Origin of the sequence: Rhizobium sp. BK251 (assembly GCF_004345245.1) — a bacterium.
In the GTDB taxonomy this organism is placed as follows: domain Bacteria; phylum Pseudomonadota; class Alphaproteobacteria; order Rhizobiales; family Rhizobiaceae; genus Rhizobium.
Genome location: NZ_SLUQ01000003.1, coordinates 1 through 228,051, shown reverse-complemented (window position 1 = coordinate 228,051; position 228,051 = coordinate 1). Strand labels below are relative to the sequence as shown.

The 228,051-nt window shown below is 62.2% G+C and carries 212 protein-coding genes, 1 tRNA gene, 3 pseudogenes and 2 riboswitches (1 of these 218 only partly in view); of the genes and pseudogenes, 101 read left to right on the top strand and 115 right to left on the bottom strand.

The window, feature by feature from the left end; genetic code table 11:
- From kdsA to EV286_RS08160, 3 genes are all read right to left on the bottom strand, one after another.
- Positions 1–544, bottom strand: partial view of a 3-deoxy-8-phosphooctulonate synthase gene (kdsA, locus tag EV286_RS08170; RefSeq protein WP_132956534.1) — the 5' portion only. The gene continues 305 nt to the left of window position 1, outside the view; 544 of the gene's 849 nt are visible here — the first part of the coding sequence; the start codon lies at positions 542–544; its stop codon lies off the left edge, out of view.
- Positions 544–1,428 (bottom strand): VOC family protein, encoded by an 885-nt coding sequence (locus EV286_RS08165; protein ID WP_132956533.1) that lies wholly within the window; start codon positions 1,426–1,428, stop codon positions 544–546. The genes kdsA and EV286_RS08165 overlap by 1 nt, the downstream gene beginning before the upstream one ends.
- A gap of 129 nt (positions 1,429–1,557) precedes the next feature.
- Positions 1,558–1,839, bottom strand: coding sequence for a hypothetical protein (locus EV286_RS08160; RefSeq protein ID WP_132956532.1), 282 nt, complete (start codon positions 1,837–1,839; stop codon positions 1,558–1,560).
- Positions 1,840–2,070: 231 nt separating this feature from the next.
- On the opposite strand from EV286_RS08160, the gene EV286_RS08155 reads away from it, so the two are divergent.
- From EV286_RS08155 to EV286_RS32750, 6 genes are all read left to right on the top strand, one after another.
- The gene (locus tag EV286_RS08155) at positions 2,071–3,960 is read left to right on the top strand and encodes a peptidylprolyl isomerase (RefSeq protein ID WP_132956882.1); all 1,890 of its coding nucleotides are present in this window, start codon (positions 2,071–2,073) and stop codon (positions 3,958–3,960) included.
- A gap of 18 nt (positions 3,961–3,978) precedes the next feature.
- Positions 3,979–4,995, top strand: coding sequence for an anthranilate phosphoribosyltransferase (trpD, locus tag EV286_RS08150; RefSeq protein WP_132956531.1), 1,017 nt, complete (start codon positions 3,979–3,981; stop codon positions 4,993–4,995).
- A gap of 14 nt (positions 4,996–5,009) precedes the next feature.
- The gene (trpC, locus tag EV286_RS08145; protein WP_132956530.1) at positions 5,010–5,825 is read left to right on the top strand and encodes an indole-3-glycerol phosphate synthase TrpC; all 816 of its coding nucleotides are present in this window, start codon (positions 5,010–5,012) and stop codon (positions 5,823–5,825) included.
- Positions 5,826–6,326: a cyclic pyranopterin monophosphate synthase MoaC gene (gene moaC, locus EV286_RS08140; protein WP_132956529.1), complete on the top strand. Its 501-nt coding sequence runs from the start codon at positions 5,826–5,828 to the stop codon at positions 6,324–6,326. It begins immediately after the preceding gene.
- Positions 6,323–7,552: a gephyrin-like molybdotransferase Glp gene (glp, locus tag EV286_RS08135; RefSeq protein WP_132956528.1), complete on the top strand. Its 1,230-nt coding sequence runs from the start codon at positions 6,323–6,325 to the stop codon at positions 7,550–7,552. The genes moaC and glp overlap by 4 nt, the downstream gene beginning before the upstream one ends.
- 291 nt (positions 7,553–7,843) lie before the next feature.
- Positions 7,844–7,978: a hypothetical protein gene (locus EV286_RS32750; RefSeq protein WP_281041080.1), complete on the top strand. Its 135-nt coding sequence runs from the start codon at positions 7,844–7,846 to the stop codon at positions 7,976–7,978.
- A gap of 111 nt (positions 7,979–8,089) precedes the next feature.
- Here EV286_RS32750 and EV286_RS08130 read toward each other — a convergent pair whose 3' ends face one another.
- From EV286_RS08130 to EV286_RS08120, 3 genes are all read right to left on the bottom strand, one after another.
- The gene (locus tag EV286_RS08130) at positions 8,090–9,994 is read right to left on the bottom strand and encodes a DEAD/DEAH box helicase (RefSeq protein ID WP_132956527.1); all 1,905 of its coding nucleotides are present in this window, start codon (positions 9,992–9,994) and stop codon (positions 8,090–8,092) included.
- Between the two features lie 145 nt (positions 9,995–10,139).
- Positions 10,140–12,005, bottom strand: coding sequence for an adenylate/guanylate cyclase domain-containing protein (locus tag EV286_RS08125; RefSeq protein WP_132956526.1), 1,866 nt, complete (start codon positions 12,003–12,005; stop codon positions 10,140–10,142).
- A 6-nt stretch (positions 12,006–12,011) separates the two neighbouring features.
- Entirely contained in the window at positions 12,012–12,545 is a 534-nt protein-coding gene (locus EV286_RS08120) for a FecR domain-containing protein (RefSeq protein WP_132956525.1), read from the bottom strand.
- 387 nt (positions 12,546–12,932) lie between these two features.
- Here EV286_RS08120 and tehA point away from each other — a divergent pair, with 387 nt between their 5' ends.
- Positions 12,933–13,937 carry a dicarboxylate transporter/tellurite-resistance protein TehA gene (gene tehA, locus EV286_RS08115; protein ID WP_132956524.1) on the top strand — a complete coding sequence of 335 codons (1,005 nt, stop codon included), beginning with the start codon at positions 12,933–12,935 and terminating at the stop codon, positions 13,935–13,937.
- Between the two features lie 66 nt (positions 13,938–14,003).
- Here tehA and EV286_RS08110 read toward each other — a convergent pair whose 3' ends face one another.
- From EV286_RS08110 to EV286_RS08095, 4 genes are all read right to left on the bottom strand, one after another.
- A complete protein-coding gene (locus EV286_RS08110) occupies positions 14,004–15,632 on the bottom strand; it encodes a CTP synthase (RefSeq protein ID WP_132956523.1) in 1,629 nt (542 codons plus the stop codon).
- 141 nt (positions 15,633–15,773) lie between these two features.
- Positions 15,774–16,256: a preprotein translocase subunit SecG gene (gene secG, locus EV286_RS08105; protein ID WP_132956522.1), complete on the bottom strand. Its 483-nt coding sequence runs from the start codon at positions 16,254–16,256 to the stop codon at positions 15,774–15,776.
- A 112-nt stretch (positions 16,257–16,368) separates the two neighbouring features.
- Positions 16,369–17,139 (bottom strand): triose-phosphate isomerase, encoded by a 771-nt coding sequence (gene tpiA / locus EV286_RS08100; RefSeq protein WP_132956521.1) that lies wholly within the window; start codon positions 17,137–17,139, stop codon positions 16,369–16,371.
- A gap of 131 nt (positions 17,140–17,270) precedes the next feature.
- A complete protein-coding gene (locus EV286_RS08095) occupies positions 17,271–18,158 on the bottom strand; it encodes a dienelactone hydrolase family protein (protein ID WP_132956520.1) in 888 nt (295 codons plus the stop codon).
- Positions 18,159–18,367: 209 nt separating this feature from the next.
- On the opposite strand from EV286_RS08095, the gene parE reads away from it, so the two are divergent.
- The 3 genes from parE (at position 18,368) to EV286_RS08080 (ending at position 23,117) form a co-directional block, all read left to right on the top strand.
- Positions 18,368–20,431: a DNA topoisomerase IV subunit B gene (gene parE / locus EV286_RS08090; RefSeq protein WP_132956519.1), complete on the top strand. Its 2,064-nt coding sequence runs from the start codon at positions 18,368–18,370 to the stop codon at positions 20,429–20,431.
- Between the two features lie 229 nt (positions 20,432–20,660).
- A complete protein-coding gene (locus tag EV286_RS08085) occupies positions 20,661–21,794 on the top strand; it encodes an esterase-like activity of phytase family protein (protein ID WP_132956518.1) in 1,134 nt (377 codons plus the stop codon).
- A 132-nt stretch (positions 21,795–21,926) separates the two neighbouring features.
- Positions 21,927–23,117, top strand: a complete 1,191-nt coding sequence (locus EV286_RS08080; protein WP_132956517.1) for an AI-2E family transporter — start codon at positions 21,927–21,929, stop codon at positions 23,115–23,117.
- Positions 23,118–23,144: 27 nt separating this feature from the next.
- Here EV286_RS08080 and EV286_RS08075 read toward each other — a convergent pair whose 3' ends face one another.
- Positions 23,145–23,603: a GNAT family N-acetyltransferase gene (locus EV286_RS08075; RefSeq protein ID WP_132956516.1), complete on the bottom strand. Its 459-nt coding sequence runs from the start codon at positions 23,601–23,603 to the stop codon at positions 23,145–23,147.
- A gap of 52 nt (positions 23,604–23,655) precedes the next feature.
- Positions 23,656–24,786 (bottom strand): DUF2336 domain-containing protein, encoded by a 1,131-nt coding sequence (locus EV286_RS08070; protein ID WP_132956515.1) that lies wholly within the window; start codon positions 24,784–24,786, stop codon positions 23,656–23,658.
- 199 nt (positions 24,787–24,985) lie between these two features.
- Between EV286_RS08070 and EV286_RS08065 the strand changes: the two genes are divergently transcribed.
- Positions 24,986–25,705 carry an aldolase/citrate lyase family protein gene (locus EV286_RS08065; RefSeq protein WP_165932806.1) on the top strand — a complete coding sequence of 240 codons (720 nt, stop codon included), beginning with the start codon at positions 24,986–24,988 and terminating at the stop codon, positions 25,703–25,705.
- A gap of 17 nt (positions 25,706–25,722) precedes the next feature.
- Here the strand turns inward: EV286_RS08065 and EV286_RS08060 are convergent, their stop codons facing one another.
- Both EV286_RS08060 and EV286_RS08055 read right to left on the bottom strand, forming a co-directional pair.
- A complete protein-coding gene (locus EV286_RS08060) occupies positions 25,723–26,328 on the bottom strand; it encodes a flavin reductase family protein (RefSeq protein WP_132956513.1) in 606 nt (201 codons plus the stop codon).
- On the bottom strand, positions 26,328–26,915 hold the full coding sequence (locus EV286_RS08055) for a nitroreductase (protein WP_132956512.1): 588 nt from the start codon (positions 26,913–26,915) through the stop codon (positions 26,328–26,330). The genes EV286_RS08060 and EV286_RS08055 overlap by 1 nt, the downstream gene beginning before the upstream one ends.
- 111 nt (positions 26,916–27,026) lie before the next feature.
- On the opposite strand from EV286_RS08055, the pseudogene EV286_RS08050 reads away from it, so the two are divergent.
- Positions 27,027–27,977, top strand: a pseudogene (locus EV286_RS08050) (hypothetical protein); the annotation flags it as partial.
- A gap of 57 nt (positions 27,978–28,034) precedes the next feature.
- On the opposite strand, the gene EV286_RS08045 reads toward EV286_RS08050, so the two are convergent.
- The 7 genes from EV286_RS08045 to EV286_RS08015 form a co-directional block, all read right to left on the bottom strand.
- On the bottom strand, positions 28,035–30,338 hold the full coding sequence (locus EV286_RS08045) for an FdhF/YdeP family oxidoreductase (RefSeq protein ID WP_132956511.1): 2,304 nt from the start codon (positions 30,336–30,338) through the stop codon (positions 28,035–28,037).
- 151 nt (positions 30,339–30,489) lie between these two features.
- A complete protein-coding gene (locus EV286_RS08040) occupies positions 30,490–31,341 on the bottom strand; it encodes a lysophospholipid acyltransferase family protein (RefSeq protein WP_132956510.1) in 852 nt (283 codons plus the stop codon).
- Between the two features lie 109 nt (positions 31,342–31,450).
- Positions 31,451–33,439 (bottom strand): threonine--tRNA ligase, encoded by a 1,989-nt coding sequence (gene thrS / locus EV286_RS08035; RefSeq protein WP_132956509.1) that lies wholly within the window; start codon positions 33,437–33,439, stop codon positions 31,451–31,453.
- Between the two features lie 197 nt (positions 33,440–33,636).
- The gene (locus EV286_RS08030) at positions 33,637–34,173 is read right to left on the bottom strand and encodes a DUF1697 domain-containing protein (RefSeq protein ID WP_132956508.1); all 537 of its coding nucleotides are present in this window, start codon (positions 34,171–34,173) and stop codon (positions 33,637–33,639) included.
- Positions 34,170–34,589: a DUF2267 domain-containing protein gene (locus EV286_RS08025; RefSeq protein WP_132956507.1), complete on the bottom strand. Its 420-nt coding sequence runs from the start codon at positions 34,587–34,589 to the stop codon at positions 34,170–34,172. Before EV286_RS08025 ends, EV286_RS08030 begins: the two co-directional genes overlap by 4 nt.
- Positions 34,586–34,972, bottom strand: coding sequence for a membrane protein insertion efficiency factor YidD (gene yidD, locus EV286_RS08020; protein WP_132956506.1), 387 nt, complete (start codon positions 34,970–34,972; stop codon positions 34,586–34,588). Before yidD ends, EV286_RS08025 begins: the two co-directional genes overlap by 4 nt.
- Positions 34,973–34,975: 3 nt before the next feature.
- Positions 34,976–35,425 (bottom strand): iron-sulfur cluster assembly scaffold protein, encoded by a 450-nt coding sequence (locus EV286_RS08015; protein ID WP_165932815.1) that lies wholly within the window; start codon positions 35,423–35,425, stop codon positions 34,976–34,978.
- A 323-nt stretch (positions 35,426–35,748) separates the two neighbouring features.
- On the opposite strand from EV286_RS08015, the gene folE reads away from it, so the two are divergent.
- The 3 genes from folE to EV286_RS08000 all read left to right on the top strand — a co-directional run bounded on the left by folE (position 35,749) and on the right by EV286_RS08000 (position 37,927).
- The gene (gene folE, locus EV286_RS08010) at positions 35,749–36,363 is read left to right on the top strand and encodes a GTP cyclohydrolase I FolE (protein WP_132956504.1); all 615 of its coding nucleotides are present in this window, start codon (positions 35,749–35,751) and stop codon (positions 36,361–36,363) included.
- A 26-nt stretch (positions 36,364–36,389) separates the two neighbouring features.
- Complete coding sequence (hisI, locus tag EV286_RS08005; protein WP_132956503.1) at positions 36,390–36,851, top strand: phosphoribosyl-AMP cyclohydrolase; 462 nt, start codon at positions 36,390–36,392, stop codon at positions 36,849–36,851.
- A gap of 107 nt (positions 36,852–36,958) precedes the next feature.
- On the top strand, positions 36,959–37,927 hold the full coding sequence (locus tag EV286_RS08000) for a patatin-like phospholipase family protein (RefSeq protein WP_132956502.1): 969 nt from the start codon (positions 36,959–36,961) through the stop codon (positions 37,925–37,927).
- Between the two features lie 70 nt (positions 37,928–37,997).
- Here EV286_RS08000 and EV286_RS07995 read toward each other — a convergent pair whose 3' ends face one another.
- Positions 37,998–38,432: a CBS domain-containing protein gene (locus EV286_RS07995; RefSeq protein ID WP_132956501.1), complete on the bottom strand. Its 435-nt coding sequence runs from the start codon at positions 38,430–38,432 to the stop codon at positions 37,998–38,000.
- Between the two features lie 137 nt (positions 38,433–38,569).
- Complete coding sequence (locus EV286_RS07990) at positions 38,570–39,310, bottom strand: rhomboid family intramembrane serine protease (protein ID WP_132956500.1); 741 nt, start codon at positions 39,308–39,310, stop codon at positions 38,570–38,572.
- Positions 39,311–39,624: 314 nt separating this feature from the next.
- On the opposite strand from EV286_RS07990, the gene EV286_RS07985 reads away from it, so the two are divergent.
- From EV286_RS07985 to EV286_RS07955, 7 genes are all read left to right on the top strand, one after another.
- Complete coding sequence (locus EV286_RS07985) at positions 39,625–40,245, top strand: PAS domain-containing protein (RefSeq protein WP_132956499.1); 621 nt, start codon at positions 39,625–39,627, stop codon at positions 40,243–40,245.
- A 161-nt stretch (positions 40,246–40,406) separates the two neighbouring features.
- A complete protein-coding gene (locus tag EV286_RS07980) occupies positions 40,407–41,018 on the top strand; it encodes a PilZ domain-containing protein (RefSeq protein WP_132956498.1) in 612 nt (203 codons plus the stop codon).
- A gap of 73 nt (positions 41,019–41,091) precedes the next feature.
- Positions 41,092–42,066 (top strand): prolyl aminopeptidase, encoded by a 975-nt coding sequence (gene pip, locus EV286_RS07975; protein ID WP_132956497.1) that lies wholly within the window; start codon positions 41,092–41,094, stop codon positions 42,064–42,066.
- A gap of 362 nt (positions 42,067–42,428) precedes the next feature.
- Positions 42,429–43,037, top strand: coding sequence for a transglutaminase-like cysteine peptidase (locus EV286_RS07970; protein WP_132956496.1), 609 nt, complete (start codon positions 42,429–42,431; stop codon positions 43,035–43,037).
- Positions 43,038–43,303: 266 nt separating this feature from the next.
- Entirely contained in the window at positions 43,304–44,098 is a 795-nt protein-coding gene (locus EV286_RS07965) for a hypothetical protein (RefSeq protein WP_132956495.1), read from the top strand.
- A gap of 128 nt (positions 44,099–44,226) precedes the next feature.
- Positions 44,227–45,687, top strand: a complete 1,461-nt coding sequence (locus EV286_RS07960; protein ID WP_132956494.1) for a D-alanyl-D-alanine carboxypeptidase — start codon at positions 44,227–44,229, stop codon at positions 45,685–45,687.
- A 121-nt stretch (positions 45,688–45,808) separates the two neighbouring features.
- On the top strand, positions 45,809–46,087 hold the full coding sequence (locus EV286_RS07955; RefSeq protein WP_132956493.1) for a hypothetical protein: 279 nt from the start codon (positions 45,809–45,811) through the stop codon (positions 46,085–46,087).
- Positions 46,088–46,102: 15 nt separating this feature from the next.
- On the opposite strand, the gene EV286_RS07950 is transcribed toward EV286_RS07955, so the two are convergent.
- The gene (locus tag EV286_RS07950) at positions 46,103–46,540 is read right to left on the bottom strand and encodes a DUF1489 family protein (RefSeq protein ID WP_132956492.1); all 438 of its coding nucleotides are present in this window, start codon (positions 46,538–46,540) and stop codon (positions 46,103–46,105) included.
- A 60-nt stretch (positions 46,541–46,600) separates the two neighbouring features.
- Entirely contained in the window at positions 46,601–48,007 is a 1,407-nt protein-coding gene (locus tag EV286_RS07945; RefSeq protein WP_132956491.1) for an L-serine ammonia-lyase, read from the bottom strand.
- A gap of 327 nt (positions 48,008–48,334) precedes the next feature.
- Here EV286_RS07945 and EV286_RS07940 point away from each other — a divergent pair, with 327 nt between their 5' ends.
- The 3 genes from EV286_RS07940 to EV286_RS07930 are packed head-to-tail and all read left to right on the top strand — an operon-like array spanning position 48,335 to position 50,572.
- A complete protein-coding gene (locus tag EV286_RS07940; RefSeq protein ID WP_132956490.1) occupies positions 48,335–49,096 on the top strand; it encodes a DUF599 domain-containing protein in 762 nt (253 codons plus the stop codon).
- The gene (locus EV286_RS07935) at positions 49,097–50,086 is read left to right on the top strand and encodes a DUF1624 domain-containing protein (RefSeq protein WP_132956489.1); all 990 of its coding nucleotides are present in this window, start codon (positions 49,097–49,099) and stop codon (positions 50,084–50,086) included. It begins immediately after the preceding gene.
- Positions 50,087–50,098: 12 nt separating this feature from the next.
- On the top strand, positions 50,099–50,572 hold the full coding sequence (locus tag EV286_RS07930; RefSeq protein ID WP_132956488.1) for an isoprenylcysteine carboxylmethyltransferase family protein: 474 nt from the start codon (positions 50,099–50,101) through the stop codon (positions 50,570–50,572).
- A gap of 13 nt (positions 50,573–50,585) precedes the next feature.
- Here EV286_RS07930 and EV286_RS07925 read toward each other — a convergent pair whose 3' ends face one another.
- Both EV286_RS07925 and mgtE read right to left on the bottom strand, forming a co-directional pair.
- Positions 50,586–50,978: a MerR family DNA-binding transcriptional regulator gene (locus tag EV286_RS07925; protein ID WP_165932805.1), complete on the bottom strand. Its 393-nt coding sequence runs from the start codon at positions 50,976–50,978 to the stop codon at positions 50,586–50,588.
- Positions 50,979–51,050: 72 nt separating this feature from the next.
- Positions 51,051–52,466, bottom strand: coding sequence for a magnesium transporter (mgtE, locus tag EV286_RS07920; protein ID WP_132956487.1), 1,416 nt, complete (start codon positions 52,464–52,466; stop codon positions 51,051–51,053).
- A gap of 265 nt (positions 52,467–52,731) precedes the next feature.
- On the opposite strand from mgtE, the gene EV286_RS07915 reads away from it, so the two are divergent.
- A complete protein-coding gene (locus EV286_RS07915; RefSeq protein ID WP_132956486.1) occupies positions 52,732–53,226 on the top strand; it encodes a peptide deformylase in 495 nt (164 codons plus the stop codon).
- A gap of 88 nt (positions 53,227–53,314) precedes the next feature.
- On the top strand, positions 53,315–53,812 hold the full coding sequence (locus EV286_RS07910; RefSeq protein ID WP_132956485.1) for a BON domain-containing protein: 498 nt from the start codon (positions 53,315–53,317) through the stop codon (positions 53,810–53,812).
- A gap of 175 nt (positions 53,813–53,987) precedes the next feature.
- Here the strand turns inward: EV286_RS07910 and EV286_RS07905 are convergent, their stop codons facing one another.
- Positions 53,988–54,200, bottom strand: coding sequence for a hypothetical protein (locus EV286_RS07905; protein ID WP_132956484.1), 213 nt, complete (start codon positions 54,198–54,200; stop codon positions 53,988–53,990).
- Positions 54,197–55,381 carry a DUF2092 domain-containing protein gene (locus EV286_RS07900; RefSeq protein WP_165932804.1) on the bottom strand — a complete coding sequence of 395 codons (1,185 nt, stop codon included), beginning with the start codon at positions 55,379–55,381 and terminating at the stop codon, positions 54,197–54,199. The genes EV286_RS07905 and EV286_RS07900 overlap by 4 nt, the downstream gene beginning before the upstream one ends.
- Before the next feature lie 957 nt (positions 55,382–56,338).
- Here EV286_RS07900 and EV286_RS07895 point away from each other — a divergent pair.
- Positions 56,339–56,749, top strand: a complete 411-nt coding sequence (locus EV286_RS07895; RefSeq protein WP_132956483.1) for a hypothetical protein — start codon at positions 56,339–56,341, stop codon at positions 56,747–56,749.
- A gap of 158 nt (positions 56,750–56,907) precedes the next feature.
- Here the strand turns inward: EV286_RS07895 and EV286_RS07890 are convergent, their stop codons facing one another.
- Positions 56,908–57,714, bottom strand: a complete 807-nt coding sequence (locus EV286_RS07890) for a class I SAM-dependent methyltransferase (RefSeq protein ID WP_132956482.1) — start codon at positions 57,712–57,714, stop codon at positions 56,908–56,910.
- 257 nt (positions 57,715–57,971) lie between these two features.
- Positions 57,972–58,056, bottom strand: a tRNA-Leu gene (locus EV286_RS07885).
- Positions 58,057–58,243: 187 nt separating this feature from the next.
- Here EV286_RS07885 and lipB point away from each other — a divergent pair.
- A complete protein-coding gene (gene lipB / locus EV286_RS07880) occupies positions 58,244–58,957 on the top strand; it encodes a lipoyl(octanoyl) transferase LipB (protein WP_132956481.1) in 714 nt (237 codons plus the stop codon).
- Positions 58,958–58,963: 6 nt separating this feature from the next.
- Here the strand turns inward: lipB and EV286_RS07875 are convergent, their stop codons facing one another.
- Positions 58,964–59,386: a helix-turn-helix transcriptional regulator gene (locus EV286_RS07875; RefSeq protein ID WP_132956480.1), complete on the bottom strand. Its 423-nt coding sequence runs from the start codon at positions 59,384–59,386 to the stop codon at positions 58,964–58,966.
- Positions 59,387–59,623: 237 nt separating this feature from the next.
- Between EV286_RS07875 and EV286_RS07870 the strand changes: the two genes are divergently transcribed.
- The 9 genes from EV286_RS07870 to EV286_RS07830 all read left to right on the top strand — a co-directional run bounded on the left by EV286_RS07870 (position 59,624) and on the right by EV286_RS07830 (position 68,132).
- Positions 59,624–60,559 (top strand): DMT family transporter, encoded by a 936-nt coding sequence (locus EV286_RS07870; RefSeq protein WP_132956479.1) that lies wholly within the window; start codon positions 59,624–59,626, stop codon positions 60,557–60,559.
- A 94-nt stretch (positions 60,560–60,653) separates the two neighbouring features.
- Positions 60,654–61,364, top strand: a complete 711-nt coding sequence (locus EV286_RS07865) for a hypothetical protein (protein ID WP_132956478.1) — start codon at positions 60,654–60,656, stop codon at positions 61,362–61,364.
- A gap of 137 nt (positions 61,365–61,501) precedes the next feature.
- Entirely contained in the window at positions 61,502–63,511 is a 2,010-nt protein-coding gene (locus EV286_RS07860) for an acetyl/propionyl/methylcrotonyl-CoA carboxylase subunit alpha (RefSeq protein ID WP_132956477.1), read from the top strand.
- A gap of 144 nt (positions 63,512–63,655) precedes the next feature.
- The gene (locus EV286_RS07855; protein WP_132956476.1) at positions 63,656–64,783 is read left to right on the top strand and encodes an S-(hydroxymethyl)glutathione dehydrogenase/class III alcohol dehydrogenase; all 1,128 of its coding nucleotides are present in this window, start codon (positions 63,656–63,658) and stop codon (positions 64,781–64,783) included.
- Positions 64,783–65,256, top strand: coding sequence for a GNAT family N-acetyltransferase (locus EV286_RS07850; RefSeq protein WP_132956475.1), 474 nt, complete (start codon positions 64,783–64,785; stop codon positions 65,254–65,256). Before EV286_RS07855 ends, EV286_RS07850 begins: the two co-directional genes overlap by 1 nt.
- Positions 65,257–65,267: 11 nt before the next feature.
- Positions 65,268–65,729 carry a YaiI/YqxD family protein gene (locus EV286_RS07845; protein WP_132956474.1) on the top strand — a complete coding sequence of 154 codons (462 nt, stop codon included), beginning with the start codon at positions 65,268–65,270 and terminating at the stop codon, positions 65,727–65,729.
- A gap of 1 nt (position 65,730) precedes the next feature.
- Complete coding sequence (gene fghA / locus EV286_RS07840) at positions 65,731–66,564, top strand: S-formylglutathione hydrolase (RefSeq protein ID WP_132956473.1); 834 nt, start codon at positions 65,731–65,733, stop codon at positions 66,562–66,564.
- Positions 66,565–66,844: 280 nt separating this feature from the next.
- The gene (locus EV286_RS07835; RefSeq protein ID WP_132956472.1) at positions 66,845–67,612 is read left to right on the top strand and encodes a 2'-5' RNA ligase family protein; all 768 of its coding nucleotides are present in this window, start codon (positions 66,845–66,847) and stop codon (positions 67,610–67,612) included.
- 205 nt (positions 67,613–67,817) lie between these two features.
- Positions 67,818–68,132 carry a multidrug efflux SMR transporter gene (locus EV286_RS07830; protein WP_132956471.1) on the top strand — a complete coding sequence of 105 codons (315 nt, stop codon included), beginning with the start codon at positions 67,818–67,820 and terminating at the stop codon, positions 68,130–68,132.
- 51 nt (positions 68,133–68,183) lie between these two features.
- On the opposite strand, the gene EV286_RS07825 is transcribed toward EV286_RS07830, so the two are convergent.
- The 7 genes from EV286_RS07825 to crcB all read right to left on the bottom strand — a co-directional run bounded on the left by EV286_RS07825 (position 68,184) and on the right by crcB (position 73,825).
- On the bottom strand, positions 68,184–68,576 hold the full coding sequence (locus tag EV286_RS07825; RefSeq protein WP_132956470.1) for a DoxX family protein: 393 nt from the start codon (positions 68,574–68,576) through the stop codon (positions 68,184–68,186).
- Positions 68,577–68,700: 124 nt separating this feature from the next.
- Positions 68,701–70,233 carry an acyl-CoA carboxylase subunit beta gene (locus EV286_RS07820; RefSeq protein WP_132956469.1) on the bottom strand — a complete coding sequence of 511 codons (1,533 nt, stop codon included), beginning with the start codon at positions 70,231–70,233 and terminating at the stop codon, positions 68,701–68,703.
- 85 nt (positions 70,234–70,318) lie between these two features.
- Positions 70,319–70,783 carry a hypothetical protein gene (locus tag EV286_RS07815; RefSeq protein WP_132956468.1) on the bottom strand — a complete coding sequence of 155 codons (465 nt, stop codon included), beginning with the start codon at positions 70,781–70,783 and terminating at the stop codon, positions 70,319–70,321.
- Between the two features lie 71 nt (positions 70,784–70,854).
- Complete coding sequence (locus EV286_RS07810; protein WP_132956467.1) at positions 70,855–71,643, bottom strand: ATP12 family chaperone protein; 789 nt, start codon at positions 71,641–71,643, stop codon at positions 70,855–70,857.
- A 9-nt stretch (positions 71,644–71,652) separates the two neighbouring features.
- Complete coding sequence (locus EV286_RS07805) at positions 71,653–72,306, bottom strand: HAD-IA family hydrolase (RefSeq protein ID WP_132956466.1); 654 nt, start codon at positions 72,304–72,306, stop codon at positions 71,653–71,655.
- A 55-nt stretch (positions 72,307–72,361) separates the two neighbouring features.
- Entirely contained in the window at positions 72,362–73,354 is a 993-nt protein-coding gene (locus EV286_RS07800) for an RluA family pseudouridine synthase (protein WP_132956465.1), read from the bottom strand.
- Positions 73,355–73,447: 93 nt separating this feature from the next.
- The gene (gene crcB / locus EV286_RS07795) at positions 73,448–73,825 is read right to left on the bottom strand and encodes a fluoride efflux transporter CrcB (protein ID WP_132956464.1); all 378 of its coding nucleotides are present in this window, start codon (positions 73,823–73,825) and stop codon (positions 73,448–73,450) included.
- 159 nt (positions 73,826–73,984) lie between these two features.
- On the opposite strand from crcB, the gene EV286_RS07790 reads away from it, so the two are divergent.
- Positions 73,985–74,254, top strand: coding sequence for a hypothetical protein (locus tag EV286_RS07790; RefSeq protein ID WP_132956463.1), 270 nt, complete (start codon positions 73,985–73,987; stop codon positions 74,252–74,254).
- Positions 74,255–74,291: 37 nt separating this feature from the next.
- Here EV286_RS07790 and EV286_RS07785 read toward each other — a convergent pair whose 3' ends face one another.
- The 3 genes from EV286_RS07785 to EV286_RS07775 form a co-directional block, all read right to left on the bottom strand.
- Positions 74,292–75,293: a copper chaperone PCu(A)C gene (locus tag EV286_RS07785; RefSeq protein ID WP_132956462.1), complete on the bottom strand. Its 1,002-nt coding sequence runs from the start codon at positions 75,291–75,293 to the stop codon at positions 74,292–74,294.
- 95 nt (positions 75,294–75,388) lie between these two features.
- A complete protein-coding gene (locus EV286_RS07780) occupies positions 75,389–75,766 on the bottom strand; it encodes a hypothetical protein (protein ID WP_132956461.1) in 378 nt (125 codons plus the stop codon).
- 112 nt (positions 75,767–75,878) lie between these two features.
- Complete coding sequence (locus EV286_RS07775; RefSeq protein ID WP_132956460.1) at positions 75,879–76,631, bottom strand: SDR family NAD(P)-dependent oxidoreductase; 753 nt, start codon at positions 76,629–76,631, stop codon at positions 75,879–75,881.
- A 208-nt stretch (positions 76,632–76,839) separates the two neighbouring features.
- Positions 76,840–76,927, top strand: a riboswitch (glycine riboswitch).
- A 152-nt stretch (positions 76,928–77,079) separates the two neighbouring features.
- Between EV286_RS07775 and gcvT the strand changes: the two genes are divergently transcribed.
- Genes gcvT through gcvP form a run of 3 tightly spaced genes read left to right on the top strand, consistent with a single transcriptional unit; the run spans position 77,080 to position 81,474 of the window.
- Positions 77,080–78,219, top strand: a complete 1,140-nt coding sequence (gene gcvT / locus EV286_RS07770; RefSeq protein WP_132956459.1) for a glycine cleavage system aminomethyltransferase GcvT — start codon at positions 77,080–77,082, stop codon at positions 78,217–78,219.
- Between the two features lie 28 nt (positions 78,220–78,247).
- The gene (gcvH, locus tag EV286_RS07765) at positions 78,248–78,610 is read left to right on the top strand and encodes a glycine cleavage system protein GcvH (protein ID WP_132956458.1); all 363 of its coding nucleotides are present in this window, start codon (positions 78,248–78,250) and stop codon (positions 78,608–78,610) included.
- On the top strand, positions 78,610–81,474 hold the full coding sequence (gene gcvP / locus EV286_RS07760) for an aminomethyl-transferring glycine dehydrogenase (RefSeq protein ID WP_132956457.1): 2,865 nt from the start codon (positions 78,610–78,612) through the stop codon (positions 81,472–81,474). Before gcvH ends, gcvP begins: the two co-directional genes overlap by 1 nt.
- Before the next feature lie 147 nt (positions 81,475–81,621).
- Here the strand turns inward: gcvP and EV286_RS07755 are convergent, their stop codons facing one another.
- Positions 81,622–82,422 carry a class I SAM-dependent methyltransferase gene (locus EV286_RS07755; protein WP_132956456.1) on the bottom strand — a complete coding sequence of 267 codons (801 nt, stop codon included), beginning with the start codon at positions 82,420–82,422 and terminating at the stop codon, positions 81,622–81,624.
- A gap of 219 nt (positions 82,423–82,641) precedes the next feature.
- On the opposite strand from EV286_RS07755, the gene EV286_RS32745 reads away from it, so the two are divergent.
- Positions 82,642–84,036: an Ig-like domain-containing protein gene (locus EV286_RS32745; protein ID WP_132956455.1), complete on the top strand. Its 1,395-nt coding sequence runs from the start codon at positions 82,642–82,644 to the stop codon at positions 84,034–84,036.
- Between the two features lie 148 nt (positions 84,037–84,184).
- Here the strand turns inward: EV286_RS32745 and EV286_RS07745 are convergent, their stop codons facing one another.
- From EV286_RS07745 to EV286_RS07725, 5 genes are all read right to left on the bottom strand, one after another.
- On the bottom strand, positions 84,185–85,288 hold the full coding sequence (locus tag EV286_RS07745; RefSeq protein ID WP_132956454.1) for a hypothetical protein: 1,104 nt from the start codon (positions 85,286–85,288) through the stop codon (positions 84,185–84,187).
- Positions 85,289–86,272: 984 nt separating this feature from the next.
- Positions 86,273–87,625, bottom strand: a complete 1,353-nt coding sequence (locus tag EV286_RS07740; protein ID WP_132956453.1) for an FAD-binding oxidoreductase — start codon at positions 87,623–87,625, stop codon at positions 86,273–86,275.
- A 144-nt stretch (positions 87,626–87,769) separates the two neighbouring features.
- The gene (locus EV286_RS07735) at positions 87,770–88,297 is read right to left on the bottom strand and encodes a cupin domain-containing protein (RefSeq protein ID WP_132956452.1); all 528 of its coding nucleotides are present in this window, start codon (positions 88,295–88,297) and stop codon (positions 87,770–87,772) included.
- A 136-nt stretch (positions 88,298–88,433) separates the two neighbouring features.
- Positions 88,434–89,096 (bottom strand): VOC family protein, encoded by a 663-nt coding sequence (locus tag EV286_RS07730; protein WP_132956451.1) that lies wholly within the window; start codon positions 89,094–89,096, stop codon positions 88,434–88,436.
- Positions 89,097–89,212: 116 nt separating this feature from the next.
- Entirely contained in the window at positions 89,213–90,463 is a 1,251-nt protein-coding gene (locus EV286_RS07725) for a D-arabinono-1,4-lactone oxidase (protein WP_132956450.1), read from the bottom strand.
- A 299-nt stretch (positions 90,464–90,762) separates the two neighbouring features.
- Here EV286_RS07725 and EV286_RS07720 point away from each other — a divergent pair, with 299 nt between their 5' ends.
- On the top strand, positions 90,763–91,065 hold the full coding sequence (locus tag EV286_RS07720) for a flagellar basal body rod C-terminal domain-containing protein (protein ID WP_132956449.1): 303 nt from the start codon (positions 90,763–90,765) through the stop codon (positions 91,063–91,065).
- Between the two features lie 44 nt (positions 91,066–91,109).
- Here EV286_RS07720 and EV286_RS07715 read toward each other — a convergent pair whose 3' ends face one another.
- Both EV286_RS07715 and EV286_RS07710 read right to left on the bottom strand, forming a co-directional pair.
- Complete coding sequence (locus EV286_RS07715; protein WP_245500647.1) at positions 91,110–92,987, bottom strand: hypothetical protein; 1,878 nt, start codon at positions 92,985–92,987, stop codon at positions 91,110–91,112.
- A complete protein-coding gene (locus EV286_RS07710; protein WP_132956878.1) occupies positions 92,984–93,907 on the bottom strand; it encodes a glycosyltransferase in 924 nt (307 codons plus the stop codon). The genes EV286_RS07715 and EV286_RS07710 overlap by 4 nt, the downstream gene beginning before the upstream one ends.
- A 390-nt stretch (positions 93,908–94,297) precedes the next feature.
- Here EV286_RS07710 and EV286_RS07705 point away from each other — a divergent pair, with 390 nt between their 5' ends.
- On the top strand, positions 94,298–94,924 hold the full coding sequence (locus tag EV286_RS07705; protein ID WP_132956448.1) for an esterase: 627 nt from the start codon (positions 94,298–94,300) through the stop codon (positions 94,922–94,924).
- Between the two features lie 12 nt (positions 94,925–94,936).
- Here EV286_RS07705 and sufA read toward each other — a convergent pair whose 3' ends face one another.
- From sufA to EV286_RS07665, 8 genes are all read right to left on the bottom strand, one after another.
- Positions 94,937–95,329 carry a Fe-S cluster assembly scaffold SufA gene (sufA, locus tag EV286_RS07700; RefSeq protein WP_132956447.1) on the bottom strand — a complete coding sequence of 131 codons (393 nt, stop codon included), beginning with the start codon at positions 95,327–95,329 and terminating at the stop codon, positions 94,937–94,939.
- A 75-nt stretch (positions 95,330–95,404) separates the two neighbouring features.
- The gene (locus tag EV286_RS07695) at positions 95,405–95,785 is read right to left on the bottom strand and encodes an SUF system Fe-S cluster assembly protein (protein WP_132956446.1); all 381 of its coding nucleotides are present in this window, start codon (positions 95,783–95,785) and stop codon (positions 95,405–95,407) included.
- Positions 95,786–95,795: 10 nt separating this feature from the next.
- Positions 95,796–97,037, bottom strand: coding sequence for a cysteine desulfurase (locus EV286_RS07690; protein ID WP_132956445.1), 1,242 nt, complete (start codon positions 97,035–97,037; stop codon positions 95,796–95,798).
- Between the two features lie 120 nt (positions 97,038–97,157).
- Positions 97,158–98,432: a Fe-S cluster assembly protein SufD gene (gene sufD / locus EV286_RS07685; RefSeq protein WP_132956444.1), complete on the bottom strand. Its 1,275-nt coding sequence runs from the start codon at positions 98,430–98,432 to the stop codon at positions 97,158–97,160.
- A 22-nt stretch (positions 98,433–98,454) separates the two neighbouring features.
- Positions 98,455–99,210: a Fe-S cluster assembly ATPase SufC gene (gene sufC / locus EV286_RS07680; RefSeq protein ID WP_132956443.1), complete on the bottom strand. Its 756-nt coding sequence runs from the start codon at positions 99,208–99,210 to the stop codon at positions 98,455–98,457.
- A 24-nt stretch (positions 99,211–99,234) separates the two neighbouring features.
- Positions 99,235–99,519, bottom strand: a complete 285-nt coding sequence (locus EV286_RS07675; RefSeq protein WP_132956442.1) for a hypothetical protein — start codon at positions 99,517–99,519, stop codon at positions 99,235–99,237.
- Between the two features lie 20 nt (positions 99,520–99,539).
- On the bottom strand, positions 99,540–101,009 hold the full coding sequence (gene sufB, locus EV286_RS07670) for a Fe-S cluster assembly protein SufB (RefSeq protein WP_132956441.1): 1,470 nt from the start codon (positions 101,007–101,009) through the stop codon (positions 99,540–99,542).
- Positions 101,010–101,156: 147 nt separating this feature from the next.
- Positions 101,157–102,323 (bottom strand): cysteine desulfurase family protein, encoded by a 1,167-nt coding sequence (locus tag EV286_RS07665; RefSeq protein ID WP_132956877.1) that lies wholly within the window; start codon positions 102,321–102,323, stop codon positions 101,157–101,159.
- 215 nt (positions 102,324–102,538) lie between these two features.
- On the opposite strand from EV286_RS07665, the gene EV286_RS07660 reads away from it, so the two are divergent.
- The gene (locus EV286_RS07660) at positions 102,539–103,216 is read left to right on the top strand and encodes an alpha/beta hydrolase (protein WP_132956440.1); all 678 of its coding nucleotides are present in this window, start codon (positions 102,539–102,541) and stop codon (positions 103,214–103,216) included.
- On the opposite strand, the pseudogene EV286_RS32420 reads toward EV286_RS07660, so the two are convergent.
- Both EV286_RS32420 and EV286_RS07650 read right to left on the bottom strand, forming a co-directional pair.
- Positions 103,170–103,406 (bottom strand): annotated as a pseudogene (locus EV286_RS32420) (hypothetical protein); the annotation flags it as partial. The gene EV286_RS07660 and the pseudogene EV286_RS32420 sit on opposite strands and share 47 nt — an antisense overlap.
- A 4-nt stretch (positions 103,407–103,410) precedes the next feature.
- Positions 103,411–104,553 carry an anhydro-N-acetylmuramic acid kinase gene (locus EV286_RS07650; protein ID WP_132956439.1) on the bottom strand — a complete coding sequence of 381 codons (1,143 nt, stop codon included), beginning with the start codon at positions 104,551–104,553 and terminating at the stop codon, positions 103,411–103,413.
- 121 nt (positions 104,554–104,674) lie between these two features.
- On the opposite strand from EV286_RS07650, the gene tyrS reads away from it, so the two are divergent.
- On the top strand, positions 104,675–105,928 hold the full coding sequence (gene tyrS, locus EV286_RS07645; RefSeq protein WP_132956438.1) for a tyrosine--tRNA ligase: 1,254 nt from the start codon (positions 104,675–104,677) through the stop codon (positions 105,926–105,928).
- A gap of 51 nt (positions 105,929–105,979) precedes the next feature.
- On the opposite strand, the gene EV286_RS07640 is transcribed toward tyrS, so the two are convergent.
- On the bottom strand, positions 105,980–109,381 hold the full coding sequence (locus EV286_RS07640; protein WP_132956437.1) for an AsmA-like C-terminal region-containing protein: 3,402 nt from the start codon (positions 109,379–109,381) through the stop codon (positions 105,980–105,982).
- Between the two features lie 122 nt (positions 109,382–109,503).
- On the opposite strand from EV286_RS07640, the gene EV286_RS07635 reads away from it, so the two are divergent.
- From EV286_RS07635 to EV286_RS07610, 6 genes are all read left to right on the top strand, one after another.
- Positions 109,504–109,971, top strand: coding sequence for a peroxiredoxin (locus EV286_RS07635; RefSeq protein ID WP_132956436.1), 468 nt, complete (start codon positions 109,504–109,506; stop codon positions 109,969–109,971).
- 13 nt (positions 109,972–109,984) lie between these two features.
- The gene (locus EV286_RS07630) at positions 109,985–110,818 is read left to right on the top strand and encodes a ferritin-like domain-containing protein (RefSeq protein ID WP_132956435.1); all 834 of its coding nucleotides are present in this window, start codon (positions 109,985–109,987) and stop codon (positions 110,816–110,818) included.
- A gap of 82 nt (positions 110,819–110,900) precedes the next feature.
- On the top strand, positions 110,901–112,193 hold the full coding sequence (locus EV286_RS07625) for a M23 family metallopeptidase (protein ID WP_207909767.1): 1,293 nt from the start codon (positions 110,901–110,903) through the stop codon (positions 112,191–112,193).
- A 121-nt stretch (positions 112,194–112,314) separates the two neighbouring features.
- The gene (locus EV286_RS07620) at positions 112,315–113,712 is read left to right on the top strand and encodes a carbohydrate porin (RefSeq protein ID WP_245500646.1); all 1,398 of its coding nucleotides are present in this window, start codon (positions 112,315–112,317) and stop codon (positions 113,710–113,712) included.
- Positions 113,713–113,925: 213 nt separating this feature from the next.
- Positions 113,926–115,422 (top strand): DEAD/DEAH box helicase, encoded by a 1,497-nt coding sequence (locus EV286_RS07615; protein ID WP_132956434.1) that lies wholly within the window; start codon positions 113,926–113,928, stop codon positions 115,420–115,422.
- Positions 115,422–115,844, top strand: a complete 423-nt coding sequence (locus EV286_RS07610) for an NUDIX domain-containing protein (protein ID WP_132956433.1) — start codon at positions 115,422–115,424, stop codon at positions 115,842–115,844. The genes EV286_RS07615 and EV286_RS07610 overlap by 1 nt, the downstream gene beginning before the upstream one ends.
- Before the next feature lie 5 nt (positions 115,845–115,849).
- Here the strand turns inward: EV286_RS07610 and EV286_RS07605 are convergent, their stop codons facing one another.
- Genes EV286_RS07605 through EV286_RS07575 form a run of 7 tightly spaced genes read right to left on the bottom strand, consistent with a single transcriptional unit; the run spans position 115,850 to position 121,547 of the window.
- Positions 115,850–116,167, bottom strand: coding sequence for a TfoX/Sxy family protein (locus tag EV286_RS07605; RefSeq protein ID WP_132956432.1), 318 nt, complete (start codon positions 116,165–116,167; stop codon positions 115,850–115,852).
- Between the two features lie 6 nt (positions 116,168–116,173).
- Positions 116,174–117,805: a molybdopterin-binding/glycosyltransferase family 2 protein gene (locus EV286_RS07600; protein ID WP_132956431.1), complete on the bottom strand. Its 1,632-nt coding sequence runs from the start codon at positions 117,803–117,805 to the stop codon at positions 116,174–116,176.
- A complete protein-coding gene (locus EV286_RS07595) occupies positions 117,802–118,509 on the bottom strand; it encodes an XdhC family protein (protein ID WP_132956430.1) in 708 nt (235 codons plus the stop codon). Before EV286_RS07595 ends, EV286_RS07600 begins: the two co-directional genes overlap by 4 nt.
- On the bottom strand, positions 118,509–118,838 hold the full coding sequence (locus EV286_RS07590; protein ID WP_132956429.1) for an XdhC family protein: 330 nt from the start codon (positions 118,836–118,838) through the stop codon (positions 118,509–118,511). The genes EV286_RS07595 and EV286_RS07590 overlap by 1 nt, the downstream gene beginning before the upstream one ends.
- Entirely contained in the window at positions 118,835–120,097 is a 1,263-nt protein-coding gene (locus EV286_RS07585) for a VWA domain-containing protein (RefSeq protein ID WP_132956428.1), read from the bottom strand. Before EV286_RS07585 ends, EV286_RS07590 begins: the two co-directional genes overlap by 4 nt.
- Positions 120,098–120,102: 5 nt before the next feature.
- Positions 120,103–121,032, bottom strand: a complete 930-nt coding sequence (locus EV286_RS07580) for a MoxR family ATPase (RefSeq protein ID WP_132956427.1) — start codon at positions 121,030–121,032, stop codon at positions 120,103–120,105.
- Between the two features lie 20 nt (positions 121,033–121,052).
- Positions 121,053–121,547 carry a flavin reductase family protein gene (locus tag EV286_RS07575; RefSeq protein ID WP_132956426.1) on the bottom strand — a complete coding sequence of 165 codons (495 nt, stop codon included), beginning with the start codon at positions 121,545–121,547 and terminating at the stop codon, positions 121,053–121,055.
- Between the two features lie 181 nt (positions 121,548–121,728).
- On the opposite strand from EV286_RS07575, the gene EV286_RS07570 reads away from it, so the two are divergent.
- The 4 genes from EV286_RS07570 to purB all read left to right on the top strand — a co-directional run bounded on the left by EV286_RS07570 (position 121,729) and on the right by purB (position 125,506).
- Positions 121,729–122,811, top strand: coding sequence for a branched-chain amino acid ABC transporter substrate-binding protein (locus EV286_RS07570; protein WP_132956425.1), 1,083 nt, complete (start codon positions 121,729–121,731; stop codon positions 122,809–122,811).
- Positions 122,812–122,945: 134 nt separating this feature from the next.
- Positions 122,946–123,632 carry a ribulose-phosphate 3-epimerase gene (rpe, locus tag EV286_RS07565; protein ID WP_132956424.1) on the top strand — a complete coding sequence of 229 codons (687 nt, stop codon included), beginning with the start codon at positions 122,946–122,948 and terminating at the stop codon, positions 123,630–123,632.
- The gene (locus EV286_RS07560; RefSeq protein WP_245500645.1) at positions 123,619–124,137 is read left to right on the top strand and encodes a hypothetical protein; all 519 of its coding nucleotides are present in this window, start codon (positions 123,619–123,621) and stop codon (positions 124,135–124,137) included. The genes rpe and EV286_RS07560 overlap by 14 nt, the downstream gene beginning before the upstream one ends.
- Before the next feature lie 61 nt (positions 124,138–124,198).
- Positions 124,199–125,506 carry an adenylosuccinate lyase gene (purB, locus tag EV286_RS07555; RefSeq protein WP_132956423.1) on the top strand — a complete coding sequence of 436 codons (1,308 nt, stop codon included), beginning with the start codon at positions 124,199–124,201 and terminating at the stop codon, positions 125,504–125,506.
- A 57-nt stretch (positions 125,507–125,563) separates the two neighbouring features.
- Here the strand turns inward: purB and EV286_RS07550 are convergent, their stop codons facing one another.
- Positions 125,564–126,034 carry a low affinity iron permease family protein gene (locus EV286_RS07550; protein ID WP_132956422.1) on the bottom strand — a complete coding sequence of 157 codons (471 nt, stop codon included), beginning with the start codon at positions 126,032–126,034 and terminating at the stop codon, positions 125,564–125,566.
- 108 nt (positions 126,035–126,142) lie between these two features.
- Entirely contained in the window at positions 126,143–126,946 is an 804-nt protein-coding gene (locus tag EV286_RS07545) for a DUF2189 domain-containing protein (RefSeq protein WP_132956421.1), read from the bottom strand.
- A 169-nt stretch (positions 126,947–127,115) separates the two neighbouring features.
- On the opposite strand from EV286_RS07545, the gene EV286_RS07540 reads away from it, so the two are divergent.
- From EV286_RS07540 to EV286_RS07515, 6 genes are all read left to right on the top strand, one after another.
- The gene (locus EV286_RS07540) at positions 127,116–127,670 is read left to right on the top strand and encodes an alpha/beta hydrolase (protein WP_132956420.1); all 555 of its coding nucleotides are present in this window, start codon (positions 127,116–127,118) and stop codon (positions 127,668–127,670) included.
- A gap of 160 nt (positions 127,671–127,830) precedes the next feature.
- A complete protein-coding gene (locus EV286_RS07535) occupies positions 127,831–130,041 on the top strand; it encodes an EAL domain-containing protein (RefSeq protein WP_132956873.1) in 2,211 nt (736 codons plus the stop codon).
- Between the two features lie 315 nt (positions 130,042–130,356).
- Positions 130,357–131,121 carry a phosphoribosylaminoimidazolesuccinocarboxamide synthase gene (purC, locus tag EV286_RS07530; protein WP_132956419.1) on the top strand — a complete coding sequence of 255 codons (765 nt, stop codon included), beginning with the start codon at positions 130,357–130,359 and terminating at the stop codon, positions 131,119–131,121.
- 13 nt (positions 131,122–131,134) lie between these two features.
- Positions 131,135–131,377: a phosphoribosylformylglycinamidine synthase subunit PurS gene (purS, locus tag EV286_RS07525; protein ID WP_132956418.1), complete on the top strand. Its 243-nt coding sequence runs from the start codon at positions 131,135–131,137 to the stop codon at positions 131,375–131,377.
- 116 nt (positions 131,378–131,493) lie between these two features.
- A complete protein-coding gene (gene purQ / locus EV286_RS07520) occupies positions 131,494–132,165 on the top strand; it encodes a phosphoribosylformylglycinamidine synthase subunit PurQ (protein WP_132956417.1) in 672 nt (223 codons plus the stop codon).
- Positions 132,166–132,211: 46 nt separating this feature from the next.
- Positions 132,212–132,616 carry a hypothetical protein gene (locus EV286_RS07515; RefSeq protein WP_132956416.1) on the top strand — a complete coding sequence of 135 codons (405 nt, stop codon included), beginning with the start codon at positions 132,212–132,214 and terminating at the stop codon, positions 132,614–132,616.
- A 4-nt stretch (positions 132,617–132,620) separates the two neighbouring features.
- Here EV286_RS07515 and EV286_RS07510 read toward each other — a convergent pair whose 3' ends face one another.
- Positions 132,621–132,869 carry a DUF1127 domain-containing protein gene (locus EV286_RS07510; RefSeq protein ID WP_132956415.1) on the bottom strand — a complete coding sequence of 83 codons (249 nt, stop codon included), beginning with the start codon at positions 132,867–132,869 and terminating at the stop codon, positions 132,621–132,623.
- A gap of 81 nt (positions 132,870–132,950) precedes the next feature.
- Between EV286_RS07510 and EV286_RS07505 the strand changes: the two genes are divergently transcribed.
- The 4 genes from EV286_RS07505 (at position 132,951) to EV286_RS07490 (ending at position 137,703) form a co-directional block, all read left to right on the top strand.
- Entirely contained in the window at positions 132,951–134,357 is a 1,407-nt protein-coding gene (locus EV286_RS07505; protein WP_132956414.1) for a PLP-dependent aminotransferase family protein, read from the top strand.
- A 132-nt stretch (positions 134,358–134,489) separates the two neighbouring features.
- Positions 134,490–135,065, top strand: a complete 576-nt coding sequence (locus EV286_RS07500; RefSeq protein WP_132956413.1) for an acyloxyacyl hydrolase — start codon at positions 134,490–134,492, stop codon at positions 135,063–135,065.
- A gap of 149 nt (positions 135,066–135,214) precedes the next feature.
- Positions 135,215–137,449 carry a phosphoribosylformylglycinamidine synthase subunit PurL gene (gene purL, locus EV286_RS07495; RefSeq protein WP_132956412.1) on the top strand — a complete coding sequence of 745 codons (2,235 nt, stop codon included), beginning with the start codon at positions 135,215–135,217 and terminating at the stop codon, positions 137,447–137,449.
- Between the two features lie 20 nt (positions 137,450–137,469).
- Complete coding sequence (locus EV286_RS07490) at positions 137,470–137,703, top strand: BolA family transcriptional regulator (RefSeq protein WP_132956411.1); 234 nt, start codon at positions 137,470–137,472, stop codon at positions 137,701–137,703.
- Between the two features lie 23 nt (positions 137,704–137,726).
- On the opposite strand, the gene EV286_RS07485 is transcribed toward EV286_RS07490, so the two are convergent.
- Positions 137,727–138,875 (bottom strand): hypothetical protein, encoded by a 1,149-nt coding sequence (locus EV286_RS07485; RefSeq protein ID WP_132956410.1) that lies wholly within the window; start codon positions 138,873–138,875, stop codon positions 137,727–137,729.
- Positions 138,876–139,060: 185 nt separating this feature from the next.
- Here EV286_RS07485 and EV286_RS07480 point away from each other — a divergent pair, with 185 nt between their 5' ends.
- The 5 genes and pseudogenes from EV286_RS07480 to EV286_RS07460 all read left to right on the top strand — a co-directional run bounded on the left by EV286_RS07480 (position 139,061) and on the right by EV286_RS07460 (position 143,476).
- Complete coding sequence (locus EV286_RS07480; protein WP_132956409.1) at positions 139,061–139,291, top strand: hypothetical protein; 231 nt, start codon at positions 139,061–139,063, stop codon at positions 139,289–139,291.
- A 220-nt stretch (positions 139,292–139,511) separates the two neighbouring features.
- Positions 139,512–139,847, top strand: a complete 336-nt coding sequence (gene grxD, locus EV286_RS07475) for a Grx4 family monothiol glutaredoxin (RefSeq protein ID WP_132956408.1) — start codon at positions 139,512–139,514, stop codon at positions 139,845–139,847.
- A 134-nt stretch (positions 139,848–139,981) separates the two neighbouring features.
- A complete protein-coding gene (locus tag EV286_RS07470; protein WP_132956407.1) occupies positions 139,982–141,187 on the top strand; it encodes a multidrug effflux MFS transporter in 1,206 nt (401 codons plus the stop codon).
- A gap of 43 nt (positions 141,188–141,230) precedes the next feature.
- A complete protein-coding gene (locus tag EV286_RS07465; RefSeq protein ID WP_132956406.1) occupies positions 141,231–142,511 on the top strand; it encodes a multidrug effflux MFS transporter in 1,281 nt (426 codons plus the stop codon).
- A gap of 133 nt (positions 142,512–142,644) precedes the next feature.
- A pseudogene (locus tag EV286_RS07460) lies at positions 142,645–143,476 on the top strand (nickel-binding protein).
- Between the two features lie 102 nt (positions 143,477–143,578).
- Here the strand turns inward: EV286_RS07460 and EV286_RS07455 are convergent.
- From EV286_RS07455 to EV286_RS07435, 5 genes are all read right to left on the bottom strand, one after another.
- Positions 143,579–144,403, bottom strand: a complete 825-nt coding sequence (locus EV286_RS07455; RefSeq protein ID WP_132956405.1) for an inositol monophosphatase family protein — start codon at positions 144,401–144,403, stop codon at positions 143,579–143,581.
- A 17-nt stretch (positions 144,404–144,420) separates the two neighbouring features.
- Positions 144,421–145,302 carry a tRNA 2-thiocytidine(32) synthetase TtcA gene (ttcA, locus tag EV286_RS07450; protein ID WP_132956404.1) on the bottom strand — a complete coding sequence of 294 codons (882 nt, stop codon included), beginning with the start codon at positions 145,300–145,302 and terminating at the stop codon, positions 144,421–144,423.
- A 79-nt stretch (positions 145,303–145,381) separates the two neighbouring features.
- Positions 145,382–146,311, bottom strand: a complete 930-nt coding sequence (locus EV286_RS07445; RefSeq protein ID WP_132956403.1) for a glutaminase — start codon at positions 146,309–146,311, stop codon at positions 145,382–145,384.
- Between the two features lie 36 nt (positions 146,312–146,347).
- Positions 146,348–147,235: a ChbG/HpnK family deacetylase gene (locus EV286_RS07440; protein WP_132956402.1), complete on the bottom strand. Its 888-nt coding sequence runs from the start codon at positions 147,233–147,235 to the stop codon at positions 146,348–146,350.
- A complete protein-coding gene (locus tag EV286_RS07435; RefSeq protein ID WP_132956401.1) occupies positions 147,232–148,182 on the bottom strand; it encodes a glycosyltransferase family 2 protein in 951 nt (316 codons plus the stop codon). The genes EV286_RS07440 and EV286_RS07435 overlap by 4 nt, the downstream gene beginning before the upstream one ends.
- Before the next feature lie 170 nt (positions 148,183–148,352).
- On the opposite strand from EV286_RS07435, the gene EV286_RS07430 reads away from it, so the two are divergent.
- Positions 148,353–148,748 (top strand): GtrA family protein, encoded by a 396-nt coding sequence (locus tag EV286_RS07430; RefSeq protein WP_132956400.1) that lies wholly within the window; start codon positions 148,353–148,355, stop codon positions 148,746–148,748.
- On the opposite strand, the gene EV286_RS07425 is transcribed toward EV286_RS07430, so the two are convergent.
- The 7 genes from EV286_RS07425 to EV286_RS07395 all read right to left on the bottom strand — a co-directional run bounded on the left by EV286_RS07425 (position 148,659) and on the right by EV286_RS07395 (position 157,155).
- Complete coding sequence (locus tag EV286_RS07425; RefSeq protein WP_132956399.1) at positions 148,659–150,254, bottom strand: glycosyltransferase family 39 protein; 1,596 nt, start codon at positions 150,252–150,254, stop codon at positions 148,659–148,661. The genes EV286_RS07430 and EV286_RS07425 overlap by 90 nt on opposite strands.
- Before the next feature lie 84 nt (positions 150,255–150,338).
- On the bottom strand, positions 150,339–150,956 hold the full coding sequence (rpsD, locus tag EV286_RS07420; RefSeq protein ID WP_132956398.1) for a 30S ribosomal protein S4: 618 nt from the start codon (positions 150,954–150,956) through the stop codon (positions 150,339–150,341).
- A 228-nt stretch (positions 150,957–151,184) separates the two neighbouring features.
- Positions 151,185–152,699: an ATP-binding protein gene (locus tag EV286_RS07415; protein WP_132956397.1), complete on the bottom strand. Its 1,515-nt coding sequence runs from the start codon at positions 152,697–152,699 to the stop codon at positions 151,185–151,187.
- Between the two features lie 168 nt (positions 152,700–152,867).
- Positions 152,868–153,668: a glutamate racemase gene (murI, locus tag EV286_RS07410; protein WP_132956396.1), complete on the bottom strand. Its 801-nt coding sequence runs from the start codon at positions 153,666–153,668 to the stop codon at positions 152,868–152,870.
- Positions 153,649–154,479, bottom strand: coding sequence for an RNA methyltransferase (locus EV286_RS07405; protein WP_132956395.1), 831 nt, complete (start codon positions 154,477–154,479; stop codon positions 153,649–153,651). The genes murI and EV286_RS07405 overlap by 20 nt, the downstream gene beginning before the upstream one ends.
- A gap of 80 nt (positions 154,480–154,559) precedes the next feature.
- Positions 154,560–156,542, bottom strand: coding sequence for an FUSC family protein (locus tag EV286_RS07400; protein ID WP_132956394.1), 1,983 nt, complete (start codon positions 156,540–156,542; stop codon positions 154,560–154,562).
- Between the two features lie 82 nt (positions 156,543–156,624).
- Positions 156,625–157,155 carry a hypothetical protein gene (locus EV286_RS07395; protein WP_132956393.1) on the bottom strand — a complete coding sequence of 177 codons (531 nt, stop codon included), beginning with the start codon at positions 157,153–157,155 and terminating at the stop codon, positions 156,625–156,627.
- Between the two features lie 188 nt (positions 157,156–157,343).
- Here EV286_RS07395 and EV286_RS07390 point away from each other — a divergent pair, with 188 nt between their 5' ends.
- The 3 genes from EV286_RS07390 to EV286_RS07380 all read left to right on the top strand — a co-directional run bounded on the left by EV286_RS07390 (position 157,344) and on the right by EV286_RS07380 (position 159,796).
- Positions 157,344–158,555 carry an NADP-dependent isocitrate dehydrogenase gene (locus tag EV286_RS07390; RefSeq protein ID WP_132956392.1) on the top strand — a complete coding sequence of 404 codons (1,212 nt, stop codon included), beginning with the start codon at positions 157,344–157,346 and terminating at the stop codon, positions 158,553–158,555.
- Positions 158,556–158,636: 81 nt separating this feature from the next.
- The gene (locus EV286_RS07385; protein ID WP_132956391.1) at positions 158,637–159,083 is read left to right on the top strand and encodes a GNAT family N-acetyltransferase; all 447 of its coding nucleotides are present in this window, start codon (positions 158,637–158,639) and stop codon (positions 159,081–159,083) included.
- An 86-nt stretch (positions 159,084–159,169) separates the two neighbouring features.
- A complete protein-coding gene (locus EV286_RS07380; protein ID WP_132956390.1) occupies positions 159,170–159,796 on the top strand; it encodes a glutathione S-transferase family protein in 627 nt (208 codons plus the stop codon).
- A gap of 34 nt (positions 159,797–159,830) precedes the next feature.
- On the opposite strand, the gene EV286_RS07375 is transcribed toward EV286_RS07380, so the two are convergent.
- The 3 genes from EV286_RS07375 to recA form a co-directional block, all read right to left on the bottom strand.
- Positions 159,831–160,682: an AraC family transcriptional regulator gene (locus EV286_RS07375; RefSeq protein WP_132956389.1), complete on the bottom strand. Its 852-nt coding sequence runs from the start codon at positions 160,680–160,682 to the stop codon at positions 159,831–159,833.
- A 139-nt stretch (positions 160,683–160,821) separates the two neighbouring features.
- The gene (gene alaS, locus EV286_RS07370) at positions 160,822–163,482 is read right to left on the bottom strand and encodes an alanine--tRNA ligase (protein ID WP_132956388.1); all 2,661 of its coding nucleotides are present in this window, start codon (positions 163,480–163,482) and stop codon (positions 160,822–160,824) included.
- Between the two features lie 170 nt (positions 163,483–163,652).
- A complete protein-coding gene (recA, locus tag EV286_RS07365) occupies positions 163,653–164,741 on the bottom strand; it encodes a recombinase RecA (RefSeq protein WP_132956387.1) in 1,089 nt (362 codons plus the stop codon).
- Between the two features lie 241 nt (positions 164,742–164,982).
- Here recA and EV286_RS07360 point away from each other — a divergent pair, with 241 nt between their 5' ends.
- On the top strand, positions 164,983–165,927 hold the full coding sequence (locus EV286_RS07360; RefSeq protein WP_132956386.1) for a carbohydrate kinase family protein: 945 nt from the start codon (positions 164,983–164,985) through the stop codon (positions 165,925–165,927).
- A 31-nt stretch (positions 165,928–165,958) separates the two neighbouring features.
- Positions 165,959–166,882, top strand: a complete 924-nt coding sequence (locus EV286_RS07355; RefSeq protein WP_132956385.1) for a pseudouridine-5'-phosphate glycosidase — start codon at positions 165,959–165,961, stop codon at positions 166,880–166,882.
- Positions 166,883–166,917: 35 nt separating this feature from the next.
- On the opposite strand, the gene EV286_RS07350 is transcribed toward EV286_RS07355, so the two are convergent.
- The gene (locus EV286_RS07350) at positions 166,918–169,530 is read right to left on the bottom strand and encodes a response regulator (protein ID WP_132956384.1); all 2,613 of its coding nucleotides are present in this window, start codon (positions 169,528–169,530) and stop codon (positions 166,918–166,920) included.
- Between the two features lie 320 nt (positions 169,531–169,850).
- Between EV286_RS07350 and EV286_RS07345 the strand changes: the two genes are divergently transcribed.
- Positions 169,851–170,831, top strand: coding sequence for a flagellar biosynthetic protein FliO (locus EV286_RS07345; protein WP_132956383.1), 981 nt, complete (start codon positions 169,851–169,853; stop codon positions 170,829–170,831).
- A gap of 111 nt (positions 170,832–170,942) precedes the next feature.
- Here the strand turns inward: EV286_RS07345 and dksA are convergent, their stop codons facing one another.
- Complete coding sequence (dksA, locus tag EV286_RS07340; protein WP_132956382.1) at positions 170,943–171,362, bottom strand: RNA polymerase-binding protein DksA; 420 nt, start codon at positions 171,360–171,362, stop codon at positions 170,943–170,945.
- Between the two features lie 281 nt (positions 171,363–171,643).
- Between dksA and EV286_RS07335 the strand changes: the two genes are divergently transcribed.
- From EV286_RS07335 to EV286_RS07320, 4 genes are all read left to right on the top strand, one after another.
- Positions 171,644–172,147 (top strand): histidine phosphatase family protein, encoded by a 504-nt coding sequence (locus EV286_RS07335; protein WP_132956381.1) that lies wholly within the window; start codon positions 171,644–171,646, stop codon positions 172,145–172,147.
- Positions 172,148–172,241: 94 nt separating this feature from the next.
- A complete protein-coding gene (locus tag EV286_RS07330; RefSeq protein ID WP_132956380.1) occupies positions 172,242–173,717 on the top strand; it encodes a YcjX family protein in 1,476 nt (491 codons plus the stop codon).
- Positions 173,718–173,773: 56 nt separating this feature from the next.
- A complete protein-coding gene (locus tag EV286_RS07325; RefSeq protein ID WP_245500661.1) occupies positions 173,774–174,832 on the top strand; it encodes a TIGR01620 family protein in 1,059 nt (352 codons plus the stop codon).
- A 186-nt stretch (positions 174,833–175,018) separates the two neighbouring features.
- A complete protein-coding gene (locus EV286_RS07320) occupies positions 175,019–175,570 on the top strand; it encodes a hypothetical protein (protein ID WP_132956378.1) in 552 nt (183 codons plus the stop codon).
- Positions 175,571–175,637: 67 nt separating this feature from the next.
- Here EV286_RS07320 and folK read toward each other — a convergent pair whose 3' ends face one another.
- The 3 genes from folK to folP are packed head-to-tail and all read right to left on the bottom strand — an operon-like array spanning position 175,638 to position 177,380.
- Positions 175,638–176,156 (bottom strand): 2-amino-4-hydroxy-6-hydroxymethyldihydropteridine diphosphokinase, encoded by a 519-nt coding sequence (folK, locus tag EV286_RS07315; RefSeq protein WP_132956872.1) that lies wholly within the window; start codon positions 176,154–176,156, stop codon positions 175,638–175,640.
- Entirely contained in the window at positions 176,149–176,517 is a 369-nt protein-coding gene (gene folB, locus EV286_RS07310) for a dihydroneopterin aldolase (RefSeq protein ID WP_132956377.1), read from the bottom strand. Before folB ends, folK begins: the two co-directional genes overlap by 8 nt.
- On the bottom strand, positions 176,514–177,380 hold the full coding sequence (folP, locus tag EV286_RS07305; protein WP_245500644.1) for a dihydropteroate synthase: 867 nt from the start codon (positions 177,378–177,380) through the stop codon (positions 176,514–176,516). The genes folB and folP overlap by 4 nt, the downstream gene beginning before the upstream one ends.
- 100 nt (positions 177,381–177,480) lie before the next feature.
- Here folP and EV286_RS07300 point away from each other — a divergent pair, with 100 nt between their 5' ends.
- A complete protein-coding gene (locus EV286_RS07300; RefSeq protein ID WP_132956376.1) occupies positions 177,481–178,107 on the top strand; it encodes a DUF922 domain-containing protein in 627 nt (208 codons plus the stop codon).
- A 297-nt stretch (positions 178,108–178,404) separates the two neighbouring features.
- On the opposite strand, the gene EV286_RS07295 is transcribed toward EV286_RS07300, so the two are convergent.
- Together EV286_RS07295 and EV286_RS07290 are read right to left on the bottom strand one after the other, a co-directional pair.
- Positions 178,405–178,725 carry a 2Fe-2S iron-sulfur cluster-binding protein gene (locus tag EV286_RS07295; protein WP_132956375.1) on the bottom strand — a complete coding sequence of 107 codons (321 nt, stop codon included), beginning with the start codon at positions 178,723–178,725 and terminating at the stop codon, positions 178,405–178,407.
- A gap of 218 nt (positions 178,726–178,943) precedes the next feature.
- Entirely contained in the window at positions 178,944–179,315 is a 372-nt protein-coding gene (locus EV286_RS07290) for an Hpt domain-containing protein (protein ID WP_132956374.1), read from the bottom strand.
- Positions 179,316–179,790: 475 nt separating this feature from the next.
- On the opposite strand from EV286_RS07290, the gene EV286_RS07285 reads away from it, so the two are divergent.
- Positions 179,791–185,895: a hypothetical protein gene (locus EV286_RS07285; protein ID WP_132956373.1), complete on the top strand. Its 6,105-nt coding sequence runs from the start codon at positions 179,791–179,793 to the stop codon at positions 185,893–185,895.
- A gap of 185 nt (positions 185,896–186,080) precedes the next feature.
- On the opposite strand, the gene EV286_RS07280 is transcribed toward EV286_RS07285, so the two are convergent.
- The 4 genes from EV286_RS07280 to EV286_RS07265 are packed head-to-tail and all read right to left on the bottom strand — an operon-like array spanning position 186,081 to position 190,112.
- Positions 186,081–186,692, bottom strand: coding sequence for an ABC-type transport auxiliary lipoprotein family protein (locus EV286_RS07280; RefSeq protein WP_132956372.1), 612 nt, complete (start codon positions 186,690–186,692; stop codon positions 186,081–186,083).
- A 29-nt stretch (positions 186,693–186,721) separates the two neighbouring features.
- Positions 186,722–188,092 carry an MlaD family protein gene (locus EV286_RS07275; protein ID WP_132956371.1) on the bottom strand — a complete coding sequence of 457 codons (1,371 nt, stop codon included), beginning with the start codon at positions 188,090–188,092 and terminating at the stop codon, positions 186,722–186,724.
- A gap of 8 nt (positions 188,093–188,100) precedes the next feature.
- Entirely contained in the window at positions 188,101–188,949 is an 849-nt protein-coding gene (locus EV286_RS07270; RefSeq protein ID WP_132956370.1) for an ABC transporter ATP-binding protein, read from the bottom strand.
- Positions 188,950–188,960: 11 nt separating this feature from the next.
- Positions 188,961–190,112, bottom strand: a complete 1,152-nt coding sequence (locus EV286_RS07265; RefSeq protein WP_132956369.1) for an MlaE family lipid ABC transporter permease subunit — start codon at positions 190,110–190,112, stop codon at positions 188,961–188,963.
- A gap of 119 nt (positions 190,113–190,231) precedes the next feature.
- Here EV286_RS07265 and dgcA point away from each other — a divergent pair, with 119 nt between their 5' ends.
- Positions 190,232–191,215, top strand: coding sequence for an N-acetyl-D-Glu racemase DgcA (gene dgcA, locus EV286_RS07260; RefSeq protein ID WP_132956368.1), 984 nt, complete (start codon positions 190,232–190,234; stop codon positions 191,213–191,215).
- Here the strand turns inward: dgcA and EV286_RS07255 are convergent.
- The 7 genes from EV286_RS07255 to EV286_RS07225 all read right to left on the bottom strand — a co-directional run bounded on the left by EV286_RS07255 (position 191,167) and on the right by EV286_RS07225 (position 197,092).
- Positions 191,167–192,387: an MFS transporter gene (locus EV286_RS07255; RefSeq protein ID WP_132956367.1), complete on the bottom strand. Its 1,221-nt coding sequence runs from the start codon at positions 192,385–192,387 to the stop codon at positions 191,167–191,169. The two genes, dgcA and EV286_RS07255, sit on opposite strands and share 49 nt — an antisense overlap.
- A 164-nt stretch (positions 192,388–192,551) precedes the next feature.
- Positions 192,552–193,082 (bottom strand): Spy/CpxP family protein refolding chaperone, encoded by a 531-nt coding sequence (locus EV286_RS07250; RefSeq protein ID WP_132956366.1) that lies wholly within the window; start codon positions 193,080–193,082, stop codon positions 192,552–192,554.
- A 26-nt stretch (positions 193,083–193,108) separates the two neighbouring features.
- Positions 193,109–193,453 (bottom strand): hypothetical protein, encoded by a 345-nt coding sequence (locus tag EV286_RS07245; protein WP_245500643.1) that lies wholly within the window; start codon positions 193,451–193,453, stop codon positions 193,109–193,111.
- 251 nt (positions 193,454–193,704) lie between these two features.
- Positions 193,705–194,511, bottom strand: coding sequence for a UDP-2,3-diacylglucosamine diphosphatase (locus EV286_RS07240; RefSeq protein ID WP_132956365.1), 807 nt, complete (start codon positions 194,509–194,511; stop codon positions 193,705–193,707).
- 110 nt (positions 194,512–194,621) lie between these two features.
- Positions 194,622–195,377 carry a glycerophosphodiester phosphodiesterase family protein gene (locus EV286_RS07235; RefSeq protein WP_132956364.1) on the bottom strand — a complete coding sequence of 252 codons (756 nt, stop codon included), beginning with the start codon at positions 195,375–195,377 and terminating at the stop codon, positions 194,622–194,624.
- Positions 195,378–195,393: 16 nt separating this feature from the next.
- Complete coding sequence (locus tag EV286_RS07230; RefSeq protein ID WP_132956363.1) at positions 195,394–196,221, bottom strand: carbohydrate ABC transporter permease; 828 nt, start codon at positions 196,219–196,221, stop codon at positions 195,394–195,396.
- Positions 196,208–197,092: a sugar ABC transporter permease gene (locus EV286_RS07225; protein WP_245500642.1), complete on the bottom strand. Its 885-nt coding sequence runs from the start codon at positions 197,090–197,092 to the stop codon at positions 196,208–196,210. The genes EV286_RS07230 and EV286_RS07225 overlap by 14 nt, the downstream gene beginning before the upstream one ends.
- Before the next feature lie 157 nt (positions 197,093–197,249).
- On the opposite strand from EV286_RS07225, the gene EV286_RS07220 reads away from it, so the two are divergent.
- From EV286_RS07220 to EV286_RS07200, 5 genes are all read left to right on the top strand, one after another.
- A complete protein-coding gene (locus EV286_RS07220; RefSeq protein ID WP_165932802.1) occupies positions 197,250–198,509 on the top strand; it encodes an ABC transporter substrate-binding protein in 1,260 nt (419 codons plus the stop codon).
- 186 nt (positions 198,510–198,695) lie between these two features.
- Positions 198,696–201,008, top strand: a complete 2,313-nt coding sequence (locus EV286_RS07215) for an NADP-dependent malic enzyme (protein ID WP_132956361.1) — start codon at positions 198,696–198,698, stop codon at positions 201,006–201,008.
- Positions 201,009–201,155: 147 nt separating this feature from the next.
- Positions 201,156–201,893, top strand: a complete 738-nt coding sequence (locus tag EV286_RS07210; RefSeq protein WP_165932801.1) for a LuxR C-terminal-related transcriptional regulator — start codon at positions 201,156–201,158, stop codon at positions 201,891–201,893.
- A gap of 118 nt (positions 201,894–202,011) precedes the next feature.
- Entirely contained in the window at positions 202,012–202,656 is a 645-nt protein-coding gene (locus EV286_RS07205; RefSeq protein WP_132956359.1) for an acyl-homoserine-lactone synthase, read from the top strand.
- 176 nt (positions 202,657–202,832) lie between these two features.
- A complete protein-coding gene (locus EV286_RS07200) occupies positions 202,833–203,900 on the top strand; it encodes a DUF2865 domain-containing protein (protein WP_132956358.1) in 1,068 nt (355 codons plus the stop codon).
- A gap of 6 nt (positions 203,901–203,906) precedes the next feature.
- Here the strand turns inward: EV286_RS07200 and bluB are convergent, their stop codons facing one another.
- From bluB to EV286_RS07185, 3 genes are all read right to left on the bottom strand, one after another.
- Positions 203,907–204,596, bottom strand: coding sequence for a 5,6-dimethylbenzimidazole synthase (gene bluB, locus EV286_RS07195; protein ID WP_132956357.1), 690 nt, complete (start codon positions 204,594–204,596; stop codon positions 203,907–203,909).
- Positions 204,597–204,636: 40 nt separating this feature from the next.
- A riboswitch (cobalamin riboswitch) is annotated at positions 204,637–204,821 on the bottom strand.
- 18 nt (positions 204,822–204,839) lie between these two features.
- A complete protein-coding gene (locus EV286_RS07190) occupies positions 204,840–205,670 on the bottom strand; it encodes a TolB family protein (protein ID WP_132956356.1) in 831 nt (276 codons plus the stop codon).
- 228 nt (positions 205,671–205,898) lie between these two features.
- Entirely contained in the window at positions 205,899–207,578 is a 1,680-nt protein-coding gene (locus EV286_RS07185) for an NAD+ synthase (protein ID WP_132956355.1), read from the bottom strand.
- A gap of 283 nt (positions 207,579–207,861) precedes the next feature.
- Here EV286_RS07185 and EV286_RS07180 point away from each other — a divergent pair, with 283 nt between their 5' ends.
- Positions 207,862–209,691: an LTA synthase family protein gene (locus tag EV286_RS07180; RefSeq protein WP_245500641.1), complete on the top strand. Its 1,830-nt coding sequence runs from the start codon at positions 207,862–207,864 to the stop codon at positions 209,689–209,691.
- 103 nt (positions 209,692–209,794) lie between these two features.
- The gene (locus tag EV286_RS07175) at positions 209,795–210,325 is read left to right on the top strand and encodes a DUF1003 domain-containing protein (RefSeq protein WP_132956354.1); all 531 of its coding nucleotides are present in this window, start codon (positions 209,795–209,797) and stop codon (positions 210,323–210,325) included.
- Positions 210,326–210,331: 6 nt separating this feature from the next.
- Here EV286_RS07175 and EV286_RS07170 read toward each other — a convergent pair whose 3' ends face one another.
- The 6 genes from EV286_RS07170 to rpiA form a co-directional block, all read right to left on the bottom strand.
- Positions 210,332–210,760, bottom strand: coding sequence for a GFA family protein (locus tag EV286_RS07170; protein ID WP_132956353.1), 429 nt, complete (start codon positions 210,758–210,760; stop codon positions 210,332–210,334).
- 175 nt (positions 210,761–210,935) lie between these two features.
- A complete protein-coding gene (locus EV286_RS07165) occupies positions 210,936–212,309 on the bottom strand; it encodes a 3-deoxy-7-phosphoheptulonate synthase class II (RefSeq protein WP_132956352.1) in 1,374 nt (457 codons plus the stop codon).
- 220 nt (positions 212,310–212,529) lie between these two features.
- Complete coding sequence (locus tag EV286_RS07160) at positions 212,530–213,009, bottom strand: GNAT family N-acetyltransferase (protein ID WP_132956351.1); 480 nt, start codon at positions 213,007–213,009, stop codon at positions 212,530–212,532.
- Positions 213,010–213,077: 68 nt separating this feature from the next.
- The gene (gor, locus tag EV286_RS07155) at positions 213,078–214,463 is read right to left on the bottom strand and encodes a glutathione-disulfide reductase (RefSeq protein ID WP_132956350.1); all 1,386 of its coding nucleotides are present in this window, start codon (positions 214,461–214,463) and stop codon (positions 213,078–213,080) included.
- A gap of 114 nt (positions 214,464–214,577) precedes the next feature.
- Complete coding sequence (locus tag EV286_RS07150) at positions 214,578–215,153, bottom strand: DUF2059 domain-containing protein (RefSeq protein WP_132956349.1); 576 nt, start codon at positions 215,151–215,153, stop codon at positions 214,578–214,580.
- Positions 215,154–215,169: 16 nt separating this feature from the next.
- Positions 215,170–215,868 (bottom strand): ribose-5-phosphate isomerase RpiA, encoded by a 699-nt coding sequence (gene rpiA / locus EV286_RS07145; protein WP_132956348.1) that lies wholly within the window; start codon positions 215,866–215,868, stop codon positions 215,170–215,172.
- Positions 215,869–216,070: 202 nt separating this feature from the next.
- Here rpiA and EV286_RS07140 point away from each other — a divergent pair, with 202 nt between their 5' ends.
- Positions 216,071–216,769: an HAD family hydrolase gene (locus EV286_RS07140; RefSeq protein WP_132956347.1), complete on the top strand. Its 699-nt coding sequence runs from the start codon at positions 216,071–216,073 to the stop codon at positions 216,767–216,769.
- A 300-nt stretch (positions 216,770–217,069) separates the two neighbouring features.
- On the opposite strand, the gene EV286_RS07135 is transcribed toward EV286_RS07140, so the two are convergent.
- Positions 217,070–218,947 carry a L,D-transpeptidase family protein gene (locus EV286_RS07135; RefSeq protein ID WP_132956346.1) on the bottom strand — a complete coding sequence of 626 codons (1,878 nt, stop codon included), beginning with the start codon at positions 218,945–218,947 and terminating at the stop codon, positions 217,070–217,072.
- Positions 218,948–219,431: 484 nt separating this feature from the next.
- Here EV286_RS07135 and fumC point away from each other — a divergent pair, with 484 nt between their 5' ends.
- From fumC to EV286_RS07100, 7 genes are all read left to right on the top strand, one after another.
- On the top strand, positions 219,432–220,823 hold the full coding sequence (fumC, locus tag EV286_RS07130; RefSeq protein WP_132956345.1) for a class II fumarate hydratase: 1,392 nt from the start codon (positions 219,432–219,434) through the stop codon (positions 220,821–220,823).
- 188 nt (positions 220,824–221,011) lie between these two features.
- Positions 221,012–221,743, top strand: coding sequence for a FadR/GntR family transcriptional regulator (locus EV286_RS07125; RefSeq protein ID WP_132956344.1), 732 nt, complete (start codon positions 221,012–221,014; stop codon positions 221,741–221,743).
- Positions 221,744–221,843: 100 nt separating this feature from the next.
- Positions 221,844–223,352, top strand: coding sequence for an ABC transporter substrate-binding protein (locus tag EV286_RS07120; protein WP_132956343.1), 1,509 nt, complete (start codon positions 221,844–221,846; stop codon positions 223,350–223,352).
- Positions 223,353–223,440: 88 nt separating this feature from the next.
- Complete coding sequence (locus tag EV286_RS07115) at positions 223,441–224,388, top strand: ABC transporter permease (protein ID WP_132956342.1); 948 nt, start codon at positions 223,441–223,443, stop codon at positions 224,386–224,388.
- Complete coding sequence (locus EV286_RS07110) at positions 224,385–225,266, top strand: ABC transporter permease (RefSeq protein WP_132956341.1); 882 nt, start codon at positions 224,385–224,387, stop codon at positions 225,264–225,266. The genes EV286_RS07115 and EV286_RS07110 overlap by 4 nt, the downstream gene beginning before the upstream one ends.
- A 21-nt stretch (positions 225,267–225,287) precedes the next feature.
- Complete coding sequence (locus EV286_RS07105; RefSeq protein ID WP_132956340.1) at positions 225,288–227,075, top strand: gamma-glutamyltransferase family protein; 1,788 nt, start codon at positions 225,288–225,290, stop codon at positions 227,073–227,075.
- Positions 227,076–227,078: 3 nt separating this feature from the next.
- Positions 227,079–227,834: a DUF1028 domain-containing protein gene (locus EV286_RS07100; protein ID WP_132956339.1), complete on the top strand. Its 756-nt coding sequence runs from the start codon at positions 227,079–227,081 to the stop codon at positions 227,832–227,834.
- The last annotated feature ends 217 nt before the right edge of the window (positions 227,835–228,051 follow it).

The window sequence follows — 228,051 nt, the reverse complement described above, 5'->3', positions numbered from 1 at the left end:
TGTAGCCGAAAGAGGCGCCGCGTTCGCAGAGAAGGATATTCGGGTTGCCGCTGTCGTTCAGCTTGGCAAGCACGTTCTTCATGTCCCAGGGCGCCAGGAACTGGCCCTTCTTGACGTTGATGACACGGCCAGTCTTGGCTGCCGCGACGAGGAGATCGGTCTGGCGGGACAGGAATGCCGGAATCTGGAGAACATCGATGACCTGCGCAACGATCGCGCACTGTTCCTCCGTGTGGATATCGGTCAGCACCGGAAAGCCGAACTCCCGCTTCAGGTCTGCAAAGACTTCGAGGGACTTCTCGAGCCCCATGCCACGCTCTCCCGACAGCGAGGTGCGGTTCGCCTTGTCGAAGGAGGACTTGTAGACAAGGCCGATTCCAAGCTTGCCGCAAAGCTCACTGAGCGCGCCCGCAATCATGAAGGCATGATCGCGGCTCTCCATCTGGCAGGGACCGGCAATCAGCGACAGCCGGCCGGAATTCGAAAAGACGACCTTGGATCGGCCGTCACCGACAACGACTTCGGAATTGGTGGGATTGCTCATCATGACTCCTCGAATGCGAATAGCGCGCCTTGGCCCGGCGCTGCTCTTGTCAGTATGCGATTGTTCTTTCGCGTGTATGTCACCGAGTTAGCAGCCAGAAGCGCTTCTGTCACGGCAATATCGGATACGCGGAAGACGATCGCCCGCCCCCTCAGCCCGTGTTCCACTTCGGGGACAGGAAGCTCGAAGAACGCCTCCATACCCTCCGGGTCTAGGACGCAAATCCGCATGTTTGCGGTGGCGACATGGATGCCGAACGAATGGCGGACGATGTCGTGTTGCCTTACAAGGCTGCCGAGGAACGCACCAAACGCCGCAGGCTCATGCGCCGAAAGCACGATTTCCTTGATCCCGGCGACACCATTGCCGTGCGTTTCCAGCGAACTGCGGTCCGCAGGCAGCGGGTCGATGCGCTGGCAGCAGAAGCCCAGGAAGTCCGGCGCACGAAGGTCGCCCGCGAAGGCAAGCCTGAAGGATGCCGTCGACGTCGATCCGTCCGATAGGCGCACCGGGCGCGAAAAATTGAGCATGTCGCCCGCCGACATCCCGCGCCGGCGGAAATATCCGTGATCGGCGGCCGCATCTTCGGTCCCGAGGGCAACGCCGCCAAAGCCGTCCTCACCGCAGCGAAAGCGGAAAGCCTGATCCCTTGCCGTAAACACGTTGCCGTCCTTGGCCGACGCCTCGGCCGCAGCACGATCGAAGACGCCAAGCGGCTCGAGATAGGTCTGGTCCGAGAAGAAAACGCAGGCGTTTTCCGTGCCGAATGGATGGCGCGCATCGGGCGCGACGGTGAAGCCGAGCTTGCCGAGCCGCTCGCGGGCGGCGAAAATCCCCGCGGTCGGAAGAACCAGATGATCCACCGGATGGGGAGACAAGGTCATGAACGGTGTCCTCCAGCCAACAGCCGTTCATGTGCGCTCTTAACCGGAGTTTTGCAAGGAGAAAGCGAGGCGCGGCCAAGCCCCGCATCCACCCGAATGCCCAGGTCCTGCTCCTTCTGCGGGGGCGGCCTATCGGCGGCTCAGAAGGCCCAGTACATAGGCAATGCCGGCGGTGACGGCGAGCGTGAAGATCGGTTCGTCGCGAACCTTCTCGCGCACCTTTTCCGTCATCATCGATGCTTCTTCCGCAACGGCGGTCTTCGCTCCTTGGCCGAGCGCGACAACGCTATCGGAAAGGCGTGCTAGGTCTTCACGCAACGCTGCCACCTGGGCGGCAAGGTCGTCCGCGGCAACTTCGGCCTGTGCGCGAGCGGCGGCAGACTGCGCGGAGGCGGTTTTCAGGTCAGCCATGATCAACTCCTCTTGATGGACGCTGCTTCAACGAAGTCTCGAAGCCAAAAGTTCCGTCAACCGGCCCCCATTTCTGCGCCGCACAACGGAAATTGCCCCCTAGTGTAAGCGCATCGTCGCGCAGAAAGGCTTTTCGCTCAATATGCCTTCAATTCCGGATCGGATTGTTCTAAGGAACGTCAATTGCTTCGCCCGCGTGCGGGCCAGAATACCTGCGAGGTTTGCGTACCGATGTTCGAATTGCTGAGAAAAGCCGCTCATACCTGGGTGGCAAAGGCACTCATGCTTCTCCTTGTCGCCTCCTTCGGCATATGGGGCATTTCCCGCGAGCTGGTCAGCGGCAGCAGCAACACCGTGATCTCGGTCGGCAGCCAGCACATCGACACCAACGAGTTCCGCCTCGCCTACCAGCGCCAAATCCAAAACCTCAGCCAGCAGGTCGGCATGCGGCTGACGCCCGATCAGGCGCGCGCCTTCGGCGTCGAGCAGCAGGTCTTTTCGCAGCTCGCTGCCGGTGCGGCGCTCGACCAGCTCGCCGACGACATGAATCTCGGCCTGTCCGAGGATCGCCTCGCCCAGCTGATCGCCGAGGATCCGGCCTTCAAGGCCGTCAACGGCCAGTTTGACCGCCAGCTCTTCTCCTCCCGCCTGCGCAACGCCGGCATCCGGGAAGACGACTACATCAAGGAACGCAGCAAGGTCGCCGTCCGCAGCCAGATCGTCGATGCGATCTCCGATGGCTTCACCGCCCCGAAGACGCTTGTCGACGCGCTCAAGCTCTATCGCGACGAGAGCCGTGCCGTCGAATACCTGATCCTGACGAATGCCAACATCGACCCGATCAAGGCGCCCGCCGAGGACGTGCTTGCCAAGTGGTTCGACGGCGTGAAGCAGCGCTATCGCGCCCCCGAATATCGCAAGATCGCCTATGTGAGGCTTCAGCCGGACGACATCGCCGACGCGGGCACGGTCAGCGACGAGCAGATCCGTGAGGAATTCGACAAGCGCAAGGACAGCTACAGCACGCCCGAAGTCCGCACCGTCGAGCAGCTGACATTCCCCGACAAGGAAACCGCCGATGCGGCCGAGGCTGCGCTGAAAAGCGGCACCACCTTCGATCAGCTGGTGAGCGATCAGGGCAAGTCCGCTTCCGACGTCCTTCTCGGCGACTTCACCAAGGACAAGGTGCCGGATCAACAGGTCGCGGACGCCGCCTTCGCTGTCACCGCCGATGGCGGCACGACCCCGGTCGTGCAGGGTGCATTCGGCCCCGTCATCCTGCGCATCAGCAACATCAAGCTCGCGACAACCAAGAACTTCGACGAGGTGAAGGAGGAAATCCGCCACCAACTCGCGCTTGCCAACGCCAGCGCCCAAATCCTCGACACCCATGATCGCTTCGAAGATCTCCGCGCCTCCGGCTCGACGCTCGAGCAGGCGGCCAACGAGATGAAGCTGAAGCTCGTCGTCCTTGATGGCGTCGACATCAGTGGCCTCGACAAGAACGGTGCCGAAATCAAGGACATCCCCGCCAAGCAGCAGCTGCTCAGCGAGGCCTTCAAGGCCGATGCCGGCGCTGAAACCTCCGCCCTCACCCTCGGCAATGACGGCTATGTCTGGTACGAGGTCGAGGACGTTACACCGGAACGCGATCGTCCGCTGAGCGAGGTCCATGACAAGGCCGTGGCTGACTGGACGGCCGAGCAGCAGAAAAGCGAGCTGGGCGCCAAGGCCACGGAACTGAAGCAGGAAGCCGAGAAGGGCAAATCGCTTGCCGACATCGCCGCGCCGCTGGGTATCGCGGTCGAGACCAAGAGCGGGATCACGCGCAACACCGACGATGCGGTGCTCGGCCGTGGCGGCGTTGGCGCTGCCTTCTCCGGCCCGGTCGGCGCTGTCGCCAGCGCCCAGGGAGCCGACGAAGGCACGCAGATCCTGCTGAAGGTCACCGAAGTCAATTCGCAGCCGACCACGGACGTCCTGAACAATCAGGACGCACAGGCGACCGCCATCGCCAATGCGGCAGGCGACGACATTCTCGACCAGATGGTGAACCAGCTGCAGTCGGAATATGGGGTGAACATCAACCAGACGCTCGCACAGCAGGTAACGGTTCGGTAGGGCGCAACCGGGGGGCACATGACCGAACTGAAACCGCTATTGAACAAGGTCGCCAGTCGCGAGTCGCTGACGCGCGAGGAGGCCCGCCAGGCTTTTGAAATCCTGATGTCGGGCCAGGCCACGCCGTCGCAGATCGGCGGCTTCCTCATGGCTTTGCGGGTGCGTGGCGAGACCGTAGACGAGATCGTCGGCGCAGTCAGCACCATGCGCGCCAAGATGCTGCCGGTCGAAGCGCCTGCCGATGCGATCGACATCGTCGGAACCGGCGGCGACGGCACCGGCACCTACAACATCTCGACGCTTGCGGCCCTGATCGTCGCAGGCGCGGGCGTCCCCGTTGCCAAACATGGCAACCGTGCGCTGAGCTCCAAGTCCGGCGCGGCCGACAGCCTTTCGGCACTCGGCGTCAATCTCGACATCGGTCCGGAACAGATCGCCCGCTGCATCCGGGAGGCTGGCGTCGGCTTCATGTTCGCCCAGATGCATCACTCGGCGATGCGTCATGTCGGCGCGTCGCGGGTGGAACTCGGCACGCGCACCATCTTCAACCTGCTTGGCCCCCTCTCCAATCCGGCGGGCGTGCGCAAGCAGCTCGTCGGCGTCTTTGCGCCGCAATGGGTTGTCCCGCTCGCGCAGGTGCTGAAGGATCTCGGATCAGAGAGCGTCTGGGTCGTCCACGGCGACGGGCTGGATGAAATTACCACCACGGGAATGACGACCGTCGCTGCCCTGGAAGGCGGCAGCATACGGACATTTGAATTGACGCCGGCCGATTTCGGGGTTCCAACCTGTAAGCTGGCCGACATCAAGGGCGGCGACGGCATCGTGAATGCGGCAGCACTTCGAGATGTTCTCGGCGGTGCGCGCAGCGCTTATCGCGATATCTCGCTTGTCAACGCGGCGGCCTCACTCGTCGTCGCCGGCAAGGCCGAGACGCTGGCCGAAGGAATGCGGATCGCTACCGAATCCCTGGATAGCGGCCGGACAGCGGCGGCGCTCGATAAACTGGTCGCCGTCTCGAACGAAAATGTTTGAAGGATGGCTGCGCCGTGAGCGATATCCTAAAGAAGATCGAAGCATACAAGCGCGAGGAAATTGCTGCCGCCAAGGCGCGCGTGCCGCTCGCCGAACTCAAGGCCATGCAGACGGGCCAAGGCGCGCCGCGCGGCTTCCTGAAGGCCCTGACGGCGAAACGTGATGCCGGCAACTTCGGCCTCATTGCCGAAATCAAGAAGGCGAGCCCTTCGAAGGGGTTGATCCGTCCCGATTTCGATCCTCCTGCCCTCGCCGCCGCATATGAGGCAGGCGGTGCCGCGTGCCTTTCCGTGCTGACGGACAAGCCGAGCTTCCAGGGCGCACCTGAATTTCTGACCGCAGCAAGGGCGGCTTGCAGGCTTCCCGCCCTGCGCAAGGATTTCATGTTCGACACCTACCAGGTGCACGAGGCGAGGGCCTGGGGTGCGGATTGCATTCTCCTCATCATGGCCTCCCTTTCCGACAGCGATGCGGAACGCCTCCAGGACGAAGCCTTCGCCCTCGGCATGGACGTGCTGGTTGAAGTTCACGATGCTGAAGAGATGGAACGAGCGCTGAAGCTCTCCTCCCCGCTGGTCGGCATCAACAACCGCAACCTCAGGAACTTTGAGGTGAGCCTTTCCGTCAGCGAGACGCTTGCCCCGATGGTCCCGGCGGATCGCCTCCTCGTCGGCGAAAGCGGCATCTTCACGACTGCCGATTGCACGCGCCTGAAGGCTGTGGGGATCACCACCTTCCTCGTCGGCGAGAGTCTGATGCGGCAGGACGATGTGGCGGCTGCAACGCGAACGCTTCTGACCGGAGGCGACCGCAGCATGGCGGCCGAATAGATGGCCGGCGGCAACCCCACATTGACCCACATCGCCGCCTCCGGCGAAGCGCACATGGTAGACGTCGGCGAGAAGGCCGAAACCGCGCGCAGCGCGACTGCAGAGGGTTATGTTCGGATGGCCCCCGCGACCTTGGCGCTGATCAGGGAAGGCAATGCCAAGAAGGGCGATGTCATCGGCACCGCCCGACTCGCCGGCATCATGGCCGCCAAGCAGACAGCCAGCCTCATTCCGCTCTGCCATCCGCTGATGTTGACGAAGGTGGCCGTCGATATTGTCGAGGATGACGCACTTCCCGGTCTGCGCGTTGAGGCGACCGCGAAGCTGACGGGTCGCACCGGTGTCGAAATGGAGGCGCTGACCGCCGTTTCCGTGGCCTGCCTCACCATATACGACATGGCCAAGGCCGCAGACCGGACGATGGAGATCGGCGGCATTCGCCTTCTCGAAAAGTCGGGCGGCAAGTCAGGTGACTTCACCCATCCGGAGCGAAAGAAATGAACCTTCTTCCCGTCGCCGATGCCCAGAGCCGCCTTCTCGATAGCGCTACACCACTTTCGTCCATAGAGACCGTGCCGCTGCACGAAGCGGCCGGCCGGGTTCTTGCCCATGATCTCAAGGCACGGTTGACGCAGCCCCCCTTCGACGCATCGGCGATGGACGGCTATGCGCTGCGGCGCGATGACGCTGGCGAGCTGGGCTCGGTCCTCAGGGTCATCGGAGCCTCCGCCGCGGGGCACGCCTTTGACGGAAGCGTCGGCAAGGGCGAGGCGGTTCGCATCTTCACGGGCGCACCGGTGCCGGCAGGCGCCGACAGCGTTCTCCTGCAGGAAGATGCCGAGCGCTTCGACGACGACATGCTGCGCACCACCTTTCCGGTTCGCCAGGGCCAGCATCTGCGTCCGCGCGGACAGGATTTCGAGGAAGGCGAGACCGTGCTCGCCAAGGGAACGGTGATGGAGTTCACCCGCTTGACGGTTGCCGCCGGCATGAACCACCCGAGCCTTGATGTTTTCCGCCGCCCGCTGGTCGCAATTCTCGCAACCGGCGATGAGCTCGTCGCGCCCGGCAATACGCCGGGGCCTGCACAGATCATCGCCTCCAACACCTTCGGCATCGCCACGCTCGCGCGTGAAGCAGGCGCCGAAGTCCTGGATCTCGGCATCGTCGGCGACGACCGCGCAGCAATCACCGCCGCGGTGGAGCGTGCCCGCGCCGCGAAGGCCGACGTCATCGTCACGCTTGGCGGTGCCTCGGTGGGAGACCATGATCTCGTGCAGTCGACACTGCTTGCCGCCGGCATGGTGCTCGACTTCTGGAAGATCGCCATGCGTCCCGGCAAACCCCTTATGGTCGGGCGTCTCGGCGACACGCATGTCCTCGGCCTGCCCGGCAACCCGGTCTCCAGCCTCGTCTGTGGCCTGCTTTTCCTCGAACCCCTGCTGCGCAAGATGGCGAACCTGCCGCCGTCCAGCCGTGAGAGCACCGCCAAGGCGGCCGTGAACCTTGCCCCCAACGACCGGCGGCAGGACTACGTGCGTGCGCGGCTGATACGCGCCGCTTCTGGCGAGTGGCTCGCCGAACCTGCCGCGAAGCAGGACTCCTCGATGATGAAGGTGCTTGCCCAGTCTGACTGCCTGATCGTGCGCCCGCCGCACGCGCCGGAACTGCCAGCCGGGACGGATTGCCCGGTCCTGCTTCTGCGGCCGGAACTGCCGCTTTCCTGAAACCATCTTATATGCCCAGAGCGTTGCGACCGTCTTGATCCCGAAGTCAGATACGGAAGTCGATGGCCGCGATCGCGACCAAGGCGGCGCGACGGCAGCAGGCCGGCAGTCTATCGACAGACCTCCCGTCGAACGCTATAGCAAGGAAAACCCAATCATCGTGGCGCTGGTTGGCGACACTGTCTCCCCGGCTCGTCAAGGCATTCAAGCAGAGCGTTGGATGCCACAGGCAACGCCCGGCGAGGGTAGCCGGCCGCCGTTGCAGCGCCAGCGAATTGAAGGAGAAGCTACGTGTCCAAGTCGCTCATTTCAGCCGTAGGTGCGGCACTGCTGGTCGTGCTCGCCCTTACCAGCTGCACCTTAGATGGCCGCCGGCCCATCAATGGCGGTGACGGCAACTACTTCTACGGACCGAACCGCCACTGACACGGCATCTTCTGCCGGCAATGCCGAACGGCCGCCGGCATTGCAACAAAACGCAATTTTCCGCCTGACGAGTGAGTGAAGGGCAACTGCCGGCCCGTGGGGCCGGCTCTGTTACCGCTGCTTGCCCTTGCCGTTGGGCTTCTTGCCCCAACCTTCCTTGGCATCACCCTTGGGTGACTTCTGCTTGGCAGGCTTCCCGCCCCACGGCTTTGCGCCTGCCTTCTCGTAGGCGCGGTCTGGCTGGTCGGATCCTGGACGATCAAACCTCTTCTTGGGCCTGTCGGCAGCACTTGCCCCGTCGTCGCTTCTGGCGGCAAAGGCCTTCTTCGACGGGCCAGGCTTTGCATAGGGCTGCTTCTCTTGCTTTCCACGCGGGGCGAATTCGGGCACGCCGTCGAGCCTCCTGACGCGGATGCCCTTCTCCAGCATCTTGTTCGGCCCAACCGAGGCAACGAAGCGATCGACGCAATCGCTGGCAAGCTCGACGAAGGTTTCCTCGAGCTGCATCTTGATCGCCCCGATATCTGCCTTCGTAAGTTGCCCGACGCGGCAAAGCATCGGTATCAGCCAGCGCGGCTCGGCATTCTGTTTCCGCCCGACAGAGAGCGAGAACCAGACGCTGTTGGTGAAATCCTCCCGCGGGGGCCTCGCGCTGTCACGGACCTCGCCTTCGCGGACGGCCCTCTTCCGCTCTGCGGCAACGGCAACCTCGATAAGATCTTCCGGCGCCGACCTTCCGGCGTGGTAGAGCCGCACGAAGGCAGCAGCCACCTGCTCGGCACCATGGCTCTGCAGCAGCTCCGCGACGAAAGCGCGTTCGCTCTCGGTGATCGGTTCGCTGAGCGCCGGGTCGGCCAGCAGCCGCTCGCCGTCGCGCCGCAGAATCTCGTCCGCCGTCGGCGGTTTTGCCCACTCGGGACGGATGCCGGCGTTCTCGAGGAGCCGTTCGGCGCGGCGACGTCCGTTGATGGGAACGATCATCGCGCTGACACCCTTGCGGCCTGCCCGCCCGGTACGACCGCTGCGATGGAGCAGCGTCTCGGGGTTCGTCGGCAGGTCTGCATGGATGACCAGCTCCAGGTTGGGCAGGTCGATGCCGCGCGCCGCGACATCCGTCGCGATGCAGACGCGGGCCCGGCCGTCACGCATGGCCTGCAGCGCATGCGTCCGCTCGTTCTGGCTGAGTTCGCCCGACAGGGCCACGACCGAAAAACCACGATTGTTGAAGCGGGAGGTCAGGTGATTGACAGCCGCGCGCGTGGAGCAGAAGACGATGGCGTTCCGAGCCTCGTAGAAGCGCAGGACGTTGATGATCGCGTTCTCGCGGTCGCTGGGCGAAACGACCAGGGCCCGGTATTCGATATCCACATGCTGCTTCTGTTCCGCCGCCGTCGCGATCCGCACCGCGTCGCGCTGATAGTTCTTGGCAAGAGTCGCGATGGCCCGCGGCACCGTCGCCGAGAACATCAGTGTGCGGCGCTCGCTGGGGGCAGTATCGAGGATGAACTCCAGATCCTCGCGGAACCCAAGGTCTAGCATTTCGTCGGCCTCATCGAGGACGACGGCCCTCAGCGCTGAAATGTCGAGAGCACCCCTGCGGATATGGTCGCAGATGCGCCCCGGCGTACCAACGACGATGTGCGCGCCGCGTTCCAGCGCCCGTCGCTCGTTGCGGATATCCATGCCTCCGACACAGGACGCAATCGTCGCGCCCGTCAGCTCATAGAGCCATTGCAGCTCTCGCTGCACCTGCATCGCGAGTTCGCGCGTCGGCGCCACCACGAGGGCAAGCGGCGTACCCGCAGCGCCGAAGCGCTCGGCACCCTTGAGCAGGGTCGGCGCGAGCGCCAGCCCGAAGGCAACCGTCTTTCCCGACCCTGTCTGGGCCGATACCAGCGCATCGGCATTTCCGAGCGCCGGGTCGACAACGGCCTTCTGAACGGGCGTCAACTCGGAATAGCCACGTCGGGTCAATGCCTCGGCAATCGCCGGGACGATACCTTCGAACTCTGTCATGCTTCTTCTTTCGGAATTAGTCCCGCCGCCCTTTGGGTTGTGCAGCGCGGAGGCACGGATCGGCAGGTCGGCTTAGGCGCGACCCCATTCGTTGGCGCGTTCATACTTCGCCGGCGCCGGATTGTACAGACCGGCAAAAGTGACCCTATTGCGGCAAGCCGTCCGGCCAGAGCCAGATTGCGAGCGTCCCGATCCTTCCGCGCAACTGCGTATCGAGCGGCCCGCTGAGCTTTCTGGACGCCAGGGCGGCCCTGCCCTGGCCTGCCGCGATCAGCAATTCGTCACTGAGTGCCAGTTCCATATGGTTGCTTGCGGCGACCTCCATCAAGCGGCTGGCGATATTGACGGTGTCGCCGGTCGCGGTGATCTGCTGGCGGCTGCCGCCGCCGAGACGCGAGGCGACGACCGTTCCGAAATGCGCGCCGACCTTGAAGCCGATGCGGGAGCCCATGGGCTTCGGCAGCGCCTCAAGCCAGTCGCGTGCGCGGTTGCAGAGGCGTGCACTGCAGCGCACGGCGTTGGCAGCGTCGCCCTCCGTCCGCTCCGGCAGGCCGAACAGTATCATGGCACCATCACCCATAAAGTTGATGATCGTGCCACCGCAGGCGGCGACTTCGTCGTCGATGAGCTGGTAGAAGCTGCTGAGCAGATCCCGCGTTGCCTCCGGACCGAACCTCTCGCTGAGCCCGGTGAAACCCGAAAGATCGATGAAGATCACCGCCGCATCCTGCTGGACCGGTTCGGCAAGGAAGCCAGGATTGGCGGCAAGCCATTGCGCAAGGCCGGGCGCCTGGATGCGCTGCAGCTGCTCGCTCTGCGCGGCAAAGACGCTCGCCTGTCGCCTGCCAAGCCAGAGTTGCGTTGCACCGAAAATGAGGACGGGCGGGATCGTCGCCGCCATCGGGAGTGCCGCGCTCAGCCATATGCCGTGGTTGAAGGCGGCGACGTTGATCTCGACCCAAATGATGATCACGAGCGCCATCATCGTCAGGCCGATGACGCTGCGCCGCCAGGCAAGCAAGCCGACAAGGATCATCGGCAGAACGATTGCGAAGCCGCAATCGACCAGGCGCACCGCCCTGTCGCGGACAATTCCGTCGCCTACCATCAGATGCGTGATCGCGGTCGCGATCACCTCCACTCCGGGCAATACTGGATCGAACGGCGTCGGGAAGACGTCGCCGCCGCCTGTCACGGTGGCGCCGAGGACAACGATATGATCGGTGATGCCTTCGGCCGGAAGATTGCCGTCGAGCGCCGCCTTCGCGCTGATCGTGTGGATCGTCCCGCGCGGGCCGTAGAATGTCAGCGGGAGTACGTGGCCGATATCGGTCGGTATCTCCCTGTTGCCAAGCGTAATCAGTCCGGACTGGATCTCGGGGTCGCTGCCCGTCGCAAGGGTGGCGACCCGCAGGGGAAACGAAGATTCGATGCGGTCACCGCTCCGGAACAGCATGGGCACGAAGCGCGGCGTGCCGCTGTCGTCGGTGGAGACGTTGACGACGCCGACCGCGGCCGCATCGGCCAGCGGCACGACCGGAAGCAGCAGCCGCTCGGCGTCGGGAACGGCCGAAAGAGGGCTGCCCTGGTCGTCTGGTATAAGCTGCTTTTCGGTGGAGAAGACGGCTGCCGCCGCAAGCACGCTCTTTGTCTGCCGCAGCGCCGTCGCAAGGGCCTGGTCGCCCGCTTCGGGCCCGGGATCTACGAGCAGCATGTCGACGGCGATGACCTTCGGCTTCAGCCGCGCGATGGCGTCGACGATGCGCGCAAGCGAGGCGCGGGAGAGTGGGTAACTGCCCTCCTGCTGGGCGGTGGCGTCATCGATGGCAACGATGGTGACGAGACTGGGCGCCGGAGTCTGGCCACGGACCAGCGACCGGACATCGGTCATGGTCGCTTCGACGCGTTCCAGAAACCACATATTGCCGCGGAGATGCTCGAAGCCGAGAAAGCCCCCCCACAGACCCGAGAGGACAAGCGCAATCAGGGTCTGTAGTTTCAGCCAGCGCATCGCAACTCACTGACCGAGGCGGGCCAACAATGCTGCTGCGCGGGGTGCCGGCCAGCGCCGTACCACCAATGGCTCGCTGCCGGAGGAGACATCCACCCCCTCGCCCGGACCAAGGAAGACGTTCGAACCGCCCGCGGACCGCCGGACCGCGACGCGTCCCCGGACCACGAGCACCGCGGTCACGCCCCCTTTGACATCGACGGCCCATTGCGTGCCGCGTACAGCGGCAACAGCCTGCGGCGTCACGACCTGGAAGCCCGTTCCGATCCGGCTGCCGTCCACATCCACCAGCACTGCCTTGTTACGCAGCGCAACACCGTCGACCCTGCCGTCATTGTTGCGGTCGATGAGGTTGAAGCGAGCGCCGCCCTCGGCGGTTACCGTCAACCCTTCCTCGCAGCGCAGGACCTGTCGGCCGGTCCCGGCCACCGCTTCCAGAGCGCAGCCGTTGCCGGCCGTTTGCGCATTTCCGACGTCTGCCTGGAGCGTGCCGATGGATACTGCAAGCACAACAAGGCATATTCTCGCCGTCCGGCTCATCGATCTCTCCGTGGTGCGTTGGTGATCACGCGCTGGCACTATAGCCAAGGTTAAGTTTCCCGTCCGATGACTCTGCAGGCGAACCTCTCGCCAATCCCCTGATAATTATGGGACGACACGTTGCCAGTCAAACCCGTGCGCCGCGCGCCGTGTCATTTGTAGCTCGCGACCATTTCGCCTCGAGGACGGCCCGTTATAGGCGCGCTTAATCGATACGGCGTCTGACGCCTCAAGGCCAGCAGGGCCACTCCTTTAACGAGACTGCCACGGCAAATCTGATGGCCGAGCGCCGCGCCAGGCGCGGAAATTTCCTCATCGATCCTGCATTCCTTGCCCGGCTCGTGTATCAAGGATTCCGAGAGTTCAGCAATCGGGGGATCCGCGCGCATGAGCATTCAGATCAAGCTACCTGTTGTGCCGGCAGCATACTTCGGGATGGTTCTCGGCCTTGCAGGCCTCGCCGCCGATTGGCGCCTGGCCAGTCGGCTGTGGAGCCTGCCGGCCATCGTCGGCGAAACCCTTGCCTTCATTGCCGTCTTCGTCTGGGCGCTGGTTGCCCTGTCCTACGGGCTCAAATGGATCCTCGCAAGGCAAGCTGCAACAACGGAGCTTAACCATCCGGTGCAGTGCTGCTTCATCGGTCTCGCGGGTGTTGCGACGATGCTCGCGGCCGGTTGCCTGCTGCCCTATGCGCGAACCCTCGCCGCAGCGTTGTTCACGCTCGGCGCCGTCTTCACACTCCTCTTCGCCATATGGCGGGCCGGCGGCCTCTGGCAGGGCGGAAGGGAGCCCGGCAGCAGCACGCCTGTCCTCTATCTCCCTGCGGTCGCGGGCAGCTTCGTCACTGCCGCAATCGCCTCTGCGCTCGGCTATCCGGAATGGGGCCAGCTTGCCTTTGGGGCCGGCTTCTTTTCGTGGCTCGCAATCGAATCCGTACTGCTCCATCGCCTGCTTACCGAGCCGCCGATGCCAGCGGCCCTGCGGCCCACGCTCGGCATCCAGCTCGCACCGTCCGTGGTCGGTGCGGTTGCATATCTCAGCGTCACCTCCGGTCCGCCGGATATCTTCGCGCATGCCTTGCTCGGCTACGGCATCCTGCAGGCCCTCATTCTGCTGAGGCTAGTCTTCTGGATCCGCCAGGAGCCGTTCGCGCCGTCCTACTGGGCCTTCACCTTCGGTGCCACTGCACTCGCCGCGGCACCCCTGCGCATGATCGAGCGCGGCGAAGGCGGCGCCGTGGCACTCATCGCCCCCGTCCTGTTCATCGCCGCAAACGTCGTCGTTCTGCTCATAGCCGCGGGCACGCTCTGGCTTGTCGTCCGTGGCCGGCTTCCGTTGAGCTATGTTGCCTTCCCCGCGGAACCGACTGACGGCGCCCGGCAACTGCCCTAGCAGCAGCAGTCGCTGCCAAGAAAAAACCCGGCTCGTGCCGGGTTCAATGGTCCCGAGGGCAATCGCCTATACCAGGCGGCTCTGCTCCGTCGCCGCCTCGATGAAGCTCGCGAACAGCGGGTGCGGATCCAGCGGGCGGCTCTTCAGCTCCGGATGGTACTGCACGCCGATGAACCAGGGATGGTCCGAGTATTCGATCGTTTCCGGCAGCACGCCATCCGGCGACATCCCGGAGAAGACGAGGCCGCAATCCTCGAGACGGTCCTTGTAGTCGATATTGACTTCGTACCGATGGCGATGGCGTTCGGAAATGTCGGCAGAGCCGTAGATTTCGGAAATCTTCGTGCCCTTCTTCAGAGCCGCCTTGTAGGCGCCGAGACGCATCGTGCCACCGAGATCGCCGGCCGCATTGCGCTTCTGAAGTTCATTGCCCTTCAGCCATTCCGTCATCAGGCCGACGACAGGCTCCTTGGTGGGGCCGAACTCCGTCGACGATGCAGCTTCCACGCCGGCAAGACTACGCGCAGCTTCGATCACTGCCATCTGCATGCCGAAGCAGATGCCGAAATACGGCACCTTGCGCTCGCGGGCAAAACGGGCGGCCAGGATCTTGCCTTCCGATCCGCGCTCGCCGAAGCCGCCCGGCACCAGGATGCCATGCACCTTTTCGAGATAGGGCGCCGGATCCTCCTTCTCGAAGACTTCCGACTCGATCCATTCGAGCTTGACCTTGACGCGGTTGGCAATGCCGCCGTGATGCAGCGCCTCGATCAGCGATTTGTATGCATCCTTGAGGCCGGTATACTTGCCCACGATCGCGATCGTCACCTCGCCTTCCGGCGTGCGGATACGGTTGCAGACCTCTTCCCAGGCTTCGAGCCGCGGCTTTGGCGCCGGTTCGATCCCGAAGGCGGCGAGAACCTCGTTGTCGAGGCCTTCCTTGTGATAGGCCATCGGCACGTCATAGATGTTCGCAACGTCGAGTGCCTGGATGACGGCCGAGGGGCGCACGTTGCAGAAGAGCGAGAGCTTGCGGCGCTCCGCTTCCGGAATTTCGCGGTCGGCGCGCACCAGCAGAATGTCCGGATGGATGCCGAGCGCCTGCAATTCCTTGACCGAATGCTGCGTCGGCTTCGTCTTGAGCTCGCCCGCCGCCGGAATATAGGGCATCAGCGTCAGGTGGACGTAGATCGCGGTGCCGCGCGGCAGATCGTTGCCGAGCTGGCGGATCGCTTCCATGAAGGGCATGGCCTCGATATCGCCAACCGTACCGCCGATCTCGCAGATGACGAAGTCGTAGTCGTCATTGCCCTCGATCACGAAATCCTTGATCTCGTTGGTGACGTGCGGAATGACCTGCACGGTCGCGCCGAGATAGTCGCCGCGGCGTTCCTTGTCGATGATGTTCTTGTAGATGCGGCCGGTGGTGATGTTGTCGGTCTTGGTTGCCGAACGCCCGGTGAAGCGCTCGTAATGGCCGAGATCGAGGTCCGTTTCCGCGCCGTCGTCGGTGACGAATACTTCGCCGTGCTGGGTCGGGCTCATCGTGCCCGGATCCACGTTCAAATAGGGGTCGAGCTTGCGAAGCCGCACCCGATAACCACGGGCCTGCAACAACGCTCCGAGAGCCGCGGCCGCAATTCCTTTTCCGAGAGAGGAAACCACGCCGCCAGTGATGAATACGTATCGCGCCATGGGAGTCACCGGATACCTTTTCAAAAACGATTCCACCAGCCCAAAAATTCTTTTCAAGAACTTTTGCGCGAGGTGCTGAATCTGGACAAAAGAAAACCGGCAGATCCGAGGACCTGCCGGAGGGTGATTTCTATGACCGGCTTACTGACCTGTCGGTACGCCGGAATTGCCTTGTGCCGGGGCCGCGGCTGCCGGGGGCTGGGCCACGGGCGCCGACTGTGTGGCGGGTGCCTGCGGGGTCGCAGGCGCAGCAGCACCACCACTCGGGACGCCGTTGTTTGCCGGAGCCTGGCCGCCGGCCGGAGCCTGCTGGCCGCCATTCGAGCCGCCACCAAGCGAATCGAGGATGCCGTTGCCCTGGCCGCTCGTTGCCGGAATGCGATCGAGAATGTCCGTCGGACGCCCTTCGAAGCGCGACAGGACATTCATGCCGAGCGCAAGCACGAAGAACAGCGCCGCAAGAATGGCCGTCGTCCGCGTAAGGGCGTTGGCCGTTCCGCGCGCCGACATGAAGCCGGATCCGCCGCCAATGCCGAGTCCGCCGCCTTCCGAGCGCTGGATCAGCACGACGCCGATCAAGGCGATGACAACCATGAGATAGATGACAAGCAATACGGTTTGCATGAGTCCAGTCCTGCCCGCGGGCGGGCACAAAGAAGATAAGCTGGCGGCTCTTTACATGAGGCTATCGCCTATTCCAAGCCCCTTCGCCACGGAATGGCGCGTGAAGCCGGATTTAAGCGAGCAGCTGCTCGTAGACCCGATAGATGGCGAGGAAGTCGGACGCTTTCAAGCTGGCGCCGCCGATCAATGCGCCGTCGACATTGTCAATTCCCATCAACTCGCCGGCATTGGAGGGCTTGACCGAACCGCCATAGAGGATGCGCATCTTTCGTCCGTCACTTCCGAAACGGCTGACGAGCTCGGCGCGCATGAAGGCATGTGCCTTCTCGACATCCTCGAGCGTGGGGGTGACCCCCGTGCCGATGGCCCATACGGGCTCGTAGGCAATCACGGTCGAAGCAGCAGTCGCACTTGCCGGAACCGACGAGGAAAGCTGGCGCTTCAGGATGTCGAGGGTCTGGCCGGCGCGGCGCTCGTCGGCGGTCTCGCCGACGCAGATGATCGCCGTCAGGCCGGCCTCATAGGCGGCTTCGGCCTTGGCGCGGACGAGGTGATCGGTCTCGGCATGGTCCGTGCGGCGCTCCGAATGGCCGACGATCACATGCGTGCCGAAGCAATCGGCAATCATTTCGCCCGAAATGTCGCCGGTGTGCGGGCCACTCTTGTTCTGGTGGCAATCCTGTGCGCCGATCAGCAGCGGACTGTCGTCGCAAAGGGCCGTGGCGACATAGAGCAGCGTCGCGGGCGGGCAGATCAGCGCTTCGACCTTCTCCGAAAGCGGGGTCTTCACCCCTTCCGCGATGGCCTTGATCTGGTCCAGGGAAGCGCGCGTCCCGTTCATTTTCCAGTTTCCCGCGACAAGCGGGCGTACATTCGGAGTCATTCCAACTTTCCACGAGAAGCTTCGACTGAGCGGCATTAGCAAAACCTTGCCGCAAAGGGAAGCTTTAAGCACGTCACCTTAGGGAAATCGGCCGCTCGCGCCGAAATATTGCTTGCCAGAGCGTGAAATTCTCAATTCTGGGCAAGAATCCAGTTCAAAACTCTTCGCCAATCGGTCATCCGCACCGGCGTCCCGTGGCTGCCGGTCTGGAACAGCGTGAAGCGCGCAGGATAGCCGACCTTGTAAAGGCCCTCGTAAAAAGCCTCCTGGCCGTCCGCGGCATAGACGGGATCTTCGCTGCCGTGCGTAAACCAGACGGGTAGCTTCGCCTTGAAGGCGGCGCTGGTGCGAAAGTCGTTGTCGGTCTCACCCCCGAGAATAGCCATGCCCTTCAATTGTTTGACGGTCTGAGCATCCCGGGCAATGCCCCAGCAGATGATGCTTCCCATCGAGGCGCAGCTGAGGATCACCGGCTGCCCCTGCGACTGGGCGCTGGCATAACGGACAAGCGCAGCGATGTCAGCGACGCCCTCACTGTCGAAGGTTCGCACGCTCGGTGAGTAATAAGTGCCGCCGTTCTGTGTCGCAAGATTCTTCAGCCGGTTGAAGTTTCCGCCGAACATGAAGTCGTTGGCGCCCAACCGGCGGTCCCCGCCTCGGCCGTGAATGAAGATGACGGTGAAGGCAGCGCCGGTTGCCGGTCCGACTCTGGTCACGTCTAGCTTCCGTCCGCCGAGCATGAGCGTTTCGTCATCCTGCTGACGCTTTACGCCGAGCGCGACATAGGCGGATTTGACACGCCGCTCAGGAACCTTGTCGCGACCGTAGAGGTCGCGCTGCTTCTGGTAATCGACAATTTCGAACGCGCCGTCGTCACGCTTGTCGAGCACCGTCTGACTCGAGAAGAGTTCGTCCTTGAAAGGCTTGAGCTCTTCGGCGGCAACAGGACGCGCCGCTACAGGCGACAGAATGGCCACAATTGCCGTGATAATTACCAAATGAACTGTGGACATTCTCATGCGGACGCTCTCTCCCAAGTGTCGCAGCTTGCCATTCGTTGCGTTAGGACGCACACCATTTCGCCAAGCAGGCCCGTCACATCGCTTCTTCGGGCGATTTCTGGCAAAATCGCGCTGATTCGAAAACGGGACGGCAATTGCGGTGATTTTGGGGTTCCGCCTCGCCCGAAATTCAAACCCCGACACAGGACCAGTATCTGAACACCCCCATGGACGATAGCAGCGACCTCTTTTCCGGCTTGCCCATTTCCCCCAAGAAGGATGCGACAGAAAAACCTGACGCGCCTGTTGAGAGGGCGGCGCAGCCGACTGCCGCGCGCCCCGCGCCGGCCGCATCGAACGGCGACGACTACGGCGCCTCCTCGATCCGCGTTCTAGAAGGTCTCGAACCGGTGCGCATGCGCCCCGGCATGTATATCGGCGGCACCGACGAGAAAGCGCTGCATCACCTTTTCGCCGAAGTGATCGACAACTCGATGGACGAGGCCGTCGCCGGCCATGCCAATTTCATCGAGGTTCATCTCGATCTTCAGGGCTACCTCACCGTCAGCGACAACGGCCGCGGCATTCCCGTGGAAAATCATCCGCAGGTACCCGGCAAATCGACCCTCGAAGTCATTATGACCAAGCTGCATGCGGGCGGCAAGTTCGACGGCAAGGCTTATGAGACCTCTGGCGGCCTGCATGGCGTCGGCGTCTCGGTGGTGAACGCGCTCTCCGATGTCCTCGAGGTCGAGGTCGCGCGCAACCGCAAGCTCTATCGCCAGCGCTTCTCCCGCGGCCTGCCCCAGGGCGGCCTCGAGGAACTGGGCGATGTCCACAATCGCCGCGGCACGAGGGTTCGCTTCCACCCAGATCCGCAGATATTCGGCGAGCATGCCAGGTTCGATCCTGCCCGCGTCTTCCGCATGGCCCGTTCCAAGGCCTATCTGTTCGGCGGCGTCGAGATCCGCTGGAGCTGCGACGAGGGCGTCCTGCCGCAGGGTTCCGAGATACCGGACAAGGCGGTCTTCCATTTCCCCGGCGGGCTGAAGGACTATCTCCAGGCCACCATGGGCAAGGAGTTCACCGTCACCCGCGAAATCTTCGCCGGAAAGTCGGAGAAGGCGAGCGGTCACGGCTCCATGGAATGGGCCATCACCTGGTACGGCGGCGATCAACAGATCCACTCCTACTGCAACACCATTCCGACGCCGGAGGGCGGCACGCACGAAGCGGGCCTGCGCCTTGCGCTCACGAAGGGTCTCAAGAACTACGCCGAACTCACGCAGAACAAGCGTGCGGCGGCCATCACGACCGACGACGTCATGATTTCGGCCGTCGGCATGCTCTCTGTCTTCATCCGCGAGCCGGAATTCGTCGGTCAGACCAAGGACAGGCTGGCGACGGTCGAAGCCCAGCGCATCGTGGAAAACGCCCTGCGCGATCCTTTCGACCACTATCTCGCCGACAATCCAGGCGAGGCCGAGAAGCTTCTCGATTGGGTGATCGAGCGCGCGGAGGAGCGTCTGCGCCGCCGCAAGGAGAAGGAAGTCAACCGCAAGACGGCGGTGCGCAAGCTTCGCCTGCCAGGAAAGCTCGCCGATTGTGCGCAGAACACCGCCGAGGGCGCCGAACTCTTCATCGTCGAGGGCGACTCGGCAGGCGGCTCGGCCAAGCAGGCGCGCAACCGCGCCAACCAGGCGATCCTTCCGCTGCGCGGCAAGATCCTCAACGTCGCAAGCGCCGGACGTGAAAAGCTCGGCGCAAACCAGCAGCTCAGCGATCTCGTCCAGGCGCTCGGCTGCGGCACGCGGTCGAAATACCGCGAGGAGGATCTGCGCTACGAACGCATCATCGTCATGACCGATGCCGACGTCGACGGCGCGCACATCGCCTCGCTGCTCATCACGTTCTTCTATCAGGAGATGCCGGAGCTCGTCCGGGGCGGCCACCTCTTCCTTGCCGTGCCGCCGCTTTACAAGCTGACGCAGGGAGCGAAATCCGCCTATGCCCGTGACGACGCGCACCGCCAGGAACTGATGGAGACCGAGTTCAAGGGCAAGAGCAAGGTCGAGGTAAGCCGGTTCAAGGGTCTCGGCGAAATGCTGCCCGCCCAGCTCAAGGAAACCACGATGGACCCGTCCAACCGCACCTTGCTGCGCGTCCTCATCGACGAGGTCGACTTCGAGGGAACGCGCGACGCCGTCGACAACCTCATGGGCACCAAGGCCGACGCTCGTTTCCGCTTCATCCAGGAACGTGCCGCCTTCGCGGAAAACCTCGACATCTAGTCTCGAGTCCTTCTTCGGGCGACGCTATTCCCACCCTCATTGGGGTCGGTTGGCGCCGCCCGCTACAGTTTTCATGGAAACGACGTGAAGTCGTAACGAATCCGTCAAAGAAGCAGTGCATGGAATCCTTCCCGGCAGGCTTGCACGCAAGGCATGCCGCGCTTTTCTGGCGCGGCGTTCAGGCTTGACCGTTCTGCTTCATGAAATTCCTTTAACTGCGGACATTGCCATGAAAAATTTCGTTCTGGCCGCAAGCATGGCGGTTACACTCCTTTCCGGCACCTCGCACGCGACCGATATCGGCGCGACGACCGACGTTCCCTGCCCCTTCGGCGATTGCAGCGCTGAATTCAGCCTTTCCTATCTCGGCGAATTCGTCATCCCGACCGGCCACACTGAGAACGACGTCGAATTCGGCGGTATCTCAGGCCTAGATTTTGATCCGGCCAGCGGCCACTACATCGCCATCAGCGACGACCGCTCCGAAAAGGCGGCAGCCCGCTTCTACGAACTCGATTTCGACCTGGACGCTACCGGCCTCAAGGGCGTGTCCGTCGTCAGGCAAGTGACCTTGAAGGACAAGAACGGAGAACCCTTCGCGGCACGCACTGTCGATCCGGAATCGATCCGCGTCGGCAGGGACGGCATCTACTGGAGCAGCGAAGGTGACGGGAAGGCCTTGCTTCCTCCCTTCGTCCGCGTCGCCGCGCCCGATGGCAGCTTCGTCAGGGAGTTTTCACTCCCCGAGGGCTTTGCGCCCACAGCGGACAAGACGAGCGGCATCCGAGACAACCTCGCCTTTGAAGCCCTGACCTTCCTGAAATCAGGTGACCTGCTCGTCGGTCTCGAGGCAGCGCTTTACCAGGACGGCGCCGCGGCGACGCTGACGGGCGGCAGCCTGTCCCGCATCATCCGCTACAATGCCGCCAACGGAGAGCCTGCCGCACAATATGTCTATCCCGTCTCCCTCATCCCGCAGGCAGCAACCAAGGCAAGTGGCGGCAATGACAACGGCATGTCCGAAATGCTGGCGCTCGATGACCGGCACGTGCTCGCGGTCGAACGCAGCTACGCCCAGGGCTTCGGCAACACCATCAGGGTGATGATGATGGACCTCGACGGCGCCACCGATGTCTCCTCCGTTCCGTCGCTGACCAAGACGGACGAGAGGATCGTGCCCGTGCGCAAGAGCCAGGTGCTCGACCTGCGCGCCATCGGTCTTGTCCCCGACAATATCGAGGCTATCTCCTTCGGTAAAGCGAAGGACGGAACTGACGTTCTCGTGCTGGCCTCCGACAATAATTTCAGCTCGAGCCAGAAGAGCCAGTTCTACGCTTTCAAGGTGCTCCGACGCCCGCAATGATCTCTCGGAGCCCTTGCCCGTCGCCCGATTGGCCGCCGGGCGACGGTTCATATACCCTTTCCGGGCAGCCCTCTTGAAACGGCCCTTATCATGGCTCATAAGCAATGATGGATATCAAAAGGCAAAGATAAATTGGGTGTTTTCGAACGTCGCCAGCCTAAAGACGAACCACGGTGGTTGAGTGCCTCAACCTCTGCAAGAATTCCGTTGATTCCGTCGATTTCCGCGGCTCGCTGGCTTTTGGTTCTGATCGCCGCGGCCGGCATCTACTTCTTCTACGGCTTTGTCGTGCCGGTGCTCGCCGCGCTGGTGATCGGCTTTGCAAGCTGGCCCCTCTATCGCGATCTGCTGCGCCGCGTCGGCGGTAACACCACGATTGCGGCGACGATCGCCATCATCATGATCGTCACCTTCCTCGTCATCCCGATTGCGCTTGCCGTCAGCTATACGAGCGGCGAGGTGCGCCAATGGGTCACCTGGGCGATCCATGCCAACCGCGCAGGCGCACCCACGCCCGCCTGGATGCTTGCCCTGCCCGGCGTCGGCGGCTGGGTCGACGAACAATGGACGAAATATATCGGCAGTCCCGGTGCGATCGGCGACCTGATCCAGGCGGTCAGCGGCGCCAACATCGGCAACATATACCGTGCCGTTCTCGCGGCCGGCGGTGGCGCCTTCCATATCGTGCTGACGCTGCTCTTCATGCTGATCGCGCTCTTCTTCGTCTATCGCGACGGTGCATCCTTCACCAGACAGATCGACCTCCTCGGCGAGCGGATCCTACCGAACCGCTGGGAACGCATTTCGCGGGTCGTGCCGGCAACGATCAGCTCGACCGTAATGGGCATGACGCTGATCGCCATCGGCGAAGGCATCGTGCTCGGCGTCGCCTACTGGATCGCCGGCGTGCCGTCACCCGTGACGCTCGGCGTCCTCACCGGCATCATGGCGCTCGTCCCCGGCGGCGCTCCCGCCTCCTTCACGCTGGTCTCGATCTACCTCGTGGCAAGCGGCTCGCATGTCGCCGGCATCGGCCTCTTCCTCTGGGGCACGATCGAGCTCTTCATCGTCGACAAGACCCTGAGGCCAAAGCTTGTTGGCGGCCCGATCAAGCTGCCCTTCCTTCCGACCTTTTTTGGGTTGGTCGGCGGCGTCAAGACCATGGGCTTTCTGGGCCTCTTCATCGGGCCGGTGCTGATGGCCCTCATCGTTGCCATCTGGCGCGAATGGATCCGCGAGATCCAGTCGGCGGAGGAGCACGCCGAGGCGACACCGCAAATCCTGATCGACGAACCGCCACCCCAGCGCGCAGTAGAACGCTGATCCCGGATCCGCGGCGCGGATCCGCTTTCACGCCAGGCGTTTCTCCATGAACAGACTAAGCGGATCGGGTTCGTATTCGCCGAAGGGGTCGATCTCGGCATAGCCGAACTTTCGGTAGAGGCTGATGGCTTCCGGCTGCCTGATGCCGGTCTCGAGACGCAGCGCAGAAAGGCCCTTCTGTTTCGCCTGATCTTCGAGTGCATCCATCAGTCGGCTCGCGACCTTCAATCCCCTCGCGTCGGTATCCACGAACATTCTCTTGATCTCGGCGGTCCCGTCGCCTGCCTCGACGAGCGCGCAGCAGCCGACGATACTCGAGCCGTTGCGGGCCACGAAGAAGGTCACGGACGGCTTCTCGAGCGATGTGAGATCGAGGAGATGATTGCTCTCGGGTGGATAGAGCGACTGCGCGTAGGCATCCGACAATTCAAGCAGGCGAATGACGCCATCCTGACGCGGCGCCTCGACGGATATTGTGACGGACAAGATGCCCTCCCTTTCAGACAGCATGCGAACCTGCGAAACCTTAGCGGCCCGATCAGGCGGCCGCTAGAGACGCATAGGCGCGTGCCTGCTGACGCCGCTCTGCAATGCTCAGCTTTTCCACCATGTCGAGCAGTTCGGCGACGACACCTGATCGCTCGCCCTTCCCGCGGAATTTGCCGAGGAGGCGCGTCGCGACATTCTCGCGGAGAGTTCCTGTCGCCTTCTTCGAGGTCTCGCGCCAAAGCAAGGTCGCCTCGACGAAGACGACGCTAATTTCGCGAGGCAGGCCGGCGGATTCGAAAAGAGCCCTCACCGCATGCATGCGCCCGCTCGCCATGATCGACCGCACGCGCCGCTCCTCGCAACCGGAGAGATTGACGATCGCGCCGGCGAAAAAGTCAACCTTTCCCGAGCAGAGCGCGTGCATGAGAAATGACGGCGTCAGCCGCCCGGACGTCCTCAGATGCTCGACGAGCGCCGGGATCTCCTCATGGAACACGCCGCCGGCGATCGCCACGGTGCCCGCCTCATTCGCCTCGCGAGTGACCCGTTCGAGCCGCGCCGCTCCGATCGCCGCCTGCGCGAGCCCGAGCGAGCCCAGTGCATTGCTGACATGCTGCATCAACAGGTGCCGCGCCTCCGAGGGCAGTCCGTTCCGCTCCAGCAGCCGGCAGCGAACCAGGCCAAGGTCGCCGAGACGTTCTGCGATACGCTTCAACGCAAGGCGGGATATGGAAGCGCCTTTGTTTTCAAGCAGGCAGAGCACCTCGTCTTCGTCCCCGATCTCGGCAAGTGCCGCGGCAACGGAATAGGAAACTGTCCGGCGCGCGGCAATCGCCACGCGGGTGGCACTGCTGCCGCGCGCCGCAAGATCGACGAGATCCGCATCCGTCAGCAGCGGCGAAAGCGCGATGACATGGCAGGCGATTTCCGGCTGGTCTTCCGCAAGGGGAAGAACGATGCTTCGCGGAATGCCGGCTGAATCGGATATCGCCTCGGCCAGCGCCAGCCTGACGCGAGGCGAAGGATCATCCAGAAGAAAGGTCATTGCCATCTCTGCGGCGCTGCGCTCCTCGGGGGCCATTCTTGACCGAAGGTAAGCTCGTCCCAGTGCATTTGCCGCCTTTGCCCTGTCTCCCGCCTTTGCAGTCTCGGCCCAACGAAGAAATGCTTCTACGATCAATGTAATGCCCCAGCACCGGCGGGATGATTCCACGCCCTGATTTCAATGCTCAGGCTAGCTCTGAAAAGTTTACGATTGGTTCACCAAGTCTGTTAACCTTCCGCCCATTCGCCGGACGAGACCCGTTGGCCGGCTGGCGCTTACGTTGGAAGATGCCGTTAGGGCAAGAACTGGCAGAACACCGGTGAAGGAGCGGCGTTTGAGACGATCATGGCATGTCGCTTCGGCGAGCGACACGAAGCAACTGGACGCAGCACTGATTGCTGGCGCCGACGCCTTCGTGATTGACCTGTCGCATGCCGGTCCCGAGGAAGCTGCACACCTCAGGGCCCAGGTCGCGGATTGGCTCGTGCGTCATCGGTCTCGCCTCGCCTCGGCGCTCTACGTCATGGTTCACGCTGCGTCGTCGGCGCTGCTCCAGGACGACATCATCGCGCTGACGCCCTTTGCACCGGATGGCTTCATTATCCCCGAATCGGCAGGTGGCGCCGACATCCAGAAGGTCGACGTCATGATCTCCGCGCAGGAAGCCGTTGCGGGAATTGCCGCAGGAAGCATGGGCATCGTCGCCCTTCCCGCCGATACATCGACCGGCGTCTTCGGGGGCATGACCTATGCCAGGAAGTCCACCCGCCTCCAGGCATTGGCCTGGTCCGCAGACCGCCTTGCGCAGCATCTGAAGCTTGAAGATTGGCAACTGCCGGATGGCAGGCTCGCCCCGCCTCTGGAAACGGCAAGGGACCACTGTCTCATTGGCGCGGCAGCAGCCTCGGTCGCCTCGATCGACCTTACTGCCCCGTCCGGCGACCCTGAGCATTTCACGGCTGAGTGCCGCAGGGCCAAGGCGATGGGCTTCTCCGGAAAGCTGGCCGCAAACGCCCGCCAGGTCGAAATCATCAATACCGTCTTCGCGCCCTAGCGCCGCGCTTCAAGCGATCAGGACCGCGGTGGGCGCTTGAGCTCGATCACGTCGCTGCCTTCGCTGTAGTCCATGTAGCCCATGCGAGCCATCGGCCGCGCGACGCTCATGTCGAGGCGTCCTTCCCTAATGATCGACTCGTCGATGTGGATGCCGACAACCTCGCCGAATACGACGACATTCCCAGAGGGCTCGCCGGAAAGCGTGTTCGGTTCGACCACCTGCGTCACCCGGCATTCGAGGACGGCGAGCGCCTCGCCGACATAGGGAGCGTCGACGAGCTGGGCCTGCCGCGCCGTCAGGCCGGCAAGCGCGAACTCGTCAATATGATAGGGCACGCTGGCAGACGACATGTTCATCGGTTCGAGCAGGTGACGGCTGACGAAACTGGTCGTGAACACGCCGGTCTCCTCCGCATTGTGGAGGCTGTCCTTCCGTCCGCTCGAAGAGAACATGACCATTTTCGGCCTGTCGGAAATAGCGTTGAAGTAGGAATAGGGAGAGAGATTAAGCGAACCGTCCTCCCCCTTGGTACCGATCCAGCCGATCGGGCGCGGCACCACGATCGCCTTGAAGGGATCGTGGGCCAGCCCGTGCCTGTTGGTATCCGTCGTGTAGAACATCAGGCGCCTTCTCCGCCAAGCCAGGTCACGGTCTCGCTGAGCTCTGGACGGGGACGCTCGACCGCCGGGAAAGTGGTCGACCCGATGTGGATGAAGCCTGCCGGCCGCTCGCCGGGCGCGATGCCCAGCAAGGGATAGGCACGTTCATCATATGAGTACCATTCGGTAAGCCAGTTCGAGACGTAGCCATGCGCATTAGCCGACATCAGCAGGTTGAGGCACAACGCGCCGGCCGACATCTGCTGCTCCCACTCCGGGATCTTGAAATGCGGTCCCGACTTGCTGACAACGGCGACGACGACAGGCGCGCGGGTGAAGCGGGTGCGCTCCACCTGGATCATCTCCTCGGACAGGTCGGGCTTTGCCTGCAGCGCCATTTTCAGGAGCTCCTCACCGATACGGACCCGTTCGTCGCCGCGATAGACGATGAAGCGCCAGGGAGCCAGCTTGCCATGGTCAGGTACGCGCGAGGCGAGTCGAAGAATCTCCTCTATCTCGGCCCTGCTCGGCCCCGGCTCGCACATCTGGAATGCCGGAATGGAGCGGCGGACGGTGAGGTAATCGAGGAGCTTGACGTCATTTTTCATAAGCGGAGGCTTTCATTTTGCTGCCTGAGGTACGTTACGTCTTGAATTTGCCATTGGATTGGTCTTGAAGTGGCCTCTGTCTCTCAGGAAGTCAATCGGTCCAGAAACCACATGTCAGGCATTTTGCCTCTAGCACGCATAGGCTTGGCCGCAGCCATGCTCTCAGTTACGCCGCTGGCGGCGGTGGCGGAAGACGCTTTCAAGAACTTCAAGCAGCTCGACAGCACGGCCAAGATGCCGAAGCTCAATGCATTTATCGCGCCGGGCAGCGCGGGTGCCGCCGCCCCCATGCTGCGCGACGTCAGCCTCGAGGCGAAACTGACGACCGACGGCGAGTCCGTCCAGGAGGGACTGTCCTGGTACGTCTTCAATCCGATTGCCGGTGCGGATGGCAAGCTGCCCCTGGTGGCCAGTGCCGAGGGCGGGCCGGCTGCCTTCCAGCTCGCGCCCGGGGACTATTTCGTCAATGTCTCCTTCGGTCGCGCCTTCGCGACCAAGAAGCTGCATGTGCCCGACAGTGGTGATATCGATAAGCAGGTGATGGTGCTGGACGCGGGAGGCATCGTCCTGAACGCGATTTCCGGCTCGGATTCGCGCATTCGCCCGGATGAGCTGAGCTTTTCCATCTATTCGTCCGACGTCAAGGAAGACGGCGAGCGCGGCCTCGTGATGGCCGACGTCAAGCCCGATACGGTTGTCCGGCTAAGTGCCGGCACTTACCATGTCGTCTCCGAATACGGCAACGTCAACGCAGTCATCCGCGCCGATATCCAGGTCGAGGCCGGCAAGCTGACGGAAGCGACGATCCAGCATCGTGCCGCGAAGATCACCTTCAAGCTGGTTTCCGAACAGGGCGGCGAGGCTATCGCCGACACGGCGTGGTCGATCCTGACGGCCTCGGGCGATATCGTCGGCGAAAGCGTGAGCGCTTTTCCGGAGATGGTGCTGGCCGAAGGCGAGTATTCAGCCGTCGCCCGCAACAAGGACAAGATCTACCAGCGCGACTTCACCGTGAAGGCCGGGGGCAACACCGATGTCGAAGTTCTGATGCAGGACCAGCAGGCCCAACCGGCCGACGACGGCAACCTCGACTGAGACTGCCGTCCGCCTTTTCTACCTTCAGACAGCGGCAGCGCGTATCTTGACGGGGATCGCCTTATAGGAAGGCGTGCCCGACCGCTTGTCGTAATGCGAAAGCGCGCACAGTACGTTCATCTCCGGATAGTAGCCGGCCGCCGAGCCGCGCGGAATGTTGTAGGCGACGGCCGTGAAACGCGGCAGGATCCTCGGCAGGCTGTCCGAGTCATCGGGAGCGGCCGCCGCTTCGATATCGACGAGATCGCCTTCCTTGAGGCCGTGATCCGCAAGGTCGTCCTTGTTGAGGAAGACGACGTCGCGGCGACCGAAGACGCCTCTGTAGCGGTCATTGAGGCCGTAGACAGTGGTATTATATTGGTCGTGGCTTCGGATCGTCGTCAAGGTCAGGGTGTCGGGCTGCAGGAGGCGAGGATCCTCGTTGACACCCTTGATGACCAGGAAGTTCGCCTTCTTGCTTGCAGTCCGCCACTCACGGCGGCTCGCGGCGACATCAAGACGGAAGCCGCCCGGCTCGCGAATCCGCTTGTTGAAATCAAAGAAGTCGGGGAAGACCACCTCGATCTTGTCGCGGATGCGGTCGTAATCGGCGATGAGCCAATCCCAATCTATCCCGTAGCGGTCTCCGATCGTGGCCTTCCCGATTCCGGCGATGATTGCCGGCTCCGAGAGCAGATTGTCGCTGGCCGGCTTCAGGAAGCCGCGCGACGCGTGCACCATCGACATCGAATCCTCGACTGTGAGCGATTGCGGACCGTTTGCCTGCACATCCAGCTCCGTCCTCGCGACAACAGGCAGGATGATCGTGTTCTTTGCGATCAAAAGGTGCGACCGATTGAGCTTGGTGGCCATCAACGCGGCCAGTTCAAGCTTGCGCATCGCGGCGAAGGTCCGTTCCGGATCCGACATGGCAACCGCGAAATTGCCGCCTAGGCAGATGAGCGCCTTGGAATGGCCCGCTTCGATCGCCTCGACGGACTCGATCGCGGCATTGCCCTTCTTCCCGGACGGGCGGAAGCCGAAAGCACGCTCCATTCCGTCCAGCATTGCGTCGTTCGGGATTTCGGTGATGCCGACGGTTCGGTTGCCTTGGACGTTGGAGTGGCCGCGAAGCGGGCATATGCCGGCACCCTCGCGACCCATGTTTCCACGCAGCAGCAGGAAGTTGACCATCTGCTGGACGTTCGCGGTGCCGTTGGCATGCTGTGTCAGCCCCATGCCGTAGGCGATGATGACCTTCTTTGCCTGGACATAGACGTCCGCGGCGCTCTCGATGTTCTCACGCGAGAGCCCGCTCTTGATGATGATATCGTCCCAACTCGTCCCATTGAGGTCCTCGACCAGTTCGTCGAAGCCGCTCGTATGCTCGGCAATGAATTCGAGATCCAGGACACCCGGGCCGCCAGCAAGCTTATCCTGCTCGTCGCGTTCCAATACGCGCTTCATCATGCCCTTGAAGACCGCGACATCGCCGCCTGGCCGGACCTGATAGTAGGCCGAGGCAATATTGGTCGACGAGAAGGTAGCCATCTCCACCGCGTGCTGTGGCGACGCGAATCGCTCGAGGGCGCGCTCCTTCAGCGGATTGAAGACAATGATCGGCACGCCTCTGCGCGATGCTTCCCACAGCGTCGCCATCATGCGCGGGTGATTTGTGCCCGGGTTGTGGCCGAAGCTGAAGATCGCGTCGCAATGATCGAAGTCTTCGAGGGTCACCGTGCCCTTGCCGACGCCGATCGACATCGGCAAGCCGACGCTGGTTGCCTCATGGCACATGTTGGAGCAGTCGGGAAAATTGCCCGACCCGTACGCGCGGGCAAGAAGCTGAAACAGGAAGGCCGCCTCGTTGGAGGCACGGCCGGAGGTGTAGAATTCCGCCATGTTCGGATCCGGAAGCGCATTCAGCACTTCGGCGATCTTGGCGAATGCCTCGTCCCATTCGATCGGCACATACCGGTCGGTCTTTGCGTCGTAAATGAGCGGATGGGTCAGCCTGCCCTGATTTTCGAGCTCGTAGTCGGACCACGTCCAGAGTTCGCTCACCGTATGCTGGGCGAAGAACTCGGGCGGCACCCGCTTTGCCGTCGTTTCCCAGGTGACGGCCTTGACGCCGTTCTCGCAGAATTCGAAGGACGAGGTGTGTTTCGGATCGGGCCAAGCGCAGCCGGGACAATCGAAGCCGTCCGGCTGGTTCTGCTTGAGGAGCGTCAACGGGCCCTGGGCGAGAACCTGCTGCTCCTTGATCGCCTTGGCCACGGCCTTGAGAGCGCCCCAGCCACCGGCCGGAGCATCATATTCCTCTATGCCTTCCGGCCGCTCATCACTCATCCAAATGTCCTTTCCCAAACAAAGTGCACGGAGGTTTTCTTCCGCGCGCCACACCCGACGTCAGAGACGCGAAGATATCGCCTCAAAACAGCCGAGGATTGGAAAAAAGGATCGCAATAGAGAGGTTGCTAATAGTGCGCCGGCCGGTCGCTCAGCCCAGAGCGCTTGCCTTCCTGAGGAACTGCCGCCGCGGCGGAGCCATGGAAAAGACTGCGCTGTAGAGCCGCGAAAGCACGTCCTTGCGATCGCTGCCGCTGCTGAGCGCCTCCCAGGAGATCACGTCGCCGACATAGGAGGTGATCGTGCTCCCCGAGAGCCTGCGGAACTCTCTCACCAGCAGCGAAAGGCGCAAGGTCAGGGAAACACGGCTGGCAAGGTGGAAGAGCCTGCCGTTCTGCCCCTGGAAATAGATCGGAATGACGCTCGCATGCGCCGACTGGACGAGCTTGGCGGGGAACATCTTCCAGGGCAGGTCCTCGGCTTTTCCGAAACCCTTCTTCGCCGTGGCGACGCCGCCCGCCGGAAAGATGATGATCGTCGTCCCTTCCTTTAGAAGCCGCAGGGCCTCATGGCGGGTGCGCATGTTGATCGCAAGCGCTTCCTTGGTTTCGTCGAAGGATACCGGCAGCGAATAATCCGCCATCTCCGGCACTTTCAGCAACTCGTTGTTGATCAGCACCCTGAACGGCCGGCCAAGCTGCTCGGCAAGCGCAAGCACCGCGATCCCGTCGCCGATCCCGAAGGGATGGTTGGCAACGATCACGACCGGCGTGTTGGCCTCGAGGTCACGCGGCGGCCAGGAGCCGCGGACGTCCATGCGCACGTCGATGAGGTCGAGCATCTTGCCGAAGACACGCTCGCTCTTGCCGACGATGTCGGAACGCCAGATGTCGTAGAGGCGCGCATAACGATCGCGACCGGAAAGGCCCTCGATGGAGCGGATGAGCCAGCGCTTGATGCGCGGGTCTCGCTCGTTGGCATAGGACAGTTCTTTGAAGTTCAAATTGCGTCGGGGCTGACCCGCTCCTCAATCAGTCAGGGCGCGTATATTTCAACTATGTGTCAGCCATCTGACAGCGCGGTGAAAAAAGCGCTGCCAGATGGCTTGCTGTTCAGGCTGCTTTCGCCTTCTTGGCTTCCGCCTTGCGGCGGACGTCGGGCGGCGTTGCCTCGAGTTCCAGCGCGGCGATCGCCTCGTCGAGCGGCATCGAAGTCTGCGCCTGCGAACCCAGGCGCCGGATGTTGACCGAGCGTTCCTCGGCTTCCTTCTTCCCGCAGACGATGATCACCGGCACCTTCGTGACCGAGTGCTCGCGGATCTTGTAGTTGATCTTCTCGTTGCGGAAGTCCGTCTCGACGTTGAGGCCCGCCTCGCGCAGCGCCTCGGCGACTTCGGCACCGTAGCCGTCCGCTTCAGAGGTGATCGTCGCGACCACGACCTGCAGCGGCGACACCCAAAGCGGCATGTGGCCCGCGTAGTTCTCGATCAGAATGCCGAGGAAGCGCTCCATCGAGCCGCAGATCGCCCGGTGAATCATGACGGGCTGCGTCTTCTCGGAATGCTGGTCGATGTAGAAGGCGCCGAAGCGCTCCGGCAGGTTGAAGTCGACCTGGGTCGTACCGCACTGCCATTCGCGGCCGATGGCGTCCTTCAGGGTGTATTCGAACTTCGGTCCGTAGAAGGCGCCTTCGCCCGGCAGGATGCCGGTCTTGATGCGCCCGCCCGACTGGGCCTCGATCGTCTTCAGCACATCCAGCATGACGCTTTCGGCACGGTCCCAAAGCTCGTCCGAGCCGACGCGTTTGTCCGGGCGGGTCGAGAGCTTGACCACGACTTCCTCGAAGCCGAAATCCTCGTAGACCGAAAGGATCAGGTCGTTGATCTTCAGGCACTCGGCGGCCATCTGCTCGTCGGTGCAGAAGATATGCGCGTCGTCCTGCGTGAAGCCGCGCACGCGCATCAGCCCATGCAGGGCACCCGAGGGCTCGTAGCGGTGCACGTTGCCGAATTCCGCAAGTCGGATCGGCAGTTCGCGGTAGGACTTCAGGCCGTGCTTGAAGATCTGGATATGGCCCGGGCAGTTCATCGGCTTCAGCGCGAAGACGCGGTCGTCGTCGGTATCGTCGCCGGCAACGGTCACCTTGAACATGTTGTCGCGGTACCAGCCCCAATGGCCCGAAGTCTCCCAGAGCGACTTGTCGAGCACCTGCGGCGCGTTGACTTCCTGGTAGTCGCCGGCGAGCCTGCGACGCATGTAGGAAACGAGCGTCTGGAACATGCGCCAGCCCTTGCCATGCCAGAAGACGACGCCTGGCCCCTCCTCCTGGAAATGGAACAGGTCCATTTCGCGGCCAAGGCGGCGATGGTCGCGCTTTTCGGCTTCCGCAAGGACATGCAGATAGTTGTCGAGGTCCGCCTGCTCCGCAAAGGCCGTGCCATAGATGCGGGTCAGCATCGGATTGTTGGAATCACCGCGCCAATAAGCACCGGCCACCTTCATCAGCTTGAAGGCGTTACCGATCTGGCCGGTCGAAGCCATGTGCGGACCGCGGCATAGATCGAACCAGTCGCCCTGGTAGTAGATCTTCAGGTCCTGCCCTTCCGGGATCGCGTCGACGAGTTCGACCTTGTACTGTTCGCCCTTGGCGGCAAACACTTCCTTTGCCTTTTCCCGCGACCAGACCTGCTTGGTGAAGGGCGCGTTGCGCTGGATGATCTCCCGCATCTTCTTTTCGATGACGGGAAGGTCGTCCGGGGTGAACGGCTCGTTCTTGGCAAAGTCGTAATAGAACCCGTTCTCGATGACCGGCCCGATCGTGACCTGGGTTCCGGGCCAGAGTTCCTGCACGGCCTCGGCCATGACATGCGCGGCATCGTGGCGGATAAGCTCCAGCGCACGCCCGTCGTTGCGGGTGATGATTTCGATGGCGCCCGGCGTCACCGGGTCGGAGAGATCGCGCACGTTGCCGTCGATCGCGATAGCGACGGCCTTCTTGGCAAGCGACTTCGAAATGGATTCGGCGACGTCGCGACCGGTCGTGCCGGCATCGTAGCTGCGAACGGAGCCATCGGGGAAAGTCAGGGAAACGGATTGGGACACAAATTTTCTCCTTGTCCAGTCCCGCCAACGAATGCGGGTGGTGTTAAAAAGGTCGAGGTGGCTGCCGAGGCCGGCCTCGCGCCGCCTGATAAAGGCTTTTCATGGCTTAGTAAAGGAAAAGACCCACCGGCCGGCGTTGCAGCTGGCCCCAATTGACTGCCGGCAAGCCACGCAAGGCCGCCCCTCTGGCGGTCTCTTCAGTCGGTCTCTGACAGCATTTTCGCAAGGCCGCGCACAGTGTTCCAGTTGCGCAGCGTGCCGACGCCGAGTCGCTTTGTCGTCAGCGCCGAAAGCAACCTCGATTCGCTCGGCCTGCCGCCGAAATCGATCCAGAGATCGCCGCTGGCAAGCGCGATGCGCTGCCCCTCTTTCACCAGCGGCTTGAGCGCCTCCATTCTCTCGGGAGAGATGGGTGCCCGGTTGACGCGCACGATAACCTGCGATCCTTCGCCGTCCTTGAATGGGTTTGCACTGGCGAGTGCCGCCCAGTTGGCACCATCCCGCACGACGATATCGACATGCTTGCCGAATCTCCGGCGAAAGCCTTCCTCCAGTTGTCTTTCGATCTCGTCCAGCCGCGCTCCTTCCGCCTCAAAGACAAGATTGCCCGTCGAGACCAGTGTGCGTGGCTTGCGATAGCCAAGGTCCTCCGCCAGATCGCGCAGATCCGCCATGACGACCCGCCGGCCGGGGCCGAGCACGATGCTGTGCAGAAGCGCGACGAACGTGCTCATGCGTGCCAGAAGTCCCTGGCCCCTTGCGGCAGCGTTGCGAGAAGCGCTTCAAACGCCGCCACGTCGACATTCTTTCTCAAGGCAGCCGCTACGTCGCTGATTGCCGTGTCCGGCGAGAGATTGTGATTGCCGCGCAGCGCCTGAACCTCCCTCGCCATGGCGGCACGGTCTTCGAATGGCAGCCGCGCCTCATCTGGATCCCAATCGGCAACGAAGATCGCCCTCAGGACCGGCGGCAGGACATCGGCGAAACGCAATGCGTCGCGCAGGTCGAGGCGCCGTCGGAAGACCTGCAGCACTCCCTGCACCATCGTGTAGGTCTGGTTGCGGGTTGCCAGCATGGAAATATCACGAGCATCGGCGAGGAATCGCTCAAAGTCCTGGGACGCCAGCTGATATTCCATCGGCATGATCATGGCTCCCTGCCCTTCCTGCCAATCAGGAAGTAGCGCCAGGGTGTCCACCAGTGGAAATGTGGTGCCAACGTCTCCGGCACGGGGTCAAGACCGCTGGTGCCGCCAGGTCCGCATCGTCCGACACGGAAGAGCGTCATCCAGCCGCCGGCCCACAAACCATGCCGCGCGATCGCCTCGTAGCCATATTCGGAGCATGTGGGTATATGCCGGCAGCCGTTACCGACGAAGCCTGACAATGTCAGTTGATAGAGCCGAATGAACCCGGTGCCGAAGATACGCCCGGGCGTCTTGCGAAAGGGTCCCGGCCAATTGCGGCCCCTATATTTCGGGCCCTCGTGTTTCAGGCCGCCGCCTTCATGGCTGCAGTCTGGCCGGCTGCACATCGATCATCCCACCGCCACCGCTTCATGGCGGGCGGCCTCGATCTGGTCGACAGCATCGACGACCGCGTCGAATGTCAGCATGGTCGAAGCGTGGCGTGCCTTGTAATCCTTCACGGGCTTAAGGTAGCGCATGTCCTCGAAGCGGCCGTCCGGACCCTCGCCGTCTGCCTTAAGCATGGCGAGCATGTCCTCGCGGGCGTGCCGCAATTCATCGGCCGTCGCGCCGACGACATGGCGCGCCATGATCGATGAAGAGGCCTGGCCGAGTGCGCATGCCTTTACATCGTGAGCAAAACCGGTGACCACGTCACCGTCCATCTTGAGCCAGATCTTGACGCGCGAACCGCAGAGTTTCGAGTGCGCCTGGGCCGTTGCATCGGCGTCCGGCATGCTGCCGATCAGGGGAATATTGCCTGCAAATTCAAGGATTTTGCTGTTGTAAATGTCGTCCATCATCGATTCTGCTCCAAAACGCCGACGGATTTGACCGATCCCGCGCCTGCGCGCATTGTATCATAACAAAAAACACACCGTGTCCATGTGGGCACTTTCACATCGACGGCGCCTTACTATATGTATGTCGTTCGAAGGCCATGGAATTGCAATGGTCTCGTGTAAGTTTGATTGGGAAACCGTGCCGGAAGGCATTGCCATCAAAGGCTTGTCTGAAAGCCCCGGAGCCCGCCAAAGGTACACATCCCTCGGTGTGACGAGGAATGCCAGTGGCGAGTCCGACTGAACAAGGATCCGCGTCGCGGACCAGGAGACCATGGAATATGGACGCCATTGTAAAGAATTTTCCTCAGACCGTTCGTGAATCCGACCGCCCCTCCCAGCAGGAGGTTGAAGAGGCGGTGCGCGTATTGCTGCGCTGGGCCGGTGACGATCCGAGCCGCGAGGGATTGCTTGACACACCGACACGCGTCGCCAAGTCCTATCGCGAGCTCTTTGCCGGCTACGACATGGACCCTGAAGACGTGCTTGGCCGCACCTTCGAGGAGGTTGCCGGCTATGACGACATGGTCGTCGTAAAGGATATTCCATTCTTCTCCCATTGCGAGCATCATATGGTTCCGATCATCGGCAAGGCTCACGTCGCCTATCTGCCGGACGGAAGGGTGCTCGGTCTCTCGAAGATCGCGCGTGCGGTCGAGATCTATGGACGCCGGCTCCAGACGCAGGAAGCCATGACGGCCCAGATCGCCAAGGCCATCGACGACACCCTTCGCCCGCGCGGCGTGGCCGTGATGCTCGAAGCTGAGCATATGTGCATGTCGATGCGTGGGGTGCAGAAGCAGGGTTCGACAACGCTCACGACGACCTTCACCGGGACGTTCAAGAGCGATCCGGCCGAGCAGGTCCGCTTCATGACAATGGTACGGGGCCGATAAGTCCGGCTCCAGAACAGGCCGCGACGATGAATCTGACCTTCAACGAGCCTTCCACCGACAAATACCAGCTGGAAGATGCGGGCGAGTTTACGCCGCGCTTCGACGATCGCGGCCTGATCACCGCGATCGTCACCGATGCTCGCGACGGCGAGCTGCTCATGGTCGCGCACATGAATGTCCAGGCGCTGGCGCTGACGATCCAGACCGGGACCGCCCATTACTTCAGCCGTTCGCGCGGAAAGATCTGGAAGAAGGGCGAGACCTCCGGCAACCTGCAGACGGTCAAGGAGATCCGCACGGACTGCGATCAGGACGCCATCTGGCTGAAGGTCGAGGTCGCCGGTCACGATGCGGCATGTCACACCGGCAGGCGTTCCTGCTTCTATCGCACGGTGACGCTCGAGGACGGCAAACCGGTGCTGACCATCGTTGATGACGAGAGACATTTCGATCCGAATGAAGTTTATGGTCATCCGGACAAGAAATGAGCGATTTTCAGCGAAATCGCACAAGAAAGCAGGTATAAATTGTTTAGAAACAGAAAAGGGACACTAATTGCGTAAGGGGTAATTTTCGCCCCGGAGGAAAGCGTGGCATGCTGACGTGGAGTTTGAATCGGCAGAATTCACAATCACCAGCCTCTGAGTCAGGCTTAGCACCCGCACAGGAAATTACCATCCCGCCGCCGACCGTTCCCGCTCAACCAAAAAAAGCCAAGATCGCCCTTGCGCTAGGCGGTGGTGCTGCCCGCGGCTGGGCTCATATCGGCGTCCTTCGCGCGCTTGATGAGGCCGGGATCGAAGTCGGGATGGTGGCGGGCACCTCGATCGGCGCGCTCGTCGGGGGATGCTATATCGCCGGCAAGCTGGACGAACTCGAAGACTTCGCCCGTTCGCTCACCATGCGGCGCATCGCCGGGCTCCTTGACCTCACGATCGGTGGTAGCGGCCTTTTCGGCGGCATGCGGCTGACCAAACGCATGCAGGAGCATCTCGAAGACCTCACCATCGAGGGCCTTGATCGGCCCTTCGTCGCCGTGGCGGCCGAGATCAATACCGGCCACGAAGTTTGGATCGCCAATGGTTCGCTGATTACGGCGCTCAGGGCATCCTACGCCCTGCCCGGCATCTTCGAGCCGGTCCGCAGCAACCAGCGCACGCTGGTCGACGGCGCGCTCGTCAATCCCGTTCCCGTCTCGGTCTGCCGCGCCTATGAGCAGCCGCTGGTCGTCGCGGTCAACCTCAATTATGACCTCTACGGGCGCTCGGCTGTCGTGAAGCACAATGCCGGCCTCTCCGCCGACGAGATCCAGCAGCAGCGCATGACCCCCTATGCGAAGATGGGGCTGACCGGTGTCATGGTGCAGGCGTTCAATATCATCCAGGACCGCATTTCGCGCGCACGTCTCGCCGGCGACCCTCCGGACATAGCTCTGCATCCACGGCTGAGCGACATCGGGCTCTCCGAGTTCCATCGCGCAGGCGAGGCTATCGATCGGGGATATGAGGAAACGCGCGCGCGGCTGGCCGAACTGAAGCGGCTGCAGGAAGCCTACGCCTTCTAGCGCGCTTGCGTGTCGGGTGAAAAACTTCGGGCGCACCGGTGCGGGTCCGCCCGTCTCCATCGATCCGGGATCAGCCGGCGATATAGGCCTTGATCTGTTCAGTCTCGAGTTCGATTTCCCGGATGCGTGACTTCACCACGTCACCGATCGAAATGATCCCGATAAGCTTGCCCTTGCTCTCCACCGGAACATGGCGGAACCGCCGTGCCGTCATGACTTCCATCAGTTCGTTGACGGTGGTCTCTTCCTTGCAGCGATAGACCTTTGAGGTCATCAGCGATCCGACCGTCTCGTCGAGACTGTCCTTGCCGAGGCGCGCAAGCGCATTGACTACATCGCGTTCAGTGAAGATGCCGCTGATACGACCTTCCATTCCAACGATCACGATGGCGCCGATGCGGTGCTCGCTGAGGGTGCGCGCTGCTTCGGCAAGCGTCGTGTCCGGGCCGGCCGTCACGACTTCATGGCCTTTGACATCGAGTATCGTCTTTACAGGCACAGACATTCATTCCTCCTTTTTTCGCGTGCACGCCCCCTTGGGAGCCCGGTTTTTACCGCGGAATTCCTCCTGCTTCTGCGGCAGATGATGGGCAAATGGTGCACCTCCCGGCCTGAGATTGCAATATCTGAGGGGGGACTTAATTAGTCCTCGCGCCTTACCTGTGGACGGTCGAACAGCGAGAAAAGAAGGAATCCGAACGCGAATCCGCCGATATGCGCATCCCAGGCAATCTCCTGGCTTCCGTCCCCGATCAGCGGGATTCCGACGGCGATCAGCGCGTTGCCGAGAAGCCAGAACAGGCCGAATACGATCACTGTCCTGCTGCGGAAGGACTGGAGAATCGAAAGGCGATCGTTGAGATGCGCCTCGCGGCTCTGTCCTCCACGACCGGGGAAGGCAAAGCGGCAGGCAGCGCCCATGAGCCCCGACACGACACCCGATGCGCCGATCAGCAGGGTCATGTCGCCCCAGTTCAGCGCCGCATGCAGGAAGGCGGATGCCGCCGCCGACAGGATCCAAAAGACGACGTAGCGCGACGTCCCGATGCGACGCACGACGGGCGCTCCGAAGGCCATCAGCCACAATCCGTTGAAAACGATGTGCTCCACGCTGCCGTGGAGAAGAGAATAGGTCACCGGCGTCCAGAGCCACTGCAGACCCTGTTCAGAAAACGGGACGACATAGCGAGCCGGAATGAAGCCGAAGTTGAAGAACAGCCAGTCGACCGCCCGCTCCGGCAGCAGGCTCTGGACAAAATAGATGGCGATAAGCAGCAGGAGGCTGGCGAGCAGCGCGGGCGGCAGGTTGAAGACCGGGTTGCGCGGCGGCTTTGGCTCATCGCCTTCCGGGGCGGCGCTCGTCAGCGCGGAATCTTCATCCATCTGTTACACGTCTCCTGTCGTGGTGGCCGCAAGGCATATAGGAGCCGTTGCCAAAAAAAAAGCCGCTCTGCCAGGCAGAGCGGCTCTGTTCCCGGATTGCCGCGTGATGCCTACCGCGCCAATCCGGAAAGTCTGTGCTCGAATCAAAACCTTCGTGAAGTCATGGAGAATTTTTCGCCCAGATCGGCGGCTAACGCAACGCAAACTGCGTCTTAACCCTAATGGACGCGACGTGGCATGAAATAAGCATGGCGATCACACGGGCCATGAACGGCCTCGGAAGATGAACCAGAATGAGACAAGCTGGTATGCCAATGCGTTTGAAGACAAGCATAGAGATATTCAATTATTGGGACCGCCTGCGCGGCGCTGATCCCGCCCCGTTGCGATCACAGATCGACCCCTCATCGATAAGACGAACCCTCCCCGAACTTTTCATCCTCGAAGCCGCCGACAAACCGTTTTTCCGGCTCGCGGGAACGCACGTCTGCGGCTTCTTCGGGCGCGAATTGCGGGATGCCGCCTTCGGTTCCCTCTGGGGCGACACCCAGGGTGAGGACGCCGAGAAGATCGCCGCCGGCGTCATGGCTCACGCCATGCCGACCCTGATCAACGCCACCGGCTATGGCAGCAGGGGCAACAGCATGGCCTTCGAGATCGTGCTGATGCCGCTGCGTTCCTCGGTTGACGCCTGCGACCGTCTGCTCGGCTCGATCGCGCCGGCGGGAAACAGCGTGTGGCTCGGTGCGGATCCGCTCGATTTCCTGGCGCTCGACCGCTCCCGCCTCCTCAATGATCGCGGTGCCATTCCCGCACAATCTGTCGAAGAACAGGACAGCGGCCGGTCCCTCTTCGCGACGAGGGGTGCGGAGCTTGGCCACATGGTGCGACGTGTCATGCATCTGAGGATTTTCGAGGGCGGGCGCGCCGGCTGAAAGTTCCCGTCGCCGCCTCTGCAGCGGCATGATCCATTCCAGCACAACCGCGGCCCACCGGGCTGCGGAACGCGCCTTCGCGCCCAAAGCTGAACAACCTTCTGTTAACGGATTGCGGCTAATGATTGTGGGGTAGGATATTAGCCAAGAAGCCCTTTGTGATGCACTCGTTTCAGCAAGCGCCCACAACACGGACTGCAATGCGGCCAGACCAGCGCACCTTTCAGCGCGTGCCGATCAATATGCAGGGCCGCCTCATGCTTGCGAACTACGAAGAATACGAGTGCACGGTGGTCGATATGTCGCCCGGCGACATGTATGTCACCTGCCTGGGACGTCCCCGCGCCAGCGAGCGTGTCGTCGCCTATATCGATCACCTTGGACGGGTCGAAGGCCAGGCAATCGCGCTAGACAATCGCGGCTTCACCATGTCCATCAACGCCACCGACCGCAAGCGCGAGAAGCTCGCCGCCCAGCTCACCTGGCTCGCCAACAAGCATGAACTCGGGCTGCCCGAAGACCGCCGCCACGACCGCCTGACCCCGCGCACGACGGTCAGCGAAATCACCCTCGAAGACGGCGCCCGCTACACATGCCGCATCATGGACCTGTCGCTTTCGGGCGCAGCCGTCGATGTCGAAGTCCGTCCAGCGATCGGAACGCCCCTGCGCCTCGGCAACATGCGCGGACGGGTCGTGCGGCATTTTGTCGAAGGCGTCGCGATCGAATTTCTCTCGCTGCAGTCACGAGAGACGCTCCGCGAATTCCTCTAGGGAGCTTCCGGCCACCTCGCCTGTCATCTTTTGGCAATGAAGTGGGACAATATAGCCAGCGTCAACGAAGCGCGTGGCGACGACATTGCTCTTTCCCGAAACCGAACCTTACGAGCACGGCCTCCTCGATACCGGCGACGGCAACCTGATCTATTGGGAGAGCTGCGGCAATCCGAAGGGCATGCCGGCACTCGTCCTGCATGGAGGACCGGGGTCGGGCACCTCCGCGACGGCACGACGCTATTTCGACCCTTCCGCCTGCCGCATCGTCCTTTTCGACCAGAGGAATTGCGGGCGCAGCCTGCCCAGCGCGGCGGACATCGCAACAGATCTTTCTCGCAATACGACCCGCCACCTGCTCGAAGACATCGAGCGTTTGCGCCTTCTCCTCGGCATCGACAACTGGCTTCTCTTCGGCAATTCCTGGGGGACAACGCTCGCACTCGCCTATGCCGAGGCGCATCCGGCGCGCGTTCGCGGGATGGTCCTCGCCGGCGTCACCATGACGCGGCGTTCGGAGATAGACTGGCTCTATCGCGGCATGGCGCCGCTCTTTCCCGAGGAGTGGCATCGCTTCAGCGAAGCGGTCCCGCCCCAACAACGCGGTGACGATATGGTCGGCACCTACTATCGGCTGCTGAACCATCCGGATCAGGTCGTACGACTGAAGGCGGCGCGCGACTGGCACGACTGGGAGAGCGCGTCGATCCTGCTTGCAGATCCGTCCGGTCGACCGCGCCGATGGGCCGATCCGCTCTATCTTCTGGCGCGGGCTCGTATCGTCACCCACTACTTCCATCACGGCGCATGGCTCGCAGACGGTGAACTGCTCAGGAACGTAGCGCGGCTCGCCGGGATACCGGGTATCATGATCCATGGGCGCCTCGACCTCGAGGCACCGCTGGTCACTGCCTGGGAGCTGGCACGGGCGTGGCCCGATGCCGAGCTCGTCGTGCTTCAGCGTGCCGCCCATTCCACGGCGCACCCCGACATCTCTGGCGCGATCGTCACTGCCACGAACAAATTTCGCGATCGGGCAAGAAAATAATCTGTGGCCGTCATCCGCGAATTCGGCCTTGATCCGTTGCCTGCGCCGGCGATTTCGCCGCTCCACGTGCGTCATCGCCACATCTCGCCACATTCGACAGCAGCGAAGATCTGCCGCGATCGCCGAAAATCGTTAACGCCCGCCCTCCCGCGATAGCCTTTTCAAGCAGAAAGCCTTCCCTCAATCGATAAAGTTTTAGTCGATCTTGAGTCGAATGCCATTTGAATTTTACGCGAATTCGACGCGTATTTTATTCGATATCGATGCGACTTTGAATCAACTAAACCATTATTTTTATTGCGTAATTTTGCGCGCAATAAAAACGTCTGTGTCAATGTCTCCTCACAAACGGGGACACGATAATGACATTGAATGCGCTTCTGAAGATTGGCCTCCTGGCCGCCATCGGGTGCCTTGCGATGGTGCAGGCGGCGGTTGCCACACCGGCAAGCATGAGCCTCGCGGGCAACGCCAGCCCGCCGATCGGCCACTATGAATTCTGCAAGGAAAATGCGGCCGACTGCGCCTATGCAGGCGGGGACGCCGGTCCTGCCATCCTCACCGAGGATCGCTGGAAGACGATCCTGAAGATCAACTATACGGTCAACTCCGCCATCCAGCCGATGACCGACAAGGAGATCTTCGGTGTCGAGGAACGCTGGGCCTACCCGCGCACCGTGGGCGATTGCGAAGACTATGCGCTCCTTAAGCGCAAGATGCTGATCGATGCCGGCTTTTCTCCCTCCGACGTCCTGATGACCGTCGTCCTACAGCCGAATGGCGAGGGCCACGCGGTTCTGACGGTGCGTACGGACCACGGTGATTTCGTCCTCGACAATATGCGCGACAAGGTCATGCTCTGGTCGGATACCGAATACACCTACCTGAAGCGGGAATCCTCGGAAGATCCTGCCCGTTGGGTCAAGCTCCAGGATGGCCGTGCGGTTGCCGTCGGTAGCGTCAGGAAATAGCACGAATTTACCGCTGCCATAACGGGCGGCGGTCACGAGAAAGCCCGGTCTGTCTATCGCATCCCCGTCCCGACCGTGGCCCAAGCCGTTCCTGCTGTCCCGGGAGCGGCTTTTTTCTTTGCGTCACCACGACGCGCCTTGCGGGTCGCCCGCACTCGAATTCACCCTTCGTTAACCATCAATTGCCAATCATCTCCGCAAAGGAAGAGTCGGTCAGCTGCGGGCCTCCCATAGAGTTTCCCGGCACCGCGCAAACCGAAGGCAAGATGATGGCCAGCCATACGCCGCCCTCCTCCACCTATGAGGAAGCGCCGCTGATCTCGAACAGGTTCATCGTTCGGGCCACGATCGCGGTCGCCGTCCTCGCAGCCGTCACTATCGGGGTCAATCTCGCCGGGCGCTGGATCGGCCAAAGGCTCGAGCTTGCCGGCCATACGACAAGCACTGAGACTGTCGCAGTCGCGATCGGCGAAGATGCCCTTCGGCTTCCCGAAAATACGATCCGCTTTGCAAACCAGCGGCGCAACGGCCCGGCCGAAAGACTGGACCTCTATCTCGCCTGGCCGCGGATGCAGGGCTACAGCGAGGACGATCGCAGCCTCTTCAGCGACATTTCCCAATCGTCGGGACTGATCTTTCTCCAGGTCACCGAGAGCGTCATGTCGCGCGACATGTCCGGACGGCTGGAGCCGATCTATTCGCATCTGATCGAGGGCCCCGCGGGGAACGCCGGTCACGGCCTGACGCTGCATCGCCTGCGCGCCGACGCCGGCTATGGGGGTGAAGTGCTCCTCACCGCCGCCCGCCCCGGAATGGAGCAGTATGTGGTGCGCTGCATCCTGCCGTCAGCCCCGGACAAGGCAACGAGCGGAGACTGCCAGCGTGACATCGGGGTAGGGAAAGATCTCAGCGTCCTCTACCGCTTCTCAAGCGCTCATCTGGCCGATTGGGACCATATTGATGCCGCGATTATGACATTTGTGACCGACCACCTCGTTGTGCGCGCGGCAGCCTCGAATGCCGAGACCACAGGCGACACCGCCTCAAATGCCGCGAAATGACGAAACAAAAGATTCATCATAAACGGATTGGTAACGCCAAGCCCGTAATCTGCCCCTTACGTCACGGACGTGGTGCCTAGCGTCCGCACCGTCCAGATTTTGAATTGAAAAGCTAAAAGAGTGAAATAGTGTCAAGGTCCGTTTCCATCGCATCGTCGTCACGCTCAGGCAACTTCCTTAAAAGGGCGCTCATCGGTTGGGCCTTGGCCGCCGCGATGATATTGGCAGATTCTGTTTCGGCAGAGGCGGAAGCCGCCAATCCGAAATACGCCGGCATCGTCGTCGACGCGAAGACCGGCAACATCCTCTACAGCGAAAACCCGGACCGCTTGCAGTACCCGGCGTCGCTCACCAAGATGATGACGCTGTACATGACCTTCGAGGCACTCGAAGCCGGCCGCATCAGCCTTGATACCCGCGTCCCCTTCTCCACCCATGCCTCGGCCCAGGCGCCGACGAAGCTTGGCGTCAAGGCCGGCAACTCGATCAGCGTCGAGCAGGGCATCCTCGGGCTCGTCACCCTTTCCGCCAATGACGCGGCAACCGCGCTCGGCGAACTTCTCGGCGGCAGCGAGGATCGCTTCGCCCAGATGATGACGGCAAAGGCGCGCGCGCTCGGAATGACGCGCACGACCTACCGCAATGCCAACGGCCTTCCGAACACCGCCCAGATGACCACGGCACGCGACCAGGCCCGCCTCGGAATCGCACTTCGCCAGCATTTTCCGCAGTTTTACGGTTATTTCTCCACGCGCAGCTTTAAGTTCGGCAAGCGCGTAATCAACAGCCACAACCGCCTCGTCGGCTCCGTCCGTGGCGTGGACGGCATCAAGACCGGTTACACCCGCGCGGCCGGCTTCAATCTCGTCAGCTCCGTGCAGACCGACGGCCGTTCGATCGTTGGCGTCGTCATGGGTGGCGCCTCCACGCCCGCCCGCGACAACCAGATGCGCAAGCTCATCGCCACCTATCTGCCAAAGGCCTCTACGCGCGGCGGCCCGACCAACCTGATCGCCCAGGCTCCCGCATCTCAAGTTCCTGCTGTCGCTGCACCCAAGGTCGCAGCTGCAGACGTGGACCTTCCGCACAGCGGCCCCGTTCCCGATACCCGGTACGAAGTCGCCGCTGCTGCCGAGGTCGCGCCGACATCCGAGGTGGCCTATGCCGAGGCGCCCTCTTCCAAGTCTGCCAATCCGCTTCTTTCGGCGCGTGTCGTCGCCCCTGCGACCGAGAAGGTGGCGGCTGCAATTCCGACCCCGGCGCCGGCCTATGTCCCCGAAGAACAGGGCGACACCTCGGTCGACGACGTCACCACCGCTTCGACGAAGCAGTCGACCGTCGCAGGCGGCTGGGTCGTGCAGGTCGGCGTCTCGCCGAACCAAAAGGCCGCCATGGATCTTCTTGATGCCGCAAAGTCCAAGGGCGGCAAGGTACTTCGTTCCGCAAAGCCTTTCACCGTTGCTTTTGGTGATGGCGCAAATGCCGTCTACCGCGCCCGTTTCGGCGGCTTTGACGATCAGCGCGACGCGGTCAACGCCTGCAAGGCCCTCAAGAAGGCCGGCGTCAGCTGCTGGGCGAGCATGCAGTGATGATGCGGCGGGAGTAATCCGCCGCTCTTGGAATGACATGATCGGATACCGGTGTCGGCATCCGATCTCCGACCCGGCCAGGTCTTGTAGCCTCTATTGTATTGCGTAGTGAGGAAAACCAATGGCGATCAACGAGAACTTTCCAACTTTCTCGATTGACGAAGGAAGGAAGCAGAAGCGTAACCGCTTCGTCCGGCATCCTCTCCATGAAGCAGCGCTTCGGCTCGCGGATATCGGTCTCGGCCGTTCGCGTGCGAGCACGGCGAAGACGCGTGATCTGGTGGCGCTGCTTCTGTGCCACGGCGCACGCGCCTGGCGTTACTCCCAGCCGGAAGCGCGCATCCACCTGCACGTCACCTCTCCCTCGGGCAAGGCGCCGCTGCTGATACGCCTGCGCTGAAGCGCGGCGTCGCTCTTACAAGAGACCAAGTTCCGAGAGCTCTCGGCGCAATTCGGAGGGCATTTCCCCGACGCCATTACCCAGGCTCAGGAGATCGCGCGGCGCATCGTCCTCGGTGAGGTATCGCCATCCCTGGAATGCCCGCCGCGGTTGGCTCGCAGTCTCGATGACCTCGGGGCCAAGAACGAGGTCGCAACGGCCGATACCTTCGCCATCCGTGAACGTGCGGATGTCGAGAAGCTTCTGTCGCGCCTGTACCTGGCCCTTGATCACCCAGTAGAGCGAACCGCCGTCCAGGAGTTCCTCGACGCGCTTGGGAACCATGCGCGTCGTATGGGTGGTGTGCGGCTCCAGTCCCGCAGCGATCGCCGAGAGCGAACGGCTCGAAACCCAGTCTTGCAGATCCTCTAGTGAATCCGCGCCGACGCACAGTTTGATGAGATGCAAAGCCATGCTGCCGTTGAATTCCTTTTGGCCGGCAGCGTCAAGAGGCGAGGTTGCCGCTCCACAGCCTCAACATTCGACGACGTTGACGGCAAGGCCACCGGTCGAGGTCTCCTTGTACTTCTCGCTCATGTCATAGCCCGTCTGGCGCATCGTCTCGATACAGGCGTCGAGCGGCACGAAGTGCTGGCCGTCACCCTTGATGGCGAGCGACGCCGCGGTCACAGCCTTGACCGCGCCAAGTGCGTTGCGCTCGATGCAGGGCACCTGCACCAGCCCGGCGATGGGATCGCAGGTCATGCCGAGGTGATGCTCGAGGGCGATTTCCGCGGCATTCTCGATCTGCTCCGGCGTGCCGCCCATGACGGCGGCAAGGCCCGCCGCGGCCATGGCGGCCGCCGAACCCACCTCGCCCTGACAGCCGACTTCCGCACCGGAGATCGAGGCATTGTGCTTGATGATGCCTCCGACCGCCGCCGCCGTCAGCAGATAGTCGCGGATGCCGTGCTGATCGGCATCCTCGTGGAAGTGGAGATAGTAGCGGATCGTTGCCGGCACGACGCCGGCCGCACCGTTCGTCGGCGCAGTCACGACGCGACCGCCGGCCGCATTTTCCTCGTTGACAGCCATCGCATAGACGCTCAGCCAGTCATTGGCGAGCAGCGGATTGATGCGATTGCTGCGCCATTCCTCCTGCAGCTTGTCGTGGATCTGCCGGGCGCGACGACGAACCTTGAGGCCACCGGGCATGATGCCGTCATTCTTGAGGCCGCGGTCGATGCAGCCGTTCATCGCCTCCCAGAGGCGGTCGAGACCGGCGTCGAGCTCGGCCCGGCTCATGTGGCTCTCCTCGTTTGCCCGCTTCATCTGCGCGATTGTAAGGCCGGAGCGTTCAGCCATCTCCAGCATCTGCTTGGCCGTGGCGAAGGGAAACGGGATGCGCGCCGATCCCGCGGCCGACTTCTTCTTCGCGCGCATCTGTTCGAGTTCCGTATCGGTGACGACGAAGCCGCCGCCGACGGAATAATAGATGCGCTTGACGAGCAGGCGCTCGTCCTTGTCATAGGCGGAGAATGCCATGCCATTGGCGTGCCCAGGCAGCGGCACCTTCTTGTCGAAGATGAGATCGATCTTCGGCTGGAACCAGTAGGCCGGGTGGCCGGGCGGCGTCACCCGCCCCGAACGTTCGACGCCATCGATGATCGCATCCATCTTGTCTGGATCGACCTGATCCGGGTGTTCGCCCATCAGGCCGAGGACGACAGCCCTGCCCGTACCGTGGCCAATACCCGTATGGGCGAGCGAGCCGTGCAAGCTGACCTTGATCGCCGCAACATGGGCACCGGTCGAAGGGCGCGGCCATTCGTCGGAAAGCAACAGGTCGAGGAAACGGTTCGCCGCCGACATCGGTCCCATTGTGTGCGAACTCGATGGCCCGACGCCGATCTTGAAGACGTCGAAAACGGAAAGAAACATGGAACCTGCGTCCTCTGGCAAATTGATCGATGTGAAGGCTACGTCAATGGTGGTCAAGCCCAAGGCGACCGACCGACATCAGCTTTCATGCAAGCGACATTCATAGACGAAGCTTCGCCTGACCGATACAGCCAAACCGCTTCGTCGATGCTTGCACCTCCGATCTAAGCTGGGCATGGCTGCCACCCGGTTCAAGACCGGTGGACAGCCCGCCCACCGCGGTCCTGACGGTACGGAAGATTGTCCACCCCCGCTTTTCCGCGCCGCCATTGCGAGGCAGAAATCGGTGTGTAGACTGCCGCGATCCATAAGCGGAACATCCGATTCATGACCTCTGCCGATTATTTCGCGCTCGCCTTCTTCACCCTGCTTTGGGCCGCCTATTCATGGGCGCTCGGCGGCCCCCGCCTCTTTCAGCGTACAAGCCTGACCCATGCCATGATCGAGCGTCGTCGCGAGTGGCTATACAATTCGCTGCGGCGCGATCTCAAGATGATCGATACGCAGATCATGGCGGGTCTTCAGAATGGCACCGCCTTCTTCGCGTCCACGTCTATCCTGGCGATCGGCGGCTGCTTCGCGCTTCTCGGCGCGACCGACAAGGTCGATGCCGTGTTCAACGACCTTCCCTACGTCTTCCACAGCGGCCGCACCGCCTTCGAGTTGAAGGTCGGCGGCCTGACCGGCCTTTTCGGCTATGCCTTCTTCAAGTTCGGCTGGTCCTACCGGCTGTTCAACTACTGCACCATCCTGTTCGGCTCGATCCCGATGATGCGCGACACCGAGGCCGACATCATCGTGGCGGAGAGGTCTGTCGAGCGGGTGATCCGAATGAACGTCATCGCCGCCAGCCACTTCAATTCCGGCCTGCGCGCGATCTTCCTGTCGATCGGCTATCTCGGCTGGTTCGTCAGTCCCTATGTCTTCATGGTCACCACGACGCTCGTCATTGTCGTGCTCGCCCGGCGCCAGTTCTTCTCCGAGGCCCGGCTCGCCATCATGGACGTGGATCCGCCATCAAATCACCGCCTTTCCCCTGTTCGCACCGCCCCGTCGGGGGCGACCGATCTGTCGGAAGGAATCCAGTGAATGGCCGCTGTTGCTGAGGCGATCGACGTCGGTGAAAGACCGCCGCGTATCGGCATAATCGATACCGCCCGCGGCCTCGCGCTGCTTGCGATGGCGAGCTACCACTTCACGTGGGACCTTGAGTTTTTCGGCTATCTTATGCCGGGAACGGTAGAAACAGGCTGGCTGAGGATCTATGCCCGCGCGATCGCCGCGACATTCCTTTTCCTGGTGGGCGTGAGCCTTGTCCTTGCCAGCACGCCGGAGATCCGCTGGAACGCCTACCTGAAGCGCCTCGGCATGGTCGCCGGTGCCGCCGCGCTGATCACGATCGCCACGCGCATCGGCATGCCGGACGAATTCATCTTCTTCGGCATTCTGCACTGCATCGCCGCGGCGAGCATCATCGGTCTCCCCTTCCTGCGCCTACCGCTCGTCCTCGTCTGGCTCGCGGCAGCAGCCCTCCTCGGCGCCGTCGTCGTCGATGGCTGGCTTTATCCGAATATCCTCCAGTCGACATTTTTCGACAGTTGGTGGCTCTATTGGCTCGGCTTCTCGGCGACGCCGCCCCGCTCGAACGATTTCGTGCCGTTGTTTCCCTGGCTGACACCCTTCCTGCTGGGGCTCGCCATCGCGCGCACCGGCCTCTGGCTCGGCTGGTCGCGCCGGCTTGCCTCTCTCGGCACGGGTTCGAGCCTCGTTGCCAAGGCCGGCCGCCACAGCCTGATCATCTACCTCGTGCATCAGCCGTTTCTATTCGGCTGCGTCTACCTTCTGTCGCTCGTGGCTCCTGCGCCACCGCCCGATCCGGTCCAGAGCTATCTATATCAATGCCGTGCCTCCTGTATGATGCAGGAGGGCGAGCCGATCTGCCGTAGTTTCTGCCAATGCACGCTCGATAAACTTCAAGCACAGGATCTTTTCACGCCGCTCCAGTCTGGCGCAATCCAGGCGAACAATGATGAGAGAGTACAGTCCATAGCAGTTGAGTGCACCACAATCGCGCAATGACAGGATATTCCGATGAATGCCTATCGTTCGAAGCCGCTCAATTTCCCCTGGCCGCCAATTCTCTACGGCCTCGCAATCCTTGCCGCCCTCATCCTTGACCTTCTTCCCATCCCGCCCCTGCCCCATCTCCACTCCGGGCTGGGTTGGATGGTCGGTGCGGGACTCGTCGTCCTTGCCGTCTCGCTCGATATCTGGGCGGTCAAGACGCTTGTCGAAAGCCGCACGACGATCCTGCCGCATCGCTGCACGGCGCATCTCGTCACCCGCGGCCCGTTTCGCTATACGCGCAACCCCATCTATCTCGGCTATACGATCGCGACGATCGCCTTCGGCCTTCTCACAGGCAACTCATGGTTCTTCGTGACGGCGTTGTTCGCCGCGATAACCACGACGCTCGTCGCCATCAGGTGCGAGGAAATGCACCTGCTTTCCCGCTTCGGATGCGAGTTTGAATTCTACTGCAGGAAAACCCGGCGCTGGATCTGAGTTTTGGGCTCCGCTAGGTCCCGACGCCGATCTCGGCAAGCCGTGTCAGGCAGGCCTCCTCGATGTGGTCGAGTTCGGTGAGCGTATCGTCGATGTCCTTGCGCTTCTGGCGCAGGTCCTCGCGCTTCTCGTCGACGCGCTTCATGAGTAGCTTGAGCTGGCCGAGTTCACCGGGCGGTTCCTTGTAGACCTGGATGATCTCGCGGATCTCCGCGATCGTGAAGCCGATGCGGCGGCCGCGCAGTATTTCCTGGAGCAGGCGGCGATCTGCGGGGCGAAAGAGGCGCGTACGGCCCCGGCGCTCGGGCTGGATCAGCCCCTCGTCCTCATAGAAGCGCAAGGTGCGGGTCGAAACGCCGAACTCCCGCGTCAATTCCGTGATGGTGTAGTACTTGTTCACCTGCATGCTGCCCCCAAAGATTGGCGACAATCATATTGACTTTTACGTAATAGTCAATTTTCGAGCCGACTGTTCCCGCTAGATCTGGAACCACCATGTTGCGATGCCGAGAAAGGCGAAGAAGCCGGTGCAATCCGTCACCGTCGTGACGAAGACCGACGAGGCGATCGCCGGGTCGGCCCCCAGCTTGTCCAAGAGCAGCGGCAGGAGAATGCCGGCGAGCGCTGCCGCGAGCAGGTTGATCATCATCGCTGCAGCAATGACGATGCCGAGCTGGTAGTCGTGGAACCACGTGCCGGCGATCACGCCCATGATGCTTGCAAACATCAGGCCGTTCAGGATGCCGACGCCTGCCTCGCGGCGGATGATGCGCCCGGCATTGTAGATGTCGAGGTCGCGGGTCGCGAGCGCCCGCACCGTCACCGTCATCGTCTGCGTGCCCGCGTTGCCGCCCATCGACGCGACGATCGGCATCAGCACGGCAAGCGCGATCATCTTTTCAATCGATCCGTCGAACAGGCCGATGACGCTTGCCGAAAGCATGGCCGTACCGAGATTGATCAGCAGCCACAGGAAGCGCGAGCGCACGGTCGAAACGACGTTGTCCGAAAGCTCTTCGTCACCGACGCCGCCCAGACGCTTGATGTCTTCGTCGGCCTCCTCATGAATGACGTCGACCACGTCGTCGATGGTCAGCACGCCGACGAGCCGGTGATTCTCGTCGACGACGGCGGCTGAGAGAAGGTCGTATTGCTCGAAGAGCTGCGCGGCCTCTTCCTGGTCCATCTCGGCGGGAATCGGATGCGTCGTCTCCCGCATGATCGTCTCGACCTTCGTCTGCCGTTTGCTGCGCAGGAGCCGGTCGAGGTCGACGGCGCCAAGCAGCTTGAAGGTCGGGTCGATCACGAAGATCTGGGCAAAGGATTCGGGCAATTCCTCATCCTCGCGCATATAGTCGATCGTTTGCCCTACCGTCCAGAATGGCGGCACCGCCACGAACTCGGTCTGCATGCGCCGCCCGGCCGAGCTTTCGGGATAGTCCAGGGCCCGCCGCAGCCTCACCCGCTCGGTGAAAGGCAGTTGGGCAAGGATCTCCTCCTGGTCTTCCTGGTCGAGGTCCTCGAGAATGTAGACGGCGTCGTCCGAATCGAGCTCGCCGATCGCGGCCGCGATCTGCTCGTTCGGCATCTGGTCGACGATCTCGCGGCGAATGACCTCGTCGACCTCCGTCAGCGCCGTCATGTCGAAGTCGTCGCCAAGCAGCTCCACGAGCGCCAGCCGTTGGTCGGGCTGGATCGACTCGATCAGGTCGCCGAGTTCGGATTCGTGCAGGCGGGCAACGTTCTGTCGCAGGAAGAGGATATCGCGATCGGCGATAGCTGCGCCGACAAGCGCCAGGAAATCGGACCGGACGTTGCCGTCCTCGTCATAGATGTCGGCATCGCCCTCGCCCGGACGCTTGCGAATGCGGTCTTCTTCGCTGGTCGTCGTCATCTGCCGCCCTCGCAAATTTCTGGTATTGAACGACTCTCGAGTCGCTATGGAGAATGGCCGCGGAGAACGCAATGTCAACAACCGGATAGCCCGTCCGGAGCATGGCGGATCGACGCTGCCGAAAGCCTGCTCTAGGGTCTTTCCCGCCAACCGTCGAGTGCCTCGAACGAACAGGGGACCGAAGAAAGATCGCTATGCACAGCACCATGAAAATACCGGGCGGAGGATGCTGCCGGGCCACCGTTGCAAGGGAGTTGCGGCAGCCGTGACCGTCCGCCCGATTCTCCGCTTTCCACACGCTGGCCTCAAGACGCCCTGCGAGCCCGTGACCGTCTTCGATGAGGAGCTTCGGGCGCTCGCCGGCGACCTGCTCGATACGATGCGCGCCGCCCCCGGCGTCGGCATAACGGCGGCCCATATCGGCGACTTCCGTCGCGTCGTCGTCATCGAGCTCGACCGGAAAGACGGCGTTCGCACCTACATAAATCCGGAAATCGCCTTGTTTTCCGAGGAAACCATGCGCCACGTCGAGGGCAGCGTCTCCATGCCCGGAGCGACCGAAGAAGTCGTGCGGCCGAGGGCGATCCGTTTCCGCTATGCCGATCTCGATGGTATCCAGCACGAAGAGGCGGCCGAAGGCTTTCTCGCGATCTGCATCCAGCATGAGATCGACCAGCTCGACGGCGTCTTCTGGCTGCAGCGCCTTTCGCGCCTCAAGCGCGATCGCCTGGTGAAGAAGTGGGAAAGGACAGGCGCCTGATCGGCGCTTTCTCCAAGACAGGTACCTTTTTCTTGAACCAAGCTCGGCCTCAACCGTTCTAGGCTGCGAGACAGGGAAGGAGCCTGAGATGAGCCCCAAGGAAAAAGACCTCGCGCGCGAGGAAGAGTACCGCGATTTCGAGGCACGCGACCTCGAAGAAGGCTGGCCGTATGACGATGCGGCAGGCACCGGATCGCCTTCGCCCGAAAACCGGCCTTACGGCTCGACGGAAGCGAACTTCGACGAAGCGGGCAACAAGGGTTACACCGTCGTCGACGTAGACCAGGCCGGCGACCAGCAGCCCCAATCGGACCTGCCCATCTCCACGACACGGGGCCTCGAGAATGCCGACGACCTCGAAGAGCGTGTGACTGAAGCGCTGAGCCAGTTGAAGGACATCGATATCGACAGCATCGACGTCCGCGCCCACGGCCACACGATCATCCTCGAAGGCTCGGTCGAAACGATCCAGATGGCGCGACGCCTTGTTCTCTGCGCAGAGGCCGTCGATGGCGTCCACGACGTCAGGAACAAACTCGAGCTGACCGGCCTCGACGCCCATATGCCCGACGATGAAGACGATTGAGGCAGGACCGCATCGTCAACCTGTCGTCCAGAAGGCGGGGAACCCGCGGAAGCGGGTTTTGCCTGCGGGCGCATATCGGCCATACACTGCTTGCCGCCAGCGAAAATCCCTGTTTTCAGGACGGACAGCGCGACTTCCACTCGCGGTCACACTCAGAGACCGGACCGGCCATCAACTAGCACCTGTAGACACCAACGGCACAGCGTCGCACTGTTCGCCGGGCAACACCAGCCACGCTGACGGGTGTCAGCGGCCGGCCGACGATCGCCATCGCCGGACTAACAAAGCTGGGTATCGATATGGTTGGGACATCGCTCGCCAGATCGTCGATGCAAAGCACAGCCGCCAAGGTGAGGCAGATGATTCCCGCGCGTTTGTAGAAGGTCATTTTTCATCTCCCACTATGAAATGTCCCGGTAGTTCGCTGATGTTTTGCTTTAGGTCTTTCACATCGATCTTTTCGGCATTGGTCGCGTTCTTGAAAGCAAAGTCATCCGTCACGACGCCGTCCCCGGACTTCCAGTCCCTGATCTGGATGCTGTATTCCGGCTCTCCCATGACCTGACTTGATGTAATGACCAGCCGGCAGGGATACGGCTGTTCTCCCTGGGCGACCCAGATCTGGAAATCCACATCGTCCTTGCGGAAGGCAAGGGAATCACACTCGTGACCATTGATGACGCCGCTTCCCAGGTCCTTGGAATCGTAGACGCCCTCCATCAGCTCGTCATAGGCGTTGGTCATCAGCAAGTCGGCGCCCGGCAGGGGCAACCCCTGCTTGTCCTTCAGCTCGTCTATCAGTTGATCGACCGTGCCAGGGGTCTCGATCTGCGTGTACTTGTTGACATTCTTCCCCAGTAGCGTGAGCGTTTTTCCGTCGAATAGGGCCTCGGTATCGACAAACCCGCCTGAACGGGTCGCGCGCACCTTGTCGGGCCGGCTGAGGACCACTGTGCCTGAACTTGCCAGCCCAAGCTTCTGATCGGTATTGGTAACGACCTGGAGATTGGCATCATAGGCGAACGACAGGGCCTTCTGGGCGGCCAGATAGTCGGACATGGCCTTGAGCAGTTTCTTGGCTTCCGGCGAGTCGGCAATCCTCACGAGCTCGACGCGACGATTGAGAGCCTTTCCCTCCTCCGTGTCGTTGCTGGCGACTGGCCGGCTCTGCCCGGCGCCTTCGACCATAAGCCTGTCAGGCGCAATCCCCCGCTTAACCAGCGCTGCCTTGATCGTGTCGGCACGCTCGAGCGAAAGCCGCACGTTGGCTTCGGCACTGCCGGTTGCGTCGGTATGGCCGACAATTCTCAGGTGCCAATCCGGAAAATTCTTCAGCGCGGTCGCAATGTCATCGAGCAATGCTTCGCTACCGGGCTCAAGTGTCGACTTGTCGGCAGCGAAGCGCAAACCATGGACATCGTATTGCTCCCTGGTCTGCAGCGCCTGCTGCACCTCTTCCCTGCTAGACGGCTTGGCTGCCGTTCCCTGCGCCCAGGAGGGACCGCTCGCCATAGCAGCAAGGACAATTCCCGTGAATATTTCCACAGCGAGACGTCTGCGAATTGACATATTTCCGTTCGCCGTTCTTCCGACGCCTATGTATTCTCCGTGTCTGCACACCCTGGTTGCTACGCCAAACATCGTAAAAACCCCCTCGTTTTCTTGATGGTTAAATCGCAAAGCATTCTCAATGCCATGATGAGCGGATAATATTAGAACATAATAATACATCATCCCTGGAGCCAAGGGGCACTTAAATTGGTCGTTGATTTTGGCACGGAGCCGATCTTCCGGTTCAAGTGCCGCCCCGCGCTGGAAATGAGGCCGTTGCGAAGCTGCCTCGGATCGACTGCCGAGCAGTCTGCGCGGAAGGTCGGACCAAGCAATGGTCCGGCCGCTCTGTGCCTGCGTCCTTACCCAGGGGCGAGACCTGGCGGCACCACCAATCCTTCGCAACGCGCATCGTCCGTGGCGGCACGGCCCCGATCCGGGCCTTGTCATTGTCCGCCAGACCAAACGAATTCTGCCAACCATTGCGAGTAATCGCACATCGGCGCAGCTTGGCCACGATAATCAGAAGTTGTTACTTGCCGCGATGCGCGCATTCACCCAGAATGCGGCCGCGATGCCTTGTGCCAAGGCATGAGAGGACAGACTGACCCGCTTCAACTGACTATTCGAAGACGCCGCAGACGCCACGCCCATGGCGCTCTAGGAGGAATTCGAAATGAAACTGCACGGCTCCCTGAAAGCGCTGTTTGCCGCGGGGATTTCTGTTTCGATCGTCGGGTTCGCAAGAGCCCGCCTGAGGTCGAGCGAGGAATCAGCCATTCGTCCTGTCCAGAGCAGAATTTTCCCAATGACGCCAATTTCCGCGAGACGCCGGGCGTCAGCGCGAAGCCCGACAGCACGTGGTCGACCGGCCTGTCGCTTTCGCGCCGCATAGAGGACTCGCAGCAAATCTACTCGCCATTGCAAATGGCCTGGGGCGGCATCGGCACGGCCGAAACAAGGAGGAGAAATGAAATGAAAGCAGCATCAGGAACCTACATCGCAGCGGCGGTGATCGCAGGTCTTCTCGGCAGTACCACGATGGTCCAGGCTCAGGACCCGTCCAATATCACCAAATACGGCTCGGCGGGAGGCTGGGACATATTCGTAAGAAAGGACCTGGGTCCCGGCTGCCTGATCGCCAAGGTCGCGGACAACGGCATGCAGGTTCAGATGGGTATCGATGAGACATCCGGCATGCGCGGCTACATGGCGATCTATACGACCGCGGATGCACCGATTGCCCAGGGCGAAAAGCTCTCCGTGATATTCGACGTCGACGGTCAGCAATTCAGCGCCGAGCCGAGCGGTCAGACCTTCTCGGTGAGCCTTGACGGAACCGACGCCGCAATGCAGGCCCTGCGCGCCTGCCAGGCCGCCAACTAAAGCATTCAGGCTTCTCTTTTCGAGCGCAGGATCGCGCGCGTCTTACGTCTCGCGCAATTCCGAAAGCCAGGCAGCGGTATCCCAGTGCAGCGCGCGCGCTACATTGGGATACCGACCTGCGCACACGCTCACCACAAGTGCCAGCCACGGCAAGTGGACTATCTGCCTCGGGGTCGCGCGGCGATACATTCACATCTGCAGCGCAGATAGACGGAATCAGATTCCATCCCCCATGTCTCCCAGGCGGAAACCGCCGTATCGATTTCCAGCCGCGACGCCAGGTTCTTCGCGATGAGGTCGCCGGCAAGGCCGTGCAGGCTTCTTTTGGCATCGACCACCGTCTCAGCCCTGGCTGACGCGTCGGCACTATGGTTCACGTAGCTCCCGCCGGCCCATATCGGCTCGAATCCATGGGACCGCAGTATCGCACCCTGGCGTCGGCCGAAGGTGACGGCATCACCCGAGCTGTGCTCGTACCACCGCTGCCAAAGGTTGAGGGAAAGCCTGAGCCCTTCTGTCTCGGGATAAAGAATATTTCCTCCGGCATCCGTATCACGTGTGGCGATCAAACCACCGGGCTTCAACACCCGCCAGGCTTCCTCGAGGGTCGACTCGAGGACGACCGTGTTTTGGTGGTAGAGCACGGCGTGGAAGAAGACGACATCGAACGTCTCGTCGTCGAATGGCATGGCGACCATGTCTCCCTCGACAAACTGAAGGTTCGAATGGCCGCCGGCGTCACGCATCGCCGAGGCGGCTGCAATCGCCCTGCTCTCCACATCCAGCCCGATCACATCTCGGACGTGCGGGCAAAATGCAGCAGTGACGTGCCCCGGCCCGCAGCCGACGTCCAGGACAGCCATGTCCGAGTTCAGGAAAGGCAGAAGAAAAGCCATCGATTCCCCGCCCCGCTTCGCCTGGAATTGAAGAATCGCAGGATTGTAGCCCAGTCCCTGAATCGCCATCTTGTCGCCTCCCTGAGAACAGGGAGGCTAGTTCGATTCCGACACGGCTTTGCGACGTTGCTCACGCAGATGCAGCTTGGTTTAATCTTTGCGTTGATTTGAGGAGCATTGCGCGCTGGGATGCCAGACGCCGTCGATAGTTGAAGCCGTTCTGCAACAACAAACTATGAAGACCGGCGTTGGCAATGAGGGGCTGCTGCGGCAAGGGCCGGAGGCTTTTTGAAAAAGCCAGTAAGTTCAACCCTGTTTAGGGTAAATGGTGCGGTCGAGAAGACTCGAACTTCCACGGGTTGCCCCACAGCGACCTCAACGCTGCGCGTCTACCAATTCCGCCACGACCGCATCGTGGTAGGTGCCGAATTGCTCCGGCGCGGCTGCATGTAGCAAAAGCATCTGGGGTGCACAAGGGCAGTGTGACAGATTTTTTCAAAACAGATCACGGCATTTGAAGAGGCGCGCGTAAAGGTCCATATAAGCAGCCTGTTTGCCGCTCACGCCACCTCGGCGAGGTGACGAAAGGACTTCTGCCGTGCTGCGCACCGATCTCGAATACTCCATGTTTCCGCTAGCAGGCTCGCCGCCGGTGAGGTGGCGGATTGCCGATGGACTCGTGCCCTACGAGGAAGCGGTGGCGACCATGGAGCGTGAGGTCGCGGCGATCGCCGAAGGCAGCGCCGACGAACTGGTCTGGCTCGTCGAACATCCCCCGCTCTATACGGCCGGGACAAGCGCCAATGCCGCCGATCTCATCGATCCGGATCGCTTCCCGGTCTTCGCGACCGGCCGCGGCGGCGAATATACCTATCATGGCCCGGGCCAGCGCGTCGTCTACGTCATGCTGGATCTCAAGCGGCGCCGGCAGGACGTGCGCGCCTTCGTCGCCGCGATCGAGGACCTCGTCATCCACACCCTCGATTCAATGAATGTCCGCGGCGAGCACCGCGAGGACCGCGTCGGCGTCTGGGTGCGCCGGCCGGAAAAGCCAGTTCTTCCCGATGGCTCGCCAGCCGAGGACAAGATTGCGGCCATCGGCATCCGCCTGCGCAAGTGGGTGACCTTCCACGGCCTGTCGCTCAACGTGGATCCCGAACTCGACCATTTCGGCGGCATCGTGCCCTGCGGCATCTCCGGCTATGGAGTGACGAGCCTCGTCGATCTCGGCCTGCCGGTGATGATGCCCGATGTCGACATGCGTCTGCGCGATGCTTTCGAATCGATCTTCGGGGAGACGGCGACCGAGTGACCGGATTTAATGCGCGACATCGGTATTGAGGTTGCGCAGGCGAATCTGATGGTCCAGCCGCTCGACCTGCACCGCCGTCGCTTCGATCAGCCGACCCATTTCCTGGTAGACCGAAAGAAGGCGTGAAAGCTCGATCTTGACGGCCTCCAGCGCCCGCTCGTCGCTGATCTCGCCCGGTCCCTCGCCCATACCCGTCATCAGCCACATCGGCGAGATGCCGAGTATGCCGGCGAGTTTCAGCAGGCGCGAGGTGCGCGGTTCCGACCGGTCTGTCTCCCAGGCAAGAAGCGTGTCCTGTCGCACGCCGAGCTGGTTGGCCAGCGCTTCGACGCTGATGCCTGCCGCCTCCCGTGCTGCCGAAAGCCTTCCGCCAAGGGTATCGTCGGCACCTTCCGCCAGCACGATCGCTCCAAAATCCGTCTTGAGCATCCAGGGTTACTCCCTTTTCAAGCCATATGTCGCGTTGGCCGCGAACTCGGATATCGACACCTTCTAAAGGATTTCGCGGCCGCGAATAGGTCCCTTGGCGTCATGGCGCCACCCCATTGCGGCCTTTTGTGACAAATTTCCGGATGGCCCGCCAGTCTGCGAACCGCCACCATGACTTGCGACCTTGATCGTCCCATCGTCCTGTGCTTGGTGGCGGCACCTAGGAAGCGATCCGAAATGTCCCATACCGCCGCAGCCTCCACCTCCCAAAATCCCCTTCAGGGCATGCTCATCATGGCTGGCGCCATGGTCATCCTGCCGACGATGGATGCGATCGCCAAGTACATGGCGACCTTCGAGGCAATGTCGCCCGGCCAGATCACCTTCTACCGGTTCTTCTTCCAGCTCGTCTGCACATTGCCGCTGCTCTTTGCCGTCTTTGGTCTTTCGGCGCTCTCGGCCAAGCGGCCGTGGATGAACCTGCTGCGCGGGGCGCTCCACGGCGCGGCCAGCCTGCTTTTCTTCGTCGCCGTCAAGTACATGCCGCTCGCCGACGTCTTTGCCATCTATTTCGTCGAGCCGTTCATACTCACCGCGCTTTCAGCAGTCTTCCTAGGCGACCGCGTCGGCTGGCGCCGGTGGACGGCGATCGTCGTCGGTTTTGGCGGCGCCATGATCGTCATCCAGCCGAGCTTCGAGATCTTCGGGCTGAAGGCGCTTCTGCCGGTCGCCTGCGCCTTCCTCTTCGCGCTTTACCTCTTCCTGAACCGCGCCGTCGGTGAAGCCGACACGCCGCTTACGATGCAGACCATGGCCGGCATCGGGGGAACCCTGTTCATGAGTGTCGCCCTGCTTGCCGGCAACGGACTCGGAGAACCGAATTTCCAGATATCGCTTCCGGGCTCCTGGCTCGGCCTCGTGCTCCTTTTGATACTCGGCTCGATATCCGGCTATGCGCATCTCATGGTGGTCAAGGCCTTCCGGCTGGCACCGCTTTCGCTGCTTGCGCCCTTCCAATATTTCGAGATCATCTCCGCGACGGTGCTCGGCTACGCGCTTTTCGGCGACTTTCCGAACGCGTCTAAATGGCTCGGCATCCTCATCATCGTCGCCTCCGGCCTGTTCATCATATGGCGCGAAAGGCTCAATGCGCGATCGGCGGAATTCGAGTGAGTTTCTAAGGGTGCCGTTAACCTCCCTCGTTCAGGAATTTTCAATAGGCTCGCAATAGAAGGGCCGAAGTTTCATGATGAAACTGGAGAAAAGGATGAGCGATTATCGCCTCGCTTTCCCGGCATGTGTGATCGCCGGAAAGAATCGGCTGGAAGCCGAAGACGTAACCCTGCTGCGCAGTAGCACTTTTCCGGCCGGAATCCGTTCCGCCGAAGACGTCATCGTGCTCCTCACCCTCCAGAACTGCTGCCCGGAAAAAAGCCCGGAATGGGATTCGTTTTTCATCGAGGCGCTGACGGCTTTCATCGTCAACCACAGCTATCCGCAGGGCACGCTCGACGAGATCAACGTCGCCTGGCTCCGCCGCATCTTTGCCGCCGAAGGCGTGGTCCAGTCCACGGTCGAACTCGAGCTTCTGCTCCATGTCGTCGAAGTCTCGGCCCATGTACCCGACACACTGACGTCGCTGCTGCTCGACCAGCTGCGGCTCGCGATCACCGACGAGATCGGCGCCTATCATCTCTCGCGTATGCATGCCCGCAAGGGCGTGACCCGCCAGGACACCGAGTTTGTCCACCGTGTGCTTCGCCGCAAGCTGGAGAAGGGGCGCTTCCTGCTTTCGGCCGCCGAGATCGCCGTCCTGCGGCGCGTCGATGGGGGCATCGATCCCCTCTTCAACCATCCGCGCTGGTCCGAACTGATGAACGCCGTCGACATGCGCGAGGACGAGGACAGGCCACCCCGCCAGAGCCGCTGGCTGCGCGTCTCCGACGACATGCTGGCGTCCGATACCTCTGCCGCGTGAATGATCTTCATGCCACCTTCGTCGCATTCTAGACGAAAGTCTCCCCCGTACGCACCCGCCAGCCCTCGCCCCACGTTGTGTGCACCGGCGTTTTGTGACTAAAACGCTGGATTGGCTTTCAAAGCGGTGGAGCTCCGATGTTCAAGAAAATCCTGATCGCAAATCGCGGCGAAATCGCCTGCCGTGTGATCAAGACCGCGCGCCGCATGGGCATTGCGACGGTCGCCGTTTACTCCGATGCGGATCGGGATGCGCTCCACGTCGAAATGGCCGCCGAGGCGGTCCATATCGGTGCCGCTGCAGCCTCGGAAAGCTATCTCGTCGCCGACAAGATCATCGACGCCTGCAGGCAAACGGGCGCCGAGGCCGTCCATCCCGGTTACGGATTCCTTTCCGAGCGGGCGTCGTTCTGCGAGGCCCTCGAAAAGGCTGGCATCGTCTTCATCGGGCCGAAGGTACCGGCCATCACCGCCATGGGCGACAAGATCGAATCGAAGAAGTTCGCTAATGCCGCCAAGGTCTCCACTGTACCCGGCTATCTCGGCGTCATCGAGGATGGCGCCCATGCCGAGACGATCGCCGCCGAAATCGGCTATCCGGTGATGATCAAGGCCTCCGCCGGCGGTGGCGGCAAGGGCATGCGCATTGCCTGGAACAAGGGTGAGGTGCGCGATGGCTTCGAGCGTGCCCGCTCGGAGGCGAAGAGCTCGTTCGGCGACGACCGCGTCTTCATCGAGAAGTTCGTCGTCGATCCGCGCCATATCGAAATCCAGGTTCTCGCCGATGCCCACCGCAACGTCGTCTATCTCGGCGAGCGCGAATGCTCCATCCAGCGGCGCAACCAGAAGGTCGTCGAGGAGGCGCCCTCGCCCTTCCTCGACGAGAAGACCCGCCGCGCCATGGGCGAGCAGGCAATCGCGCTTGCCAGGGCCGTCGACTATCAGAGCGCCGGCACAGTCGAGTTCATCGTCGATCGGGACCGGAATTTCTACTTCCTGGAAATGAACACGCGCCTGCAGGTCGAGCATCCCGTCACCGAACTCGTGACCGGCATCGATCTCGTCGAGCAGATGATCAGGGTTGCCGCTGGCGAGGCCCTGCCCTTCGCGCAGGCGGACATAAAGCTGAATGGCTGGGCGATCGAGAGCCGGCTCTACGCCGAGGACCCCTATCGCAACTTCCTGCCCTCGATCGGCCGCCTGACGCGCTATCGCCCCCCAAGCGAGGGCAAGACGGCAGATCGTCTGGTGCGCAACGACACCGGCGTCTATGAGGGCGCCGAGATCTCGATGTATTACGACCCCATGATCGCCAAGCTCTGCACCTGGGCTCCGACGCGGCTCGAGGCGATCGATGCGATGGGCGAGGCGCTTGATGGCTTCATCGTCGACGGTATCGAGCACAACATGCCTTTCCTCGCCGCCCTGATGAAGCATCCCCGCTGGCGCGAGGGCCGGCTCTCGACAGGCTTCATCGCCGAGGAATATCCGGACGGGTTCGCCCCGATGACGCCCACAACGGACGAATCCGCGATCCTCGCCGCGGTTGCCCTCTCCTGCCTGCTGATCGACACCCACCGTCGCGCGCGCCTTGTCGACCGCCTGCGCCCGGTGAGCGGACCCCTGTGCCAGGAATGGGTCGTCAAGCTCGGCCCGGACTATATCCCGGTCAACCTCGTCGACGGTCAGGTCACCTCTCCCTTCGCCATGCCGATGGAGATCGACAAGAAGGTAGTCGCGGTATCGACGGAATGGCGTCCGGGCGACGCGATCTGGCGGGGAACCGTTGGCGGGCGCCGCGTCACCGCACAGGTCCGCCCGCTCGCCAGCGGCGTACTGCTGGACTGGCAGGGACTTTCCGTAACGTCAAGAGTATTCACGTTACGTCAGGCAGAACTCGACAGACTGATGCCGACCAAGCTTCCGCCTGATACCTCGAAACTGCTGCTCTGCCCGATGCCCGGGCTTGTCGTCGCGATCGCCGTTGCCGAGGGCCAGGAGGTCAAGGCAGGCGAAACCCTTGCCGTGGTCGAGGCGATGAAGATGGAGAACGTGCTTCGGGCCGAGCGCGATCTGACGATCGGCAAGATCAACGCGAAGGCCGGAGAGAGCCTTGCCGTCGATGCCGTGATCATGGAGTTCGCCTGAGAGCCACCTCGCTGGGGGACCCTGCCGTCGGTAAGCCCCTCCGCCACTCGCTGTAAGTTGGCGTCAAGCCGCAATTCTGCTTGAGCCTTGCGCTTTCGCCATGCGAAAGTCGCCGCGGCCAAATCACTAGGGAGATTTCAAAAGATGGATGTTCGCGCTGCCGTTGCCGTTCAGGCAGGAAAACCGTTGGAAATCATGACCGTGCAGCTGGACGGTCCGAAGGCGGGTGAAGTTCTTGTGGAGGTGAAGGCGACCGGATTGTGCCACACCGACGACTTCACGCTCTCCGGCGCCGATCCGGAAGGACTGTTCCCGGCAATTCTCGGCCATGAAGGCGCAGGCATCGTCGTCGATGTAGGCCCGGGCGTGACCTCGGTGAAAAAGGGTGACCACGTCATCCCGCTCTACACGCCGGAATGCCGTTCATGCCCGTCGTGCCTCAGCCGCAAGACCAATCTCTGCACGGCGATCCGCGCCACCCAGGGCCAGGGCCTGATGCCGGACGGCACCTCGCGCTTTTCGATCGGCAAGGACAGGATCCATCACTACATGGGCTGCTCGACCTTCGCGAACTATACGGTCCTGCCGGAAATCGCGGTTGCCAAGGTCAATCCCGACGCTCCTTTCGACAAGATCTGCTACATCGGCTGCGGGGTGACGACCGGCATCGGTGCGGTCATCAATACCGCGAAGGTCGAGGTCGGCGCGACTGCAATCGTCTTCGGTCTCGGCGGCATCGGACTCAACGTCATCCAGGGCCTCAAGCTCGCCGGCGCCGACATGATCATCGGCGTTGACCTCAACAACGACAAGAAGGCCTGGGGCGAGCGCTTCGGCATGACCCATTTCGTCAACCCGAAGGAAGTCGGCGACGACATCGTGCCCTACCTCGTCAACATGACGAAGCGCGGAGCCGACCAGATCGGCGGGGCCGACTACACCTTCGACTGCACCGGCAACACCAAGGTCATGCGTCAGGCGCTGGAAGCCAGCCATCGCGGCTGGGGCAAGTCGGTCATCATCGGCGTCGCCGGCGCCGGCCAGGAAATCTCCACCCGCCCCTTCCAGCTTGTCACCGGCCGCACCTGGATGGGCACGGCCTTCGGCGGCGCCCGCGGTCGCACCGACGTTCCGAAGATCGTCGACTGGTACATGGAGGGCAAGATCCAGATCGATCCGATGATCACCCACACCATGCCCCTCGAGGATATCAACCGGGGCTTCGAGCTGATGCATTCCGGCGAAAGCATCCGCAGCGTGGTTCTCTATTGATGCAAGGGCAGGTTTACAGGGTCGACGTGCGCGGCATGGAAGAGTTCTCCGCACGGGAACTCTACGATCTGCTGAGAATGCGCGTCGACGTCTTCGTGGTGGAGCAGAACTGCCCCTACCCCGAACTCGACGGCAAGGACCCCGCAGCGCTGCATCTGCGGCTGGTCGACGGCGACGAACTCCTGGCTGCGGCGCGGCTCTTCGAGCCACGCGAGCCGGGAGCCGCCGCAAAGATTGGCCGGGTGGTCGTCTCGCCTGCCCATCGCGGCAAGCGCCTCGGCGATGCGCTGATGAAGGAGGCGATCGCAGCCTGCGAGCGGCTTTTCCCTGATAGCCCCATCGCGCTCTCCGCCCAGAGCCACCTGCAGCGATTCTATGAATCGCTCGGCTTCACAGTGACCTCCGAGGAGTATCTGGAAGACGGTATTCCGCACGTCGACATGGTGCGCCAGATGTCGGCGCAGCCGGCATAGGGAACAGCGCCATGATCTACGTCGATGCAGATGCGTGCCCCGTGAAGCCGGAAATCCTGAAGGTCGCCGAGCGCCTCGGCATGGAGGTGACCTTCGTCGCCAATTCCGGCCTCCGGCCCTCGCGCGATCCGATGGTGCACAACGTCATAGTCTCGGCCTCCTTTGATGCCGCCGACAACTGGATTGCGGAACATGCTTCGGAGGGCGACGTCGTCGTGACCGCGGACGTGCCGCTCGCCGTACGCTGCGTCGCGACAGGCGCGCTGGTCTGCGGGCCCTCGGGCCGCGTCTTCGACGAGACCAATATCGGCATGGCGAGCGCGATGCGCGATCTTGGCGCCCATCTGAGGGAGACGGGCGAAAGCAAGGGCTACAACGCGGCCTTCGGCCCGAAGGATCGCTCGCGCTTTCTCGAAAGCTTCGACCGCCTCTGCCGCAGGGCAAAAAACACATCACAGACAAGTGGGGACTGACATGAAGATCATTTCGCAGGCAACCGCCTTCGGCGGCATGCAGGGCGTATTCAGCCACGAATCCGAGGCCTGCAGGTGCGAGATGACCTTTGCGGTCTACGTACCGCCACGGGCGATCAAGGAGCCCTGCCCGGTGCTCTGGTATCTCTCGGGGCTGACCTGCACACATGCCAATGTCATGGAAAAGGGCGAGTACCGCCGCATGGCCGCCGAGCTAGGCCTGATCATCGTCTGCCCGGATACCAGCCCGCGCGGCAACGACGTGCCCGACGAGCTCACCAACTGGCAGATGGGCAAGGGCGCCGGCTTCTATCTCGATGCGACCGAGACCCCCTGGTCCGAAAACTACCAGATGTACACCTACGTCACCGAAGAGCTTCCCGCGCTCGTCGCCGCGCAGTTTCGCGCCGACATGAGCCGCCAGGGTATCTTTGGCCATTCCATGGGCGGCCATGGCGCTATGACCATCGCACTGAAGAACCCTGAAAGCTTCAAGAGCTGCTCCGCCTTCGCCCCGATCGTCGAGCCCTCGACGGCCGACTGGTCCGCACCGGCCTTCGAAAAATATCTCGGCCCCGATCAGTCCGCATGGCGAGCCTACGATGCCTGCGCGCTCGTAAGGGACGGCGCACGCTTTCCCGAATTCCTGATCGACCAGGGCAAGGCGGACGGTTTCCTCGAAAACGGCCTGCGCCCCTGGCTCTTCGAAGAGGCGGTCAAGGATACCGGCATCGGCCTCACGCTGCGCATGCACGAGCGCTACGACCACTCCTATTACTTCATTTCGACCTTCATGGACGACCACCTGCGCTGGCACGCCGAAAGGCTCGGTTGAATCGTTGATGGACCGCCCCAAGCGATAGATATACAATAATTACGGGTATCGTCTGATAGGAAAGGAAGAACGATCTTCTGAAGCAGACATTCTGTTTCGGCTTCGAGAATTCGTCTCAAGACTACGGGTGGTTGACGCGTCGGACGATGAAGCCGCCATTGCGGCATGAAATTTCCTGTTCTCATTCACGGCCGTCCAGTTTGGCCGGTGAAGATGGCATTGCCAACGTAAGAACGACAAGGAGATGGTCATGACTAGTCGAGGGCAAGGTCTGGGGTTGATGGCGGGTTTTGCCGCCGCTGTCACAAGTGTATCCGCTTCTTTGGCTCACCTACGACATCTGAGCGCCTTGGTCTTCACGACCGTCGCCCTCGGGCTGGCGCTCGGCTTTGCCGAGGGCGCCGTCGCGCAAGATCAGGTGACGGCGATCGACATCGCGCTTGAACCGGACGCCACGATGGTTCAGCACGCGATGGAATGCAACGCGCTTCTGCGCAAGTCGTTTCCGAAGGGCTTTGCCCTGGATGAAACGCACCACCCGCACATTTCCATGCTGCAGCAGTTCGTGCGCACGGAGGATCTCGACAAGGTATACGCTGCGGCGAACGCGGTTATGACCAAGGAAAAGCCCACAACATGGAAGCTGAAAGCCTTCAAGTATTACTACATCCCTTCTCCGCCGGTGGGCCTTGCGGGAATTGTGGTCGAACCGACCAAGGACCTGCACCGCCTGCAGGATGAGCTGATTGCTGCCGTCAAACCCTATACCGTCAAGACGGGAACCCCGACTGCGTTCTTCAGCGAGGAGGATGGCCGCGACATTCAAAAGTCCCTCATCAAGTACGTCGCCAACTTCGTTACCGACGCGGCGGGCAAGCACTTCAATCCGCACGTGACGATCGGCGTCGCAACGGAAACCTATCTGAACAAGCTGCTGGCCGAACCATTCCCGTCGTTCACGTTCTCACCGAATGGAGCTTCGGTCTATCAGCTTGGTACCTTCGGTACAGCCCGCAAGGAGCTCAAGGCGTTGACACTGGCGCCGTGAGACGGGACTCCTTTGTTGACGATCCCTTGAGAGCCCGTTGGAAACGATGGAGCGCTGACGGGTGGCATGGCTGCCATGCCATTTCCCATCTTGAAGTCGGCCGCCCCATCGCGCATATACGCCTCATCGCAGACGACTGCGGCGCGCCCTGCGGGCGATCGCGGATATTGCGGGGACGGCCTCGCTCCTTCATGTGGAGAGCATAATGGCTTGGTTCCTGTTGTTTTTGGCTGGCCTTTTCGAAATTGGCTGGGCGATCGGCCTCAAATATACCGACGGCTTCACGCGCCCGCTCCCGACCGCTCTTACGGCAGCTTCGATGGTCGTCAGCGTCATCCTTCTCGGTCTCGCAGTGAAGAGCCTGCCCATCGGCACGGCCTACGCGGTCTGGACGGGCATCGGCACTGTCGGCACGGCGATCCTCGCCATGTGGCTGCTCGGCGATCCGGTCACGGTCCTGCGTATCTTCTTCATCGGGCTCATCGTTGCCGGCATTGCCGGCCTCAAGCTCGTGGCCTGACAAGATCGGGCCAAGGACGGCTGCCTCTCCGGCGGCCGCCCTACTGTCCACTCAACTGGAGCGGTTGTCGATCGCCCATGCGCCGGCACCGGCAAAGACCAGATAGAGGAAGATGAAGCAGAAGAGGACGGCACCATCCCCCTCGTTATTGGCCGGGAAGAAGCTGATCGGCACGTGTTCCATGAAATAGGCGAAAGCCATCTCGCCGCTCATGATGAAGGCCGCCGGACGCGTGAGGAAGCCGACGAGAACAAGCATGCCGCCGACAAGCTCGATGACGCCGGCGACGATGAAGAGCGTCGGCATGCCGCCCTCCCCGAAATTCGCCGGTGGAAAGCCGAAGAGCTTCTGCGTTCCGTGCTCTATGAAAAGAAGCGCCGTGACGATCCTGAGGATCGCCAGCGCATAGGGTTCGTATTCCTTGAGGCGTTCGACAGCCGACATCTGCTACTCCGTCCGTTGCGGGGCCACGGAGGATCATCCCCGCCATTGGGAATCGGGGCAATGTCCTTGCAGCCGTTTACCTGCGTGACACGATAGGGAACACGCGAGACACCGCTCCTATTCGTCAGAGTGGAATATTGTCATGCTTCTTCCAGGGATTGGCGAGATCCTTGTTGCGCAGCATCTTCAATCCGCGAGCAAGGCGCCGCCGCGTCGAATGCGGCATGATGACCTCGTCGATATAGCCGCGCTCGGCCGCAACGAACGGCGAGAGGAACCTGTCCTCATACATCTTCGTATGCGCAGCAATCTTCTCGGGGTCGGCTATGTCCTTGCGGAAGATGATCTCGACCGCGCCCTTCGCCCCCATGACCGCGATCTGTGCCGTCGGCCAGGCATAGTTCAGGTCGCCGCGCAGGTGCTTGGAGGCCATGACGTCATAGGCGCCGCCGAAGGCCTTGCGGGTGATGACGGTGAGCTTCGGCACCGTCGCCTCGGCATAGGCGAAGAGCAGCTTCGCCCCGTGCTTGATGAGCCCGCCATATTCCTGCGCCGTACCCGGCAGGAAGCCCGGCACGTCGACGAAGGTGACGATGGGAATGTTGAAGCAGTCGCAGAAGCGCACGAACCGCGCCGCCTTGCGGGAGGCATCGCTGTCGAGCACACCCGCAAGCACCATGGGCTGGTTGGCGACGAAGCCGACCGTCGAGCCTTCGATGCGGCCGAAACCGCAGACGATGTTCTTCGCAAAGCTCGCCTGGATCTCGAAAAAGTCGCCCTCGTCGGCGGTCTTCAGGATCAGTTCCTTGATGTCGTAGGGCTTGTTGGCATTGGCCGGCACCAGCGTGTCCAGCGACATGTCCATCTCAGTCACCGATTGGTGACATTCGATCTCCGGCAGCGGCGAGGTGTTGGAGAGCGGCAGGAAATCCACAAGCCGGCGCACCTGCAGCAGCGTGTCGACATCGTTGTCATATGCGCCGTCGGCGATCGAGGAACGCGTCGTATGCACCGACGCGCCGCCGAGCTCCTCCGCCGTCACCGTCTCGTTGGTCACAGTCTTGACGACGTCCGGGCCGGTCACGAACATGTAGGAGGTGTCGCGCACCATGAAAATGAAATCCGTCATGGCCGGCGAATAGACGTCGCCGCCGGCGCATGGGCCCATGATGACCGATATCTGCGGGATGACGCCGGAGGAAAGCACGTTGCGCTGGAAGACTTCGGCATAGCCGCCGAGTGCCGCCACACCCTCCTGGATGCGCGCTCCGCCGGCGTCGTAGATGCCGATGATAGGCGCGCGGTTCTTGAGCGCCATGTCCTGCACCTTCATGATCTTCTCGGCATGTGCTTCGGAAAGCGAGCCGCCGAAGACGGTGAAATCCTTGGCGAAGAGGAAGACGGTGCGGCCGTTGACCGTGCCCCAGCCGGTCACGACGCCGTCGCCGGCGATACGGCTCTTGTCCATGCCGAAGTCGGAACTTCTATGCTCGACGAACATGTCGAACTCTTCGAACGATCCCTCGTCGAGCAACAGTTCGATGCGCTCGCGCGCCGTCAGCTTGCCGCGCTTGTGCTGGGCGTCGATCCGCTCCTGGCCGCCGCCGAGCCTCGCGATTTCGCGCCGGCGCTCCAGTTCGTGAAGTATTTCCTTCATGGACGTTCCTCTCGTTTCATTTCGCTTACCACGCGTGGCAGCGCCTTTGAAGAGAGGGTCGATAGACCATTGGTCGAAGAAGGACTTACGCGCCGCCCCGCGGCATGTTGAGGCTGAAAGTGGAGCGGATGCGTGCCGCGATATCCTCGGCCATGATCTGGTCGGCGAGGTTCGGGTCGCGCGCAAAGGTCGTCACATCGAAGGAAGCGACCGCGACTACCTCGCCGCTATCGACGGACGCGGCATTGATACTGACCCTGGCGGAATTGCGGTCGGCCTGGTAGCCGAGCCCCTTCTGGACTTCGACAATGCGGACCGTCAGCACCACGCGCGGCAGCGCTTCTTCGTGCGTGGTGGCCGCGATCGCCGCATTGATCCGGCTGCCCGTCGCCGAGAGGAGTTCCGCGGGAATACCCGGTCCGGACAGCACGACGGCGCTGCGCACATCATACATCGGCGGCGGATCGGATTTCGCCGTGAGGCTCGCACATGCCCCCAACGCCAAGCAAGCTATCAGGCCAAGCCAAATACGCGACGGCAGCCAAAGCATGTTAAACGAATCCCGATCCCCATCTGAGCCGGGCACAGATTTCGCCAGAACCGTTTGTAACGCAACAGGAATCAGCTTCTCAAGGCTGAAAAAACATCCGCCGCGGCCTGAAACTCCTCAAAGCGCTTCGCCCACCTCTGTTCCGCTTCCTCGTCGCTGCCCCAGCGCTCGATCGTCCAGTCCTCGTCGAGATGGGCGAGCGACCAGGCCTCGTCGAGCGGAAGGCGCCCCTCGGCGAAAGCGAGCGCAAGCAACGCCGAGCCGGTAAGCGTCGTCATCGTGTGCAAGCTTGCGAGAGCCAGTGCAGTATCGTGCCTTCCGAGCGCCACGCCAAAGGCGGCGATCGCCTCGCGCGGCTGCTCCTGGTGCATGACGCCTTCGGCGAGGATGAAGCGAGCGCTAAGCTCGTTCGCCGCCCAGTCGAGGATCGGATCCCACCGCTCCGTCTGGCGCGCCACCAGGGCCATGGGGCTTTCGGCCCGGTAGCAGAGAAGGTCGGTCGCGGAAAACCGGAGGACATCCTCGAATACCGCCTGGCTTTCGGCGGCGACACCGTCGAGCGCGGTGTTGACCAGCCGCGTCACCGGCATGGTGCCCGGATCGATCACGTCCGCCTGCTTCTGCCATTCGGCAGCGATGAGCTGTGCGAGCGCCTTGGTCGGCACCGCAAGCGTCTGGCGCGCAGGCGTTTTCAGTTGCTTGCCGTCGAGCGTGATGGCGAAAAGGCCATCGTCGCTCTCGGCGATCCCGACATCCTTGTAGAAGCGCTTGGGCAGGGGCTTGCGCATCTGTATCTGCGCCCTGCGGGCCGGATCCGGATGGCTCAGGCCTTCGGAGATATCGTTCAGCAAGTCGCGCATGGCATCACCTCACAGAATATGGCTCAACAGGTCGTTCGGATGATGCGCGATGGCATCGGCGCCGGCAGCGAGCAAATCGTCGACCGTCGCATAGCCCCAGGAAACACCGATCGCCGTCGCACCGGCGGCCTTCGCCATCTGCATGTCGTAGATCGCATCGCCGATGACGATCGTGTCGCTGGTGCTCATGCCTGTCTCGTCACAGCACTCGGTCACCATGGCCGGGTGCGGCTTCGAAGGGCAATCATCCGCAGTCCTCGAAACAATAAAATGCGGGGCGAAGCCGTGGGTTTCAAGGATGTGCGTGAGACCACGCCTCGATTTCCCGGTAACCGCGCCGATGAGAAGCCCGTCGCGGGCGGCAAGCGTATCGATTACCGAGCGGATGCCTTCGAAAAGCGGCTCCGACATATCGGGTTCGGCGCGTACGCCCGCATAGATCGATTTGTAGTGCGCAGTCATGGCGATCGCCTCGTCGTCGACATGTGGCTTGTCCCGCATCCGGGCGATGGCAATGTCGAGCGTCAGCCCGATGATCGACTTCGTGCTCTCAATCGGCGGCCTCGCATGGCCAAAATCAACAAAGGTCCGGGACATGACTTCGTGGATGAGACGCGCGCTGTCGACCAGCGTCCCGTCGCAGTCAAAAAGGACAAGTTTCATTTCTTCTCGTGTTCCTTCGATCGCGGCTCTCTCCCGGCATCGCCGGGTCTGCGGGTCATTCCGCTTCGTCCGCGCTATTTTCGTCGAAGCCCAGCAGGTTCCAACTCTGGACCATGTGCGGCGGCAGCGGTGCCGTCACGCGTAGCCGGCCGCCGTTTGGATGCGGTATGTCGATATGGCGGGCATGGAGGTGCAGGCGCTTCTGCATGCCGCCCGGAAAATCCCAGTTCGGATCGTCGATGAAATATTTCGGATCGCCGATGATCGGATGACCGATGTGGAGCGCATGGACGCGAAGCTGGTGCGTGCGGCCCGTGTACGGCTCCATCTCCAGCCACGCCAGGCTCTGCGCAGCGGTCTCCACGACCCTGTAATAGGAAACGGCGTGGTCTGCGCCCTCCTCGCCGTGCTTGGCGATGCGCACGCGGTCACCGTCCGCGGTCGGTTCCTTGACCAGCCAGGTGGAAATCTTGTCCTCATGCTTGCGGGGAACGCCCTTGACGAGTGACCAGTAGGTCTTCTTCGTGTCGCGTTCGCGGAAGGCCGCCGTCAGCTTCTGGGCGGCACCGCGGGTGCGCGCCACCACCAGTACGCCGGACGTGTCGCGGTCGAGCCGGTGCACAAGCCGCGGCTTCTCGCCCTTCTGGCTCGTCCAGGCCTCGAGCATCTTGTCGATGTGCCGGCTGACGCCCGAACCGCCCTGCACTGCAAGGCCGGCGGGCTTGTTCAGGACGAAAACCTTGTCGTCCTCGTGCAGCAGCATCCTCGCCAGAAGCTCGGCATCGCCGGAGTGCTTCAGCTCCTTGCCGGCGATCGGCCCCGCCTTGATGCCCTTGGCGTCGACGTCGAGCGGCGGAATGCGCACCATCTGTCCGGGCTGCACTCTCGCATCCGTCTTGACGCGGCCGCCATCGACCCGCACTTGTCCCGAACGGAGCAGCTTCTGGAGCTGGCCGAATCCCAGGCCCGGAAAGTGCACCTTGAACCAGCGGTCGAGACGCATGCCGGCCTCGTCCAGGGCGACCTTGATATGTTCTATGCCAGCCATGAAGTTTCTTTCGCATATGCGGGTCGGCACCGGAACGGCCTGCCCTTGCGCTGGCTTTAGAGTATTTTTCGGAAAACGGAAACCGTCTTCGGATCAGGCGAGCGCACGCATGAGCGCAAGGCCCGCCACGACGCCGGCCATCGAGACGCCGAAGCTCGCGATGATGTAGATGCTGCCGGCGAACAACTGTCCGCGCTCGAAAAGCATGGCGGCATCGAGCGAGAACGAGGAGAAGGTGGTGAAGCCGCCAAGTATCCCGGTCATCAAAAGCAGGCGCAGTTCGATCGAGTTGTTGAAGCGCTGGGCGATCAGTTCGGCGAGCACACCGATCGCAAAGCAGCCAACCACGTTCACCGCCAGAGTACCCCACGGAAAGGCGGGCCCCATGAGCTTCGCCGCCCACTGGCCGACATAGTATCTGAGAACGGAGCCGATGGCCCCGCCAATCGCGACGAGAAGAGCATACATCATGGCTCCCCGATCTAACGCAGCCTCTACTCGTTTCCAAGCCGGATTGCCCGACTGCGGTACGGATTCAGCCCGATGGTTAAAATGCCGCCGGTTTTCTTCAGGGAGCATCAAACGGGGACCATGTATGAAGAAAGCTTGGATTAACCAGACTGAACCAACATGACACAGGTCGTTTCCGTTTCCGCATCGACAGCCGCGCTCGCCATCGAGGCCCTCAGGCCGCAGACGAAGGCTCCCGCTCCGGCGAGCATCGCCGCTCGCGAGGCGCGCAAGATCGCGGAGCGACGCGAGGGTCAGGACGAAGAACCCGCTGCCGCCGTGTCGGTCATCAGCTCGACCGAGGTGGCGCTCGATCTCCTGACGCTCGGCCACCGCCAGCCCCAGGCGGGCATGAAGCAGGCAATCGAATCCTACGAGGAATCGATCTAGGCGGTTGGAGGGAACCCAAGTTCCCTCCGCAGACGCCTCAGTTGCCCTTTGCCGACTTCACATCCAGGTCGATGCTCACCGAACCCGCCTTCTCGAAGGTCAGCGTCACCGGCACCTTCATGCCCTCCTTGAAGGGCTGCTTCACCTGCATGAACATCAGGTGAAGCCCGCCGGGAGCCAGCGCGACCGTCTGGCCGGCCGGAATGGCAAGGCCGTCGCTCAGCTCGCGCATCTTCATGACATTGTCCTGCATCTTCATCTCATGGATCTCGACGCGGCCCGCCGCAGGCGAGACTACCGAAACGAGCCGGTCGTCGCTGCCGCCATTGTGGATCGACATGAACCCACCGCCGACCGGCTGGCCGGGCAGCATCGCCTTGGCAAAAGCCCCGGAAACCTCGATCGCGCCGACCTTGGCCGTCGGGCCGGCGTCACCGGTGCCGGCCGTCCCGGCCATGCTCATCCCCGCCATGTCCATGCCGGCCATTCCGGCCATGTCGTGGTCCGCCCCATGCCCCTGGCCGGCAACGACCTCGAGGACCGGCGCAGGGTTCTTGAGCGAATGCGGATCCGCGCCCTCGGTTGCCACCTCGTCCCAGGTGACGGATGCGTCCGCGCCGCAGAGCTGGGTCACCGGAAAGGCAAGCGATCCGCCCGCCGCGACGCCGGAAACTTTACCCTGGATCACGAAGGTGTCGTAGAAATCGTCGGAGAGATTGCCGTTCTTCCAGCGGATCTCGAGCGGGCCGGATTTCACCGCGTCGCCGTGATTGTCATAGGTCCTCTGGTAATCGCCCTTGATGACTTCGAGCTCCCAGCCCGGCTTCGGCTGGGGCTTGGCGAAGACGAAGCCTTCCGGCAGCTTCACGCGCACTTCAGTCGTCGCCTTGCCGTCGCATCCATGCGGAATCTGCAAGGTCAGCAGGCTCGTGCGGTCTTGCGGCGCGTGGTTGTCGAGGAATGTCACATGCGCAAGGGATGCCGTCGTGGCACTCGCACAAATCAGGGCGCTCAGCCCCATGGTCCTGATGAATCTCATTCTAAATCTCCTGTCCGGTTGCCGCCCTCTCTTCGGCTGGCAGACCGCAAAGGCCGCTGGCGCGGCGCGTCGTGTTCCTGGGTTCTGGCTGGAGATCAGGCCAGTGCAGGCGGTCCGCGCGATTTCGGACCTTCGGTCGGGCCTTTCGAGAGTGTCTCGGCAGGCGGCATCGGCGGATTGAAGACCGACGCCATGTCGGAGCGCAGCCAACCATCCTGATCCGGCATCGGCAGGATGACCGAAGCGGCCAGCCGGCAGACCTCGCAGTTGGCAGGAAGCGTCTGCTTGCCGCGGTCATCGTCGCTGGTGATGCAGAGCGACGCATAGGTCCCGTCAGGAAGGGTAAACTCGGCGGAATTGTATGCGGCCGCCGCAGGGGCACGTGCGGCGTGATGGGCAAGGCCAAGCATGAGAAGGCCGATTGCGCAGAGCAAGCGCACAGCAATCGCCAATGTCGGACCCCTCCGCGTCATCCCCCGCTCCGCTCCTTGCAGTCAGGTTCTGCGATATTCCCTTTCCGGAAAAAATGCAAAACCAGATTTTCCCAGGCAGTGCGCGGATCCGGCCCGCGGGCACATTGCTCGCTTAGCTCAACGATTGCCCGCCGTCGACCACGATCGTTTGCCCGGTCACCCAACTCCCCAAGTCACTCGCCAGGAACAATACAACGTTTGCGATCTCCTCCGGCGTCCCGAACCGGCCCCAGGGTATGCTGTTGAGCGTGCGCTGGTAGAGTTGGGGATCCGATGCCTTGCGGTTATCCCACACGCCGCCCGGAAACTCGATCGAGCCGGGCGCGATGGCGTTTACCCGGATGCGCTTTGATGCAAGCGCCAGTCCCTGGCCCTTCGTGTAGTTGATGAGAGCCGCCTTGACCGCGGCGTAGGGCAGCGAACGCGGCACCGCCCTCAAGCCGGAAATCGACGAGATGTTGATGATAACGCCACCTCCCGCCTCTTCCATGAGCGGTATGGCCGCCTGCGTGGCGCGCATCGCCGCCATCAGGTCGACGTCGATGCTGGCGCGCCAGCCGGTCTCGTCATCCTTCATGCCGACACCGGACGCGTTGTTGATCAGGATGTCGATGCCATCAAGCGCGCTGGCGGCTCCTTCCACAAAGCGCGGGGCAGCAGCCGCATCGGCAAGATCGCATGGCATGGTGAAAACCTCGCCCCCATGCCGCTGCAGCTCGGCTTCAGCCGCCGCGAGGCCCTCTGCATTGCGCGCGCAGATCGCCACATCGGCGCCTTGCGCCGCAAATGCCAGCGCGATTGATCGGCCGATACCGCGACTGCCTCCCGCGACAGCAACCTTCTTGCCCTTGAAGGAGATTTGCATTGCAGAACTCCCAAGCTGATTCACGATTTTTCGAGGTGGATCGACAGTATATTGGATGATCAACGCGCGGTCGAGGAAAGTCGGATTCGAGAGAAATGGTCGGGCCGGCCGCGTTGCTGTCGCCCTAAGTCGAAGACGGCGCGACAAATTTTTGCTCGTCGGCGACATTTGGCTCTTGCCAAGTGATACCGCTGCCAGATAATGGCGACCAACCTTGTTGGGAGAAGCCGGCCTGCGCCGGTGCCGAAGGAGCAACCGCCCCGGAAACTCTCAGGCAAAAGGACCAGCAGGGGGCAGACGGAACTCTGGAGAGAAGCGCCGTTACAAGGCGTTCGCCGAAGGGATAACAATCTCAGGCAAAGGGACAGAGGGGGCTCATGATCCGGGCGCGACCGCGTCCGAAATTTGAGCCCGCGCTTTGGACGAAGCGCAAACCCCGGAGGCGTCGTTGGACGAAACTGCTGCCCTCAAGAAAACCCCATTGCACGATCTGCATCTGTCTCTCGGCGCCCGCATGGTTCCGTTCGCAGGCTACGACATGCCGGTGCAATATCCGCTCGGCGTACTGAAGGAACATCTCCACACCCGTGCCGGCGCCGGCCTGTTCGACGTCTCCCACATGGGCCAGGTGATCCTGCGCCCTCGCTCCGGCAAGTACGAAGATGCAGCACTGGCCCTTGAGAGCATCGTCCCTGTGGACATCGTCGGCCTCGCCGAAGGTCGCCAGCGTTACGGTTTCCTGACGGACGAGAACGGCGGTATCCTCGACGACCTGATGATCACCAATCGCGGCGACCACATCTTCGTCGTCGTCAACGCCGCCTGCAAGGATGCCGACGTCGCGCATCTTAAAAAGCACATCGGCGACCGCTGCGAGATCACCCTTCTCGACGACCACGCATTGGTCGCGCTCCAGGGCCCGCGTGCCGTCGAGGTTCTGGCGGAGCTCTGGGCCGATGTCGCGGCGATGCGCTTCATGGACGTGCGCCTGGTCAAGCTGCATGACGTGCCCTGCATCGTCTCGCGTTCCGGCTACAGCGGCGAGGACGGCTTCGAGATCTCCATCCCGGCAGACAAGGCCGAGGATGTCGCCAAGCGCCTGCTCGAGCATCCCGACGTGCAGCCGATCGGCCTCGGCGCCCGCGATTCGCTGCGCCTGGAAGCCGGGCTTTGTCTCTACGGCAACGACATCGACACAACGACCTCGCCCGTCGAGGCCGCGATCGAATGGGGCATCCAGAAGACTCGCCGCACGGGCGGCCTCCGCGCAGGCGGTTTCCCTGGCGCCAAACGCATTCTTTCCGAGCTCGACAATGGCGCCACGCGCCGCCGCGTCGGCCTGAAGCCGGAAGGCAAGGCGCCGGTGCGCGCCCATGCGAAGCTCTATGCGGACGCGGAAGGCAGGACCGAGATCGGCGAGGTTACCTCCGGCAGCTTCGGCCCGAGCGTCGAAAGTCCCGTCGCCATGGGCTACGTACCCGTCGCCAGCGCCGAACCCGGAACCCAGGTTTTCGCGGAAGTGCGCGGCAAATACCTGCCGCTCACGGTGACCGCCCTGCCTTTCGTCAAGCCCGCCTACAAACGCTGAACGTCAAATTTCCAGAGAGGACATCACAATGCTGAAATTCACCGAAGAACATGAGTGGCTGAAGATCGAGGGCGACGTGGCGACCGTCGGCATCACCACCTACGCCGTCGAGCAGCTCGGCGATCTCGTGTTCGTCGAACTGCCGGAAGTCGGCGCGACCTTTGCAAAGAACGACAACGCCGCAACCGTCGAATCCGTAAAGGCTGCTTCCGACGTCTATTGTCCGCTTGATGGCGAGATCACCGCCGTCAACGACGCGATTACGGCCGAACCGGCACTCGTCAACTCCGACCCGCAGGGTGCCGGCTGGTTCTTCAAGCTGAGGCTCAAGAATGTCGCCGATGCCGATGGCCTGCTTGACGAAGCGGCCTACAAGGAGCTCACCGCCTAATGACGACTCCCACCGAATTCCAGTTCACCGACTACCAGCCCTACGACTTCGCCAACCGCCGCCACATCGGCCCCTCGCCGGCCGAGATGGAGGAGATGCTGAAGGTCGTGGGCTATAAGAGCCTCGACAGCCTGATTGACGCCACCGTGCCGCCGGCGATCCGCCAGAAGGCGCCGCTCCTCTGGGGCGCGCCGATGACCGAGCGGGAGGCGCTCGACAAGCTGCGCGAGACCGCCAACAAGAACAAGGTGCTGACCTCGCTGATCGGCCAGGGTTACTACGGCACGATCACGCCGCCGGTCATCCAGCGCAACATCCTCGAAAACCCCGCCTGGTACACGGCCTATACGCCCTACCAGCCGGAGATCAGCCAGGGCCGCCTGGAAGCGCTCCTCAATTACCAGACGATGATCTGCGACCTGACCGGCCTCGACGTCGCCAATGCCTCGCTGCTCGACGAGGCGACCGCCGCCGCCGAAGCCATGGCCATGGCCGAACGCGTTTCGAAGTCGAAGGCGAAGGCTTTCTTCGTCGATGCCGAGTGCCACCCGCAGACGATCGCCCTCATCCAGACCCGCGCCGAACCGCTCGGCTGGACGGTCATAACAGGCAATCCCTTCACCGATCTCGACCCGACCGAAGTCTTCGGCGCGATCTTCCAGTATCCGGGCACGCACGGCCATGTGCATGATTTCTCCGGCCTGATCGCCCGCCTGCACCAGACCGGCGCGATTGCCGTCGTCGCCGCCGACATCCTGGCGCTGACGCTGCTGAAGTCCCCCGGCGAAATGGGTGCCGATATTGCCATCGGCTCCTCGCAGCGCTTCGGCGTTCCGGTGGGTTATGGTGGCCCGCATGCGGCCTACATGTCGGTCAAGGACGCGATCAAGCGCTCCATGCCCGGCCGCCTCGTCGGCGTTTCCGTCGATGCCCGTGGCAACCGCGCCTATCGCCTGTCGCTGCAGACGCGCGAACAGCATATCCGCCGCGAAAAGGCGACGTCGAACATCTGCACCGCGCAGGTTCTGCTCGCGGTCATGGCATCGATGTACGCCGTCTTCCACGGCCCGAAGGGCATCAAGGCGATCGCCCAGCAGGTCCACCAGAAGGCCGTGCTGATGGCGAAGGGCCTGGAAAAGCTCGGCTACACGGTTGAGCCGGAAACCTTCTTCGATACGATCACCGTCGAGGTCGGCCACATGCAGGGCCTGATCCTGCGGGCCGCCGTCGCCGAGGGCGTGAACCTTCGCAAGGTCGGCGAGACGAAGATCGGCATGAGTCTCGACGAGCGCACGCGCCCGGCGACGCTGGAAGCGGTATGGCGCGCCTTCGGCGGCAATTTCGCCATTGCCGATTTCGAGCCCGGCTATCGCCTGCCGAAAACTCTCTTGCGCACCAGCGAATACCTGACGCATCCGATCTTCCACATGAACCGCGCCGAAAGCGAGATGACCCGCTACATCCGCCGGCTCTCCGACCGCGATCTGGCGCTCGACCGCTCGATGATCCCGCTCGGCTCCTGCACGATGAAGCTCAACGCCACGGCGGAAATGCTGCCGATCACCTGGCCGGAATTCTCGGATATCCATCCCTACGTTCCGGCCGACCAGGCACTCGGCTATCGCGAGATGATCGATGATCTCATCGAGAAGCTCTGCGCCGTCACCGGCTACGACGCGTTCTCCATGCAGCCGAACTCCGGTGCGCAGGGCGAATATGCGGGGCTCTTGACGATCCGCAAGTACCATATCGCCAACGGCAACGGCCACCGCGATGTCTGCCTGATCCCGACCTCGGCCCATGGCACAAACCCGGCCTCCGCGCAGATGGTCGGCATGAAGGTGATCCCGGTCAAGGCAAAGGAAAACGGCGATATCGACCTCGACGATTTCCGCGCCAAGGCGGAAGAACATGCGGCAAATCTCTCCTGCTGCATGATCACCTACCCGTCGACCCACGGCGTCTTCGAGGAAACCGTCAAGGAGATCTGCGATATCGTGCACAAGCACGGTGGCCAGGTCTATCTCGACGGCGCCAACATGAACGCCATGGTCGGCCTGTCCCGCCCCGGTGACATCGGCTCCGACGTCTCCCACCTCAATCTGCACAAGACCTTCTGCATCCCGCATGGCGGCGGTGGACCGGGCATGGGCCCGATCGGCGTCAAGGCGCATCTGGCACCGTTCCTGCCGGGCGATCCTGATGCGGACAGCCGTTCCGGCGCGGTCTCGGCGGCGGTCTTCGGCTCGGCCTCCATCCTGCCGATCTCGTGGAGCTACTGCCTGATGATGGGCGGCGAGGGCCTGACGCAGGCGACCAAGGTGGCGATCCTCAACGCCAACTACATCGCAAGCCGCCTGAAGGGCGCTTACGATGTGCTCTACAAGTCGAAGACCGACCGCGTTGCGCATGAATGCATCATCGACACCCGCCCGCTGGTCGACAGCTCGGGCGTCACGGTCGACGACGTCGCCAAGCGCCTGATCGACTGCGGTTTCCATGCACCGACCATGAGCTGGCCGGTTGCCGGCACGCTGATGATCGAGCCGACGGAGTCCGAAACCAAAGCCGAACTCGACCGCTTCTGCGAAGCGATGCTGGCGATCCGTCAGGAAGCCCGCGACATCGAGGAAGGCCGCTCGGACAAGGCCAACAACCCGCTGAAGAACGCCCCGCACACGGTCGAAGACCTGGTCGGCGAATGGGATCGCCCCTATTCCCGCGAACAGGCCTGCTTCCCGCCCGGCGCCTTCCGCGTGGACAAGTACTGGTCCCCGGTCAACCGCGTCGACAACGTCTACGGCGACCGCAACCTCATCTGCACCTGCCCGCCGGTCGAGGCTTATGCGGAGGCAGCCGAATAAATGGCTCGCCCTCCTCGGACTTGAACCGAAACCTCGGTCTCAAACACCCGACCCGAAAACTTCAAGGCCCCTTCCGGAGGGGCCTTTTGATTCCGGAACCGATGATAGTGTGCGCCACGAACGCGCTGCTTAAAGCCGGCCGGAGGCTCAGCGCACCGTGCCTCGGCAGGCCCATGCAACGTTGGCGAAGGACCTCGGGCCATCGGGCCGACCTGCCTCGTAGGCGTCCCGTACCGCGGCTCTCAGACGCTCGCGCTCGGCGGCATCGAGCCCCGCCACATATTTGCCGAGCGGGCCTTCGCCCCCGGCGATCGGCGTCCAATAGTCGTCGAAGCCCTGGTATTCCATGCGGATCATGAGCTCGGTCTCGATGACATCCACGAGACCCTGCGCGATGAAGGCCCGCTTCATTTCGCCGGGCTGCATCATCGGCTGGAAGCAATAGCGGCTGCGAATCTGGCGCCCGCCCTCGTTCAGGACTGCGGCCGTGTCGATCAACATGCGCATGCCGGACATGCCGCCAAGATGGTCCCATACGGCTGCCGCGACCACACCGCCCGGCCGCACAACGCGTCGCATCTCCGAAATGGCCTTCTCGGCCTCCGGCACGAAGTGCAGCACCAGCAGCGCCAGCGCGCGATCGAAACTGTTGTCATTGAACGGCAAGGCGCAGGCATCCGCCTGCTGGACCTTGATGCGCGGGTTGGCGTTGCGTCGCGTTGTCTCCTCGACAAAGATCGGCGAATAGTCGGTCGCAACGATCTCTGCGAGGTCCGCGCTATCGGCAAGCGCAAAGGTCAAGCTGCCGGTACCGCAGCCCACTTCTAGAATCCTCTCCCCGTCGGCAAGCCCCGCGAAGTCGATGAAAGGTGGCGCCAGCCTCTTGCTCCAGCGGCCCATGATCTGCTCATAGCCGGCCGCCTCGTTCACGTTGAAACTTGACGTCATCGGAGCCTCCATCCGCCCTCGCGATGCTAGACCCTGGCGCGGCGCTTGCCAAGGCGACGCTATCATCGCGCCCTGCCCGGCCCCTGTCGACCGTCCGCGTAGTCCATCGAATGTGCATTACCCCTTGATTGGCATGGTTGATCGCTTCGCAGGTGGAGCTAATTTGCTCCCCTGTAGGGGTGCCCGCAGACCGCTTTCCCCGTGACGAAGGAAACCACGATGCCCACATTGAGCAATGGCAGTGAGCTTACCGTTTGGGAAGATGTGAATAACCAAAGCCCTGATGCGATCCTCTTCGACATCAAGGAAAAGGACGGCGACGTCCTCGGCCCGACAGGCGCTCATTCCGACTATCCATACGGATGGGTGGACGTCGCTTCGGTCGATGTGTTCGATGGCTTCTTCACCGTCACCACCTTCACCAATGACGGCAGGACCCAGCTGTTCACGACCGTCGAGACCATGGTGTTCGACAACGAGGGCAACTATATCCGCACGCTCTCGGCGCAGGCTGCCTATCTCTCGACGAAGATAGTCGCCGTGACCGCCGAAAGCCCCAACGACATAAAGATCACCTACCAGGGCGCGAACGAATATTTCACCGGCCAGAACACCCAGTATGGCGAGCATCAGATCATCCTGGAAAACGGCACCGTTCAGCCCGACACCTTCGTCAATCATGACCCCACCGTCGCCGACATGAACTTCACGCTCGCGCCGGGGCAGTCACTCGACGACATAAAGTTCAGCGCGGCCGATACCGATTTCGACCTTTTGAAATTCGTCATCGTCGATGGGCCCGATCATGGCACGGTGGAGCAGGAGACGCGCTACGAGGCCGGATATTATCCATTTCCCCAAGGCCAGTATGGCGGCAGCCTGCACTATCATCAGGACTACCTGAAGGGGAACCTCTTCGACTATACGCCGGCGGCCGGCTTCACCGGCACCGACACCTTCACCGTCTATGCCACCGACGGCCAGGGCAACAGCAAGCTCGCGACCATCACCATCACCATTGCGCCGCCGGCCGAGCACATAGATCTGACCGGCGGCAAGGATCATGTCAGCTACAAGGATTCCGATCATCCGGTCGCCGTAGCCGCGATGGGCGGCAACGACCGCGTCATCGGCAGCGCCTACAATGATTTTCTCGACGGCGGCGCGGGCAAGGATGTCCTGCGCGGGGGCGCGGGCAATGACGAGATCGCGGGAGGAGCCGGAAACGATCGCCTGCATGGCGGCGCCGGCAACGACATCATCAAGGGCGGTGCAGGACGCGACATGCTTTTCGGCGGGGCCGGCAGCGATACTTTCGTCTTCGACCTCAAGCCTGGACGGGCAAACGCCGACAGGATCCTCGATTTCTGCTCGAAGGACGACACGATCTCGTTGGACAGTTCGGTCTTTGCGGGCATGACTGCCGGCGCCCTCGACCCTGACGCCTTCGTCAAGGGCAAGGCCGCGCTGGATGCAGACGACCGCATCATTTACGACAAGGCGTCCGGCCATCTCCTGTACGACGCGGATGGCAGCGGTGACGCAGCCGCGGTGATCTTCGCAACCCTGAACCACGGAACAGCGCTGACTGCGGACGATTTCCGCTTCTTCTGACGCATATCTTCGAATGCGGGAATCGGTTTCGGATGGGAATATCTGCGCAAACAACACCTGAAGCGCGGCACGCGAATCTGAAAGATCGCAACGCGCTTCAGGTTGTTGGAGGTTGGGCGCTTCGCTTCCGGCCGTCCATGCCGAGGACTTATTTCTTTCCGCCCTTCGCGGCATCCCCCAGGGTTTGCTCCGTAGTCGACAAGATGCTTGGGACGAGCCGCTCGGAGAAGCCGGAAAGGAAGCACCAGATGGCGAGCAGAGCCAGGTCCGGGCTCGGCAGGATCTGGCGGACAGAACCAACGTCCTGCCCAAACGCGTTACCCACCCCAGGGACCGCATCGGACAAGAGAACCTTCCCCTCCATGACGCTCAATCGGGGAAAAGTCGGAAACAGCTTGCCGTCGACCATTCCCGAGCGGAGGAAGAAGAACACCACCAGCGCGCCACACATGCCGACGACGCCTCTGAGGAATATTGAGGTCAGCTCGCGTGCCGTCTTCAACTCTCCGACGGACATGTTGCCGGCATTTTTCTGAATATAAAGCAGCCGGCTGAAATATGCGCCGAACAGCCCCGCCGTAAGCGCGGTATAAAACGGGAGACCGACGAGAAAGTCCGTCGGTATCTTTTGGTCGGCGCGACTTATATAGATATCGACATAGATCCAGGCGTACGGAAGTACGAATAGGGCGAACGAGAAAACGCCGGCCCAGACGATCTTGCGGGTGGCCGATATCTGAATTGGACGCGCGAAGAATTTGCGCTGCGTCGTCCAATGTGTCTTCTCGAGAATCTCGAGCAGCAGTGCGCGAAGCATCGACTCTCCGTCCGGCTTGAGTTCCGGCGGGGACCTGGAGTTGTCGAATGCGTTGGCTTCCGCCATGGAGAGAGCGGTCCGCAGGCGCGGCTCGGCACTCACCCGCTCCGCCGAAGCCTCGTCCAATCGCAGGCGAATTTCGTAAAGTAGATTGTCGATTGGCTCGAGCAACGCCATCAGGCGCTCGAGACGATAGGCTTCCGTCCAGGCTTCGGAGTCGGTGTAGATGCCCGGTGAGGAATTCTCGAGCCGATCGCGACGCTTTATAACCTCCTCAAGAATGTACTTCTTGGCCTCGTCGAAGTTGCCGGCTCGGCTTTGAAACCAGCGCAGCCGGACGTCGATGATGCTCAGAAAGTACAACAAGATCGGATCGGTCTTTGCAGAATAGACATTGAAACGTTTGGCAAGCCAACGCCGACACCACTCCCACATCTCAGCCTCCCTCGAATGGCCCTAGGCCGTAACAAGCTTGCACAAAGCGCAGCGATCGGTCCGCGCCGCCGAAAAGCGCGAGGCCGCAAGAAGCACGAGGAATTTCGCTGTAACTCGGAAAATTTCTACAGTACAATTCTAGATATACATGATTTTAAACAATAATCCAACTCGAATAGGGACCGCGCAACCTCCACGCGATCTGCGTTGACTCCATTGTCTCCGAGCCAGCGCCCGGCTTACGAAACGAGGCACATGTGCCGTAATCCAGAAATGATGGCACGGGCCTAACGGCGACGCCGCCCTCGCCTCCCTTGCACTTCAACCAAACGGGCGCGGAGGTCACGGTCCCCGTTCTCCTGGAACGGTGCCCCGTGACCTCCGGCTCGTCAGAAGCCGTTTCATGGCAGTCCGGATCGGCCGCCTTGTCGAAATCCAGCATCGAGCTCAGGCGCTCTGGAAACACCGATATCGCGGGACATCCAGTCCGAGAGATCCGAGTACCCGTTTGGTCCCTGTCGACGTCTCCACAGGGTAGCCGCCAAGGCGCGCGTGGTTTCCCACACGCCGAATTCCGCGCAAAGCTCGTTGATCGCGGCGGTCAGTTTGTCGATGGCAAGTTCTTGTTCTTGTCTCATGGTTGCTCACGGCGCACCAGCGGGCAGCCGCGTCCTCTTTGAAGCTGAAATGGCGTGGCAACAGTGGTTCTCGGCGCAATATTGCCCGAGGCCATCAAGTTGCGTGCTGTAAATCTGGAAAACGCCAAACAGCGGCAGAGGTCGAACCTGAATGCGGTTCGCAACCTTCTGAGCTCAACCGACAACCAAAAAGGCTAGATTAGTTGGAGCCCTGCGACCAGAGTGGCGCGGAATACGGAAACGACTGTCATTACACGCCCTCCTTCTAAGGTTGCTGACGGCGGCAAACTACATGACACCGGCAGCATCCGCAAGTACCCCCTGCCCGATATCTCGCGTCCGCAGGTTACACCGCGGCAGTGCCGGCAGGCTTGATGTTCTGGTTGAGGCGAAACAGATTGTCTGGGTCGAGCCGCGCCTTGAGGCGTGCCAGGCGCTGGTATTTCTCCGTACCATAGGCTTCGCGCGCCACGTCCGCACCTGCGTCGCCGAGTTCGTTGACATAGTTGCCCTCCATCGACGGATCGGAGAGCGACCTGGCGGCGGCCCGGCCCCAGGCAAGACACGCCTCATCATCGGCGGGGTCGTCCCAAACCGGCTCCGAAAGCCAATAATATCCGGCATTTCTTCCGGTATAGGCCGTCGCCGCGTCCGATATGTCGCAAACGGCGCCTCCGAGCTGCACCGCAAAGATCTCGCAGTCCGGCGTCGGTGCCCTCGCGACCACGTCGACTATATGGGCTATCGCCTCGTCGCCGATGTCGCGCCAGAAACCGCCCTTTGCGTAGTAGCGCCGCGACGACGCGAAATGCTCGTCGTTGCGACTCTGCAGCTTGAGATATGGCATAGGCCCGATCGTCCCCGTCCCGGCGCCCGCCAGTTCACCGAGCGGTGACAGCATGGCATCCGCAAGCCTCTCATCGCCCAGCCAGACGGCCGCTACGCCGAGCCCGGACGCTGTCGCCGTCAATGTCACCGTGAAGTCCCGGGGCCGCTCGCGCGCCAGGTCGCGGAGGGTGCGAAGCGCCTGCGCAGTCCTCCCGAATTCGTAGTTCCATTGCCCGGCGACAATGGAGCCGAACGGATGCATCCTGAATTTGAAGCGCGTCACGACGCCGAAATTACCGCCGCCACCGCGAATGCCCCAGAAAAGCTCGGGATCGGATGTCCGGCTCGTCCAGATGCGATTGCCGTCGGCGGTAACGAGTTCCGCGCCTAGCAGGCTGTCGATGGTCAACCCGTATTTCCTGCTCGCCCAGCCCATTCCGCCACCGAGCGTCAGTCCCGCGACGCCGGTATGGGAGATCACGCCGGCAGGGACCACATAGCCAAGCGGTATTGTTGCCTGATCGAGGTCGCGAAGCAGCGCCCCGCCGCCCACCTCCACAGTCTGCGCCTCCTGGTCGACGACGACGTCATTGAGTTGCGCAAGGTCGAGGACCAGTCCGTCATCGCATGTCGAAAGCCCAGGGAGGCTGTGCCCACCGCCGCGTACTGCAAGCAGCGTTCGGGCTCTTGCTGCCGCAACCACCGCTTTTCTGACATCTTCCAGGCCACGCGCCCGGACAATCGCGGCCGGACGGCGATCCGCCACGCCGTTCCAGACCTTGCGATAGCGGTCATAGTCCTCGTGACCCGAAGTGATCACCGGGCAATCGAACGCAGCGACAGACAGTTCCCGCAGCAGCAAGTCGGACATGTGACACCCCCCAGCACCATGCCTAAGCGCTATAGCACACTTTGAGTTGAACCATCGGATCGATGGCGAGGATGACGCAAGCCCGTCCCGCGCAGCCCAGTAAATGCCCGGTCCGCAGGACCACCTCCCTCACCCAGACCCGACCTACCCGTCCTCGCGCCCGGCCTTCGCAGCACGCACCCGATCCGTCATCCCGTCGTGAGGACCGAGATCATGTGTCGGATGACCGTCCCACCAGCCAGGATGCAGGTTCCTGCGATCGAGATGGCGGGGGTAAAAGACGCGGTTCTCGGGCTTGGTACGTTCGCCGACGACGAGCAGCCGGACCTCTGCCTCGGTATTGTTGAGGAAGCTGTGCGCGAGCCCCGTGCCGGCCGGAAATCCGACGGCATCGCCCGGTTTCAGCCGATGAAGATGACCGTCCAGCCAGACGTCGGGCTCGCCTTCGATGACGAAGACGAATTCCTCGTCGGCGCTCTCGGCATGCGGAAAGGAGGTGCGCCGGCCGGGCGGCAATCTTTCATGATGAATACCGAGCTTCCCCAGGCGGAAATACCTGCCGAGAGACGCGCCAATGCTCATGAGCTCGTCATCTTCGTCATAATGCGTATCGTCCGGCTTTTCGATCTCGCTCCAATGAACGATGCAGGACGGACGCTTAGGCGTCGACATGATGATCCTCCGGCAAGCTGTTGGGATTGCCTATGAAGGTGCCTGTGTCTACGCGGCGCCGAACCCCCACGAAACTCGGCGCCGCCCTCGCAGCGACGCGCCCGTATCGCCTCGACCTGTCGATGCGGGCCGGAGGCTATCCGCCCGACTGCTCCTTGACCATGTATTCGGCATACCAGTCCGGCCAGCCATCGTCATGCTTGCCGATCTGCTTTTCGTACTCGCCATGGGCGGCGCCGGCGCGCCTCAGCGCTGCCGCCAGCTCCGCCGACGAGGTGAACTTGGTGACCTTCTCGTCCACGCGTCCAGGCAGGCGGGTCGTGATCTCCTGGAACAGCCAGCCATTGCCATCCGGATCGCTGAAGGAGGCGAAGGAGGCATAGCTGCCCCGCGCCGGATCCGGCCCGTCGAGGCGACCCTTCTCGCCGGCATGGTGGAAGATGCCGCCGACATCGTGGAACGGTCCGCTGACCTTGACACCGTGGCGGACGAGATCGGCGCAGGCCGCCTCGATATCGGAGACGATGAGATAATGGCCCTGTGCCGAGCCGGGCTTCGCAGAAGTGACGTCCGCGCCGAAAATGACCGAGCAGCCTGAGCCCGGCGGCGTGAACTGGATGACGCGGAAGCCGTCATCCCTGGCGAAATCCGCATCGAGCCGCCAGCCTAGGTCGCCGTAGAAGCGCTTGGCGCGATCGACATCGGAAACGGGGATAACCACGATCTCGAGCTTTGTGTCGAGTGCCTGCTTCCGTGGATTTTCGCCTGTTGTTTTGCTGTGCACCTCAGTATTGCCCATGACGGACTCCTTGGGTTCGGATGCCTTGAAAATGGCTGCACATTGCCCGGCGAGTGGAGCACAGCGGCGACACGCAGTCTAGTCAATTGTGGCTGTCGCCGCCTTCCACGACGGCCTCAAATGGCCGATCCGAACACGACCTCTTCAAGCCATGGATTCGAGAACTTCCGCTCCGGATCCATCCGATCGCGCAGCCGGGCAAACTCGGGAAGCATTTCGTATCTTGCGCCCACGGCCCGCGCCGCAAAGACCTTCCCCCAGTGCGGCAGGGCCCCGAACGGAGCAAGGACTTCCTCGATGTCGGCCACCGCAGCGTTCACGGCCTGCTGGTCGCGAATCCAGGTGAAATGAACGGAAAGTGTGTCCTGCCGGAATTGCGGGCTCATCCAGAGTTCGTCCGCGGCGACGGTTCTGAATTCGCTTGCCGGCGCTAGGTGGCGAAACCTGTCGCGGATGGAGACCAGCGCCTCGATCGCAGCTCTACGGTGCCGCCGCGGCACATGGAACTCGGACTGGATCTCTTCGCCGTTGCTGGGCGTGAAGCCCAGCTTGAAATGCGGCAGCCTGTCGGCCCAGCAACCGGGCACTCCGAGCTGCTCGGTCGCATTCTCGGGGCTCAGTCCGATCAGCGGATGGCGCTTGATGGTGGCGCGCTGGGCGCCGTAGAGCGCCTCCGGCCAGCCTTGCGCAGGCGTGGTTCGCTTTATCCAGAGCGTGCCGGCCTCGTCGCCCCATCGCGTGAACACGCTGACACTGTAGCCCGCAGCCATGATGTCATCGAAGTTGTCGAGCAGCGCCGCCCAGCGAAGGCCCTCGTAGACAGATTGCGCGACCTGAAATTCCGGCTGGACTTCCAGCGTTACCCGCGTGACGACGCCGAGTGCGCCGAGATGCACGACCATGCCGGGAAAGTCGGGATCACCGCGCTTCATCCGCACGATGCTTCCATCGCCCGTCACGAATTCGAGCGCCGATACCCCCGTTGCCAGATTTCCATTCTGGTCGCCGGAGCCGTGCGTTGCCGTGGCGATTGCTCCGGCGATCGAGATGTGAGGCAGGGAAGCGAGATTGTGAATCGCGAGCTCGTGGCGGTGCAGGAAATGCGCAAGCTCGCCATAGGTGGCGTGCCCGCCGATCGAGACCTGCCGCCCGTCGGCTTCGATCACAGGGTCGATCGGCAACTCGGTCAGCATCATCGCGACCTCGCCGTCGGGGATGGCATTGAACGAATGCCTCGAACCAAGGACCTTTATCTTCGGCGCCCGGGCGACGGCCTCGCACACCGCCTCCATCGATGTCGGATAGACGCAGTCGCGAAAGCCGTATCGAAAGCTTTCAGCCCAATTGAAACTCGGAACGCGGTTCATTCAAAAGACCTTCCGGAATGTTGCCATGACGGGGTAATGGCAGCCTGTGCAGCTCAATGGGTAACGGCAAATCTCCCGCGAAGCCAGAGGGCCTCGCTCCTTGCTCCCGCTCCTCGCATATCGGGACTGCCACCCGCCCATCGCAAGCATCTTGTCAGCGGCGGCAGGGTCGTCGTGCCACATCGGCACAGCTCGCCAGCCATCCGCTCGCAGGGTAACCGTCCGCTAACGCTGCGCCTTCACCGCTCCCTAAGCCCTTGCCGCTAGAAAGGATCGATCCATTGCTGGGAGAACGGCTGATGAGCATATCGGGCATCACGGCTACTGCCCTTTCGGGCATGTTCGCGCAGACACAGCGCGTCGGCGCGATCGCCAACAATCTCGCGAACGTCTCGTCGGCGAGCTATGGCCGCCTCGCGACCAGCCTGACGACTGCCCCCGGCGGTGTACAGGCCGTCGTCAGCCAGACCGATTCCGAAGTCGATCCAGCAACCGAACTTACCGATCTCATCGAGGCCGAGCAGAGCTACAAGGCCAACGCCGCAGTCTTCGAGACCGGCGCCGACCTCTGGGATATTCTTCTCGGCATCAAGCGCGACTGAAAGCTTTCGGAAGCGGCCACCGCTGCCGTCCGGCGGCGCTCTTCTCAGTTGTCCGAGACAAGACCGGCCCGGCAGAACTGGTAAGGGCGGGATCCTCCTCCGATCCCGGCATCGTATGTCCGGCAGGAGCCGCGATCGAGCGCAAAACCGCTCCGCGTCAAAACCGCCTCGGCCTCGTCCACGAGCGCACGGTTGCCGTCATCGATATTGACACGGTCACCTGCTCGCGGAACCACGCGGCAGCTCGCCGACCCATCCTCCACCGCCTCGATTTCCGCACGCAGCCGAAGCTTTCCGACGATGGCACGAAGTCTTGCGCAGCCCTCCGCCTCCTGCGTCAGGCCGAGGAAGCGAGCCACGTCGTTATAGACTGCCATCTTTGCCGCCCGGCGGTCGGTAGCACCACTTGTGATGACATAGATTGGCCCGCCTCTCTGTTGGGCCATCGCGCGCGCCCGCTCGACGAAAGCAGGCGTTGCGGGGAAACTGTTTTCCAGGCCGATGAAGCTCACCTCCGGCGGAAAGGAGGCCACCAGCCAGCCAAGCGGCGCATTCGCCTGCGAGGTAACAAGCAGTACGGTCGCCTTCCCGGGCTCGGAAATATCAGGCTCTTCGACGCGATAGAGGGGATTCGACCAGCTCTCGTGACCCCAGTTCGGCGTGCCGCTGACAATCATGAAGACAATGGCAAGCGAAAGTCCCCAGCCTGTAAGCCGGCGCGCATGGGCGTAGGAAACCAGCCGCGTCAGCAGGATGAAGATCGCGAGCGGCACCAGCATTTCCATCGCGACGACGTAGCGAATGATGCTGAATAGCTTCATCCACACCAGATAGCTGACGGCAATGAACGCAAGGAGAAAGAGCGTTCGGGGATCGAGCTTGGCAGCCGGATCTCGCCCCATTGCCCTCTTCCACAGAGAGCGGCCGGCCCAGGCGAAGAACAGGACGTAGACCGCCGGCCAGATCAGCTGATGGATCGAAAGTTCGCCGACCCGATGCACGTCGATCGTGAATAGGAAGGGCCAGGCGAGCACCTCCAACAGACCCTGCGGCAGCCACCGCGTGTCGCCGACCGCGATCGGCTGCGCAAGCGGATTGGGAAAGATCGCGCCGAACTGCGGAAAGAAGGGATTGCCGAACGCCTGCCACAGGCGAAACATCCAGTAACCGCCGGTCGCCGCGATACCGGCCAGGACACCGAGCCCGAACACGAAACCGAGGCGCAGTCGAAGCAAAAGTCCGCCGGGATAGCAGAGCACAAGTGCCGCACACAGCCCGACAGCAAATACCGCGTTGGTGAGCTTCAGCCCTACCCCGAGCCCGACGACCAATCCGCCGAACAGCAGCGCCGCCACCGCAGCCACGCTGACCTCCGCAAGGATCGCCCAGCGCGACAGCAAGAACCAGAGCGAGGCGAGCGTGAAGAGCGCCGTGAAGTTGTCTCCCATGCCGTTGCCGATGCCGGAGAGAAAGTTCGGCGTCAGGCAGCCGGCAACCGCCAGGAGCAGCGGTACACGGTAGGCATCGGCCTGCGGCAGCCCCGCAAGCACGATGCGCGCAATGCCGAGAACGATGACGAAGGCGAAACCGTGGAGCGCGCCCAACGCGAATCCCGCCATCCATGGCGGGAGAAGCAGGTTCAGCCAATAGGCAGGAAGGTCGAGGAACGGGTTGAAATAACCCTGCATCCCGGCAGGCGCGAGATCGATCCCGAGCTTGCCGTGAAGCAGGGCAAAGGCGTTGTAGCGATGATAGTTGTAGTTGTCCCAGTTGGTGTCGGCGCCGAGGATGACAGAAAACAGGCCGAACAGGGCGGGAACGACAAAAATGGCGGTGATCCATGTGCGCCGCGAATTGACCCATCCGCCGGGGCGCCCTTTCTCCACGGGAACGCTCAGGGAAACGTCCGCTTCCGAGCTCATTGCGCGGCGACTTGCCTTGCCGTCGTGTTCTCGGCAAAGCCGGTCTTCCAGGGCCCGGGGACAGCGAGATAGGCGAGCCGCTTCGCTTCCTTCCTGCCGCGCGTGACCGTATCGAGGATGATCCCGCAGATGAGGAACACGGTGCCGAAGAGCATCAGGGACGCACTGAGAAGTGCAGTCGGCAGACGCGGCACGAGACCGGTCTCCAGATAGGTTTCCAGCAGCGGCGCGGCGAGGCCGATGGAGGCCAGGGCGCATACGACGAAGCCGAGCGAGAAGAAAAGCAGCGGTCGCTCCCGCTTGAACAGACGCAGGATGGTGAGCAGTATCCGGAAACCGTCGCGGTAGGTGTTGAGCTTGCTGGCCGATCCCGTCGGCCTCACGCCATAGGCCGTCGAAAGCTCTCCGATCGGCATGCGCAGGCCAAGCGCGTGAACTGTAAGCTCGGTCTCGGTCTCGAAGCCGGACGATTCCGCCGGGAACGACTTCACGAAACGGCGCGAGAAAGCGCGATATCCGGACAGCATGTCGGAAAATGCACGGCCGAACAGAAACCGCACGCAGGAAGTCAGCATTCGATTGCCGAACCTGTGACCGCGTCGATAGGCCTCGCGTTCATCCGACTGGCGCGTCGCCACGACCATGTCGAGGCCGCCGGCCAAGAGTACGTTCACAAGCTCTCCCGCCCTTGCCGCATCATAGGTGTCGTCCCCGTCGACGAGCAGGTAGATATCCGCGTCAATATCGGCGAACATGCGCCGGACGACATTGCCTTTTCCCTGATCCGCGACCGTACGAACGACGGCGCCCGCCGCAAGGGCAGTCTCCCGGGTGCGATCGGTCGAATTGTTGTCGAAGACATAGACGACACAGCCCGGCAGCGATCGCTGAAAGTCTCCCACGACTTTGCGGACGGTCATCTCTTCATTGTAGCAGGGAATGAGAACGGCAACGCGCAGCGCGGTCGACGCGCCCGTCACCGCTGCAATCTCACCCGTCCGGGCATCGAAAGTCAAAGCATTGTCAATCAACGATCTCGATCCTCAGGCCCTAAAGCCTCGCCTCCCCAGCACCACGGAGGAAATCTGAGTGTTTTCGATCATTGTTTTTTTCACAACTGCGATACATCGGCAAGTCCGGAGCCACGCCTGTGCACCGCGGAGGATGATTAAGCCGTCCCAAGACGCGAATCCGGTTGCGAAAGCGCGCAAGAAATGGAGATCAGTATACTGGGGAAATTTCGGGCACTGTTATAAGAGCGTCTTGAATCGGACCTATGCCGTTGCTCACCACTGACGCAGATCGGTCCCATGCCCGAGTTTCAAGATTTCCTCCATATCGCCGGACGGACCGAACTGGATGCGACGCCGCTCGTGCTACTGCACGGCAGCGCCATGGACGAGCGCAGTCTCTTGACACTGGCCGACAGGGTCGGCCCGGACAGGCCCTATCTGGCGCTCAGGGGCGCGGTCGCATGGGAGGATGGTTTTGCCTTCTTTCGCAGGCATCCAGACCGCACGCTTGATTATGCCGACCTCCTGAGAGAGACCGTTCATCTTGGGGAGTTTCTACGCGCAGCATTGGAAAATGGCGTGCTGCGACAGCCGCCGGTCCTTCTCGGCTTCTCGAACGGCGCGATCATGGCCGCCTCGGTGATGCTCCACCGACCCGAAACCATAGCCGGAGCGATACTGTTGCGGCCGCTTTCGCCGGCTCCCGGCGCGAACTTCCCGGATCTACGCAACCATCGAGTCCTCGTCCTCGGCGGTGCATCCGACGAACGCCGGGCTCCGGAGGATTTCACGCTGGTCAGGGATCAGATCGAAAGAAGTGGTGCGAGGCTCACCGCGCGGCTGTTTCCCACCGGCCACGGGCTGCACGAGAATGAACCTGCGTTCGTGCATGACTGGCTGACGGTCAATTTCCCGTCAGCCTGAAAATTCGCGATATCAGGAATGCGCGGCTTCCGTCTGACGCTGCGCGGCAAGCGCTGCAAGGTCAGCGGGCTTCAGTTCCACCGACTCGCCGCAGCCGCAGGCAGAGGTCTGGTTGGGATTGGTGAAGGTGAAGCCGGAGCGCAGCGTCGTCGTCTCGAAATCCATTTCGGTCCCGAGCAGATAGAGAACTGCCGACGGTTCGACCCAGACCCGGACGCCGTCGCGCTCGACCAGGTCGTCCTTGGCGTTGGGCTCGGTCACCAGATCGATGGTGTATTCCATGCCCGCGCAGCCGCCCTTCTTGATGCCGACACGAACGCCCTTGGCTTCCGGTCCGGAATTCTCGACGATCGCCCTAACGCGCGCCGCGGCGGCTTCCGTCATGCTCATCACTGCAAAGCCCATGGGCTCATTCTCCTTCCGCAACCGGGGTCAAGATCCGGCGCTTCGAATCTAATGTAAAGCGGACGGCTTAAGGCTTCAATACCAGCCGACCGCCACCTGTGCCTCTTCGGACATGCGCTCGGGGGTCCACGGCGGATCGAATGTAATCTCGACCTCGACCCCGGAGACGCCTTCGATGGAGCCAACGGCATTCTCGACCCAGCCCGGCATTTCGCCTGCTACGGGGCAGCCCGGCGCCGTCAGCGTCATGATGATCTTGACGGCACGGTCGTCCTCGATGTCGATCTTGTAGATCAGACCCAGCTCGAAGATGTCGGCAGGGATTTCCGGATCATAGACCGTCTTCAGCGCCATGATGATGTCGTCGCTGAGGCGCGCGAGTTCGTCCTCGGGAATGCTGGAGTGCACGATCCCTTCGCGCACGTCGATCTTCTGTTCGCTTTCATCAAGGCTCATGGCATTTTCCTCAGGCAAAGAACTTGCGCGCATATTCCAAAGCGTCGGCCAGCGCATCTACCTCTGCCCGCGTATTATACAGGCCAAAGGATGCACGGCATGTGGAGGTGACGCCGAAGCGTTTCAAGAGCGGCATGGCGCAATGCGTGCCCGCGCGAACCGCAACGCCTTGGCGGTCGATCACCATGGAGACGTCATGGGCATGGATGCCGGCAAGTTCGAATGAGAAGATACCACCCTTGCCCGGCGCAGTCCCGAATACTCTCAGCGAATTGACCGACTGCAGCCGCTCGGCGGCATAGGCCGCAAGGTCCGCCTCATGGCGGGCAATCGCTTCGCGGCCGATCTTTTCCATGTAGTCGAGTGCGTAGCCAAGCCCGATCGCCTGGACGATCGGCGGCGTGCCGGCTTCGAAGCGATGCGGCGGATCGTTGTAGGTGACGATATCCTCCGTCACCTCGAAGATCATCTCGCCACCACCCTGGAACGGTCGCATTTCGCGCAGCCGATCTTTCTTGCCGTAGAGCACGCCGATGCCCGACGGCCCATAGAGCTTGTGGCCGGTCATCACATACCAGTCGCAATCGATATCCTGCACGTCGACCGGCAGGTGCACCGCACCCTGCGATCCGTCGATCAGGACGGGAATGCCGCGCTCGTGGGCGATGCGGCATACTTCCTTGACCGGCACGACCGTGCCGAGCGCATTCGACATATGGGTGATCGCGACGAGCTTGGTCTTCTCAGTCAGGCTCTTCTCGAAATCCTCGATATGGAAGGCGCCCTCGTCGTCCACCGGCACCCAGACGAGCTTGGCGCCCTGCCGCTCGCGGATGAAATGCCAGGGCACGATGTTGGAATGGTGCTCCATGATCGACACGACGATCTCGTCGCCCTCGCCGATCTTTGGCATTCCCCAGCCATAGGCGACCGTATTGATCGCCTCGGTCGAATTCTTGGTGAAGACGATATCGTCCACCGACGGCGCGTTCAGGAAGCGACGAACCTTTTCGCGCGCCGCTTCATAGGCCTCGGTCGCGGCGTTGGAGAGATAATGCAGGCCGCGATGCACATTGGCATATTCATGCGAATAGGCGTGCGAGATGGCGTCGATCACCACCTGAGGCTTCTGGGCCGAGGCGCCGTTGTCGAGATAGACCAACGGCTTGCCGTGCACCTTCTCCGCAAGGATCGGGAAATCCTTGCGGATGGCTTCGACATCATAGGCGCTTGCAGGAACCATATTGTCCATCTCGATCACTCCGCCCGAAGCCGGATGATTTCAGGTCGAAGCGACCTGAAATCATGATCCGCTCAGGAATCAAACAAATGAGAGCATGACGTCGTCCGAAAACCGTCTCGGCATAATGCTCTAGGCGTGGTTCTCCAGCCAGGCCGAGATGACGCCTTCCAGCGCCTCGACCAGGGCTTCGTCCTCAAGTTCCTCTACGATCTCGGCAACGAAGGCGTTGACCAGCATTGCCCGCGCCTTGTTCTTCGGAATGCCGCGCGCCATCATGTAGTAGAGGTGGTTTTCGTCGATATCGGCGACCGTCGCGCCGTGCCCGCACTGCACGTCGTCGGCGAAGATCTCGAGCTCCGGCTTGACCGAGAACTCGGCATCGTCTGACATCAGCAGCGTGTTGCAGGCCATCTTGGCATCGGTCTTCTGGGCATCCGGAGCAACCCGGATCATGCCCTGGAAGACGCCCTTGGCACGGTCGAACACGACGTTGCGGATGATTTCCGTCGAACCGGTGTGCGGGACGTCGTGGCCGAGCACCATGGTGACGTCCGTATGCGTGTCGCCGCCGAGCAGGTTGATGCCACGCACCGTCAGATCGGCACCCTCGCCGGTCACCTTCAGGTGCAGTTCCTGGCGAACGAGCTTGCCGCCGGTATTGATGACGAAGAGCTTCAGCTTGGCATCGGGGCCGAGATCGACGCGGATCTGGCCGAGATGCGTGTCTTCTGCGCCCTGCTGCTGCAGGATGATCCAGGTGAGCTCCGTGCCCTGCCCGACCGAGATGTCACTGACATGGGACACAAGCGCCGCATCGCCGGTCACCGACTGGTGACGTTCGATCACGGTCGCTTTCACGCCTGCCCCGAACGACACGGGAAGACGAGTGTGGGTCTGTCCGCCGGCATGGCGCAGCTGGATCTCCAGCGGAGCCTCGAGTTCGGTCCCCTCGGGAACGTCGACCACGTAGCCATCGCGGACAAAGCTGCCATTGATGCGGCCGACCGCATCGTCGCTGCCGAGCGCCACGAGGCCCGCAGCGGCCGTACCATCCAGGAGCTGTTCCGAATAGGCGCTGACGCCAAGCCCATCGATCGAGGCATTGTGATCGCTTGCGCCCTGCAGGACTGCAAGAACGGGCGAACCTTCGACCAGGGGTTCGCCTGCCTCCGTGCCGGCATCGCCCTGCAGCGACGGCACGTTGCGAAGCAAGCCCTTGAGGTCGGTGTAGTGCCAGGCTTCGACGCGACGGGTCGGCAGGCCGCCCTTTTTAAGGTCGTCGAGCAGGCGGTCGCGGATCGCCGTGACCGCGCCGTCGCCGGGCAGGTCGCCGATCTGGTCGTTGAAGGCCTCGATCAGCGCCGTCTCTGCCGCAGTGAGGCGGCTCGTCGTCTGCATGTTCATGAGACTCGTCCTTTCCGCCAAATCAGGCTGCAGCGTCAATGATGTCCGCATAGCCATTCGCCTCAAGCTCATGCGCAAGCGTCTTGTCGCCGGACTTGATGATCTGGCCCTTGTAGAGGACGTGGACGGTGTCCGGGACGATATAGTCGAGCAGGCGCTGGTAGTGCGTGATGACGATGACGGCGCGATCCGGGGAGCGCAGCGCGTTGACGCCATCGGCAACGATCTTCAGCGCATCGATGTCGAGGCCGGAGTCGGTCTCGTCCAGCACGCAGAGCTGCGGCTGCAGGAGCGCCATCTGGAGGATTTCCGCGCGCTTCTTCTCGCCGCCGGAAAAGCCGACGTTCAGCGGACGCTTCAGCATCTCGGTGTTGATGTGCAGCTTGCCGGCAGCGTCCTTGACGCGGCGCATGAAGTCCGGCGTCGTCAGCTCCTCTTCGCCGCGCGCCTTGCGCTGCTCGTTCATCGCGACCTTGAGGAACTGCATCGTGGCGACGCCGGGGATCTCGACCGGATACTGGAAGGCGAGGAAGATGCCCTTGGCGGCACGCTCGGCCGGATCGAGCTCGAGGATGCTCTCGCCGTTGTAGAGGATGTCCCCTTCAGTCACTTCATAGTCCTCGCGACCGGAAAGGATGTAGGAGAGCGTCGACTTGCCAGAGCCGTTCGGACCCATGATGGCGGCAACTTCGCCAGCCTTCACGGTGAGGTTCAGGCCACGGATGATCTCGGTGCCGTCTTCGGCGATGCGGGCGTGCAGGTTTCTGATTTCAAGCATTGTTCGTCTCAATCTTCCTTTGCCTCAGTCCTTCGAGGCCGGGTTCCTAAGGTTTGCTTCCTCGTTCCGCGAAGAGGCATTCGATCCGGAGCTTCCGAAGGGCAGGAAAACCAGAAGCTGGCCGATATCTGTAAACAGCAAGATCACGGCGGGAATAATTCCCATCCTTATCATCGCTATCCCCACGGTATTGACCGTTGCACTTCCAGCAATTCCTCCGGAAATCGCTATCACCATACCGAGGATGGTCAGGGTTCCCAGACAAACAAGCACGCAGGCAGCAATGCCATCAGCAAGTTTGCCTATCACCGGCTCATCCCCGCTTCAAACTAGCCAACCGAACCTTCGAGCGAGATGCTGATCAGCTTCTGCGCTTCGACGGCGAATTCCATCGGCAGTTCCTGCAGGACTTCCTTGACGAAGCCGTTGACGATCAGGGCGATCGCCGCTTCGGTCGGGATGCCGCGCTGCAGGCAGTAGAACAGCTGGTCCTCGGAAATCTTGGACGTCGTCGCCTCGTGCTCGAACTGCGCGGTCGAATTCTTGGCTTCGATGTACGGCACAGTATGCGCACCGCACTTGTCGCCAATCAGAAGCGAGTCGCACTGCGTGAAGTTACGGGCGTTCGATGCCTTGCGGTGGGCCGAAACCTGGCCGCGATAGGTATTCTGCGAAACGCCGGCAGCGATGCCCTTCGAGACAATACGGCTCGACGTGTTCTTGCCGAGATGGATCATCTTGGTGCCGCTGTCGATCTGCTGGTGGCCATTCGACACTGCGATCGAGTAGAACTCGCCGCGGCTGTCGTCGCCGCGCAAGATGCAGCTCGGATACTTCCAGGTAATGGCCGAGCCGGTCTCAACCTGAGTCCAGGAGATCTTGGAGCGATCACCGCGGCAATCGCCGCGCTTGGTGACGAAGTTGTAGATGCCACCCTTGCCTTCCTTGTCGCCCGGATACCAGTTCTGGACGGTGGAATACTTGATCTCGGCATCATCGAGCGCGACGAGCTCAACGACCGCAGCGTGCAGCTGGTTCTCGTCACGCTGGGGCGCCGTGCAGCCCTCGAGGTAGGACACGTAGGCGCCTTCCTCGGCGATGATCAGCGTGCGCTCGAACTGGCCGGTGTTCTTCTCATTGATGCGGAAGTAGGTGGAGAGCTCCATAGGGCAGCGAACACCCTTCGGCACGAAGACGAAGGAGCCGTCGGTGAAGACCGCGGAGTTCAGCGTCGCGTAATAATTGTCGGTCGTCGGAACGACGGATCCGAGATACTTCCGGACAAGATCGGGATGCTCGCGGATCGCCTCGGAGATCGACATGAAGATCACGCCGGCCTTCTTCAGCTCTTCCTTGAAGGTCGTGACGACGGAGACGGAATCGAAGACCGCATCGACGGCGATCTTCGGCCTTTCGACGCCGGCGAGGATTTCCTGCTCCTTGAGCGGAATGCCGAGCTTTTCGTAGACCTTGAGGATCTCTGGATCGACCTCGTCCAGCGACTTCGGACCCGGCGTGCTCTTCGGCGCGGCGTAGTAGTAGATGTCGTTGAAATTGATCTTCGGATAATCGACGCGCGCCCATGTGGGCTCTTCAAGCGTCAGCCAACGCCGGTAGGCCTCGAGACGCCATTCCAGCATCCATTCCGGCTCCTGCTTCTTGGCGGAGATGAAGCGGATGATATCTTCCGAAAGGCCCTTGGGAGCCTTGTCCATTTCGATGATGGTTTCAAAACCATACTTGTACTGGTCCACATCGATCAGACGAACCTGATCGATTGTTTCCTGCACAGCAGCCATTTCGCTCTCCAATCTCGCCGGATCCAAGGTCCGGCAGCTTGTCAACGTTCGAGCAAACCTATGTCTGCCCTTATGTAGGTGGCCAAGAGGGACTTTTCAGCCCAATTGGCAAGCGGAAAATTGCGCTTGCGCAAAATTCCGAAGCGGTCAGGCCGCCTGGCCCGCCGGCTTGCGCCGACCGGCTATCTTCGCGAAGGCTGCAATCGCGCCATCGACATCCTCTTCGGTGGTCGAAAATCCGAGCGAGATGCGCAGCGCGCCAAGCTTCGGATCACGCCCCATCGCCACGAGCACATGGCTGTCACCGACCTTGCCGGACGAGCAGGCAGAACCCGCCGAAAGTGCGACACCTTCAAGATCGAACGCGATCTGGCCGGTCTCGGCCTTCAATCCGGGCAAAGTAAAGAAGGAAGTATTCGGAACCCGTTTCTCGTCGACGCCGTAGATGATCACGTCGGGAGCCGAGCGGTGCATGCCCGCTTCCAATCGGTCCCTCAACAGGGAAATAGCCGCGTTGCGCGCGTCGAATTCCTCGACGGCTGCCGCGGCCGCGGCACCGAAACCGATCAACGCCAACGAATTTTCGGTTCCGGACCTGTGGCCCTTTTCCTGGCCGCCGCCGTGGATGAGAGGCGCCGGCATAAGCACCTCGCCCCGGGAAATGAGCGCACCGACGCCCTTCGGTCCGCCGATCTTATGCGACGATACTATCAGGAAATCGGCACCGATCTTGTTGATATCGACCGGCACGCGTCCCGCCGCCTGCACCGCATCGACGACGAAAATGCCGCCATGGGAACGCACGATCGAGGAAGCCTCTTCCACCGGCTGAAGGATGCCCGTCTCGTTGTTCGCGAGCATGATCGCGACCATCGGCAGGCCGCTCTCCTTGTCGTGAGAACCCAGCATCGCGTCTAGCGCGGCGAGATCGGCAACGCCGCCGGACGTGACGGGAATTTCGCTTGTATTCTCGCGGGCGAAGCGGCCGCCTTCGCGCAGCGCCGGGTGCTCGATCGCGGAACGATAGAGATGGCCGACCGCAACGGGCTTCCGGCCCATGCGGAAGTCCGGCGTGAGCACCGTGTTGGCCGCCTCGGTCGCACCGCTCGTAAACGTCACATGCGCCGGATCTGCGCCCACGAGCGCCGCGACCTGGCGGCGCGCCATCTCGATTGCCGCCCGCACGGCCCGGCCCTCGCCATGCACGGAAGACGGATTGCCAAACAGGTCGATGGCGCGCAGAAGCGCTGCACGCGCCGCCGGATGCAGCGGAGCAGTAGCGTTCCAGTCGAGATAAAGACGCGCGGTCGCCATCATTTCATACCTGCCCGAGAAAAGCCTCGCCGGGCCACGGCTCATTTTCCTTGAAATTTCCGTCGGGCTTGCCTTATGACACGTTCAACGTTGTGTGGCGTGCCATACAAGTTTCGAATTGTTCTAAACTGCGTTTTAGAAAAGCTGACAACCTTCGTCAAGTCAACTTGTTGTCTTGCGCAGCCCGAACAGCAAAAATAACTGCCGGAGTACCGATGCCCGAAGTCATATTCAACGGCCCCGCGGGTCGTCTTGAAGGCCGCTATCAGCCGTCCAAGGAAAAAAGCGCCCCTATTGCCCTGATCCTGCATCCGCATCCGCAGTTTGGCGGGACGATGAACAATCAGATCGTCTACCAGCTCTTCTACATGTTCCAGAAGCGCGGCTTTACGACGCTGCGCTTCAACTTTCGCGGAATCGGCCGCAGCCAGGGCGAATTCGACCACGGCGCCGGCGAGCTTTCGGACGCGGCCTCGGCCCTCGACTGGGTCCAGAGCCTCCACCCCGATTCGAAGACCTGCTGGGTAGCCGGCTATTCCTTCGGCGCCTGGATCGGCATGCAGCTCCTGATGCGCCGTCCGGAGATCGAGGGGTTCATGTCGATCGCCCCGCAGCCGAACATCTACGACTTCTCGTTCCTGGCGCCCTGCCCTTCATCGGGTCTCATCATCAACGGCGACTCCGACAAGGTGGCCCCGGAGAAGGACGTCAACGGCCTCGTCGAGAAGCTGAAGACGCAGAAGGGCATCCTTATCACCCACCGGACCGTGTCCGGCGCAAACCACTTCTTCAACGGGCAGGTGGAGCCGCTGATGGCCGAATGCGAGGATTACCTCGATCGCCGCCTCAACGGCGAACTGGTTCCGGAACCGGCGGCGAAGCGGATTCGGTAGATAGCTTCTTCCCTGCGGAGAGCTCGAATGTGGGACACCCTATCCCATCGATCAGCATCGGCATGCGGGAACGCATGCCGATTTTTGTTAGTACCCTTGGCGAAGCAATATTGTCCGGGTGCGTGAAGGCAATGAATTGCCGAGCGAAGCGGCACTCTAAGAACCAACTCGACAGCGCTCACGCGATTTCCGGCTCATCGCCGGGCGCGATCCTCGGCCCCGGCAAAGACGCCCCCGCTGACCGCCGTGCGAACACCGGTCGTCCCGGGATAGGTGAGCGGCAAGCCCTCGAGCGAGCGGACTGCGAGGTAGGCCCAGGCTTCGGCCTCCATCGCATCACCGTCGAAGCCCGCGTCCTCGGCGGTGACCACCTCGGTCATTTGCTGGCCAGCAAGGTCGGAGAGATCCTGCAGCAGCACCCGGTTCAGCCTACCGCCGCCGCAGACGATGTAGAGCGACGGCTTTTGCGGCAGGTGGCCGACCGATTTGATGATCGCAGCCGCGGCGACGTAGGCAAGCGTGCGCGCGCCATCGGCAAGCTCGGCTTCGCTGCCCGACGGTGGGAGGAAGTCGTTGCGGTCGAGCGAACGGCGCTTCTCGGCGGTGAAGAAGGGATTGTCGAGATAGCGCTCCGCAAGCTCCGAAACGATCCGTCCCTCGGATGCAATCATTCCACCCTGGTCGAAAGGAATGCCCGCATGTCCCTCGACCCACTGGTCGATGAGCGTATTCCCAGGCCCGCTGTCATAGGCAATGATCTCGCCGCCGGCACCGACATAGGTGATATTCGAGATGCCGCCGATATTGACGAAGCAGACCGGCAGCGTCGCGTCCTTCATGCCCTCGGCGAGTGCTGCGTGATACGCCGGCACGAGGGGTGCACCCTGACCGCCATGCACCATGTCGTTGGCGCGCATATCATAGACGACCGGTATCCCGCACTCCCGCGCCAGCAGCGCACCGTCGCCGATCTGTACCGTCAGGCCTTCGTCGGGCCGATGCAGGACCGTCTGCCCGTGGAAGCCGATGACGTCGATATCCGACGGCCTAAGGCCGTTTGCACTCAGAAATTCCCCAACGGCAGCCACATGACGTAACGTCAATTCGCGTTCGATTTCCGAGAGATCGCCCGGCCGCTCCTCGCGTTTGCGGATGGTCTTGGCCGTTTCCAGCGCCGATTTCAGGCGATTGCGGAACGCGGAATCATAGGCCGTGCCGGCGAAGGGTCCCCGTTCCACCAGGGCGTCTCCGTCTGTGCGCAGAAGCGCGACGTCTATACCGTCCATGGACGTGCCACTCATCAGCCCGATCGCCGTCCGTGCTTGCGTACCTGCCATATCTTCCCTCGCAAAAACATTCGGCGCCGAATAGTGCACTTTCCGCAAAACAGTGCTAAACGCGCCGCGACGTTTCAACAACCTCCATTCCCCGAAATAGGTCACCCGAAAGACGAAGGCCATGTCCGAGTTCAAATCCGATTTCCTCCGCACCATGAAAGAGCGCGGCTTCATTCATCAGATTTCAGATGAATCCGGCCTCGACGATCTTTTCCGGAAGGAAACGGTGACGGCCTATATCGGGTTCGATCCGACCGCACCGAGCCTGCACGCCGGCTCCCTCATCCAGATCATGATGCTGCACTGGCTGCAGGCGACGGGCCACCGCGCCATTTCGCTGATGGGCGGCGGCACCGGCATGGTGGGCGACCCGTCCTTCAAGGAAGAAGCCCGCCAGCTCATGACCATCGACACGATCGAGGCCAATATCGCCTCGATCAAGCGCGTCTTCTCGAACTACCTCACCTATGGTGAAGGTCCGAAGGACGCGCTGATGATCAACAACGCGGACTGGCTGCGTTCGATCAACTATCTCGAATTCCTACGCGATGTCGGCCGGCACTTCTCCGTCAACCGCATGCTGGCCTTCGACAGCGTCAAGACACGTCTCGACCGCGAACAGTCGCTTTCGTTCCTCGAATTCAACTACATGATCCTTCAGGCCTACGACTTCGTGGAACTGGCCAAGCGCTACGACTGCCGTCTGCAGATGGGTGGCTCCGACCAGTGGGGCAACATCGTCAACGGCATCGACCTCGGTCACCGGATGGGGACACAGCAGCTCTATGCGCTGACCTCGCCGCTGCTGACGACGTCGTCAGGTGCCAAGATGGGCAAGTCGGCGACCGGCGCAGTCTGGCTGAATGCCGACCTCTTGTCGGCCTATGATTTCTGGCAGTACTGGCGCAATACCGAGGACGCGGACGTCTCCCGATTCCTCAGGCTCTACACGACACTGCCGATGGCCGAGATCGAAAAGCTTTCTGCTCTGGCGGGCTCGGAAATCAACGAGGTGAAGAAGATCCTCGCGACGGAGGTCACAGCGATCCTCCACGGCCGCCAGGCAGCCGAGCAGGCAGCAGAAACGGCGCGCAAGACTTTCGAGGAAGGCGGGCTTGCCGAGGACCTTCCCTCGGTCGATGTCCCGTCCGCCGAACTCGACGCAGGCGTCGGTCTCCTGTCCCTGTTGGTGCGCGCCGGCCTCGCCGGTTCGAACGGTGAAGCCAGGCGCCACGTCCAGGGCGGAGCCGTTCGCGTCAACGACCAGTCGGTTAGCGACGAGCGAAAGCTGGTCGGCAGCGCCGAAGTCACGGCCGAAGGCGTCATCAAGCTTTCGCTCGGCAAGAAGAAGCACATCCTCGTCCGTCCCGCCTGATAGGGGCGCGACGGGAAATGCCCGAGGCCGGCGGAACACCCGCCGGCTTTTTTATTGGAACTCGAAGATCTGACGGAACACGCCGGGCGCGATGAGCGAGAGCGGATTGATCTGCAGGTACGGCGAATCGAACTTGCCGGTGAGCCTGAAGGTTATGCCGATCAGCCCCCGGTCCGAGCCGTTCCCGAGCAGCACACCAATGAACGGCAACTCGGCGAAAAGGCGATTCAGGCCGTAAGCCGGCATGAAGGTGCCCGTCATGTCCATGTTGCCGTTGCGATCGCGTATCGTGCCCTGGAAGGTGGCCCCGACCTGATCGCCGCGTGCCACGCCGTTCTCGATGGTGATCACACCTCCGCGCGATACGATCCTCGCAAACCCCCGCTGGAAGCGCTGGGCGCTTGTGTCGATGTCGCGCCTCACCGCGGAATTCAGGCTCCGCTGGTCGTCTCCGACGGGCGTGGAGACGATCGAGCGTAGGCGCTGCTCATTGACGAGCGCGAAGCGGCGGATATCCACCGACCCGCTCCAGTTGTCGCCGGCTCCCATGTTGATGGTGAGATTGAGCAGCCCGCCGTCCATGTGACGATAGAAGTCGGCGAACCGGGCCGTCGCGCCGGCGTCGCCGCTGGTGATGTAGATGGTCCCGTTTCCGCCATCGCCGGTCATCTTGGTCACGACTGCCTGGCCGCTGTCGGTCACGCCGGAAAAGTTGAGCGCCCTCAGACGCCCGCCGCGCGTCGAGTACAGCCCTTCGAAGTTGTCGATCGACTCATCGTTGAAGCCGACGATCCTGCCAAGCTTGATGCGAACCGCCACCGCGGCCGAACTGTCGCCATCACCGCCAGCAGGCCCCGCAGACTTGAGCCGCGCCAGGATGGGACGGGCATCAGCGGCGGCGCCCGACACGGAAACATCATAAGCGCCCTTGTTGCGGTCAACCGATACGGCGAAATCGTCGACTGATGACAGCTTGACGCTGGACAAGTCCGCTGAAACGAGCCCCCCTTTCCCGACCAGGAGCTCGCCGTCGGCGCCAAAACCGTCTCCCTTGAGCTGGAAATCCTTGATCGACGTCGCGTCAGGGGGACCGGATGCCTCGAATTCGGCGCTCGCCGCGATGCCGGCCCCCTTGGTCCAGCCCACCCAGGGCACGACCAGCGTCGCCTGGGTAAGGTCGACCTTCACCGCCTGGCGGTCATCATCGAGACGCGTCAGCTCGACCTTTATCGTCCCGTCGATGAGGCTCGAAAGGCCCGGCATCACCCCTTCCCGCTGGGAGTTGTTGAGGGTCATCGTAATGACCCGCTCCCTCGGCGTGCCTGAAGATGCGGAGGTCGGTTCCACGAGGCTGAGCTCCGCTGGAATGCCGTCGATCTGGGCCTTGCCGTCGATGCGGACAGATTGGGGGTCGGCGTCGAGTTCGCCTGCGAAATTCGTGATCTTGCGGCCCGCGATCTCCTTGCCGACATCGAGGTCGGTCAGGTGCATTGTCGCCTTCCAGTCCGGCGCCGGCGGATCTTGCGACTGGACGAGGCCAAAACGCGCCTCGACACTGGCCGTCACATTGCCACGCAGCTCGTCAGGCTGGAAACCCGTACGCTGCAACACCTGGATGGGTTTGTAGGTCAGGAGCTCGGCGATGGAATCGGCCGTGCCCGAAACATCGAGATTCAACTGAGCCATCAGCGGCTTTTCAAAGGTGGACGGAATCACGAAGCGGCCAGTGCCTACCGTTACCGAACGCCCCGACGCGAAGTAGGACGTGCCGCCCTTGATATCGACTGTCACGACCGACCCCGCCACGTCGACATGGCCGACGGTGTCGCGGATCGGCGGAATGGCGCCGGCGACGTTCATGCGCGTGTCGGCGATATCGAGAGTGATGTGCAGCTGTTGTTCAGTGAGCCGCAGACCACGACCAATGGCGGCGTCGAGCGCGCCGGCAGGAATGAAGACGGAAATCGAAGCGTTGCTGACAGTGCCGCCGAAAAGGTTCTGCTGCACCCAGTTCCTTGCCCGCGTCGCCATCCAGAATGGCCACAGCTGCTTGACCGCCGCAGTCTGTATCTGTTGCGACTGCCCGACGAAGCTGATCTCGGGAGAGCTGTCGCCAAGCTTGACGTGAAGCGAACCGTAGAGCGCGCCCAGGGGGCTCGACACCGTGAGACTGTTGAACTGCAGCTCGCGGCCGTCTGTCAGGTAGCGCCCCTCCGCATGGGCGTCGAATGCGAGCGCCGCCTCGCCGGAGGCCGCTGTCGCAGCCGTCCCTCCGCTGACGAGGAGGTCTACCCCGAAGCCCTTGCCCGCACTCGGGTCCAGCTTGTCCAGATCGATCAGCGCGCCCGTAAAGGGAATGTTCGTCGCCGCGAACTGGGCATTTGACTTCAGTATCTCCAGGGTTCCCGCAGCGCCGCTGTAGGCCAGATTGATTTCCGCACCCGACAGTTCCTGGCTGTTGCCATCCATGAAGAACTCGCCCGGCTTGACGGCGATCTCGGCGGTAAGCGACGGCGCGGGACCGGCATCCGCGCGCTTTGCCGAAACAGTCACGTCGGCGAGGCTGCTGATTCCCTGCCGGGGCTCGCCTGCGGCGTCCCTGCGCAGCATGAAGGGCGTAAGGTCTGCATTGGCAAGCGTCGCAGTCAGCGATGCCGCACGGCCGGCCACCTTCTGCGCAGTGACATTCAGCTGCGCGACAGCACCGTCGACGGCGATTTCACCTGAAAGCTGCAGCGTCTCCGGCGCCGTGCGGGCAAGGGAAAGGTTGTCGACGACCAGCGAAAGCGGCTTGCCATCGCCGCTATCGAACTTGAGGTCGAGCCCCGATATGCGCACCGAATCCGTACCGCTCCGCGCAACGAAATTGTCCAGTACGTCGAGGTTCGAGAACACGGATTCGAGCCCGGTCGGGATCGCGTCAACGCGCATGTCGGCCAAGGTCAAAGGATCGCCGGACGGCAGAAGCGCCGTATCGAGCGCAATGCCCTCCGCCTCGATGTCGGTCACGGAGATATGCCCCCGCAACAGGGCCAGGGGATCCAGCGCCATGCGCATGACGGCCGTCGTCGAAAGATGCTTCCCGCTTTCCTGGTCGACCAGATTGACGTTCCGCGCCTCGAGAGCGAGCCGAAGGCCGGAATCAAAACGGATAACGGTGGAACCGACCTCCGCCTTGTAGCGAGGGCCGATCGCCATATCGAGCGCCATCTGCGCGTTTCGCGAAAGCGGCGCATCGAACATCCCGCCTTCGACTGTCGCGACGAGCGCGCCGATAAGCAGCGCCAGGACAACGATGATCAGACCGCAGAATTTCGACAAGCGCCGGACGTGGGATGGCGACTCCGGGCAATGAACGATCAGAGGATCCTCGACCTGCGCTGACGGCAGGTGATGAAGGGAGACGATATCTTTCTTGCGAAATGTAACCTTTTCGCCTCGGATCACTCCCATTCGCTTCACTGGTCTCCTAAATATGGGATAAGCCCCTCGCCCCGACTGGACGACTACACCGTTCAATATATATGCGGGACGCTAATAGTCATCCGAAAACCCGGCAAAAGAAAGGTTTCCACATGGCCGAACCCGGCATTGGCGATGCTGCTCCGGATTTTGATCTGCCCCGCGACGGCGGTGGCCGCATCTCCCTTTCCCAGCTTCGGGGAAGCCCCATCGTCCTGTTTTTCTACCCCAAGGACGACACCGTCGGCTGCACGGCCGAATCCCTCGCCTTCACGGCACTCGATACCGAATTCAAGTCGGTCGGCGCAACTGTCATCGGCATGTCGCCCGACTCGGTCAAGAGCCACGACAAGTTCTGTAAGAAGCACGGCATCTCCGTCATCCTGGCCTCCGACGAGAGCACGGCAACGCTCCAGGCCTACGGTGTCTGGAAGGAGAAGAGCATGTATGGCCGACGCTTCATGGGCGTCGAGCGGACGACCTTCCTGCTCGCCCGCGACGGCTCGATCACCACCATCTGGCAGAAGGTCAGGGTTCCCGGCCACGCCGAGGCGGTGCTCGAAGCCGTAAGAAACCTCTGACGGACGTGACGTGATGGCGACAAGCGGCGACTCAGGAATCACCTCGCTGCGTGGCGGAGCGATCGACGCGATCCGGTCCTGCGATCTCGACCGCAAGACGGCCCTGGCGCAGGAGACGGCGAGCCGCTGGTTTGCCCGCTCGCTATCACTGCGCTCGCCGCTCGATGCCGTGATGCCCGATCGGCCGGGCCGTCCGGACCGACCGGTCCTGATTCCGCCGAAGCTGGTCGAGAAGCGGTCGCTTCATACGCAGAAGGGGCGCATCGCCCTGCTGCACGCCATTGCCCATATCGAGCTCAACGCCGTCGACCTCGCGCTCGACATCGTCGCGCGCTTCGCTACCGAGCCTGTTCCGAACTCGTTCTTCGATGGCTGGATGCAGGTTGCCTATGAGGAAGCCAAACACTTCCGGCTGGTGCGCCAGCGCCTGCGCGATCTCGGCGCCGACTATGGCGACCTGCCAGCCCATGACGGCCTCTGGCAGGCGGCCCATGCCACCCGCAACGACCTGACGGCGCGACTGGCAGTCGTGCCGCTCATTCTGGAGGCACGCGGGCTCGACGTGACCCCGGCACTCCAGGCAAGGATGCGCGAGACCGGCGATCTCGAGAGCGCGGCGATTCTCGACGTCATCTACAACGACGAAAAGGGCCATGTCGCGGTCGGCGCAAAGTGGTTCCGTTTTCTCTGCGCCCGCGAGAAGCGCGATCCCGCGCAGGCCTTCCGCGAGCTCGTGCGCGCCAACTTCCGCGGTCCACTGAAGCCGCCGTTCAACGATATCGCCCGTGCGGAGGCCGGCCTGACACCGTCCTTCTACCGCTCGCTGACGTCGACGAGCAACGGCTGAGCGGCCGGATTTCAAGCAATTATTAACCTTAACAGTGTGTAATCAACCCAAGGACGCAAAACGCATCATTGGGGGAAATTCCGTGGCCAACGGGCATCAGAACCGGCTTTTCGGAAAGCGGGCGCAGGAGCACATCATCATCCTCGCAAGCGGCGACAAGATCCGCCACATGACCGTCAAGCCGTGGATGGCCGCCCTCGTCTTCTGCTTCGTCGGCGTCGCCGTCATCGGCTACCTGCTGGCGACCTCCTATCTCGTGCTGCGCGACGACCTGATCGGCGCGACGATGGCGCGCCAGGCACGCATGCAGCATGACTACGAGGACAGGATCGCGGCGCTGCGCGCCCAGGTCGATCGCGTCACTTCCCGCCAGCTTCTGGACCAGCAGCTCGTCGAGGAGAAGGTGGACAAGCTCATGGAACAGCAGATGGCGCTTTCCTCGCGCCACGGAAAACTCGGCTCGCTCCTCGACCGGGCCGAAAGCTCCGGCCTCATGGACCGGAGCTCTCCGGTACAGTCCTATGCGCCCGAAGCGACGGGCAAGCGCGCATCGCTTTCGGGCGGCGTCAAGGCGATCGAAAACCTCCTTGCCGGCACTGCGCCAGCCGAAACGGCCGATGCAAGCACGCATGGCGACGTCGGCCTGCGCGAGACGATTGCGGACCACGCCGATCGCATCTTCTCCAAGGTCACGTCGTCGCTGAAGAACATCGAACAGGACCAGCGGATGCGAGTCGAGCAACTGACGGAAGATGCCGGAGAAACGGCGGATGCGATTGCCGGCGTACTGAAGCGCGTCGGCGTCAGGATGCCGGCCGCACCAGTTGCCGCATCCGACGACAGCGCCGTGGGTGGCCCGCTCCTTGCGCCGGAAAGCGAGGACCAGTTCGATGCCTCGCTTGCAAGGCTCGACGGCGCCCTCAATCGCCTCGACATGGCGCGCGACACCGTCGAGAAGCTTCCATTCCGCAATCCGGCGGCCGGCAAGGAGATCACCAGCCCCTTCGGGAACCGGATGGATCCCTTCATCGGTCGCCTCGCCCTGCATTCCGGCATGGATTTCCGTTTTGCGCCCGGAGAGAAGGTCTTGGCGACCGCGCCAGGCAGGGTGACCGCCGCCGGCTGGACCGGAGGCTACGGCAACATGGTCGAGGTCGACCACGGCGACGGCATCGCAACGCGCTATGGCCACCTCTCACAGATCCTCGTCAAGATTGGCGACACGGTCCAGACGAACGGCACCGTCGGCCTTGCCGGAAGCACAGGACGTTCAACAGGAACGCATCTGCACTATGAGGTCCGCAAGGACGGCGAACCGATCGACCCGATGCACTTCATCACGGCCGGGCTGAAGCTCGCGAGCTACATCCACTGACGCCGAGCGGGCGCCGCCTCGCGATATCCCGATCATCCTCACTCGGCCAAATTGACCCTCGCGCCCTTCGGCTCTAGACCTGACCATGCGGAAACGCATGAAGGATTCGGAGAGGCAGCAGATGCGGGACCGACCCGCTTTTCCGGGCAATGTCATGGTGTGCGGCCGGGCCGGGGTGGCGCTGGCACCGACGCTTGCATTTCTCCTGCTTCTTGCGGGTACGGGCGCGCGCGCCGACGACGCGGCGGCTCCGGCCTACGCCGACTCGGCGCTGACGGGCGATTGGGGCGGGTACAGGACGCGGCTCTACGACGCCGGCGTGGCCCTGACGATAAACCAGACCAGCGATTTCCTCGGCAATGTTTCCGGCGGACTGCAGCGCGGCACCGCCTATGACGGCCTGTTCGAACTCCAGGGTGATTTCGACATGGAGAGGCTCGTCGGCTGGGAGGGCGGCAAGATCCACGTTTCCGGCTATGCGATCCAGGGGCATGGCCTTTCCGAGAAGGACATCGGCAACCTCCTGACGGTCACATCGGTCGAGGCCGAGCCGGGCTTCCGGCTGGGCGAACTCTACATCCAGCAGGATCTCCTCGGTGACAAGGTGACGCTGAAGGTGGGGCAGATACTGGCGGACCAGAACTTTGCCATCAGCAACACCGCCAGCCTCTTCGTCAATTCGACCTTCGGCTGGCCGGGCCTCTTTGCCGTCGACCTGCCGGGCGGTGGTCCGGCCTACCCCTTCGCCGTCCCGGGCGCGCAGCTGATCGTCCGGCCCGATGACGCCTGGACCTTGCAGGCGGCGATCTTCAACGGCAATCCGACAGGTTCCGATCCAGACGGCAACGCCAACGGGCTCGGATTTCCGATCGGCGACGGGGTCCTTGCCATCGTCGAGGCCGCATACGCCTACACACCGGACAAGGGCGCGCCCGGCTTGCCGGGGACGTACAAGCTCGGCGCCTGGTATGATTCAGAGCAGTTCGACAGCCTTTCCACCGCGGCGAACGGCGTCTCGCTTGCGGACCCCGCCGCAAGCGGTGGTCCCGAGCGCCTGGATGGAAGCTTCGCAATATACGCCATCGCAGACCAGACGCTGTGGCAGGAGCCGGGAAGCACCGACAACGGCCTCAGCGGCTTCGCCCGGGTAGCAGTCGCGCCGCAGCAGGACCGCAACACCATCGGCTGGTATTTCGATGCAGGCCTCGCCTACAAAGGTCCGTTCAAGGGGCGCGACAACGACACGGTCGGGATAGCATTCGCCTATGCAAGCATGAGCGCGGACCTCGCCGACCAGGCCAGAGCCGAGAACAGCCTGTCCGGCACGCCAGGGCCGATACCCCAGTCAGAAGCGGTCATCGAGGCCTCCTACCAGGCCGCCGTCACGCCCTGGTTTTCGCTGCAGCCGTTCTTCCAGTATGTCATTCGGCCGGGCGGAAACGCGCCGGATCCGGACAGGCCGGGCTCGGCGATCAGGAATGCGGCGATCTTCGGATTCAGGACGGCCGCGACATTCTGAACAGCTCTGCGCACGCAGCAACCATACCGTGCAGCAGCCACCCTAAATATGAAAGGATGCCATTTCTTAACTGCTTCTGCTCCCAAAGCAGTTGGAACGACCCGATTTCCTTGACTTGCAGGCGTTTTCAGACTATGTCGCCCAGCATCGCGGCACCCAGATCGTGCCGACTCATAAGTGTTCGACCGAACCGGAACGGAAACAGATTTCCCTTTGACAACATTTGCTGACCTTGGCCTTAGCCAAAAAGTACTCTCCGCCGTTGAAGACGCAGGCTACACTACCCCCACCCCGATCCAGGCCGGCGCCATTCCGTTCGCCCTGCAGCGGCGCGACATCTGCGGCATAGCACAGACCGGAACCGGCAAGACGGCCTCTTTCGTTCTTCCCATGTTGTCGCTGCTGGAAAAGGGCCGCGCCCGCGCGCGCATGCCGCGCACGCTGATCCTGGAACCGACGCGCGAGCTCGCAGCGCAGGTTGCGGAAAACTTCGAGAAATATGGCAAAAACCACCGCCTGAACGTTGCCCTGCTGATCGGCGGCGTTTCCTTTGAGGACCAGGATCGCAAGCTCGAACGCGGCGCCGACGTCCTCATCTGCACGCCCGGCCGCCTGCTCGACCATTTCGAGCGCGGCAAGCTCCTGATGAGTGGCGTCGAGATCTTCGTCATCGACGAAGCCGACCGCATGCTCGACATGGGCTTCATCCCTGATATCGAACGCATCGCGAAGATGATCCCGTTCACGCGCCAGACGTTGTTCTTTTCGGCGACCATGCCGCCGGAGATCCAGAAGCTGGCCGACCGCTTCCTGCAGAATCCCGAACGCGTCGAGGTCGCCAAGCCGGCCTCCGCGGCCGAGACGGTCACTCAGCGTTTCGTCGCATCCCACGGCAAGGACTACGAAAAGCGCGCCACCCTGCGCGACCTCGTCCGTGCGCAGACCGACCTCAAGAATGCGATCATCTTCTGCAATCGCAAGAAGGACGTCGCGGACCTCTTCCGCTCGCTGGAGCGGCACGGCTTCTCCGTCGGCGCCCTGCACGGCGACATGGACCAGCGTTCGCGCACCCTGATGCTTCAGAGCTTCCGAGACGGTAACCTCCAACTGCTCGTCGCTTCGGATGTCGCGGCCCGCGGCCTCGACATTCCGGATGTGAGCCACGTCTTCAATTTCGACGTGCCGATCCACTCCGAGGACTATGTCCACCGCATCGGCCGCACCGGCCGTGCCGGCCGCTCGGGTGCCGCCTTCACGATCGTCACGAAGCGTGATGTCAAGTATGCCGACGCCATCGAGAAGCTCATCGGCCAGAAGGTCGAATGGCTGAATGGCGACCTCGCAGCCCTGCCGCCCGCCGAAGACAGCGGCGAGAGCGACCGTCCGCGCAGGGGCAAGGAGCGCGGCGACAGGGAGAGACCCCGCGGCCGCAGGGAAGCTTCGGGTCACAAATCTGATATCAAAACCAACGATATTGAAGCAGACACCAGGGAAGAAAAACCAGCAAGGGCAGATGGCGTGAAGAACGAGCGCAGAACAGAACAGAAGCCGCATAACGGAGCGCGCAACGCACGTCCCTACCCCGCCAACGATGACAACCGCGAGCGCCGCAGCCGCTACCACCGCGACCATGACGACGGCCCGACCCCGGTCGGCTTCGGCGACGACATTCCCGCCTTCATGCTGATCGTGGCCAACGCCAAGGCCTGATGGGCGCCCCCGGCATCGATTTTCCAGGCCTTGGAGTCGGTCTCGCCATACTGCGGGGCGGCAAGATTCTCCTCTACAAGCGCGTGAATGCGCCCGAGGCCGGCTTCTGGAACATCGTTGGCGGCAAGGTCGACCATATGGAACGGGCAGCAGACGCTGCCCGTCGCGAGGCAGAGGAAGAGACGGGCCTTGCCATCGGCAAGGTCGAAATGCTCTGCACAACTGAGCAGATCATTGCTGCCGACCACCAGCATTGGGTTTCGATGATCTACGTCGCCCGCGACGTCGAGGGTGAACCACGCCTGATGGAACCGGACAAGCTGTCGGACCTCGGCTGGTTCGGCCGCAACGATCTGCCCAGCCCGCTTTCGGCCTTCACGCAAGCGGCGATCGAACTTCTCTCCCCGGAAGACCTGAAATAGGGTGCTTAATTGGCGCGCAACGCTGCTTCATAGGCGAGCCGCACCCAGCCGGCCATGACATCCGGATCGTCGAAGGCATCGTCAGGGATCGACCAGTAAGGCATATTGACGGCTTTTCCCTTCTTGCCCTCATAGGCCCATTGCGTCGCGCCGGCGGCGGCAAATTCCCGCGCGCTCTGGTCGTCGGCCTTCAGCAGCATCTCGCCGCGCACTTCGACGGCAACGATCCTGCCCATGTGATAGATGCCCTTGCCCCCGAACATTCGCTTGATCGTCACCGGGCCGAGCGCCTGAAACATTTCCTCGATTGCCGCATTGTCCATCGCCGCCTACCCCTTCAGCACGCCGCCGGCGGCAATGATCGCTTCCGGCGTATCGACGTCGAGATGCGCTGCGTCGCCGATATCCACGTCTATGACCGGCAGTCCGGACGTCTCGACGATATGGCGTGCGCCGATGTCGCCTTCCAGACGCATCACCGCGTCGCGCAGGGATCGCGGCAGGATGACCGGATTGCCGCGCTTGCCGCGCGACACTGCCCGCACGACCGCCTCGCCATTTTCCTTGCGGAAGGCAGCCACAAGCAGTTTCAGGTCCTGGGCGGTCAGGCCCGGCATGTCCGCAAGCATGACCAGGATACCATCGGCGTCCTGAATTTTCGAGGAACCCACACCGGCAATCAGCGAACTTGCCATACCGCTCGCAAAATCGGGATTGTGCACGAGCTCGACCTTGAGCCCGGATAGCGTCGCGGCGATCTCCTCGCCGCGGTAGCCGGTCACGACGACCACATCGGCACTGCTTTTCAGAGCGGCCTCGGCGGAGCGGCGCACGAGCGGCACCCCGTCGAATTCCGCCAGCAGCTTGTGATGGCCGCCGTCGCCCATGCGGCTCGCCCGTCCCGCGGCCAGCAGGACAACGGCAACGGATAACGACTTCATCGGTTTCTCCACGGCATCACGCGGCCTCGGCCTGGTCTGGATCTCCATGAGAAGGCCGCCGACGCCCATCGCGCCGATCTCCTCCGCCGTCGGCAACTCGCCGGCGAGGATGCGATCCAGCACCCAATCGAAGCCGTTCTCCTTGGGGCTGCGTGCGCAGCCCGGAGCGCCGACGACCGGCACGCCTCCGACCTGACCGAGCACGAGCAGGTTGCCCGGATCGACCGGCATGCCGACCCTTATCACCTCGCCGCCCGCAAGCCTGATCGCATCGGGAATGACGTCGTCGGGATCGATGACCGCAGAGGCACCGAAGACCACGATGAGCCTGCGTGCATCGTCCTCTGCCTGCCTGGCGAAACGGATCGCGGTCGCGACCGGCGCGGCCCTGTGCGCAACCCGCTCCTCATGACTGACGACGCTGCCCGAAGCCTGCAGTCGCTGGGCAAGGATGCGCGCGGTCTTGTCCATGACGGACTGCTTGAGCGACGGAAGCTCAGTCGCGATGAGCGAGACCGAATGTGGCCGGAAGGGCCTGACCTCGAAAACCGTCGATTGCTCGAGGATCTCGACAGAACGCTCGATCTTCTCGGCCGGCACCGCAAGCGGGATGATCTTGAAGGTCGCCACCATGTCGCCGGCATGGACGGCCGCGTGATCGGCAAGACAAGCGAGCGTAATGGCGGGATCGACGCGATTCAGGCGGTCGACCGCCACCTTGTCGGCAACGAAGACACCGTTGACAGTGGAATAGACGTTGACCCGCCCAGTCGTGGCGTCCGAGAAACGCAGGTGATCCGGCGTGATGGCAGCGGCAAGACGGCGAGCCGCCTCGTCTTCCATAAGGTCGCCCCTTTCGAGGCGCGCGGTGATCACGCTCCGCAGCCCGGCCCGCAGAAGATGCTCGATATCGGCGCCTTCGAGAACATGTCCCTTGGCGAAGACGCCTTCCGGGAGCTTGACGGAATGCGCGAGAATAGCGCCCTCTGCCTGCTCGAGCGGGGTGTCGCCGAAGATCATGGTCTTGCGTCCCTTGCCCCGGAGACGTCGCGCGTGCGCAGACACTGGATGATCTCCGCCAGGATCGCCACTGCAATCTCGGCCGGACTTGCGGCCCCGATGGCAACGCCGATCGGGGCGTGGATGCGGGCGAGTTCGGCTTCGGCGAAACCGGCGGCCTTCAGGCGCTCGAGCCGGGTCGCGTGGGTCCTGCGGCTGCCGAGCGCTCCCACATAGAAGCACTCTTCCCGCAGTGCCTCCCCGATCGGAAAGTCGTCGATCTTCGGATCGTGCGTTACCGCGACAAGCGCCGTATAGCGATCCAGCGGTCGTTCCTTCAGCACGTCGACCGGCCAATCGGCAACGAGATCGATACCGGCGAAGCGCTCCGGCGTAGCAAAGGCGGTGCGCGGATCGATGATGCGGATATCGAAGCCGGCTACTCCGGCCATCTGCGCCAGCGCCTGGCTGATATGGACCGCACCGATCACCACGATATGGGGCGGCGGAAGATGGACGTTGAGGAAGAAGGATCCGCCGTCGGCCTCCACCATTCCAGACCTGCCAGAGCGAAATGCGGCGGCAACCGCCTCGCCGAGCGCTCCGTCGACGGGCTCTCCTTCGACGAGCACGCGATCCCCGCCGCCATCGATGTCGGTGATCAGCACGACGGCCATGCGCTCGCGCCGGGCGGCATTGAGCCGCTTCAGATCGGCGAGTTCCATCAGGCGAGCCTTTCAACAAAGACGCGGATGCGCCCGCCGCAAGAGAGGCCAACCCGCCAGGCGGTCTCGTCGGCGACGCCGAATTCGAGCATCTTCGACTGTCCGGAGCCAATGATATCAAGCGCTTCGGCGATCACGGCTCCCTCCACGCAACCTCCGGAGACGGAGCCCTCGAAATTGCCGTCCGCGTCGATGACGAGATGGCTGCCTGCCGGGCGCGGTGCCGAACCCCAGGTTTCCACGACGGTCGCGACCGCGACGTCACGGCCCTGCGCCTTCCAGTCCTCCGCGACATCAAGAGGATCAAGATTTGAGACTGTTTCTGTCATGAATGACCTCCCAGTTTACCCATATACCGGCGCGGATCGAAGTCGCCCGAACGGCCCGCCCCAAGCGCCGCTGCAAGATCCGCCAAGGATATCAGATTGTGTACGGGACGAAATTCGTCAACGTGCGGCAACATGGCGCGTACGCCACGGGCACGCGCCTCGAAGCCGTCGAAGCGCAAGAGCGGATTGAGCCAGATCAGGCGGCGGCAAGAGCGGTGCAGCCGATCCATCTCCTGCTGGAGAAGGTCGACGCCCTCGCGCTCGAGTCCGTCGGAAATGAGCAGGACCACCGCGCCCTGGCCGAGGACGCGGCGCGCCCAAAGCCGATTGAACTCCTTCAGCGTCTCGCCGATGCGTGTGCCGCCCGACCAGTCCTTGACGGCGGCGGCGCATTCCTCCAGCGCCTCGTCGGGATCCTTGTGGCGCATCTGGCGGGTGACATTGGTAAGCCGCGTGCCGAACAGGAATGTGTGCACGCGCCGCCGCTTCTCCGTCAGCACATGCAGGAAATGCAGGAATATGCGCGTGTATTGGCTCATGGACCCGGAGATATCTGCAAGCACGACCAGGGGCGGCTGCAACTCCTTCGCCTCGCGGTAGCGCGGCAGGATAAGCGAGCCGCCGGTGCGCAGGGCTGCCCGCATCGTTCCGCGCGGATCGACCTGGCGATGCACATGCGATCGGGCAAAGCGGCGTGTCGCGACCGTATCGAGCGGCAGCTGGAGCCGCGCAAGCTCACGCTTCGCCGCCGTGATCTCGGCAACCGACATCTGCGCAAAATCCATGCGCCGCAGCACCTCTGAGCCCGATGTCGTGAACCTCGCGTCCACTTCGATATCCGGTTCTTCGCGCGTCTTCCGCCTGTCCTGCCGATCGCTGACCAGCGCGTCGGAAACGCGCGCGTCGCCGGGCTTCGGCTTTTCCTTCTCGCGGTTGTCGGGAGCAATCGGCGACATCATCGCGATCATCTTCTGCACGAGATCACGCGACCGCCAGAAGAGGCGGAAGGCCTCGTCGAAGACAGCCTTGTCCTCATGGCGCTTGACGAAGACGGCAAAGAGCGCGGCGTGAAACTCCTCGCGAGAGCCGATGCCGATGGCACTGACGGCCTCGATGGCGTCGGCGACCGCCGCCGGACCGATCTTCAGCCCCGCCCGTCTCAATGCGCGGGCAAAGAAGACGATGTTGTCCGCAAGCCGCCCGTCTCCCGGCGGTATCGGCGGCACGATGGCACCATCTTGCGGAGCAATCCCGGCCATGGCTGTTATCCTGCCGCCTGGAAATCCGCCTTCACCTCGTCGAGCACGCGCCGCCCCTCGCCGCCTTGGATACGCGCGATGTCATCCTGGTATTTGAGCAGGGTGCCGAGCGTATCGGAGATGGTTTCGGGATCAAGCGCGAGGCGGTCGAGTTCGGTGAGCGCGGTCGCCCAGTCGATGGTTTCGGCAACGCCGGGGTTCTTGAAGAGATCGAGAGTCCGGAGCTTCTGCACATAGGCCACGATCTGCTGGGAAAGCATCGCGTTGCAGCCGGGAACCTTGCGGCGGATGATTTCGAGTTCCTGCGCCGCCTCCGGATAGTCGACCCAATGATAGAGACAGCGCCGCTTCAGCGCGTCGTGGATCTCGCGGGTCCGGTTCGTGGTGATGATGACGATCGGCGGTTCCGGCGCCTTGATGGTGCCGAGTTCCGGAATTGTCACCTGGAAATCCGAGAGCACCTCGAGCAGGAAGGCCTCGAACGCCTCGTCCGTGCGGTCCAGTTCATCGATTAGGAAGACCGGCGCTCGTCCATCGACCGGGGACAATGCCTGGAGCACAGGCCGGCGGATCAGGTAGCGCTCCGAGAATATGTCGGATTCGATGCGTCCGCGATCGGTGAGACCGGAAGCCTCCGCGAGCCGTATCTCGAGCATCTGCGCGGGATAGTTCCATTCGTAGACGGCCGAGGCGATATCGAGCCCCTCGTAGCATTGCAGCCGGATGAGGGGCCGTCCGAGGGAGGCGGACAGGACCTTCGCGATCTCCGTCTTTCCGACACCCGCCTCTCCCTCGAGGAAGAGCGGTCGCTGCATCTTCAGGGCGAGATAGATGACGGTGCCGAGAGCTCGTCCGGCCAGGTAGTCGTTGGCACCGAGCAATGCGATCGTCTCGTCGATCGAAGCCGGCAGCGAAGGTGCAGAATGATCCGGCATGTCTCCTCCTTCCGGGAGCTTTATAGCGTGTGGTAGTCCCGGTTCATATAAATGAGCGCGGGCCTGAGCTCGCCGTAGCGGACCCCGACGACCTCGCCGAAGATGACGTTATGCGTCGACATCTCCTTGATATCCGTCACCTTGCAGTCGAAGGCGGCGAGCGCATCCGAAAGCACCGGCGCGCCGGTGACGAGCGTCTCGAACCGGGCGGCAGCGAACCGCGCCGCCGCGTCGAGATGAGTGCGGCCGGAAAAGGCATCCGCCACATGCTGCTGGTGGGCACCGAGCGCATTCAGCGCGAAGATGCCGCTCTTGAAGAATACGTGGTTCTTCTCGTTACTGTTGTTGAGGCAGACGAGGACGGCGGCGGGATTGTCGGAGACCGAGCAGGCAGCCGTGATCGTGACACCGCGCTTCTCGTCACCAAGTATCGTCGTTACCAGTTGTACGTGGCCCGCGTAACGGCTCATTGCGTCGCGATAAAGCCCCGGGTCCACATGCTGTCTCTTCAACAAAATTCTCTCCTGGCCGACGGTATCATCGCGGTTTTATGTAGCCCGACGAATATGGCGATGCTCGATTCTCTTTTCTACAGCGGTTTTCCGGAAAAGTGCCGGTTTTTGTTGCTTTTTCTTTGACGATGTGGTGCAGCCGGATAAAAGGGCATGAAGGGTTTAGAAGGAAATTTCATTTCGAATGAAGGTTCTGCGCCTCATAGGTATCTCGGCGGCGCTGCTCCTGGCGGCGCAAGCGGGCCATGCTGCGGGCGTCGCGATCGGCGTAGTCGTGCCGCAGCAGGGACCCTATGCGGCCATCGGTGCACAGATATCCGCGGGCGCCGGCCTTGCGGCGGACCAGTCGAAAAATGCCATCATCACCGTCAACGAGCCCTGCGAGGATGGCAGCGGCCAGGCGGTGGCCGATGCCCTCGTCAATGCCAAGGTTCAGATCGCGATCGGCTTCGTCTGCACGGAGACGCTGGAAGGCGCGCTGCCGCGCCTGAAGGACGCCGGCATTCCGGCGATCACCGTCTCGGTGCGCTCCCGTATCCTGATGGAGGACGCCGTCAAGAACGGCTGGCCGCTTTTCCGGCTGGCACCGCCCGATGGTGCCGAGGCCCAGAAGATCATCGACGTCATCATCAAGGATTGGGCTGGCGAACCGATCGCGCTCGTGGAAGACGGCACGATCCATGGCCGCGAATTGACCGAAGCTGTCCGTGACGCGCTCGAGGACAAGGGCCTGAAACCGGTCTTCACGGATACCTACCGCCCCGGACAGGAGCAGCAGATTGCCCTCGTGCGCCGCCTCAAGCGGGCCGGCGCCACGCATGTCTTCATCGGCGGCGACAGGAGCGATGCGGCGATCATCGCCCGCGATGCGGCAGCGGAAAAGATTCCGCTGGTCGTCCTCGGCGGCGACGCACTGCGCGCGGCCGATCAGCCGGTCCCGCTTGCTGAAGGCGTACTTGCCGTGACCCTGCCGGACTATTCGCTGCTTCCCGCCGCGCAGGCGGTCGTGACAGCGTTGCGCGCCGCCGGCATTGAACCGGAGGGCTATGTCCTTCCCGCCTATGCCGCCGCGACGATTGCCGACCAGGCCGTGCAGAGTGCCGTCGCCCAAGGCAAGCCGGTCGCAGAAAAACTCATCGGCACCACCTTCCAGACGGTGCTCGGACCGCTGAGCTTCAATCCGGCGCACGAACTGGCCGAAAACCCCTATCAGCTCCTGGAGTGGCGGGCCAAGACCTTCCGCGCTCCCGGCTCTTCCACCGACTAACGTAGCGTAAGTCAGCTTGCCATAAGTCAGTGCAAAGGCTTGTGTCGCCTTTGCGGACACTTCGCCATTCTGTTGTCGCGTCCGGTCGGCGGTGATAAGGCAGTTCCAAGCATCAACAGTCGGAGTTCGTCGCCATGAGCCTGCCAATCCGGATCGCACCTTCGATTCTTGCCGCGGATTTCGCAAAGCTCGGCCAGGAGGTGCGCGACGTCACGGCCGCCGGCGCCGACTGGATCCATCTGGACGTCATGGACGGCCACTTCGTGCCGAACATCTCCTTCGGGCCTGACGTCATCGCATCGCTGCGATCCTATACACAGGCGACCTTCGACTGCCACCTGATGATCTCGCCGGCAGACCCCTACCTGGAAGCCTTCGCCAAGGCAGGCTGCGACCGCATCACTGTCCATGCGGAGGCTGGTCCGCACCTGCACCGCTCGCTGCAGACCATCCGCCATCTCGGCAAGAAGGTGGGCGTCACGATCAATCCCGCGACGCCGCTGAGCGCAGTCGAGAATGTGCTCGACGACGTCGACCTGATCCTGATCATGTCGGTCAATCCGGGCTTTGGTGGCCAGAAATTCATCCCGGCGATGGTCGACAAGATCCAGCAGGCGAAGTCACTGATCGGTGACCGGCCGATCGAGCTCGAGGTGGACGGCGGCGTGACCGTCGAGACGGCGCCTGCCATCGCCGCCGCCGGCGGAAACGTCTTCGTCGCCGGCTCGGCGATCTTCAAGGGCGGCGCGGCCGATCACTATCGCAAGGCGATCGCCGACCTGCGGGAAGCGGCCGAAGGAGGCCGTGTTGGATCAAGCTAACCCGCCTCGCCCGCTCATCCGCCGGCGACTTGCCGCAGCGCGACCGCAGTGGCAGGCTTACCTGATCGGCGCGCCCTGCTGGGGCGTGCAGATGGCCCTGTCGGCTGCGCTCGGCCTCTATCTGCGCGACGACCTGCAGACGAGCCATGCGCCCGAAGTTCTTCTTCTCTATTTCCTCGGCGGCCTGCTTTCCTGGCCCTTTGTCCTGCCGGTCGGACTTTTCTTCGCACATGGGCGGGCGCCGGAAACGCGGTTTGCTTCCTTCTTCGTCGTCCTGGCAGCAGGAACGGTCGCCATGACCGCATTCCTCTTTGCCCTCGACTACCGCTTCTTCTACGCGCGTTGGCACGCGCCCTTCGGTTCGATGGTCTGGATCTACCAGTTCCTGTTCACGAGTGCTTCGGCGGTTTATCAGTTTGCGGTACTGGGGGTTCGCCTGTTGCTGCCGCTGGGCCTCCTCTGCCTTTTCACGACCAGTTTCCTGCTGGCGAGACGCATGCGTTGAGATTGTCGGCCGTCTTTGCTACAGGGACGCCAGCCCCTTTTCAGTGACGAAAGCAAGAACCATGATCCCGCGTTATTCCCGGCCAGAAATGGTCGCCATCTGGTCGCCCGAAACCAAGTTCCGCATCTGGTTCGAGATCGAGGCCCATGCCTGCGACGCGCTCGCCGAGATCGGCGTGATTCCGAAATCTGCGGCCGCGACGATCTGGGAGAAGGGCGGCAAGGCGAACTTCGACGTCGCCCGCATCGACGAGATCGAGGCCGTCACCAAGCACGATGTGATCGCTTTCCTGACGCACCTTGCCGAGATCGTCGGGGCGGACGCCCGCTTCGTGCACCAGGGCATGACCTCCTCGGACGTGCTCGACACCACCTTCAACATCCAGCTCGTCCGCGCTGCCGATATCCTCCTCGCCGGCGTGGACCGCGTCCTTGCCGCGCTCAAGACGCGCGCCTTCGAATACAAGGACACGATCCGTATCGGACGCAGCCACGGCATCCATGCCGAGCCGACGACCATGGGCCTGACCTTTGCCCGCTTCTACGCCGAGATGAGCCGTAACCGGACGCGTCTGCTCGCGGCCCGTGCGGAAATCGCCACCGGTGCGATCTCGGGCGCGGTCGGGACCTTCGCCAATATCGATCCGCGCGTCGAGGAGCATGTCTGCGCGGCGCTCGGTCTCGTTCCTGAGCCGGTGTCGACGCAGGTCATACCGCGCGACCGCCACGCGATGTTCTTCGCAACGCTCGGCGTCATCGCATCCTCGATCGAGAACGTCGCGATCGAGATCCGGCATATGCAGCGAACCGAAGTGCTGGAGGCCGAGGAATTCTTCTCGCCCGGCCAGAAGGGTTCGTCCGCCATGCCCCACAAGCGCAATCCCGTGTTGACGGAAAACCTGACGGGCCTTGCCCGGCTTGTGCGCATGTCCGTCGTCCCGGCTCTCGAAAACGTGGCCCTTTGGCACGAGCGCGACATCAGCCATTCGAGCGTCGAGCGCGCTATCGGCCCGGATACGACGATCACGCTTGATTTTGCCCTGAACCGCTTGGCAGGCGTAGTCGAGAAGCTCGTAGTCTATCCGGAAAACATGCTGAAGAACTTGAACAAGTTCCGCGGGCTTGTTCACTCGCAACGCATGCTCCTGGCGCTCACGCAGGCCGGAGTGTCGCGCGAAGATGCTTACCGCCTCGTCCAGCGCAACGCCATGAAGGTCTGGGAACAGGGCAAGGACTTCCTCGAGGAACTGCTCGCCGATCCCGAAGTTCGCGCCGCACTGTCTGAAGCGGATATCCGCGAGAAATTCGACCTCGGCTACCACACCAAGCACGTGGACACGATTTTCCGCCGGGTATTCGGCCAGGCCTGAGGCCCGCGACGACGGGATTATCGACTGCCAAGGCGGCGCGCCTGAAATGCGCCGCCTTCATTTCCGGCGCCGCGCCTTGTCCCCCAACTTTTCGGACTTGATTGCCTGCACCTTGCTGGCGACCGTCGCCTTGCCGTTGCCGGCCTTCCTGGCTCCTTGCCCGCCGCCGCTTGCCTTTGCCGCCTTGGCGATGAGCCGGTCGAGATGCGCGAGATCCTCCTCGTCCAGCTTCTCGATGCCGATGAACCGGTTCTCGGCCTTGCTGGTCAGGATCAGTTCGTCGAGCTTCGCCTGTATCGCCCGCGTATCCCTGGTCTGGGCGTTCTGCAGCACGAAGACCATGAGAAAGGTGACGATCGTCGTCCCGGTATTGATGACGAGCTGCCAGGTCTCGGAATAGTCGAAGAGCGGACCGAGCGCCGCCCATATCACGACCGAGACCAGGGCAAGGATGAACGCAAGCGGCTTGCCCGCCCATTCCGAGGCTGTCGTGGCGAAACGGGTGAAGATATGCTCGCTCGCGGCCATGGGCTCCTCCACTCGGACAGCATCATAACGCTGCGCTGGACCGCGAGGTTCCCGAACATGCGAAGACCAGCCAGCGTTAGCCGGCTGGTCCTTCTGGCAGGCTTAGGCCTAGCTTACAGGCTGGGCCACGAGCTTCCGGTAGAGATGCCACGTGGCGTGGCCGAGGACCGGCATGATTACCGCGAGCCCGGCAAAGATCGGGATCGTTCCGACCACAAGCAGAACGGCGACGATGAGGCCCCACAGAGCCACCGGTATCGGATTGGCAAGTGCGGCCCTGATCGAGGTATCAATCGCAGCCGCTGCACCGCAATCCCTGTCGAGGAGCAGCGGAAAGGAGACCACCGTCGTGGCGAGCACGACGATCGCGAAGACGAAGCCGATCAGATTGCCCCACAATATGAGTTGCATGCCCGCTGGTGTCGTCAGAACCTCGGAAACGAAGCCCATGATCGAGTCAGGGGCGGCCGCTCCGAAAAAGTGGACATAGAGGAGCTGGGCCACGATGAGCCAGGCCACGAAGGCGCCGAGCAGGAAGATGCCGAGAGCGACGATCGACGGCATTGCCGACGAATGACGCACTTCGAGCGCATGATGCCAGGACGTGTCGAGCCCACGCTCGCGGCGGCGACTGATCTCATAAAGGCCAACGGCAGCGAGCGGACCGAGCAGCGCGAAGCCGGACATGAGAGGGAAAAGCAACGGCACCATCCTCTCGCCCGAACTCCAGGCGATCAGGAACACACCCGCGATCGGGTACATCAGACACAGAAAAACGTAATGGGATGGTTTTTCGCGAAAATCCTCGAGACCCCGGCGCAAAGCGTCGAAGACGTCCGCAATGCTGATCTTGCGGACAGCAGGGCGCACAAACGAACTACTGGCGCCTGCCCATACGTGAAATGCCGTCATGTTGTTCTCCTCCACAACCGAAAGCTACCGGCTGGCGGCGCGAAGACGTCCGACAAGCAATGGCCGAGGCGTTCAACCGCAGCCGGCGTAGGCGAACATTAGCAAATCCTCCAGCACTTGTCCTCTTTTCCCTTGACTCCACGCAAGCTCGCTCTCACATCGGCTCATCATGAAAGCATCGGAAGCAGATATCCTCATCATCCCCGGATACACCAACTCCGGGCCTAACCACTGGCAGACTCGCTGGGAGGCCAAGCTCGGTACGGCCCGGCGGGTCGAGCAGGCCGAGTGGTCGAAGCCCGTGCGCGAGCACTGGACGGCCCGCATCGCCGAGGAGGTCAACGCCTCGGAGCGACCGGTCGTCCTTGTCGCCCATTCGCTGGGCGTGCCCTCGGTCATCCATGCCATTCCGGATTTCCGCAAACCCATCGCGGGCGCATTCTTCGTGGCCCCGCCCGATGTGGCAAACCCGGCGATCCGCCCCAAGCACCTCATGACCTTCGGCCCTTATCCGCGCGATCCCCTTCCCTTTCCGTCGATCACCGTCGCAAGCCGCAACGACCCGTTCGGCAGCTTCGAGCATGCCGACGAAATCGCCAACTGCTGGGGTTCGCTTCTCGTGGATGCGGGCGAATCGGGCCATATCAACGCCGAATCCGGGCACGGCCCGTGGCCGGAGGGCACGATGGTCTTTGCACAGTTCCTCAGCCGGCTGCGTCCCTGACGCAAGAAAAACGAGTGCATCGCTTTTAAGAGCTATTTAATGTAGTGAAGCCAAAATGCCGGCAGTCGAGCGATGAGAGTGCGAATTGGGGCCGATCTGGACGAACAAACCGCCATTGCCCACCAATGGCACCGAGGAGAATGGCGAGCCGCAGGGTCTTATGCGGCTGGCCATTACGCTCTCGGACATGGCCGAAAGGGAGAGCCGCTGGAACTATGCGCTCGTAGGCTCCGGCCTCGGCGTCTGGGACCATAACCTCAGCCTCGGCAACTTCTACTACTCCGACACCTGGAAGGCGATCCGCGGCATGCGCCCCGGAGACGAGGTGAACGGCAACCTCGATGTCTGGATCCTCAACGTCCATCCCGACGACCGCGACCTCGTTCGAAACGCGATCGAGCGTCAGGCCGCCGGCGATCCGGAATTCGCCGTGTTCGAATACCGCGAGCGGCACAAGGATGGCCACTGGATCTGGATCGAGTGCCGCGGCGCATGCGTGGAATGGGACGAGACCGGCAAGACGACCCGCATCGTCGGCACCGATATCGACATCACCGACCGCAAGGAAGCCGAGGAAAAACTGGCCGATCTCTCGCGCCGCCTGGATCTTGCGCTCGACATATCAAGAATTGGCGTCTTCGAGGCCGACCTCGACGGCGAGCAGGTCGAATGGGACGAGCGCCTCCTCGCCATCTATGGCGTCGAGGGAACGGAGAAAGTCAAGCAGGGCGACTTCTGGGAAAGACTCCTTCATCCGGAGGACCGGGAACGCAGCACGCAGCGCGTTCGTGACCATATCGAAGAAAACAGCGCCTTCTCCCAGGAGTTTCGTATCCTGCGGGGCGATCGCGTCGAGCGCGTCATCCGTGCCCGCTCCGCCCCGTTTGTCGACAGCCGCGGCCGCAGGAAATTGATCGGAGCCAATTGGGACGTGACCGACGAAGTCGCGCTCAGGAACGAGCTGCAGCGCGCAAAGACACTTGCGGAGGCCCGCAACGCGCAGCTGGAGACCGCCAAGGAGCAGATCGAGCACATCGCGCTGCACGACCATCTGACCGGGCTTCCCAACCGCCGCTACCTCGACCGCATGCTGGAACTGAAATCCGCGGAGTGCCAGGTCGACGGTTCGATGCTCGCGATCCTCCACATCGATCTGGACCGCTTCAAGCAGATCAACGACACGCTCGGCCACCGCGCCGGCGACGCGATGCTGAGGCATGCCGCCCAGGTCCTGACGACAGGCGTGCGTTCGGAAGATTTCGTTGCCCGCATCGGTGGCGACGAGTTCGTCGTCCTCTGCGCAGCGGACACCTCGCTGAAGAAGATCTCCAACCTTGCCGGGCGCATCATCCGCGATTTGCGCAAGCCCATTAAATATGAGGGCCATGACTGCCGCTTTGGTGCCAGCATCGGCATCGCCTGCGGAAGTGGCCCCGACGTCGATGCCAAGCAGCTTCTGCTCAATGCCGACATCGCGCTTTACCGGGCAAAGGGCAGCGGAAGAAACAGGCATGAATTCTTCTCGCTCGACGCCCACCGCCAGATCATCACGGCAAAGAAGCTCTCGGACGAGATCCTGCTCGGCCTGGAACGCAACGAATTCATCCCCTACTATCAATTGCAGTTCTGCGCCCACAGCCATGACATCATCGGCGTGGAAACGCTTGCGCGCTGGCACCATCCGCAGCGCGGCATCCTGACACCCGACAAGTTCCTGAAATTCGCCGAGGACCTGGACGTCGTCTCGACGATCGACAGCATCATTCTGGAGAAGGCGCTTGAGGATCACGGCGGCTGGCTGGACGAGGGCGTGCAGATTCCGAAGGTCTCGGTCAACGTTTCCTATCGCCGCCTCGCGGATCCTTCACTGATCAAGAAGCTTCGTGCGCTGAAGATAGAGCCTGGGCAGATTTCCTTCGAGCTGCTGGAATCCATCTCCTTCGACGACGCCGCGGACGAGGTTGTCGAGAACCTGAACCAGCTTCGCAAGCTCGGGATCGATATCGAGGTCGACGACTTCGGCACCGGCCATGCCTCCATCGTGAGCCTGCTGAAACTCAGCCCTTCGAGACTGAAGATCGACCGCGAACTGATCAACAAGCTCCCGCAATCGGCCGAGCAGCGCAAGCTCGTCGGCTCGATCATCGAGATCGGCCACTCCCTGGATATCAAGGTGACTGCCGAAGGCGTCGAGACCATGGAGCACGCCCGCATCCTCGCCGCACTCGATTGCGATGGGCTGCAGGGCTATGCCTTTGCCCGCCCGATGCCCCCACAGAAGATCTCGGCCTTCGTGCGCGCGCAGAGTTGGCGCCACCAGGACGGCATCGACCGCCCGACCAGGGTCTCGCGCGCGCAACCCGCGGGCTGAGGAAGCCCCCGGCGCGGCCGAGCCTCTGCGTCGGTTCGCCCCCTTCACTTCGCTAATTTGGGATCAAACCTTTTTCCAAACCGACACATTGCCCATATAGGCTGCAGGCGGATCTTTGAGGGATTCGTTTCTCGCTGACAAAACCTGTAAAATAGCGGACGGAAGCTCTGATTCCCGTTCATTGCGTAATCCGATGGAATCCCAAGGAAGGAGCGGCAGCCGGATTGTGATATTGCTTCAATTCCGATATGGGGACGCCCAGATGTCGATCCACAAGCGCTGTCCCAAGAGCGCCAACAACAGAGAATAGTGCAGATGAACCGTCGCCGCCGTATTTACGAAGGCAAGGCCAAGATCCTTTATGAAGGACCTGAGCCGGGCACGCTGATCCAGTTCTTCAAAGACGATGCTACCGCCTTCAACAAGAAGAAGCATGAAGTCATCGATGGCAAGGGTGTCCTGAACAACCGCATATCCGAGTATATTTTCAGCCATCTCAACAAGATCGGCATTCCGACGCATTTCATCCGCCGGCTCAACATGCGCGAGCAGTTGATCAAGGAAGTGGAGATGATTCCGCTGGAGATCGTCGTGCGCAACGTCGCCGCCGGCTCGCTGGCCAAGCGTCTCGGCATCGACGAGGGCGTGGTCCTCCCGCGCTCGATCATCGAGTTCTACTACAAGTCCGATGCGCTGGAAGACCCGATGGTGTCGGAAGAGCACATCACCGCCTTCGGCTGGGCCAATCCGGCCGAACTCGATGACATCATGGCGCTTGCGATCCGCGTCAACGACTTCATGACCGGCCTCTTCCTCGGTGTCGGCATCCAGCTCGTGGATTTCAAGATCGAATGCGGCCGCCTTTTCGAAGGCGACATGATGCGCATCATCCTTGCCGATGAGATTTCGCCGGATTCCTGCCGCCTCTGGGACATTGCCACCCAGGAGAAAATGGACAAGGACAGGTTCCGTCGCGACATGGGCGGCCTTCTGGAAGCTTATTCGGAAGTTGCCCGCCGTCTCGGCATCATCAATGAAAATGAGCCTGTGCGCGGCACCGGCCCGGTTCTCGTCAAGTAACAGGGAAGACAAAGTGATCAAGGCTCGTGTAACCGTCACGCTGAAGAACGGCGTTCTCGATCCGCAGGGCAAGGCAATCGAGGGTGCGCTCAGCGCGCTCGGCTTCGACGGCGTCGGCCACGTCCGCCAGGGCAAGGTCTTCGACATCGAACTCGAAAGTGCCGACAAGACCAAGGCGGAAGCCGACCTGAAGGCGATGTGCGAAAAGCTCCTCGCAAACACGGTAATCGAAAACTACACCATTTCCCTCGGCTGAGGGCGGTGGAGAGGACGGGATGACTCGCGGAATTTGGCGAGCAGCATCCCGATCGCACTGAAAACCGTCTCGAACTTCGAGAACTGGCACAAGCAAACAAGGTTTGAACCGCACCCATGAAATCAGCCGTCGTCCAGCTCCCCGGTCTCAACCGCGATCGCGACATGATCGCCGCCCTGACGAAGATTTCCGGCCATGCGCCGGTCACGATCTGGCAAACGGAGACGGAGATTCCGGACGTCGACCTGATCGTCATTCCGGGCGGCTTCTCCTATGGCGACTATCTTCGTTGCGGCGCGATCGCCGCCCGCATGCCTGTCATGCAGGCGATCAAGGAAAAGGCTGACAAGGGCGTGAAGGTGCTCGGCGTCTGCAACGGCTTCCAGATCCTCGTTGAGGCCGGTCTGCTGCCCGGCGCGCTGATGCGTAATGCCTCGCTGAAGTTCGTTTGCCGCGAAATCAAGCTGGAAGTCGCGAATGCCGAGACCGACTTCACCCGCGCCTATGCCAACGGCCAGATCATCCGCTGCCCCGTCGCCCACCACGACGGCAACTATTTCGCCGACGCCGAGACGCTGCAGGCGATCGAAGGCAACGGCCAGGTCGTCTTCCGCTACGCCGAAGGCACCAATCCCAACGGCTCGATGAACGATATCGCGGCCGTCATCAACGAAAGGGGCAACGTGCTCGGCATGATGCCCCATCCGGAGAACCTGATCGAAGCCGCCCATGGCGGGTCCGACGGTCGCGGCCTTTTCGCTTCCGCCCTTGACGTGATCGCCGCCTGATTTCGGCGATCAGGAAGCCCCCTCGATCAGATTTCCGGAGAAGTTCATGCGCATATCCGCCACGAAGGCCGTCTTCAATGTGTTTGCCCTCGTGGCGCTCGGAGCCGTTGCTGTCGCCTGCCAGTCACGGCCGACGAGCACCTCTGCCGACAAGAGCGCACTCTCGACGATGGAGCGCGTCGCGCTTGGTGCCAACAGCTGCTGGTTCAAATCCGGCGACGCGGCCTTCACGGCCTACAAGCTCGCACCGGAACTGAACTCCTTCTCCGGCCGTCCGCGAATCCTGCTGGTCCACAAGGGAAGCCCGGAAAGCCGGCCTCTCCTCGTCGTGCAAGCGGAAGGAAATCCGGCGCGCCTGCAGGCCTTCGGCCCCATGATGGCCGAGCCGGTCGCAGGCCGTATCGCCGCGGACGTTAATCGCTGGTCCGGCGGCAGCAAGGCCTGCAGCTAAGCCATCAATCCCAGAAGAAGGACTTGCCGATCTCCCTGGCGACATCGGATTGCGAAAGTCCGATGTCATTCAGCTGCTCCGGCGAAAGCTGTCGCAATACGCGGCGCCCCTTGCGCTTCTCATGCCATAGCTCCAAGGCCACCCACATGCGTCTGAGGCGGACCTTGATTGATGCGCGACTGGAAGACATCAGCTTCCTGTCGATCGCGACAATTGATACAATCTGCTGCTTAGCGCTTGCCGGAACGGACATTGCTACGCTCCTGTGATAGCCATTGTTACAATTGCTACATAGGTTGACACCGCAAGGGTGACAATCTATTGTATTGTCACTATGACAACTTGGCTTCCGGACATCTCGCGGGGCATCGGCCCCATGTACATGCGGATCGCAGACAGCATCGAGGCTGCGATCTCCAACGGAGCCCTGCCCGCGGGAAGCAAATTGCCACCGCAACGCAATCTCGCCTACGACATCGGCGTGACGCTCGGCACGATCGGCCGGGCCTATGCGCTGGTGCACGAGCGGGGTCTCGTGGCCGGCGAGGTCGGGCGCGGCACATATGTGCTGGAAAGATCCGCCGACCAGCCGGCGCAACAGGCTGACGGACTGGCGGGTACGCGGCTTGTCGACGCACCGCCCGGCAAGGTCCGCTTCGATACGACCGCCGCGCCCGATATTGGACAGGGCGGGATCATCGGCCAGTTGCTCGCCGATATCAGCCGCGAGCATCCGGTGGAGATCGCCTCCTATTCACGCAGTTTTCCGCCGTCCTGGTACGAGGCAGGACGTCAATGGCTGTCCCGCAACGACTGGCTGCCGGCGGCCGAGAACATCGTGCCGACGCTCGGCGCCCATGCCGCGGCAATTGCGGTGATCTCGGCTATCTCACTGCCCGGTGACAAGATCGTCTTCGAAAACCTGACCTATACGCAGGTGAGCCGCAGCGCGCGCGCCCTCGGCAGGCGCATCCTGACGGTGGATTCGGACGAGCACGGCGTGATACCGGACGATTTCGAGCGGCTCTGCAGCCAGCAGCACCCTCGCCTCGCCTTCCTGATGCCGACGGCCCACAATCCGACCCTCGTAACGATGCCGGCGGACCGTCGCGAGCAGATCGCCGCGATTGCGCGCAAGCACGGCGTCTGGCTGATCGAGGACGACCTTTATGGCGGCATGTCAGGCGACACCAACCCGCTGCTCATTTCGTTGGCGCCAGAGCGCACCTTCCTCGTCAGCGGTCTTTCGAAATCCGTCGCGGCCGGCGTGCGCGGCGGCTGGGTTGCCTGCCCGCCGCATTTCGCGCAGCGAATAAAGGTCACGCACAAGATGATCACGGGCGGACTGCCCTTCATTCTCGCGGAGGCCGGTTCAAGGCTGGTACTCTCAGGCCAAGCGCACGCGATGCGGCGAAGAAGTGTCGAGGAGATTGCCGCACGCGAGAAATTGGCCCGCAGGCATCTCGCCGGCTTCGACTTCGCCTCCCACCCCCATGTGCCGTTCCTTTGGCTGAAGCTTCCGGAACCATGGCTTTCGGGAACGTTCAAGAATGCCGCCTTCCAGGAAGACGTGCTCGTCGATGACGAGGATGAGTTCAAGGCAGCACGCACCGAGAAGCCCTATTACCGTGTAAGAATTGCGTTTTCGTCGCCCGACAACCGCCAGGAAGTAGAGGACGGCTTCATGGTCGTGCGGCGATTGCTGGAGAACGGGCTCGCCTCCTATGACGGCGTGATTTAGCGCTGTTGCACATTTGTGCCATCACTCCGGAAATCGAGGAAATGACGCCCGCACGCTTTACCGGCATCGGTCAAATGTTACCAATTTAACGTGGCCTGCTGACGATTCGCCGTCGGCCCCGGGAGATTGTGCATGCCGAGCTGCATTTCGCCTGCCTTCCTTGCAAGTACACGCACTTTCTTCTTTTTGAGCGCAGCGCTTTTGGCGAGCGGCGGCCTGGCACACGCCGACGGCAGGATCTTCGACGAGTTGCGTTTCGGTGCGTCGGCATCGATTCAGGACGGCAACTCGCGCGAGAATGGCGTCTTCCCGGAATTCATGGTTCTGTTCGATCCCTTCGGATTTGACCAGGCGACGAACTGGAAGGAACAGCTCCTCCGTCCGCGGCTGCATCTTGGAACCTCGATCGGCACCGCCGGCGAGGCAACGCAGTTTTACGGCGGCTTCACCTGGACGGTGGACCTCAGCGAAAGGGCGTTCGCGGAAGCCGGCTTCGGCGGGACGATCCACACCGGTGATCTGCATGGCGACGACGGACCCGAGCTGGGATGCCGCGCGTTGTTCCGCGAATATCTCGGCGCCGGCTTCAAGCTCGACAACAAGTGGCGGGTGATGGCCCAGGTGGCCCATTCCTCGAACGCCAATCTCTGCGATGGGCCGAATGACGGCATGACGCGCGCGGGCGTGCTTCTGGGCTACAAATTCTGACCTATCCGGTCTCCCCGGGTGCCCCTGAAACCGGCGGGAACATTGCGACGCACGCTTTGTCCGAAGTGGGTCTTTTTTCTGTCGCGCATTCGCCCCACATAGGCTAAAGACAGCCTAAACCCCCATCCCGCACGGACTTTCGAGAGCCCATGACCATTCCCAACATACGCCCGATTACTCCGGAACTCATTGCAGCGCACGGCCTGAAGCCCGATGAGTATGCACGTATCCTGGAGTTGATTGGCCGCGAGCCGACCTTTACGGAACTCGGCATTTTCTCGGCGATGTGGAACGAGCACTGCTCGTACAAATCCTCCAAGAAATGGCTTCGCACGCTGCCGACGAAAGGCCCGCGCGTGATCCAGGGTCCGGGCGAAAACGCCGGCGTGGTGGACATCGACGACGGCGATTGCGTCGTCTTCAAGATGGAGAGCCACAACCATCCCTCCTACATCGAACCGTACCAGGGGGCGGCGACCGGCGTCGGCGGCATCCTGCGCGACGTCTTCACCATGGGCGCACGCCCGATCGCTGCAATGAACGCACTCCGTTTTGGTGAGCCCAGCCACCCGAAGACCCGTCACCTCGTCTCCGGTGTCGTCTCCGGCGTCGGCGGCTACGGCAATTCCTTCGGCGTCCCGACCGTCGGCGGCGAAGTCGAGTTCGACGCCCGCTACAACGGCAACATCCTGGTCAACGCCTTTGCCGCTGGCCTCGCCAAGTCCAATGCCATCTTCCTGTCCGAAGCCAAGGGCGTTGGCCTGCCCGTCGTCTATCTCGGCGCCAAGACCGGCCGCGACGGCGTCGGCGGGGCGACGATGGCCTCGGCCGAATTCGACGAGTCGATCGAAGAGAAGCGCCCGACCGTTCAGGTCGGCGACCCCTTCACCGAAAAGTGCCTGCTGGAAGCCTGCCTCGAACTGATGCAGACCGGCGCCGTTATCGCCATCCAGGACATGGGTGCCGCGGGCCTTACCTGCTCGGCGGTCGAGATGGGCGCCAAGGGCGACCTCGGCATCCTGCTCGATCTCGATGCCGTTCCCGTCCGCGAAGAGATGATGACCGCCTATGAGATGATGCTTTCCGAAAGTCAGGAACGCATGCTCATGGTTCTCGAACCCGAAAAGGAAGCCATCGCCAAGGCGATCTTCGTCAAGTGGGGCCTGGACTTCGCGATCGTCGGTAAGACGACGGACGACCTGCGCTTCCGCGTCATGCATCAGGGCGAGGAAGTCGCCAACCTGCCGATCAAGGATCTCGGCGACCAGGCACCGGAATATGACCGGCCATGGCGCGAATCCGACAAGCGTGCACCCCTGCCCGCCAATCTCGTTGCCGAGCCTGAAAATTACGGCGAAGCCCTGCTGAAGCTCGTCGGCTCTGCCAATCAGTCCAGCCGCCGCTGGGTCTATGAGCAGTACGATACACTGATCCAGGGCAACTCCCTGCAGCTTCCGGGCGGCGATGCCGGCGTCGTGCGCGTCGAGGGCCATCCGTCGAAGGCCCTTGCATTCTCCTCGGACGTGACCCCGCGCTATGTCGAGGCTGATCCCTTCGAAGGCGGCAAGCAGGCCGTTGCAGAATGCTGGCGCAACATCACGGCGACCGGCGCCGAGCCGCTGGCCGCGACCGACAACCTGAATTTCGGCAATCCCGAAAAGCCGGAAATCATGGGCCAGCTCGTTGGTGCAGTGAAGGGGATCGGCGAGGCCTGCCGGGCACTCGACTTCCCGATCGTTTCGGGCAACGTCTCGCTCTACAACGAGACCAACGGCGTCGCGATCCTGCCGACCCCGACGATTGCCGGCGTCGGCCTGCTCCCCGACTGGCGCAGCATGGCCCGCATCGGCAGCGCCTCGGAAGGCGACCATGTGATCATGATCGGCGTCGATGGCAGCCATCTCGGATCGTCGGTATACCTGCGTGACATCCTTGGCCTTTCCGACGGCCCTGCGCCTGCGGTCGATCTCTTCGCGGAACGCCGCAATGGCGACTTCGTCCGCTCGGCGATCCGCAACGGCCAGGTGAATGCCTGCCACGACATCTCCTCGGGTGGCCTCGCCATTACGCTTGCCGAAATGGCCATGTCCTCGGACAAGGGCATGAGCATCGATCTCGGCGAAGGCAGGGGTATGGCGCATGCGCTTCTCTTCGGTGAAGACCAGGCCCGCTACGTGATGGCCGTTCCGGCAGATGTCGCCAATTTCCTGTGCGCCAATGCGGAAGGGGCAGGCGTGCCCTTCCGCCGTCTGGGTACCGTTGGCGGCAGCGATCTATCCATCGAGGGTCTCCTGACCCTCCCAATTCAGCAATTGCGCGAGGCCCATGAATCGTGGTTCCCTGATTTCATGGATGACGGCGCTACGCTCGCCGCCGCCGAATGAAATGCAAGGAGTAAGCCGCCATGCCAATGAAGCCCGGCGATATTGAAGACATGATCAAGGCCGGAATTCCCGGCGCCAAGGTCACGATCCGCGACCTTGCGGGTGACGGTGATCACTATGCGGCAGAAGTCGTTGCGGAGGTGTTTCGCGGCAAGAGCCGCGTGCAGCAGCATCAGATGGTGTACGAGGCCTTGAAGGGAAACATGGGCGGCATCCTGCACGCCCTTGCCCTGCAGACCTCGGCACCCGACTGACCTTACAAAGACAATGCCCGGGCTCAGAGCACGGGCATCTTCGCGTGCGAGAACTCCGCAAAGGCGGCCGCCGGCAAGGGTCCGGCCGTCAGCAGCGTGAAGTCGAACGGAGCCCGGATATCGGGCCCCAGCACGTATTGGCGATGAACCCTCAGAAAATCCGTCTTGATGCGCCGATAGTGCTCGGCCGTGAGCATGTGCTTCATCCGGATGAAGATGATCCTGGGCTGCGGCGCATCCGCGTGGCCGGTCGCCGCCACCACCGGCACCTTGTAGAAATGGATTGAGTCGGTGAGGCAGTGAACGTCGAGCCACGTCACATCCCTGCAGCGCGCGATCAACCCTACCCTTGACCTCAGAACCGCGGCCGGACGCAGCAGCGCACATTGCAGGATGGCGCAGCCGAGCGTCGCAAACACGACGCGCTTGCCGGCAAACAGCTCCGGCTCGCGTTCGAGCAGCATACCGATCACATGGGCGGCGACGCTCGAGCCCATGCTGTGCGAGGTGATGACATATTCATCGGCCTCTTCGCGCAGCGCCACTCTCGCGCGCTGAGCACAGTCCTCCAGCCAGCGACAGATCTCATTGTTGTCCAGCCGGGCAAGCGCGACGGCAAGCTCCCAGTCGGCGAAGAGATGCAGCGTATGAAACCGTTCGGTAAACGGCAGGAACGCGCGCTTGAAAAGAAGGAAAGCCAACTGCAAGCTCCAGACGAGGTGCAGGAGCGGCAGACCGAAGAGCCAGGGCAGCGCGGCAAGAGCGCCGCAAGCCAGAAGCCCGAGCGCCATCAGCAGGAACGGAAACAGGAAGAACAGCCCGAACCGCCAGGCATGGCGAAAATAGCCGACAAGGCCACCGGAGATGGCGACCCGCCATGCGCTGAGGAAACCGTCGCTCAGGCGGCGCAGCAGCGTCTTGTCGACGAGAAGCCGCAACAGGTCGTTATGGTCGAGCATGTAGATGCGGCTCTGCGCGTGCCAGTCCGCGCCCGTCGCCTCCACATCGAAATACGGCGCCGGACCGGATTGCTGATCGCCTGTAGCAGCGAAGTAGCCCCAAACAGCGGCACTCTGCTTGGCGGAGCGCGCATAGCGGGCGTGGTGCGCCTTCGCATCAAGGGGTTCGAAACCGGGAAAATGCAAAACGACTCTTTTGGCAATACGATCCATCAATATCTTCCGTCGAGGAACGATGAACGCTTCCCCGCCATTCCGATGCTGCACTCCCCAGCATCGGCCGTCTGCAAAAACATCTCCCAACCACAAGGACCGCTTGCTAACTCAAAGCAGCAGGAATTCAATAGGAACATTCGCGCTTTTTGGCATTGGCGGCCGATTGTTACCGGGGGTTGGACATGGCGGATATCATGAAAGAGCTCGTTGGCGGCATTGTCGACAGCGTGCTCAAGGAGATCCTGAAGAAGACGGCGGGGCGGACCGCAACGAAACGGAAGAAGCGGCAATCCCGCTCATCCTCGACGGGTCAATTCACGAGCAAGCCATCGGCGTCCGCGCGCAAGCCGCCGAAGAAGCAGGTAAGCCGGCGCAAGACGGGAGCTTCGCGCAGCAGGCAGAAGCGCTCCTAGAGCACAGGGCGCGTCAATAGCGACGTACGGAGGACGCCGGTCGCGCCGCGGCCAGACCTCTTCCGGAGGCCGGACCGTAACGGCCGAGCAACAGCTCGATCACAACCTGCAATGAAGGTCGTTTTTTGATTTTCTCGGCTGGAATTCCACCGATTGGATTGCTACATAGCATGGACGATTGAACGGCGGGCCTTTAACCCGCATGTGAAAGGATTATTTCATGAGCGGAATTCACGAATTCATCGACAACGAAGTCAAGGGCAGCGACGTCGTTCTTTTCATGAAGGGCACACCGCAGTTTCCGCAGTGTGGCTTCTCCGGACAGGTCGTTCAGATCCTCGACCATCTCGGCGTCGACTATAAGGGCATCGACGTCCTCGCAGATTCGGAAATCCGCCAGGGTATCAAGGACTATTCCAACTGGCCGACGATTCCCCAGCTCTACGTGAAGGGCGAATTCATCGGCGGGTGTGATATCATTCGCGAAATGTTCCAGGCTGGCGAACTCCAGCAGCATCTTCAGGAAAGCGGCATCACGGTTCGCGGCGCCGCCTGACCGGGCACCGGGTTCGCCCGGTTTCCAGATTTATATTGATTATCAAGGCGCTGCGCTCCGCAGCGCCTTGACTTGTTCATGGGAAATTCATTGTGGCAAATTCTTCACAACTCGTGTCCGCGGGCGAATTGCCCATGGGCAAACGTGAGTTCATCGCGCTTGCAGCTCTCCTGATGGCCGTCAATTCGTTGGCGATCGACATCATGCTTCCCGCTCTCCAGCAAATCGGCCAGAGCCTCGGCGTCGAAAACGAAAACCACCGCCAATATATTGTCTCCGCCTATCTTCTCGGCTTTGGATCCGCCCAACTCTTCTATGGGCCGCTCTCCGACCGCTTTGGCCGGCGCCTGCCGCTCCTGATCGGCCTCGGCGTCTATATCTGTTCGGCCATCGGCATTGCCTTCGTTCCCTCCTTCGCCGGCCTGCTTCTCCTGCGCTTCATCCAGGGCCTCGGCGCGGCGGCAACCCGTGTCATCACGATCTCGATCGTTCGCGACATCTATGGCGGCCGGCAGATGGCGGAGGTCATGGCGCTCATCATGATGGTGTTCATGATCGTGCCTGTCATCGCGCCCGGCGCCGGCGAAGTCATCATGATGGTCGCCAACTGGCACATGATCTTCGTGTTTATCGCCGCCATCGCTGCGCTGGTCACGGTCTGGATGTATATGCGGCTGCCTGAGACCCTCAATCCGAAGGACGTGCGTCCCTTCACGCTGCGCTCGATCATCGGCGGCTTCGGCATCGTGCTCGGCAATCGCGTGGCTCTCTGCTATTGCCTCGCGACAACCTTCATCTTCGGCGCCCTGTTCGGCTTCATCAATTCAGCCCAGCAAATCTATGTCGGCATCTATGGTCTCGGCGTCTTTTTCCCGGTCGCCTTCGCCGGCGTCGCGATCTTCATGTCGCTGTCGTCCTTCCTCAATTCGCGCTTTGTCGGCAAGGTCGGCGTGCGGCGCCTCTCACATGGATCGCTCGTCGGCTTCGTTGCCATCACCTTCGTCTGGCTGATGGTCCAGGTCTTCAGCTCGCAGCCGATGCCGTTCGCCATTTTCATCACCCTCTTCGGCCTCGCGATGTTCCAGTTCGGCTGGATCGGCTCCAACTTCAATACGCTCGCGATGGAGCCGCTCGGCCACGTCGCAGGTACGGCCTCTTCCGTCCTTGGCTTCACCAGCACGATCGGCGGCGGGCTGATCGGCGCTGCGATCGGCCAGGCCTTCGACGGCACGGCGCTGCCGATGATCGCAGGCTATTTCATCGTCTCGGTAATCGGTCTGGTCTTCGTGCTGATCGCGGAGAAGGGAAAGCTGTTCCAGGTCCAACATCCTGCCGCTTGAGCGCCGAAAGGCCCTCAGTCCAAGTCATTCATGGGGTTCAAAAATGACGTCGACTCACACGCCTAAGCCCGCGCCCGCGGGCGCGGCCCGCATCAAGCTCGGCCTTGTGGAATTCATCATCACCATCGCCATCATGACCGCCAGCGTGGCCATGGGGATCGACAGCATGATCCCGGCCCTGCCGAGCATCGGGCACTCCCTCGGGGCGGGCAACATCAATGACGGCCAGTTGGTGATCGCCTCCTTCTTCCTGGGCTTCGGCCTTTCGCAGATCGTCTTCGGCAGCCTCTCGGACACCTATGGCCGCCGCAAGATCCTTCTGGGCGGCCTTGCCTTCTACGCTTGCGCGATGTTTGCGGCTGCGGCAGCCCATGACTTCAACACGCTGCTCCTGATGCGTTTCGTGCAGGGCATCGGCGCTGCGGCCGTGCGCATCACGACGATGGCGATCGTGCGCGACTGCTTTGGCGGCCGCGAGATGGCAAGGGTCATGTCCTATGTCATGATCGTTTTCATGATCGTGCCGATCATCGCGCCATCCATCGGCCAGCTCATCATCACCTATGCCGACTGGCACTGGATCTTCATCCTGCTCGGCGTCGTAGGCACGATCCTTTTCCTCTGGGCGCTTGCGCGCCTTAAGGAATCCTTGCCGGAGGAAGAAAGGTTGCCGCTCTCGGCCACATCGGTTGCTACCGGTTTCAAGACCGTCCTGACGAACCGTATCACCTGCGGCTACATGATCGGCCTCACGCTCTTCACCGGTGTGATCTGCGCCTATGTTGTCTCCGTCCAACAGGTATTCGGAGAGCTTTACGGGCTCGGCGACTGGCTGCCCATCGCCTTTGCGGCGACGGCAGGCGGTATCGCGGTGGCGAACTTCGCGAACGGCTCCTTCGTGCGCCGCTTCGGCATGCGCCGCATTTCGCATGCTGCCATGCTCCTGTTCACCATCCTGTCGATCTTTGGCTATGTGCATGCGCTGGGCGGCACGCCTCCCTTCGTCTTCAGCTATATCCTCTTCTCGATCCTGCTGATGTTCTTTGCGGTCATCGCCACGAACTTCACCGCGATCAGCCTGGAGCCCATGGGGCATCTGGCCGGTACTGCGACGGCCATCACGGGCTTCGTGTCGACCACGGGCGGCGCCCTTCTGGGCGGCGCTGTGGGACAGATGTTCAACGGTACGGTGCAGCCCCTCTTCGGCGGCTTTGCGCTGTTCGGCGCCATTACGGTCCTCGCCACCCTCTGGGCGGAAAAGGGAAAGCTCTTCACGCATCCGGGCGATGATCCGCAATTCGACCCCGGAAGTGCCCATATCTGAGTTGGGGACCTCCCAGCCGGCGCGCGCCTCAAACAAGGGCGCCGGCTGGCTATAGCAAAGAATGGACGGCCGTCGATCAAAGTCCTAGGATGAAGCGCTTCCGAAACGCCGAGAATTTCGGTAGGAGAGCCGAATGCCTATCTTCATGGACCGGCATGAACTCGCTGGAACGTCCGCCGCCGATATTGCCGAAGCACATCGCAAGGATGTCGCCATCCAGGATCAGTACGGCGTTAAATTCCTGACTTACTGGTTCGATCAGCGGCGCGGGACGACCTTTTGCCTCGTTGAAGCGCCCGACATGGAAACAGCCCAGTGCGTGCATCGAGAGGCGCATGGCTTCATCGCGACGGAAATTGTCGAAGTCGCCCTGTCGGCAGTCGAAGCGTTTCTCGGCCGCATCCATGATCCTGAGCTCGGCCCCGCGCCGGGGCCATCCTCGTCCGACATGGGGGCCGGCCACAGGGCGATCCTCTTTACCGACATCGTCGATTCGACCGCAATGACGTCCCGCCTTGGCGACCGGATGGCGACGGAAATGGTGAGGGCCCACGACGCAATCGTCCAGCCAATCGGCCGGCCGCGAGGTCAAGCATACCGGTGACGGCATCATGGCGACGTTCGCATCGACGACCGCAGCTGTCGATTGCGCCATGACGATCCAGAAGGAATTCAGACGCTACAATACCGGCAATCCGGAGCCGATGCATATCCGCATCGGGCTCGACTGCGGCGAGCCGGTCGAGGACAGCAACGATCTGTTCGGCCGCACGGTGCAGCTGGCGGCGCGATTGTGTGCCGCGGCTTCCATGGACCACATCCTGGTGTCGGAGAGCATCTTCCGGGAATACGGCTCCTCCAGCATCTTCGTCAACGCGGCGCGTCGGCGGTTGAAGGGCTTTGCGAAGCCGGTCCTGGCCTTCCAGTGCGACTGGGCTGCCAGCGTCGATCGGGAGGCTTCCTGAGTAGAGCAATTCCGCTTTTCTCCGAATCGCGGAAATGCTCTATCCCCTTGTTTTCACGCAGTTCCGGACGGAAAACCGGTTCCCACTTTTCCTGGAACTGCTTTAGACGGTGAAGACCTCGCGCCGGAGAATTTCCCAGGACGCCTTGTCGGGCGCAAGCAGGAGACCGCCCTCGACATGGTGCGGCAGATAGGCCGACCCGTCGAAGCGGGCGGCGAACGCGCCGGCCTCCTGCGAGATCAATGTCCCCGCCAGGTGATCCCAGGGCATCAGCTTGTTGTACATGAGATAATGCACGTGCCCGCCGGCGAAGGTGCGATACTCATGCGCCGCGCAGCGATAGTTGGTGATGAACCGCACCTTGGCGAGGTTGGCAAGGATTTCCGCGCGCTTTGCCTGCGGCAGGTAGCCGGTCGACGCCATGCCGACCATCTCGCCGAGCGCCACAGGCTTCGCAACGGAAAGTCGCTCCGCCGCGCCGTCCGGTCGCCGCTGCCAAGCGCCTGCGCCCTTCTCCGCCATCACCCAATCGTCTCCCATCGGATCGTAGATGATGCCCGCAACCGTCTCGCCCCGGACGACGACGGCGGCCATGACGCCGAAGGCCGGTATGCCGGAGGCGAAGTTGAAGGTTCCGTCGATCGGATCGACGATGATCGCAACATCGGCGCCGTTGATGCGCGGCAGCAGCGAAGGATCGGCAGCGACCGACTCCTCACCGACGAAGACCGCATCCGGGAGGAGCTCCGCGACCTCGGCCTTGATCATTCTCTCGGCGCGCTCGTCGGCCTCGGTCACGAGATCGGTCGCCTCGCTCTTGGAGCGGATATCGCCAACGTCCAACCGGCGAAATCGAGGCAGGATTTCGGCCTTGGCCGCGCGGCGCAACAAGTCGGCCAGAGCCGGCACATCAATCTTCGAGGTCATGTGAACATCCTGGGTATCTATTCGCTCGACGGAGCGGCGGCCACGAGGCCGGCAAAGTCGAACAGCTTGGGATCGAGAAGATGCGAAGGGTTTACGTGGGCGAGAGCGCGCAGCATCGTGTCCTTGCGGCCAGGCATGCGTCGCTCGATATCCGCCAGCATGTCCTTCATGGCATTGCGCTGCAGTCCGTCCTGCGAGCCGCAGAGGTCGCAAGGGATGATCGGAAACTCCATGGCCACAGCAAAGCGCGCGAGATCGTCTTCCGCGCAATAGGCGAGCGGCCGCAAGACCATCAGGTCGCCTTCGTCGTTGAGCAGCTTGGCCGGCATCGACGCGAGCCTGCCGCCATGAAAGAAATTCATGAAGAAGGTCTCGAGGATATCCTCGCGGTGATGGCCGAGAACCAGCGCGTCACAGCCCTCTTCACGGGCGATGCGGTACAGGTTGCCGCGGCGCAGCCGCGAACAGAGCGAGCAGTAGGTCGCGCCCTCCGGCACCTTCTCCTTCACGATGGAATAGGTGTCGCGGTATTCGATTCGATGCGTGACGCCGATCGACTTCAGGTAGTCCGGCAGGACATGCTTCGGGAAATTCGGCTGGCCTTGGTCGAGGTTGCAGGCGACGAGTTCGACCGGCAGGAGGCCACGCCATTGCAGATCGAGGAGAAGGGCGAGCAGGCCGTAGGAATCCTTGCCGCCGGAAAGCCCGATGAGCCAGCGCTTCTGACCTTTCAGCATCTGGAAGTCTTCGAGCGCCTGACGAACCTGACGCAACAGCCGCTTGCGCAGCTTGTTGAAAGAGACCGATCGCGGCACTTGTGCAAAGAGCGGATGCGAGGCTGCACCTTCGGCATCCACCAATTCGGCCACATCACCCACTATCGAAGCTGCAATATTCATCCTGTCATCCCGTCGGGCGCACGCGACTGCGCCACCGCTGCCATCTCCTTAGCAGAAGCCTGCCGGGAGAAACACCGTTTCAATCGCCAAAAACCGACCAGCCGGTGCGTGCCGCCAGCATCTCCAGCGCGACCGAGCCGAGCTGGGAATTGCCCACCTTGTTGAGGCCCGGCGACCAGACGGCAATCGATGCCGTTCCGGGCGCAATCGCGAGGATGCCGCCGCCGACGCCGCTCTTGCCCGGCAGGCCGACGCGATAGGCAAAATCCCCCGAGCCGTCGTAATGGCCGCATGTCAGCATCAGCGCGTTGATGCGCCGTGCCCGTCTCGCCGAGACGACGGAATGGCCGGTAGACGGGTTGCGGCCACGCGCAGCAAGGAAGAGCCCGGCCCTTGCCAACTGCAGGCAACTCATCGCGATGGCGCACTGATGGAAGTAGACGCCGAGCACATGATCGGCCGGATTGTCGAGATTGCGATAGGCCCGCATGAAATTGGCAAGCGCGATGTTGCGATAGCCCGTCTGCGTCTCCGATCGCGCAACCTTGTCATCGATGCCAATGGTTTCGTCATCGGCGAGATAGCGGACGAAGCGCAGGAGTTCGCCGATTGCTTCCCGCGGCGCGTGGCCGCCCAGGACCACGTCGCTGACGGCGAGCGCGCCGGCATTGATGAAGGGGTTGCGCGGAATGCCCTCCTCCAGCTCGAGCTGGACGATGGAATTGAAGGCCGTGCCCGAAGGCTCCCGCCCGACGCGCTTCCAGAGGCCCTCGCCTATCTTGCCGAGCGCGAGCGTCAGCATGAAGACCTTGGAGATGCTCTGGATCGAGAACGGCACTTTTGCATCGCCGGAGAGATAGACATCGCCGTCGACGGTCGCGATTGCCATCCCGAACTGCATCGGATCCACTTTCGCAAGCTCTGGAATGTAGCTCGCGACCTTGCCATCGCCGAGCTTCGGCGAAAGCTCGGCGTGGATATCGTCGAGAATGGTCTGAAGGTCAGGCATCAAACATCCAGTACGGCAATTGCTTCGGCCGGTCGGCTAAGGGCGCCCGGGCAAAGTCTCTTGCTCCATCGAGCCTGCCACCGCAAGACTGCTGCGGTCGAGAATGTTGAATGCCTGTGATTGTGCGAGCACCTCGAGCTCGGTTTTGCGGGGCTCAACCAGCCTGTCGCGGCCAATGAGCACGGTATCGATATCGCCCGGGTGGCACATGACGACAGCCCCCTCCGGCAGCTGCGGTCGCAGCGCCTTGAGCATCGAAGCGAAGTCATCGGCACCGGACCAGTCATAGAAGCCGGCAAGCGGCCCGACGACGTCATAGCCGACCGCACGCATCGCCTTGTCAAAGCCTGCACCGAGCAGGCAGATTGCCGTCACCTTCGATTTCACCACCAGGCCCTCAACCAGCGACACCGAGGGCTCGCCGCGCAGCCACGGCACGGCCTCGGCACCCATGAAGCGACCGATTCTCTTGGAGAACCAGGAGCGGACCGGGGGGAGGAAATGGACATGCTGGTGGCCGTCGATGTAATGCGGCATGTGGCCCATCACCGCGACGAACGCGTCGAGCTGCGCATCGAGCTCCTCATGGATCAGCGGCTCCAGGCTTTTCTGCAGGCAGCTCTGCACGACGACTGTCTTCACCGGCTGCATGCGCCCGTCCGGCGCAATCTCGCTTTCGCCGGTGAGCGGAGGGAAATCCGTCAGCGTCAGGTGAAGGCCGATGACGGCGTGGCCTATGTTCGTGCAGCTCTTGAGCAGGCGCGCCTCGTCCGGCCACTCGGGGAAGAGCGTCATGCACCCGGTACCGGAAATCCGCCGCGCGGCGATGAGCGATCGTATCCCCTCGCCGATGGCCGGCGAAAGGCCATAGTCGTCGGCGACGAGCCAGACTGGTTTCGACGCTTCTCTTGCAGGCGCGCTCATGTGCGGTCACTCGATTGGTGGAGTTTGCGGATGAGATAGAGCGGACGGTCCTTCGTCTCGCCCGTGTTGACCCAGAGATATTCACCGAGCAATCCGAGGAGTACGAGGTTCAGTCCTCCAAGGACCAGGACGGCAACCATCAGGCTCGGATAGCCGGGAACGCGAATGCCATCGAAAACCACCTCAAAAATGATCTTGATTCCATAGATCATGCCGAGCAATCCGGCCATGGCGCCGCAGAAGGAAACGACGCGCAGGGGCAAGGCGGAAAACGACGTCACTCCCTCGAGCGAGAGCGAAAGCAGGGCAAGACCGGACCACTTCGAAACGCCATTTGCGCGTTCGTCCGGTATGTAGTGAATACCCTTTTGCCGGAAGCCTGCCCAGGCGTAGAGCCCCTTGTTGAAGCGATGCTTGTCGCGGACCTTGAGAAATGCATCGACGACAGGGCGTCTCATGATCCGGAAATCCCCGGCATTTGCCGGGACGATGAAACGCTGGCGGAAATTGATGAGCCAGAAAAAGAACCGGCTGCCCACTGCCTTGCTGGGTGATTCCCGGACGCGATCGTCCCGCACGGAATAGACGACATCCAGTTCGGGATCGCCAAGGAGCCCGCTGACGAGCTTGATGCAGGTATCATAAGGGTGCTGCAGATCCGCATCCATCATCATCACATAGTCGCCGGCAGCAAGCTCAAGACCGGCAAAGAGCGCAATCTCCTTGCCGAAATTGCGGCTGAGCTCGGCGATCTTCCAGTTGCCCTCGATCAAGGACGCATACCGGGCAACGCTGTCATCCGTGCTGCCGTCATCCACCAGCACAATTTCCGTATCAAGGCCGAACCGGTCCCGCAATTCCAGGGTGAGCCTCTTTAGGAATCCGGCAAAAGCTGGCGCGGATTCACGCTCATCGAGGAAGGGTACGACGATCGACAAAAGTGGCATTGCGGTCTCCGCTTAGAAGGCTTGCCTCTGCTAAAGGCAGAGGTCTGCTCCGGCGACAAAACCATCGGCAGACGCCCTAGTTTGGCCCGGCATGCTTAAAAGCGATTGCAGAGACCGGCTGCAAATGCGAATAGAAGGCCTTAACGCGCCTTGCCATCAAGCCGATATCGATGCAACCCAATCGTTCATTGAAAAGCAAGCTCATCCGCTTCCTGACCGTGGGAGCCGCAAACACCGTCGTTGACTTCTCGGTCTTTGCCGCGCTGCTGACGCTGGAATTCAACGCTTTCGCGGCCAATGTCTGCGCCTGGATCGTCGCCGTCAGCTTTTCCTATTTCGCAAATTCCCGGTGGTCCTTCGAGGCGTCCAGCGAGTTGGGCGACCGCCGCTCGGCGCCGCGCTTCCTCGTGACCGGAGCCATCATCTCGCTCGGCGTCTCGACGCTGACGATCGCGCTCCTCTCCTCGTTCGTCCCGCTATGGGGGGCAAAGGTGATCGGCACCGGCATCGCGACCGTTCTCAACTTCTTCGCATCGAAGTGGTCGATCGAGGGCAGCCTCACGTGATCCCCGCTGCGGCGGCACCATCCAAACGGTAAAATGCCATTGAGACTGGCCGTCATAACCGGGCAGGTCGAAGCTCGCCCGCGTCGCACGGTCGATACCGACGAGATTGATGACATCGCTGCACGGCGCATCGGGCTCCATGCAGACCAGAATCAGACCGCGCTGCCTCAGTTTCTCCGCGCTGAGATATGCCTTTGAATACTCGACAGAATTTCCTTCGATGATCCTTGGCTTGTAGGCAGAGTAAAACGCAGCCGCATTGGCGGAGAAGACGTCTCCGGCCACATAAGGGTGAAGCGAGCCGCCTCCATATTGAAGCCACAGCGCGTCGAGCTTCGCGATCATCTGCTCGGTCGGTGCGGCGAAATGAGCATGGTTTTCATCCCGGGTCAGATATTTGATCAGGGGCGCGGTCACGACGATCACGGCGAGGAAGATAACGACTGCAATCGTCGACAAATGAACGCGGCTCTCAAGCGCTGTCCGGGGCACGAGAAGCGCGATCAGGATGGCAAGCGGCGTGAAGAACGGCAAAGCCCATACGGCGCTTAGCTCGGCATCGACCGCGAAACCGAGAAAGATCGTGACGACCGTCGGCAGGAAAGCGAAAGCCAGAAGCGCCCGGCCCTCCGCCGAACTCCACAAATTCTGAAGCGATATGAACGAGATCGACCCTCTCCGATGTCGCCCCATGCCGCGCATCAAGAAAACGATCAAGAGGGCCGGCAGCGAGTAGACCACGAGCGAGACAACAAAACGCGCCGTCGAGGACGCCGCGTCGGCGACGGATCCGTCCCCCTGCTCCGAAGCGTAGACGATCGGCAGGAACTCGTTGTTGGCGAGCCAGACCACATGCCCGGCAATCACGGCAAGGAAGGTGCCGAGCACGACGAGACCAAAGGTCGAAAGCAGGATCGGCCGAATCTCGCGATCAAAAAGCGCGTGCAGCAACAGCGCCATGAGCAACGCTGCCGAGTGATATTTCGTCAGCATCGCAATGCCGGCGAGAAGCCCCAGTATCGCGGCGTCAACGAGGCGCTGCCTCTCTATCCCCCGCAGATAGAAAAGGAAGAGTGCGCCCCAGATCGGGGTCATTGCAGAATTGGCGTTGTACTTGATCGCGAGGAACGTGAACGACGGCAGCACCATCGCGCAGAGCACCGCGAGCAGGCGGAATTTCGCGTCGCCATAGCGCGCGGCGATCCGCCAGAGCACGAAAAGCGCAAGACCGGCGTTGAGCGAGGAGAAGAGGAAATAGGCCCAGTCGCGGCGCGGGAAGATCTCGAACCATGCCGCCGTGAGCCAGCCGAAGAAGGGAGGATGCTTGTAGTAGCCCCACTGCCAGAGCACGCCCCAGGCGTAGTTCTCGACCATGTCGCCATACCGATCGAGATTGTTGCGCGACCAGTCGGCATGCAATGTCAGGGCAATAACGAAGAGGACGATCAGACCAATGAGGACGGCCGTCTCGCGCCGGCTGTCAGAAGTGGCTTTCCCTTGAAACATCGAGTCCGTCCGGGGCAGGCTATCTGCCGATAAACAAAAGCCGCCCAGATGAGCGGCTTTCGTCGTCGTAATGTGTCGCGCAGATTAACGCGAGTAGAATTCGACCACCAAATGCGGTTCCATGACGACCGCGTACGGCACGTCGCTCAGCGAAGGAACGCGGCCGAAGGTGGCAACCATCTTGTTGTGGTCGGCTTCGATGTACTCAGGAACGTCACGCTCGGCGAGCTGAACCGATTCCAGAACCGTGACCAGCTGCTTCGACTTCTGGCGGACTTCGATGACGTCGCCGGCCTTGCAACGGTAGGAACCGATGTTGACCTTCACGCCGTTGACGGTCACGTGACCGTGGTTGACGAACTGACGGGCAGCAAAGACCGTCGGAACGAACTTGGCGCGGTATACGATCGCGTCGAGGCGCGATTCCAGAAGGCCGATCAGGTTTTCCGAGGTGTCGCCCTTGCGGCGGTTGGCTTCATCGAAGATCGCGCGGAACTGCTTCTCGCGCAGGTCGCCGTAGTAGCCCTTGAGCTTCTGCTTGGCGCGCAGCTGCACACCGAAGTCCGAAAGCTTGCCCTTGCGGCGCTGGCCGTGCTGGCCCGGGCCGTATTCACGACGGTTCACCGGGGACTTCGGACGGCCCCAGATGTTTTCGCCCATACGGCGGTCAATCTTGTACTTGGACGATTCGCGCTTGCTCATCGCATTTCCTTTCAGTGTGTTGCGCCGGCCTGTTGCCAAGCCGGTCAAGGAAACACGCCCTCCTCTGAATGCCGTTTTAGGCGCTCTGACAGGTTCCTCACGTTACGCTAACGGATGGAGCCACGGGACATGTCAAATGAAACACCGGACATCTCTGCCCGGTGCTTGGCGGGGTCTTTAGAGGTGCGTCATGAAAATGTCAACAGCGCCGCGCGCGGACATGCGGCTTTATTCTGCGGCTTCCCGCGTATCGCCGCCATCCGGTCCATTCGCGTCGCCCGGCGCCGTCTGGCTGTTCATGTCGGGAAAGGCAACGATGCGCTTGCCCGAGAAGTCCGTATGAACAACGACGATGCCCTGCTCCTCGAAATAGCCGAGCAGGCGTCTGGCGCGCCGCGCCGAATGCGTGCCGTAAGCCCTCGCGATACGGGCGTCCGACGGGCACGGCTCACCGCAGACCGCGGCCTTGGCAAGCATTAGGAAAACGCCCTGCAGATCATCCGAGACGCCGGAGGAGAGCGCGAGGGCTGCAGCCCATGCCTCCGTCGCGGCCGTCTCGGCATCGACGCCGGAGCGCACGATCGCGACGCGCCGGCGGAACTCGCCGAGCGGCATCGGCGATCCGGGCACACGGCGCATGCGCAGCCGCACGAGAAATTCCTGGTAGAGCACGGAATCAGTGCGGAAGGCAGAACCCGGATCGTCCAGTATTTCGGTGAGCACGGCCGCGACCCGCGCCTCGCGCTCCTCGGCGGGCAGCTCCGGCTGCGGCACCCTCGCCTCTGGCTGAACCGATGTGGCCGCAGGCGCGGAGCGAGAAAGCTCGGCGAGAATATCGGTGGTCGGACGCGGCGCAGGCGGCGTGCGGCGCACGATCGGACGCTGGAATTCTTCCGGATCCGGCGTGAAGATGAGATCCTCGACGTCCTGCGGCGCATCCGGCAGCGGCATGAGCTTCGGGCTGGACGAGCGGGCAGACGTTTCCACAGTGCCGATCTGGATCGGCAGCGGCCGGCGCGACAGCGCAGGGCCGAGGGCGACGAAGTTCCCGCGCTTGAGGTCGCGGAACATCTCGGCCTGGCGCCGATCCATGCCCAGAAGATCGGCGGCGCGCGCCATGTCGATATCCAGGAAGGTGCGGCCCATCAGGAAGTTGGAGGCTTCCGCCGCCACGTTCTTGGCAAGCTTGGCGAGGCGCTGCGTGGCAATCACGCCGGCAAGCCCGCGCTTGCGGCCACGGCACATCAGGTTCGTCATCGCACCCAGCGACATCTTTCGGGCGTCTTCGGAGACGTCGCCGGCGACGGAAGGCGCGAACATCTGCGCTTCGTCGACCACGACAAGAACGGGATACCAGAACTCGCGATCGGCATCGAACATGCCGTTCAGGAAGGCCGCGGCAGCGCGCATCTGCTGTTCGACGTCCAGCCCCTCAAGCGTCAGCACGCAGGAAACGCGATGCTGGCGGATGCGGTTGGCGATGCCCGCGAGCTCAGCCTCGGTACGCTCGCCGTCGACGACGACGTGGCCGAACTTGTCGCTGAGCGTGACGAAGTCACCCTCGGGATCGATGATGACCTGCTGTACCCATTGCGCCGATTGCTCCAGGAGGCGCCTCAGGAGATGGGATTTGCCGGACCCGGAATTGCCCTGCACGAGGAGACGGGTCGCCAGCAGTTCCTCGATATCGAGCGTTGCCGAGCTGCCGCCGGTCGCCAATCCCATATCGATACCAACCTGCAATGCACTGCCTCTCGGGGGTAGATAGACTCAATTGCCAAAGCGCCATTCTTCCCGAACGGCTCGCCTCCGTCTATCAAAGAATGCCGTGGTTTTCAGTGGGCAGTCGCCGCAACTCACAGGCTAATGTTTGCCCATTTTCATGCGGCCCTGTCCCTGCGACGGTCGTCGCTAGACCCTCAGCCCGAAACCGTGCATCAGCCGGCGCGTCGCGAAATCCGGATTGCCCGAGGTGAAGACGGCAAAATCAGAGCCGTCCGGATGGACGGCATCGGCGAGATGCGGCACGAGGCTGCGGGCGCGGCGCGCGATCGCCTCGGCCGGGTCGAGCCAATCGACGGGCCAGGGCGCAAGGCGCCGAAAGAGATTGGCCATGAACGGATAGTGGGTGCAGGCAAGCACGACGATATCGGTCCTGCGCCCCTCCCTCTCGACGAAGCACTGCTCGATCTCCGCCATGACCGCTTCATCCGAGACGGTCTCCCCACGAATATAGGCCTCGGCCATGCGCGCCAGGTTCTCGGAGCCGACGAGCCTCACATGACATTGAGAGGCGAAGGACTGGATGAGGTCGCGGGTATAGGCACGCTTGACCGTGCCCGGTGTTGCCAGGACAGAAACGAGGCCGGAGCTGGTGCGCTCCGCGGCCGGCTTGATTGCCGGCACCGTGCCGACGAATGTCATGTGCGGAAAGGCGGCGCGCAGGTCCGCACCAACAAGCGTGAAGGCCGTGTTGCAGGCGATGACGCAGACCTGCGGTTCGTAGTCCTGGAGCAACTTCGCAAAGAGCGAGAGAATGCGCTCCTTCAGCGCCTGCTCCTCCCAGCCGCCGTAGGGAAAGCCGGCGTCGTCGGCGATGTAGATGAAGCCACGCTCAGGCATCAGCACCCGGGCCTCGCGCAGTACGGTCAGCCCGCCGATGCCGGAATCGAAGACGAGGACGGGTTTCAGCTCATTCGTCGGTGCTGTCATCGGGCAAAACGTCCTTGCCGGGGGAAGAGTCGCTGCTGCCATCCGGGCGCTGGCGCGGGAAGCGATCAAGGGAAGAGATCACGCCGCGCAGCACGCTGATTTCCTGTTCGGTGAAGGCCTGCCGCGAGAGGACGGCGCGCAGGTTGTCGACCATCTTCGGCTTCTTCGCCGCGGGATGGAAATAGTTGCGCGCCTCGAGGGCCTCCTCGACCTGGCCGAACAGCCCGAAGAGCTGCTCCTTCGTCGAGGGCCGTTGGCCTGTCGCCTGGAACGGCGTGGCGCCCAGATCCTCCATCCCCGACTTCATCCACTCATAGGACATCAGGAGCACGGCCTGTGCGATATTGAGCGAGGCGAAGGCCGGATTGACCGGGAAGGTCACGATCTCGTCGGCCAGCGCGACTTCCTCGTTGGTCAGGCCCCAGCGCTCGCGACCGAAGAGGATGCCTGTCGCCTCGCCTGCGGAAAACCTTTGCCGAAGAGTGGTCGCCGCAACGACGGGCGAACGGACGGGCTTGTAGCCGTATCGTTCTCTGGCGGTCGTCGCATAGACGAAGTTGAGGTCGGCGATCGCCTGTTCCAGCGTATCGAAAACCTTCGCGCCCTCGATCACGTGGTCGGCCTTGGAGGCGGCGGCCTGCGCCTTCTCGTTCGGCCAGCCATCACGCGGATTGACCAGGCGCAGTTCGGCCAGGCCGAAATTCGCCATGGCGCGCGCCACCATTCCGATGTTCTCGCCCATCTGAGGCTCGACCAGGACGATGACCGGACCTTCGGCAAGAAGTTGGCGCTCGCTGTTCGTGCCTGCCATAGAGCCTTTCCTCATGCGACGGTTGCCATGCTGATGCAGCCGGAATAGCCGCGCTCGAGGGAATCGGCAAGCTCTTTGCGCTAAGGATAGAGGCGAGCGAGCAACGAACCGATCATCTCCACCGCAAGCTTCGAGCCTTCACGGGAGACGGGCAAATGCCGGGGAACGGATTTCGCCGCTTTCCGCTCGACGAAAAAGCAATCGGAACCGCGGCCGGCGGCCATCTTGATCTGCTCGATATCCTCGCCAAAGGCATGCTGCAACTCGCCTGCTTCGGCGTGCACGTGGCTGCGCGCAAGAAGCCGCGCCCAATAAGTGATCCCAAGGAAGATCGCCAGCGTCTGGCGGATGTGCCCCGGGCGGGTCACGACCGACCAGAACGATCCGAAGGGCCGCGCCGCGACGGTGACGGCGCGATAGGCCGCCTCGAGTTTCTGCGATTGCATGACGAGCTCGGTGTTCGGCTTGCCGTTCCTTGCCGCCACGAGAAGGCCTTCGAGAGCGTCGAACCAGTTCTTCAAGGCCTCATCGAGGGCGCCGCGCGTTCGTGACGGAAAGAGGAAGAAGGAGACCCCCGCGCCCGCCACGGCCCCGATCAAGGTCTCCTCGATGCGCAGCCCGAGAAGTTCCAGCGTCAGCACCCCAGTCATGCCGTAGACGAGACAGAGCACGATCGAGATGAAGAAGGTCATCGTCGCATAGGACGTCTGGAGGAAATAGAAGGCGAGGAAGATGCATACGACGCATACGGCGACCGCAAGCACCAGATGAGCCGAAAGCAGCGTCGCAAGTCCAAGCCCGATTGCAATTCCGAACGCGGTGCCCAGCGACCGCTGCAGGGCCTTGATCGCCGTGTCGCCCCGAGAATTGGTATTGGTGAAGACGAGGAAGGACGTCAGCACCGCCCAGAACCAGCGATCACGGGAGAGCGCCAGCCCACCGATCATGGCGATGGTGGCAGCAAGCGTGATCTGCAGCGTCGAGCGCACTACAGGGTTGGCAAGCGAGAAATCGATCTTCGGCGGCGCGTCCGCCACGACGCTGCCTGCAATGCCGGCAAAGCCCGAGGCCTGCCCCAAGGCGATCACTCTGGAAAGCTCGCTTCGCGCCTTGCCGAGGTTGATGAGTGCCCACGCCGTTTCGGTATGCGGCCGCTCTTCGAGCCCCTCGAGCGCCGCTTCGTAGGCGGCAAGCGCCTTGTCATCACTCTCCACGACCGCATCGACCAGGGCAACCGGTGGCGGGCTCTGTATGCTGAGCACGATCGCGCTCTCGGCCGCGAGATGTGCGTCGAAGAGCCCGACGGCAAACTCCGCTGCGGGATCGGAGGCTGCATCGAAGACGCCACCTCGCGGACGCGGAATGAAGCTCTCAGCCATCATGACTGCATCCTTCAGCCGCTCCTCGAGCTGGCGCAGCTCATGCCGCTCGCTCTCTTCGACCATACCGTCCGCCGCTATCATACGCAGCTTGAAGAGGATCTGGTTGATGCGGCCGCGCACGCTTTCCAGCGATCGCAGCAGATCCTTGCGCCAGTTGTCGCCAAGGAGCACGGCTCGGACGACGTGGCCGACAAGAGCCGAAATGACCGGACCGATCGCCAGCAGCGGAAGCTCCGAAAGGTTCGGACGGAAATAGGCGCCGATGAAATAAGAGGAGAAGGCGAACATCCCGATGGCAAAACCGCGCGGCCCGAAAACGCGCGCCAGCGATGCGAAGAAGATGACGACCAGGAACACGAAGTCCGAGGCAAAGCGATAATCCTCCAGCACGGCCGCAAGCGCCACGACCGCCAGGCTGACGAGGCATCCGAAAAGCCGGGTCACCAATTGGGGCGTGCTGCCCTTGTCGCGCACTGCAACGCCTCCTTCGATCGACAGCACGATTCCGAGGCCGAAGGCGGCCATCGGCAGCGGCACGATGACCATGTGAATCGCGAGGAGAATCAAGAAGGCGATAACGATCGCCAGCGTCACGCGGACCGCCATCCGCAAACGCGAAAGCGCCGGATCGTTGGCGAGAAGCCAATCACGGAAATCAAATCCGGAAATCAAGACAGACATCCCCTTCGCATTGCTGCGAGTCACAGTCTCCCACTCCGCCAGTTATCCACCGGCGGGGAAAAATCAACCATCAAGCGCGGTTTCATTCGCCGCTGGCGATCACCACCATCGCCGCCTTGAGCGAGACTGGCGGCTGGCCCGGTTCAGCCTCGGTCAGGATATCGTCGATCACCAGGCTGTCGCCCTCGGCAATGACCTTGAAGCGCACCGTCGTGAAGTCCTGAGACTGGTCGTCTCCCTCGAAGCAGGTCGCCTTCTTGAAGCGCACGACGACCTCCGTTACTCCGTCTGCGGCCGGCTGCTCCTCGATCGATACCGCCTCCAGCGGGCATGCATCCTCGCCGTTGATGATCACGTCGTAGTCGAAGGGCGAAATCCCGTCATCGTCGACGGCGGGATGCTCCGCGGCCGCCTGGTATTTCGCGGCAAAATCCCGGCTGTAAAGGCGCACCAGCTTCTGGAGGTCGAAGATGTCGATCCAGTCGCTGTTGGTGCCGGCCCAGTTCTTCACCGTAGCATCCATGACCTCCTTGACGGGCGCTGTCGCGTCTTGAGCAAGGCCAAGGCCGGGCGAGGCAAGGAGGCAAAACAGCAGGAGGGCAGTCTTCTTCATGGCTATGTGTCCGGGCGGGGGAGCGTCGGCGCGAGACTAGTCATTTTGCGACCGAAGGCAATGGCCGCAAAAACATCACCGGCGGTCGCTAGCGGCTTTGCGTTCACCGCTCACAGTGCTATAGCGCTCCCGATTTTGTGTTCTCTCAACGGGACGTCCGTCCCCTAAAGCTCAGACGAGGCAGATACATGAAGAAGATCAAGGTCGCCAATCCCGTCGCCGATCTCGACGGCGATGAAATGACTCGCATCATTTGGCAGCTTATCAAGGACAAGCTGATCCATCCGTATCTCGACCTCGACATCGACTACTTCGACCTTTCCGTCGAAAACCGCGACGCAACCAACGACCAGGTGACGATCGACGCCGCCAACGCCATCAAGAAGTACGGCGTCGGCATCAAGTGCGCGACGATCACGCCCGATGAGGCGCGCGTCAAGGAATTCAACCTCAAGCAGATGTGGAAGAGCCCGAACGGCACGATCCGCAACATCCTCGGCGGCGTCATCTTCCGCGAGCCGATCATCTGCAAGAACGTTCCGCGCCTGGTTCCGGGCTGGACGCAGCCCATCGTCGTCGGCCGTCACGCGTTCGGCGACCAGTATCGCGCGACCGACTTCAAGTTCCCCGGCAAGGGCAAGCTGACCATCAAGTTCGTCGGCGAAGACGGCACGGTTATCGAGAAGGAAGTCTTCGACGCACCCGGCGCCGGCGTCGCCATGGCCATGTACAACCTCGACGAGTCGATCCGCGAGTTCGCGCGCGCCTCGATGATGTATGGTCTGATGCGCAAGTGGCCGGTCTACCTGTCGACCAAGAACACCATCCTCAAGGCCTATGACGGCCGCTTCAAGGACATCTTCGAGGAAGTCTACGAGACCGAATTCAAGGATCAGTTCAAGGAAGCCGGCATCACCTACGAACACCGCCTGATCGACGACATGGTCGCCTCGGCTCTGAAGTGGTCCGGCGGCTATGTCTGGGCCTGCAAGAACTACGACGGCGACGTCCAGTCCGACACCGTCGCGCAGGGCTTCGGCTCACTCGGCCTGATGACCTCTGTTCTGCTGACGCCTGATGGTAAGACGGTCGAAGCCGAAGCTGCACACGGCACGGTCACCCGCCACTATCGCCAGCACCAGAAGGGCCAGGAAACCTCGACGAACTCGATCGCATCGATCTTCGCCTGGACCCGCGGCCTCGCGCACCGCGCGAAGCTCGACGACAACAAGGAACTCGCCAAGTTCGCCACGACCCTCGAGAAGGTCTGCGTGGATACCGTCGAAGCCGGTTACATGACCAAGGACCTGGCGCTCCTCATCGGGCCCGATCAGCCTTGGCTCTCAACCACAGCCTTCCTCGACAAGATCGACGAGAACCTGCAGAAGGCGATGGCATAAGCCGCTGTCCTTCGGCTAGTATTTGGAACGGCGGGGCACTCCCCGCCGTTTTCTTTTGCCGAACGTTCATGGGAGAGATCGATGACGGCAACCGTGCGCCCGCTTATGCCATCCGACCGCGCGGCATGGGAGCCGCTCTGGGAGGCCTATCTGCGCTTCTACGAGACCGTCCTGCCGAAAGACCAATACGACATCACCTGGGCTCGCTTCCAAGATCCGGACGAGCAGATGCACGCACTCGGCGCCTTCGAAGATGATGGCAGGCTCGTCGGTATCGTCCATGCGGTCTTCCACCGCTCCTGCTGGCTGCCGCAATGGACGTGCTATCTTCAAGACCTATATGTCGAAGACAGTCAGCGTGGCCTCGGAACTGGCGGGGTACTGATCGAGGCCGTTGCCGATCTGGCGCGTGCTGGCGGAGCAGGCAGGCTCTATTGGATGACCCACGAGACCAATGCGACCGCGCGTCGCCTCTACGACCGCATCGCTGCGCGTTCGGGCTTCATCCAGTACCGCAAGCAGCTTTGACTGCTGCCGGGATCTGACAGCAGAGGGAGGTATCGTACCGCATCGCTGGAGGGCGATGACGGAATCTGCAGCAAGAGGAGGACTTGATGACAGACGAACTCGTTCTTTACACCAACCCCATGTCACGCGGCCGTATAGCCCGGTGGATGCTGGAAGAAACCGGCGTGCCCTATCGCACCGAGCTCAAGACGTTTGGCGGGACGATGAAGGCACCGGATTATCTCTCCGTCAATCCCATGGGCAAGGTCCCGGCCATCAGCCACGGCGACACGATCGTAACCGAATGCGCCGCAATCTGCGCCTATCTCGCAGACACGTTCCCGCACACCGAACTCGCCCCGAGACCAAATGAGCGCGCTCGCTACTATCGCTGGATGTTCTTTACCGCCGGGCCACTCGAAGCATCGGTGACGCTGCGCGCCCTCGGCTTCGAAATTCCCCAGGAGCGGATGAGGATGGCCGGCTGCGGCAGCTTCGGCGATGTGATGGGCACGCTCGAAAAGGCCGTCTCGGTCTCTGACTACATCGCAGGCGACCGTTTCACCGCCGCGGACGTCTATGTCGGATCGCATATCGGCTGGGGCATGAGCTTCGGTGGCATCGAGAAGCGACAGGCCTTCGTGGATTACTTCGGCCGCATCAGCGAACGCGAAGCCTACAAGCGTGCAACCGTGATCGACGAGGAAGCCGCAAAGCAGATGGAAGCCGCTTGAGGTTTCGCACGCCGGCCCCACACCCGGCGGACAGTCAGGAAAGCGGCAAATAGATATCGGTCAGGAGTTCGGTCGGCTGCACTTCGCGGGGGTTGTTGAGGTATTCCTCGAACATCACCGCCTCGCGCAGCCGGCGGCCGGATTGCGGGAGCCAGTGGCCATAAAGCCATTGATAGGCCTTGTGCATGTCCGCATAAGGTCCCTTGTGGCGCAGTACCGCATACTCCCCGCCGTCAAGTGATTGGCGGATAAGCGGAGCCTGGACCTCTACATCACCGCAACCGGCGACACAGGCAACCGAGCGCAGCTTTTCCGCCGGCACGATATCCGGATCGTCGAAATAGACGCCGATCATCCGCATGTCAGGCCTTGCGAGACCTCGGGCATAGACCGTGCCGAAAAGCGTCTCGAAGGCCTGGCCGATCTGCATGTAGGAGCCGCCATGCGGCACTCCGATCAACTCGACCGGTTCGATGGTGCGCAGCGAGACGTCGAACATGGCAGTATCCTCTCCTTGTGCCGGTGGTTCGAATACCCTGTGGCTTCCGCCATTCCGGTAGCGGGCGGGCGGCATGCCATAGGCGGATTTGAAGATGCGGTTGAAAGACTGCAGGTTTGGATAGCCCCAGCGCCTCGCAATCTCTGCGACGGGACGATCCGTCGCGACGATCTCGCCGGCGGCGCGATGAAGCCGCAGCCGCTTCACCGTCGAGGCAAGCGTCTCGCCATGGATGGCGCGGTAGATCCTGTGCCAGTGATAGCTGGACATGCAGGCAACCTCGGCAAGGCGATCCATGTCCAGCTCCTCATCCAGATTTTCGTGGATGAAGGCCGAGACGCGCCGCAGGCGGTCTTCATAGATGGCCCATGGCCGTGCCCCGCTCATATGCCCTACCTCGTTCAAACCGATGAAACGACAAGAGCATAACCGGATTTGACAAATCTTGCGGACTTTCGATCCGACGAAAAAAGAAGGCGGAGACATCGCCTCCGCCTTCTTCAATTCCCTGGGGAATTATGAGTTATCAGCCAGCCAGCGCACTCGCGACGGCTTCGATTGCCTCCTCGGCCTTGCTGCCGTCCGGGCCGCCGGCCTGTGCCATGTCAGGGCGGCCACCGCCACCCTTGCCGCCGAGAGCAGCAGACGCAACACGCACGAGATCCACCGCGCTGAAGCGATCGATGAGGTCAGGCGTCACGGCGACGACCGCGCTTGCCTTCCCGTCGTCGGAGACGCCGATCAACGTGACCACGCCCGAACCAAGGCTCGCCTTGCCGTCATCGGCAAGGCCCTTCAGGTCCTTGGGATCGACGCCGGTAACGGCCTTGCCGAGGAACTTGACGCCCGCGACGTCGCGTACTGCATCGGCCGAACCGGCCTGACCGCCGCCCATGGCAAGCTTGCGCTTGGCTTCCGATAGCTCGCGCTCCAGCTTGCGGCGCTCATCGACGAGAGCCTCGATACGAGACAACACCTCGGACGGCTGCACCTTGAGGGCGGCTGCAACCGTCTTCACGCGATCGTCCTGCTCGGCAAGATACTCGCGCGCCGATTCGCCCGTCAGCGCCTCGATGCGGCGCACACCCGCACCGACGGCGCTTTCCGACAGGATGCGCACGAGGCCGATCTGGCCCGTCGCCGCGACATGCGTGCCGCCACAGAGCTCGACCGAATAGGGCTTGCCGGCCTTGACGCCGCGCACGCCCTCACCCATCGAGACGACCCGCACCTCATCGCCGTACTTCTCGCCGAACAGCGCCATCGCGCCTTCAGCGATCGCATCGTCGACGCTCATCAGACGGGTAACGACCGGCGAGTTCTGCAGTATGATCTCGTTCGCCATCTCCTCGACGACCTTCAACTCCTCGGCCGACATCGGCTTCGGATGGGAGACGTCGAACCGAAGGCGATCGGGCGCAACCAGCGAGCCCTTCTGGGCCACGTGCGTTCCAAGCACTTCGCGCAGCGCCTCGTGCAGCAGATGCGTCGCCGAGTGGTTGGCGCGCAGCCGCGAGCGGCGCGCATGATCAACGGTCAGCACGACGGCGTCGCCGCTCTTGATCGTCCCGTTGGAAACCGTTGCCGAATGGACGAAGAGGCCCTCGCCCTTCTTCTGCGTGTCGCTGACATCCAGCTTGGCATGATCGGTGGCGATGACGCCTGCATCACCCATCTGGCCGCCGGACTCGCCGTAGAACGGAGTCTGGTTGACCACGATCTGCACCTTGTCGCCGGCAGACGCCGTCTCGACAACGGCGCCATCCTTGACGATCGCCTGGATCACACCTTCGGCGCTTTCCGTGTCGTAGCCCAGGAACTCGGTCGCGCCGTGCTTCTCCCTGAGCTCGAACCATACGGTCTCCGTCGCCTTCTCGCCTGAGCCCGCCCAGTGTGAACGAGCCTCGCCCTTCTGGCGCTGCATCGCATCGGTGAAGCCGCTGATGTCGACGCCAACGCCACGCGCACGCAGCGCATCCTGGGTCAAGTCGAGCGGGAAGCCGTAAGTGTCGTAAAGCTTGAAAGCCGTTTCGCCGTCCAGCATGTCGCCCTTGCCGAGCGACGACGTGGCATCGGAAAGCAGCGAAAGACCGCGCTCCAGCGTCTTGCGGAAACGCGTCTCCTCAAGCTTCAGCGTCTCGGAAGTCAGCGCCTCGGCGCGTACCAGCTCCGGATAGGCACGGCCCATCTGCTGGACGAGTACCGGCAGCAGCTTGTAGATCAGCGGCTCACGCGCGCCGAGCAGCTCGGCATGGCGCATGGCGCGGCGCATGATACGGCGAAGGACATAGCCACGGCCTTCGTTCGAAGGCAGAACACCGTCGGCGATCAGGAATGCGGACGAGCGCAGGTGGTCTGCGATGACGCGGTGGCTCGCGCGACGCTCGCCCTCCGCCTTGACACCCGTAGCCTCCTCGGAGGCAGAAATCAGAGCGCGGAAAAGGTCGATGTCGTAGTTGTCGTGCTGACCCTGCAGGACGGCCGCGACGCGCTCCAGGCCCATGCCGGTATCGATCGAAGGGCGCGGCAGGTTGACGCGCTCTTCCTTCGTCACCTGCTCGTACTGCATGAAGACGAGGTTCCAGATCTCGATGAAGCGATCGCCATCCTCTTCGGGCGAGCCGGGAGGACCGCCCCAGATATGATCGCCGTGATCGTAGAAGATCTCCGAACAGGGGCCGCAGGGACCCGTATCGCCCATCGCCCAGAAATTGTCGCTGGTCGCGATCCGGATGATCCTGTCGTCGGGGAGACCGGCGATCTTCTTCCAGAGATTAAAGGCCTCGTCATCGGTGTGATAGACCGTGACCAACAGCCGCTTGGCATCCAGCCCGAACTCCTTGGTGATCAGGTTCCAGGCAAGCTCGATCGCGCGGTCCTTGAAATAGTCGCCGAAGGAGAAGTTTCCGAGCATCTCGAAGAACGTGTGATGGCGCGCCGTATAGCCGACATTGTCGAGGTCGTTGTGCTTGCCGCCGGCGCGGACGCACTTCTGCGCCGTCGACGCCGTGCTGTAGGGACGCTGCTCAAGGCCGGTAAAGACGTTCTTGAACTGCACCATGCCCGCATTGGTGAACATCAACGTCGGGTCGTTGCGCGGGACGAGCGGGCTCGACGGCACGACTTCGTGCCCGTTCTTCTTGAAGTAGTCGAGAAAGGTCGACCGGATTTCGTTCACACCGCTCATCTTGGGCCCTTCGTTCTGCCGCAGGCAGGTCATCTGTCAAATCGTGTGGCTTTTATCGTTCGCTCCAGCCACTGTCCAGACGAACAAATAAAACCGGCCGCACATCTTGCAAGACGTGCGGCCGGCTTCAATCAATAAACTGCCGGGCTTAAATCGCCGGAGCCGACGGATCACATATCCGCAGCGCCGTCGCTATCTTGAGCCTCCGGTCCGCCGTTCTGCAGGAAGCGATCGGCGATAAGGCCAGCATTCTGGCGCAGCGCCGTCTCGATCTCCCGCGCCAGATCCGGATTTTCGCGCAGGAAGAGCTTTGCGTTTTCGCGTCCCTGACCCAGCCGCTGGCTGTTATAAGAGAACCAGGCGCCGGACTTCTCGACGATGCCGGCCTTGACGCCGAGATCGACGAGCTCACCGGTCTTCGAGACGCCTTCGCCATACATGATGTCGAATTCGACCTGCTTGAAGGGCGGCGCCATCTTGTTCTTGACGACCTTGACGCGTGTCTGGTTGCCGACGACCTCTTCGCGCTCCTTGACCGAGCCGATACGACGGATATCGAGGCGGACCGAGGCATAGAACTTCAGCGCGTTGCCGCCCGTCGTCGTCTCCGGCGAACCGAACATGACGCCGATCTTCATGCGGATCTGGTTGATGAAGATCACCATCGTATTCGACTTCGAGATCGAAGCCGTCAGCTTGCGGAGTGCCTGGCTCATCAGCCTGGCCTGCAGGCCCGGCAGGCTGTCACCCATCTCGCCCTCGATTTCCGCACGCGGCGTCAGAGCGGCAACGGAGTCGACGACGAGCACGTCGACGGCCCCCGAGCGAACCAGCGTATCGGTGATTTCGAGCGCCTGTTCACCCGTGTCCGGCTGCGAGATGAGCAGGTTCTGCAGGTCGACGCCCAGCTTGCGGGCATAGACCGGATCGAGCGCATGCTCGGCATCCACGAAGGCGCAGATGCCGCCCTTCTTCTGGGCTTCAGCGATCGTCTGCAGCGCAAGCGTCGTCTTGCCCGAGCTTTCCGGTCCGTAAATCTCGATGATACGGCCCTTCGGAAGCCCGCCGATACCGAGCGCAATGTCGAGGCTGAGCGAGCCGGTCGAGACCGTTTCCACCTCGATCACGTTCTCGTTCGAGCCGAGCTTCATGATAGAGCCCTTGCCGAACGACCGCTCGATCTGTGAAAGTGCTGCTTCCAGTGCCTTACTCTTGTCCACCGATTTGTCCTCTACAAGACGCAAAGAATTTTGTGACATCCGAACCACCTTTAGGTTATTGAAGCCGCACAGGCAATGAAAGCAGCGATGGAAAGTTTGTACTGCATTTGTTCTCGTCTCGCAAGGCCTCATCAAACGATTGAAAGAAAATGGTAAAATGAATTTCGTTCTGCGTTTGTTTTTTCCTTTCTTAGCAAGAGCTTACGGGATCGAAACGGGCAGCTGCAGTTCTCCACGGACGGCGGCGATTCGCATCGAAACACACTGAATCGGAATGACGATGGCGAAGAAGATTCTCGTGCTCGGCGGTGCCCATATCGACCGTCGCGGACGCGTCCTCGGCAAGACGGAGCCGGGCGCGAGCAACCCGGGAACATGGTTCGAGGAACCGGGTGGCGGCGGCTTCAACGCCGCCCGCAATTTGGTCCGTCTCGGCTTCGACGTTCGGCTTATCTCTCCGCGCGGCGGCGATTCCACCGGCGAGATCGTCTCGCAGGCAGCCCATGATGCCGGCATCGACGACCGTCCCTTCGTCTTCCTGGACCGCAAGACGCCGAGCTATACGGCGATCATCGAGCAGGACGGCAGCCTGGTCATCGGGCTTGCGGACATGGATCTCTACCGGCTCTTCGTCCCCAGAAGGCTTTCGATCCGGGCGGTGCGCGATGCATTCGACGAGACGGATCTCGTGCTTTGCGATGCGAACCTCCCCGAAGAAACGCTCCAGGCGATTGCTGCCCGCGCGCTTGCCGGCGGAAAGCCGCTTGCCGCTATCGCGATTTCCCCGGCAAAGGTCTCTCGGCTGCGCGGTTGCCTTGAAAGCATCGACTACCTGTTCATGAACGAGGCCGAGGCTGTGGCGCTGAGCGGCGAGCGGCCGGACGATGCCGGCGATTGGCCGCGCCACCTGCGTGCGCTCGGTCTCAAGGGCGGCGTGATCACGCGCGGACGCGACCAGCTCGTTGCGTTTTCGGGCGAGACGGCCGCCAGCCTCACACCACCCGTCGTCGAGGCAGTCGCCGATGTGACCGGTGCGGGCGATTCCCTCGCCGCCGGCACGCTTGCCGCCCTGCTCTCCGGCGAGACGATCGTCGAGGCCGTGCGTCACGGGGCCGCATGTGCGGCGATAACCGTGGCATCGCCGCAGGCAACGGCGGACAATCTTTCTCCCGAACTCATCAAGAGAATGCTTGCTCTCGTGCCCGAAGTTCAGATTCTGTCCTGAAGCACCGAAGCCCAATAAAATGGATGATCAAATGGCAAAACCCGTTTCGCCCCTTCTGCCGCTAGCCTATTCCAAGGAGGTCGCCGCCGCGAAGCTGCGAGGCGCGCCGCTGGTCGCGCTGGAGTCGACCATCATTACCCACGGCATGCCCTATCCGGGCAACATCGAGATGGCGCGCAGCGTTGAAGCCATCATCCGTGAGGAAGGCGCCGTGCCGGCCACGATCGCCGTTATCCATGGCACGTTGCATATCGGCCTGGAGCCCGAGGAACTCGAGAAGCTGGCGAAGACGACGGACGCCATGAAGGTTTCCCGCGCCGACCTCGCCTTCGCGATCGCCGAACGGCGGACGGGCGCCACCACGGTTGCCGCCACGATGATCGCCGCCGCACGCGCCGGGATCCGTGTCTTTGCAACCGGCGGCATCGGCGGCGTGCATAGGGGCGCGGAAGAAAGCTTTGATATCTCCGCCGACCTCGAGGAGCTCGCCCGCACCGGCGTCATTGTCGTCTGCGCCGGCGCGAAGGCCATCCTCGATATACCCAAGACGCTCGAAGTGCTGGAAACGCGCGGCGTTCCGGTCGTGACCTATGACAGCGACGAATTCCCCGCCTTCTGGTCGCGTTCATCGGGCCTGCCGAGCCCGCTTTCCCTGAACAGTCCGGCGGCAATAGCCAATTTCCAGACCGTGCGCGACCAGCTCGGCATCGATGGCGGCATGTTGATCGCAAATCCGGTACCGGAGGCCGACGAGATCCCGCGCGAGGAAATGGAGATCTATATCCGCCGCGCCCTCGACAGTGCCGAGCGCGACGAGATCGCCGGCAAGGCGGTAACGCCCTATCTCCTCGAAACGATCTTCCAGATCACCGACGGCCGCAGTCTCGCGACGAACATCGCCCTCGTCGAAAACAATGCGCGGCTCGCCGCGGAGATCGCCGTAGCCCTCGCCTGAGGGAGACTATAGGCTCCGCTGACGCTCGATACCGATCAGTTGTCGAGCGTCTCTCGAACGGCGACCGCGAGCTGCTTCAGCGAGAAGGGTTTAGGAAGGAAGCCGAACTTGGCGTCGGCCGGGAGATTGCGGGCAAACGCATCCTCGGCATAGCCGGACACGAAGATGAACTTCATGTCCGGATATTTCTTCCGCAGTTCCGTCAGCAGCGACGGCCCATCCATTTCCGGCATGACGACGTCGGAAACGACGATGTCGACCTTGCCGTCCAGTTCGTCCATGATCTCGAGCGCCTCGACACCGGAGCCCGCCTCGTGGACGGTATACCCGCGCGTCTCGAGCATGCGCTTTCCGCCCCGGCGAACCGCCTCCTCGTCTTCCACGAGCAGAACGACCGCAGACTTGCCGGTAAGATCGGCGGGCTCGGCGGCGACCACGACTTGTGGGGCAGCGTCCGCCGACATGGGTACGCCCTCGACCTGGTAGCCGTTGCTCTCCGTTGCAGCGGATGCCTCGACGATGTGCCGCGGCAGGAAGATGCGAAACGTCGTGCCCGAACCGACCTCCGATTCCGGATGGATATAGCCGCCGGACTGCTTGACGATGCCATAGACCATGGCAAGCCCCAGACCGGTGCCCTTGCCCACTTCCTTCGTGGTGAAGAACGGCTCGAAGATCTTGTCCATAATCTCCGGCGCGATGCCCGTGCCGCTGTCGGCAACCTCGATCAGCACCATGTCCTCATGCGGTAGGTCGGCATAGTTGAAGGCGGCAACGTCACCGGCCGGCAGGTTCCGCGTGCGGATGGTGAGCTTTCCGCCCTGCGGCATCGCATCACGCGCGTTGACGCACAGGTTGATGAGCACCTGCTCGAATTGCGAGAGGTCCGTCTTTACTGGCCAGAGATCGCGCCCGTATTCGACGTCGAGGCGTACGTTGGTTCCGGAAAGCAGCCTGTCGACCAGCATCCGCAGGTCGCCGACAACGTCGGTCAGGTTCAGGATGGCGGGCCGCATCGTCTGCTTGCGCGAAAAGGCGAGAAGCTGGCGAACCAGCACGGCGGCACGGTTGGCGTTGCGCTTGATTTCCATCAGGTCGGCAAAGCTCGCATCCGCCGGGCGCGCCTGCAGCAGCAGGTGGTCGGAGGAGAGCAGGATCGCTGTCAGCACGTTGTTGAAGTCATGCGCGATGCCACCGGCAAGGGTGCCGACGGCATTCAGCTTCTGCGTCTGCGCCATCTGCGTCTCGAGCGCCTTCTGCTCGGTCACCTCGACGGCATAGACGATCGCCGCCTCCTCCGGTGCCTCGTCGCTCTGGTCGATCACGGCATTCACGTAGAAGCGGAAGTGCCGGGTCTCGTCCCGCGGATTGCGGGAATCGATCGGCGGAATATCGCCCTGCCGGTCCTTCGCCTCGGCAAGCGCCTCCCGCACACGGGAACGATCAGCCTCGTGAACAATGGTTTCGAGCAGCGTGCCGCGCTCGACATCGTCGCGGGAGACTACGTCCGCGAAAAGCTTGAGGAATGGCGCATTTGTCTTCAGGATGCGGCCGTCGCCGTCGACGGAGGCAATCGCCATCGGCGTATTGTTGAAGAAGCGCGTGAAGCGCATCGAGGCGGCGGAAGCGGACTGATCAGCGTCATCGCCCTTCTGGCGGGCAAGCACGATGGTGCGGCTTTCGCCCGGCGCGCCGTCACGCATTGATGTGACGCTGTGGACGATGCGCACCGGCAGGCTTTGCCCGTTCCATTGGCGCAGGTCGAGATCGAGAGAAACAGTCTTCTTGAGGCCGGGTTCGGCCTGCACGGACTGAATCAGAGCCAGCCCCTCGCCCGCCACGAGATCGCCGATCATCATCGAGCCCGGAACGAATTTCGTGAGATCGAGGCCAAGCCATTCGGCCAGCGTCGCATTGAGATAGAATATCTCGCCCCGCCGTCCGGCCGAGAAGAAACCCGCCGGCGCATGATCGAGATAGTCGATCGCGTTCTGCAGTTCCTTGAAAAAGCGCTCCTGGTCGTCGCGCTCGGAGGTGATGTCGGTGATCTGCCAGATGAAAAGGCTTTCCCTGCGCTGCTCCGATGAAAGGACACGCGCCTTCAGCCGGTACCAGTGCGCACCCGATCCGCTGCTCCCGACAGGCCCGAGCGGCCGCAGCAGCCGGAACTCCTCGCGGCCCTCCCGCCCCTCTCGCAACCCGTTGACCAGCCGATAGAGCGCCTCATTGGACTCACGGTGGCGCGAAAGCAGCGTTTCGAGCGTCTGCACTTCCATCGCCTTGGTGGCACCCGTCAACTCGCCATAGGCTGCGTTGGCATAGATGACGCGGCCCTTCTCGTCGGTGATCAGCGTTCCGTCGGGATGGGTGTTGAGAAAGGAGCGCGCCAGGCTATCGGACTGCGTTTGCGGCATGACCTCGACGAAGCCGATCACCGAGGAGACCAGGAAGAAGATGCCGACCATGGCGAGAATGCCGAGAACGCCCAGCACCATCTCGTTGTCGAGCGAATTCTTGAAGACGACGAAGGCGACCGCAACCGCAATCAGCACGATCGCCAGCAGGATGATGCGCAAGGCTGTTCCTGAACGAACGCCCCGGTCGACCAGCGGTACATTGTAGTCGTCGGACTGGCGCAGTTTCGTCATGCATCCCTCGCATTGCGGTGCCGTTCCATCGCGGGCTTCGGCCAGGAATCGGAACCTTGCAACCTTCTTAGCAATTTGCAGCAGCGGCCAAAAGCGCCACAAGCCGCCAGCCGCCCATAAAGGCCGCTTGAATTCACAGAGAACAGCGCCAATTTTGCATGTGGGTAACAAGGTGCTGCGCCTCACGCCTGCGGGGATTGCGAAATCAGGCGAGGATGACGCCCGATCAGGCCGCCTTGGACAAAGTGAAGCTCTCTCTTGCCTAAGCGGATGAAAAGTCGTCTTGTCGCGGTGGTTGAGACAAATGGAGCGATCGAAAGATGCTTGACGAACTCGTTGCGGCCTATGGGAGCCGGCTTTTCATTGCCGCCGGTGGGGTTGGCATTGCGCTTCTCTGCCTCATCGCCGTGCTCTGGATTCTGCGTAGCCGCGCCCCGTCGCCCTTCGTGCGCGGCGGCAAGAACAGGCAGCCGCGCCTCCAGGTTCTGGATGCCGCCGCCGTTGATGCGCGCAGGCGGCTGGTCCTGCTGCGCCGCGACGATGTCGAGCATCTGATCATGATCGGAGGGCCGACGGATATCGTCATCGAAAGCCGGATATCGACTGCTGAGCCTACCGCAAGCGATGCCCTTCGCGCACCGGCCGCGCCAGAAATGTCGGTTGTGCCTGTCGCACGCGCGGAAGCTCCGGCTCCCCCTCGCCCGGCACCCGTCGCCCGTCCGTCCGAGCCCGATGAAACCTTTGTTGCCAGCGCGCCGATAGAGCCGATCCGCGACCGCCCGCAGCCGGTCGTCGCGCCGGTAGCGGTATCCGCACCCGAAACGCCGGTGAGACCGGTGGCTCCCGCCGTGCGCGAGCCCGTACAGGCCCGCGCGCCGGAGCGCCCTGTCGCCGTCGAAGCGCAGGCGTCGCAGGCGGCCGAGGTTCTCGAGGTCGCCCGCCAGCGCGTATTGCCGCCCCAGCCCGAGCGACCACTGCAAACTGCGCAGCCGCCCCGCAGCCCGGAGCCCGCGACGCCGCAAACGCCCCCGGTTATCGCCGAGCGTGTGCCACCTGTCGCGCCGGCACCCCAGCCGAAGGAGTTGGGCAACGACTTCCAACGCGTTCTTGAGGCGGAAATGTCGAGCAACCTGACCGCCGAGCGCATACTGCCGGGTGCTGCCCCCGCATCGCGACCGGCCCAGCCCGGCCAGATGCAGCGACGCGACCCCGAGATGGCGCCGATGACCGGCTCGGACGCAGCCCTCCAGAAGGAAGTCGCTCGCATCTTCGGCGAGATGAGCGTCAACCGGGACAAATAGCTCGTCCGGACGACGCCTGGTCGCATAAGGGGAAACCTGATCGCCCAAAAGCAAAGAGGTGCAACGACTGCTCGTTGCACCTCTGATATTTTCGATCTTCGATAGATTCTGCTATTCGTCCCGATAGACCTTTTCGCGACGCTCGTGGCGCTCCTGCGCCTCGATCGAGAGCGTAGCGATCGGTCTTGCGTCCAGCCGCTTCAGGCCGATCGGCTCACCGGTTTCCTCGCAATAGCCGTAGGTGCCGTCGTCGATGCGCTGCAGCGCCGCATCGATCTTGGAGATAAGCTTGCGCTGACGATCGCGCGCTCTGAGCTCAATTGCCCTGTCGGTTTCGGAGGATGCTCTGTCTGCCAGATCGGGGTGGTTTGCGCTTTCCTCGGCCAGGTGGTCCAGCGTTTCGCGCGCTTCTCTAAGGATATCATTTTTCCAGGCGACCAGTTTGGCCCTGAAGTATGCTCGCTGGTTTACGTTCATGAACTCCTCCTCTTCCGAGGGAACGTAACTGCTAAGATCGATCTTCTCACTCAACGCGATTCTCCTGAAGAACATCTCACATGGCCGGGTGTATATCCCAACCGTCGGTATTGATTCAAGCCAAATACGATAGGTAAACAGATTTTTAAATCTGTCATAAAATTCGGCTAAAGGTCTATTTTTTCATCACTTATTAGACATCGTAACTTCGGCTGCCACGTGGGAAGGACAAAGCTGCTTGCCGCTCCATTGCGCGAAGGAGGCGCAAGGCGCGGTTGACGGATCTGCGACAAAGAAGCTAGTGAATGACCTGTTTCATCCTCGGAACTCGCTCTATGGTAGACATCTCGCCTCCGCCACACCGGATTTATCTTCTGCGGCATGCGGAGGCAGGATGGGCCCAGCCCGGAGAACGCGATTTCGACCGTTCCCTCAACGAAAACGGCTATGCCGAGGCCGAACTCGTTGCAGACAGGGCCGCCGACAAAGGCTACCGTCCCGAGGTGGTCATCAGCTCGACGGCGGTTCGATGCCGCCAGACTGCGGACGCCGTTCGCCGCGCCATGGGATCCTCCGTCGACTTTCGATTCGTGGACGAACTCTACAACGCTCCGGTCGATGTCTATCTCGAAATCGTCCAATCCCAGGGCACACCTGAATCGATCATGCTCATCGGACATAATCCGACCATGGAACACGCGCTCGAGGCGCTGATCGGACACGACGCGCTTAGCGGCGCACTGCCGAACGGATTTCCAACGGGCGGGCTCGCGGTCGTCGAATATGTCGATGGTTCAGCCGGCACTGGCTGGGTCCTTGCCGATTTAATCGTCGAATAACGACGCTAGCCGGGGATGGTTCCCGGCAAGCGCTTCTTTCCACGACCGAATTGCATTCCTATATTGCCGGGGACTTTTCAGCTGGGATCCCGCTTTGCCGCCAAGCCTGACCTCCTTTACCGACGACGCCCTGATCGCCCTCGACAGCCTGGCCGCCCGCGCCACCGGCCTCGTCAATCCGACGATCCGCCTGGGGGTTACCGGCCTTTCGCGATCCGGCAAGACCGTCTTTATTTCCTCGCTCGTGCATAACCTGCTGCATGGCGGGCGCCTGCCGCTGTTTGAGCCCGCGCGTTCCGGCCGCATATCGTCGGCCCGCCTCGAACCGCAGCCCGATGATGCCGTCCCGCGTTTTCAATACGAGGATCATATCCGGGCGCTCGTGAAGGAGCGCATATGGCCCGATTCGACCCGCGCCATATCGGAACTGCGCCTGACGCTGGAATATCAGAGCGCAAGCGGCTGGAACCGGCTCTTTTCCGCAGGACGCCTTTCGATCGATATCGTCGACTATCCCGGAGAGTGGCTGCTCGACCTGCCCCTGCTTGCCAAGGATTACCGCACGTTCAGCGAGGAAACGCTCGCCCTTGCAAAAACCGGGACCAGGCACCGGCTGTCGCAGGATTGGCTTGCGCTTACGAGCTCCGTCGATGTCGACGCGCCGGCCGACGAAATGCTGACGCGCAAGCTGAGCACCGCCTTTGCCGACTACCTGAAGGCGTGCAAATCCGACGAGCGGTCCCTTTCGACGCTGCCTCCCGGCCGCTTCCTCCTGCCCGGCGACCTTGAGGGCTCACCCGCGCTTACCTTTGCGCCCTTGATGGGCATTCCCGGGACAAGGGCGCCGCGTGGCTCCTTGCGCGCGATGATGGAACGACGCTACGAGGCCTACAAGTCGGTCGTCGTGAAGCCGTTCTTCCGCGAGCACTTTGCGCGGCTCGACAGGCAGATCGTGCTCGTCGACGCGCTCCAGGCACTCAATCGCGGCCCGGAAGCCGTGCAGGATCTCGAGCGCGCCCTGACCGATGTGCTTGCGTGCTTCCGCCCGGGAACCAATTCCTTGTTCTCGTCCCTTCTCGGTCGCCGCATCGACCGGGTACTGGTGGCGGCGACGAAAGCCGACCATCTCCACCATGAGAGCCACGACCGGCTGGAGACGCTTACGCGCAGGCTCGTCGAGCGGGCTATCCAGCGCATCGGCATGGCCGGCGCTGGGATTGACGTGATGGCGCTCGCCTCCGTCCGCTCAACGCGTGAGGCCAGCGTGCAGCGCGACGGGCACACGCTTCCCGTCATTGTCGGCACGCCCATGGAGGGCGAGACCATCGGCAACGAGCGCTTCGACGGCATCCGCAAGACCGCGATCTTTCCGGGTGACCTGCCCGAAAACCCGCAATCCCTGTTCGAAGCGCTTGAAAACCACCCCGAGAACGTCCACCTGCCGGAGGTGAATGTCGTTCGCTTCCGCCCGCCTCCCCTCGAGGATACGGGCGGAGGAATCACCCTGTCGGTGCCGCACATACGGCTCGACCGGGCCATGCAGTTTCTGTTCGGGGATCGCCTTGCATGACCGGGAGCAATGAAGACCTGAACCAGCCCCGCCGCCCCGCAGCCTTCTCCCTTGAGATGGGTGCTGATGACGGGCAGGCATCCAAGGCCGCAGGGTCCAAGCCCTCGCGTCGCAAGCCGCAGAGCTTCGAAGGTGAAGTGACGCTTACGCCGGACGAGCAAGATCCCTTCATCGGGCCGCAATCCCTCGGATCGGACGGCGAGCCGCCGATTGCCGTGTCGAGGCGGCGGGGCTTTTCCTTTGCCCGGATCGCCTTTGGCGCCTTCGGCATCCTGTTTTCGCTGGCGATGGGGCTTTGGATCGACCGCCTCATCCGTGATCTCTTTGCCCGCACGGACTGGCTGGGCTACGCGGCGCTGACGGTTCTCGCAATCGGTGTTCTCGCGGTCATTGCCGTCATCATCCGTGAAACCGCCGGCATCATGCGGCTTGCGGCGGTCCAGTCGATCAAGGCGGAAGCCGAGGCGGCGGTTCTGGAGACACGCCCCGCCAGGGCACGCAGCCTGGTTCACCGGCTTTCCACGCTCCTGTCGTCCAAGCCAGAAACGGCCAGGGGTCGCGCCGCCCTCAAGGCGACCGAGGGCGAAATCATCGACCCGCCTCATCTGGTGGCACTCGCCGAGCGCGAGTTGCTGGCGCCGCTCGACCGGCAGGCCCGTGGTCTGATACTGGGCGCCTCGAAACGCGTTTCGATCGTGACCGCCGTCAGCCCGCGCGCGCTCGTCGATCTCCTCTACGTCCTCTACGAGGCCTTCCGGCTCATTCGCGCGATAGCGGAGCTCTATGGCGGAAGGCCGGGAACGCTCGGCATGCTCCGTCTCATGCGCGACGTGCTCGCCCACCTCGCCGTCACCGGCTCGATTGCCGCCGGCGACAGCCTCGTCCAGCAGGTGCTCGGGCATGGACTGGCATCGAAGCTTTCGGCGCGACTCGGCGAAGGGGTCATCAATGGGCTGATGACCGCGCGCATTGGAATCGCCGCGATGGATCTGTGCCGGCCCTTGCCCTTCAATGGCCTGAAACGCCCCGGAATTGGCGACTTCATCGGCGACCTGAGTCCCGGCATCGCCGGACGGGCCGCTACCCCGCGATCCACGAAGGATTCGGATGATTAATATGACGCTCCAGCGCCTCACGGAAAAGGTGGATGTTTTCCCGTGGTTTATCGGAGCCAGCGCAGATCTTGAATGCCTGCATTCCCTTGCGTCAGGCCCTGTTTTCGCGACCTTGGAAACCAGTCGTTAACCAATATTCGGCAAAACTTTGCCCCAGTTTTCGATGCGTTTCGCCAAGGAAAGCCCATGTACTCGCGCAAGTTTCTCTATGTTTGCGGCTTGGCCGCCGCGGCTGTCTGCACCCTGGTGGATGTATCCCCCAAGGCAAACGCGGCCTCCCGCGACAAGGCCTTCTTCCAATCCGTCGCCGGAACCTGGAAAGGTCCCGGTGAGATCGTGGCCGGTAAATACAAGGGCACGAAATTCAGCTGCAACCTGATCGGCGAACCGATGCTGGACCAAAGCGCCGGCATCAAGCTCGACGGCACCTGCCGGGTCGGCGTTTTCAAGCAGCCGATGTCGGCGGTGATCGCCCAGGTCGGCAACTCCTACAAGGGCCGTTTCCTCGATGGTGCGGCCGGCAAGGGCCTGGACATCGTTTCCGGCACGGTCAACGACGATACGGTCGTCGTCGGCATCAACCGGGCCAAGCTCAATGGCGCGATGATCGCCCGCGTGAACAACGACAAGGACATGAACGTCACGATCTCGGTCAAGGTGGAAGACCAGATGATCCCGGTCATCGGTCTCACGCTGAAGCGCCAGGTCGACGAAATGGCGGTCGGCTCGATCGAATAGCGATGGAAGCCTGAAGCGAGCCGGCGACACGCGTTTCGTTAGCCGCCGGCACTTCATTGGCGACAAATCAGTAGCGTTGCCACCATTTCGTGTCGCCATCGGCGACTTCTATTCCTGTCGTATCGATGGCCTCGAGCCATCCGGCGATCGTCTTTCCTGAGACCTCCAGATGCGGGGCGATATCCGCCAGCGGCATCAGCACGAACGCCCGCTCGATCATCCTGGGATGCGGTATTTCCAGCCGCGGCGCCTCCTGCACGACGTTGCCGAAGGTCAGGATGTCGATGTCCAGCGTCCTCGGCCCCCAGCGCTCGATGCGCTCGCGCTTCATTCGCCGTTCGATGTCAAGGCAAAGGTCGAGCAGCGCTTCCGGCGTGAGCCTTGTGTCCACGGCCGCGCAGGCGTTGAAGAAGAAGGATTGATCGATCTTGCCCCAAGGCGGCGTCTTGTAGAGGCGCGATACCGCAGCGACCCGGCAGTCGTCCCGGCCCTCCAGCTCCCGCAATGCCAGCGCCATGGCGTGCGCCGGCTCGCCGATATTGCCACCTAGCCCCAGGGTAGCGCGTTCCCATCTGCTCTCAGGCAAAATGCTCAACGCTCACCTGCACATGATCGAGAACGCCCGGCACAGGCGCGTTCGGCTTCCTGACCGTTATCTTGGCGCGTTTTATTTGCGGGAACCGCGCACAGAGCCCCTTGGCGACGTCAAGCGCAAGCGCCTCGATGAGATAGCGGCGGCGGCCTGTGACAATCTCCTCGATGACTGTGAAGGCAATCCCGTAATTGACTGTATCGCCAATGGAATCAGTCTCCAGGGCACCATGCGAGACGACATCGAGTTCGGCATCGACGAAGAAGCGCTGTCCCAGGAATTCCTCTTCGTCGTGAACGCCATGCCGGGCGAAGAACGCGCAGTTCTGCAAGGTGATCGTATAGTTGCTGCTCATGGTTTTTCTCCCAGCTCGAGGCGTTCGCGCACCGCAAGGATAGCATCGGCAACTGCCAGCGCGTCCCTGTTGATTGCGACATCGTGCACCCGGAAAACCGCTGCACCCTGAAGCCGCAATATTGCGCTCGTGGCCGCCGTCGCGGCATCCCGTTCGGAGGCTTCGCGCCCGCTGACCGCGCCAACGAAGCGCTTTCGCGAGGTTCCGGCCACAAGCGGCAGTCCCAGGCTCGCGAGCTCGCCGAAGCGGGTCATGAGTTCCAGGTTCTCCCCCGTATCCTTGGCAAAGCCGAAGCCCGGATCGATCACGATGTTTTCGATTCGCACGCCTGCCGCTTCAGCGGTTTCGAGCGATTTGCGTAGAAAGAGGAACTGGTCGTCGATTACGTCGGGAAGCTTCTGCCGGTCGCGGCCGGTATGCATGATGCAAAGCCCGGCACCGGTTTCGGCGGCGACGGTAGCAATGTCGGGCTCGCGCTGCAGGCCGAAGACGTCGTTGACGATATGGGCGCCCGCGCCGACGGCGAGCCATGCCGTCTCGGCACGAAAGGTATCAATGGAGATCAGCGCCTCGGTCCTTCCCCGCAACGCCTCGATGACCGGCAGTACGCGGCCCTGTTCCTCCGCGGCGCTGACCGACTCCGCTCCCGGCCGCGTCGATTCCCCGCCTATGTCGACGATCTCGGCGCCATCAGAAATACAGGCAAGCGCGTGTTCGACGGCCGCATCGACGTCCTCGTAGCGGCCGCCGTCGGAAAAGGAGTCCGGAGTGACATTGACGATCGCCATGATCGCGGCACGCGGCCCGAGCTCCAGCTTGCGCCCGTGCGCGACATGCCAGGAAATGTCGGCAGGTCTAGTCACGGACACCTCCTTGGAAAATGAAAAAAATCAGCAGGCAATATTGCGCTCGCCCCGCCTATGCCGCAAGGTTCGCGGAAGTTCAACCTGTTGGCACGACGAAATGTTCTCGCTATCGCGATATGTCCGAGTTCCGATTGCCCTTTTGCTTGTGTTCGGCACGTCGGGTTCGGCGATGTCCGAAGTGCTTGCGCAGAAGTCCTATTCGTATTTCTACATTCGCGGAAACACGGCCGGTGAACTGGACGCAGCGCTGACCAAGCACGGCCCCACGACCACAACCGCGAGCGGGCATCATCCCGGCGCCACGAAGATCCGCTTCGGCGGCAATGTGACCTATGTGCAGAAGGATGGCCGCTGCCGCGTTGGCGCTGTCCGCGTCACCGTCAGTGCACAACTCATCCTGCCTCGCTGGAGCAACAGGCGCCGCGCTGACAAGGACCTTTCGTTGATCTGGGATACCCTCTCGAGCGACATCAAGCGCCATGAGGAACGCCATGCCGAGATTGCCCGCATGAGCGCCCGCGACATGGAGCGAGCGCTCCGATCCCTGCCCCCGCAAAAGAACTGCGCTCTGATGCAGGCCAAGGTGGCGCAGAAGTCCACGGAACTGATGGAAGCGCACGACCGCGAGCAGGCACGGTTCGATCGTGTCGAGGCCGTCAACTTCGAAAGTCGCATGACGCGGCTGTTGACCTACCGTCTGAAAGCCATCGCCCGCGAAAAGTAGGACGACGTTTCTCGGCCTCCCGGGATCGAAGCTTGCACGAGGCTTATGCACACCCCAGTCAATGATCGATCATTTCTCGTTCTGGCAATCGGCGATGGAATCACTTAATATGAGAACATTCGAAAGTTAGGTGATTGTTGAATTTCATCGAACTTTCCTTCCTGGGTTCTCCTGGCGCATTCCGAAGCCGCGGGTGTTTCCTCCCTCTCCCGCAGGTAGTGCGCCCGCCTCGCCTCGCTCATCGGGTTCGACGAGCGAGGCCATTTTTTGGAGCCCTTCCCACGGCCTCCTAGATCCCTAGGCCTGCCGCTCCGGAACATGGACGACCAGCCCGTCGAGGGCCGGCGTCACCTTGATCTGACAGGAAAGGCGGGAGCTCGGGCGCACGTCGAAGGCGAAGTCCAGCATATCCTCTTCCATCGGTTCCGGCGGACCGACCCGGTCAGCCCATTCGCCGTCGACATAGACGTGACAGGTGGCGCAGGCGCATGCGCCGCCACACTCGGCCTCGATGCCCGGCACGGAGTTGCGGACTGCGTTTTCCATCACGGTCGAGCCGTTCGCAGCCTCGATGTCGAAGCGCGTGCCGTCGAAAGCAACGATGGTCAGTTTGGTCATATGGCTGATTTCCGGTATTCGTGGACGAGAAGGTTTACCGGTGTCTTCCAACAAATCCGAAAGCCAGTCAACATTTGCAGCGCCGCACTGAGCGCACGGCCGCAACGCACCGCCCGCTGGCCGGCAGCGTGCGCCTGCAACCATATGCCACTTCTTCGCTGTCCCGCTATGAGACAGCGAAGAAACGGCAGCTTATGTTCCTGCGTGAGACGCCGCGTTCAGCGGCATAGCTTGAGGACGAAGTTCTCGGCCTCTATGACGGCCGCGCCGACTGCTGCGATGGCAGCTGCATCGGCCTTGGTGGCCTCCTCGAGCGCGCTTGCGGCGTCGGCTGCCTTGAAGGCACCGACTGCTCGCGCTGCGCCCTTGAGCAGATGAGCGGCAGCCTTCATCTTCTCGGCGTCGCCGCTTGCTATCTCCTGCAGGCAGGCACGGGCCTGCCGGGCAAATATCTGAAGAACTTCCATTTCCAGCGCCTTGTCACCCATCGTCTGCTTGGCAAGGTGCACAAGGTCGATAGGACGCGCATTCGAGGGACACGGCCCCCTTGCGTTGTCCGGAGCGTCGAATGCGACATTCACTGCTGCCATGCGCCAAATCTCCCCTCGCTATATTCTGAGCCTGCCGCATGCTTGCGGCGCCGCGATGGCAATGGCGTTAAACTGGGGCCCATTCACGACTGAAATCTCGCGGTATGGTTAACAGATCCTAAATGGCGCTAATATATTGGTTTTTCAGCCCTCTCCGGCACTGAAAGATGTTAACAAACCCTTAACGGAGCCGCTTTCGAAAGGGGTAGTTAATTGTGTACCGTACCCGAATGTGTCACTACGATACCGGTATATCGGGTTAATGCTGTGTCTCTTTGCCCGGTCGGTGGATAGTGGTAATGTTTTGATACCATCCGTTTGAAAAAGCGGCTATCCACTCTGAAATGTCATGGTAAATCCGGCCCGGATCTTTCGGGGCGGCGATCAGGAGAGGCAATCACGGCTTTTTCCGGAAGGCGGCGGAAATCCGGAAACGCGCGACAGGCCAGACAATAAAGTAACGAGGCGTAACCGTATGGCGAACAACAAGCAGAGCGAGTCGATCGAGGACAAGGCGTTCAGGGCACTGGACGAAGCGCTGCAGATCGATTTCAGCAATGAAGGGGTGGAGTCTCGTCCGCCCGGTCGGACGCCTGACGCCCCTGAGGCGAAAGCGCCTCCGGCAGCAGCGCCACGCGCCAAGCAGCCAAAGGAAGAGACTGCCCGCAAGGCGCGGACGGCGCCCGCAAACCGGGCGGCCGAGCAGGCCCCCAAGGCACCGTCACTCGCCCCGGCGAATGACGCCAGCCGGGCGAGCCCCGCCGCCATTCTGAAATCCCTGGACACCGCGCCGGTCAAGCCTGCCGTGCGCAATGCCACCATCGTCTCGATACTCTGGATCATCGCCGGAACGGGACTACTCTCCCTCTTCTATTCGCCGCAGATCTGGCAGATCCGCTCCATCGCCGATCTTGCTGCGATGCCCGGCGTGATCGCCGGCGCCATCGGCATCGTGGTCCCCGTTCTGCTGTTCTACGCTTTCGCGATCATGATCGCCCGTGCGCACGAGATGCGGAATGCCGCCCGCTCCATGGCGGAGCTGGCGCTTCGCCTCGCCGAGCCGGAAACCATCGCGTCCGATCGCATCATGACGGTCGGCCAGGCCGTGCGTCGCGAAGTCTCCGCGATGAACGAAGGTATCGAACGCACGATCGCCCGCGCGACGGAGCTCGAGACGCTGGTCCACTCCGAAGTAAATGCGCTGGAGCGCAGCTACGCCGACAACGAATTGCGGGTTCGCAGCCTGGTCCATGAACTGGGCTCGGAGCGGGAATCCGTCGTCAATCATGCGGAGCGCATCCGCTCGTCGATCGCCGGCGTGCACGACCAGCTGAAGGAAGACCTGTCGCTCGCGACGGAAGAGATCGCCGTGCGCCTTGCGACCTCCGGCGAGGCGTTCGCCTCGATGATCGACACGCGCGCCGCGACCCTGATGGAAAAGTCGAATGCCGCAGCGCAGTCGCTGGGCACCCTGCTCGACGCCAAGGCGGATTCGCTGCTCCAGACGCTGACCTCGTCCGGCTTTGCGCTGGCGACCGAATTCGACACACGCCTTCAGACGCTGTCCGAAAGCCTGACCGAGCATGGCGAAAAGCTCCTCAGCCAGTTCGAGACGCGTGCCTCCACGCTCGACGCCGGGACGGAGAAGCTCAACGCCGCGCTCAACGAACGGGCGCGCCAGCTGAACGAGACGCTCGTCGCCCGCACGCGGGAAATCAACGAGAGCCTTACCGGCGGCCAGCGCGGCATCGTCGGCACGCTGGATGACGTGCTGTCCAAGCTCAACAACGCGCTGGACGAACGCGGTGCCTCCTTCCGCCAGAGCCTGCAGTCGACCGCGGACGACGCGATCATGGATCTCGACCTGCGCTCCGGCTTCTTCGAGGAGCGGCTGCAGTCGACCGTCGCCCAGATCTCAACAGCATTCGACGAGCGAGTGGCCGAGTTTACTTCGGCCTTCGACAGACGCGCCGGCTCGCTGGACAACAAGCTCATGGAAAGCCTGGCGCGCATCAACGAGACCCTGGCAGGCGGGTCCGACACGCTCGACAACATGCTGAATTCCAGCATTGAGCGCATTGGTTCGTCGCTTACCGAACAGTCACTTGCGCTCGCAACTGCACTCGATACAGGACACGAGGTTCTCGAAAATACACTCGGCACCAAGGTCAGCGAAATATCGGGCGCCATGCAGGCCCGCACCTCCGAGTTCACCACGGCGCTGCATTCCGCAACGTCCGAAATCTCCATCGCCCTTGCGGGTGGCACCAGCGAGCTCAACAGCTCGCTCGCCACGCATTCGGGAGAATTCACCACTGCGCTTCGCGACGCGACGGCGGAGATCTCCTCCGCACTCACGAGCGGCACCAGCGCGCTCACCGGCACGCTCGCTGCTCGCTCCGGCGAATTCACTTCGACGCTGCAGGCCGCGACGTCGGAAATCTCCGGTGCCCTTTCCGGGCGCACGAGCGAACTGAACGAGACTTTGGCGGCCCGCTCCAACGAGTTCACCGCCGCGCTCCAGACCGCGAAGTCCGAGATCTCCTCTGCACTTGCGGGCGGAGCGACCGAGCTCAACAATGCGCTCGCCGCACGCTCTAGCGAATTCACAGGCACACTGCGGGCAGCGACATCAGGAATTTCGTCCGCGCTTTCGAGCGGCACCGAAGAACTGACGGCAAGCTTCACCGGCCGCGCCGACGAACTGAGCCGGATGCTTTCGGCCCGTGCAGGCGAGATCGCCGAGACCTTCGGCAACGCGCACGAGCGGATCGAAGGCGTCCTGACCGACCGCACCGGCGCTCTGTTCAACGCGATCTCCGACAGCCAGTCGCGCTTCGAGCAGACGCTTGCCAACCGCTCGGAGACGATCATCAATGCGGTCGTCGGCAGCCATGAGCGTCTTTCCGACACGCTCGACGAAAAGACGATGGCGCTCGCCATTGCACTCGACGACAGCCAGGGTCGCTTTGACGGTGCCCTTTCGGCCCGCACCGACGCCATCATCGAGACGGTGGCCGGCGCGGAGGCGCGGATCGCGGAATCCTTCGGCTCGAAGGCAGATACCATCCGCGAAGCCTACAGTGCCAACCAGGAACGTTTCGAGCGCTCCCTCAGCACGCATGCCGAAATGCTGGCCTCCACGCTTGCCACCGGTGGCGACCGGGTCGAGAACCTCATCAGCGGTTCGGCCTTGCGGATCGAAGATGCGCTGTCCGACACCACCCGCCGTATCGAGGATACGCTCGGCGGCGGCGTCAGTAAGATCGAGGAAGGCCTGTTCACGGCGCATGATCGCATCCGCGAGACGCTTGACGACCGCACGAATGCGATCAACCTGACGCTTCGCGACGCGCATTCGCAGCTCCACGACACGCTGACCGACCATGCGACCAGCATCGGCACCTCGATCGCCACGAGCGCGAGCATGCTGGAAATGTCGCTCGAGGAGCGTGAAGTCTCCCTTCGCCAGACGATCGAAAACAGCACGAAGTTGCTGGAGGATCGCCTGGGTGACGGTGCCGGGCATATCGCTGCCCGCTTCCAGGAAGCCGCCGGCGAAATATCGAGCTCGGCAGAAACCTTCTCTGCTCGACTGGACCAGTCCATCGACGGCATGACGAACCGCTTCACCGAAACGGGCTCGCGCATCGAAGCCAGCCTTTCGGCAATCGAGAGCCGCATCGGCGACGGCGTCGGCGGTGTTGCCGAGCAGGTGGACGCCGTAAGCAACAGGCTTTCGGAGACCTTCTCTGACGGCATCTCCCGCTTCGACCGGGCAAGCGGCGATGCAGCCGAACGCATGACCGGCATCATCGATACTCGCGCCGCAAGCCTCGCCGACACGATCGAAAGCCGTGCGGCCGACTTTGCCAGCGCCATCGAGAACCGCACTGCGGGTCTCGCAGAGACCTTCGAAGGCCGCACTGCGAACCTCTCGCAGGCGATCGACGCCGGCAGCCAGCGTCTCGATGAGCGCCTGTCGACGATGGACCGCGCACTGACCGTCGGCCTCGATGCAGTCAACCGCACGATAGAGGGAAAGGCCGCAAGCCTTGCCACGACGCTGCGTACCGCCGTTGCCGAGGCCGCCCAGGGCATGGACAGCGAGGCCGCGCGCACCGCAGAGCTTCTGGAACGCACTGGCCAGCAATTCGCCGACCAGCTCGAGAATAAGGGCGGCGAGTTCACCCGCACCATCGGGACGAGCTCGGAGCAGATCGTCAGCCGGGTTTCCGAGGCGCAGAACCGCCTCGCAAGCCAGGCCGCCGCTGTCGCTCAGACCTTCTCGGAGGCGGGCAATGCAATCGTCAACAAGGTCGCCGAGGCCGAGGGTCTCGTCAGCAACCAGGTAAGCGCGATCTCGCAGGCACTGACCGACGCTGAGCGGTCCCTGGAAGAACGCGGCGCGTCGATCCGCTCGACCATCACCGGCAGCACGGAATCGATCACCTCGACCATGGCCGACGTCGACCGTGCCTTCGAGGAGCGCAGCAACGCGATCCGTACCAACCTCGAAGATCGTGCCCGTGAGATCGGCACGACGCTTGCCGACGTCGACAAGGCGTTGGAAGCCCGCGGCTCCTCCATCCGCACCGTTCTCGACGAGCGCACGCGCGAGCTCAACTCCATGCTGGCGGGCCGCTCTGCGGAACTGTCGCGCATCATCGAGGAGAAGGCTCTTCCGGTCATCGACCGCTACGCCGAGACCGGCCAGGCGGCCGCCGAGCGCATTGCCGCAGCGACTCAGGAAAGTGCCGATCGCCTGCGCAGCGAGAACGCCGCGCTCATCAGCGCCATCGCCTCGCGCACCAACGAGACGCTCGCTGCGATCACAGCACGCGCGGAGAACGCGGCCAACACCGTCTCCGTCATGGAAAACAGCCTGCTTTCCAGCGTCAACAGCCTGATCGAGCGGCTGGCCGAGAACAATTCGGCCATGGCCGCAATGATGGGCCGCGCCGCCGAAGACCTGACCGAGGTCGACAGCCGCCTGGGTGCCACGACCGGCCGGTTCACCGAATCTGCCGCAAAGGCGGCCGAAATGGTCTCGGCTTCGACGCGGCTCCTCGAAGGCAAGGTCGATCGTCTGTCGGATATTTCCGGCCAGACCCTGGCGCAGGTCGGCAGCATCATCGGACGCTTCGACGATCACTCGAAGGTTCTGGGACAGGCCTCGCAGCTGCTCTCGGCCGCCCAGTCCAACCTCGTCACGACGCTGGAGGAGCGCGAGACTGCGCTTCAAAGCCTCGCCGTCGGCCTGTTGCAGCGTTCCGAAGAGATCGAGACTACCATGCGCGGCCTGACCGGCGTGGTGGACGGTGCCTTCGACCGCGCCGAGCAGCGTTCTAACGACATCGCCGGCGCACTGCGCCAGAGCGTCCAGTCGTCCTTCTCGGATATCGGCCGCGTTCTGGGCGACACAGAGAAGCGTGCAACCGATGCTGCCAATACGATGCGCGACGCCGTCGCAAAGGCAGGCGAAGAGGCGGGCAAGGCACTGGATGGCGCCTTTGCCGAGGCCGAGCGCCGCTCCGGCGACCTCGCCAACCGTCTTCGCGGTGGCCTTACCGCCTCGCTTTCGGACGTGGAACGCATGCTGGGTGAAGCCGGACGGACCTCCGACAGTGCCGCCCAGCAGCTGCGGGAATCGCTGCGTCACGCCGTGGAAGAGGCAATCGGCCGCTTCTCCAGCGCGACGGAAGAGATCCGCCGCGCCGCTGGCGATATCCGCAAGGAACTCGACATGACGCGCACGGAACTGAAGCGCGGCGCGTTCGACCTTCCCGAAGAAGCAAAGGAAAGTGCTGCGGCGATGCGCCGTGCCGTCGCCGAGCAGATCAAGGCCCTGCAGGATATCTCGCAGATCGTCGGGCGCTCCACGCAGCACCTCGAGATCTCCGAGCCTGCCGCCCGCTCGCTCGCCGACGCACAGCCAGCCCCTCGCCCGAGCCAGCCGGCACCCCAGCCGCGCGCAGCTCAGCAACCATCGGAGCCGCCCGCCCTGCGTGGGAGCATCTCTCCGGCGGCCCAGCGCCCGGCCCCGAGCCAGCCGCGCACCGGTGAGATCGCGCCGCCCCGTTCGGAATCCGGCGGCTGGATCAGCGACCTTCTGAGAGGCGCCTCGCGCGACGAAGTGCCTGACGCGCCGGAGAACCGCCAGCCGGCCGCAAGGCCCGCCCCGGAGCCCGCAGCGCCGGCCCCGGCCCGCAGCAATGACAGCCGCAATCCGCGCCATGTCGTGGAGTCGCTGAACTCGCTCTCCGTCGACATCGCCCGCGCCATCGACCATGACGCGTCTGTCGAGCTGTGGCGCCGCTATCAGCGCGGCGAGCGCGATGTCTTCACGCGCCGGCTTTACACGCTGAAGGGCCAGCAGACATTCGACGAGATCAAGCGCAAGTACGAGCGCGAGGCCGAATTCCGCACCGCCGTCGATCGCTACATCGGCGACTTCGAGAAGCTGCTGGCCGACGTTGCCAAGACCGATCGCGACAAGACGATCACGCAGTCCTACCTCACGTCGGACACGGGCAAGGTCTACACCATGCTCGCCCACGCGGCCGGTCGCCTGAGCTGATCGATTGCCAGGGAAAGTCAAGAAAGGCCGCCCCCCAAGAAGGGCGGCCTTTTTGCTTTCGCCATGCCCACGGCAGCTCCCGCCGGCGCGCAGCGACCGGGCCTTAAGCCCGATGCACCATTACATTAGAGTATATTGATAATAGACCGGAAAACTTCGATTTTCCGGTCGATGGTCGTTCTGGCTCAGAGCGAGCGGAGCGACCAGCCGACGATGTCAGCGGTAACAGCGGCAAAGGCCCTGTCCAGTGCCCCGACATAGGCGGCACTGCCGCTGCCGCTTACGGGCACTTGCCTGCGGAAGACGTTCTGCGCCTTTACGGTGCCGTTCCTGTCGTTGAGTATCTTCACGGATATCTCGACGACTGCCGAACTGCCGTTGGTGGCGACGATGTCGAAGGAGCGGATGTCCGTGACGACCTGCTCATCGATCGCGAGGCCCTGCCCTGGCATGCCGACACCGCCCAGTTTCCCGGAATTCTCAAAGGCCTCGACGAGCTTCGACTGCACCATCCGCGGCAGGGCGTCGCTCCACTGCGATTTGGCAAGGTACTGGATTTCCGTCGGCGAAACACGAACGACGATCTGCTCGCTGTCGAGCGGCTTTACGGCTGTCGGCTGAGGAATGAGGATCTGCCTGCGACGCAGCGACGGACCATCGGCCGTCGCGTTCGCCGAAAGGTCGAAAGTGTCGTTCTTGGGAGCTGAACCGCATCCACTCAGCAGGATTGCCAGCAACGGTACGGCGACAACCGCACCCAAGGCGCCTGACCTGCGCAACGCGACCAACTCGACCATGAAGTCCTTTTCCCCTCAGATATCCCAGTTCAGCGCCGTGTGCGGCCGTCAAATTGCTTCACCGTATCCCCACCGAAGATGAGCCGCTGCGGATTCCGGTCGAAATTGCTTATCGCGTTGTTCAGGTTGTCAACGGTACGCCGCGCATCGTTGACAAGGCTCTGGACGTCTCCGAGACCGCTGCCCGAAAACTTCTGCAGATTATCCGCGATCGGGCCGATTCGAGTGTTCAGATTGTCGGCCACTTTCTTGAAAGACTCCAGTGTCTGGCGCGCTTCGGCAAACAACGATTGCGTGCTGTCGGAGCCGAGCAGTGAATCGAGCTTGACCAGGATGCCGTCCACGCGCGTCGATGCGGAGTTCAGCTTGCCCGCCATCTGCGAAACATCCTGGATGGTCTGATCGATCTGTGGCTGGCGATTGGCAATGCTGTTTGCAACATCCTTGATCGACGCGACGGCGCTGCGCGCATCGATGGTCGTCGCCGTGATGCCGTCGACCGTCTCTTTCACCTTGGCCGGGTCGACCTGTGCGATCAGCGTGTCAATGCGATCGAGCGAGCGCGTTGCGTCCTTGCCAAGTTGGTTGAAGGTATCCGCCGTCTGGTCGAAGCGCTCGATCGCACCCTTCAGGTCGCCCGAGGCGTTGGCTATATCGGTCGTGATCTTGTCCGCATTGCTGACGATGTGATTGATCTTTTGCGCATCGACCGCCTTCACAAGGTCCTCGACGGCGGCAAGCGTCGAGTCGAGGCGACCCGAAACCCGCTGCACCGTCTCCGAAAGCGCCCCGACGCTCTTCAGGAAGGCATCGATATTGCCCGAGTTGGCCGCAAGCGCGTTCGAGAAAGTCTCGGCGTTCTTGATCGTGTTCGTAAGTGGTCCGCGCGCGTCCTTGATGAACGCCTCGACCTGCTCGACGGCGTCATTGGCGCGTTCGAGTATCTTGTCAGCCGTCGCAAGGATGTTCGTCACGCTCGATTGGTCCGCGACGATCACGGGCCGCTTTCCTTCGGCTATGGCACGCTGCAGGATGTTCACCTCGCCGATGCGGCCGCCGGAGATTTCGATGTAGGCCGCCCCTGTCAGGCCCTGGATTTCAAGCACCGCGCGCGCCGACTCGTAGATCGGCGCATCCGCCCTCACCTCGGTGAAGGCAAGGGTATAGCGAGGGTCGTTGGCGTCGATCGAGAGGTTCTGCACCGAACCGATCTGGATGCCGTTGAAGCGCACCGGCGAACCGACGCTCAGGCCGTTTGCCGATCCCGGAATCCGGATGATGAGCTCGGTCAACGGGCCGCCTCGGCCGTATTCCGCCATCCAGTAGACGAATCCGAAGGCGGCTGCGATCACCAGAACAGTGAAAAATCCGACGATCGTGTAGTTGGCTTTGGTTTCCATGATTCCGGTCAGTTCCCGCCGATATCTTCCGCCTGTCGGCTTGCCTCGTGGTGATCCTCTTCATTCCTGACGATGGAGCGGGCTCGTTTTCCCCGAAAATAGGATTTCACCCAGGGATCGTTTGAGGCCAGCATGTCGTCGATCGTCCCTTCCACCAATACCCGCTTCTGTCCAAGCACAGCAATACGGTCACAGACGGAAAAAAGACTGTCGAGGTCGTGTGTTACCATATAGACCGTAAGGCCCAAAGTGTCGCGCAACCGTGCAATCAACTCGTCGAACTCGGCCGCGCCAATCGGATCGAGACCCGAAGTCGGCTCGTCGAGAAAAACGAGGTCCGGATCCAGCGCCAGCGCCCTTGCGAGAGCAGCGCGCTTGATCATGCCGCCAGACAACTCGGAGGGATACTTATCCGCTGCGTCTGACGCGAGGCCGACCATGCGGATCTTGAGGAGCGCGAGCTCGTCCATCAGCTTCTGGGGCAGGTCGAGATATTCGCGCATGGGGACCTGGATGTTTTCCATGACGGTGAGCGAAGAAAACAGCGCACCCTGCTGGAAGAGTACCCCGAGCCTCATGTCGAGCGCATTGCGCGCCGGCTCGTCCAGCTCGTCATAGTCCTCGCCGAGGATCTTGATCGTGCCGGAACGCCTCGGCAAGAGCCGCAGGACCGTGCGCATGAGCACGGACTTGCCCGTTCCGGACGCGCCGACGAAACCCAATATCTCGCCGCGGTAGATGTCCAGATTGAGCTTGTCGAGAACGATCTTGGACCCGAAGCCGACGGTAACGTCGCGCACCGACAGCACCACTTCAGTGCCCTTTGTGTCTTGCGTTTCCGATGTCGGACCGTTCACCTTGCCATTCCTCAAAAGTCGATCGCCGCATAGAATATGGCGAAAAGTCCGTCCATCAGGATTACGACGAAGATGGACTTCACCACGGAAGCCGTCACGTGCTGGCCAAGAGATTCGGCGCTGCCGCCGACTTTCAAGCCTTCCACAGCCGCGACAATGCCAATCACGAGAGCCATGAATGGCGCCTTTATCATCCCTGAAAGAACCGTCGAAAGGTTTACGGCCTCATGGAGCCGGGCAAGGAAGTTCGCGAAGGTGATCCCCGAATAGCCCCAGGCCACGCAGGCCGCACCGGCGAGCGAGGCAAAATTCGCGACGACCGTCAGCAGCGGCAGCGCAACAGTCAGCGCCACGAGTCGCGGGAAGATCAGAACGCCGATCGGGTTGAGGCCCATGACCTTCAGCGCGTCCACCTCCTCGCGCATCTTCATCGAACCGATTTCCGCCGTGATGGCGCTGCCCGACCGCCCGGCGATCATGATCGCGGTCAACAACACGCCAATCTCGCGGAGCTGCAGGATGCCCACAAGGTCGACGACGAAGACTTCCGCTCCGAAATAGCGCAGCTGGAAAGCGCCCTGCTGGGCAATGATCGCGCCGATGAGGAAGGACATGAGCAGGATGATGGGAACCGCTCTCGCGCCCATATGGTCGATCTGATTGACGATCGAAGCCGGCGAAACGCCGCTACCGCGCCCGAACTTCAACTGCGCCCCGCGTACCGCTGATCCGAGGATATACATCGCGGCGACAAGATTGTTCCATACTTCGAACACCATCTCGCCGATCGGCGCGAATACGAGCACAGCAATACTTTCGCGAGGCGGCTGTTCCGGCTCCGGCTCGTCCGGCTTCTCCGAAAAGGTGCCGAGCATCTCGTCGATATAGGGGTTGGAGCCGGTGATCGTCACCTTCCTGCCCTTGGCTTCCTCGCCCTCCTTCAGCCGGCTCACAATCCAGACGCCAGCGGTATCGATTTCCGATATCCCGGAAAGGTCGAGCGTCAGGTCGCCGTCGCGCCGGCGCGCGAGTTCGTCGACCTTCCTCAGGACACCGTGAATGTTGGCGCTACGCCAGCTACCCTCGAGACGGACATGCGTGCCCGGACCATCAGGCTGGCCATCGATCTGCAGGGACGCGGCATTGGACTTGGCTGAATTCAAAACTCTTGTGTCTCTCTAGGCTTGCGGCGGTCGGCGACTCAGGGATTCCTCGCTTTCGGCGCGGCGGGTTACTATAACCAAGCCAACGCCAATTTCCATGCGCTCGGAACAGCAAAAACATGCCTCGTCGTCTTGATACACAAATGACTTCCTTCCCGATCGCGGGAGCTTTCACCATCTCCCGTGGCGCGAAGACGCAGGCGGACGTGGTGACCTGCACGATTACGGAAAATGGCCTGCGCGGCCTCGGTGAATGCGTGCCCTATGGCCGTTACGGCGAAAGCATCGCGAGCGTAATCGCCGAGATCGATGCTGCCTCGGCAGAGATCCGGGCGGGCGCGACAAAGGTAGACCTGCTTGAGCACATGAAGCCCGGTGCAGCGCGCAACGCCGTCGATTGTGCACTCTGGGACCTCGAGGCAAAGCAATCAGGCGTGCCCGTGGCCGATCGCGTCGGCATTGCCCAGCCGAAACCGCTGACAACCGCCTACACGATATCGCTCGGCGAGCCGGAGACCATGGCGGCCAGAGCAGCCGAAAACGCCGGACGGGCCCTGCTCAAGGTCAAGGTAGGCACCGCGGACGACGAAAGCCGCATCCGGGCGGTACGGGCGGCTGCGCCTGACGCAGCAATCATCCTGGACGCGAACGAAGGCTGGACGGAAGACAACCTCGCCCACCATCTCCGTATCGCTGCAAAAGCGGGCATTGCCCTTGTCGAGCAGCCGCTGCCGGCCGGGAAGGACGAACTGCTTGCGACGATAGAGCGCCCCCTCCTCGTCTGCGCCGACGAGAGCGTGCACCACACCGGCGACCTCGCAAAGCTCCGCAGCCGCTACGATGCGATCAACATCAAGCTCGACAAGACCGGAGGCCTCACCGAGGCGCTTGCGATGAAGCGCGAGGCGCAGCGGCTGGGCTTCCGCATCATGGTCGGATGCATGGTCGGCACATCTCTCGCCATGGCGCCGGCCGTGCTACTCGCCCAGGATGCCGATTTCGCGGATCTCGACGGTCCGCTTCTGCTCGCCAGGGATCGCGAGCCGGGCCTGCGTTACGACGCTTCCCTGGTCTTCCCGCCGGAGAGAGCGCTCTGGGGCTGAAGATACCAGGCGAGGATGACGAGCAGCAGGCCGACCAGCGCGACGAGCGCCATGATGTAGAATCCGGCAAGGCCGATCCAGGCATAGATATAGCCGGAGGCAATCGTCATCAGTCCCAGGAACATGCCGTTGTAGAAGAAATAGGTGCCCTGCGCCGAGGATTCCTGCGATTCGTGCACGGTCTCGACGATGCGGCGCTGCACACCAGTATGCACGAATGCGTAGGTGAAGGAATGGAGGCATTGCAGGGCGAAATAGCCTGCAAAGCCGAGATTCATCGGAAAGAGGATCCAGCGGCAAACGCATACGGCACAGCCGAAGCGGATCATTGTCCAGGCGCTGAAACGGCGCGCGATGAAGCGCGACAGGAAGAACACCATCACCTCGGAGAACACGCCGGCACTCCAAAGTATGCCGACTTCGGTTCCGGAAAAGCCAAGCTTGTGCCAGTAGATCGAGGAGAAGGTGAAGAGCATTGCATGGCTGGACTGCTGGATCGCCACGCCCAGCAGCAGCACCAGCAGGTGGACCTGCCGCAGCGAACTGCCGTTCGGCATCGTCAGGTTGACGGGCTGGCCATGGCGGCGCGTCGGCCCGATCCGCGGACAGAAGAGAGCCATGCCGACGGTCGTCGCAAAGCCGAAGACCATCACGGGAAGCACCATCGCACCTCCCCACTTGCCGATCAGCTGGCCGCCGATGATCGTGGCGAAGATGAAGGCGACGGAGCCCCAGACACGCATCGAGCCATAGTCCAAGCCCCAGCGTCTCACGCCCGAAATGACGATCGATTCCACCACGGGGACATAGGGTGCAAATGTCGCGCCCTGCAGGCTGTAGATGATCAGGACCGGCCAGAAACCATTGGCCCAATAGAGGGCGATGGCCGTCAGCAGCGACAGTCCGCCCGACCAAAGGAGAACGTTCGCCCGTTCCTTCATCCGGTCGGCATACATGGCCACGATCGGCGCAACAATGACGCGAACAACCAAGGGAATGGCAAGGATGACGCCGATCTCGTGATCGCTGAAACGCAGCCCCTCCAGCCAGACCGGGAAGAAGGGCAGTGCGATGCCGTTGACGAGCAGCGGCGCGCAATACGAGAGGGCGCTGAGCAACTGGAAGCGCGGCGGCGCACCCTCGCCCCGAGAAGCGGTCTTTGCGGGAATCATTGATCGACCTGAAGGAAAACGAATCCGTGCCTATCACGTCAACCTAAGGGCGACTATGGCGAGAAATAGCCCCAGGCTCGGCCCTTCCGAAAAAAGCCTCGCCTGTCGTCAGCCTGCAACGTTTCAGCGTCGTCTCCGAGCCCAACCGCTAATCGGATTCCCGGTCAGTTTTCCTCGGCCTCGAACAGCCACAGGTCGCGGGTTGGCTGCGGGCCGTCGGCGCTGTCGATCATGCCGAGAAAGGCTGGCGCGCGGCGCTTCTGTTCCTCCGAGAGCGAGGCGACAAGGGGCTTGGCAGCAGCGACGAAAGACTTGATCTCCTGCGCACGCACCTTCTCCGCGTCCGCGATGCGATCGAGGACATCGAGGAAGTCAGAGGGAGGATCAAGCTTCTGGCGTTCCTGCGCGCGTTGCGCCGCCTTCGCCGCGATATCGCGGATCGCCGTCTCCACGGGTTGCCAGAGTTTCTCCTGGTCGGCATTGAGTTCCAGCACCGTCTTCAGTGCGATCAGCCGGGCATTGAGGACCGCTGCCGCGTCGGCTGCCGTATAGAGTTCGACGACCGGCAGATCGGGCGGACCTCCCGCCTCGTTCGTTTGGCCGGTCGCATTGGCCTGCTGGGCATGAGCGCCTTGTCCACCGGCGATCCAAAGCCCGATCACCGCGAATGCCGTCGTGAGCGTCAATCGTTTCATCTCTGTCGTCCCCGTTGAGCTGTCGCTTACTGCCACGAGCCGTTCGGCAGGCGGCCGTGATAAGGCGTATCGCGGCAATGGCCCCAGGGCCCGCGCCAATAGCCCACCGGGCATCCGTTGCCATAATAGCCCCAGCCACCCGGCGGAGGGCCGGCCCAGCCGCCTCCCGGAAGCGCGCCTCTATAGGGCGTGTTCCGGCAACCGCCCCACGGCCCGCGCCAGAAGCCCGGCCCGCAGCCCTGCGCCACCGGCACGATCTGCGTGTCGGCAGGAATATTCGGGCGATGAGGTATTTCAACCGCTGTTGCGGCTTGAGAGAAAATGCAGAGAGAAATTGTGGCGACCGGAATAGTCCAAAGTGTACGTCGCATGTACTCCTCCAATAGGCAGCCCATCCAGCCCAGAAGGAAGGCAGCATCACTCCCCCTGGCGTGCTATTCGACAAGTATATTCGGCACTATAGGAGCAACATATACGCCGCAAAAGCAAAAGCCAGAAAAACTTGAGCGCTGATTGCAAGAATTTTCATCACGCGGATAAAAGCGCGTCAAGCGTGCATAAGATTGCGCCTTCCAGCTTGATGGCCGCGGCGACGGCCGGCCGACGGCAGCGGAACCGGACGTCAGGCCGCCCTGACGCCGAGAGTGTCTCCAATGTGCTCGAGCGCCGGGAGAGCAGTCGTCGTGCTTTCCATCGTCCGCCAGGTCAGCAACTCGAAGGTGCCGTCATGATGTTCGGCAATCGCGGTGCAGCTCTCCACCCAGTCGCCGGTGTTGATGTAGCGCACCCCATCCATATCCTCGATCACGGCATGATGGATATGACCGCAGATGACGCCATCCGCACCGCTGCGGCGCGCTTCCTCGACCACGACACGCTGGAACTCACCGATGAAGTTCACCGCATGCTTCACCTGGAGCTTTGCCCAGGCGGAGAAGGACCAGTACGGCATGCCGAGGCGGCGGCGAATGGCGGCCAGCACGATATTGATGCGGACCGCCGTGTCGTAGGCCCAGTCGCCGAGATAGGCGAGCAATCGCGCATTACGCACCACGACGTCGAACTCGTCGCCATGCAGGACCAGGTACCTCTTGCCGTCCGCACCCTCGTGCATCATCCGCTCGGCGACTTCGATGCCACCGAAATGCATGCCGGGAAAGTCGCGCAGGAACTCGTCGTGATTGCCCGGAATATAGACGACGCGCGTGCCCTTGCGCGCCTTGCGAAGCAACTTCTGCACGACGTCATTGCAGTCCTGTGGCCAGTACCAGCTGCGTTTCAGGCGCCACCCATCAACGATATCGCCGACAAGGATGACCGTGTCGGCTTCGTGATAACGCAGGAAATCAAGAAGATAGTCCGCCTTGGCCGCCTTGGAGCCGAGATGGACGTCCGAAATAAACAATGTTCGGAAGTGTCGCGTGTCCATAGTTCCATCCACGAACGTCGGGCCGGTGCCCAAGCTTTAACCTGCCCTTCCAAAATCAGACTCTTGTTTCAGGAAGATGACATAGGCTGTGTGCAGAGGTTGTGGGCTGCTCAATCCGGCCGCGCGGCGATGGCGAGATCCGGCCGGTCGGTGGTGAAACTTGCGACGCCAAGCGCAAACATCGTCCGCGCAGCCTCCGTCGTATGAGCCGCCCAGCCATGGACGACCACGCCGTTTTCCTCGAACATCGCCATGACCGACGGATCGATCATTTCGGCACGCAGGCCGATTTCCCTGACAGGGTGGGCTGCCAGTGCGGCAAGCGTGCCCTTCCAACCGATATGGGCAACAATCGCCGGCGAGCAGAGCCACACGAGGCCGCGCGTTTCCTCCGGCTGCTCACCGTGCGTTTCGAGCGCCTCGACGAAGGTTTCAAGGCGGGAAAGCTGGAAGCTGGTGACCATCGATCGGGCCAGCATGCCGCTTGCGAGAAGCTCCCGCACGATGCGATCCTCCATGCCCTCGTAGGCGCGTCCGTCTTCGCGTGTCTTGATCTCGAGACGCAGGTCGACCTTGGACGGCTTGAAGATCGCGATGGTTTCGCCGAGCGTCGGGATCGTCTCGCCGCCGCTGCCGATGATGACGTGGCTCATCAGATCGTCATAGGCGAAGTCGCCGATCGGCCCCTTGCCGTCGGTCATGCGGTCGATCAATGCGTCGTGGTGCACGACAAGCACGTCGTCGCGAGTCTGATGCACGTCGAATTCCACGAGTTCGACATCGAGCTTGGTCGTTTCGTCGAAGGCGAGGCGCGAGTTCTCCGGCCAGAGATGCGTTCCGCCACGATGGGATGCTATGAGGGTCATTGCAATGATCACTTTCCTATTTGAGACCACCAAGGCCGGCACCACGAACCAGCTGCCGCTCGGCGAGAAAGAACATAAAGATACTGGGCAAGAGAACGACGCAGCTCGCCGAGAGGATGAGCGGCCAGTCAATGAATGGCTGCTCCCGCACGGTCGCCTGCAGACCCGCAAGCGCGATCTGCACCGTCTGGCTGTCGCCGCGCAGCACGATGAGCGGCCAGAGGTAGGAGTTCCACTGCGCAATGAATGAAAACAATGCCATGGAGGCGATCACGGGCCAGGTCATCGGCACGAGGATGTCGACGAGGATCCTGAAATGCCTGGCGCCATCAAGTCGCGCCGCCTCGTCGTACATCACCGGCACGCCGAGGAAATGCTGGCGCAGGAAGAACGTGGTGAAACCTGAGGCGAGCTGCGGGATGATTGCAGCCCAGATGCTCGGCACGAGCTTCAGCTTGGCCATGAGCAAGTAGTTCGGAATAATGCAGATGAGCTCGGGAACGGTGAGCGTGGCAAGCACCGCCCAGAAGAGCACCGTGCGGCCGGGGAACTCCATGCGCGTGAAGGCATAGGCCGCCAGGATCGACGTAACCATCGTGCCGACCATCGTCGCGGTCGCGATCAGGATCGAGTTCAGGAAATAGTGCCCGATCGACGTTTCGGTGAAGACGCGCATGAAGTTCGACGGGAAAAGCGGCCAGAAGCGCATGTCCTGGCTCATCACGTCGCTCGGCGCAAGCATCGCCGCCAGCACCCCGATGACGAAGGGGACGAACACGGCGATGGCGAGCGCCAGCGTCGCACCCCAGGCGATCAGCCGGAAAAGGCGGTCAGGCAAGGTCATAGTTCACCCGATCCTTGGCAAATGCGAGCTTGGCGAGCGTGATGGCGACAAGACCGAGGAAGAGAAGGATGGCAAGCGCCGAACCCGTCGATACATCGAAGGATATGAAACCAAGATAGTAGAGGTAGTACATCAGGACATTCGTTCCGTTGGCCGGACCGCCCTCGGTCATGACATCGACGATCGTGAATATCTGGAAGCTGTCGATGATGGAGACGATGAGCAGGAAGAGCGTCGTTGGCGCGACGAGCGGAAAGGTAATGTCCTTGAAGCGGCGCCAGCGCCCTGCCCGGTCGATCCTCGCCGCCTCGTAGTAATCCTCGGGAATGGTGTTGAGCCCCGCGATGAACAGGAGGATGTCGTAGCCGAGCTGCTTCCAGATCGAGACGATCGCGACCGCGATCACCGCCAGGTTGACGTCCTGGAACCACGGCAGGCGGCCAAGGCCCAGCAGCCCAAGCGCGCCGTTGACGAAGCCGATATCCGTATTGAACATCCAGCTCCATATGACCGAGATCGCGACCGAGCTCGTCACATAGGGGAGAAAATAGACACCCCTCAACATCCGCGCAAACCAGCTTGTCTCCCGCAGGAGATGCGCGAGAGCAAGCGCAAGCAGCAACCGCGGCGGCACGCTTATCAGCATCAGCAGGAACGTGACCCAGAGGGAGTGCCTGAATTCCGCGCCGCCAAGCAGATGCTGATAGTTCGCCAGGCCGACGAAGGTGGACTTGCCACTGAGTATGTTCGTCTTGTGCAGGCTGAGCCACGCCGAATAGAGAATTGGCCAATACACGAAGAGACCAAGAAGCGCGAGACAGGGAAGCAGATAGAGGTAGGGACGAAGCTTTCGTGTCATTTCGGTGGTCATTCGATTCCTTGCGTGGTCGGCTGTCTTATGCCCGCTCCATGAACGTCATGTGACGCTCGCATGCGTCATCGCTGTGTCATCCGTCCTCCCTATGTTCGCGCCGCCCCGGCGGCCCCATGTGGCCGCCGCACCCAAATGGCCCAAAAGGAGACCACCCGTGACATTCAAGTCTTTTTTGATCGGCGCATCCGCGGCGATCGCGCTTCTGGCTGGACAGGCCGCTCAGGCCCAGCCCGTCGATGTGACGTTCTGGCATTCGCTGTCGAACAACGGCACGGACGCCGTCAACGAGATCGTCGAGAAGTTCAACGCCTCCCAGTCCGACTACAAGGTCACGGCCGAGTTCACCGGCAACTACGACGACACGACCACGAAGCTGCAGGCAGCCCTGCCCGCCGGCACCGGACCAGACCTGATGATGCTCGAAGTCACCCGCTACGGCCTGTTCGCCGATTCCGGCGTGCTTGAGCCGCTCGATCCATATCTGGAGAAGGAAGGTCCTGCCTTCATCGACCAATATCAGTCCTTCGCTCTCGAAGGACCGAAATATCTCGGCAAGTCCTATGTCCTGCCCTTCAACGTCTCGACGCCGGTCATGTTCTACAACAAGGACTATTTCCGCGCCGCAGGCCTCGATCCTGAGAACCCGCCGAAGACCTGGGATGCGCTGCTCGAAGCGGCTCAGAAGCTCACGATCCGCAATGGCGCGGAAACCAAGCAGTGGGGCGTAACCGGCCTCGGCCAGTTCGTTCGCTGGGCCTTCGTCGCACAGGCCGGTGGCGAATGGGTCGACCCCAAGGACAACTCCGTCCTGATGGACAGCGAACCGACGGTCCGCGCGTACGGCTTCATGGCCGACCTGGTACGCAAGTACAAGGTTTCGCCTGAACCCACCGCCGTCGACGAGAAGCTCAACAACCAGTATTTCACCAGCGGCCAGTCGGCGATCGGCTTCGCCTCGACTGGCGACTTCGGCCAGCTTCGCAAGGCGGCGAAGTTTGAGCTGGGCGTGGCTGCTCTGCCATGCGACGCAAAATGCGCCGCACCGATCGGCGGTGCGACGATCGGCATCAATGCCGCATCGGACGAGGCACACAAGGCCGGCGCCTGGGCCTTCCTGAAATTCATCTCCAATCCCGAGATCAACGCCATCACCTTCGTCGAGACCGGCTACCTGCCGATCATGAAGGGAACGGCAGAGGTCCCGATGGCCAAGGAGGCGATCGCCAAGGAGCCCGGCTACTCGGTTGCGATCAAGCAGCTCGACGTCGCCTTCGTCCGTTCGCGCCCGCCGGCAATGCCTGCGATCCGCGCCAAGGAGCCTTCGGTCTGGCAGTCGATCGTGCTCGGACAAGCCCCGGAAGACGCCGCGCTGAAGACCTTCGCCGGCGAAATGCGCGGTATGCTGACGCAGTAAAAATACGTCAAAACATGCCTTTTCTGTCCCGCCGCCTGCGGCGGGACAGGTTTTCTTAACGAAGCTGTCCCGCTTTGATACACAAAGACGAATTCTTTGCGCTGCCGCAATTTCCGTACTGTGCAGTCCGGCTGATTGATGTATGCAGGTTCTTAGAATGCAGTGCTTGTGAATGGAGACAGCGTTATGGACAATGCCGAAAGATCGAAAGCGCAGAAGGATCTGACGGGCGGTAATCTCGACGAGCAAGCACTCTTCTTTCACCGCTACCCACGCCCTGGCAAGCTGGAAATCCAGGCCATCAAGCCTCTCGGCAACCAGCGCGACCTCGCGCTCGCCTATTCCCCCGGTGTTGCCGCACCCTGCCTTGCGATCCGTGACAATCCCGAGATGGCCGCGGACTACACGTCCCGCGCAAACCTTGTAGGTGTCGTATCGAACGGCACGGCGGTGCTCGGACTCGGCAATATCGGCCCTCTCGCCTCGAAGCCGGTCATGGAAGGCAAGGCCGTACTCTTCAAGAAGTTTGCCGGCGTCGATGTCTTCGACATCGAGGTCGATGCGCCGACCGTCGACGAGATGGTGGCCACGATCTCCTCGCTTGAACCGACGTTCGGAGGCATCAACCTCGAGGACATCAAGGCACCGGAGTGTTTCGAAGTCGAACGCCGCCTGCGGGAAAAGATGAAGATCCCGGTCTTCCATGACGACCAGCATGGAACCGCCATCATCGTCGCCGCGGCGATCCTCAACGGGCTGGAACTTGCCGGCAAGGACATCAGCCAGGTCAAGATCGTCGCCTCCGGAGCGGGTGCGGCCGCACTTGCCTGCCTGAACCTGCTGGTGATCCTCGGCGCGCGTCGAGAGAACATCTGGGTGAACGACATCGAGGGCCTTGTTTACGAGGGTCGTGTCGAGCTCATGGACGAATGGAAGTCCGTCTATGCCCAGAAGACAGACAAGCGGAACCTTGCCGAGACGATCACCGATGCGGACGTCTTCCTCGGCCTTTCTGCCGCCGGCGTCCTCAAGCCGGAACTCCTTGCTCAGATGGCGCCCAAGCCGCTGATCATGGCGCTCGCCAATCCGACGCCGGAGATCATGCCGGATCTCGCCCGTGCGGCCCGCCCGGACGCGATGATCTGTACCGGCCGTTCGGATTTCCCGAACCAGGTCAACAACGTCCTCTGCTTCCCCTATATCTTCCGCGGCGCGCTTGATTGCGGCGCCCAGACGATCAATGAAGAGATGAAGATGGCGGCGGTCCGCGCGATCGCCTCTCTCGCCCGCGAGGAGCCGTCTGACGTTGCCGCACGCGCCTATTCCGGCGATACGCCGATCTTCGGCCCGGATTACCTTATCCCTTCGCCCTTCGATCCGCGCCTCATCCTGCGCATCGCCCCGGCCGTCGCCAGGGCTGCCGCGGAAAGTGGTGTCGCGACCCGTCCGATCGCCGATTTCGACGCCTATCTCGACCAGCTGAACCGCTTCGTCTTCCGTTCAGGCTTCGTCATGAAGCCGATCTTCGCATCCGCCAAGACAGCAGAACGCCAGCGTGTCGTCTTCTCGGAAGGCGAGGATGAGCGCGTGCTGCGTGCCGCGCAGGTGCTGCTCGAGGAAAAGATCGCAGTGCCGATCCTGATCGGCCGCCCGCAGGTCATCGAGACGCGCCTGAAGCGCTATGGCCTCAAGATCAGGCCCGGCTCCGATTTCGCCGTGATCAATCCGGAAGACGATCCGCGCTTCCGTGAATATGTCGACCTCTATTTCTCGCTGGTCGGCCGCCGCGGCGTCATCCCGGAAGCCGCGCGCACGATCGTTCGAACCAACGCCACCGTCATCGGCGCGCTTGCGCTGCGGCGCGGCGAGGCCGATGCGCTGATCTGCGGCCTGGAAGGCCGATACGAGAAACACCTGCGCGACGTGCGCCTGATCATCGGCAAGCGTGAAGACGTTCAGGATTTCTCCGCACTCAGCCTGCTGATCTCCCAGCGCGGCGCGACCTTCTTCACCGATACCTACGTGACCTTCGATCCCTCGGCCGAGGAGATCGCAGAATCCACGGTTCTCGCCGCCCAGGAAATCCAGCGTTTCGGTATCACGCCGCGGGCGGCCCTGGTCTCGCATTCGAATTTCGGATCGCGCGACTCTGTCAGCGCTACCAAGATGCGCGAAGCCCTTCGTCTCGTACGCGAGGCCGCCCCCGATCTGGAAGTCGACGGCGAAATGCATGGAGACAGCGCGATTTCCGAAGCTCTTCGCAGGCGTGTCATGCCGGACAGCACGTTGTCCGACGAGGCAAACCTGCTAGTCTTTCCCAATCTGGATGCCGCAAACATCACGCTCGGCGTCGTGAAGACAATGACAGACGGCCTGCATGTCGGACCCATTTTGCTCGGTGCCGCCATGCCCGCACATATTCTGTCGCCTTCCGTTACGTCGCGTGGCGTGGTGAATATGGCGGCACTCGCCGTGGTCGAAGCGTCTCATCCGGCCTGACGCCCCCTCTTCGGAGGGTCAAACTTCGGGCCGAGATGAACTCGGACCCTGTCGCGCCCCCCTTAAAAGGGGGCGTGCCCTGAAATGTTCTGGACGCCTAGACGAACGGAACCGATATTCATCCTTGTACGTCTTAGGGTTCACGATATGGCGACCAGACAGGGATATTTCGACTTGTTGGATTGGCTGGAAGGGCACAAGCCGATCGAACCGCACGAATTCTTCGCCCGAATGCGCGCGACCTACGGGATAGCGCATCTCTTCTACGCGGACGTGATACCCTTGGCGAAGTCGGTTCGCCTGCACCGGCTGCATCACACTCTGCCCCATTCCCACGAACGCGCTCTCGTCGAACTCGGTAACGGCGTCCTCCTTGCGGCCTTGCGAGTGATGCTGTCCTCGGTCCGCCCGCTGGAACATGGCGCGCTGCGCGAACGGATGCCGGTGCTCAAGCCCCTGTTCTCGCTTGCAACATTGCTCGATCTGCCGGTGCAGGGCATATCCTATCCGCTCGTCTCGCCTGCCGGGCGCGCGGCGGTGCTCTCCATCAGCGTACCCGTTCCGCAAGCCGATCTGCCGATCTATCTCCGTCACTACGGCCGCGACATACACACGCTATCCGCGCTTTTTCATGCCGCCCTCGTCGACTCCGAACAACTCGTGGACGACGTTTTCGAAGACGCACCCAGCCTGACACCGCGCGAACGCGAGGTGCTGCACTGGTCGGCGGCCGGCAAGAGCTACTGGGAGATCGCGACCATTCTCGGCATCTCCGAACGGACCGTCCGCTTCTTCATGGGCAATGCCCGTCGGAAGCTTGACGTAGTCTCCAATACCCAGGCAGTAGCAGAAGCAGTTTGGCGCGGCCTTATACCTCAAGCATAGCCAAAACAGTAACCATATACCAACTTATTGATGCAGCATAAACTGTCACTACCGACAGTTTAACAATGGGATATTCTTTTGTCAGTCTTCCGCCCGTACTCACCAACGGGAGACTGCAATGATCAAGCTCTTCAACGGAAGCAACCGCCGCCAACATCCCCGCGCCATGGACGACATGTTCCGCCTGCGCAAGCGCGTCTTCAACGACCTGCTGAAATGGGACGTGAACGTGCAGGACGAGTGGGAAATCGACGATTACGACCGCTCTAACCCCCTTTACGTCCTCTCCTATTCGCCCCAGACGGGCCGTCTGCGTGGCGCGTTGAGGCTTCTGCCTACGAACGGTCCCAACATGCTGGACGACACCTTTCCGATCCTCCTCGGCGACCATCCGAAGATCCGCAACCCCAGCATTTGGGAGTCCAGCCGCTTCTGCATCGATCCGGAAATCTCCCAGGACCGATCTTCGAACCAGGTCACGGTCGCAGCCGCCGAACTCATGTGCGGTGTGGGTGAGCTCGGCCTCTCTTCCGGCGTGTCCCATATCGTGACAGTGACGGACGTGTTCCTGGAGCGTATGTTCCGGCGCATGGGATGCCCCGGCGAACGCATCGGCGAGCCCCAGAGGATCGGCTCGGTGTACGCCGTAGCCATCGCCTGGGAAGTCAACGAGGCGCTTCTCGACAAGATGAAGGAGATCGCCGACATCCAGGGCAGCCTGCTCGAGCAAGACACGACACTGGAGCTGGCACGCGCCGCTTGATTGCGGAAAATGCAATCTATGGGCGAAGACGACATATTTTTGCCCAGTGCTATCATTCTCGCATGGCATCCTGCTAAAGTAGGCTGCCCTGCGAGGCTTTATGCTCTCCGCAACCCGCGAGATCATCAGGCCTTTCAACGGGCTCAGACAACCGACCGGTCGTGAAGGACCAACCCGTGAAACGCTGGAGCCTCTACCTTGTTTGCCTCGCGACGCTCGCGGCCACCTCTGCGACCGCACAGCCGCTCTCCATCTGCGAGGATCTGAGGCTGCGCCTTGCCGATATGCCGAGGATGGTCGGCGGCAGTCCCGAGGTACGAAAATATTCCAGCGCCATCACTCAGCAGAATCTCGAGATACGCAAGGCGCAGAACGACCTGCGCCGCTACCGCTGCGCCGACAACAGCATCGTCGTCGTAGACGGTGACACCGCCGGCTTCTGCCAGGAGCTCGCCACTTCGCTCGACCGGATGCGGGAGAATATCCGCAATCTGACCGCGATGAGAGACGACGCCGCCCGGTCAGGCATGGACGACGACCTTCGCGACCATCTGCTCGCCTCATTGGACGAAAACGGCTGTAACGATGAGGTTGCGGTCGCGCGCGATCCGGATTTTCCGGACCCGTACGGCAACAACCGCGGTATTTCGGGTGAGACTTTCATTCCCGCATTGAACGGATACCAATCCGACATGCGCGGTTACCCCTCCTATCGCGGCGCGCCAAGCAATATCAGCACTGTGTGTGTACGCACCTGCGATGGAGGCTTCTTCCCGCTCTCGTCCAGCGCCGCTCCGGAGGATTTCCAGCGGGATGCGGACAAGTGTGCCAGGATGTGCCCCGGCGTTGAGACCGAGCTCTTCTATCGCTTCCTCGGCGAACAGGAGACTGCGGATATGATTTCGGCCTCGACGGGCGCTCCATACAGCGCCATGCCGAACGCGTTCGTCTATCGAAACCGGCCGCCCGGCGAGAAATCTTCCTGCACCTGCAATCTCTCCGCCTATTATGAGCAGATGCGCGAAAAGCCGGCGCCGGCGCCGCAGCAGGGTTCGATCACCCGGATCGAGACCAAACCGCCGACATCTGCCGCCGCCGCACCTGTCGTCCCGCCGGCGGAAAAACCTTACGACCCCGCAAAGAGCACGGTGCGACAGGTCGGCCCGCAATTCCTCGCGAACGACCAGGGCAACATCGACCTGAAGAACCCCGCCGTGACCGGTCCACAGCCGCAGCAGCAATGAACGCCGTCAGCGCGACCGTTCGCCCCACTGCTCCGCAAAGACCAGTTCCTCGATCGGTAGCCTCTGCCGCCAGCCCTTCACCGCGAGTTCCGGCTCCTCGTAGAGTTCCTTCACGTAGCCGGCACAGAGCCAGGCGACGATTTCGACATGGTCGGGGATGCCGAATATCTCCTTGAGGTCGGTCTCGTGGTAGATGCTGACCCAGCCGATACCAATGCCTTCCGCGCGCGCGGCGAGCCATAGGTTCTGGATTGCACAGACGGTCGAATAGGAATCCATGCGCGGATTGTGCGTCCGGCCGAGCACGGCGCTGCCACCGCGCGTCGGATCGCAGGTCACGCATATGCCGAGGGGCGCCGTCATGATGCCTTCGAGCTTCAGCGAGCGGTATTTGTCCCGCCTCTCGCCTTCGAACATCAGCGCCGCCTCGCGGTTCGCACGATCGAAAGCGTTCCAGACCGCCCGCCTCTTCTCGGCGTCGCGCACGAGGATGAAGTTCCACGGCTGCATGAAACCCACGGAAGGCGCGTGATGGGCGGCCTCGAGCAGTCTTCCGACGACGTCCTCCGGCAACGGATCGGGCAGGAACTCATTGCGCACGTCGCGCCGCGTCGTGATCGCATGATAGACGGCCGCGCGCTCGTCTTCTGAAAAGGCGGATGCCGCTACGAGAGCGGCTTCATTCAAGGGTCGCATCGTCAAATCCCCAACAACGCAACCGCCCGCCGTCCGCGCGGGTCAGTCTATCTCGACAGGCCGGTCTTCTGACTTGGCTTCATCCGCCTGCTGCGGCCTTCCCGGCCGATGGCCAGTGGCGTTTCGATGCGGCGGGCGTCTGCCTTACAGCGTTGGGCACGTTCCGGTCTCGCACCGGATTCCCGATTCTCCTGCGGCGCAGGCACCTGACGTAAGTTCCTATGGCCTCAATCCGCGCCGATATCAAGCGGCGGGAAAGTAGCGGACATAGGCAAATTCGTTTCCGTCGGGCGACCAGTTCGGCACATTGATCGTGCCCTGCCCGCCGAAGAGTTCGAAAAGCGTCGTGAGGTTGCCGCCGTCCATATCCATCAGCCGCAGCCGCACGTGCAGGTCGCGGGGATGATCGAAGACGTCGGGATCGTAGGAGAGCAGCACGACATTGTCGTTCGTCGGCGACGGATGGGCAAACCAGTTGCCGTAGTTGTCGTCTGTCACCTGCTGGAGACCTGTGCCGTCCGGATGGATGCGCCAGATCTGCATGAGGTCCGTGCGGCTCGAATTGAAATAGATCCACTGCCCGTCGGCCGACCAGTCGGGACCGTCGTTGCGTCCCTCGCCGTGGGTCAACCGCGTCTCGTCGCCGCCGTCGATGGAGATCGTGTAGATGTCAAACACCTGATCGCGAATGCCGCAATAGGTAACGCGCTTCCCGTCCGGCGACCAGCCATGCCAGTACGAAGGCAGGTTTCGGGTGACTACGCGCGGCGTCCCGCCAGTTGCCGGCAGGATGTAGATGCAGGACTTGCCGAATTCCGTCTTGTCGGAAATGGCAATCAACGAACCATCAGGCGAAATACCGTGGTCGTTGTTGCATCGCGTGGCGAAGCCGGTGTCGACGTGCTGGATTTCGGTCTTGTCATCGAGTGCAATCCGGTAAAGAAGCCCGTCGCCGTTCACCAGCAGATAAGTCCCGTCCGGTGAGAAATTTGGCGCCTCTACAAGTCGCTCAGTCTGCCAGACGATCCGCGATTCACGGTTACGCACATTGAAGATTTCAACTGAACTACGCATTCAAACTCCGCCTGCCACAAGACGCGAGCCAAGGCCGCGCCCATACCGCTAGGGATTGGGACAGGCATCTCCTCCACCGTCCTCCCTGTCGTCCGCCGTACCCAAACGTCCAGAGAGGGGCATTTTTTAGGCACCCGCGAAAACACATGGGTTCTACGACTAAAGTAGTATGTAGATTTTCAAGCGTCACTTTGCAACCCATGGACGACGCGCAAAGACGCTTACCAATCAACGGTCTCTGAAGCGGTTGGTGATCGGATAGCGTCGGTCCCGGCCGAAATTCTTCTTGGTGATCTTTACGCCCGGCGCAGACTGGCGGCGCTTGTATTCGGCGAGATAGAGCAGATGCTCGACACGGTGGACGGTGGCAACGTCGTGGCCGCGCGCGACGATCTCCTCGACTGCCATCTCCTTCTCGACAAGGCATTCGAGGATGTCGTCGAGGGCCGGATAGGGGGGCAGCGAATCCTGGTCGGTTTGGTTCGGCCTGAGTTCGGCTGAGGGCGCCTTGTCGATGATGTTCTGTGGGATCACCACGCCCGAAGGCCCCATCGCGCCGGCTGGCACATGCTCGTTGCGCCAGCGCGACAGCGAATAGACCTGCATCTTGTAGAGGTCCTTGATCGGATTGAAGCCGCCGTTCATGTCGCCGTAGAGCGTCGCATAGCCGACCGACATTTCCGACTTGTTGCCGGTAGTGACGACCATCGAACCGAACTTGTTCGAGATCGCCATGAGGATGGTCCCGCGCGCGCGGCTCTGCAGGTTTTCTTCGGTGATCCCGCTTTCGGTTCCCTCGAAAAGGTCGGAAAGGGCCGAGCCGAAGCCTGTCACCGGCTCCTCGATCGGCACGATGTCATAACGGCAGCCAAGGGCCTTGGCGCAGTCGGCCGCATCCTTCAGCGAATCCTCGGAGGTGTAGCGGTAGGGCAGCATGACCGTGCGCACCCGCTCCGCTCCCAGTGCGTCTACGGCGATGGCCGCGCAGATTGCTGAATCGATGCCGCCCGACAAACCCAGCACGACGTTCTTGAAGCCGTTCTTGTTCACATAGTCGCGGAAGCCGAGCATGCATGCGCGGTAGTCCGCCTCCTCGTGCTCCGGAATGCGCATCATCGGGCCTTCCGCGCAGCGCCAGCCGCTCTCGCCGCGCTTCCATGTGGCAAGCGCTACCGAAGGCTCGAACTGGCCCATCTGAAACGCCAGCGACTTGTCACCGTTGAAGGCGAAGCTTGCGCCATCAAAGACGAGCTCGTCCTGGCCGCCGAGCTGGTTGGCAAAAATCAATGGCAATCCGGTTTCGATGACCTGCCGCAACGCCACCTGATGGCGAACATCGACCTTTCCCCGATAATAGGGCGAACCGTTCGGAACCAGCAGGATCTCGGCCCCACTTTCCGCCAGCGTCTCGCAAACGCCGAGATCGTTCCAGATCTCCTCGCAGATCGGCACGCCGAGCCGAACACCGCGGAAATTGACCGGCCCCGGCATGGAGCCTTCGGAAAAGACGCGCTTCTCGTCGAACTCCCCGTAGTTCGGCAGGTCGATCTTGTCGCGGAACACGAGGATCTTGCCGCCGTCGAGCACGGCAACCGAATTGTGCCGTCCCGCCTGGCCTTGCCGCGGGAACCCGACGATCACACCCGGGCCGCCGTCCGCCGTGTCGGCGGCGAGATCTTCGACGGCCTTCAGGCAGGCTTTCAGGAAGGCCGGCTTCAACACCAGATCTTCCGGCGGATAGCCGGAAATGAAAAGCTCCGTGAGCAGCAGCAAATGTGCGCCCTCGCGCGCCGCCGCGGCGCGCGCCTCACGCGCCTTGGCAAGGTTGCCGGCGACATCGCCTACCGTGGGATTGAGCTGCGCAACCGCAATGCGCAGCGTGTGCGTGATAGCGTTTTCCTCTGTCATGTCATCCATTTAATGCGCGCGGAAGCTTCTCGCAATCGCTCAAGGCGTCAAAACCTGCGTCCCACCCGACAAAGCATGCAGCGCAACACGACCGCCCGGCGGAAACCAAATGGTTCATCTAGCGTTCATGACGGTAATGTGACATTTGTGCAAAGTTTTTGTGACACCTTTGGAGAACTCGTTGGCTGCATCTGTTTCCCGGGCCGAATCTGTTCGCAGGATCGCAACATTTCGGCCTGCCATTGCCATTGATTACGCGCGTTCGCCTGCAGCGCGCGTAGCCTTGGGCCTCATAGTCTCGTTTCTTTTTGCAGTTCTCATCGTCTTTGCGGTCGAATGGATCGCGCGCGGTTCGCTGACGGATATCGTTGAGTTCCTCACCTCGCCTGCCCGCCCGGGCATGACGACGGCCGCCATCCTGATGCTCTTCATGCTGACGCTGGATGCCGTCTTCGGTCGAGTGGGCCAATCGGCGCTTATCGCCGTGCCCGCCGTCATCATCCCGGCATTCGTCTCAAGCGAGAAGCAGCACTACCTCTCCGACCCGCTCTATCCGTCTGATTTCCTTTTCGCCCGGCAGATCATGGAGCTCATGCCCGTCATCGTCCGGGATCGTCCCTGGGCCGCGGTCGGCCTGGCGTTGACCGTCATCCTGTCGATCGTCGGCCTGGTCCTCTTCTGGCGCTATGCCTGGCGCAATTTTCCCCGGCTTTCGCGGCGCGCTCGCCTGACAAGGCTCTCGCTCTGCCTGCCGCTGCTCGGCGCATTCGTCTCGCTGATGGACTATTCGCAATATTCCTGGATCCGGGACCGGCTGCAGGTCGTCCCGATGATGTGGGACCAGAAGGAAAACTATCGCAGCAACGGCTTCATCCTGGCCTTCTCCTTCAACTTGCCCATGGCGCATGTGAAGGCGCCGGCAGGCTTCGGCACGGAAGCACTGGATGCGATCCCTTCGCGCAACTACGGCTATCTCGCAGGTCCTGACGAGAAGCCGGACATCATCATGCTGATGAGCGAGTCCTTCTGGGATCCGACGCGGCTGACCGCATTGACGCTGAAGCCTGATCCGATGCCGAATGTCCGCACGATGCAGTCCGGCAACGTCTTCTCCCCAGAGTTCGGCGGCATGACGGCCAATGTCGAATTCGAGGCGCTTACCGGCTTCTCCAATGCTTTCCTGCCCTATGGCAGCATTCCCTACCAGCAATATGTCCGTCACCAGATGCCGTCGCTTGCGACATTCTTCCGCGGCGAAGGCTATGCGGCACGCTCCATCCATCCTTTCAGCGGCTGGTTCTGGAACCGCAACGAGGTCTACAAGGCCTTCGGCTTCGAGGAGTTCCGTACCGAGGAAACCCTGCCGCCTATGGAAAAACGAGGCATCTTTGCGTCCGACGACGCGCTGATGCGCGAGATCATCCGCGAGGGAGACGGCATGGACAAGCCCTTCTTCTTCTTCGCTGTCACCCTCCAGGGACATGGGCCCTATGAGGCTCATCGCTATGGCCGCAACACGATCGACGTCCAGGGCTACCTGCCCGAGGCTGACCGGGAGACGCTCGCTACTTACGCCCAGGGTGTAAAGGAAGCCGACAATAGCCTGAAGACACTGATGGATTGGGCTTCGAAGCGCGAAAAGGAGACGATCATCGTACTCTGGGGCGACCACCTGCCTCCGCTCGGCAGCGTCTACATGAACAGCGGCTACATGGCCGATCAGGTCGCCACCCGCAAGGCGCCGATCGAGATCATGAAGCAGCAGCACGAAACGCCGCTTGTCATCTGGTCGAGCAAGAAGGGCATCCGCAAGGACATCGGGACGATCAGCCCCGCCTTCCTGCCCTACCATCTGCTGAAATTCGCCGGCTACGAGCATCCCTACTACACCGGCTTCCTTGGCCGCGTGCAGAAGAAATACGGCATCATCGACCGCTACCAGCTTGTGGCGCGCGACAACCGGACCTCGCCCGACTGGGTGCTGAAGGAAAAGGAGCTCGATCCGCTCATTCGCGACTACCGCTACATCCAGCACGATATCATGTTCGGCAAGGAACAGACGCTGGAGCGCTTCTTCCCCAGCCACGCATGGATGACGAACGCCGGCACCTGAGCCGGCAACGTCACCGCAGCGAAACGGATTTGAGCAGGAATCGCATTGCAATGTGAAGTCATTACGGAATACTGGCTCCGACCAAAGGATACCGGAGCCCTTCATGTACAATATTCCCAATTTCCTTCACCAGCACTTGGACAAGAATATCGATGATCTTGGCGAGGCGGAGCGTCGCGTTCTGGAGAAGGCCAAGAACCGCAGGATCATCTCTACAGATGTAAACGCCGCCTTCTCCGCTGAGGCATCTGTTGGCGAACGCCTCGCCGACGACATTGCCCGCATTGGCGGCTCATGGACGTTCATCATCTCGTTTCTGGCTTTTCTGGCCATCTGGACAAGTCTGAATACGTTTATTCTTCTGACGCGGGCATTCGACCCCTATCCGTTCATCTTCCTCAATCTCATCCTGTCCATGATAGCGGCAATCCAGGCGCCGATCATCATGATGTCCCAGAACCGCCAGGCCGAACGGGATCGCTTCGAGGCAGCGAAGGATTACGAGGTCAATCTGAAGTCTGAGCTGGAGGTTTTATCCTTGCATCAGAAGATCGATATGCAGGTGCTGGCGGAACTCGCTGCGCTACGCGCAGACGTGACGCGTATTTCCAAGTCACTCGACGTCCAGGGCTGAGAGGCTTCATGCCAGGCCCGGATTCGAACCCGACGGAGACGGCCGCCCCTGCGGATAGTGGGGAAGATCGTCTTCGATTTCGTAGAAGTCGGCCTTGTCTGCGCAATAGATGTGATAGGCGAGCTTGAGAGGCGCCGACCGATCGAAGAGCCCCGCCATCACCGAAATGTGCCGCGCACCATCCCCCTTCCAGAACAGGGCCGATCCGCAGCTGCGACAGAAGCCGCGCTGGGCAGAGGAACTGGCACGATACCAGGAGATGTTCTCCTCGCCCTCGATCTGCAGGTCCTCGTCAGCGATATCAGTCGCCGCATAGTAAAGCCCGGTCTGGCGACGGCACTGCGAGCAATGGCAGGCGACGACCTCCGTCAGTTGCCCGCGCGCCCGAAGCCTTACGGCGCCGCAAAGGCATGCTCCGGTGTATTCCTCTTCCATCGTAAAACGCCCCCATCGTCGAATCCCTAAAGCCGGAGCGTTTCACGGCAGCTGCACCGGGGTCAAATCCGAAAAGCTGAAGTGTCGTTTCAACGAAATTGACCACAAAGAAAAACCGGGCCGTCTTTCGACGACCCGATTCGATGTCATTGCATTGGATCTAGTCCGCAGGCCTTCAGCCGTTGGCCGCCAGCCGCTTCTCGTCGCGACCGCCCTTCATGCGCTCGGCAAGAAGGAAGGCGAGTTCCAGCGCCTGGTCGGCATTGAGCCGCGGGTCGCAATGGGTGTGGTAGCGGTCCTGCAGGTCGTCAGCCGTCACGGCGCGCGCGCCACCCGTGCATTCCGTCACGTCCTTGCCGGTCATCTCGATATGGATGCCGCCCGGATGCGTGCCTTCGGCGCGGTGAATCTGGAAGAAGCTTTCGACTTCCGACAGGATGCGCTCGAACGGACGGGTCTTGTAGTTGTTGAGCGTGATCGTGTTGCCGTGCATCGGGTCGCAGGACCAGACCACCTTGCGGCCCTCGCGCTCGACGGCGCGGATGAGCTTCGGCAAGGATTCCGCTACCTTGTCGTGGCCGAACCGGCAGATCAGCGTCAATCGACCGGCCTCGTTGGCCGGATTCAGGACGTCGATCAGCTCGATCAGGTTATCGGGCGTCAGCGACGGACCGCACTTCAGCCCGATCGGGTTCTTGATGCCGCGGAAATACTCCACATGCGCATGGTCGACCTGGCGCGTGCGGTCGCCGATCCAGATCATGTGGCCTGACGTCGCATACCAGTCGCCGGACGTGGAATCGACGCGGGTCAGCGCCTCTTCATAGCCCAGAAGCAGCGCCTCGTGGCTGGTGAAGAAATCCGTCTCGCGAAGGCTCGGATTGTTGTCGGCGGTGATGCCCACCGCCTTCATGAAGTCCATCGTCTCGCTGATGCGGTCAGCGAGTTTGCGGTAGCGCTCACCCTGCGGGCTGTCCTTGACGAAGCCCAGCATCCACTGGTGCACGTTTTCCAGGTTGGCGTAGCCACCCATGGCGAAGGCGCGCAGCAGGTTCAGCGTAGCCGCAGACTGGCGGTAGGCCATGATCTGCCGCTCCGGATTGGGCGTGCGAGACTCTTCGGTGAACTCCGTGCCATTGACGATGTCGCCGCGGTAGGTCAGCAGCGTCTGGTCGCCCTGCTTCTCGAAGGCCGAGCTGCGCGGCTTCGCGAACTGGCCGGCGATGCGGCCGACCTTGACGACCGGCAGCTGGGCGCCGAACGTCAGAACGACGGCCATCTGCAGGAAGGCGCGGAAGAAGTCGCGGATCGTGTCGGCGCCGTGTTCGGCGAAGCTCTCGGCACAATCGCCGCCCTGTAGCAGGAAGCCCTTGCCTTCCGAGACATTTGCCAACGCCTTCTTCAGGCGGCGTGCTTCACCGGCAAAGACGAGCGGCGGATAGGTCGCGAGCTGTGCCTCGGTGGCCGCAAGGGCCGCCTTGTCCGGATATTCCGGCACCTGCTGGATCGGTTTGTGCCGCCAACTGCTCGGGTTCCAATTCTGTGCCATCTCGCTCACCTGTTCTGCACCCGGTTCACGGCCGGATGTCCCGTCATCGATAAATAACGGCGGCTTATAACGCCTTGCCGCCCGCTTGCATAGCACCCCGAAGAGCGCCTGCGTCTTTTGTCCAGGCCGCCTGAACGCGACCTCAAAGCCACTTTTCGTCAGTCCTCGAAGAGCCTGCTCTCCACTGCCTGATTTCCGGCGGATCTGCAGCCGCCGGCTGTCAGGCCTTGCCGATGCGTTTGCTCATGTTGAACCCGGTCGTGCGAAATCCGCAGTGCCGGTAGACATGCTGTGCACGCTCGTTGTCGGCGGCCACGCGCAACCGGATATGTTCAACACCCGCATCGGAAAGCTCCGCCTCCAGGGCATTCAGCGCGCTCTTCCCATAACCCTTGCCCTGATGTGCCGCAAAGATATGGAAGTCATTGATGAAGACAAAGCCCAAATCCTCGCTGCGGCGATACCAGAGATAACCGACGACATCGTCATCTCCGCTCTCGTCGTCGGTTATGCAGAGCAGCGTATGCCCGTGTGTCTGCGTGCCATCGGGGAGATCGTCGACGATTTCGCGCTTGGCCTGCGCAAGAGCTTCAGCGTCGGACAGACCATAGTTCGCAGAAATCTCCACCGCGTATTCCGGGATGAAATAATCCAGATACCCCGGGAATTCGCTGCTACGCATCGGCCTGAATGCAATCATGGGCGACTCCCCCCTGGTCGGCTCCAGCTATCACCGAACAGCCAGAAGCGCAGATCGACGATTCCGCATCACACCCGCTCACCATTGCGGATGCGGTAGCTCGGAGAATACATCGTCACCAGTTCCTCCGCCGCCGTCGGGTGAACTGCCATCGTCCGGTCGAAGTCGTCCTTGGTGCAGCCGGCCTTCAAGGTAATGCCGAGAAGCTGCGCCATCTCGCCGGCGTCATGGCCGAGGATATGGGCGCCGACAACCTTCCGGTCTTCGGCATTGACGATCAGCTTCATGATCATCTTCTCGGCACGCCCCGAGAGCGTCGCCTTCATCGGTCGGAATTCGGCACGATAGACCTCGATCTCCCTGAAGCGCTTGGCGGCGTCTTCCTCGGTCAGGCCGACGGTGCCGATCTCCGGCTGCGAGAACACCGCCGTCGCGATCGTGTCATGATCGGGCTTCGTCGGGTTGTTCTTGTAGACCGTCTCGACAAAGCACATCGCCTCATGGATGGCGACCGGCGTCAGCTGTACCCGATCGGTGACATCGCCGAGCGCATAGATGTTGTCGACGGTGGTGCGCGAATATTCATCGACGACGACCGCGCCGCGCTCGTCGAGCTTGACGCCTGCGGCCTCGAGGCCCAGCCCCTTTGTGTTCGGGTCTCGCCCGAGCGCCAGCATCACCGTGCCGACGTCGAGCACCTTTCCGTTCTTCGTCCGTGCGCGCAGCCCCTCTTCCGTCTTCGTCACCTCTTCGATGATGTCGTGGCAGAGAATACGGATACCCTTCGCTTCCATTGCGGCATGCAGGCCACGGCGAAGATCTTGGTCGAAGCGCGAAAGAATCTCGGAGCCACGATAGATCAGCGTCGTCTCCACGCCGAGCCCGTGGAATATGTTGGCGAACTCGACGGCGATATAGCCGCCGCCCGCGATCAGGATCGCCTTGGGCAACGCCTTCAGGTGGAAAGCCTCGTTCGAGGAAATGCAGTATTCATGCCCCGGCAGCGCGTTATGCGGATTGGGAGCACCGCCGGTCGCGATCACAATCGTCTTGGCAGTTACCGTCCTGCCGGCCCTCACCAGATGCACCGTATGGGCGTCCACCAGTTCGGCACGGGTATCGAAGATGTCCGCCTTGGCATTATCAAGGCCCTTGCGGTAGATGCCTTCGAGCCGCGCAATTTCCTTGTCCTTGGCCTCGATGAGCTTGTTCCAGTCGAAAGTGCTCTCGCCAACGGTCCAGCCGAAGCCCGCCGCATCCTCGAAATGCTCGTGGTACTGCGAGGCATAGACGAACAGCTTCTTCGGCACGCAACCGCGGATGACGCAGGTGCCGCCATAGCGGTATTCCTCAGCGATCCCGACGCGCTTCCCAAGCGATGCCGCGACGCGAGCGGCGCGAACGCCCCCCGAACCACCGCCAATTACAAACAGATCGTAGTCAAAGGAAGACATGGAAAGCTCCTGCAGGCCTCAGCGCCGGGGCGCGCAGCCTCATATAGTGTTTGGGATCGCAAAAAGAAAAGCCCGGCAGCGTGTCCGGGCTTTCGAATCTGTCAGACGGCAGGATTACTGCTGAGGCGTCGGCGCGGGAGTGACGCTGCCCGGCGTTGCAAGATCGTCGCCGATGCTCGGCAGCGGCTCCTTGATGACCGCACTGAGCGCCTTGTTGCTCTGCGCTGCGAGATCGCGCGAGATGCCGGCAGACCAGATGTTTGCAGCCTTGATCAGTTCACGCGAAGCGATCGGGCCGTCCTTGAGGAGCTTCTGGCCAGCCGGGGAGCCGTAGAAGGCGGCAATGGCCTTCAGCTCATCTACGGTGAAGGTCTTTGCATAGATGGTAGCGGATTCACGCTCCAGGTCGGCGCGGCGAGAAGCAAGCGACAATGCCTGCTGGTCGACTGCGGACGAAATCTGCTCGCCGTAATTGGGCGAAGCCTGGATCATGCTGCCCTTCAGACGCTCGGCCAGATTCGGCAGGATATTGTCGAACTGGTTGGTCACGCCGAGCGAATCGATGGCGGCCCGCGCCGCCTTCAGCTGCTCCTCGGAAACCTCCTGCGCGCCCGCGGACGAGCCAAGCGAGACGCCGGAAAGGACGACAGCCGCAACGGCAAGACGACCAAGACCCGCAAGTTTCATCATGAGTTCAATGCTCCTGTTATCTTTTCGCTTCAAGCGTCCGCGCCCCTGCCGCTCCGGCAATGATCGCAAGCGTCGCCATGTTAATGAAGAGTCCGTGTTCCACAACTCCGGGGATGGAATTCAGCTCAATAGAAAGCGCCTCTGCATCAGGAATACGGCCAAAAGATGCATCAATAATATAGTGGCCGCCGTCCGTCGTGAATGCTCCGTCGCCGGATTGCCGCAGGCGCAAGTCGCCGGTGAGGCCGAGACGGGAGGCCACCCTTTCGATTGCGAGCCGGGTCGTGACCAGACCGAACGGATTGACCTCGATCGGCAGCGGAAATGCGCCAAGCGTCGCGACGACCTTGCTCTCGTCGGCAATGACGATCATCCGCGTCGAGGCACTCGCAACGATCTTCTCGCGCAGGAGAGCGCCGCCCCCACCCTTGATGAGGCGCAAATGCTCGTCCACCTCGTCGGCGCCGTCGATGGTCAGGTCGAGTTCCGGCAGCTCGTCCAGGGATTTCAAGGACACGCCAAGCTCGACGCAAAGCCGTGCGGTCCGTTCCGAAGTCGGAACGCCTTCGACTTTCAGCCCGCCGGCAACCTTCTCGGCCAACAGCCTGACAAACTCCTCCGCCGTGCTGCCCGTTCCGATGCCGAGGCGCATGCCGTCCTCGACATAGGCCAGCGCGGCCTCAGCCGCCTTGATCTTCATTTCGCGGGCGTCCATACGCCGCATGCTCCCGACCGTTTCGTTGGAGTGCTGTTTACACGGCCCGTGTTACAAACGAAAGCCAAAATAGCAGCGCGAAAATGGAAAACCGGCTTCGAAACCCCGTCCTTCCAACCAGCCGGTCGGAACGACATTGCGTTTCCCGCCGCAATCCCCTACTCGAGTTACCGCATAGCCCTATTGCCGGAAAGGCCCACGATTGAAGCCCGCACTCGTCGTATTCGATCTCGATGGAACCCTGGTCGACACAGCTCCCGATCTCGTCGCCAGCCTCAACCACACCATAGCCGCCCTCGACCTTGCGCCCGTCACCTATGACGACCTCACCCATCTCGTCGGGCACGGCGCCCAGGCGATGATCGAGCGCGCTTGCCGGCTGCGTGGCCACACGCTGAACCGGGAAGAACTGCCGCCTCTGCTGGAGCGCTTCATCGACTTCTACACGCAGACGATGCCTGGCGACAGCACGCCCTACGAAGGTGTCGTCGCTGCGATGGACAAGATGAAGGCGGAAGGCTTCAAGCTCGCCGTCTGCACGAACAAGCTTGAATCACTCGCGGTCACTTTGATCGAGCGCCTCAGCCTGACCGGGTACTTCGACGCGATCACTGGTGGTGATACCTTCGCCGTGCGCAAGCCCGAGGCAGCCCATCTCGCCGGCACCGTCGAGCGCGCCGGTGGGGATCTTTCCCGCACCGTGATGGTCGGCGACAGCATCAACGACATTCTGGTCGCCCGCAATGCCGGCGTTCCTTCCATCGCAGTGCCGTTCGGCTATTCGGACGTGCCGGTCGACACGCTCGGCCCGGATCGCCTGATCAGCCACTTCCGCGAGCTGACGCCGGCACTCGTGGAAAACCTCCTCTCGCCCTCGCAGCAGCGCAAATCGCTCGCCTGAAACGCCAAAAGGCGGCCAATGGCCGTCTCTTTTGACTGCTGACAAACCTCTTGTGGATCGACACACCTTGATCCTCCGTCATTCCGGCCTTGAGCCGGAATCCAGCCCGCCGCGCGTCTGCGCGGCGAAAGAGTCTTTCGCGATCAAGGTCTTGATCGCGCTGGATACCGGCTCAAGGCCGGTATGACGGCTGGGTGTTTGGCTGCGCTCCAAGCGATCAATCGGGTTGATGGCTTTGTCAGCAGTTTAAAGAGGCGGCCGATGGCCGCCTCTTTTCGATGGCGTGCAGGGTGCGCCGCGTCAGATCTGCGCTTCGCGAGACTTCGTCGTGATGTCGAAGGCCTTCTCGACATAGCTGTCGCGGTCGTAGACATCGTTGAAGTACTCGATGACACCGTCCTTGTTCGGCCAGGCCGTGAAGTAGGACACGTAGACTGGTATCCGCTGCGGGACCTGCTGCGCATGGTTCTGGCCCGTCGCAATCTCCTTGCCGATCTGATCGACCGTCGTGTTCAGCACGGCCGCTGCCATTGCACGCGGCTCGGCAAGGCGCACGCATCCGTGGCTGAGCGCACGCATGTCTTTCTTGAAGAAGCTCTTGGACGGCGTGTCATGCATGTAGATCGCATGTGAGTTCGGGAAGAGGATCTTCAGTTCGCCGAGAGCGTTGTCGTCACTCGGCGGCTGGCGAACGGAGATTGCCTTCGTGGAGCCGTACCAGTCGACGCTGGAGGAAGAGACTGCGCGCCCATTGACCGCCACTTCGTATCCCATCCGGTCCAGATAGCCCGGGTCGGAACGCAGCTTCGGCAGCATCTCGTTGATGATGATGGACTGCGGAACGCCCCAGAACGGATTGAACTCGACCGTCTCGATCTGGTCCTGGAAGAAGAAGGTCTGGTGCGTCTTCTGGCCGACCACGGCGCGCATCGAAAGCTGCTGCTTACCGTCGTTGTAGTAGTAGACCATAAAGGCCGGCTGGTTGATGAAGACGTAGCGCGACCCGAGATCTTCCGGCAGCCAGCGCGCCTGTTCCATCGCGACGACAAGCTTCTCGATCTTGGCCGCGTTGCTCTCGCCGACCATGGCGCGAACCGTCGACTGGCCGATAACGCCGTCAGGCTTCAGGCCCTTTTCCTTCTGGAAACCCTCTACCAGCGCCACGAGCTCCGGCGTGTATTCCGGTGCCTGCGCGTAGGAGGCAAGTGTCGCAGCGTGTTCGGCCTTCAGCGCCGGCGAACCGTGCTTGTCGATCGCCTTGACGACGTTTGCCATTTCCGGCGAGCTCTCGCCGGGGCGCAGCAGCGACGTCAGCGAAATCGTGATCTGGTTGCCGTCGGCGGCATCCGCTGCCCTGAGCTTGGCAAGCTCCGCCTTGAGCGCGACGAACTGGATGCCGTCGGGACTGCGGCTGCCGAGATAGGCGGCAACATCAGGGCTCATGCGGATGAGCTTGAGGACCGGAACGAGATTGACGTCCTTGCGCTTGAAGTCGTGGTAGCCGGAAATCCGGTTGGGATCGACGCGCCCGCGGATTGTATCCTGCACATAGGTCAGCACATTTGCGGAAAGCTGCAGCTCGAACTGCATCAGCGCGCGGCTGCGCGCGGACGTATCGGGGTTGGCCGGGTCAAGGACGGGCGGCTGGACAGCATAATCGGCCGGATCAAGGCCGACCGTACCGACATCGGCAAGAAACGCGAGCGCGGCCTTTGCCTTGTCGTTGATTTCCGTGCCGGAGACCCACACGAGCGGGCGGCTGTTGTCGGAATAATAGGCTTCGACAGCCTTGGCGACGTCATTGTTCGCCTTGACGTGAGCCTCGATCAGGAAGCGGCGTTCGTCGACCGGTGTCGTGTCGGCGAGCGGGCCTGCAGTCGCGACTGCCCCTGTAACCACCGGGTCCGCGAACTTCTCCGTATCGATGAAACGAAGCGCGTCGGCACTGTAGGTGTAGTAGCGCGGCGAGCTGACGGTCGGCAGCGGCGTCGGATCCTGCGGTGCGCGCAACAGCCGCCCCCCCTGCGAAGGATCGATGATCGTGCTCTCGCCACGGCTCTTCGGACCGCCTCGGATGAAATCCAGCAACGTGATCGCATGAGCCGGCGTTGCGTCCATCACTGCCATGCCACAGGAGAGAGCCAGCGCCGAAACGGCGCCTTTCGTGAGAAAATTCATGCTTTTTCCAGTTCGTATCGTGCGGTTGCCTTCATAGGCGAAATTCACAGTCCGGTCGCGCGCGGGAAATCTTGCGGCGCTCGGTCTATCAAACCGAACGTACGCGCGGCCACAAGTGCCGGAAACACAACCTTGCGTGAGGCGGCAGCTTGTTCCGACGACTGCCAATTCACACAAAATTATGAAATTATTAGTTAATTTTTTACGGAATTTTCTACCGCAAGGACAGGCGAGAAATGCCGCCGGGGCGATTAAATCAAGGGCGTGTCATAAAAGGCACGGCACCCTGTGAAGACCCGCCTTCAGGGCAGTTCTCCAGCGGCCCGCGCCTCTCGGAAAAGCCGGCGATTCCCCCGCGCGGAAATCCTGATAACGGCATTCATAAATGGCTCGCAAGAGAGTTTTCTTGGCGGCCAATCATGCCTATAAATGCCCATCTCCTCATCGCGCCCAAGCGCGGCATCACCCAAGGAAAGGCATGACAATGACATCGACTCGCACGGAGACCGATACGTTCGGCCCGATCGAAGTGGCAAGCGACCGCTATTGGGGCGCGCAGGCGCAGCGTTCGCTCGGCAATTTCAAGATCGGCTGGGAAAAGCAGCCGCTGTCGATCGTCCGCGCCCTCGGCATCGTCAAGCAGGCGGCAGCACGCGTGAACGTGGAACTCGGCCAGCTCGACCCGGAGATCGGCAAGGCGATCGTCGAGGCAGCGCAGGAGGTGATCGACGGCAAGCTCAATGACCATTTTCCGCTGGTCGTCTGGCAGACGGGCTCCGGCACGCAGTCGAACATGAATGCCAACGAGGTCATTTCAAACCGCGCAATCGAGATGCTCGGCGGCGTCATGGGTTCCAAGAAGCCGGTGCATCCGAACGACCATGTCAACATGAGCCAGTCGTCGAACGACACCTATCCGACGGCAATGCACATCGCCTGCGCCGAGCAGATCGTCCACCATCTCCTGCCGGCGCTACGCCACCTGCATTCCGCGCTGGAAAAAAAGGTCCGCGATTTCGCCCACATCATCAAGATCGGCCGGACGCACACTCAGGACGCCACCCCCCTCACCCTCGGCCAGGAATTCTCCGGCTACTCGGCCCAGGTTGCATCCGCCATCAAGCGCATCGAGATGACCCTGCCCGGCCTCAGCGAACTCGCACAGGGCGGCACGGCGGTCGGCACCGGGCTGAACGCCCCGGTCGGCTTTGCCGAGAAAGTCGCTTCTGAAATCGCGCACATCACCGGCCTGCCCTTCGTTACGGCACCCAACAAGTTCGAAGCGCTTGCCGGCCATGACTCGATGGTCTTCAGCCATGGCGCCGTCAATGCGGCTGCAGCGGCGCTCTTCAAGATCGCCAACGACATCCGCCTCCTCGGCTCGGGCCCGCGCGCCGGCCTCGGCGAGCTTTCGCTGCCCGAAAACGAACCTGGCTCCTCGATCATGCCCGGCAAGGTGAACCCGACGCAGTGCGAGGCGATGACCCAGGTCTGCGCCCATGTCTTCGGCAACCACGCAGCGCTGACCTTCGCTGGCAGCCAGGGCCATTTCGAGCTCAACGTCTACAATCCCATGATGGCCTACAACTTCCTGCAGTCGGTCCAGCTCCTCGGCGACGCCGCCGTCTCGTTCACCGACAATTGCGTCGTCGGCATCGAGGCGCGCGAGGACAACATCAAGGCCGGGCTCGAACGCTCGCTGATGCTGGTCACCGCGCTGGCGCCGAAGATTGGCTACGACAACGCCGCCAAGATCGCAAAGACGGCGCACAAGAACGGCACGACCCTGAAGGAAGAGGCACTCGCCAGCGGCCTCGTCTCGGCTGAAGAATACGACGCCATCGTGCGACCTGAGACCATGATCGGGCCAAAGTAACCGACCCTTCAGGTCCGACCGAACCAAGCCTCGCTCATCCGCCATGTGAGCGAGGCTTTTCTATGCACGCCACTCGAATCTGCCCAATCGTTGTGCAGCGCACAATCTGCACAAAAAAGCGCTTGACGGCGAAACAAAATTGAATTGCATTGAACCAATACGAAATTGGTTCGGACCATTTTAGCAACATGTCAGATGGCGGCTCTCAGGAAAATTCTAACTACGCGCTGGAGAAGCTGCGCGGCCTGCTGAACTCCGGGAGCCTCGAAGCCGACGGCAAGCTGCCGACCGAGCGCGCGCTCTCGGAAACCTTCGGCGTCAGCCGCCGCGCCATTCGTCGTGCCCTAGAAGTCCTGGAAGCCGAGGACCGCATCTGGCGCCGGCAGGGGTCGGGCACCTTCGCCGGCCCGCGCCCCGATGGCTGGAGCAACCACGTCGACTCCATCGTCGCCGGCACGGACCTGATGGAGATCATGGAGGTTCGCCTGCGCATCGAGCCGCAGCTTGCCCAGCTCGCAGCCATGCGCGCCAAGGCCGCGGACGTCGAGCGGATGTACGAACTGGTCGGCAAGATCTTCGACAGCAGCGACGCCGACGGCCGCGAATTGTGGGATGGCGCGCTCCACCGCCAGATCGCTCAATGCGCCGGAAATCATTTCTTCCTGACGATCTTCGACGTCATCAACCGCGTCCGGCAGGACGAGGCCTGGCAGACGATCCGCGAGCGGGCGCGCAACGCCAGCAGGACGCGGACGGTTACCTACGGCCAGCACACTGCGATCGTGGATGCCATCGCAGCCCGCGACCCCGCCAGGGCGGGAGAGGCGATGCGCCAGCATCTTCTCACCCTCCAGGAAAGCCTGATCCGTGTGACATCGCTCGATCACGCCGACCCCAACGCCAGGGAGGAGCTGACCTGAATTTTGACTTTCGCCTCAGGGCGCAACGACAGGCGCGGGGAAGCAACAAACCCGCCCGATAAAAACAAACGACAATAAAGAACCATAAGAGGAGAACTTGATGAAGACCGCCAAATTCATGACAACGCTGCTTGCCGGAGCGTTGCTCGCATTCCCCAGCCTCGCCGTCGAACTGAAGATCGGTCTCCAGGATGATGCCGATGTCCTCGATCCTGCCCAGTCGCGCACCTTCGTTGGCCGCATCGTCTATACGGCAATGTGCGACAAGCTCGTCGACGTGACGCCGGACCTGAAGATCGTGCCGCAGCTTGCCACCGAGTGGAATTGGTCCGCTGATGGCAAGGCGCTCACCATGAAGCTTCGCGAAGGCGTGAAGTTCCATGACGAGACGCCCTTCAATGCGGAAGCCGTCGTCGCCACCATCGAACGCAACCTGACGCTTCCGGAATCGCGCCGCAAGAGCGAATTGACCTCCGTCGAGAAGGTCGAGGCGACCGGTGAATACGAGGTGAAATTCACGTTGAAGAGCCCAGACGTGACGCTTCTCGCCCAGCTTTCCGACCGCGCCGGGATGATCGTTTCCCCGAAGGCGGCCAAGGAACTCGGCGCCAGCTTCGGCGATCATCCTGTCTGCGCTGGTCCCTTCAAGTTCGTCGAGCGCGTCCAGCAGGACCGCATCGTGCTCGAGAAGTTCCAGGACTATTGGAACAAGGACAATGTCTTCGTCGACAAGATCATCTACCTGCCGATACCAGACACCACCGTGCGCCTTGCCAACCTGCGCTCCGGCGATCTTGACATGATCGAGCGCCTGGCCGCCACTGACGCCGAAACCGTCAAGGGCGATCCCAACCTGACCTATGCCGATGCCGTCGGCACCGGCTATATGGCGATCTACGCCAACGTCGGAAATGGTCCGCGCGCCGACAACCCCTTCGGCAAGGACAAGCGACTGCGCCAGGCCTTCTCGCTCGCCATTGATCGCGATGCGGCAAACCAGGTGGTCTTCGAGGGCACGGCCGTTGCCGGAAACCAGCCCTTCCCGCCGAACAGCCCGTGGTTCGACAAGGACATCCCCATCCCTGCACGCGACGTGGACAAGGCAAAGGCACTCATGAAGGAGGCCGGATTCGACCGGTTCCCGCTCGAGATACAGGTCTCCAACAGCCCGATCGTCATGCAGATGATGCAGGTAATCCAGGCGATGGTCGCCGAGGCCGGGTTCGACGTGACCCTGAAGACGACGGAATTCGCGACGCTGCTCAGCGAGCAGACCGCCGGCAACTATCAGTTCAGCCGTTCGGACTGGTCGGGCCGCGTCGATCCCGATGGCAATCTCCACCAGTTCGTCACCTGCAAGGGCGGTATCAACGACACGAAGTACTGCAGCCCGGAAGTGGACAAGCTGCTGAACGAGGCCCGGCAGTCGACGGACAATGCGGTGCGCAAGCAGAAGTATGACGCCGCCGCGGTGATCCTGAACGAAGACCTGCCGATCATCTACATCGGCCACCAGTCGTGGATCTGGGCGCTGAACAAGAGCGTTACCGGCTTTGTCCCGTCGCCGGATGGCATGATCCGCCTCGTCGGCGTCAAGAAAAGCTCCTGACCCCAGCGTAGGCCATGCGGGGTGAGGCCAGCCGAGCCCCGCATGGTCTCCTTTCGACCGTCGAAACGATCGCCGCACAGGATTGCCCATGTATAGCTACGTTGGAAAACGGCTGCTTGTCGCCATACCGACGCTTCTGATCATATCGGTCTTCGTCTTCTCGCTGCAGAAGCTGCTGCCCGGTGATCCGATCCTCGCCATGGCTGGCGAGGAGCGCGATCCCCAGGTGCTGGACTTCCTGCGTGAAAAGTACCGGCTGAATGATCCGGTGGTCTATCAGTATGTCTATTGGCTGGGGTCAGTCCTGAAGGGCGATCTCGGCATTTCGCTGAGAACCAATCAGCCGGTGCTGACGCTGGTCGCCGAGAAGCTGCCCGTCACCATCCAGCTTGCGATCATGTCGATGATCTTCGCTTTCGTGATCGGCGTGCCGATGGGCATCCTGGCTGCCGTGAAGAAAAACACGATGATCGACTATCTCGCCAATCTCGTCGCCCTTTCGGGCCTGTCGGTCCCGAACTTCTGGCTGGGCATCATGCTCATCCTGCTCGTTTCGGTGAACCTCGGCTGGCTCCCCGCCTCCGGCTACGAGCCGTTCTTTGCCGATCCCCTGCGCTCGATAGAGACAATGATCATGCCCTCCTTCGTGCTGGGCAATGCGCTTGCCGCGACGCTGATGCGCCACACCCGGTCTTCGATGCTGAGCGTTCTCAGCGCCGACTATATCCGCACCGCTCGCGCCAAGGGGCTTTCGGAGGCCGTGGTCGTGCTCTCCCACAGCTTCCGCAACGCCGTCCTGCCGATCGTGACGCTGAGCGCCCTCCTCTTCGGCGAGCTTCTCGCGGGAGCCGTGCTCACCGAGCAGATCTTCACCATCCCCGGCTTCGGCAAGCTCATCGTCGATGCCGTCTTCAACCGCGACTATGCGGTCGTGCAAGGCGTGGTGCTTTGCACCGCCTTCGGCTTTATCCTGATGAACCTCGTCGCCGACATACTCTACGTCCTGCTGAACCCGCGCATGAGGGCCGCCCTATGACGACGCTCGACCAGACCCAGGCCGTCCCGATCGCCACCGCGCAACGCTCACCGAGCCGCGCCTGGCGCAAGATGCGAGCCAACAAGGGGGCAGTCGCCGGCCTCGTCATCATCCTGTTCTTTGCGCTGCTTGCCCTTTCGGCGCCTCTGCTGCCGATCCCCGATCCGCTGGCGACGAGCTGGTCGGCGATCCGCAAGGCGCCGTCGGCCGCCCATTGGCTCGGCACCGACGATATCGGCCGCGACATCCTCTCGCGCATGATATGGGGCGCCCAGGCATCACTGATGGCGGGTGTCTTCTCGGTGGCGATCGCCGTCTTCGTCGGCGTGCCGTTCGGGCTCATTGCCGGTTATTTCGGCGGCTGGGCGGACATGATCATCTCGCGCGTCACCGAAGCCTTCCTCGCCATGCCCTTCCTGATTACGGCAATCGCGCTCGCTGCCTTTCTCGGGCCGAGCCTTACCAATGCAATGATCGCGATCGGGCTCTCGGCCATGCCGGTATTCGTGCGGCTGACGCGCGGCCAGGTGTTGGCGGTGAAGACGGAGGAATATGTCGAAGGCGCCCGCTCGATCGGCCTTCGCCATTTCAGCATCATCACCCGCTACATCCTGCCGAACGTCTTCGCGCCGATCCTCGTGCAGGCGACGCTGACGATCGCGACCGCCATCATCGCCGAGGCAAGCCTCTCCTTTCTCGGCCTCGGCCAGCAGCCGCCGGCGCCGAGCTGGGGCTCGATGCTGAACGTCGCCAAGAACTTCCTCAGCCAGGCGCCATGGATGGCGATGTGGCCAGGTGCTGCGATCTTCCTCGTCGTCATCGGCTTCAATCTTCTCGGCGACGGGCTGCGCGACGCGCTCGACCCGCGTGAAGTATAAATATCGAAAAGGAAATACGTCATGACCGCTTTCACGACCCGTCCCGAAATTCTCGGCACCTTCGGCGTCGTCACCTCGACCCACTGGATCGCGTCCGCCGTCGGCATGAGCATCCTTGAAAAGGGCGGCAATGCCTTCGACGCGGCGGTCGCTGCCGGCTTCGTGCTGCAGATCGTCGAACCGCATCTCTGTGGACCCGGCGGCGACATGCCGGCCATCATCTATTCGAAGAAGAAGAACAAGGTCGAAGTCATCTGTGCTCAAGGCCCGACCCCGGCCGGCGCCACGATCGAGCACTATACGGGCGACGGTCTCTCGATCATCCCTGGCGACGGCCTGCTCGCCACGGTCATTCCGGGTGCGTTCGACGGCTGGATGCTGATGCTGCGCGACTATGGCAGCCTTTCCGTCCGCGAGGTGCTGGAGCCCGCCATCTATTATGCCGAGAACGGCCATCCGTTGCTGCCGCGCGTTGCAGCCACCATCAAGGGTCTAGGCGACTTCTTCCAGAAGGAATGGCCGACCTCGTACGAAACCTGGCTGCCGGGCGGCTCTGCACCGGAGCCACATTCCAACTTCAGGAATCCGGTCCTCGCCGAGACCTGGAAGCGCATCATTGCCGAAGCGGAGGCCAAGAGCGGTCGCGAGGCGCAGATCGATGCAGCCCGCGACGCCTTCTACCGCGGCTTCGTCGCCGAGGCGATCGACAAGTATCTGCAGACAGCCGAGGTCATGGATGCCAGCGGCAGCCGTCACAAGGGCGTGCTCTCTGCTGACGACATGGCCGGCTGGCAGGCCACGATCGAGGCACCCCTCACCTACGACTACCACGGTTGGACCGTTGCCAAGACCGGGCCGTGGGGCCAGGGACCGGTATTCCTGCAGACGCTCTCCCTGCTCAAGGGCTTCGATCTAAGCGCAATGGATCCGGCCGGCGCCGACTTCGTCCACACGGTGGTCGAGGCGATGAAGCTCGCCTTCGCCGATCGCGAGGTCTACTACGGCGATCCGAGCTTCACGGACGTGCCCGTCGCCCACCTACTTTCGGATGCCTATGCCGGGGAACGGCGGAAGCTGATCGGACCCCAGGCTTCCTTCGACCTCAGGCCCGGCAAGATTCCCAGCTTCGAGGGCCAGCATGACCTGACCATGGCGATGCTGGAAACGCCCGAGGCGAAGGCCGGCGCTGTCTACGAGCCGACCATGGCGCATCTGACGGAAAAACGCGGCGACACGGTCCATGTCGACGTCATCGATCGCGAGGGCAACATGGTGTCGGTCACGCCGTCAGGCGGCTGGTTGCAATCCTCGCCGATCGTCCCCGGCCTCGGCTTCTGCCTCAACTCGCGGGCGCAGATGTTCTGGCTGAAACCCGGCCTGCCCTCCTCGCTCGCCCCCGGCAAGCGCCCGCGCACGACGCTGACGCCGTCGATCGCGCTTTATGAGGGCCGTCCGACACTTGCCTTCGGCACGCCGGGCGGCGACCAGCAGGACCAGTGGCAGCTCGCCTTCTTCCTGCGTTATGTCCATCATGGGCTGAACCTGCAGGCGGCGATCGACCAACCGCTGTTCCACACGACCCATTTCCCGAGTTCCTTCTATCCGCGCACGCGCCAGCCGGGCAGCCTCATGGCCGAGGCGAATTTCGGCGCCGAGGTCCTTGATGCGCTCCGCCGGAAGGGCCACGAACTGACGGTCGCCGATCCGTGGACAGTCGGTCGCCTGACCGCCGCTCGCCGCGACGCCGATGGCCTGATGCGCGCCGCCGCTACGCCGCGACTCATGCAGGCCTATGCGGTGGGGAGATAGCCGATGACCTGGTCGATCGTCGCACGCTGCCCCGAGACAGGCCACCTCGGCATCGCCGTCGCCAGCCGCTTCTTCGCGGTCGGTAGCGTCGTGCCGCATATAAGGGGCAGGGTCGGCGCGATCGCCACCCAGGCCTTCGTGAGCCCACTTTACGGCACCGACGGGCTGGTGATGCTGACTGCCGGCCATTCGCCGGAGGAGATCGTCTCGCGCCTCAGCGGCCGCGACGATGGCCGCGAGCAGCGCCAGTTCCACATGATCGACGCGCAGGGCCGCAATGCCGCCTTCACCGGTTCCAAGTGCATCGACTGGGCCGGGCACCTTGTCGACCACAATATCTCGGTCGCCGGCAACATGCTGGCCGGCCCGCAGGTCATCGAGACGACGCTTGCGGTCTACCAGAAATCATCTGGCAAGCCGCTTGTCGAAAGGCTGCTGGACGCCATGCAGGCCGGCGAAGACGCCGGCGGAGACAAGCGCGGGAAACAGTCTGCCGCTCTCGTCGTCTACCGCGACCAGGATTACGCCTGGCTGAATATCCGCGCCGATGACCACTCCGATCCGCTGGAAGAGCTGCGTCGCCTCCATGCCGTCGCCCGGGAGCGCTACCTGCATGTCGCCGAAACCATGCCGACGCGTCAGAACCCGAGCGGGCTGACGGACAGGAGCGAGATCGACAACAAAATCGCGGCGCTCGAAGCGACGCGGATCGCCGAAGGGCGCCCCTCGCCCTCCTTCGCCACGCCCCTCAAGCTCTGAGGCTCGACAGCGGTGGTTGATCCCAGGAAGATGGAAGACGAAACAAAGGCAATGCAATGACCATCGAAGCAGCCATGATGAACGACCGCGCGCCCGCGACCCCCGTCCTGTCCGTGTCGCACCTGACGACGTCGTTCCTGGTGGACGGGGAGTGGCGGCCGGTGGTGAGGGACGTGTCGTTTGCGGTGATGCCGGGCGAGACGGTGGCGATCGTCGG

Excerpts from the sequence above, each read along its gene's own strand:
- EV286_RS08165 (WP_132956533.1), bottom strand. The coding sequence starts at position 1,428 with ATGACCTTGTCTCCCCATCCGGTGGATCATCTGGTTCTTCCGACCGCG.
- EV286_RS08160 (WP_132956532.1), bottom strand. The coding sequence starts at position 1,839 with ATGGCTGACCTGAAAACCGCCTCCGCGCAGTCTGCCGCCGCTCGCGCA.
- EV286_RS08155 (WP_132956882.1), top strand. The coding sequence starts at position 2,071 with ATGTTCGAATTGCTGAGAAAAGCCGCTCATACCTGGGTGGCAAAGGCA.
- trpD (WP_132956531.1), top strand. The coding sequence starts at position 3,979 with ATGACCGAACTGAAACCGCTATTGAACAAGGTCGCCAGTCGCGAGTCG.
- moaC (WP_132956529.1), top strand. The coding sequence starts at position 5,826 with ATGGCCGGCGGCAACCCCACATTGACCCACATCGCCGCCTCCGGCGAA.
- glp (WP_132956528.1), top strand. The coding sequence starts at position 6,323 with ATGAACCTTCTTCCCGTCGCCGATGCCCAGAGCCGCCTTCTCGATAGC.
- EV286_RS08130 (WP_132956527.1), bottom strand. The coding sequence starts at position 9,994 with ATGACAGAGTTCGAAGGTATCGTCCCGGCGATTGCCGAGGCATTGACC.
- EV286_RS08125 (WP_132956526.1), bottom strand. The coding sequence starts at position 12,005 with ATGCGCTGGCTGAAACTACAGACCCTGATTGCGCTTGTCCTCTCGGGT.
- EV286_RS08120 (WP_132956525.1), bottom strand. The coding sequence starts at position 12,545 with ATGAGCCGGACGGCGAGAATATGCCTTGTTGTGCTTGCAGTATCCATC.
- tehA (WP_132956524.1), top strand. The coding sequence starts at position 12,933 with ATGAGCATTCAGATCAAGCTACCTGTTGTGCCGGCAGCATACTTCGGG.
- EV286_RS08110 (WP_132956523.1), bottom strand. The coding sequence starts at position 15,632 with ATGGCGCGATACGTATTCATCACTGGCGGCGTGGTTTCCTCTCTCGGA.
- secG (WP_132956522.1), bottom strand. The coding sequence starts at position 16,256 with ATGCAAACCGTATTGCTTGTCATCTATCTCATGGTTGTCATCGCCTTG.
- tpiA (WP_132956521.1), bottom strand. The coding sequence starts at position 17,139 with ATGACTCCGAATGTACGCCCGCTTGTCGCGGGAAACTGGAAAATGAAC.
- EV286_RS08095 (WP_132956520.1), bottom strand. The coding sequence starts at position 18,158 with ATGAGAATGTCCACAGTTCATTTGGTAATTATCACGGCAATTGTGGCC.
- parE (WP_132956519.1), top strand. The coding sequence starts at position 18,368 with ATGGACGATAGCAGCGACCTCTTTTCCGGCTTGCCCATTTCCCCCAAG.
- EV286_RS08085 (WP_132956518.1), top strand. The coding sequence starts at position 20,661 with ATGAAAAATTTCGTTCTGGCCGCAAGCATGGCGGTTACACTCCTTTCC.
- EV286_RS08060 (WP_132956513.1), bottom strand. The coding sequence starts at position 26,328 with ATGTTCTACACGACGGATACCAACAGGCACGGGCTGGCCCACGATCCC.
- EV286_RS08055 (WP_132956512.1), bottom strand. The coding sequence starts at position 26,915 with ATGAAAAATGACGTCAAGCTCCTCGATTACCTCACCGTCCGCCGCTCC.
- EV286_RS08045 (WP_132956511.1), bottom strand. The coding sequence starts at position 30,338 with ATGAGTGATGAGCGGCCGGAAGGCATAGAGGAATATGATGCTCCGGCC.
- EV286_RS08030 (WP_132956508.1), bottom strand. The coding sequence starts at position 34,173 with ATGAGCACGTTCGTCGCGCTTCTGCACAGCATCGTGCTCGGCCCCGGC.
- EV286_RS08025 (WP_132956507.1), bottom strand. The coding sequence starts at position 34,589 with ATGATCATGCCGATGGAATATCAGCTGGCGTCCCAGGACTTTGAGCGA.
- yidD (WP_132956506.1), bottom strand. The coding sequence starts at position 34,972 with ATGTGCAGCCGGCCAGACTGCAGCCATGAAGGCGGCGGCCTGAAACAC.
- EV286_RS08015 (WP_165932815.1), bottom strand. The coding sequence starts at position 35,425 with ATGGACGACATTTACAACAGCAAAATCCTTGAATTTGCAGGCAATATT.
- folE (WP_132956504.1), top strand. The coding sequence starts at position 35,749 with ATGGACGCCATTGTAAAGAATTTTCCTCAGACCGTTCGTGAATCCGAC.
- hisI (WP_132956503.1), top strand. The coding sequence starts at position 36,390 with ATGAATCTGACCTTCAACGAGCCTTCCACCGACAAATACCAGCTGGAA.
- EV286_RS08000 (WP_132956502.1), top strand. The coding sequence starts at position 36,959 with ATGCTGACGTGGAGTTTGAATCGGCAGAATTCACAATCACCAGCCTCT.
- EV286_RS07995 (WP_132956501.1), bottom strand. The coding sequence starts at position 38,432 with ATGTCTGTGCCTGTAAAGACGATACTCGATGTCAAAGGCCATGAAGTC.
- EV286_RS07990 (WP_132956500.1), bottom strand. The coding sequence starts at position 39,310 with ATGGATGAAGATTCCGCGCTGACGAGCGCCGCCCCGGAAGGCGATGAG.
- EV286_RS07985 (WP_132956499.1), top strand. The coding sequence starts at position 39,625 with ATGCGTTTGAAGACAAGCATAGAGATATTCAATTATTGGGACCGCCTG.
- EV286_RS07980 (WP_132956498.1), top strand. The coding sequence starts at position 40,407 with ATGCACTCGTTTCAGCAAGCGCCCACAACACGGACTGCAATGCGGCCA.
- EV286_RS07970 (WP_132956496.1), top strand. The coding sequence starts at position 42,429 with ATGACATTGAATGCGCTTCTGAAGATTGGCCTCCTGGCCGCCATCGGG.
- EV286_RS07965 (WP_132956495.1), top strand. The coding sequence starts at position 43,304 with ATGATGGCCAGCCATACGCCGCCCTCCTCCACCTATGAGGAAGCGCCG.
- EV286_RS07955 (WP_132956493.1), top strand. The coding sequence starts at position 45,809 with ATGGCGATCAACGAGAACTTTCCAACTTTCTCGATTGACGAAGGAAGG.
- EV286_RS07950 (WP_132956492.1), bottom strand. The coding sequence starts at position 46,540 with ATGGCTTTGCATCTCATCAAACTGTGCGTCGGCGCGGATTCACTAGAG.
- EV286_RS07945 (WP_132956491.1), bottom strand. The coding sequence starts at position 48,007 with ATGTTTCTTTCCGTTTTCGACGTCTTCAAGATCGGCGTCGGGCCATCG.
- EV286_RS07940 (WP_132956490.1), top strand. The coding sequence starts at position 48,335 with ATGACCTCTGCCGATTATTTCGCGCTCGCCTTCTTCACCCTGCTTTGG.
- EV286_RS07935 (WP_132956489.1), top strand. The coding sequence starts at position 49,097 with ATGGCCGCTGTTGCTGAGGCGATCGACGTCGGTGAAAGACCGCCGCGT.
- EV286_RS07930 (WP_132956488.1), top strand. The coding sequence starts at position 50,099 with ATGAATGCCTATCGTTCGAAGCCGCTCAATTTCCCCTGGCCGCCAATT.
- EV286_RS07925 (WP_165932805.1), bottom strand. The coding sequence starts at position 50,978 with ATGCAGGTGAACAAGTACTACACCATCACGGAATTGACGCGGGAGTTC.
- mgtE (WP_132956487.1), bottom strand. The coding sequence starts at position 52,466 with ATGACGACGACCAGCGAAGAAGACCGCATTCGCAAGCGTCCGGGCGAG.
- EV286_RS07910 (WP_132956485.1), top strand. The coding sequence starts at position 53,315 with ATGAGCCCCAAGGAAAAAGACCTCGCGCGCGAGGAAGAGTACCGCGAT.
- EV286_RS07905 (WP_132956484.1), bottom strand. The coding sequence starts at position 54,200 with ATGACCTTCTACAAACGCGCGGGAATCATCTGCCTCACCTTGGCGGCT.
- EV286_RS07900 (WP_165932804.1), bottom strand. The coding sequence starts at position 55,381 with ATGTCAATTCGCAGACGTCTCGCTGTGGAAATATTCACGGGAATTGTC.
- EV286_RS07895 (WP_132956483.1), top strand. The coding sequence starts at position 56,339 with ATGAAAGCAGCATCAGGAACCTACATCGCAGCGGCGGTGATCGCAGGT.
- EV286_RS07890 (WP_132956482.1), bottom strand. The coding sequence starts at position 57,714 with ATGGCGATTCAGGGACTGGGCTACAATCCTGCGATTCTTCAATTCCAG.
- EV286_RS07875 (WP_132956480.1), bottom strand. The coding sequence starts at position 59,386 with ATGCTCAAGACGGATTTTGGAGCGATCGTGCTGGCGGAAGGTGCCGAC.
- EV286_RS07870 (WP_132956479.1), top strand. The coding sequence starts at position 59,624 with ATGTCCCATACCGCCGCAGCCTCCACCTCCCAAAATCCCCTTCAGGGC.
- EV286_RS07865 (WP_132956478.1), top strand. The coding sequence starts at position 60,654 with ATGAGCGATTATCGCCTCGCTTTCCCGGCATGTGTGATCGCCGGAAAG.
- EV286_RS07860 (WP_132956477.1), top strand. The coding sequence starts at position 61,502 with ATGTTCAAGAAAATCCTGATCGCAAATCGCGGCGAAATCGCCTGCCGT.
- EV286_RS07855 (WP_132956476.1), top strand. The coding sequence starts at position 63,656 with ATGGATGTTCGCGCTGCCGTTGCCGTTCAGGCAGGAAAACCGTTGGAA.
- EV286_RS07850 (WP_132956475.1), top strand. The coding sequence starts at position 64,783 with ATGCAAGGGCAGGTTTACAGGGTCGACGTGCGCGGCATGGAAGAGTTC.
- EV286_RS07845 (WP_132956474.1), top strand. The coding sequence starts at position 65,268 with ATGATCTACGTCGATGCAGATGCGTGCCCCGTGAAGCCGGAAATCCTG.
- fghA (WP_132956473.1), top strand. The coding sequence starts at position 65,731 with ATGAAGATCATTTCGCAGGCAACCGCCTTCGGCGGCATGCAGGGCGTA.
- EV286_RS07835 (WP_132956472.1), top strand. The coding sequence starts at position 66,845 with ATGGCGGGTTTTGCCGCCGCTGTCACAAGTGTATCCGCTTCTTTGGCT.
- EV286_RS07830 (WP_132956471.1), top strand. The coding sequence starts at position 67,818 with ATGGCTTGGTTCCTGTTGTTTTTGGCTGGCCTTTTCGAAATTGGCTGG.
- EV286_RS07825 (WP_132956470.1), bottom strand. The coding sequence starts at position 68,576 with ATGTCGGCTGTCGAACGCCTCAAGGAATACGAACCCTATGCGCTGGCG.
- EV286_RS07820 (WP_132956469.1), bottom strand. The coding sequence starts at position 70,233 with ATGAAGGAAATACTTCACGAACTGGAGCGCCGGCGCGAAATCGCGAGG.
- EV286_RS07815 (WP_132956468.1), bottom strand. The coding sequence starts at position 70,783 with ATGCTTTGGCTGCCGTCGCGTATTTGGCTTGGCCTGATAGCTTGCTTG.
- EV286_RS07810 (WP_132956467.1), bottom strand. The coding sequence starts at position 71,643 with ATGCGCGACTTGCTGAACGATATCTCCGAAGGCCTGAGCCATCCGGAT.
- EV286_RS07805 (WP_132956466.1), bottom strand. The coding sequence starts at position 72,306 with ATGAAACTTGTCCTTTTTGACTGCGACGGGACGCTGGTCGACAGCGCG.
- EV286_RS07800 (WP_132956465.1), bottom strand. The coding sequence starts at position 73,354 with ATGGCTGGCATAGAACATATCAAGGTCGCCCTGGACGAGGCCGGCATG.
- crcB (WP_132956464.1), bottom strand. The coding sequence starts at position 73,825 with ATGATGTATGCTCTTCTCGTCGCGATTGGCGGGGCCATCGGCTCCGTT.
- EV286_RS07790 (WP_132956463.1), top strand. The coding sequence starts at position 73,985 with ATGACACAGGTCGTTTCCGTTTCCGCATCGACAGCCGCGCTCGCCATC.
- EV286_RS07785 (WP_132956462.1), bottom strand. The coding sequence starts at position 75,293 with ATGAGATTCATCAGGACCATGGGGCTGAGCGCCCTGATTTGTGCGAGT.
- EV286_RS07780 (WP_132956461.1), bottom strand. The coding sequence starts at position 75,766 with ATGACGCGGAGGGGTCCGACATTGGCGATTGCTGTGCGCTTGCTCTGC.
- EV286_RS07775 (WP_132956460.1), bottom strand. The coding sequence starts at position 76,631 with ATGCAAATCTCCTTCAAGGGCAAGAAGGTTGCTGTCGCGGGAGGCAGT.
- gcvH (WP_132956458.1), top strand. The coding sequence starts at position 78,248 with ATGCTGAAATTCACCGAAGAACATGAGTGGCTGAAGATCGAGGGCGAC.
- gcvP (WP_132956457.1), top strand. The coding sequence starts at position 78,610 with ATGACGACTCCCACCGAATTCCAGTTCACCGACTACCAGCCCTACGAC.
- EV286_RS07755 (WP_132956456.1), bottom strand. The coding sequence starts at position 82,422 with ATGACGTCAAGTTTCAACGTGAACGAGGCGGCCGGCTATGAGCAGATC.
- EV286_RS32745 (WP_132956455.1), top strand. The coding sequence starts at position 82,642 with ATGCCCACATTGAGCAATGGCAGTGAGCTTACCGTTTGGGAAGATGTG.
- EV286_RS07745 (WP_132956454.1), bottom strand. The coding sequence starts at position 85,288 with ATGTGGGAGTGGTGTCGGCGTTGGCTTGCCAAACGTTTCAATGTCTAT.
- EV286_RS07740 (WP_132956453.1), bottom strand. The coding sequence starts at position 87,625 with ATGTCCGACTTGCTGCTGCGGGAACTGTCTGTCGCTGCGTTCGATTGC.
- EV286_RS07735 (WP_132956452.1), bottom strand. The coding sequence starts at position 88,297 with ATGTCGACGCCTAAGCGTCCGTCCTGCATCGTTCATTGGAGCGAGATC.
- EV286_RS07730 (WP_132956451.1), bottom strand. The coding sequence starts at position 89,096 with ATGGGCAATACTGAGGTGCACAGCAAAACAACAGGCGAAAATCCACGG.
- EV286_RS07725 (WP_132956450.1), bottom strand. The coding sequence starts at position 90,463 with ATGAACCGCGTTCCGAGTTTCAATTGGGCTGAAAGCTTTCGATACGGC.
- EV286_RS07720 (WP_132956449.1), top strand. The coding sequence starts at position 90,763 with ATGAGCATATCGGGCATCACGGCTACTGCCCTTTCGGGCATGTTCGCG.
- EV286_RS07715 (WP_245500647.1), bottom strand. The coding sequence starts at position 92,987 with ATGAGCTCGGAAGCGGACGTTTCCCTGAGCGTTCCCGTGGAGAAAGGG.
- EV286_RS07710 (WP_132956878.1), bottom strand. The coding sequence starts at position 93,907 with ATGACCGTCCGCAAAGTCGTGGGAGACTTTCAGCGATCGCTGCCGGGC.
- EV286_RS07705 (WP_132956448.1), top strand. The coding sequence starts at position 94,298 with ATGCCCGAGTTTCAAGATTTCCTCCATATCGCCGGACGGACCGAACTG.
- sufA (WP_132956447.1), bottom strand. The coding sequence starts at position 95,329 with ATGGGCTTTGCAGTGATGAGCATGACGGAAGCCGCCGCGGCGCGCGTT.
- EV286_RS07695 (WP_132956446.1), bottom strand. The coding sequence starts at position 95,785 with ATGAGCCTTGATGAAAGCGAACAGAAGATCGACGTGCGCGAAGGGATC.
- EV286_RS07690 (WP_132956445.1), bottom strand. The coding sequence starts at position 97,037 with ATGGACAATATGGTTCCTGCAAGCGCCTATGATGTCGAAGCCATCCGC.
- sufD (WP_132956444.1), bottom strand. The coding sequence starts at position 98,432 with ATGAACATGCAGACGACGAGCCGCCTCACTGCGGCAGAGACGGCGCTG.
- sufC (WP_132956443.1), bottom strand. The coding sequence starts at position 99,210 with ATGCTTGAAATCAGAAACCTGCACGCCCGCATCGCCGAAGACGGCACC.
- sufB (WP_132956441.1), bottom strand. The coding sequence starts at position 101,009 with ATGGCTGCTGTGCAGGAAACAATCGATCAGGTTCGTCTGATCGATGTG.
- EV286_RS07665 (WP_132956877.1), bottom strand. The coding sequence starts at position 102,323 with ATGGCGACCGCGCGTCTTTATCTCGACTGGAACGCTACTGCTCCGCTG.
- EV286_RS07660 (WP_132956440.1), top strand. The coding sequence starts at position 102,539 with ATGCCCGAAGTCATATTCAACGGCCCCGCGGGTCGTCTTGAAGGCCGC.
- EV286_RS07650 (WP_132956439.1), bottom strand. The coding sequence starts at position 104,553 with ATGGCAGGTACGCAAGCACGGACGGCGATCGGGCTGATGAGTGGCACG.
- tyrS (WP_132956438.1), top strand. The coding sequence starts at position 104,675 with ATGTCCGAGTTCAAATCCGATTTCCTCCGCACCATGAAAGAGCGCGGC.
- EV286_RS07640 (WP_132956437.1), bottom strand. The coding sequence starts at position 109,381 with ATGGGAGTGATCCGAGGCGAAAAGGTTACATTTCGCAAGAAAGATATC.
- EV286_RS07635 (WP_132956436.1), top strand. The coding sequence starts at position 109,504 with ATGGCCGAACCCGGCATTGGCGATGCTGCTCCGGATTTTGATCTGCCC.
- EV286_RS07630 (WP_132956435.1), top strand. The coding sequence starts at position 109,985 with ATGGCGACAAGCGGCGACTCAGGAATCACCTCGCTGCGTGGCGGAGCG.
- EV286_RS07620 (WP_245500646.1), top strand. The coding sequence starts at position 112,315 with ATGCGGGACCGACCCGCTTTTCCGGGCAATGTCATGGTGTGCGGCCGG.
- EV286_RS07610 (WP_132956433.1), top strand. The coding sequence starts at position 115,422 with ATGGGCGCCCCCGGCATCGATTTTCCAGGCCTTGGAGTCGGTCTCGCC.
- EV286_RS07605 (WP_132956432.1), bottom strand. The coding sequence starts at position 116,167 with ATGGACAATGCGGCAATCGAGGAAATGTTTCAGGCGCTCGGCCCGGTG.
- EV286_RS07600 (WP_132956431.1), bottom strand. The coding sequence starts at position 117,805 with ATGATCTTCGGCGACACCCCGCTCGAGCAGGCAGAGGGCGCTATTCTC.
- EV286_RS07595 (WP_132956430.1), bottom strand. The coding sequence starts at position 118,509 with ATGGAACTCGCCGATCTGAAGCGGCTCAATGCCGCCCGGCGCGAGCGC.
- EV286_RS07590 (WP_132956429.1), bottom strand. The coding sequence starts at position 118,838 with ATGACAGAAACAGTCTCAAATCTTGATCCTCTTGATGTCGCGGAGGAC.
- EV286_RS07585 (WP_132956428.1), bottom strand. The coding sequence starts at position 120,097 with ATGGCCGGGATTGCTCCGCAAGATGGTGCCATCGTGCCGCCGATACCG.
- EV286_RS07580 (WP_132956427.1), bottom strand. The coding sequence starts at position 121,032 with ATGCCGGATCATTCTGCACCTTCGCTGCCGGCTTCGATCGACGAGACG.
- EV286_RS07570 (WP_132956425.1), top strand. The coding sequence starts at position 121,729 with ATGAAGGTTCTGCGCCTCATAGGTATCTCGGCGGCGCTGCTCCTGGCG.
- rpe (WP_132956424.1), top strand. The coding sequence starts at position 122,946 with ATGAGCCTGCCAATCCGGATCGCACCTTCGATTCTTGCCGCGGATTTC.
- purB (WP_132956423.1), top strand. The coding sequence starts at position 124,199 with ATGATCCCGCGTTATTCCCGGCCAGAAATGGTCGCCATCTGGTCGCCC.
- EV286_RS07550 (WP_132956422.1), bottom strand. The coding sequence starts at position 126,034 with ATGGCCGCGAGCGAGCATATCTTCACCCGTTTCGCCACGACAGCCTCG.
- EV286_RS07545 (WP_132956421.1), bottom strand. The coding sequence starts at position 126,946 with ATGACGGCATTTCACGTATGGGCAGGCGCCAGTAGTTCGTTTGTGCGC.
- EV286_RS07540 (WP_132956420.1), top strand. The coding sequence starts at position 127,116 with ATGAAAGCATCGGAAGCAGATATCCTCATCATCCCCGGATACACCAAC.
- EV286_RS07535 (WP_132956873.1), top strand. The coding sequence starts at position 127,831 with ATGCGGCTGGCCATTACGCTCTCGGACATGGCCGAAAGGGAGAGCCGC.
- purC (WP_132956419.1), top strand. The coding sequence starts at position 130,357 with ATGAACCGTCGCCGCCGTATTTACGAAGGCAAGGCCAAGATCCTTTAT.
- purQ (WP_132956417.1), top strand. The coding sequence starts at position 131,494 with ATGAAATCAGCCGTCGTCCAGCTCCCCGGTCTCAACCGCGATCGCGAC.
- EV286_RS07515 (WP_132956416.1), top strand. The coding sequence starts at position 132,212 with ATGCGCATATCCGCCACGAAGGCCGTCTTCAATGTGTTTGCCCTCGTG.
- EV286_RS07510 (WP_132956415.1), bottom strand. The coding sequence starts at position 132,869 with ATGTCCGTTCCGGCAAGCGCTAAGCAGCAGATTGTATCAATTGTCGCG.
- EV286_RS07505 (WP_132956414.1), top strand. The coding sequence starts at position 132,951 with ATGACAACTTGGCTTCCGGACATCTCGCGGGGCATCGGCCCCATGTAC.
- EV286_RS07500 (WP_132956413.1), top strand. The coding sequence starts at position 134,490 with ATGCCGAGCTGCATTTCGCCTGCCTTCCTTGCAAGTACACGCACTTTC.
- purL (WP_132956412.1), top strand. The coding sequence starts at position 135,215 with ATGACCATTCCCAACATACGCCCGATTACTCCGGAACTCATTGCAGCG.
- EV286_RS07490 (WP_132956411.1), top strand. The coding sequence starts at position 137,470 with ATGCCAATGAAGCCCGGCGATATTGAAGACATGATCAAGGCCGGAATT.
- EV286_RS07485 (WP_132956410.1), bottom strand. The coding sequence starts at position 138,875 with ATGGATCGTATTGCCAAAAGAGTCGTTTTGCATTTTCCCGGTTTCGAA.
- EV286_RS07480 (WP_132956409.1), top strand. The coding sequence starts at position 139,061 with ATGGCGGATATCATGAAAGAGCTCGTTGGCGGCATTGTCGACAGCGTG.
- grxD (WP_132956408.1), top strand. The coding sequence starts at position 139,512 with ATGAGCGGAATTCACGAATTCATCGACAACGAAGTCAAGGGCAGCGAC.
- EV286_RS07470 (WP_132956407.1), top strand. The coding sequence starts at position 139,982 with ATGGGCAAACGTGAGTTCATCGCGCTTGCAGCTCTCCTGATGGCCGTC.
- EV286_RS07465 (WP_132956406.1), top strand. The coding sequence starts at position 141,231 with ATGACGTCGACTCACACGCCTAAGCCCGCGCCCGCGGGCGCGGCCCGC.
- EV286_RS07455 (WP_132956405.1), bottom strand. The coding sequence starts at position 144,403 with ATGACCTCGAAGATTGATGTGCCGGCTCTGGCCGACTTGTTGCGCCGC.
- ttcA (WP_132956404.1), bottom strand. The coding sequence starts at position 145,302 with ATGAATATTGCAGCTTCGATAGTGGGTGATGTGGCCGAATTGGTGGAT.
- EV286_RS07445 (WP_132956403.1), bottom strand. The coding sequence starts at position 146,311 with ATGCCTGACCTTCAGACCATTCTCGACGATATCCACGCCGAGCTTTCG.
- EV286_RS07440 (WP_132956402.1), bottom strand. The coding sequence starts at position 147,235 with ATGAGCGCGCCTGCAAGAGAAGCGTCGAAACCAGTCTGGCTCGTCGCC.
- EV286_RS07435 (WP_132956401.1), bottom strand. The coding sequence starts at position 148,182 with ATGCCACTTTTGTCGATCGTCGTACCCTTCCTCGATGAGCGTGAATCC.
- EV286_RS07430 (WP_132956400.1), top strand. The coding sequence starts at position 148,353 with ATGCAACCCAATCGTTCATTGAAAAGCAAGCTCATCCGCTTCCTGACC.
- EV286_RS07425 (WP_132956399.1), bottom strand. The coding sequence starts at position 150,254 with ATGTTTCAAGGGAAAGCCACTTCTGACAGCCGGCGCGAGACGGCCGTC.
- rpsD (WP_132956398.1), bottom strand. The coding sequence starts at position 150,956 with ATGAGCAAGCGCGAATCGTCCAAGTACAAGATTGACCGCCGTATGGGC.
- murI (WP_132956396.1), bottom strand. The coding sequence starts at position 153,668 with ATGACAGCACCGACGAATGAGCTGAAACCCGTCCTCGTCTTCGATTCC.
- EV286_RS07405 (WP_132956395.1), bottom strand. The coding sequence starts at position 154,479 with ATGGCAGGCACGAACAGCGAGCGCCAACTTCTTGCCGAAGGTCCGGTC.
- EV286_RS07400 (WP_132956394.1), bottom strand. The coding sequence starts at position 156,542 with ATGTCTGTCTTGATTTCCGGATTTGATTTCCGTGATTGGCTTCTCGCC.
- EV286_RS07395 (WP_132956393.1), bottom strand. The coding sequence starts at position 157,155 with ATGAAGAAGACTGCCCTCCTGCTGTTTTGCCTCCTTGCCTCGCCCGGC.
- EV286_RS07390 (WP_132956392.1), top strand. The coding sequence starts at position 157,344 with ATGAAGAAGATCAAGGTCGCCAATCCCGTCGCCGATCTCGACGGCGAT.
- EV286_RS07385 (WP_132956391.1), top strand. The coding sequence starts at position 158,637 with ATGACGGCAACCGTGCGCCCGCTTATGCCATCCGACCGCGCGGCATGG.
- EV286_RS07380 (WP_132956390.1), top strand. The coding sequence starts at position 159,170 with ATGACAGACGAACTCGTTCTTTACACCAACCCCATGTCACGCGGCCGT.
- EV286_RS07375 (WP_132956389.1), bottom strand. The coding sequence starts at position 160,682 with ATGAGCGGGGCACGGCCATGGGCCATCTATGAAGACCGCCTGCGGCGC.
- alaS (WP_132956388.1), bottom strand. The coding sequence starts at position 163,482 with ATGAGCGGTGTGAACGAAATCCGGTCGACCTTTCTCGACTACTTCAAG.
- recA (WP_132956387.1), bottom strand. The coding sequence starts at position 164,741 with ATGTCACAAAATTCTTTGCGTCTTGTAGAGGACAAATCGGTGGACAAG.
- EV286_RS07360 (WP_132956386.1), top strand. The coding sequence starts at position 164,983 with ATGGCGAAGAAGATTCTCGTGCTCGGCGGTGCCCATATCGACCGTCGC.
- EV286_RS07355 (WP_132956385.1), top strand. The coding sequence starts at position 165,959 with ATGGCAAAACCCGTTTCGCCCCTTCTGCCGCTAGCCTATTCCAAGGAG.
- EV286_RS07350 (WP_132956384.1), bottom strand. The coding sequence starts at position 169,530 with ATGACGAAACTGCGCCAGTCCGACGACTACAATGTACCGCTGGTCGAC.
- EV286_RS07345 (WP_132956383.1), top strand. The coding sequence starts at position 169,851 with ATGCTTGACGAACTCGTTGCGGCCTATGGGAGCCGGCTTTTCATTGCC.
- EV286_RS07335 (WP_132956381.1), top strand. The coding sequence starts at position 171,644 with ATGGTAGACATCTCGCCTCCGCCACACCGGATTTATCTTCTGCGGCAT.
- EV286_RS07325 (WP_245500661.1), top strand. The coding sequence starts at position 173,774 with ATGGGTGCTGATGACGGGCAGGCATCCAAGGCCGCAGGGTCCAAGCCC.
- EV286_RS07320 (WP_132956378.1), top strand. The coding sequence starts at position 175,019 with ATGTACTCGCGCAAGTTTCTCTATGTTTGCGGCTTGGCCGCCGCGGCT.
- folB (WP_132956377.1), bottom strand. The coding sequence starts at position 176,517 with ATGAGCAGCAACTATACGATCACCTTGCAGAACTGCGCGTTCTTCGCC.
- EV286_RS07300 (WP_132956376.1), top strand. The coding sequence starts at position 177,481 with ATGTTCTCGCTATCGCGATATGTCCGAGTTCCGATTGCCCTTTTGCTT.
- EV286_RS07295 (WP_132956375.1), bottom strand. The coding sequence starts at position 178,725 with ATGACCAAACTGACCATCGTTGCTTTCGACGGCACGCGCTTCGACATC.
- EV286_RS07290 (WP_132956374.1), bottom strand. The coding sequence starts at position 179,315 with ATGGCAGCAGTGAATGTCGCATTCGACGCTCCGGACAACGCAAGGGGG.
- EV286_RS07285 (WP_132956373.1), top strand. The coding sequence starts at position 179,791 with ATGGCGAACAACAAGCAGAGCGAGTCGATCGAGGACAAGGCGTTCAGG.
- EV286_RS07280 (WP_132956372.1), bottom strand. The coding sequence starts at position 186,692 with ATGGTCGAGTTGGTCGCGTTGCGCAGGTCAGGCGCCTTGGGTGCGGTT.
- EV286_RS07275 (WP_132956371.1), bottom strand. The coding sequence starts at position 188,092 with ATGGAAACCAAAGCCAACTACACGATCGTCGGATTTTTCACTGTTCTG.
- dgcA (WP_132956368.1), top strand. The coding sequence starts at position 190,232 with ATGCCTCGTCGTCTTGATACACAAATGACTTCCTTCCCGATCGCGGGA.
- EV286_RS07255 (WP_132956367.1), bottom strand. The coding sequence starts at position 192,387 with ATGATTCCCGCAAAGACCGCTTCTCGGGGCGAGGGTGCGCCGCCGCGC.
- EV286_RS07250 (WP_132956366.1), bottom strand. The coding sequence starts at position 193,082 with ATGAAACGATTGACGCTCACGACGGCATTCGCGGTGATCGGGCTTTGG.
- EV286_RS07245 (WP_245500643.1), bottom strand. The coding sequence starts at position 193,453 with ATGCGACGTACACTTTGGACTATTCCGGTCGCCACAATTTCTCTCTGC.
- EV286_RS07240 (WP_132956365.1), bottom strand. The coding sequence starts at position 194,511 with ATGGACACGCGACACTTCCGAACATTGTTTATTTCGGACGTCCATCTC.
- EV286_RS07235 (WP_132956364.1), bottom strand. The coding sequence starts at position 195,377 with ATGACCCTCATAGCATCCCATCGTGGCGGAACGCATCTCTGGCCGGAG.
- EV286_RS07230 (WP_132956363.1), bottom strand. The coding sequence starts at position 196,221 with ATGACCTTGCCTGACCGCCTTTTCCGGCTGATCGCCTGGGGTGCGACG.
- EV286_RS07225 (WP_245500642.1), bottom strand. The coding sequence starts at position 197,092 with ATGACCACCGAAATGACACGAAAGCTTCGTCCCTACCTCTATCTGCTT.
- EV286_RS07215 (WP_132956361.1), top strand. The coding sequence starts at position 198,696 with ATGGACAATGCCGAAAGATCGAAAGCGCAGAAGGATCTGACGGGCGGT.
- EV286_RS07210 (WP_165932801.1), top strand. The coding sequence starts at position 201,156 with ATGGCGACCAGACAGGGATATTTCGACTTGTTGGATTGGCTGGAAGGG.
- EV286_RS07205 (WP_132956359.1), top strand. The coding sequence starts at position 202,012 with ATGATCAAGCTCTTCAACGGAAGCAACCGCCGCCAACATCCCCGCGCC.
- bluB (WP_132956357.1), bottom strand. The coding sequence starts at position 204,596 with ATGCGACCCTTGAATGAAGCCGCTCTCGTAGCGGCATCCGCCTTTTCA.
- EV286_RS07190 (WP_132956356.1), bottom strand. The coding sequence starts at position 205,670 with ATGCGTAGTTCAGTTGAAATCTTCAATGTGCGTAACCGTGAATCGCGG.
- EV286_RS07185 (WP_132956355.1), bottom strand. The coding sequence starts at position 207,578 with ATGACAGAGGAAAACGCTATCACGCACACGCTGCGCATTGCGGTTGCG.
- EV286_RS07175 (WP_132956354.1), top strand. The coding sequence starts at position 209,795 with ATGTACAATATTCCCAATTTCCTTCACCAGCACTTGGACAAGAATATC.
- EV286_RS07170 (WP_132956353.1), bottom strand. The coding sequence starts at position 210,760 with ATGGAAGAGGAATACACCGGAGCATGCCTTTGCGGCGCCGTAAGGCTT.
- EV286_RS07165 (WP_132956352.1), bottom strand. The coding sequence starts at position 212,309 with ATGGCACAGAATTGGAACCCGAGCAGTTGGCGGCACAAACCGATCCAG.
- EV286_RS07160 (WP_132956351.1), bottom strand. The coding sequence starts at position 213,009 with ATGATTGCATTCAGGCCGATGCGTAGCAGCGAATTCCCGGGGTATCTG.
- gor (WP_132956350.1), bottom strand. The coding sequence starts at position 214,463 with ATGTCTTCCTTTGACTACGATCTGTTTGTAATTGGCGGTGGTTCGGGG.
- EV286_RS07150 (WP_132956349.1), bottom strand. The coding sequence starts at position 215,153 with ATGATGAAACTTGCGGGTCTTGGTCGTCTTGCCGTTGCGGCTGTCGTC.
- rpiA (WP_132956348.1), bottom strand. The coding sequence starts at position 215,868 with ATGGACGCCCGCGAAATGAAGATCAAGGCGGCTGAGGCCGCGCTGGCC.
- EV286_RS07135 (WP_132956346.1), bottom strand. The coding sequence starts at position 218,947 with ATGAATTTTCTCACGAAAGGCGCCGTTTCGGCGCTGGCTCTCTCCTGT.
- fumC (WP_132956345.1), top strand. The coding sequence starts at position 219,432 with ATGACATCGACTCGCACGGAGACCGATACGTTCGGCCCGATCGAAGTG.
- EV286_RS07125 (WP_132956344.1), top strand. The coding sequence starts at position 221,012 with ATGTCAGATGGCGGCTCTCAGGAAAATTCTAACTACGCGCTGGAGAAG.
- EV286_RS07120 (WP_132956343.1), top strand. The coding sequence starts at position 221,844 with ATGAAGACCGCCAAATTCATGACAACGCTGCTTGCCGGAGCGTTGCTC.
- EV286_RS07115 (WP_132956342.1), top strand. The coding sequence starts at position 223,441 with ATGTATAGCTACGTTGGAAAACGGCTGCTTGTCGCCATACCGACGCTT.
- EV286_RS07110 (WP_132956341.1), top strand. The coding sequence starts at position 224,385 with ATGACGACGCTCGACCAGACCCAGGCCGTCCCGATCGCCACCGCGCAA.
- EV286_RS07105 (WP_132956340.1), top strand. The coding sequence starts at position 225,288 with ATGACCGCTTTCACGACCCGTCCCGAAATTCTCGGCACCTTCGGCGTC.
- EV286_RS07100 (WP_132956339.1), top strand. The coding sequence starts at position 227,079 with ATGACCTGGTCGATCGTCGCACGCTGCCCCGAGACAGGCCACCTCGGC.